Origin of the sequence: Myroides odoratimimus (assembly GCF_001485415.1) — a bacterium.
Classification (GTDB): domain Bacteria; phylum Bacteroidota; class Bacteroidia; order Flavobacteriales; family Flavobacteriaceae; genus Flavobacterium; species Flavobacterium odoratimimum.
On record NZ_BCMQ01000005.1, the window covers coordinates 57,672 to 288,357 of the forward strand.

The 230,686-nt window shown below is 35.5% G+C and carries 190 protein-coding genes, 7 tRNA genes, 1 pseudogene and 1 riboswitch (2 of these 199 only partly in view); of the genes and pseudogenes, 125 read left to right on the forward strand and 73 right to left on the reverse strand.

Annotated features, from left to right (window positions below; translation table 11 throughout):
* From MODO_RS06285 to MODO_RS06320, 8 genes are all read left to right on the forward strand, one after another.
* Window positions 1-452, forward strand: partial view of an ABC transporter permease gene (locus tag MODO_RS06285; RefSeq protein WP_006259793.1) — the 3' portion only. It extends 2,002 nt beyond the left edge of the window; the window shows 452 of its 2,454 coding nt (coding positions 2,003-2,454); its start codon lies off the left edge, out of view; the stop codon is at window positions 450-452.
* A gap of 19 nt (window positions 453-471) precedes the next feature.
* On the forward strand, window positions 472-1,302 hold the full coding sequence (locus MODO_RS06290; RefSeq protein ID WP_006259792.1) for a GIN domain-containing protein: 831 nt from the start codon (window positions 472-474) through the stop codon (window positions 1,300-1,302).
* A 103-nt stretch (window positions 1,303-1,405) separates the two neighbouring features.
* The gene (locus MODO_RS06295; RefSeq protein ID WP_006259791.1) at window positions 1,406-3,832 is read left to right on the forward strand and encodes an ABC transporter permease; all 2,427 of its coding nucleotides are present in this window, start codon (window positions 1,406-1,408) and stop codon (window positions 3,830-3,832) included.
* Complete coding sequence (locus tag MODO_RS06300) at window positions 3,825-5,120, forward strand: TolC family protein (protein WP_006259790.1); 1,296 nt, start codon at window positions 3,825-3,827, stop codon at window positions 5,118-5,120. The genes MODO_RS06295 and MODO_RS06300 overlap by 8 nt, the downstream gene beginning before the upstream one ends.
* 117 nt (window positions 5,121-5,237) lie before the next feature.
* On the forward strand, window positions 5,238-6,368 hold the full coding sequence (locus tag MODO_RS06305) for an Mrp/NBP35 family ATP-binding protein (protein ID WP_006259789.1): 1,131 nt from the start codon (window positions 5,238-5,240) through the stop codon (window positions 6,366-6,368).
* A gap of 21 nt (window positions 6,369-6,389) precedes the next feature.
* Complete coding sequence (locus tag MODO_RS06310) at window positions 6,390-6,629, forward strand: NifU family protein (protein ID WP_006259788.1); 240 nt, start codon at window positions 6,390-6,392, stop codon at window positions 6,627-6,629.
* A 118-nt stretch (window positions 6,630-6,747) separates the two neighbouring features.
* A complete protein-coding gene (locus MODO_RS06315) occupies window positions 6,748-7,800 on the forward strand; it encodes an NAD(P)/FAD-dependent oxidoreductase (protein ID WP_006259787.1) in 1,053 nt (350 codons plus the stop codon).
* 2 nt (window positions 7,801-7,802) lie between these two features.
* A complete protein-coding gene (locus tag MODO_RS06320) occupies window positions 7,803-8,144 on the forward strand; it encodes a 2Fe-2S iron-sulfur cluster-binding family protein (protein ID WP_006259786.1) in 342 nt (113 codons plus the stop codon).
* A gap of 156 nt (window positions 8,145-8,300) precedes the next feature.
* On the opposite strand, the gene MODO_RS06325 is transcribed toward MODO_RS06320, so the two are convergent.
* Both MODO_RS06325 and MODO_RS06330 read right to left on the reverse strand, forming a co-directional pair.
* Window positions 8,301-8,999 (reverse strand): DedA family protein, encoded by a 699-nt coding sequence (locus MODO_RS06325; RefSeq protein ID WP_006259785.1) that lies wholly within the window; start codon window positions 8,997-8,999, stop codon window positions 8,301-8,303.
* Window positions 9,000-9,020: 21 nt separating this feature from the next.
* Entirely contained in the window at window positions 9,021-10,265 is a 1,245-nt protein-coding gene (locus MODO_RS06330) for a dicarboxylate/amino acid:cation symporter (RefSeq protein WP_036494238.1), read from the reverse strand.
* A 304-nt stretch (window positions 10,266-10,569) separates the two neighbouring features.
* Between MODO_RS06330 and MODO_RS06335 the strand changes: the two genes are divergently transcribed.
* From MODO_RS06335 to MODO_RS06355, 5 genes are all read left to right on the forward strand, one after another.
* Window positions 10,570-12,471, forward strand: coding sequence for a S9 family peptidase (locus tag MODO_RS06335; protein WP_006259783.1), 1,902 nt, complete (start codon window positions 10,570-10,572; stop codon window positions 12,469-12,471).
* Between the two features lie 239 nt (window positions 12,472-12,710).
* Window positions 12,711-13,526: a hypothetical protein gene (locus MODO_RS06340; protein WP_006259782.1), complete on the forward strand. Its 816-nt coding sequence runs from the start codon at window positions 12,711-12,713 to the stop codon at window positions 13,524-13,526.
* 503 nt (window positions 13,527-14,029) lie between these two features.
* On the forward strand, window positions 14,030-15,229 hold the full coding sequence (locus MODO_RS06345; protein WP_006259781.1) for a C1 family peptidase: 1,200 nt from the start codon (window positions 14,030-14,032) through the stop codon (window positions 15,227-15,229).
* A 20-nt stretch (window positions 15,230-15,249) separates the two neighbouring features.
* On the forward strand, window positions 15,250-16,080 hold the full coding sequence (locus MODO_RS06350; protein WP_006259780.1) for a mechanosensitive ion channel family protein: 831 nt from the start codon (window positions 15,250-15,252) through the stop codon (window positions 16,078-16,080).
* A gap of 116 nt (window positions 16,081-16,196) precedes the next feature.
* Window positions 16,197-16,784 carry a type 1 glutamine amidotransferase family protein gene (locus tag MODO_RS06355; RefSeq protein WP_006259779.1) on the forward strand — a complete coding sequence of 196 codons (588 nt, stop codon included), beginning with the start codon at window positions 16,197-16,199 and terminating at the stop codon, window positions 16,782-16,784.
* Between the two features lie 218 nt (window positions 16,785-17,002).
* On the opposite strand, the gene dusB is transcribed toward MODO_RS06355, so the two are convergent.
* Window positions 17,003-17,995, reverse strand: coding sequence for a tRNA dihydrouridine synthase DusB (gene dusB, locus MODO_RS06360; protein ID WP_006266762.1), 993 nt, complete (start codon window positions 17,993-17,995; stop codon window positions 17,003-17,005).
* Between the two features lie 155 nt (window positions 17,996-18,150).
* On the opposite strand from dusB, the gene MODO_RS06365 reads away from it, so the two are divergent.
* Window positions 18,151-20,517, forward strand: a complete 2,367-nt coding sequence (locus MODO_RS06365) for a hypothetical protein (RefSeq protein ID WP_006259777.1) — start codon at window positions 18,151-18,153, stop codon at window positions 20,515-20,517.
* On the opposite strand, the gene MODO_RS06370 is transcribed toward MODO_RS06365, so the two are convergent.
* A complete protein-coding gene (locus tag MODO_RS06370) occupies window positions 20,498-21,655 on the reverse strand; it encodes a Pycsar system effector family protein (protein ID WP_006259776.1) in 1,158 nt (385 codons plus the stop codon). The genes MODO_RS06365 and MODO_RS06370 overlap by 20 nt on opposite strands.
* Window positions 21,656-21,682: 27 nt before the next feature.
* On the opposite strand from MODO_RS06370, the gene MODO_RS06375 reads away from it, so the two are divergent.
* Window positions 21,683-25,423: a BamA/TamA family outer membrane protein gene (locus MODO_RS06375; RefSeq protein WP_006259775.1), complete on the forward strand. Its 3,741-nt coding sequence runs from the start codon at window positions 21,683-21,685 to the stop codon at window positions 25,421-25,423.
* On the opposite strand, the gene MODO_RS06380 is transcribed toward MODO_RS06375, so the two are convergent.
* The gene (locus MODO_RS06380; RefSeq protein ID WP_006259774.1) at window positions 25,406-26,287 is read right to left on the reverse strand and encodes an esterase-like activity of phytase family protein; all 882 of its coding nucleotides are present in this window, start codon (window positions 26,285-26,287) and stop codon (window positions 25,406-25,408) included. The two genes, MODO_RS06375 and MODO_RS06380, sit on opposite strands and share 18 nt — an antisense overlap.
* Before the next feature lie 293 nt (window positions 26,288-26,580).
* Here MODO_RS06380 and lepA point away from each other — a divergent pair, with 293 nt between their 5' ends.
* Window positions 26,581-28,377: a translation elongation factor 4 gene (lepA, locus tag MODO_RS06385; RefSeq protein ID WP_006259773.1), complete on the forward strand. Its 1,797-nt coding sequence runs from the start codon at window positions 26,581-26,583 to the stop codon at window positions 28,375-28,377.
* Window positions 28,378-28,470: 93 nt separating this feature from the next.
* The gene (locus MODO_RS06390) at window positions 28,471-29,286 is read left to right on the forward strand and encodes a hypothetical protein (protein WP_230486179.1); all 816 of its coding nucleotides are present in this window, start codon (window positions 28,471-28,473) and stop codon (window positions 29,284-29,286) included.
* A gap of 74 nt (window positions 29,287-29,360) precedes the next feature.
* Here MODO_RS06390 and MODO_RS06395 read toward each other — a convergent pair whose 3' ends face one another.
* The 7 genes and pseudogenes from MODO_RS06395 to MODO_RS06425 all read right to left on the reverse strand — a co-directional run bounded on the left by MODO_RS06395 (window position 29,361) and on the right by MODO_RS06425 (window position 36,592).
* Complete coding sequence (locus tag MODO_RS06395; protein WP_039328636.1) at window positions 29,361-32,096, reverse strand: M16 family metallopeptidase; 2,736 nt, start codon at window positions 32,094-32,096, stop codon at window positions 29,361-29,363.
* Window positions 32,097-32,232: 136 nt separating this feature from the next.
* Window positions 32,233-32,562, reverse strand: a pseudogene (gene trxA, locus MODO_RS06400) (thioredoxin); the annotation flags it as partial.
* The gene (locus tag MODO_RS06405; RefSeq protein WP_006259769.1) at window positions 32,555-33,985 is read right to left on the reverse strand and encodes an MBL fold metallo-hydrolase; all 1,431 of its coding nucleotides are present in this window, start codon (window positions 33,983-33,985) and stop codon (window positions 32,555-32,557) included. The pseudogene trxA and the gene MODO_RS06405, both read right to left, overlap by 8 nt.
* Before the next feature lie 73 nt (window positions 33,986-34,058).
* Window positions 34,059-34,850, reverse strand: coding sequence for a sulfite exporter TauE/SafE family protein (locus tag MODO_RS06410; protein WP_006259768.1), 792 nt, complete (start codon window positions 34,848-34,850; stop codon window positions 34,059-34,061).
* A gap of 8 nt (window positions 34,851-34,858) precedes the next feature.
* Window positions 34,859-35,491 (reverse strand): Crp/Fnr family transcriptional regulator, encoded by a 633-nt coding sequence (locus tag MODO_RS06415; RefSeq protein ID WP_006259767.1) that lies wholly within the window; start codon window positions 35,489-35,491, stop codon window positions 34,859-34,861.
* 89 nt (window positions 35,492-35,580) lie between these two features.
* Window positions 35,581-35,994 (reverse strand): DUF6691 family protein, encoded by a 414-nt coding sequence (locus tag MODO_RS06420; RefSeq protein WP_006259766.1) that lies wholly within the window; start codon window positions 35,992-35,994, stop codon window positions 35,581-35,583.
* 37 nt (window positions 35,995-36,031) lie between these two features.
* Window positions 36,032-36,592, reverse strand: coding sequence for a YeeE/YedE family protein (locus tag MODO_RS06425; RefSeq protein ID WP_006259765.1), 561 nt, complete (start codon window positions 36,590-36,592; stop codon window positions 36,032-36,034).
* Between the two features lie 659 nt (window positions 36,593-37,251).
* Between MODO_RS06425 and MODO_RS06430 the strand changes: the two genes are divergently transcribed.
* The 12 genes from MODO_RS06430 (at window position 37,252) to MODO_RS06485 (ending at window position 53,053) form a co-directional block, all read left to right on the forward strand.
* Window positions 37,252-37,611, forward strand: a complete 360-nt coding sequence (locus tag MODO_RS06430; protein WP_006259764.1) for a DsrE family protein — start codon at window positions 37,252-37,254, stop codon at window positions 37,609-37,611.
* Between the two features lie 64 nt (window positions 37,612-37,675).
* Entirely contained in the window at window positions 37,676-40,117 is a 2,442-nt protein-coding gene (locus MODO_RS06435) for a bifunctional UDP-N-acetylmuramoyl-tripeptide:D-alanyl-D-alanine ligase/alanine racemase (protein WP_006259763.1), read from the forward strand.
* A gap of 44 nt (window positions 40,118-40,161) precedes the next feature.
* Window positions 40,162-40,599 carry a large conductance mechanosensitive channel protein MscL gene (mscL, locus tag MODO_RS06440; RefSeq protein ID WP_006259762.1) on the forward strand — a complete coding sequence of 146 codons (438 nt, stop codon included), beginning with the start codon at window positions 40,162-40,164 and terminating at the stop codon, window positions 40,597-40,599.
* A gap of 267 nt (window positions 40,600-40,866) precedes the next feature.
* Window positions 40,867-44,226: a SusC/RagA family TonB-linked outer membrane protein gene (locus MODO_RS06445; protein ID WP_006259761.1), complete on the forward strand. Its 3,360-nt coding sequence runs from the start codon at window positions 40,867-40,869 to the stop codon at window positions 44,224-44,226.
* Between the two features lie 13 nt (window positions 44,227-44,239).
* A complete protein-coding gene (locus MODO_RS06450) occupies window positions 44,240-45,781 on the forward strand; it encodes a RagB/SusD family nutrient uptake outer membrane protein (RefSeq protein ID WP_006259760.1) in 1,542 nt (513 codons plus the stop codon).
* 19 nt (window positions 45,782-45,800) lie between these two features.
* On the forward strand, window positions 45,801-46,685 hold the full coding sequence (locus tag MODO_RS06455) for a zinc-binding metallopeptidase (RefSeq protein ID WP_006259759.1): 885 nt from the start codon (window positions 45,801-45,803) through the stop codon (window positions 46,683-46,685).
* A 21-nt stretch (window positions 46,686-46,706) separates the two neighbouring features.
* The gene (locus MODO_RS06460) at window positions 46,707-48,062 is read left to right on the forward strand and encodes a DUF4302 domain-containing protein (protein WP_006259758.1); all 1,356 of its coding nucleotides are present in this window, start codon (window positions 46,707-46,709) and stop codon (window positions 48,060-48,062) included.
* A gap of 142 nt (window positions 48,063-48,204) precedes the next feature.
* A complete protein-coding gene (locus MODO_RS06465) occupies window positions 48,205-48,816 on the forward strand; it encodes a 4'-phosphopantetheinyl transferase family protein (RefSeq protein WP_006259757.1) in 612 nt (203 codons plus the stop codon).
* A 49-nt stretch (window positions 48,817-48,865) separates the two neighbouring features.
* Window positions 48,866-49,588, forward strand: coding sequence for a Bax inhibitor-1/YccA family protein (locus MODO_RS06470; RefSeq protein ID WP_006259756.1), 723 nt, complete (start codon window positions 48,866-48,868; stop codon window positions 49,586-49,588).
* A 72-nt stretch (window positions 49,589-49,660) separates the two neighbouring features.
* A complete protein-coding gene (gene pnuC / locus MODO_RS06475; protein WP_006259755.1) occupies window positions 49,661-50,287 on the forward strand; it encodes a nicotinamide riboside transporter PnuC in 627 nt (208 codons plus the stop codon).
* Window positions 50,272-50,670, forward strand: a complete 399-nt coding sequence (arfB, locus tag MODO_RS06480) for an alternative ribosome rescue aminoacyl-tRNA hydrolase ArfB (protein WP_006259754.1) — start codon at window positions 50,272-50,274, stop codon at window positions 50,668-50,670. Before pnuC ends, arfB begins: the two co-directional genes overlap by 16 nt.
* 241 nt (window positions 50,671-50,911) lie before the next feature.
* Complete coding sequence (locus MODO_RS06485) at window positions 50,912-53,053, forward strand: TonB-dependent receptor (RefSeq protein WP_006259753.1); 2,142 nt, start codon at window positions 50,912-50,914, stop codon at window positions 53,051-53,053.
* A 401-nt stretch (window positions 53,054-53,454) separates the two neighbouring features.
* Here the strand turns inward: MODO_RS06485 and MODO_RS06490 are convergent, their stop codons facing one another.
* On the reverse strand, window positions 53,455-53,910 hold the full coding sequence (locus MODO_RS06490; RefSeq protein WP_006259752.1) for a Rieske (2Fe-2S) protein: 456 nt from the start codon (window positions 53,908-53,910) through the stop codon (window positions 53,455-53,457).
* A gap of 155 nt (window positions 53,911-54,065) precedes the next feature.
* On the opposite strand from MODO_RS06490, the gene greA reads away from it, so the two are divergent.
* Complete coding sequence (greA, locus tag MODO_RS06495) at window positions 54,066-54,542, forward strand: transcription elongation factor GreA (RefSeq protein ID WP_006259751.1); 477 nt, start codon at window positions 54,066-54,068, stop codon at window positions 54,540-54,542.
* A 16-nt stretch (window positions 54,543-54,558) separates the two neighbouring features.
* Window positions 54,559-54,948: an HIT family protein gene (locus tag MODO_RS06500; RefSeq protein ID WP_006259750.1), complete on the forward strand. Its 390-nt coding sequence runs from the start codon at window positions 54,559-54,561 to the stop codon at window positions 54,946-54,948.
* Between the two features lie 34 nt (window positions 54,949-54,982).
* Here the strand turns inward: MODO_RS06500 and MODO_RS06505 are convergent, their stop codons facing one another.
* A complete protein-coding gene (locus MODO_RS06505) occupies window positions 54,983-56,137 on the reverse strand; it encodes a sensor histidine kinase (RefSeq protein WP_006259749.1) in 1,155 nt (384 codons plus the stop codon).
* 133 nt (window positions 56,138-56,270) lie between these two features.
* Between MODO_RS06505 and MODO_RS06510 the strand changes: the two genes are divergently transcribed.
* Genes MODO_RS06510 through aat form a run of 3 tightly spaced genes read left to right on the forward strand, consistent with a single transcriptional unit; the run spans window position 56,271 to window position 58,526 of the window.
* The gene (locus MODO_RS06510; protein ID WP_039328628.1) at window positions 56,271-57,143 is read left to right on the forward strand and encodes a flavin reductase family protein; all 873 of its coding nucleotides are present in this window, start codon (window positions 56,271-56,273) and stop codon (window positions 57,141-57,143) included.
* 25 nt (window positions 57,144-57,168) lie between these two features.
* Window positions 57,169-57,828, forward strand: coding sequence for a DUF3127 domain-containing protein (locus MODO_RS19730; protein ID WP_006259747.1), 660 nt, complete (start codon window positions 57,169-57,171; stop codon window positions 57,826-57,828).
* Between the two features lie 47 nt (window positions 57,829-57,875).
* Window positions 57,876-58,526, forward strand: a complete 651-nt coding sequence (gene aat, locus MODO_RS06520; protein WP_006259746.1) for a leucyl/phenylalanyl-tRNA--protein transferase — start codon at window positions 57,876-57,878, stop codon at window positions 58,524-58,526.
* Here aat and MODO_RS06525 read toward each other — a convergent pair.
* The 14 genes from MODO_RS06525 to rplM all read right to left on the reverse strand — a co-directional run bounded on the left by MODO_RS06525 (window position 58,516) and on the right by rplM (window position 70,039).
* Complete coding sequence (locus tag MODO_RS06525) at window positions 58,516-59,238, reverse strand: HesA/MoeB/ThiF family protein (RefSeq protein WP_006259745.1); 723 nt, start codon at window positions 59,236-59,238, stop codon at window positions 58,516-58,518. The two genes, aat and MODO_RS06525, sit on opposite strands and share 11 nt — an antisense overlap.
* A 15-nt stretch (window positions 59,239-59,253) precedes the next feature.
* Window positions 59,254-60,363, reverse strand: coding sequence for a 2-iminoacetate synthase ThiH (thiH, locus tag MODO_RS06530; protein WP_006259744.1), 1,110 nt, complete (start codon window positions 60,361-60,363; stop codon window positions 59,254-59,256).
* A gap of 3 nt (window positions 60,364-60,366) precedes the next feature.
* Window positions 60,367-61,143: a thiazole synthase gene (locus MODO_RS06535; protein WP_006259743.1), complete on the reverse strand. Its 777-nt coding sequence runs from the start codon at window positions 61,141-61,143 to the stop codon at window positions 60,367-60,369.
* A complete protein-coding gene (locus tag MODO_RS06540) occupies window positions 61,140-61,760 on the reverse strand; it encodes a thiamine phosphate synthase (protein ID WP_006259742.1) in 621 nt (206 codons plus the stop codon). Before MODO_RS06540 ends, MODO_RS06535 begins: the two co-directional genes overlap by 4 nt.
* Window positions 61,750-62,502: a hydroxymethylpyrimidine/phosphomethylpyrimidine kinase gene (locus MODO_RS06545; RefSeq protein ID WP_006259741.1), complete on the reverse strand. Its 753-nt coding sequence runs from the start codon at window positions 62,500-62,502 to the stop codon at window positions 61,750-61,752. The genes MODO_RS06540 and MODO_RS06545 overlap by 11 nt, the downstream gene beginning before the upstream one ends.
* Window positions 62,469-63,101, reverse strand: coding sequence for a thiamine phosphate synthase (locus tag MODO_RS06550; RefSeq protein WP_006259740.1), 633 nt, complete (start codon window positions 63,099-63,101; stop codon window positions 62,469-62,471). The genes MODO_RS06545 and MODO_RS06550 overlap by 34 nt, the downstream gene beginning before the upstream one ends.
* 12 nt (window positions 63,102-63,113) lie before the next feature.
* Window positions 63,114-64,928 carry a phosphomethylpyrimidine synthase ThiC gene (thiC, locus tag MODO_RS06555; RefSeq protein WP_006259739.1) on the reverse strand — a complete coding sequence of 605 codons (1,815 nt, stop codon included), beginning with the start codon at window positions 64,926-64,928 and terminating at the stop codon, window positions 63,114-63,116.
* Between the two features lie 45 nt (window positions 64,929-64,973).
* Window positions 64,974-65,180 (reverse strand): sulfur carrier protein ThiS, encoded by a 207-nt coding sequence (gene thiS / locus MODO_RS06560; protein WP_006259738.1) that lies wholly within the window; start codon window positions 65,178-65,180, stop codon window positions 64,974-64,976.
* Window positions 65,181-65,244: 64 nt separating this feature from the next.
* Window positions 65,245-65,344: riboswitch (TPP riboswitch) on the reverse strand.
* 96 nt (window positions 65,345-65,440) lie between these two features.
* Window positions 65,441-65,920 carry a class I SAM-dependent methyltransferase gene (locus MODO_RS06565; protein WP_006259737.1) on the reverse strand — a complete coding sequence of 160 codons (480 nt, stop codon included), beginning with the start codon at window positions 65,918-65,920 and terminating at the stop codon, window positions 65,441-65,443.
* Between the two features lie 63 nt (window positions 65,921-65,983).
* Window positions 65,984-67,159, reverse strand: coding sequence for a dicarboxylate/amino acid:cation symporter (locus MODO_RS06570; protein ID WP_006259735.1), 1,176 nt, complete (start codon window positions 67,157-67,159; stop codon window positions 65,984-65,986).
* Between the two features lie 88 nt (window positions 67,160-67,247).
* Window positions 67,248-68,213, reverse strand: a complete 966-nt coding sequence (tsf, locus tag MODO_RS06575) for a translation elongation factor Ts (RefSeq protein ID WP_006259734.1) — start codon at window positions 68,211-68,213, stop codon at window positions 67,248-67,250.
* Between the two features lie 102 nt (window positions 68,214-68,315).
* Window positions 68,316-69,056, reverse strand: a complete 741-nt coding sequence (rpsB, locus tag MODO_RS06580; RefSeq protein WP_006259733.1) for a 30S ribosomal protein S2 — start codon at window positions 69,054-69,056, stop codon at window positions 68,316-68,318.
* A 141-nt stretch (window positions 69,057-69,197) separates the two neighbouring features.
* Window positions 69,198-69,584, reverse strand: a complete 387-nt coding sequence (rpsI, locus tag MODO_RS06585; RefSeq protein WP_006259732.1) for a 30S ribosomal protein S9 — start codon at window positions 69,582-69,584, stop codon at window positions 69,198-69,200.
* Window positions 69,584-70,039, reverse strand: coding sequence for a 50S ribosomal protein L13 (rplM, locus tag MODO_RS06590; RefSeq protein WP_025124595.1), 456 nt, complete (start codon window positions 70,037-70,039; stop codon window positions 69,584-69,586). The genes rpsI and rplM overlap by 1 nt, the downstream gene beginning before the upstream one ends.
* A gap of 270 nt (window positions 70,040-70,309) precedes the next feature.
* On the opposite strand from rplM, the gene MODO_RS06595 reads away from it, so the two are divergent.
* Complete coding sequence (locus MODO_RS06595; protein ID WP_006259730.1) at window positions 70,310-70,795, forward strand: immunoglobulin-like domain-containing protein; 486 nt, start codon at window positions 70,310-70,312, stop codon at window positions 70,793-70,795.
* Window positions 70,796-71,236: 441 nt separating this feature from the next.
* Here MODO_RS06595 and MODO_RS06600 read toward each other — a convergent pair whose 3' ends face one another.
* Together MODO_RS06600 and polA are read right to left on the reverse strand one after the other, a co-directional pair.
* Window positions 71,237-71,800, reverse strand: a complete 564-nt coding sequence (locus MODO_RS06600) for a 1-acyl-sn-glycerol-3-phosphate acyltransferase (RefSeq protein WP_039328624.1) — start codon at window positions 71,798-71,800, stop codon at window positions 71,237-71,239.
* Window positions 71,801-72,023: 223 nt separating this feature from the next.
* Window positions 72,024-74,843: a DNA polymerase I gene (gene polA / locus MODO_RS06605; RefSeq protein ID WP_006259728.1), complete on the reverse strand. Its 2,820-nt coding sequence runs from the start codon at window positions 74,841-74,843 to the stop codon at window positions 72,024-72,026.
* A 183-nt stretch (window positions 74,844-75,026) separates the two neighbouring features.
* Between polA and MODO_RS06610 the strand changes: the two genes are divergently transcribed.
* Entirely contained in the window at window positions 75,027-76,268 is a 1,242-nt protein-coding gene (locus tag MODO_RS06610; RefSeq protein ID WP_006259727.1) for a metallophosphoesterase, read from the forward strand.
* A gap of 68 nt (window positions 76,269-76,336) precedes the next feature.
* Complete coding sequence (locus MODO_RS06615) at window positions 76,337-76,630, forward strand: thioredoxin family protein (protein ID WP_006259726.1); 294 nt, start codon at window positions 76,337-76,339, stop codon at window positions 76,628-76,630.
* Here MODO_RS06615 and MODO_RS06620 read toward each other — a convergent pair.
* The 5 genes from MODO_RS06620 to MODO_RS06640 all read right to left on the reverse strand — a co-directional run bounded on the left by MODO_RS06620 (window position 76,625) and on the right by MODO_RS06640 (window position 83,523).
* Complete coding sequence (locus tag MODO_RS06620; protein WP_006259725.1) at window positions 76,625-77,254, reverse strand: polysaccharide deacetylase family protein; 630 nt, start codon at window positions 77,252-77,254, stop codon at window positions 76,625-76,627. The two genes, MODO_RS06615 and MODO_RS06620, sit on opposite strands and share 6 nt — an antisense overlap.
* Window positions 77,255-77,328: 74 nt before the next feature.
* Window positions 77,329-78,738, reverse strand: a complete 1,410-nt coding sequence (locus MODO_RS06625) for an efflux transporter outer membrane subunit (RefSeq protein WP_006259724.1) — start codon at window positions 78,736-78,738, stop codon at window positions 77,329-77,331.
* A 1-nt stretch (window position 78,739) separates the two neighbouring features.
* Window positions 78,740-81,883, reverse strand: a complete 3,144-nt coding sequence (locus MODO_RS06630; protein WP_006259723.1) for an efflux RND transporter permease subunit — start codon at window positions 81,881-81,883, stop codon at window positions 78,740-78,742.
* Window positions 81,884-81,886: 3 nt separating this feature from the next.
* Window positions 81,887-83,041, reverse strand: coding sequence for an efflux RND transporter periplasmic adaptor subunit (locus MODO_RS06635; RefSeq protein WP_006259722.1), 1,155 nt, complete (start codon window positions 83,039-83,041; stop codon window positions 81,887-81,889).
* Window positions 83,042-83,049: 8 nt separating this feature from the next.
* Complete coding sequence (locus tag MODO_RS06640) at window positions 83,050-83,523, reverse strand: GbsR/MarR family transcriptional regulator (protein ID WP_006262267.1); 474 nt, start codon at window positions 83,521-83,523, stop codon at window positions 83,050-83,052.
* A gap of 242 nt (window positions 83,524-83,765) precedes the next feature.
* On the opposite strand from MODO_RS06640, the gene MODO_RS06645 reads away from it, so the two are divergent.
* The 4 genes from MODO_RS06645 to MODO_RS06660 all read left to right on the forward strand — a co-directional run bounded on the left by MODO_RS06645 (window position 83,766) and on the right by MODO_RS06660 (window position 84,168).
* A tRNA-Gly gene (locus tag MODO_RS06645) sits at window positions 83,766-83,838 on the forward strand.
* Between the two features lie 37 nt (window positions 83,839-83,875).
* A tRNA-Gly gene (locus MODO_RS06650) sits at window positions 83,876-83,948 on the forward strand.
* 37 nt (window positions 83,949-83,985) lie between these two features.
* A tRNA-Gly gene (locus MODO_RS06655) sits at window positions 83,986-84,058 on the forward strand.
* Between the two features lie 37 nt (window positions 84,059-84,095).
* Window positions 84,096-84,168, forward strand: a tRNA-Gly gene (locus MODO_RS06660).
* 40 nt (window positions 84,169-84,208) lie between these two features.
* On the opposite strand, the gene pepE is transcribed toward MODO_RS06660, so the two are convergent.
* Window positions 84,209-84,961, reverse strand: a complete 753-nt coding sequence (pepE, locus tag MODO_RS06665) for a dipeptidase PepE (RefSeq protein ID WP_006259720.1) — start codon at window positions 84,959-84,961, stop codon at window positions 84,209-84,211.
* A gap of 66 nt (window positions 84,962-85,027) precedes the next feature.
* Between pepE and MODO_RS06670 the strand changes: the two genes are divergently transcribed.
* The 6 genes from MODO_RS06670 to MODO_RS06695 all read left to right on the forward strand — a co-directional run bounded on the left by MODO_RS06670 (window position 85,028) and on the right by MODO_RS06695 (window position 89,467).
* The gene (locus MODO_RS06670) at window positions 85,028-85,759 is read left to right on the forward strand and encodes a hypothetical protein (protein ID WP_225581467.1); all 732 of its coding nucleotides are present in this window, start codon (window positions 85,028-85,030) and stop codon (window positions 85,757-85,759) included.
* Between the two features lie 83 nt (window positions 85,760-85,842).
* Window positions 85,843-86,580, forward strand: coding sequence for a hypothetical protein (locus tag MODO_RS06675; RefSeq protein ID WP_006259718.1), 738 nt, complete (start codon window positions 85,843-85,845; stop codon window positions 86,578-86,580).
* 261 nt (window positions 86,581-86,841) lie between these two features.
* The gene (locus MODO_RS06680; protein WP_006259716.1) at window positions 86,842-87,609 is read left to right on the forward strand and encodes a hypothetical protein; all 768 of its coding nucleotides are present in this window, start codon (window positions 86,842-86,844) and stop codon (window positions 87,607-87,609) included.
* A 146-nt stretch (window positions 87,610-87,755) separates the two neighbouring features.
* The gene (locus tag MODO_RS06685; protein WP_230486180.1) at window positions 87,756-88,517 is read left to right on the forward strand and encodes a hypothetical protein; all 762 of its coding nucleotides are present in this window, start codon (window positions 87,756-87,758) and stop codon (window positions 88,515-88,517) included.
* An 87-nt stretch (window positions 88,518-88,604) separates the two neighbouring features.
* Window positions 88,605-88,904, forward strand: a complete 300-nt coding sequence (locus MODO_RS06690) for a Sec-independent protein translocase subunit TatA/TatB (RefSeq protein WP_006259714.1) — start codon at window positions 88,605-88,607, stop codon at window positions 88,902-88,904.
* Window positions 88,904-89,467 carry a phosphatase PAP2 family protein gene (locus MODO_RS06695; protein ID WP_006259713.1) on the forward strand — a complete coding sequence of 188 codons (564 nt, stop codon included), beginning with the start codon at window positions 88,904-88,906 and terminating at the stop codon, window positions 89,465-89,467. The genes MODO_RS06690 and MODO_RS06695 overlap by 1 nt, the downstream gene beginning before the upstream one ends.
* A 46-nt stretch (window positions 89,468-89,513) precedes the next feature.
* Here MODO_RS06695 and MODO_RS06700 read toward each other — a convergent pair whose 3' ends face one another.
* Window positions 89,514-90,155: an O-methyltransferase gene (locus tag MODO_RS06700; RefSeq protein ID WP_006259712.1), complete on the reverse strand. Its 642-nt coding sequence runs from the start codon at window positions 90,153-90,155 to the stop codon at window positions 89,514-89,516.
* Window positions 90,156-90,594: 439 nt separating this feature from the next.
* Here MODO_RS06700 and MODO_RS06705 point away from each other — a divergent pair, with 439 nt between their 5' ends.
* The 4 genes from MODO_RS06705 (at window position 90,595) to MODO_RS06720 (ending at window position 95,193) form a co-directional block, all read left to right on the forward strand.
* Window positions 90,595-91,752 (forward strand): serine hydrolase domain-containing protein, encoded by a 1,158-nt coding sequence (locus MODO_RS06705; RefSeq protein ID WP_006259711.1) that lies wholly within the window; start codon window positions 90,595-90,597, stop codon window positions 91,750-91,752.
* Between the two features lie 3 nt (window positions 91,753-91,755).
* Window positions 91,756-92,469, forward strand: a complete 714-nt coding sequence (locus MODO_RS06710; RefSeq protein WP_006259710.1) for a 3'-5' exonuclease — start codon at window positions 91,756-91,758, stop codon at window positions 92,467-92,469.
* A gap of 462 nt (window positions 92,470-92,931) precedes the next feature.
* Window positions 92,932-93,381 carry an OsmC family protein gene (locus MODO_RS06715; RefSeq protein WP_006259709.1) on the forward strand — a complete coding sequence of 150 codons (450 nt, stop codon included), beginning with the start codon at window positions 92,932-92,934 and terminating at the stop codon, window positions 93,379-93,381.
* Between the two features lie 126 nt (window positions 93,382-93,507).
* Window positions 93,508-95,193: an ABC transporter ATP-binding protein gene (locus MODO_RS06720; protein ID WP_006259708.1), complete on the forward strand. Its 1,686-nt coding sequence runs from the start codon at window positions 93,508-93,510 to the stop codon at window positions 95,191-95,193.
* Window positions 95,194-95,232: 39 nt separating this feature from the next.
* On the opposite strand, the gene MODO_RS06725 is transcribed toward MODO_RS06720, so the two are convergent.
* Complete coding sequence (locus tag MODO_RS06725; protein ID WP_006259707.1) at window positions 95,233-96,588, reverse strand: saccharopine dehydrogenase family protein; 1,356 nt, start codon at window positions 96,586-96,588, stop codon at window positions 95,233-95,235.
* 117 nt (window positions 96,589-96,705) lie between these two features.
* Between MODO_RS06725 and MODO_RS06730 the strand changes: the two genes are divergently transcribed.
* Complete coding sequence (locus MODO_RS06730) at window positions 96,706-97,101, forward strand: DUF423 domain-containing protein (protein WP_006259706.1); 396 nt, start codon at window positions 96,706-96,708, stop codon at window positions 97,099-97,101.
* A 74-nt stretch (window positions 97,102-97,175) separates the two neighbouring features.
* Window positions 97,176-98,789 carry a phosphoenolpyruvate carboxykinase (ATP) gene (gene pckA / locus MODO_RS06735; RefSeq protein WP_006259705.1) on the forward strand — a complete coding sequence of 538 codons (1,614 nt, stop codon included), beginning with the start codon at window positions 97,176-97,178 and terminating at the stop codon, window positions 98,787-98,789.
* A gap of 139 nt (window positions 98,790-98,928) precedes the next feature.
* Here the strand turns inward: pckA and MODO_RS06740 are convergent, their stop codons facing one another.
* Window positions 98,929-99,672 (reverse strand): uroporphyrinogen-III synthase, encoded by a 744-nt coding sequence (locus MODO_RS06740; RefSeq protein WP_006259704.1) that lies wholly within the window; start codon window positions 99,670-99,672, stop codon window positions 98,929-98,931.
* 14 nt (window positions 99,673-99,686) lie between these two features.
* Window positions 99,687-100,361: a DUF4271 domain-containing protein gene (locus MODO_RS06745; protein WP_006259703.1), complete on the reverse strand. Its 675-nt coding sequence runs from the start codon at window positions 100,359-100,361 to the stop codon at window positions 99,687-99,689.
* A gap of 104 nt (window positions 100,362-100,465) precedes the next feature.
* Here MODO_RS06745 and MODO_RS06750 point away from each other — a divergent pair, with 104 nt between their 5' ends.
* The 3 genes from MODO_RS06750 to MODO_RS06760 are packed head-to-tail and all read left to right on the forward strand — an operon-like array spanning window position 100,466 to window position 102,991.
* Complete coding sequence (locus MODO_RS06750; RefSeq protein ID WP_006259702.1) at window positions 100,466-101,188, forward strand: polyprenol monophosphomannose synthase; 723 nt, start codon at window positions 100,466-100,468, stop codon at window positions 101,186-101,188.
* Window positions 101,188-102,525, forward strand: coding sequence for a dihydroorotase (locus MODO_RS06755; protein ID WP_006259701.1), 1,338 nt, complete (start codon window positions 101,188-101,190; stop codon window positions 102,523-102,525). Before MODO_RS06750 ends, MODO_RS06755 begins: the two co-directional genes overlap by 1 nt.
* 13 nt (window positions 102,526-102,538) lie before the next feature.
* The gene (locus MODO_RS06760) at window positions 102,539-102,991 is read left to right on the forward strand and encodes a DUF4296 domain-containing protein (RefSeq protein ID WP_006259700.1); all 453 of its coding nucleotides are present in this window, start codon (window positions 102,539-102,541) and stop codon (window positions 102,989-102,991) included.
* On the opposite strand, the gene MODO_RS06765 is transcribed toward MODO_RS06760, so the two are convergent.
* On the reverse strand, window positions 102,924-103,922 hold the full coding sequence (locus tag MODO_RS06765) for an NAD-dependent epimerase/dehydratase family protein (protein ID WP_006259699.1): 999 nt from the start codon (window positions 103,920-103,922) through the stop codon (window positions 102,924-102,926). The genes MODO_RS06760 and MODO_RS06765 overlap by 68 nt on opposite strands.
* Window positions 103,923-104,104: 182 nt before the next feature.
* On the opposite strand from MODO_RS06765, the gene tyrS reads away from it, so the two are divergent.
* The 4 genes from tyrS (at window position 104,105) to MODO_RS06785 (ending at window position 111,612) form a co-directional block, all read left to right on the forward strand.
* A complete protein-coding gene (gene tyrS / locus MODO_RS06770) occupies window positions 104,105-105,397 on the forward strand; it encodes a tyrosine--tRNA ligase (protein ID WP_006259698.1) in 1,293 nt (430 codons plus the stop codon).
* Window positions 105,398-106,111: 714 nt separating this feature from the next.
* Window positions 106,112-109,210 (forward strand): SusC/RagA family TonB-linked outer membrane protein, encoded by a 3,099-nt coding sequence (locus MODO_RS06775; RefSeq protein WP_006259697.1) that lies wholly within the window; start codon window positions 106,112-106,114, stop codon window positions 109,208-109,210.
* A gap of 14 nt (window positions 109,211-109,224) precedes the next feature.
* Window positions 109,225-110,751, forward strand: coding sequence for a RagB/SusD family nutrient uptake outer membrane protein (locus tag MODO_RS06780; RefSeq protein ID WP_006259696.1), 1,527 nt, complete (start codon window positions 109,225-109,227; stop codon window positions 110,749-110,751).
* 204 nt (window positions 110,752-110,955) lie between these two features.
* The gene (locus tag MODO_RS06785; RefSeq protein ID WP_006259695.1) at window positions 110,956-111,612 is read left to right on the forward strand and encodes a response regulator transcription factor; all 657 of its coding nucleotides are present in this window, start codon (window positions 110,956-110,958) and stop codon (window positions 111,610-111,612) included.
* Between the two features lie 42 nt (window positions 111,613-111,654).
* On the opposite strand, the gene yihA is transcribed toward MODO_RS06785, so the two are convergent.
* Together yihA and MODO_RS06795 are read right to left on the reverse strand one after the other, a co-directional pair.
* A complete protein-coding gene (gene yihA / locus MODO_RS06790) occupies window positions 111,655-112,275 on the reverse strand; it encodes a ribosome biogenesis GTP-binding protein YihA/YsxC (protein WP_006259694.1) in 621 nt (206 codons plus the stop codon).
* A gap of 1 nt (window position 112,276) precedes the next feature.
* On the reverse strand, window positions 112,277-113,044 hold the full coding sequence (locus MODO_RS06795) for an alpha/beta fold hydrolase (protein WP_006259693.1): 768 nt from the start codon (window positions 113,042-113,044) through the stop codon (window positions 112,277-112,279).
* A gap of 354 nt (window positions 113,045-113,398) precedes the next feature.
* On the opposite strand from MODO_RS06795, the gene mraZ reads away from it, so the two are divergent.
* The 13 genes from mraZ to ftsZ are packed head-to-tail and all read left to right on the forward strand — an operon-like array spanning window position 113,399 to window position 129,100.
* Entirely contained in the window at window positions 113,399-113,854 is a 456-nt protein-coding gene (mraZ, locus tag MODO_RS06800) for a division/cell wall cluster transcriptional repressor MraZ (protein ID WP_006259692.1), read from the forward strand.
* Window positions 113,847-114,758, forward strand: coding sequence for a 16S rRNA (cytosine(1402)-N(4))-methyltransferase RsmH (gene rsmH, locus MODO_RS06805; RefSeq protein ID WP_006259691.1), 912 nt, complete (start codon window positions 113,847-113,849; stop codon window positions 114,756-114,758). Before mraZ ends, rsmH begins: the two co-directional genes overlap by 8 nt.
* Complete coding sequence (locus MODO_RS06810; RefSeq protein ID WP_006259690.1) at window positions 114,755-115,114, forward strand: FtsL-like putative cell division protein; 360 nt, start codon at window positions 114,755-114,757, stop codon at window positions 115,112-115,114. Before rsmH ends, MODO_RS06810 begins: the two co-directional genes overlap by 4 nt.
* Window positions 115,105-117,108, forward strand: a complete 2,004-nt coding sequence (locus MODO_RS06815) for a PASTA domain-containing penicillin-binding protein (RefSeq protein WP_006259689.1) — start codon at window positions 115,105-115,107, stop codon at window positions 117,106-117,108. The genes MODO_RS06810 and MODO_RS06815 overlap by 10 nt, the downstream gene beginning before the upstream one ends.
* Complete coding sequence (locus MODO_RS06820; RefSeq protein WP_006259688.1) at window positions 117,105-118,562, forward strand: UDP-N-acetylmuramoyl-L-alanyl-D-glutamate--2,6-diaminopimelate ligase; 1,458 nt, start codon at window positions 117,105-117,107, stop codon at window positions 118,560-118,562. The genes MODO_RS06815 and MODO_RS06820 overlap by 4 nt, the downstream gene beginning before the upstream one ends.
* Window positions 118,563-118,581: 19 nt before the next feature.
* The gene (gene mraY / locus MODO_RS06825; protein ID WP_006259687.1) at window positions 118,582-119,793 is read left to right on the forward strand and encodes a phospho-N-acetylmuramoyl-pentapeptide-transferase; all 1,212 of its coding nucleotides are present in this window, start codon (window positions 118,582-118,584) and stop codon (window positions 119,791-119,793) included.
* Window position 119,794: 1 nt separating this feature from the next.
* A complete protein-coding gene (gene murD, locus MODO_RS06830; RefSeq protein ID WP_006259686.1) occupies window positions 119,795-121,126 on the forward strand; it encodes a UDP-N-acetylmuramoyl-L-alanine--D-glutamate ligase in 1,332 nt (443 codons plus the stop codon).
* Between the two features lie 6 nt (window positions 121,127-121,132).
* Window positions 121,133-122,371 carry an FtsW/RodA/SpoVE family cell cycle protein gene (locus MODO_RS06835; RefSeq protein WP_006259685.1) on the forward strand — a complete coding sequence of 413 codons (1,239 nt, stop codon included), beginning with the start codon at window positions 121,133-121,135 and terminating at the stop codon, window positions 122,369-122,371.
* A 22-nt stretch (window positions 122,372-122,393) separates the two neighbouring features.
* Window positions 122,394-123,488 (forward strand): undecaprenyldiphospho-muramoylpentapeptide beta-N-acetylglucosaminyltransferase, encoded by a 1,095-nt coding sequence (murG, locus tag MODO_RS06840; RefSeq protein ID WP_006259684.1) that lies wholly within the window; start codon window positions 122,394-122,396, stop codon window positions 123,486-123,488.
* A 2-nt stretch (window positions 123,489-123,490) separates the two neighbouring features.
* The gene (gene murC / locus MODO_RS06845; protein ID WP_006259683.1) at window positions 123,491-124,834 is read left to right on the forward strand and encodes a UDP-N-acetylmuramate--L-alanine ligase; all 1,344 of its coding nucleotides are present in this window, start codon (window positions 123,491-123,493) and stop codon (window positions 124,832-124,834) included.
* 17 nt (window positions 124,835-124,851) lie between these two features.
* The gene (locus tag MODO_RS06850) at window positions 124,852-125,589 is read left to right on the forward strand and encodes a POTRA-like domain-containing protein (RefSeq protein ID WP_006259682.1); all 738 of its coding nucleotides are present in this window, start codon (window positions 124,852-124,854) and stop codon (window positions 125,587-125,589) included.
* 9 nt (window positions 125,590-125,598) lie between these two features.
* On the forward strand, window positions 125,599-127,026 hold the full coding sequence (gene ftsA, locus MODO_RS06855; protein WP_006259681.1) for a cell division protein FtsA: 1,428 nt from the start codon (window positions 125,599-125,601) through the stop codon (window positions 127,024-127,026).
* 13 nt (window positions 127,027-127,039) lie between these two features.
* A complete protein-coding gene (gene ftsZ / locus MODO_RS06860; protein WP_059050956.1) occupies window positions 127,040-129,100 on the forward strand; it encodes a cell division protein FtsZ in 2,061 nt (686 codons plus the stop codon).
* A gap of 66 nt (window positions 129,101-129,166) precedes the next feature.
* On the opposite strand, the gene MODO_RS06865 is transcribed toward ftsZ, so the two are convergent.
* The 7 genes from MODO_RS06865 to MODO_RS06895 all read right to left on the reverse strand — a co-directional run bounded on the left by MODO_RS06865 (window position 129,167) and on the right by MODO_RS06895 (window position 136,774).
* On the reverse strand, window positions 129,167-131,896 hold the full coding sequence (locus MODO_RS06865; protein ID WP_006259679.1) for a porin family protein: 2,730 nt from the start codon (window positions 131,894-131,896) through the stop codon (window positions 129,167-129,169).
* The gene (locus MODO_RS06870) at window positions 131,896-132,930 is read right to left on the reverse strand and encodes a hypothetical protein (protein ID WP_006259678.1); all 1,035 of its coding nucleotides are present in this window, start codon (window positions 132,928-132,930) and stop codon (window positions 131,896-131,898) included. The genes MODO_RS06865 and MODO_RS06870 overlap by 1 nt, the downstream gene beginning before the upstream one ends.
* Window positions 132,927-133,718, reverse strand: a complete 792-nt coding sequence (locus MODO_RS06875) for a fimbrial biogenesis chaperone (protein ID WP_006259677.1) — start codon at window positions 133,716-133,718, stop codon at window positions 132,927-132,929. Before MODO_RS06875 ends, MODO_RS06870 begins: the two co-directional genes overlap by 4 nt.
* 20 nt (window positions 133,719-133,738) lie before the next feature.
* Window positions 133,739-134,218 (reverse strand): hypothetical protein, encoded by a 480-nt coding sequence (locus MODO_RS06880; protein ID WP_006259676.1) that lies wholly within the window; start codon window positions 134,216-134,218, stop codon window positions 133,739-133,741.
* Window positions 134,219-134,280: 62 nt separating this feature from the next.
* On the reverse strand, window positions 134,281-134,796 hold the full coding sequence (locus MODO_RS06885) for a hypothetical protein (RefSeq protein ID WP_006259675.1): 516 nt from the start codon (window positions 134,794-134,796) through the stop codon (window positions 134,281-134,283).
* 198 nt (window positions 134,797-134,994) lie between these two features.
* A complete protein-coding gene (locus MODO_RS06890) occupies window positions 134,995-135,549 on the reverse strand; it encodes a hypothetical protein (protein WP_006259674.1) in 555 nt (184 codons plus the stop codon).
* 373 nt (window positions 135,550-135,922) lie between these two features.
* Window positions 135,923-136,774, reverse strand: a complete 852-nt coding sequence (locus tag MODO_RS06895) for a helix-turn-helix domain-containing protein (protein WP_006259673.1) — start codon at window positions 136,772-136,774, stop codon at window positions 135,923-135,925.
* A 339-nt stretch (window positions 136,775-137,113) separates the two neighbouring features.
* Between MODO_RS06895 and MODO_RS06900 the strand changes: the two genes are divergently transcribed.
* The 10 genes from MODO_RS06900 to MODO_RS06945 all read left to right on the forward strand — a co-directional run bounded on the left by MODO_RS06900 (window position 137,114) and on the right by MODO_RS06945 (window position 146,411).
* Window positions 137,114-137,566: a GatB/YqeY domain-containing protein gene (locus tag MODO_RS06900; protein ID WP_006259672.1), complete on the forward strand. Its 453-nt coding sequence runs from the start codon at window positions 137,114-137,116 to the stop codon at window positions 137,564-137,566.
* A 10-nt stretch (window positions 137,567-137,576) separates the two neighbouring features.
* Window positions 137,577-137,650: transfer RNA gene (locus tag MODO_RS06905), tRNA-Arg, on the forward strand.
* Window positions 137,651-138,194: 544 nt separating this feature from the next.
* Window positions 138,195-138,617, forward strand: coding sequence for a CBS domain-containing protein (locus MODO_RS06910; RefSeq protein WP_006259671.1), 423 nt, complete (start codon window positions 138,195-138,197; stop codon window positions 138,615-138,617).
* Between the two features lie 210 nt (window positions 138,618-138,827).
* Complete coding sequence (locus MODO_RS06915; protein WP_006259670.1) at window positions 138,828-139,292, forward strand: XrtF-associated fRMsr-like GAF protein; 465 nt, start codon at window positions 138,828-138,830, stop codon at window positions 139,290-139,292.
* Between the two features lie 206 nt (window positions 139,293-139,498).
* Window positions 139,499-139,768, forward strand: a complete 270-nt coding sequence (rpsO, locus tag MODO_RS06920; RefSeq protein ID WP_006259669.1) for a 30S ribosomal protein S15 — start codon at window positions 139,499-139,501, stop codon at window positions 139,766-139,768.
* Between the two features lie 173 nt (window positions 139,769-139,941).
* The gene (locus tag MODO_RS06925; RefSeq protein WP_006259668.1) at window positions 139,942-142,098 is read left to right on the forward strand and encodes a polyribonucleotide nucleotidyltransferase; all 2,157 of its coding nucleotides are present in this window, start codon (window positions 139,942-139,944) and stop codon (window positions 142,096-142,098) included.
* A gap of 481 nt (window positions 142,099-142,579) precedes the next feature.
* Complete coding sequence (locus MODO_RS06930; RefSeq protein WP_006259667.1) at window positions 142,580-143,965, forward strand: trimethylamine monooxygenase; 1,386 nt, start codon at window positions 142,580-142,582, stop codon at window positions 143,963-143,965.
* A 186-nt stretch (window positions 143,966-144,151) separates the two neighbouring features.
* A complete protein-coding gene (locus tag MODO_RS06935) occupies window positions 144,152-145,015 on the forward strand; it encodes a sigma-70 family RNA polymerase sigma factor (protein WP_002987652.1) in 864 nt (287 codons plus the stop codon).
* A 69-nt stretch (window positions 145,016-145,084) separates the two neighbouring features.
* The gene (locus tag MODO_RS06940) at window positions 145,085-145,453 is read left to right on the forward strand and encodes a hypothetical protein (protein ID WP_006264640.1); all 369 of its coding nucleotides are present in this window, start codon (window positions 145,085-145,087) and stop codon (window positions 145,451-145,453) included.
* An 85-nt stretch (window positions 145,454-145,538) separates the two neighbouring features.
* Window positions 145,539-146,411 carry a helix-turn-helix domain-containing protein gene (locus MODO_RS06945; RefSeq protein ID WP_006259665.1) on the forward strand — a complete coding sequence of 291 codons (873 nt, stop codon included), beginning with the start codon at window positions 145,539-145,541 and terminating at the stop codon, window positions 146,409-146,411.
* A 46-nt stretch (window positions 146,412-146,457) separates the two neighbouring features.
* On the opposite strand, the gene lysS is transcribed toward MODO_RS06945, so the two are convergent.
* Entirely contained in the window at window positions 146,458-148,158 is a 1,701-nt protein-coding gene (gene lysS / locus MODO_RS06950) for a lysine--tRNA ligase (protein ID WP_006259664.1), read from the reverse strand.
* A gap of 190 nt (window positions 148,159-148,348) precedes the next feature.
* Between lysS and MODO_RS19005 the strand changes: the two genes are divergently transcribed.
* The 3 genes from MODO_RS19005 (at window position 148,349) to rpe (ending at window position 149,959) form a co-directional block, all read left to right on the forward strand.
* Window positions 148,349-148,513, forward strand: coding sequence for a YqaE/Pmp3 family membrane protein (locus MODO_RS19005; RefSeq protein ID WP_006259663.1), 165 nt, complete (start codon window positions 148,349-148,351; stop codon window positions 148,511-148,513).
* Window positions 148,514-148,524: 11 nt separating this feature from the next.
* Window positions 148,525-149,229, forward strand: coding sequence for a lipoyl(octanoyl) transferase LipB (gene lipB, locus MODO_RS06955; RefSeq protein ID WP_006259662.1), 705 nt, complete (start codon window positions 148,525-148,527; stop codon window positions 149,227-149,229).
* Window positions 149,230-149,296: 67 nt separating this feature from the next.
* Window positions 149,297-149,959, forward strand: coding sequence for a ribulose-phosphate 3-epimerase (gene rpe, locus MODO_RS06960; protein WP_006259661.1), 663 nt, complete (start codon window positions 149,297-149,299; stop codon window positions 149,957-149,959).
* Window positions 149,960-150,097: 138 nt separating this feature from the next.
* On the opposite strand, the gene groL is transcribed toward rpe, so the two are convergent.
* The 7 genes from groL to miaB form a co-directional block, all read right to left on the reverse strand.
* Window positions 150,098-151,726, reverse strand: coding sequence for a chaperonin GroEL (gene groL, locus MODO_RS06965; RefSeq protein ID WP_006259660.1), 1,629 nt, complete (start codon window positions 151,724-151,726; stop codon window positions 150,098-150,100).
* A gap of 36 nt (window positions 151,727-151,762) precedes the next feature.
* Entirely contained in the window at window positions 151,763-152,038 is a 276-nt protein-coding gene (locus MODO_RS06970; protein WP_006259659.1) for a co-chaperone GroES, read from the reverse strand.
* 150 nt (window positions 152,039-152,188) lie between these two features.
* Window positions 152,189-152,563 carry a preprotein translocase subunit SecG gene (gene secG / locus MODO_RS06975; RefSeq protein ID WP_006259658.1) on the reverse strand — a complete coding sequence of 125 codons (375 nt, stop codon included), beginning with the start codon at window positions 152,561-152,563 and terminating at the stop codon, window positions 152,189-152,191.
* Between the two features lie 4 nt (window positions 152,564-152,567).
* Window positions 152,568-153,533, reverse strand: a complete 966-nt coding sequence (locus MODO_RS06980; RefSeq protein ID WP_006259657.1) for a tetratricopeptide repeat protein — start codon at window positions 153,531-153,533, stop codon at window positions 152,568-152,570.
* Window positions 153,534-153,552: 19 nt separating this feature from the next.
* A complete protein-coding gene (locus tag MODO_RS06985) occupies window positions 153,553-154,056 on the reverse strand; it encodes an LptE family protein (protein WP_006259656.1) in 504 nt (167 codons plus the stop codon).
* A gap of 2 nt (window positions 154,057-154,058) precedes the next feature.
* Complete coding sequence (locus MODO_RS06990) at window positions 154,059-155,348, reverse strand: sigma-54 interaction domain-containing protein (protein WP_006259655.1); 1,290 nt, start codon at window positions 155,346-155,348, stop codon at window positions 154,059-154,061.
* Window positions 155,349-155,374: 26 nt separating this feature from the next.
* Complete coding sequence (gene miaB / locus MODO_RS06995) at window positions 155,375-156,823, reverse strand: tRNA (N6-isopentenyl adenosine(37)-C2)-methylthiotransferase MiaB (RefSeq protein WP_006259654.1); 1,449 nt, start codon at window positions 156,821-156,823, stop codon at window positions 155,375-155,377.
* Window positions 156,824-158,041: 1,218 nt separating this feature from the next.
* Here miaB and topA point away from each other — a divergent pair.
* From topA to MODO_RS07035, 8 genes are all read left to right on the forward strand, one after another.
* The gene (topA, locus tag MODO_RS07000; RefSeq protein WP_006259653.1) at window positions 158,042-160,573 is read left to right on the forward strand and encodes a type I DNA topoisomerase; all 2,532 of its coding nucleotides are present in this window, start codon (window positions 158,042-158,044) and stop codon (window positions 160,571-160,573) included.
* A gap of 6 nt (window positions 160,574-160,579) precedes the next feature.
* Window positions 160,580-161,722 (forward strand): formimidoylglutamase, encoded by a 1,143-nt coding sequence (locus MODO_RS07005; RefSeq protein ID WP_006259652.1) that lies wholly within the window; start codon window positions 160,580-160,582, stop codon window positions 161,720-161,722.
* Window positions 161,723-161,843: 121 nt separating this feature from the next.
* Complete coding sequence (porK, locus tag MODO_RS07010; RefSeq protein WP_006259651.1) at window positions 161,844-163,244, forward strand: T9SS ring complex lipoprotein PorK/GldK; 1,401 nt, start codon at window positions 161,844-161,846, stop codon at window positions 163,242-163,244.
* Between the two features lie 34 nt (window positions 163,245-163,278).
* The gene (porL, locus tag MODO_RS07015; protein WP_006259650.1) at window positions 163,279-163,941 is read left to right on the forward strand and encodes a type IX secretion system motor protein PorL/GldL; all 663 of its coding nucleotides are present in this window, start codon (window positions 163,279-163,281) and stop codon (window positions 163,939-163,941) included.
* A 28-nt stretch (window positions 163,942-163,969) separates the two neighbouring features.
* A complete protein-coding gene (gene porM / locus MODO_RS07020) occupies window positions 163,970-165,532 on the forward strand; it encodes a type IX secretion system motor protein PorM/GldM (protein WP_006259649.1) in 1,563 nt (520 codons plus the stop codon).
* A 37-nt stretch (window positions 165,533-165,569) separates the two neighbouring features.
* On the forward strand, window positions 165,570-166,457 hold the full coding sequence (gene porN / locus MODO_RS07025; RefSeq protein WP_006259648.1) for a type IX secretion system ring subunit PorN/GldN: 888 nt from the start codon (window positions 165,570-165,572) through the stop codon (window positions 166,455-166,457).
* A gap of 58 nt (window positions 166,458-166,515) precedes the next feature.
* Window positions 166,516-167,577 (forward strand): NAD(P)/FAD-dependent oxidoreductase, encoded by a 1,062-nt coding sequence (locus tag MODO_RS07030; RefSeq protein WP_006259647.1) that lies wholly within the window; start codon window positions 166,516-166,518, stop codon window positions 167,575-167,577.
* Between the two features lie 12 nt (window positions 167,578-167,589).
* Window positions 167,590-169,506 (forward strand): ABC-F family ATP-binding cassette domain-containing protein, encoded by a 1,917-nt coding sequence (locus MODO_RS07035; protein ID WP_006259646.1) that lies wholly within the window; start codon window positions 167,590-167,592, stop codon window positions 169,504-169,506.
* Window positions 169,507-169,619: 113 nt separating this feature from the next.
* Here MODO_RS07035 and MODO_RS07040 read toward each other — a convergent pair.
* Window positions 169,620-169,692 (reverse strand) — tRNA-Met (locus MODO_RS07040).
* A 221-nt stretch (window positions 169,693-169,913) separates the two neighbouring features.
* Between MODO_RS07040 and MODO_RS07045 the strand changes: the two genes are divergently transcribed.
* Window positions 169,914-170,465: a hypothetical protein gene (locus tag MODO_RS07045; protein ID WP_235811657.1), complete on the forward strand. Its 552-nt coding sequence runs from the start codon at window positions 169,914-169,916 to the stop codon at window positions 170,463-170,465.
* Window positions 170,466-170,499: 34 nt separating this feature from the next.
* On the opposite strand, the gene MODO_RS07050 is transcribed toward MODO_RS07045, so the two are convergent.
* Window positions 170,500-170,572 (reverse strand) — tRNA-Met (locus MODO_RS07050).
* Window positions 170,573-170,648: 76 nt separating this feature from the next.
* A complete protein-coding gene (locus MODO_RS07055; RefSeq protein ID WP_006259645.1) occupies window positions 170,649-171,305 on the reverse strand; it encodes a CatB-related O-acetyltransferase in 657 nt (218 codons plus the stop codon).
* Between the two features lie 157 nt (window positions 171,306-171,462).
* Between MODO_RS07055 and era the strand changes: the two genes are divergently transcribed.
* From era to MODO_RS07070, 3 genes are all read left to right on the forward strand, one after another.
* Window positions 171,463-172,350, forward strand: coding sequence for a GTPase Era (era, locus tag MODO_RS07060; RefSeq protein WP_006259644.1), 888 nt, complete (start codon window positions 171,463-171,465; stop codon window positions 172,348-172,350).
* 67 nt (window positions 172,351-172,417) lie between these two features.
* A complete protein-coding gene (gene der / locus MODO_RS07065) occupies window positions 172,418-173,728 on the forward strand; it encodes a ribosome biogenesis GTPase Der (RefSeq protein WP_006259643.1) in 1,311 nt (436 codons plus the stop codon).
* A 105-nt stretch (window positions 173,729-173,833) separates the two neighbouring features.
* Window positions 173,834-176,533 carry a TonB-dependent receptor gene (locus MODO_RS07070; RefSeq protein ID WP_006259642.1) on the forward strand — a complete coding sequence of 900 codons (2,700 nt, stop codon included), beginning with the start codon at window positions 173,834-173,836 and terminating at the stop codon, window positions 176,531-176,533.
* Window positions 176,534-176,824: 291 nt separating this feature from the next.
* On the opposite strand, the gene MODO_RS07075 is transcribed toward MODO_RS07070, so the two are convergent.
* The 5 genes from MODO_RS07075 to MODO_RS07095 are packed head-to-tail and all read right to left on the reverse strand — an operon-like array spanning window position 176,825 to window position 180,019.
* Entirely contained in the window at window positions 176,825-177,655 is an 831-nt protein-coding gene (locus MODO_RS07075) for a TPM domain-containing protein (RefSeq protein WP_006259641.1), read from the reverse strand.
* 4 nt (window positions 177,656-177,659) lie between these two features.
* Window positions 177,660-178,100, reverse strand: coding sequence for a TPM domain-containing protein (locus MODO_RS07080; protein WP_006259640.1), 441 nt, complete (start codon window positions 178,098-178,100; stop codon window positions 177,660-177,662).
* Between the two features lie 11 nt (window positions 178,101-178,111).
* On the reverse strand, window positions 178,112-178,696 hold the full coding sequence (locus tag MODO_RS07085; RefSeq protein ID WP_006259639.1) for a LemA family protein: 585 nt from the start codon (window positions 178,694-178,696) through the stop codon (window positions 178,112-178,114).
* A 16-nt stretch (window positions 178,697-178,712) separates the two neighbouring features.
* Window positions 178,713-179,042, reverse strand: a complete 330-nt coding sequence (locus MODO_RS07090; RefSeq protein ID WP_006259638.1) for a MerR family transcriptional regulator — start codon at window positions 179,040-179,042, stop codon at window positions 178,713-178,715.
* Complete coding sequence (locus MODO_RS07095; RefSeq protein ID WP_006259637.1) at window positions 179,042-180,019, reverse strand: M23 family metallopeptidase; 978 nt, start codon at window positions 180,017-180,019, stop codon at window positions 179,042-179,044. Before MODO_RS07095 ends, MODO_RS07090 begins: the two co-directional genes overlap by 1 nt.
* A 224-nt stretch (window positions 180,020-180,243) precedes the next feature.
* Between MODO_RS07095 and alaS the strand changes: the two genes are divergently transcribed.
* The 3 genes from alaS to MODO_RS07110 all read left to right on the forward strand — a co-directional run bounded on the left by alaS (window position 180,244) and on the right by MODO_RS07110 (window position 184,541).
* Complete coding sequence (gene alaS, locus MODO_RS07100; protein WP_006259636.1) at window positions 180,244-182,871, forward strand: alanine--tRNA ligase; 2,628 nt, start codon at window positions 180,244-180,246, stop codon at window positions 182,869-182,871.
* A gap of 78 nt (window positions 182,872-182,949) precedes the next feature.
* Window positions 182,950-183,906 (forward strand): GSCFA domain-containing protein, encoded by a 957-nt coding sequence (locus MODO_RS07105; protein ID WP_006259635.1) that lies wholly within the window; start codon window positions 182,950-182,952, stop codon window positions 183,904-183,906.
* A 2-nt stretch (window positions 183,907-183,908) separates the two neighbouring features.
* The gene (locus MODO_RS07110; protein WP_006259634.1) at window positions 183,909-184,541 is read left to right on the forward strand and encodes a DUF4230 domain-containing protein; all 633 of its coding nucleotides are present in this window, start codon (window positions 183,909-183,911) and stop codon (window positions 184,539-184,541) included.
* Here MODO_RS07110 and MODO_RS07115 read toward each other — a convergent pair.
* The 3 genes from MODO_RS07115 to hutU all read right to left on the reverse strand — a co-directional run bounded on the left by MODO_RS07115 (window position 184,536) and on the right by hutU (window position 189,031).
* Window positions 184,536-186,287, reverse strand: coding sequence for an aromatic amino acid hydroxylase (locus tag MODO_RS07115; protein WP_006259633.1), 1,752 nt, complete (start codon window positions 186,285-186,287; stop codon window positions 184,536-184,538). The genes MODO_RS07110 and MODO_RS07115 overlap by 6 nt on opposite strands.
* A gap of 177 nt (window positions 186,288-186,464) precedes the next feature.
* Window positions 186,465-187,022, reverse strand: coding sequence for a DUF4136 domain-containing protein (locus MODO_RS07120; RefSeq protein ID WP_006259632.1), 558 nt, complete (start codon window positions 187,020-187,022; stop codon window positions 186,465-186,467).
* Window positions 187,023-187,042: 20 nt separating this feature from the next.
* A complete protein-coding gene (hutU, locus tag MODO_RS07125; protein WP_006259631.1) occupies window positions 187,043-189,031 on the reverse strand; it encodes a urocanate hydratase in 1,989 nt (662 codons plus the stop codon).
* Between the two features lie 180 nt (window positions 189,032-189,211).
* On the opposite strand from hutU, the gene MODO_RS19575 reads away from it, so the two are divergent.
* The 4 genes from MODO_RS19575 (at window position 189,212) to hemL (ending at window position 192,675) form a co-directional block, all read left to right on the forward strand.
* Window positions 189,212-189,544: a hypothetical protein gene (locus tag MODO_RS19575; RefSeq protein WP_006259630.1), complete on the forward strand. Its 333-nt coding sequence runs from the start codon at window positions 189,212-189,214 to the stop codon at window positions 189,542-189,544.
* The gene (locus MODO_RS07135) at window positions 189,537-190,415 is read left to right on the forward strand and encodes a 1-aminocyclopropane-1-carboxylate deaminase/D-cysteine desulfhydrase (protein ID WP_006259629.1); all 879 of its coding nucleotides are present in this window, start codon (window positions 189,537-189,539) and stop codon (window positions 190,413-190,415) included. The genes MODO_RS19575 and MODO_RS07135 overlap by 8 nt, the downstream gene beginning before the upstream one ends.
* Window positions 190,416-190,496: 81 nt before the next feature.
* Window positions 190,497-191,393, forward strand: a complete 897-nt coding sequence (locus MODO_RS07140; RefSeq protein ID WP_006259628.1) for a glucosaminidase domain-containing protein — start codon at window positions 190,497-190,499, stop codon at window positions 191,391-191,393.
* 1 nt (window position 191,394) lies between these two features.
* A complete protein-coding gene (hemL, locus tag MODO_RS07145; RefSeq protein ID WP_006259627.1) occupies window positions 191,395-192,675 on the forward strand; it encodes a glutamate-1-semialdehyde 2,1-aminomutase in 1,281 nt (426 codons plus the stop codon).
* Window positions 192,676-192,964: 289 nt separating this feature from the next.
* Here the strand turns inward: hemL and rnhB are convergent, their stop codons facing one another.
* Window positions 192,965-193,564 carry a ribonuclease HII gene (gene rnhB, locus MODO_RS07150; RefSeq protein WP_006259626.1) on the reverse strand — a complete coding sequence of 200 codons (600 nt, stop codon included), beginning with the start codon at window positions 193,562-193,564 and terminating at the stop codon, window positions 192,965-192,967.
* 407 nt (window positions 193,565-193,971) lie between these two features.
* Between rnhB and MODO_RS07155 the strand changes: the two genes are divergently transcribed.
* From MODO_RS07155 to MODO_RS07200, 10 genes are all read left to right on the forward strand, one after another.
* The gene (locus tag MODO_RS07155; protein WP_006259625.1) at window positions 193,972-197,031 is read left to right on the forward strand and encodes a SusC/RagA family TonB-linked outer membrane protein; all 3,060 of its coding nucleotides are present in this window, start codon (window positions 193,972-193,974) and stop codon (window positions 197,029-197,031) included.
* A 6-nt stretch (window positions 197,032-197,037) separates the two neighbouring features.
* Window positions 197,038-198,456, forward strand: coding sequence for a RagB/SusD family nutrient uptake outer membrane protein (locus MODO_RS07160; protein WP_006259624.1), 1,419 nt, complete (start codon window positions 197,038-197,040; stop codon window positions 198,454-198,456).
* An 80-nt stretch (window positions 198,457-198,536) separates the two neighbouring features.
* Window positions 198,537-199,013, forward strand: coding sequence for a sugar-binding protein (locus MODO_RS07165; protein ID WP_230486182.1), 477 nt, complete (start codon window positions 198,537-198,539; stop codon window positions 199,011-199,013).
* Window positions 199,014-199,297: 284 nt separating this feature from the next.
* Window positions 199,298-202,501 carry a SusC/RagA family TonB-linked outer membrane protein gene (locus tag MODO_RS07170; RefSeq protein WP_006259622.1) on the forward strand — a complete coding sequence of 1,068 codons (3,204 nt, stop codon included), beginning with the start codon at window positions 199,298-199,300 and terminating at the stop codon, window positions 202,499-202,501.
* A gap of 17 nt (window positions 202,502-202,518) precedes the next feature.
* Window positions 202,519-204,021 (forward strand): RagB/SusD family nutrient uptake outer membrane protein, encoded by a 1,503-nt coding sequence (locus MODO_RS07175; RefSeq protein ID WP_006259621.1) that lies wholly within the window; start codon window positions 202,519-202,521, stop codon window positions 204,019-204,021.
* A 169-nt stretch (window positions 204,022-204,190) separates the two neighbouring features.
* Complete coding sequence (locus MODO_RS07180) at window positions 204,191-207,250, forward strand: SusC/RagA family TonB-linked outer membrane protein (RefSeq protein WP_006259620.1); 3,060 nt, start codon at window positions 204,191-204,193, stop codon at window positions 207,248-207,250.
* Between the two features lie 5 nt (window positions 207,251-207,255).
* Window positions 207,256-208,722 carry a RagB/SusD family nutrient uptake outer membrane protein gene (locus tag MODO_RS07185; RefSeq protein WP_006259619.1) on the forward strand — a complete coding sequence of 489 codons (1,467 nt, stop codon included), beginning with the start codon at window positions 207,256-207,258 and terminating at the stop codon, window positions 208,720-208,722.
* Between the two features lie 268 nt (window positions 208,723-208,990).
* Window positions 208,991-212,110 carry a SusC/RagA family TonB-linked outer membrane protein gene (locus MODO_RS07190; RefSeq protein ID WP_006259618.1) on the forward strand — a complete coding sequence of 1,040 codons (3,120 nt, stop codon included), beginning with the start codon at window positions 208,991-208,993 and terminating at the stop codon, window positions 212,108-212,110.
* A gap of 8 nt (window positions 212,111-212,118) precedes the next feature.
* On the forward strand, window positions 212,119-213,789 hold the full coding sequence (locus tag MODO_RS07195) for a SusD/RagB family nutrient-binding outer membrane lipoprotein (protein ID WP_039851946.1): 1,671 nt from the start codon (window positions 212,119-212,121) through the stop codon (window positions 213,787-213,789).
* A gap of 93 nt (window positions 213,790-213,882) precedes the next feature.
* Window positions 213,883-215,865: a putative porin gene (locus MODO_RS07200; protein WP_006259616.1), complete on the forward strand. Its 1,983-nt coding sequence runs from the start codon at window positions 213,883-213,885 to the stop codon at window positions 215,863-215,865.
* Between the two features lie 53 nt (window positions 215,866-215,918).
* On the opposite strand, the gene MODO_RS07205 is transcribed toward MODO_RS07200, so the two are convergent.
* On the reverse strand, window positions 215,919-217,523 hold the full coding sequence (locus tag MODO_RS07205) for a PNGase F N-terminal domain-containing protein (RefSeq protein ID WP_006259615.1): 1,605 nt from the start codon (window positions 217,521-217,523) through the stop codon (window positions 215,919-215,921).
* Between the two features lie 159 nt (window positions 217,524-217,682).
* On the opposite strand from MODO_RS07205, the gene MODO_RS07210 reads away from it, so the two are divergent.
* The 4 genes from MODO_RS07210 to MODO_RS07225 all read left to right on the forward strand — a co-directional run bounded on the left by MODO_RS07210 (window position 217,683) and on the right by MODO_RS07225 (window position 221,370).
* Entirely contained in the window at window positions 217,683-218,966 is a 1,284-nt protein-coding gene (locus MODO_RS07210) for a DUF2851 family protein (protein ID WP_006259614.1), read from the forward strand.
* A gap of 68 nt (window positions 218,967-219,034) precedes the next feature.
* Entirely contained in the window at window positions 219,035-219,256 is a 222-nt protein-coding gene (locus MODO_RS07215; RefSeq protein ID WP_006259613.1) for a hypothetical protein, read from the forward strand.
* A gap of 63 nt (window positions 219,257-219,319) precedes the next feature.
* A complete protein-coding gene (locus MODO_RS07220; protein ID WP_006259612.1) occupies window positions 219,320-220,216 on the forward strand; it encodes a ComEA family DNA-binding protein in 897 nt (298 codons plus the stop codon).
* An 11-nt stretch (window positions 220,217-220,227) separates the two neighbouring features.
* Window positions 220,228-221,370, forward strand: a complete 1,143-nt coding sequence (locus MODO_RS07225; protein WP_006259611.1) for an acyl-CoA dehydrogenase family protein — start codon at window positions 220,228-220,230, stop codon at window positions 221,368-221,370.
* Between the two features lie 30 nt (window positions 221,371-221,400).
* On the opposite strand, the gene MODO_RS07230 is transcribed toward MODO_RS07225, so the two are convergent.
* Together MODO_RS07230 and MODO_RS07235 are read right to left on the reverse strand one after the other, a co-directional pair.
* Window positions 221,401-222,579 (reverse strand): cation:dicarboxylate symporter family transporter, encoded by a 1,179-nt coding sequence (locus tag MODO_RS07230; RefSeq protein WP_006264679.1) that lies wholly within the window; start codon window positions 222,577-222,579, stop codon window positions 221,401-221,403.
* Window positions 222,580-222,628: 49 nt separating this feature from the next.
* Complete coding sequence (locus MODO_RS07235; RefSeq protein WP_058699090.1) at window positions 222,629-223,783, reverse strand: dicarboxylate/amino acid:cation symporter; 1,155 nt, start codon at window positions 223,781-223,783, stop codon at window positions 222,629-222,631.
* 467 nt (window positions 223,784-224,250) lie between these two features.
* On the opposite strand from MODO_RS07235, the gene MODO_RS07240 reads away from it, so the two are divergent.
* From MODO_RS07240 to MODO_RS07270, 6 genes are all read left to right on the forward strand, one after another.
* On the forward strand, window positions 224,251-224,751 hold the full coding sequence (locus MODO_RS07240) for a GNAT family N-acetyltransferase (protein ID WP_006259608.1): 501 nt from the start codon (window positions 224,251-224,253) through the stop codon (window positions 224,749-224,751).
* Window positions 224,752-224,797: 46 nt separating this feature from the next.
* On the forward strand, window positions 224,798-225,250 hold the full coding sequence (locus MODO_RS07245) for a hypothetical protein (RefSeq protein WP_006259607.1): 453 nt from the start codon (window positions 224,798-224,800) through the stop codon (window positions 225,248-225,250).
* 935 nt (window positions 225,251-226,185) lie between these two features.
* Complete coding sequence (locus tag MODO_RS07255) at window positions 226,186-228,318, forward strand: TonB-dependent receptor (protein WP_006259605.1); 2,133 nt, start codon at window positions 226,186-226,188, stop codon at window positions 228,316-228,318.
* A gap of 96 nt (window positions 228,319-228,414) precedes the next feature.
* Window positions 228,415-229,035, forward strand: coding sequence for a hypothetical protein (locus MODO_RS07260; RefSeq protein ID WP_006259604.1), 621 nt, complete (start codon window positions 228,415-228,417; stop codon window positions 229,033-229,035).
* Window positions 229,036-229,080: 45 nt separating this feature from the next.
* Window positions 229,081-230,163: a sensor histidine kinase gene (locus tag MODO_RS07265; RefSeq protein ID WP_230486183.1), complete on the forward strand. Its 1,083-nt coding sequence runs from the start codon at window positions 229,081-229,083 to the stop codon at window positions 230,161-230,163.
* Window positions 230,163-230,686 carry the 5' portion of a LytR/AlgR family response regulator transcription factor gene (locus tag MODO_RS07270; protein WP_006259602.1) on the forward strand. Its footprint extends 220 nt past the window's final position, so only the first 524 of its 744 coding nucleotides appear in the window; its start codon is at window positions 230,163-230,165; its stop codon lies beyond the right edge, outside the window. The genes MODO_RS07265 and MODO_RS07270 overlap by 1 nt, the downstream gene beginning before the upstream one ends.

The following is a 230,686-nucleotide window of genomic DNA, read 5'->3' on the forward strand; positions in this document are numbered from 1 at the left end:
CTGACGAGCCTTTTAGTTATGAGTTTTTAGATAAGCAATATGCAAAGACATTTAATAATGTAAAGAAAGAGAGAGATATTTTCTTAACACTAAATGGAATAGTTGTGTTTATTGCTTTGTTTGGATTGTATAGTTTGGCTTCTTTTAATATTAATAACCGCCTAAAAGAAGTAGCTATTCGCAAGGTGCTGGGGGCTAGTTCCTCTAGCTTATTAAAACAATTGTCTGTACAGTATGTAGTGATGTGTCTAGTAGGTTTTGGTATTGCTATATTCCCTAGTTATTATTTCTTAAACAAATGGTTGAGTGATTATGCTTTTAGAATTGATATTAGTGTAGAACCATTTATCATTTGCTTGATTGTGATACTAATATTAACAGGCGTAGTTGTGTTCTTAAAGGCATGGTCAGCAACAAAGATCAATGTACTGAAATATATAAAATATGAATAACCATAAAACAAATTTAAATATGAAAAAAATAGTAATGTTCTTCTTATTAGTAGGAGGAAGTGTGTTCGCACAATCAAAAGAAACGCGTCAAGTTAGTGATTTTAAATCTGTAAAAGCTTCTCAAGGAATAGAAGTGAACTTTACTTATGGAGGAGCTAAGAGTGTAGTAGTGGAAGTAGAGAAATCTGAGAATATGAAAGATGTCAAGACAGAAACGACAATTACTGGAGGGTTAGATATCTTCATTGATCAAAAAACTAATAAAAAATGGAAGAACGGTATCAATATTAGAGATTTTGGAAAAGTAGTAGTTACTATAAATAACCCTAGTTTAGAAGAGGTAAGGTTGTCTTCTTCTGCTAAGTTTAACTTATTGAACAAAGCTGTTGCTAAATCATTTGATGTAAAAACGAGTAGTTCAGCAAGGTTTAGAGGAGAGTTAGTACAAGCAGATAACCTATCTATAGAGGCAAGTTCTTCTTCTAAAATAGAAGGTAGTTTTGAGGTGACAAAGAAATCATCTGCAAGTGTTAGTTCTTCAGCAAGTGTAGATATTTCATTAAAGACTAAAACTGGGGACTTCGGAGCTAGTAGCTCTGCTAGGTTGAGTTTATCTGGGAATGCTGATTCTGTGAGCGCTTCTGCTTCTAGTAGTGGTTCTATTAAAGGATCTAGCTTTACAACTAAAACACTAGAAGGTAAAGCTAGCTCATCAGGTTCTATGGTGTTTAATGTAACTGAGGAGGTATCTGGTAGAGCGAGTTCTTCAGGACGTGTTCAATATACAGGAGGAGCTAAGATAGTTAGTTCAAATACTTCGTCTTCAGGACAAGTGAAAAATATAGATTAATTCTTATAGCTTCTAGACTAGTGATAGATATGTTTATAATGACTATCTATCACTTATCTTAGGATATATGCATTGGGCAGTGTAATACTTCATCCGAATACTTATGATTAATAATTGGTTTAAATTATACCTGAAACATTTCTGGAAGAATAAGGTGGTTTCAATTCTAAATATTTTAGGATTAGCTGTTGGTATGACAGCTGTTATACTTGTATTGTTGTTTTGGCATAACGAGCATAGTTATAATCACTGGAACCCTTTTAAAGAGAGAGTTTATGAAGTTGAAGGAACATCAGAGTCTTTCTTTAAGAATTGGTTTCCTGCACCTGTAGCTAACAATTTAGACAAGTTATCAGATATTGTAGAGGCATATAATTTTAGCTTTACATTTGACGATATTTCAAGTGTTGAGGTGGATGGACGTAAGGAATTTCTCTATGATATTGATGAAAAGCAAGCTAATTTTTTTGAATTCTTTCCTTTCGAGACTATTTATGGTAGCGCAGAAGAATATAAGACGAATTATAAAGATGCTTTAGCAATAGATATAGACCAATCGGAGCGTTTGTTTGGTAAAGGTATTGATCCAATAGGAAAGACAGTTATATTGGAAAATGGAAAGGTATTGTCTATTCGTTTTGTTTATCGTATTCCTGGAAATAGTTCAGTTAATTTTAAAGGGTTGACTTCATTCGTTACGGAAGATCAGATTGCCAATAATAAAGAGAATAACTGGGGAGATCATAATTACACTCTATTACTCAAGTTAAAAGAAGGCGTTCAGATTAAAGATGTCCAAGAACGTATAAGAGATGTGATTTATGACGATGTCTTCCAGATGTATATGAAGAAGGAGTCCATGACTTTAGAAGAGGTGAAGAAGAACTTTAATGCTAATGCTATACTTAATTTTAATTCATTAGATACAATTCATTTAAACCCAATTTCAAAAGGGTTAGGAGGAGGACCAGCAGCTTCTAAGGTATTGAATATAATGATGACATCTTCTGTGTTATTGCTAATGTTGAGTATTATAAATGCAGTTAATTTAGCTTTAGTAAACAGTTTTAAACGTGCAAAAGAAATTGGTATAAGAAAGGCAATTGGTGTTACAAGATGGCAACTATTTCTACAGTTTATCTTCGAATCTATTATTTGCGTATTACTAGCTTTAGTGATTGCCTTAGTGCTTGTTGAGATATTGTTACCCTATTTTAATTTGTTGGTTAATAGAACTATGCCCTTCCATGTTTGGGTATTTACTTTGCCTATTTTAGGAATTGTCTTAGGAGTTGTTTTATTATCTGGTACATTACCAAGCTTGTTCTTATTGTCGTTTGATACATTAAAAGTGTTGAAAGGAAATTATTTAAGAGGAAAAGCGGGTGTTAGTCTTCGAAATATGTTTCTGATTCTACAATTTGTAATCGCCTTTTTCTTTTTGTCAACGGCTGTTTTTATAGATAAACAGGTAGAGCATATTCTTCAAGAGGATTTAGGTTTTGATGGAGATCAGGTTGTTAATATTAATTTTAAAATTAAAGATATTCAGAGGCGAAATGATCTTTACTATGATATTGAGTCTGATTTAAAAAAGATTAAAGGAGTAAAAGAAGTAACACTTCATTCAATGGTTATTGGAGGTGGGTATAATAGTGCTTCAGGAAATAGAATAGGAGAAGCTTCTGTACAAAGTAACAACGTTCCTGTAGGATATGATTTTTTGAAAGTATTTGATGGAGAATTGAAAGAAGGACGTTTTTTTGATCGTAGTTTGGCGACAGATAGTATTAGTAAAGTTGTTGTTAACGAAACATTTAAATCAACTTTTAATTTTTCAGATGGAATACTAGGAAAAAAGATTAAATGGAATGGAAAAGAGTTTGAAGTTATTGGTGTTGTAAAAGATATGAAGGTAGAAGGGGTTAGTCAGAGTACTAATCCTGTAACTTATTTTATGCCTAATTCAGTGGATTGGTTTTATCATTTAACAGATCATATAGCGGTAAAAATAGATACTAACAATACGCAAATAACCTTACAAGCTTTAGAAGAGTTTTGGAATAAGAGAATTGATTCTACCTATCCAATACAATACAAATTTGTCAATGAAGACTTTGCTAAAAGTTACCAAAAGACGTTATATCAACGTACATTATTTGTGTGTTTGATGGGGGTATCAGTATTTATAGCCTTGTTCGGTTTGATGGCAATCGTGTCCTTTAGTATTGAAAGTAAATTAAAAGAAATTGCTATTCGAAAAGTGCTAGGAGCAAACTCAATTAGTTTGATTCTGAAATTATCTGTGCGTTTTGTTATGTATTGTCTAATTGGATTTATCCTATCTATTTACCCGGTGATTTATGTGATGAATATATGGTTGGAGGACTTTGTTTATCGTATTTCGATTACCGTGTTACCATTTGTTATTGCTTTTGTAAGCTTAATGCTTTTTTCAATGTTGTTAGTGTTTTGGAAGGCTTATAAAGCGACACGTATTGATGTTTTAAAATATATAAAGTATGAGTAAGAGTTGGTGTTTAGTATTGACTATTTTGTTTAGTATTGCAGGAGTAGCTCAAGAGCAGTGGACTTTGGAGGACTGTGTAGAAAAAGGAAAAGAGAATAGTTTAAGATTGATGGTGTCTGCTTTAGAGACTAAAGTTGCTGAAAGTAGAAAGCAAAGTGTGGCTTCTTATTATTTGCCCGATATAGGGGTGAACGGGGCACAGTCTTATAATTTTGGATCTGCTATTGATCCTGTTACGAATAGTCGTGTGAGTTCTAATATTCAGTCTACAAGAGCTTCATTAGATGCTGGAGTTACATTATTTGACTTTAGTAATTTTATACAATACAAGAAAGATAACCTAGCTATTGATTATGCTAAATTAGAGAATGAAGAAGTCTTATTTCAATATCAGACTGCTATTCTTGAGTTATTTTATGAGATTATAGGTTCACAGTCTTTTTTAGAAATACAACAACAACAATTAATTAACAGTAAGGCTAACTTAGAGCGTGTACAGAAAGAAGTAGAAGCTGGTGCCAAACCTAAAAGTGATTTCTATGATATAGAATACATCTATCACAGTGAGACTATTAGTATAGAGCAGACAGAGAATACTTTATTGAATCAGAAACTAAAGCTACTTCATTTATTAAATATAGAAGATTTAGGAGTGAATGAGTTTAGTGTGGTACAAAAGGAGGAATCTATAGCACAAATAGAAGGATATGAGTTTAATCCAACACTAGAAAAAACTAGACTGAAACAACAAGTTTTAGAACAAGAGAAGAAACTGATTAAGTCTAAGAATTTACCTCGATTAGTTGGGAATTATCAATATGGTTCTTTCTATTCTAAGCCGTTTAATAGTGATATAGAATTGCGCACTAATTCTTTCTCAAAACAGATGGGAGATAACAAGAGTCAGTACGTTAGTTTTGGATTGAGTATACCAGTTTTTCAAGGTGGAAATATACGTAGACAAGTAAGAGTGAAAAATGAAGAAATACGTTTGAATACCTTGCAAATAAAGGAGAGTGAAGTTAATCTAAACAATCAAATTACAGAGCTAAAAGCAGAAATTGCACAGTTAGAAAATATCGCAAAACAGCTTCAAAAAAGTATTGAGCTATCAGAGAAATCATTCAGTACAACACAAGCAAAGTATGAGAATGGAAAGGTTGATATTTTCTCATTTAATGCTTCAAAAAATCAATTATTGAACTCTCAATTTGCTTTGATTAAGAACGCTTATAATCGTTCTTTTATGGAAAACAAGCTTAAACTTTTCAATACAAATACACTATAAATATTAGTTATAACATTATTTGTATTTAGAATATATTAACATTAAAAGTTCAAATATTCCCACTATATTTGCGTTAGTCAGAATTTATATTAAATTGTTGAAAACGAATCGCATATAATGAAATTAGATAGAAAAGAAATCCTTAAGGCTTTAGAGAGCATTTCTCTAGCTGGAGAAGGAAAAAATATGGTGGAGAGTGGAGCTGTAAGTAATGTAATGACTTTCGGAGACGAAGTAGTAGTGGACTTAGTACTTAGTACACCAGCTTTACACATTAAGAAAAGAGCAGAAGTTGACGTGATGAAAGTAATTCACGATCAAGTATATGACAAGGCGAAAGTAAAAGTAAATATAAAAGTAGAGGCTCCTGAAAAGCCTGAGATTAAAGGAAAAGCTATTCCTGGTATTAAAAACATTGTTGCTATCTCTTCTGGTAAGGGGGGAGTAGGTAAATCTACAGTTACTGCTAATTTAGCTGCTAGTTTAGCTAATATGGGCTTTAAAGTAGGAGTGTTAGATGCAGATATCTATGGACCATCTATGCCAATCATGTTTGATGTAGAAGGAGCTAAACCTATTTCAGTAGAAGTAGAAGGACGTTCTAAGATGAAGCCTGTATCATCGTATGGAGTAGAGATCCTTTCTATCGGATTCTTTACAAAAGGAGACCAAGCAATAATCTGGAGAGGACCTATGGCTGCAAAAGCATTAAATCAAATGATTTTTGATGCAGACTGGGGAGAACTAGACTTCTTATTATTAGACTTACCTCCTGGTACAGGAGATATTCACTTATCTATTATGCAGTCTCTTCCTATTACAGGGGCTGTAGTGGTATCTACACCACAAGCAGTAGCGCTAGCTGATGCTAAAAAAGGAGTATCAATGTTTATGTCAGAGAGTATCAATGTTCCTGTATTAGGTATCGTTGAGAATATGGCGTATTTCACTCCAGAAGAATTACCAAATAACAAATACTATATCTTCGGTGAGAATGGTGCTAAGAACTTAGCAGCAGACTTAGATGTTCCTTTCTTAGGAGAAGTACCTATCGTACAGAGTATCCGTGAGGCTGGTGATTATGGTCGTCCAGCAGCATTACAAAACGATACTATCATCGCAAAGGTATTCGAAGATTTAAGCAGAAATGTAGTAGAACAAGTAGTGTTGAGAAATGAGTCATTACCTGCTACTGAAGCTATCAAAATTACAACTATGGCAGGATGTTCATCAGTTGCTAAAAAATAAGACTTAATACAAGAAAAATATATGGCATCACAAACTATAAAACAGAATGTAGAAAAGGCGTTAGATGAGATCCGTCCATTTTTACAAGCAGATGGTGGAGATATCACTCTTATTGATATTCAAGATGACAAAGTTGTACAAGTTCGCTTAGAAGGCGCTTGCACGGCTTGTAGTGTTAATCAAATGACCTTAAGTGCTGGAGTAGAGACTACGATTAAAAAGTATGCTCCAGAGATCGAATCTGTAGTTAATGTGGGATAAAAATAACATAGTCAATCTTGAGTAATTGAAGGCTTTATTAGCACTAGTTACTTAAGATTGACTTTTATCATTTTTAATAAATTTCGCAAAGGATACCTTTGCACTAAAGAACTACATCATGATTGAGACCGATATAATAATTATTGGAGCGGGCCCTACTGGTCTGTTCGCTGTATTCGAAGCAGGATTATTAAAACTAAAATGCCATCTTATCGATGGACTTCCACAACCAGGAGGACAGTTAACAGAATTGTATCCTAAGAAGCCAATCTTTGATATTCCAGGATATCCTAGCGTTGGAGCTGGTGAGCTAGTAGATAATTTAATGGAACAAATAAAGCAGTTTCAACCTGGCTTTACATTAAATGAAGTAGCGGAGAATATTGAGAAGTTAGAAGATGGTACGTTTATCGTGACAACTAACAAGGGGACAAAACATCATGGTAAAGCAGTTGCTATCGCTGGTGGTTTAGGATCTTTCGAACCTCGTAAACCAGAGATAGAGAATCTTGCATTCTATGAAGATAAAGGAGTAGAATACTTCGTTAAAAAACCAGAAATGTTCGCTGGTAAGAAAATAGTTATTGCTGGTGGGGGTGACTCTGCTCTAGATTGGAGTATTTTCTTAGCAGATGTAGCTGCTGAAGTAAGTCTGGTACATAGACGTAATGAATTCCGTGGAGCATTAGACTCTGTAGAGAAAGTACAGGTTCTTAAAGACCAAGGAAAGATTAATATGTTAACTCCAGGCGAAGTTGTTGAGTTAAAAGGAGCAGATAAATTAGAAGCGGTTGTCGTAGATATCGATGGAGAGAAACGCGAAATAGCTTGTGATTATTTTATTCCATTATTTGGTTTAACACCTAAGTTAGGACCTATTGCAGATTGGGGATTAGAGATTGAAAAGAATGCTATTAAGGTTAATAATGCATTAGATTATCAAACAAACATACCTGGTATTTACGCGATTGGTGATATCAATACTTACCCAGGTAAGTTAAAATTAATTCTATGTGGATTCCACGAAGCTACTTTGATGTGTCAGAGTGTGTTCAATATGTTGAATCCAGGTAAGAAATTTGTATTAAAATATACTACTGTATCAGGTATCAACGGATTCGATGGTACACGTAAAGAAGCAGAAAAAGCAGTAGTGAAATCTATAGACTAGTTATGGCTGAGGATATAAAAGTAACCATTATCGATCGCGAAGGAGAGACTCATGTTATAGATGCCCCAACGGATATGGGGATGAATATGATGGAAGTTGTTCGTGCTTATGAACTAGCAGAAGACGGTACATTCGGTATATGCGGAGGTATGTTGATGTGTGCTTCTTGTCAATGCTATATGATTAATGGAGATGAAGTGGAATTACCAGAGAAGGGTGATGAAGAAGACGCATTGTTAGATTCGGATGCTCGTAATGTTAAACCTACTAGTAGACTAAGTTGTCAGATACCTGTAGATGAGAAGGTAGAAGGATTAGTCTTCGAAATCGCACCAATAGGATAGAATAGAGATTTAATATATCTTAATAAAATAAGGCTTGTATCGTACGATACAAGCCTTATTTTATGGTTTCATGTAAGAGACCTTTTCTTATTAAAAGTAGCTGTAAAGGATTAAAAAAAGGAAGTAAAGTACAACATACTTTACTTCCTTTATATATTATATCTCTTCGCTTTCTTCTTTATCCTTCTTCTTGCTTTTAATCACTTTCATTACGATAGGTAATGTAGTCACTAATACTAAGAATAAGATAATGTATTCGATGTAGTGTTTTAAGTCTATATCATAGCTGTCTAATAACCATACTTGTAGGTAGTGACCTGCAAAGATTAATGTAGTAGCCCATAAGAAAGAACTGATCACATTGTATAGCATGAACCTCTTGATGTCCATGTGTACAATACCTGCTATAATAGGAGCGAATGTTCTTACTACTGGTAAGAAACGAGCGAATATAATTGCTCTTCCTCCATGTCTTTCGAAGAATACCTTAGATTCGTATAAGTATTTCTTCTTGTAGATAAAGTTGTCTTTGACATTGTAGAGATAGTTTCCACTCTTTTTACCGAACCAATACCCAAAACTGTTACCGAGGATACCTGCCAAGGCGACTAGAGTAGATAATAAGGCTACATTTAAGAAGTCACTTTCTATCGGTACTACTTCAGCCATTAGAGCTGTACTGTATATCCCTGATAAGAAAAGTAAACTATCTCCTGGTAAAAAGAAACCTGCGAATAAGCCTGTCTCTGCAAATACAATAAATAATACGACATATATACCTATTGAATGTCCTGCTATCTGTAAGTTTATATAGAATTCAGGGTTTATAAGTTGTGCTATTGAAAATTCGTCCATAGTGCTTTTATGTTCTGTAATCTAACTTAATTGTTTAGTTTGTTCATTGTTTGTTTCAAATTTATCTATCGCAGCAGTTGATAAAGCATTTCCTAATACATTAGTCATACTTCTTCCCATATCACAGAAGTGATCGATCGGTAAAATAAACGCAATTCCTTCTGGCGGGATATTAAACATAGCACATGTAGCTACGATAACGATTAGTGAAGCACGAGGTACTCCTGCTACACCTTTACTTGTTACCATTAGGACTAACAGCATCAAGATTTGATCTGCTAGGCTCATATGTACATCATATATCTGAGCAATGAAGATAGAAGCGAATGTTAGATACATCATACTTCCATCTAGATTAAATGAGTACCCCAAAGGTAAGGTAAATGATACGATTTTTGGAGAACATCCGTAAGCTTTTAATTGCTCTACTAATTTTGGGAATACTGCCTCGCTACTAGTTGTAGAGAAGGCGATTAGTAGAGGCTCTTTGATTGCTTTTAACAGTCTCCATACATCTTTACCGATGATCAAGTAACCAACTAAGATTAAGACTGCCCATAAAACAGCCAATCCTGATGCGAAGGCTAATAGATACTTACCATACGTTAAGAAAATAGAAAGACCGTATAGTGCTACTGCACTTGCGATAGCTCCTAATACCCCTAGAGGTGCAGTCCACATGATATAAGTTACCATCTTTAAGACTACCTCTGATATTTTGTCAAATAATTTGATTACTGATTTTCCTTTTTTACCTAATGTAGATAGCGCGATTCCAAAGAATACTGAGAACACTACTATCTGAAGAATTTCATTATGGGCAAAGGCTTCGAATATACTTTTTGGAATTAAGTGTTCTACGAATGATTGTAAGCTTAATGAATCAGTTTTAGTTAGTAAGTCACTAGCTCCTGAGACATTGTTTAAATCAAAGTTAGCTCCGATACCTGGCTTGAACCAGTTCACTAATACTAAACCTATCGTTAGAGAGACTAGTGAAGCAGTGATGAACCATCCCATTGCTTTAGCACCTACTCTTCCTACCATACTCATATCTCCCATTTTGGCGATACCTACTACTAGGGTACAGAATACTAGTGGAGCAATAATCATCTGTACTAAACGGATGAAGATAGTACCTAATAATTTAATGTTTTCTGCAAATCCTAATTTGTATTCTGGGAATGAATAGTGATAAATACTTCCAACGATTACACCAAGTACTAGCGCAATGATGATCGCTATAAAAAGTTTATTGTTTTTCATGTAAATCAAATTTGAGCGTGAAAATACCTCTTTTTTTTTCAAATCAAGACGATTTTAAAAAAAAATAACGTACTATAATGGTGTGAAATTCAATTATTATCGTTTAGGTTGTTTTTTTACTTTTTTATTATCAATAATACTATTAATTAAATCTACGCTCAGTATTATAGAAGTACATTATTTATTAGAGTACACTATTTGTTGTCGTTTGTATAAGAAAGAATGTCTAAACTAAGAGAATTAGTTAACTTTCGAGCAAAATCAAAAGAAAAGCCTATTTTTACGCTTTAATAAAACCCTAACAATGAAAAAAATATTCTTATTTGCTTTAAGCTTAGCGAGTTTATCTGCTTTTTCTCAAGAAGTAATGACTAAAGAGCTTCTGTGGAAATTAGGTAGAGTAAGTCCAGTAGGAGTTACTAAAGATGGTAAAAACTTAATCTACAAAGTAAGCCACGCTAATATGACAGAAGATAAGTTTGATTCTAAGACTTATCAAATTCCTGTAACTGGAGGTACTCCTGTTGAAATTAAGGAATACAAACACTTACTTAATGATAAAAACATTTCTCCTGATGGAAAATTAGTTTTATTCGATGAGGCTGTAAAAATCAATAAAGTATTAGGTAAAGACCTATATCCTACGATGGAGAAGTCTGATGCATATGTATATGACGGATTAGACTATAGACATTGGGATACGTGGAACGATGGTACACATAATCACGTATTATATGCTCCTACAGATAATAAAGAAGCGAAGATAGATATCTTAGGTAACGAACCTTATGATGCACCACAGAAGCCATTCGGTGGAGACGAAGATTATGTATGGACTCCTGATGGTAAAGGTATTGTGTATGTGTCTAAGAAGAAATTCGGTACGGAGTATGCTACAAGTACGAATACTGACTTATACTTATACGACTTAGCGACTAAACAGACTAAGAACTTAACAGAAGAAAATAAAGGATATGATACACATCCTACTTACTCTCCAGAAGGACACCTAACTTGGTTACAGATGAAGCGTGATGGGTATGAGGCTGATAAGAATGATATCATTGTAGACTACAATGGAATCAAAATGAACCTTACTGCAGGATGGGATGGTACTGTAGATAGTTACAGATGGAGTAAAGATGGTAAGAAGATTTACTTTATCGCAGCTGTAGGAGGTACTGTGCAGTTGTTCGAAGTGAACTTCCCTGGTAGAACACGTATCGCTATCAACGTAAGACAAATCACTGATGGTAACTTTGACGTGACGAGTATCGTAGATGTGACAGGAGATGTAGCACTAGTGACTCGTACAGACTTTAACCATGCTTCTGAGGTATATGCTTATAATATGGCTAAGAAGACTTGGAATCAAGTGACTAAAGTGAATAATGACGCTTATTCTAAGATTGCATTGAGCAAGAGTGAGAAGAGAATCGTGAAGACTGTAGACGGTAAAGATATGGTTACTTGGGTAGTATATCCACCTAACTTTGATCCAAACAAAAAATATCCAACATTGTTATATGCACAAGGAGGACCACAGTCAGCATTGTCTCAGTTCTATTCTTTCCGTTGGAACTTCCAATTAATGGCAGCAGAGGGATACATTATAGTAGCTCCTAACCGTAGAGGAATGCCAGGACATGGAGTAGAGTGGAATGAAGCAATCTCTAAAGACTGGGCTGGAAAACCAATGCAAGACTACTTAGCAGCTATTGATGACGTAGCGAAAGAGAAGTATGTAGATAGAGATAGATTAGGAGCTGTAGGAGCTAGTTATGGAGGATATTCAGTATTCTACTTAGCAGGTATCCATGAGAACCGTTTCAAATCGTTTATTTCACACTGTGGAGTATTTGATTTAGTAAGTATGTATGGTACTACAGAAGAGGTATTCTTCCCTAACTTTGATACAGGTGGAGCATACTGGGAAAAAGATAATAAGGATGCTCAGAATGCATACACTAACTTTAACCCTATTAATAATGTAGATAAGTGGAATACGCCTATCCTAATTATCCAAGGTGGTAAAGACTACCGTGTGCCTATTGGACAAGGACAAGAAGCATTCCAAGCTGCTCAATTAAGAGGTGTGAAAAGTAGATTCTTATATTTACCAGATGAAAATCACTGGGTAGTAAGACCACAAAACGCACAAGTATGGCAAGGTGAATTCTTCCGTTGGTTGAAAGAAACGTTGTAATATATAGTATATTAATAGTTAAGAACAGTGTATCTCTGATATCAGAGGTACACTGTTTTTTTATGTCAATATTTTTATTTTATCGTTTCGGTATAATTATTTGATTTATGTTAAAAACCACTTTTAAATATGTGATTAGTATAAAAGTGTGGTTATTTCGATAGTAAAAATGGAATAATTAATTCATCTGTACAAAGTATATGCTTGTTAACTTAAATTTGCATAAAAATAAATTAGCTATGAAAAAGATTATTTTTAGTGCTTTAGCAGCACTTGCATTTGTTGGAGTATCATCATGTAGTTCAGATGATAATAGTACACCTACGACAACAGAACCTAATAAAGTCATTAAGAACATTGAGAAGATAGATGTAGTTGTTTATGAAGATGGAGATAAGGAAGAAGACAAAACGTTTAACCTGAGTTATGCAGCAGATGGTAAACTTACTTCTATTGAATATATTAAACGTAAGAAGGGTGGTAGTATCTTTGAAAATAGTAAAGGAGATATAGCATACGGAAGTAATAAGAAAGTAGAGAAAATCACTACTCCTAAAGAGGTGATATTGATAAAAGATTTATTGGTATACCAAAACTCGGCTTATAAATATGGTAAAGTACTTAAGTATGACAACAAAAAGAATCCATCTGAAATCCTTGCTTATAATAAGGAGATGGAAGAGTATGTAATTAAAATTACGTATGACGACAAACCTTTCTTTGGATTCCACACATTAAGAGCTGCAGGAGTTATTGATTTATTAGATGGTGTTGAATTAAATCTTGCTAGTCCAAGCGTACCAGCAGAGTTAAAAATGGCTAAAGAATTGTTGCCTAATAATAATCCTATTGCTTATACTTATACGAATAAAGATGGAATTGTACTGGATGACTTAAAAATAACTTACTCTTATGACGAGAATAATTATCCTACTAAAACAGTTTTAAAAGGAACTAGACAAATGGATTTTGGTGATTATGTTGATGGTAAATATGTTCCGGATTGGTTGTCTAATGACATAGAAGTTGTAACTACTTATAGTTATTCAAAATAAAATATATGTACTCTTTCTATTAATTGAAAAGAGACTTTATACTATTCAGTTAGTATGTTAAGACAGTGTATTCTAGAATATAGATACACTGTTTTTTTATTATACGACTTTTCGTTTATAAAAGTGATATTTACCTTTCTTATATAGGTTAATCAAAGAATGATTATAGGGTGTTTTTTACCACTTTTTGAGGGGTGGTCGGCTTGTGGTCGGCTTGTGATGGGCATTTGGTCGGCTTAAAAGTACCAAAAATAGCCTATCACTACCCGATCACATTGGGAACATATTGTAATCATAGTAACTATAGCTAAATCTAGAGGAGTGTAATAGTAGGATGTAACGAAAATGAGTTAATGGGGAGTGAGATGGAGTGAAAGAGTGTTAATGAAGTAGTTATTCAGACGATTTTGTATGAATATGCTAAAGAAATGTAGTTTTGTGGTAGAAGGTAAGGCTGTTTAAATCACTTTTTTTATCTTTACGATTCTAACAAACCTAACGATATGTATAAAAATCAATTAAAAGCATGGGTTTTAGCCCTTATGTTGTCGGCTGGATATTCTGTTACTACAGTAGCGCAAGATAACTTAGTAAACTCATTAAAATTAAATGCAAGTGCAAAGAGTAAAGAGCTTTACACGTTTACAGATGTAGTGAATATTGAAAACACTTCTGTGAAAAATCAAGGTTCTTCAGGGACATGTTGGTCTTACTCAGCGAACTCATTTATCGAGTCAGAAATGATGAGAATGGGAAAACGCCCTGTAGAGATTTCTCAGATATTCTCTGCTCGTAATGCATATATCGAAAAAGGAAAAATGTATGTAAGAATGCATGGTGCGGTAACGCTAGGTGATGGTGGTGCGTTTCACGATGTGATGAATATGTATAGAATGTATGGAGCAGTACCTCAGTCTGTATATGATGGACTGAACTATGGTACGACGATTAATAAATTTGGAGAGATGGCTGCGGTACAAGAAGGTATCTTAAAGGCGGTAGTATCTAACCCGAATAGAAAATTAACTCCGAACTGGGAGAAAGCATATACTGCTGCTATAGACGCCTATCTAGGAGAGGCTCCTAAGGAGTTTACATGGGAAGGTAAAAAATATACTCCACAGAGCTTTGCGAAAGAGGTAGTAGGGATTAACGCTGATGATTATGTAGAGATAGGATCAGACCTAAACTACCCTATGTACGAGAAGTTTGTATTATTAGTGCCTGATAACTGGGCTTTTAATCAAGTGTATAATGTACCAATGCAGGAGCTAACTGAGATCATCGATCACGCTGTAAATAACGGATTTACTGTAGCATGGGCTGGTGATGTGAGTGAGAAATACTTTAGCTGGAAAAATGGTGTAGCTTTCGTTCCTGAGAAGGATTGGGAGGATATGTCTGCTGAAGAGAAAGAAGAAATGTTTAACGGACCAAAACCAGAGAGAAAAGTAACTCCTGAGATGCGTCAAGAGGCATTCGATAACTATACGACTACAGATGATCACGGGATGCACATCGTAGGTATCGCTAAAGATCAAAAAGGTAGAGAGTACTATATCATCAAGAACTCTTGGGGAACTACGAATGACTATAAAGGATATATGTATATGAGTAAAGAGTTCGTGAAGTATAAAACAACGGATATCATGATCCATAAAGATGGTATCCCAAAGGGAATCGCTAAGAAAATGAAATTGTAAATAAAAATAAAAAAAATGTTATGGAAAAATTTGCTGGAGGAATAGAGAATATGATTACTAATACTTTGGGAGCTCTACCTAAAATCGGTGTTGGAATATTAATACTAGTTATTGGTAGTTTTATTGTTAAAGCTATTTTAAAAGGATTAGGTCGTCGTTTTGAGAAGCGTGATATGGAGAAGTCTTTAAGGGGATTCTTATTGAGCATTATTAAAGTGGTTTTATATATCTTATTGATATTAACTGCTGCTTCTACTATGGGTATTCAGACGACATCGTTCTTAACGATATTCGCCTCTGCTGGTTTAGCTATTGGTTTAGCGCTTCAGGGGAGTTTATCTAACTTTGCAGGAGGAGTATTAATCTTATTGTTTAAACCTTTTAAGGTTGGGGATTATGTATCTAATACTAGTGGTACAGAAGGTACTATAGATAAGATAGATTTGTTATATACTACTCTAACAGGACCTACTGGATTAAAGATTTTTAGTCCTAATGGGCCTTTAGCCAATTCTGTGATTACTAATTATAGTGATATATCTTCACGTAGATATGACTTCGTAGTAGGTATCTCATATGATACTAATATTAAGACAGCACAGAATGTTATCCAAGAAGCATTAGCGAAGCACAAAGAGGTGAAGCAAGATCCGAAGCCAATCATTTTTGTGAATAGTTTAGCAGATAGCTCTGTAAACTTAAATGTACGTGTATGGATGGATAAAGCTAATTACTGGGATACAGTATTCGCGATTCAGCAGATAGTGAAGAATGCTTTAGATGATGCTAATATCGAGATTCCATTTCCACAGAGAGATATACATGTTATCTCAGATAAAGAAATAAAATAAATAAGAATAGTAGAAAACTCCTTTCAAATCGAAAGGAGTTTTTTTTGCTATGATTTGTAGCGACTGTTTTATTTAAGTTGATACAATATTGCTATATCTTTGAGAAAAAGAAGAAGATGGAAGCAAATCATATTTACATTTACTTATTTGATGGATATTCAGATTGGGAGATTGGATATCTGATGCCTGAATTAATACAAGATAGTCGATACCAGGTATTAACTGTCTCTAATACAGGTGCTGATGTTACTTCGGTAGGAGGGTTAAAGGTTAAGGTAGACTGTAGTCTAGAGGATATAGACATCTCTACACTGAAACTTTTAATACTGCCAGGAGGAGAGATGTGGGAAAAGAGTACAAATAACTTTAATGCTATTGATAGGGTAGTTTATGGGATTTATAAATACCAGTTACCAATAGCTGCTATTTGTGGAGCTACGCTTTATTTAGCTCAGAAAGGTATGCTAGACTACGTGAAGCATACGAGTAATGCCTTGTTCTATATGAAAGGATTTGTACCTACTTATCACGGAGAGAAGAACTATGTAGATCAGCTCGTGGTAAGAGATCAAAATGTAGTAACAGCTAGTGGTATAGGAGCTACAGAGTTTAGTAGAGAAGTGATGAAGGTGCTAGACTTTAACAGTGAATATGTAGATAGATGGTTTCAGTTGTTTAAATATGGTATTTTTCCAGCAGCGTAATACTAACGGAGCCAGAAATGCGTTTATAAACAGAAACCAATAAAAATAGTTCGCTTCAGAGGACATTTTGGTATAGTTAGTGATAACATAATTATGCGCTAGTAATTATGTGAATAATTTCATTTAGTAAGTCTGTGAATCAGAGATTACAGTATAGAAATTGTTTTGAAAAAGAGAAAAAACCACCTATTAATAGGTGGTTTTTTTATGTATAAGATTTACTCTATTACGTAGTCTTTATATTCTTCTGCTATTCTATCGAATAGGGATAATAACTCGATAGGGTCATCAGTAGTCACTAATTTTAAACGATGTGGTTTAAAACCGTGTATTCCTTTAAAGTAATTAGTGTAGTGACGTCTCATCTCTACGATACCTAATCGCTCTCCTTTCCATTCCATAGACCAGATCAAATGATTTTTAGCAGCTTCTAATCTATCCTTGATAGTAGGAGGAGGTAATATCTCTCCTGTGTTAAAAAAGTGCTTGATCTCATCGAATATCCACGGATAACCAATAGCAGCACGACCGATCATCATACCATCTAACCCAAAAGTCTCTTTGTACTCTAAGGCTTTTTGTGGGCTGTCTATATCTCCATTCCCGAAGATAGGAATCTGGATACGTGGATTATTCTTAATGCGCTCTATATGTGTCCAATCAGAATGACCTTTATACATCTGCGCTCTAGTACGTGCATGTATAGTCAATGCCTGAACCCCTACATCTTGTAAGCGTTCTGCTACTTCGTCAATATTGATAGATTCTTCATCCCATCCTAGACGTGTCTTCACTGTCACAGGTAAGTGAGTACTCTGTACTACTGCCTTGGTCAGGCGAATCATCAAGTCAATATCTTTTAGTACACCCGCACCTGCTCCTTTAGATACCACTTTCTTTACAGGACAACCAAAGTTAATATCAACTAAATCTGGCTGTACAGTCTCTACGATTCGAGCAGATTCTGCCATCGCTTCTTCATCACCACCGAATATCTGTATCCCTACAGGGCGTTCATAGTCGAAGATGTCTAATTTCATTTTACTTTTCATCGCATCTCTAATCAGTCCTTCAGAAGAGATAAACTCTGAGTACATTAGATCTGCACCGTGCTTCTTACACAGACGGCGAAAAGGTGGGTCACTAACATCCTCCATTGGAGCTAATAACAATGGGTGATCTGGTAGTTCTATATTGCCTATTTTAATCATATTCGTTCTAGAAATTTGAGGCAAAAGTACGATTTTTTTAGATTTCAGGTTTTTAGTTTTGATATTGTTGTGAAATAGGAAAATTAGAGGATGTGATAAGTGTAATGTAAAAGTGAGAATTTCGTATCTTTATCTCCTAAAGCACCTAACATATTATGAGACTCGCCACTTTTGATTATACCCCGTTTGATATCAAATTTTCTTTTCACCGTCTGGTGGAAGCTATGCAAGCTTTTATCGATGATCCTGAGAAGAATGAAATGAAGAAGACGTATTTTAGAGACTTATTAGGTCGTATCAATGAAGTGCCATGTTTGCTTGAGATCATAGAAGATTATAATCTATTAGTAGAACATGAGGCATTGATAGGGGAGTTACTAGAGATATTATTTCCGATAGCCTTGACGGATAATGAGATTAAGGCAGTGGGGATGCCTCTTCAGAAGTTGATGTTTAATCACAGTAGAAGGTTTAGAAAGATTATCGAGGAGAGTGGTGGTAACTATAATATAGAGATCAGAGATTTTAACCAACAGCAGTATTATATAGCGTGCTGTTGTATTATCATGAATCATTATTTTAAGGCGACATTTGACTTAACTCGTCCTCTGTTTGTAGACTTGCCAGACGCTAAGGGGATTATCCATCACTATAGAGTACTGTATAATGCAGACTTCGTAGAGGTAGTGCCTACAGAAGATGCGGTCATGCTGACTAAGGAAGATATCGAGCTACTAGAAGATAATTTTGATAATCTAGAGTTGTGGAAAGAGAAGTTTCCTCAGAAGAGTTGGGTGCTGAAAGGATTCGGTATTATTAGTCTAGTAGATGCCACAATAGAGAATGCGATGTCTTTATTAAAAGAGAATTTCTTAAAAGCAGAGTTACAACGTGAACCAATAGGAGCTATCTTAGGGCAACTATTCAGCTCTATATTCAGAGTGCCTAATCTGCGTATAGGGTACACGCCCTTAGTAGTAGATACATTGATACAGAAGGAGACTAATGAGATGATGGCTATGCCTAGTTTTTTACTAGATGAGGAGAACTCTTCTATTCTCTTATCAGAGAAGGCGTATGCGACTGTGGTTGATCAAAAAGGATATTATAGTATCTCTGATGTGGATGTAGTATTAGCTAATGATAAGGAGTGCGTGATGTGCTTACACCTTAAAAGGCATGGGGTGCGCAGTGGACTGTTTAGCCCTGTAGTACTGTCTAGTGGTGTAGAAGGTGTATTCGAGATAGTCTCAGAAGAACCTAGAGTATTGAATAGTGTGAATGCACAGAAGCTAAATGCTTTGATGCCGATTATATCAGAGACTTTCCAACGAGTGAAGTCAGATATGCTTAATCAGGTAGAGGCTATTATCCAACGAGAGTTTACGACGATACACCCTAGTGTTTATTGGAAGTTCTTAGAAGAAGCTCGACGCAACTATATCGATAGTGTAGCAGATAAAGATTACTTTATTAATCCTATTGCATTTCAGAATGTATATCCTTTATATGGAGAGATAGATATAAAAGGATCTGGAGCACTCCGCAACGAGGCTATTCTAGGTGACCTAAGAGAGCAGCTAGAGAAGTTAATCGCTGTGTTTCGCAATTGTACTTTTAGCGAGAATGCGTTAATCTTAGAAAGACATATTCTAAAGTTAAAAGCCTATTTGAGACACTTAGAAGAGGACTTCGTGACAGGGTTAGAACAGCGCATTCAGAACTATGTGACCAATGAGGTACACCCTTATTTATTAAAGGATGAACACTTATTCTATAGACCTCGATTAGACGAGTACTTTTCTTATATAGATGAAGAGCTAGGTATCTATTATAGATATAGAAAGATATATGATACTCAGGTGGGTAAGATGAATAAGACTTTCACTGATCTATTAGATCAGAGACAAGAGTCTGTACAGAAAGTTTTTCCTCATTATTATGAACGATTTAAGACAGATGGGGTAGAACACAATATTTATATAGGTAGTTCTATCAGCCCGATGAAGTCTTTTGACTTTACTTATCTACACAATCTCCGTTTGTGGCAATTACAGGTGATGTGTGAACAGATGTGTATACACTATCGCAATAATGTACATGAACCATTAAAGATGGATGTGACTGTACTAATCTTAGTATATGATTCTTCTCTTGGTATTCAGTTCAGAATGGACGAGAAGCGCTTCGATATCGATGGTGCATATAATACCCGATATGAAATAATCAAAAAAAGATTAGATAAAGCGAATATAAAAGATTCGACTGAACGCATCGTACAACCCAAAAAGATTACAATTGCCTTTGCTTCTACTTATGATTTAGAAGAATATCTAGGATACATTGAGTTTGGTCAAAAGGCAGGTCTTCTAGACCATAATTTAGAGCAGTTCCTAATCGAAGATATGCAGAGTGTATCTGGTCTTATAGGACTGCGTATAGGTGTGAATCTAGACTTTGATATAGAATCATTAGATTATGATACACTGATGCATAATTACCTTAAAAACCAATACCTCTAAATGCTAATGTAAAGGTAATAACAGATAAAATAATACCTAATGTGAAAACAGCATAAGTGATACGCAAGAACTTATACTTCTTGTTTAAGACAATACCTAGGCTATATAAGTCCTTAGTCAGGGCATGGTGTAGGTATTGTTTGTCTTTCATGATTTCACTTAGAGATTCTTCATATTCTTCAAAAGGCATCTGATGGAAAGTACCAAAGAATAATAGGTTTACTTCTCTGTTTTCTACTTGTTCTTTAGTGAATTTACCTGACGTTAATTTGGGTCTAGTAGATTGTATTGCAAAGATGATAGTTGCCACACTAAATATTAATAATACAAATGTAGGCACAATCAAATGAGCATTGCTCGGACTGTCTAGTTTAGGTATTAATGTCGATAGACAGATAGAGATAATAATCGCATTGACAGATAATAAGATATTCGCCTTTCTATCTGCTATGGCACTAAGTTGAGTATGGTTACGCAAAGTAGTTCTGAATAGAGTATCGATTGTTCTATTCGATTCTATCTTCTCTTTTTTCTTTTTGTTAGAGTTGATTTTATCTATTTTAGACAGTACATCTAGCAGATTCTTTTGTTTAGTAGGTTGCCAATTTTGTTGAGCATAGTTGGTGTAATAGCGATGTCTATACAGCATCACATCTCTATTCTGCTCTAACCATTCTAGTCTAGTAAATGTTTTAGAACATAAGTTTTCTATTTCTTTCTTTAGCAGATTACTAGTCTCTACATAATTCTCGTCTGAGAAGTGTGCGAAGTCTGCATCTTTAATAATACACTCTAAGTCATTATCTGGAACATAGTCTAGCTTAGTAGCACGTATTAATTGCATAACGGTTAATACGTCATCATGAGGTACTCCGTTCTCTAATAGGTAAGTTTGTGCCATCTGTGCACCTCGTTCTTCATGTCCTTCCCAAGAATTAATATAACCTATATCGTGAAACCATGCGGCATATCTCAATAAATTAGCATTATGACTATCTACTGTTAAATGATTTAAAATTTCTTCTAAACCATTAACAACACGTACTGTATGGTTAAAATTGTGGTACGTATATTGATGTGATAGTGTATCTTTGTGTATCTGAAAGATGTGTTCTTCAATCTTTTGTAGAATCGTCATAGTCATAACCTTTATAACCCCTAAAATATGAAAATATTTTCTGAAACACCGTTAAAGCTTTCAAAAATCGCTGTTGTACTTTCTTTAACCTCTTTAGTAGGTCTAGTATCTTGTGCAACATTAGAGCCTCAGTACGGTACTAAAAGCGGGGCGTTTTCTCAAGAACGCAATAGCAATCAAAAAATTGTGCATACTTATTATTTGGTTGGAAACTTAAGCCAAGCAAATAATACGGAGGAACAAGAGCATTTAGAAGCTTTTAAACAGATGTTGAGTCAAGAGAGTGATAAGAACTCAACATTAGTATTATTAGGGAATAATACCAAGAAAGGAATGCCAGGTACTTCTTCTAAAAAAAGAAAGAAAGCAGAAGATGGCTTAGTGAGTCACTTGGGGTTATTGGAGAGTAATAAGGGAACGACAGTATTCATTAACGGTGAATCAGATTGGCAAGGTAGTTATGAAGGAATTAAGAATCTAGATAAATATTTAGTCGAAAGAACAGGGAATAAGAAAGCTCTACTTCCTCGTAAAGTATGTGGACTAGAAAGGCTTAAGGTAAATGATGAGACTGTGCTAATCGTGATTGATAGTCAGTGGTACATTGAGAATTGGGATAACCATCCGAATATCAATGAAGACTGTGATATAAAGACGAGAGAAGATTTCTTCGAAGAAGTAAGAGGTGAGATTAATAAGAATCAGAATAAGGTGGTGGTATTAGCGATGTATCACCCTGTATATAGCAATGGTAATCATGGAGGGAAGTTCTCTGTGCAAGATCATTTGTTTCCTTTAGGAGGGAGTGTGCCTCTACCAGTTATAGGCAGTATATACAACTATACTAGACAGATGTCTGGAATCAATCCTCAAGATCTTCAAAGCAAAAAATACAATGAGCTAAATAAGCGCATAAGAACAATCGCGCAAATGTATACAAATGTAGTGATAGCATCAGGTCATGAGCATAATCTACAGTATATAGACAGAGGTGGTGTAAAGCAGATAATAAGTGGAGCGATGAGCAATCTTACGCCTGCTAGAGCGGTTGTAGAAGGAGATTTCTCTGCTGGGGTGTTTGGGTATTCTAAGCTTGAGATTAGAGAAGATAAGAGTGCTAAGCTTTCTTTCTATGGTTATCAAGATGGGGGATATACAGCTTTATATAGCACTGTGATGTTAGATAACTTTGGAGGTGGAAAAGAAAACCGAGATATAGATAATAAAGAGCTTGAACAACAAACAGCACAAGCTAGTGTATATCCTAAACAATGGACAGAAAAGAGTAAGTTCTATCGATTCTTATGGGGGGAGCATTATCGCAATGTATACGGTACACCGATAACGGCGTCTGTAGCAGATTTGACTACTCTAAAAGGAGGACTTACACCTACTATATCTGGAGGAGGTAATCAGTCTATGTCTTTAAGACTAGTAGATAAAGAGGGTAAAGAGTATGTGATGCGTGGTGTGCGTAAGAGTGTGTCTCGTTTTGCACAGACTGCCGTGTTTAAGGATCACTATGTGATGAATGCTTTTGACAATACTTGGACAGAGCGATTTATATATGACTTCTATACGACTTCACATCCATATACACCATTTATACTTGATGGTTTAGCAGATAAGATAGGGATGTATCACACTAATCCAGAGTTGTATTATGTACCTAAGCAGTCTGTCTTAGGTAGGTTTAATGATAACTATGGGGACGAATTGTATATGATTGAGGAGAGACCTTCGTCAGGATATGAGGATGAAGTAAGCTTTGGGAACGTTAGTAATATTATCAGTACAACTGATGTTATTGCGAAGTTGAGAAAAGATGAGAAGTATGAGGTAGATCAGACGGCTTATATGCGTGCTAGAATCTTTGATATGCTTATCGGGGATTGGGATAGACATGGTGACCAGTGGAGATGGTCAGAGTTTACAGAAGGAGATAAAGTTATCTATAGACCAGTACCTAGAGATAGAGATCAGGCTTTTGCTAAGATAGATGGTGCTTTGTTATCATTGATAAAGAAGCTACCACCACTTAGACATATGCAGAATTATACAGAAGACTTCGCTAATCCTAGATGGATTAATAAAACAGCTTTTCCATTAGATCAATACTTGTTAAAAGGTACTTCTTTAGAAGATTGGTTGAGAGAGGCTAAGGATGTTGTAGAGAAGTTAGACGATGAGGCTTTAGACGAGGCGTTTAGTAAATTGCCTCAAGAAGTACTAACAAAAGAGGTAGAAGAAATCAAAAGAATATTCAAAGCAAGACGTAGTAAGATAGATGCTTTCTTGCCGAAATATTATAAACAGTTACGCGAGTATGTCATCTTATCAGGAACTGATAAGAAAGAGATGTTTGATATTGAGAGATTGGCTGAAGGGAATGTTCGTGTAAAACAATATAGAGCTAAAAAGACTGGAGAAGAACTAGTATTCGATAAGGTATATAATGCTACTGAGACTAAAGAGATTTGGGTATATGGACTGAACGATGAGGATACTTTTAAAGTAAGTGGAGATGAGAAAGCGAAGATTAAGATTAGATTAATAGGTGGTAAGAATCAAGACACTTTCTTAGTAGATAATGCTTCTAAAGTAATCGTGTATGATTATGCGGATAAGAAGAATGAAGTAAAGATGGAAGGTTCTAATGGAAGAACAATACTGACTAATAAGTATGACATTAATAACTTTAATTATGAGCGAGTACCTCTTAACTTGAATATGTTATTGCCAAATATTGGTTTTAATCCGGAAGATGGTGTTAAGCTTGGCTTTTTATACAGTTCTACACGTTCTAAGTTTATTCAAGATCCTTATACAGCAAAGCATGTGTTGAAAGGTTTCTACTCTTTTAATACAAAGGGGTTAGAGGCAGAGTATAAAGGGTATTTCCCTAATGCGACTAATGACTGGATGTTTACGATAGGCGGTAGAGCGACTAGTCCTAACTTTGCAGTTAATTACTACGGACTGGGGAATGAAACGTATTATTTTGATAAAGAAAAAGGCAAAGATTATAAGAGAGTACGCATTGAGAGCTATTCTGTTTCTCCTGGGTATAGATATGAAGGAAAACAGGGAGCTAGTTTTGAAGCAAACTTAGAATATGATGCCTTAAAGGTAAAACATCAAACGGATAGATATATCACCGATGATGTAAATGGTGTAGATACTAAGGTTTTTGATTTTCAACAGTATGGAGGTCTTAAGGTAGAGTATAACTATGAGCAGTATAATTATCCTGCTAATCCAACAGTTGGCTTTGGTTTTAATTCAAAACTTGGGTGGAGAATGAATTTAGAGGAGACTAAGCAGAACTTTGCGTATTTAGACCTTAAAGCGAGTTTCTTACACTATATTGATAGAGGTGAAAGATTAGTACTTGCGACTAATTTTACATACCAAACAAGGTTTAATGATAACTACGATTTTTACCACGCAGCCACTATAGGGGGTAATGCTAACTTAAGAGGTTTTAGACCAGAGCGTTTTACAGGAAAGACATCTTTTGTACAAACAACAGATTTAAGATTTAATGCAGGTCAGTTTACAGCAGGGTTTCTTCCTATGAGTTATGGTTTCTATGGAGGCTTCGATTACGGTAGAGTATGGCAGCCAGGGGAGTCTTCTACTAAATGGCATAACTCTTATGGGGCAGGACTGTGGATAAGTGCTGTAGAACAAGCGACTCTACACTGCTCTTTCTTTAACAGTGTAGATGGAGGTCGCTTTGTATTTGGATTAGGGTTTGGGTTTTAATGTACCCAAATCCACTTTATAAATTTTACCACCTTTTTTATCTTTTACCTCGTCAGCTAAATAGATAGTATTGTTGTCTCCAAAAGTCACAGACTCTTTTTGAGAGACGTGGTGTAGTTTGTGCTCACTAATCTTTCCATCCATAATAGCGTTGGGATTAAAACCGTCTATTATCCAAAGTTTAGAATGAGATAGCAGTACAAAAGTCTTCTCGTCTGGACTGATAGCAGCGCCTGTGATAGCACAGTGTTTGTATATATTACATCCATTGAATGTTTGTACATGTTCAGCTTTGTGATGCCCTGCTTGATTAGGTATTTTATATACTAAAGAGGTTCCATCGAAGCCTTTACTTCTATTTTTAGTGAAGATGTAGAAGTTATTATTGTATAAGATAAAAGCTTCTGCGTCATATAATAATTCAGTCTCTTTAGGAGGGAAGGCTTTTTGTTCAGGGTATTCAAATGAGATTACTGCAGCTACCTCTGTCTTATCTTTTTGCAAATCGTCTTTGTTTATCTTTAAGATGCGTAGATCCTTTCTAGTATTCTTATTATTTCCAAAGTCTCCGATATAAAGATTGCCTTCTTTATCTGCAGTTAATTCTTCCCAGTCTATATTCTTTTGGTCTTTTATTTTTAGAGTATGGCTTATTTTACCATCAGCTTTGATTTGATATAACTCATTCTTATTGCCACTATCTTGTAGTGCCCAGAATGAATTAGAAGTAGCATCATAGTATAGCCCTGATACCTCTTTAAGGTTATTCGGAAGTATGATATGATCTTTTGTGATATCACTCTTTTGTCCGCAACTTACTAAGGTCGCTAAAGAGAATAAGGATATTGTAAGTAATGATTTCATAGTGTATTCTTTTATGAATATAAAGTTACTAAATGTGTCTTTATAAAACATAGAATAGACTACTAAATCTAATGCAATAGATATTATAACCAATTTCTTTTAAATAAAGGGAGATTGTAAGACAGAAAAATAACTAAAAATTGAAACTTTAAAGTATATTTGCAAAATATAGGCTAGGTAGATTCTTTAATTAAAAGAATGTAAGAGCCTTAGAATCTAGATTATATGATTATTGAAAGTGGTTTCAATACTTCTAATGGGCATATAATCCAATAAACTTTGATATTACGAAGATGAAGAACATTAGAAACTTTTGTATTATTGCTCATATTGACCATGGTAAAAGTACGTTAGCAGATAGATTACTTGACGCTACACAGACTGTAACTGCTCGTGAGCAACAAGCTCAGCTTTTAGACAGTATGGACTTAGAGCGTGAAAGAGGTATTACTATTAAATCTCACGCTATCCAAATGGAATATACTCATAAAGGAGAGAAATATATACTTAACTTAATTGATACCCCAGGACACGTAGACTTTTCTTATGAAGTTTCTAGGTCTATTGCAGCGTGTGAAGGTGCGTTATTGATTGTTGATGCTGCTCAGAGTATCCAGGCTCAGACTATTTCTAACTTGTATTTAGCATTAGAGAATGATTTAACGATTATTCCTGTATTAAATAAGATTGACTTACCAAGTGCTAATCCAGAAGAAGTAAGCGATGATATCGTTGATTTATTAGGATGTGACTATGAAGAGATTATTCCTGCATCAGGTAAGACAGGATTAGGGGTAGAAGATATCTTGGAAGCTATTATCGAGAGAGTTCCTGCACCTAAAGGGAATCCTGAGGAGCCATTACAAGCTTTAATATTTGACTCTGTATATAACCCATTCCGTGGAATTGAGGTAATCTTTCGTGTGGTTAATGGTACGATTAAGAAAGGTCAGAGGATTAAGTTCATGGCTACTAATAAAGAGTATTTCGCAGATGAGATTGGAACACTTAAATTAAATCAAGTAGCTAAACAAGAGATTAAAACAGGTGACGTAGGTTACTTAATCTCTGGTATTAAAGAAGCAAGAGAAGTAAAAGTAGGAGATACCATCACTGATGCAAAAGAACCTACTCAAAATATGATCGAAGGGTTTGAGAACGTAAAACCAATGGTATTTGCGGGTATCTATCCTGTAGACACAGAAGATTATGAAGAGTTGCGTAACTCTATGGAGAAGTTACAACTTAACGACGCTTCATTAGTATTCGCAGCAGAGAGTTCTGCCGCTTTAGGTTTTGGTTTCCGTTGTGGATTCTTAGGAATGTTACACATGGAGATCATCCAAGAGCGCTTAGAGCGTGAGTTTAACATGACTGTTATTACTACTGTACCTAACGTTTCTTACTTAGCATATACTAAGAAAGAACCTGATACACCTATTATAGTAAATAACCCATCTGACTTACCAGAACCTTCTAAATTAGAAAGAGTAGAAGAACCATATATTAAAGCGACTATTATTACTAAAGCTGACTTCGTTGGACAAGTAATGAGTCTTTGTATTGATAAGCGTGGTATTATCACTAACCAAACTTACCTTACAGAAGATAGAGTTGAGTTAATGTTTGATATGCCATTGGCAGAGATTGTATTTGACTTCTATGATAGATTGAAGACTGTATCTAAAGGATATGCTTCGTTCGATTATTCTCCTATCGGAATGCGTACTTCTAACTTAGTGAAAGTAGACGTAATGCTCAATGCTAACGTAGTGGATGCATTATCAGCATTAATGCACGCTGATAACGCTTATCATATCGGTAAGAAGATGTGTGAGAAATTAAAAGAACTTATCCCACGTCAGCAGTTCGATATTCCTATTCAGGCAGCTATCGGAGTAAAAGTAATTGCTCGTGAAACAGTAAAAGCTCTTCGTAAAGACGTAACAGCTAAGTGTTATGGAGGGGATATCTCTCGTAAACGTAAATTACTTGAAAAACAAAAAGCAGGTAAAAAGCGTATGCGTCAAGTAGGAAACGTAGAAATCCCACAAGAAGCATTTATGGCTGTATTAAAGTTAAATGACTAAATACAGCTTTTAAAATATTTAATGAAAAGACTATCAACATTGGTAGTCTTTTTTTTTGATTTAAAATGTAAATATAACAGACCAATATACGATATGAAAAAAACCTTGTTCATATTCACACTACTTGCATTGGTAGGGTGTAAAGAAACAAAAGAGAAAGAAGTGATTCCTGAGGTTAAACCTTCTACAGAAGAAGTAGTAACTGCGACAGAAGAAGAAAAACCTGCTCTAACAATATATGGTAAGGAAGAAAACATCATTCTAGACATTCTTATTCCTAGATATTACGACAAGGATTTCCACCAAGAAGAATTCAATAAGGTCAATGATAAATGGTTAGCTTTTGAAGAAAAGAAAGGACTTTTTCAAGTTATTAAAGCAGATTATGCCATCAGTGAAGAGATGAATGAGTGTACAGAAAGTGAGCAACTAGGAATCTTCTCTACAGGCCCTGTGGAACCTATTTTTTTCTTAGGTCCCAATGCAATGATCAAGAAAGGCACTAAGACTGCTCTAAACATTAAAGAGCAACCTTTATGGCCTGATGCTCCACAGGAGTATCTATTTAATGGGAAACAGTATATTTTGAGAGCAGAAGGTGAGCAAGTAGATTCTTATGACTATACAGATGATAGTGGTAAGACTAAGAAATATAAGAAGTTTAAAGATTATAAGTTATACCTTACAGTCAATGGAGAGGCAGAACAAGTAATCCTTGATATCCCAAGCTTTAATGACACCTTTGTACAGTTGTTGTTTGTTGGGGATTTAGACGGAGATGGCAACTTAGATTTTGTGTTCGATGCTTCACCTGAATATGAAATACAGTCTGTAGAAGTATATTTATCTAAAGGAGCTCAACATTTTATCTACTTAGCAGGAGCTATATCTGTAGACTTTAGTTGTTAGTAAATGGACTAGTGTATATAAATATAAAAGCCGACTGAGTAATCAATCGGCTTTTTGTTTAAAGGTTATTTGCTTTATTTTTTAGTAAAATCACCAGCGTAAACTGTTGTGAATTTAGAAGGCTGTAAGTACTTCTTAGCAGCGTCGTTCACTTGTTTGACAGTTAGTTTGTCTATCTCAGCATTTAATTTGTCATGCTCTGTAAATGGAGTGTCGTATAACAAGAATAAAGAAGATAAATATATTAAGTATCCATCGCTACCTAGATTTGCTTGTTTTGCATTCTTCCATGAAGATTTGTTAGCAGTTAATTCATCTTCAGTAATACCTGAAGTAATTAATTTATTAAACTCTTCATTCAAAGCTTTTTCTACATCAACGCGTTTAGTAGGGTTCATAAAAGCGTATATAGACCAAGAAGCATTCACGTTTTTAGGATCACTAGGTACACTTAATGAGGTACCTGCACCATAGCTAATTCCTTCTTTTTCGCGTAAGCGTTGAGGGATACGCGCAGTCATAAATCCACCTCCCATTACTTCGTTTGCAAATACTAATGCAGCATAGTCAGGATTTGATTGATTCATCTCAAAGTTTAGTTTACCTATAGCTACAGCATTTTCTTTGTCTGGAGTTTCGAATATTTCTTTTACTTGTTTAGTGTCTATAAACTTAGGATATGCTTTTTCATATTTAGCTTTACTATTAAAGTTACCGAACGTGTTCTCTAATAGCTTATCCACAGCTTCTTTGTCTTTCATACCTATTACTGTAGCAATACCGTTATTGGCACCAAAGAAATTCTTGTGGAAGTCCTTAATTTCCTCTAGTTTAACTTTTTTAATACCATCAATGTTCTCTTGAGTTGATGGAGTATAGAAGATACTTCCTTTTTCTTCTTTCTCTGTTAATTGAGAGATTTTGTTGGAAGCGATAGCTTGAGGATCACTTAGTTGAGACTCTAAATTAGTAATATAGTCTATTTTTAATTTCTCTAATTCTGTTTCAGGGTAGATAGGGTTAGTCAATAAATCTTTAAGAATAACCATCGTTTCTTCTATACTACTTCTGTATGATGATACTCCTATGCTAATATTTTGACCATTAAATCTAACAGATATAGTTGACTTTAATTGATCTAACCTATCTTTTATCTGTTGTTTAGTCATAGTCTTAGTCCCAGCATTCAATAGGTTTGCTGCAAAAGAACCTATGTATTGTTTGTTTAATAAGTCTTTTTGATTACCTACTGGTAGTGTCATACTTATTTGTACTTTCTCCCCTTTGATATCTTTATCTATAATACCATATTTAAGCCCATTTCCAAGTTTAGCAGTAGAATAATTCTTCTGTAAATTAGCAATAGATGCTTCGAATGGTCTTAACTCTTCTGATGCTTCTTTTCCTTTATAGTTCTCTACTAGCGCCTTAATGTCTTTATCTAAGAACTCAGTTGGCTTCACTCTTATTTCATCCTTAGAAGGGATAAACATACCTACTGTACGGTTATTATCTTTAAAGTACTTTTTAGCTACCCTATTGATATCTTCTAGTTTTAAGTTCTCTACATTATCTCTGTACAAATTAGCCAGGCGATAGTCTCCAGCTCCGATAATCTCTGTTAAGTTAATAGCAGTTCGGATAGTATTGTTCTTTAAATCTTCTAGACCTTTTGAGATTCTTGTTTTAGCTCTATCTAAGTCTTCTTGTGTGTACTTGATAGTTTCTATTTTAGCTAAAGCAGTCTTGATATCTTTCAGTGTCTCATTTTGATCTTTATCAAGAGGAATATCAAAGTTAAATAAGATAAAACTTGCATCTCTCACTGTAGGGCTAAAAGAGTATAGTGATGATACCTTCTTAGTCTCTACTAAATCTTTATATAAATATCCAGAGGGGTCATTAGTCAGTATAGATTGTAGTGCTACAAGTGCCGCAAAGTCTTTATCTGCGTATGAAGCAGTGTGGTATAAGGTCTGTATATGCTTAGAATCACCTGCACGTCTTACTTCTACAAATTTCTCACCATCTTGAGCAGGTTCTACAGTTAATATTTCATCTAATACACGTTTAGGTTTAGGAATCACAGAGAAGTAATCTTCTACGTATTTTAATGCTTTAGCCTCATCAAACTTACCAGCTATAAGTAGAGTAGCATTATCAGGTTGATAGTATTTTTCGTAGAATCGTCTTAATTGAGGAGCTTTAACACGTTCGATATCCTCTTTTGACCCGATGGTACTAAGCCCGTAATTATGCCATAAGTAAGCTGTATTAATAGTTCTTTCCATTAATACTCTACTAGGGTTATTCTCTCCTATCTCAAATTCGTTTCGCACTACAGAGAACTCTTTGTCTAAATCAGATTGAAGTATAGTAGCGTTAATCATACGATCTGCTTCCATCTCTAGTGCCCATGCTAGATTCTCATCAGAAGTAGCGAATATCTCATAGTAGTTTGTACGGTCATACCAAGTAGTCCCCTGTGCTTGGCCACCTTTGTCAGAGAGCATTTTTTTGATATCGCCTAGTTTAGTAGTGCTTTTAAAAAGCATGTGCTCTAATAGGTGAGCCATACCTTTCTCTCCATATCCCTCATGTTTAGACCCTACGTTGTACACGATATTAACTATCACATTATTCTGAGTAGCATCAGGAAGTAAGAGTACCTTTAGCCCATTAGACAGTTTGTATTCTTTAATGTCTTCAACAGAGGTTACGAAAGTTGGTTTCTCCTTCTGTTGAGCATGAGCGTAATCTGCAGCACTTATTGTCAATGCAAACATAAGTGTATACATTATTTTTTTCATAAGTCAGTAATTAAGGTTAATTGTCATAAATATATAATATTAATTCTAATAAATTGAACAACTGATATATAGCAGGGTTTTAATCTTTGAATAGTATTATAAAAAGTAAGGCTACCTTTGATAGGTAGCCTTATTTTTAATAATTATGCTTATACTGATCGATATGACCTAATAATGTCTGTTTATCCATATATCCAGATTGTTTCCACAGAAGTTTACCTTTTCTAAAAAGCATTAGTGTAGGTACACCTCTCATCTGGTATTGTGTGCTGTACTGTGTGGTAAGAGCCGTATTCTTATCTACATCTATTTTGATAATAGAGATATCATCCTGTAGCTCTTTTTTTACTTCTTCTAGCACAGGAGCTAGCATCTGGCATGGACCACACCACGTAGCGAAGAAATCAACTAAAGTTAACTGATCTCTATCGATTAACTCTTGAAAATTACTCATTGTATTATTGTTTAGTTGTTGGACATGTTGCTGTACAGCTACCTCCTTCTTGTAATGGGATAGAGGTGTTCTTGATAGCGCCGAAACCTCCGATTACATCGATCATATTGTGGTATCCTCTAGCTTTTAGGATAGAAGACGCGATTAATGAACGGTATCCTCCTGCACAGTGGATAAAGAATTTACCTTCTGTTGGGAAGTCAGCGATATTATCATTGATATAATCTAATGGAGAATGAGTCAAGTTTTTATAGTTGATATGAGCAGAATTGTACTCTCCTGGCTTACGTACATCTACTACCTTGATATCTTCATTCACTATTTTATCAGCTAGTTCTTCTGCTGTTACTTGTTGTACAGTATCGTATTCAAAACCTTCTGTTTTCCAAGTAGAGAATCCTCCTTTTAAGTACCCTAACGTATTGTCATATCCTACACGAGATAGACGAATCACAGCTTCTTCTTCACGTCCTTCTGGAGTGATTAATAAGATAGGTTGTTTAATATCTGTGATTAATGCACCTACCCAAGGAGCGAATTGACCATCTAATCCGATAAAGATAGCTCCTGGTATATGTCCACTAGCGAAGTCTGAAGCAGAACGTACGTCTAATAATAAGGCACCAGACTCTTCTGCTAAAGCTTGGAACTCTTTTGGAGTAAGGGCTTTGTTGTTATTGATGATCGTCTCTACATTCTCATATCCTTCTTTATTTAACTTCACATTTAGTGGGAAGTATGCAGGAGGAGGTAGTAGACCATCTGTTACTTCTTTTACGAACTCTGCTTCTGTCATATCAGCACGTAGTGCATAGTTCGTTTGTTTTTGATCCCCTAGGGTACCAACAGTTTCTTTGCTTAAGTTCTTTCCACAAGCAGACCCAGCACCATGCGCAGGATATACGATAACATCATCTGCTAACGTCATAATCTTCGTGCGTAAGCTATTGTATAGCGTAGCTGCTAATTGCTCTTGAGTCAAGTCAGCCGCTTTCTGAGCTAAGTCAGGACGACCTACATCACCTAAGAATAACGTATCTCCACTGAAGATAGCGTGATCTTTTCCATTCTCATCTTTTAGTAAGTACGTAGTACTCTCCATCGTATGCCCCGGAGTGTGTAATGCTGTGATTGTGATATTTCCTATTTTAAATACCTCTCCATCTGTAGCGATATGTGCCTTAAACGTTGGGTTAGCATTTGGTCCGTATACGATAGGAGCATTTGTTTTCTCAGCTAATGTAACGTGTCCACTCACGAAGTCTGCGTGGAAGTGTGTTTCGAAGATATATTTAATCGTCGCATTATCTTTAGCCGCTCTGTCTAAGTAAGGCTGTACCTCTCTTAGTGGATCGATGATAGCAACTTCTCCGTTGCTCTCTATATAGTAAGCTCCTTGAGCTAAACATCCTGTATAAATTTGTTCTATTTTCATATTGTAGTTTATTTCTTTGTTTGTAGTAAAAGTAAGAAGATGTTTTTAAAATGACAGTAACTTAGGTTACAAACTATAAAAACACTTCCTTAATTAGGATATAAATAGCCATGATTAGTACGAAATAACCAAAGCACTTTTTTAAATTTTTATCAGGAACGTACTTTGTTAAATAGATACCGATGAAGATCCCTACCATAGATATCCCGCTAAAAGTAAGTAGCATCGCCCAGTCCATAGCGGTATGACCTAGATCGCCTAAGAATCCTATTAAGGACTGTATAGCGATAATGCATAATGAGGTGCCGACAGCTTGTCTCATAGGCATTTTGGCAAATAAGACTAAAGCGGGAATGATTAAGAATCCTCCTCCAGCACCTACTGTACCTGCTAGCAGTCCGATCAAGATGCCTTGTAATACTAGCCCTGATAAGGCTGGCTTAGTATCTATTACCTCTATTTCTTTTTTTGGTCTGATCATTTTAGTTGCCGAAGTGAACATCACTAAGGCAAATAAGACCATCAGCACAATATTCTTATCTATACTCCAGCTACCGATGGATATTACATCTGGTACAAGTGGGAGTAAGTAGGCTCTCGTGATATATACTGTGATGACAGAGGGTATCCCGAAGAGCAATACTGTTTTTAGATCTACTTTTTTGTCTATATAGTTTTTTATACCACCTACTAGAGAAGTAGATCCTACTATGAATAGTGAGTATGCTGTAGCTACGAAGGGCTCTACCTTCATGATATACACGAGGATAGGTACGGTGAGTATAGATCCACCACTACCGATAAGGCCTAGTGATATCCCGATAAGTAAGGCTAGTGCATACCCTATTAATGCTGTATAATCCATATCTGTACTTAAGGCTTAAGTAGCTCGATATATTTTCTATTGAGCTGTATAATACCTTCGTTTTCTAAAGTTTTTAGTATTCTAGAGATCACTACTCTAGAGGTATTTAGTTCGTCAGCTAATTCTTGATGTGTATTGTTGATAAAGCGACTGTTGTATATCTTCGCTTTACTTCTCAGTAAGTTACATAGACGTTCTTCCATATTCATGAAGGCAAGACTATCTATAGCAGTTAGCATTTCGTTCATACGGTTGTTATAACTGTTGAGTACGAAGTTGCGCCAACTCTTATATTTTACCAGCCATTCATCCATTTTTCCTACAGGAACTAAGACTACACTACCATCGCGTTCTGCTATAGAGCGCACCTGACTCTTCGTCTCACCTAAGCAGCAGGTCAGTGTCATCGCGCAGGTATCTCCTTCTTCTATATAGTATAGGACTATCTCTCCCTCTCGCTGATCTTCTCTGATGATTTTGATAGCACCTTCTAGGAGTAGAGGAATCTTCTTAATGTATTCTCCTATCTCCATCAACTTTTCTCCTTCTTTAAAGTCTTTTATAGTAGATACTTCTATGATTTCTTCTAATAACTTCTCCTCGAAGGTAGAGCGGTACTTGTTTCGTATGATATGTTCCATAAAAGAATAAACAAATGAATTAATGGTTCTAAGTTACTTTATCGTGACAATATATCAAAAGTATTAGTTCCTTTAATCCATATTGTTTATTAATGAGGAAGCCATCTTCTGATCAATCCATAGAACCAAGTCCCTAATAATGCTCCGATGATGGCAATCAAAATAGGTAAAAAGCCTGCTCCAAATAAGGCAAACATAGGTCCGGGACAAGCTCCTCCTAATGCCCATCCTAACCCGAAAAAGATTCCTCCTATCAGATAGCGTGGTACACTCTTCTCTTTTGGGGTGAACTCTATCGGGTTACCAGAGAAGTCTTTGATATTCTTTTTCTTGATAATATAGGTTGCGATAACAGCGATTGTTAACGCAGTTCCCATAATACCATACATGTGGAAGCTGTCGAATTGAAACATTTCATATATTCTGAACCACGATGCCGCGCCAGACTTAAACATCCCTATCCCGAAAAGCATTCCGACTAATAAATAGGCTAATTTTTTCATTGTATCTTATTGATATAAATATTGTTAATCACTTGTGTTAGAAAATAAAAGGGAACAGTAGGTGTACCATAATTAACCCTCCTATAAAGAAACCAATTACAGCTATCAAGGAAGGCAATTGTAGATTACTCAACCCACTGATTGCATGTCCTGAAGTACATCCTCCTGCATATCTAGAACCAAACCCTACGAAGAACCCTGCTAATAATAGTAGTCCGATAGATTTAATAGAACCGAATACTTCATTAGAGAATAGCTCTGTCGGTATATATGCCTTGCCAGCACTTTCTATACCTAGTGTATGTAGCTTCTCTATCGTCTGATCGGCTAGTGGTATCGCTGCTGGCTCTACACTCAAGAAGTGGTATGCGATGAACCCTCCTAGGATAGTACCTACTAAGAAAAGTAAGTTCCACGTCTGAGCTTTCCAGTTAAAGCAGAAGAAATCACAACTCTTACCTGCTCCCATCATCGAGCACATGGTGCGTAGATTAGAGGAAAACCCAAAAGATTTGCCCATTAATAAAAGTAATATAAGTGTAGTAGCGATGAATAAACCTCCTACATACCAAGGCCATGGGCCATATATCCATTCCATAACATTTAATTTAATAAGACAAAGTTCTCGATTAAAATCGAGAAGAAATGTAACCTAGGATACACAGCACTTCTTTTTTGTTAGTACACCATTTATATTGAAAGATGATTGGATATAGGAATGTAAGTGAAAATTAATACTACGTAATACTGTGATAAGAGGAGAATACTGGGTGTATAAAAGGTGTATTGTTGGAGAAAAGTGCTTCTATGTCCATCATTCTCGGGGTATTGTCCATGTATTGTCGAAGGAAATGCCTCTAAAGCCTTATTTTACTAAGTATAAGGGGAGTATTGTGATTGAGGTGGTATAGGGGTGTTTTAGGGTTATTGTATTGATAATTAGTGTATTGTTGTTTTTTTGGTGGTAAAAAAAGTAAATTGTTTTTTTAGAAAAATTGTTCTTATAGATGGTTTTTGAGGTAATTTTTTTAAAAAAGAAGGTGTTGAAAGAGAATTTTGGGTATAAATAGGAACTTATTTATGCTGAAAACAAAAAAAAGAAATTCCTTTTTTTGAAAGGATAGATTTAGATCTGAATAGAATTTTAAACAGAATAGTAGCAAAAGTTTGTGAGAGTTTATTAGTCGATATGAGTGGTTTTTAGTAGTTTTATAGAACTTAAAAAATAGAACCCAAAACTTAAAAATAGATATACTTATGAAAAATACAAAGCACAACGTTGTATTTCAATTAAACACAGACAACATTAACGAACAGAATGCACTAATGACTTATGTATCTAATGTTAGAAATCACTGGAAAGAGGATGTAACGATACAAGTAGTCGTGCATGGGCCTGGTATCGGAATGCTTAGAAAAAGCAAGACGATGGTAGGAGAACCTCTTAAGGCAGTGATGCAAAAAGGTATACAATTCTTTGCGTGTGAGAATACAATCAATGCTCGCAAAATAGATAAATCAGATATTATCGAGAATGTAGGATTCGTACCTTCAGGATTAGTTTATATTATCGAAAAACAAGAAGAAGGGTGGTCTTATATAAAATGTAATTTTTAAGATTTTATATAGATAGAGAGTGGTATGACTCTCTTTACCTTTGTGTATCAAATAAGGCAAAATAATGAAATTTAATACGGATGCGTTCTGTTCATTCATTGGAGCAGACATTATAGGAAACAGTAAGAGTGAATATGTAGATATTTCGAATATATCCGTAGACAGTAGGTCATTGCAGAATGATCAACACACTTTATTTTTTGCATTAAAAGGAGGTAATCATGATGGTCATGATTATATCGAAGAATTGGTAAATAAAGGAGTCAGATATATCGTCATCTCTGACCAGACTAAGGTACGTCCTATAGAAGGAGTACTTTTCTTTAAAGTAAATAATACATTAGCTGCACTTCAGGGTGCGGCTATTTTTCATAGAGATCGTTTTGATTTTCCAGTTATCGGAATTACAGGTAGTAAAGGAAAGACGGTAGTAAAAGAATGGCTTAACTATCTACTGAGCGAAGAGTATAAGATCATCAAGAGCCCTAAGAGTTATAATTCTCAGACGGGTGTGCCACTATCTGTATTTGGGATAGAGGAGAAGCACAACTTAGGTATCTTCGAAGTTGGAATATCTACTGTGGGTGAAATGGAGAGACTTGCTAAGGTGGTCAAGCCTACTATAGGTGTTTTTACAGCACTTACAGAAGAGCATGGAGAAGGTTTTCGCTCATTAGAAGAAAAAGTGAGTGAGAAAGCTAAACTATTCCAGGATGCTGAGGTAGTTATTTGTGAGCAGAATGAGTTGTTATTACAATATTTTAGTTCTGTTGCTTCTGTATATACTTGGAGTCTGACAGATACGTCAGCGAATGTCTATGGACAGCTTTATTCCTCTAGTCTTACTGTATCTATTGATCAAGGTGATTCGTACTCAGTAGAACTTCCATTCACAGATGATAGTTCTGTGCGTAATATAATGACTTGTATTAGTACGATGTCTTACTTAGGGTATGACTTAGAGAAGATAGCACAGCGTATCCAAGGACTCTATCCAGTAGAACTGCGTATGCAGGTAAAGAATGGTGTGAATAACTGTACGATAATAGATGATGCGTATAATGCAGATTATCAGTCACTATCTATCGCTCTTGACTTTCTAGAGAAGCATAAGGTGAGTGCGTCTAAGACTGTGATACTATCAGATATGTTTAAGAGTGGGTATGAGGAGGAGGAGATATATGGTCAGCTAAAAGAGCTGTTGTCTACACATCAGATAACTCGTGTGATCGGTATAGGAGAGCATATAAGTAAGTATCTAATCGGGACGACGAACACTTATCTATATAGAGACACTGAAGAGTTCTTACAGAAAGTATCTGTAGAGGATTTTAGTGATGAGAATATCTTAGTCAAAGGGGCTAGAGGATTCCGCTTTGACAGAATCGTCACGATGCTAGAGAAGAAAACGCATGAGACTGTACTAGAAGTTAATCTTACTGCGATGTGTCACAACCTTAATTTCTACCGTTCAAAGCTAAAGCCAGAGACTAAAGTGATGGTCATGGTGAAGGCATTCGGATATGGTAATGGTAGCTATGAAGTAGCGAAATTATTAGCTCATGAGAAGGTAGATTATCTAGGAGTAGCTTTTGCAGATGAGGGAATAGAATTGCGCAAGGCTGGTGTGAATACTAAGATTATCGTGATGAATCCTGAGATTAATGCATTCTCAGCGATGATAGCGTATGATCTAGAGCCAGAGGTGTACTCTGTACGTGAGCTTAATGCATTCTTAAAAGTAGCTAGAGAACGCAACTGCTATGAATATCCTATCCATATCAAGCTGGATACGGGTATGCATAGACATGGTTTTTTGACTGAAGATCTAGACGAGTTAATAGAAGTGCTTAGACATACTAATGTGGTCGAAGTCAAATCTATATTCTCACATCTATCATCAAGTGATATGCCTGAATATACAGACTTTACACTTGGACAGATAGAGATGTTTACAGATAACTCAGATAAACTAATACAAGAATTAGGGATTAACCCAATACGTCATATTCTGAATACATCCGGTATTTTTAACTTTTCGGAGCATCAGTTTGATATGGTTCGATTGGGAATAGGATTGTATGGAGTTGGTAATGATAGAGAAGAAATGCAACAATTGGCTAATGTTAGTACGCTTAAAACTCGCATTATGCAAATCAAAGAAATCAAAGATAAAGACAGTGTAGGATACGGTCGGAGATTTCGCGCAGAAGGTAAAACACGTATCGCCACTGTGCCCATAGGATATGCTGATGGAGTACATCGCTCATGGGGACCTGTGGGCTATGTCTTAGTAAATGGGCAAAAAGCAGAGATCACAGGATCTATCTGTATGGATATGTTAATGATCAATGTAACAGAAATAAAATGCCAAGAAAATGATGAGGTTGTTATTTTTGGTAAAGACCTGCCAGTCACTATTATAGCAGATAAAATAAAAACAATACCATATGAGATTTTAACGAGTATTGCACTTCGCGTTAAAAGAATTTTTTTTATAGAGTAAAAAAGTTATATTTTTAACTATTCAAAACTTAAACAATAAAGACTATGGGATTTGTAAAAGAATTTAAAGAATTCGCTGTCAAAGGCAATGTAATGGACCTAGCGGTAGGGGTAATCATCGGGGGAGCATTCGGTAAAATTGTAACGAGTGTTGTAAACGATGTTATTATGCCATTAGTATCTGCTATCATCGGAACACCTGATTTCACTAATATGTATGTAGTGTTAAAAGGAGATGCACCTGATGGGGCACCTCTAGCAGCAGCAAGAGGAATAGACGGTAATGTTGTATTTGCTTATGGTAGCTTTATTACAGAGGTAATCAACTTTACATTGTTAGCTCTATGTGTATTCCTTTTAGTAAAAGGAGTTAACTCATTAAGAAAGAAAGAGGAGGCTGCACCAGAAGCACCTGCAGGACCACCAGCACCTACTCAAGAGGATCTTTTAGCAGAAATCAGAGATTTGTTAAAGAAACAATAATATTATGACTGTGGTTTCTTAAAATCGCTTTGTGATAATAAAAAAGGGTATACTTTATGTATACCCTTTTTTATTTACCTTATCTGACATAGTAGTTAATATAAATAAATTATAGTGTGTAATTTTTATTAAATATATTTAAAAGTTTATATTATTTAATAAATAGTGTATTATGATGATAATTTGATAAAAATCACATTACCTCTAGTTTTTGATAATATTATGTTATTTATTTGTTAATGATAAATTAATTAATAGTTAACAAGTATGAAGAAAGGTTTACTTAAATTCTTTTTCTTCTCATTAGCACTTACAGTTACTGGAAGTGTGTATGCGCAAGAAAAGGTAATTAAAGGAAGAGTTGTGGCTTCTGATGATGGTTCATCATTGCCTGGCGCTACTATATTTGTCAAAGGTACTAAAGAGGGAGTACAGACAGATATAGATGGAAATTACTCTATTAAGGTAAATGGTAAGGACGCCGTTCTTGTGTTTGAATTCATGGGATTCAATTCAGCAGAGAAGAAAGTCGGAGAGCTAGCAGTTATCAATGTTTCTTTAGGAGAAGCAACGGAGATGATTGACGAAGTAGTGATTAATACAGGGTATCAGACTATTACTAAACGTAAGGAGGCTGGAGCTGTAAGTCGTATCGAAGCGAAAGATCTGAAGGTAGATGGGGTAGCGGATGTGAGTAGAATGATCGAAGGTAAGGTAGCAGGGGTAACTATACAAAACCCTTCAGGTACTTTCGGAGCTGCTCCTAAAATTACTATTCGTGGAGCTTCTTCTATTATGGGAGATACTAAACCACTATGGGTAATTGATGGTGTAGTACAGGAAGATATTGTGAACGTATCATTTGAGCAGTTAGCTTCAGGTAACTCAGAGTCTATTTTAAGTTCTGCTTTGTCTGGAATTAATGCGGATGATGTATTGAGTATTGACGTACTTAAGGATGCTTCTGCGACGGCTATTTATGGATCTCGTGCCATGAATGGGGTAGTGGTGATCACTACTAAATCTGGTAGAAGAGATACGCCTATGTCTATTAGCTATACGATGGAGAATACACTGCGTCCTATACCTCAGTACAATCAATATGATGTGATGAATTCACAAGATAATATGATGGCGTATAGAGAGCTTCAGAATAAAGGCTATTTAGATTATGCTTCTATGTTATATGGGAGACATAGTGGAGCATACGGAATTATGTATCGTGCTATGAATGAATTTGATCCTGTGCATAATCAATATGGGGTGCATAATGGGGAAGCTGCACAAAATAAGTTTTTACAAACTTATGAAAAAGCAAATACAAATTGGTTTAAAGAATTATTTAGGCCTTCTATTGTACAACAACATTCATTAAGTTTTAATGGAGGAGGAAAAAATAATGCCTATTTTGCCTCTATTGGTTACTTAGCTGATTCAGGATGGTCTATTGCTGATAAAGTACACCGTCTGACATTGAACCTAAAGAATACATTCTTTGTAAATGATAAGTTAAAAATATCGTTATCATCTATTGCTTCAGTACGTGATCAGAAAGCACCAGGGGCTTATGATGCAGAAAAAGATGTAGTAAATGGATCTGTAAAACGTGATTTTGACATTAATCCATTTAGTTATGCTTTAAATACAACTAGAACGTTACGCCCTTATGATGACAATGGAAACTATGAGTACTATAGAAGTAACTGGGCTCCATTTAATATCATGAATGAGTTAGACAATAACTATATGGATATTGATGTAAAAGATATTCGTTTTCAATTGGATTTAGATTATAAGTTATTACCTAACTTAACGTATAATTTAAGTGGATCTGCTCGCTATGCAACTACAAAACGTGTGCATAATGTGACTCAGGATTCAAATGTGATAGGTGCTTATAATGCAGATAAGTCAACAGTAGAACGCGATCAAAATATCTTTTTATATAGAGATCCTGATCAAAAAGAAGTTCCTCCAATGCCTATTATGACAAATTCAGGGCTAAAGAGAACATTTACGAATGATATGACATCTTTCTTATTGAGAAACAGCTTTACTTATGACAATGTGTTTAACGATTTACATGAATTAGATGTTTTCGGAGGTACAGAGATGAGAGTAGTAAACCGTGATAAAGATTATTTCTTAGCTCAAGGAGTTCAATTTGACAAGGGTTTAACTACTTATCCAGAGTTATTAGCAATGCGTAAATTGTTAGAGCAAGGGGGAGAGTATTTTACTTATGGTGAAGAGAAAGAAAGAACAGTAGCCTTCTTTGCTAGAGCAGCTTATACCTATGATAGACGTTATACAGTGGCTTTAACAGGGCGTTACGATGGGTCAAATAGACAAGGAGATACAGGTTCTTCTAGATGGTTACCAACTTGGACTGCTTCAGGAAAGTGGAATATCTCTAGTGAAAAGTTTATGGAGAACTCACATACGGTGAGTAATTTAGCATTACGTGCTTCTTATGGATTAACTGCTACATCTGGACCAGCAACGAATTCTTTAGCAATCTATAGACCATATGTTACGCCTAGACCTGATTTGAATACTATAGAGAATGGTATTTCTATTAAGGATCTTCAAAATACAGAGCTAACATGGGAAAAACAACATGAAGCAAATATTGGTATTGACTTAGGTTTATGGAATAATAGAGTGCAGTTAGTAGTAGATGCCTACCAAAGGAATGCTTTTGACTTAATTGATTATGTACGTACATCAGGTGTAGGTGGTCAAAATGTTAAGTTAGGTAATAATGCAGATATGCGTACTAGAGGTATTGAGTTCGGTATTACGACTACTAATATTAAAACACCTGAGTTTAGCTGGTCTACTACATTGAACGGATCTTACTACAATCAAGAAGTTACTAGGTTACAAAATACTCCTCGTGTGATTGATTTAGTACAAGGATTTAATGGTAACGTAGTAGGAAGACCTCGTAATGCTTTATATTCTTATCAATTTACAGGGCTAGATTATAGAGGATTACCAACTTTTTTACAAGCACCTGGTCAAACAGATGTAATTGGTGGAGCTAATTTTCAAGATACCAATAATCCAACAGGTTATTTAAAATATGAAGGATCGATTGAACCAAATAAGACTTTAGGGTTAACGAATACATTCACTTATAAAAATTGGAGTTTAAATTTCTTGATTGTAGCATCAGGAGGAAATAAAATTCGTTTATATCCATCTTATGCAGCTAGATATAGTGATACAGATGTATTTAGTAAGTCATTTGAAGATCGTTGGATTAATCCAGGTGATGAGAATATTACTAATGTACCTGTTATACCTGATAATACCCTTGTAAGTGTGTTAGGAAGTAGAGTCATGGAAAGAGCTTATAATACTTATAATTATTCTTCAGAGCGTGTAGCTGATGGTGGATTTGTGAGATTAAAGAACGTTTCATTGACTTATGAATTCCCTGATCATTTCAAACGCTCTATGAAAATGTCTAATTTCTCATTGCGTTTTAATGCAACTAACCCATGGTTAATCTATGCAGATAAAAAGCTTAATGGAGAAGATCCAGAATTTTACAGAACAGGAGGGGTAGCTATGCCACAAACAAGTCAATACACATTGACACTTAATGTTGGTTTTTAAATTTTAGATTATTATGAACAGAGTAAAGATATTAGTAGGATTATTAATCTTGGCAACTGCTACAGTAGGCTGTAGTGACTTTCTTTCAGAAGTGCCAGATAATAGAACTCAAATAGATACACCTAAAAAGGTGGGAGAATTATTGGTAGGAGCTTATCCAAATACTAGTCATGCTGAATTTGCTGAACAGATGAGTGATAATGTTGTTGATAGTGGGCGTTTGCATTTTACTTCTTTGCAAACAGAACAAAATTATCAATGGTTACCTGCTACAGAGGAAGATATAGATTCTCAATATGCTTTTTGGATGGATAGTTATAAAGCGATTGCTAGTGCTAATAAGGCTTTGGAGGCTTTAGAAGAAATGCAGAAAGAATATGCTAATAAACCTTCATCTAATTATGGATTAAAACAGTTGAGAGCAGAGGCTTTATTAGCTCGTGCTTATAATCATTTTATGCTTGTAAATTTATGGGCGAAAAGTTATAATCCAGCTACAGCAGAAAGTGATTTAGGAGTACCTTATGTTACTACTGTTGAAACACAGTTAAAACAAGAGTATAAAAGACATAGTGTCGCTGAAGTTTATAAATTCATAGAACAGGATTTATTAGAAGGTCTTGAAGGAATAAAAGGAGCGTCATATAGTAGCCCTGAAATTGCTAAGTATCATTTTACAGAGGCTTCAGCTAAAGCTTTTGCAGCTCGTTTTTATTTGTTTAAGGGAGATTATGCTAAAACAATAGAGTACTCTAATCAGCTTGGAAATGTGCCAGTTGGTAAACTTAGAGATGTTTATGATTCTAGAAAGTGGGATGATAAACAGAATAATAGAGAATTTGCTAAAACAGATAAAGTAACTAACTTATTAGTTGCTAATTCAGAATCAATAAAAGGTAGAAGCCAACATACAACACGCTTTGTATTAACATCTGCTGTAGCTAGTAGAGATAAAGGATTATTTACTGCTGATGCAAACCCATTAGGAATAACGTGGAATTATCCTAGTGCTACTTATCAGAATAATGATGTGTATTATGTTCCTAAATTCTATGAGTATTTTAAAATCAAAGACTTTACGAATATGACGGGTAATCCATATGTTGCTTTTGTGCTGTTTTCTAATGATATGTTATATTTAGATCGTATGGAAGCATTTGTGATGGAGGATAGAATTGATGAGGCTTTAAAAATGTATTCTTACTTAGTGTTAAGTCGCTCTTTGATTAAACCAGAGTTGAAACCAGAGGATTTATTAGATGTTATGGAGTATGAGTATGTGGAAGAATTATTTCCATATGTTCCAGGAAAATATACTCCTTTAAAAACTATTAATGAGAAACAAGCAGTAATGCTTGAAGCTGTAGCTGATATGAGAAGAAGAGAAGGTTTTGAAGAAGGATATCGTTGGTTTGATATTAGAAGATTTGGTTTGGAAGTAAAACATCAAATGGTAGGAGGTCCTGAAATTATTCTTAAAAAAGGAGATCTAAGATATCAATTACAAATTCCTCAAGTTGCAATAGATAATGGAATCCAAGCTAATCCAAGATAAACCTTAAAAAAGAAAGATTATGACAGTAAAAAATATAATAAAAGGAGTTGGTTTAGTTTTTACAGCCTCTGTATTATTAAGTGCTTGCTCTAGTGATGATAAATTAAGAGATGAATCTATTTTTGATACTACAGAAAAACCTAAAACAGAATTAGATCAATGGATTGAAAATAAGTATACAAAGCCATATAATATTTCGGCTACTTATTTATGGGATGAATCATTAGGAAAGCCTGATAAAACATTGTTTCCTCCTAAAGTGTCTAGTGTAAAACCAGCTTTGCAAGTTATCAAGAAAATATGGATTGATACTTATACAGAGATAGGTGGTGAGGATTTTGTTAAGAAATTAGCACCTAGACAATTACATTTCATAGGAAGTTACAATCTGAATCATAATGGTACAATTGTATTAGGAGATGCTGGAGGAGGTGCGAGAATTACGATGTATAATACAGATTATATTAACTATAAAAGTTTAGCAAGTGTTAGACAGTTTGTACATACTATTCAACACGAGTATATTCATATTCTAAATCAAACTAAACCTTATGATTTGAAAGCTTGGAGTAAAGTAGCAAGTTTAAAAGGAGGATATACATCAAGTTGGTATATTGAGCGCGATGATGTTAGTAATAATTTAGGCTTCGTGACACCTTATGCTCGTAGTAATTATGATGAGGATTTTGCTGAAACGGCAGCTTTTGTACTATTGAGATCAGAGGCAGAAAAACAAGCATTTTTGAAAGATATTAAAGATGCTGAAGGGAGAAAAATTATTGAGCAGAAGTTTCAATTAGTAGAACAGTATTTTAAAAATCAGTTTGATATGGATTTTTATGCACTACGTGATGCTGCTGAGAGAAATACACAAGCAGTGATGGCAGGTGATCTAGAAGAATAATACTTATTAAGATTTAGAATTATGAAAAAATATATAACTAAAGCTTTTTTAGCAACAATAATTCTTGCTGGAATAGCTTCTTGTCAAAAAGAAGAGGATCGAGTTTTCGATGAATCTGTTGCAGAACGTCTTTCTGAGCAAGAAAAAAAATTACAAGATTTACTATTGTCTTCAGAGTATGGATGGAAATTAGTATATAATACTTCTGAAGGAGATTTTGGTAGTTATACTTATTTGATGAGATTTAAAGATACTCGTAATGTTGAAATGGTATCTGATTTTGATGCATCAGGGCCTATTAGTGAGGTTACAGAATATGCTATTCATCAAAGAGCAACTGCGAGTTTAGTATTTACAACTCGTTCCAAAATACATCAATTATCAGATCCTGCTAATTCACCGTATGCTGCAGGTAAGGGATATTATGGAGAGTATCAGTTTGGCTATTATGGTAATACTGAAAATGAGATTTATTTTCGAACTCCAAAACAAGATCAAGAGTTAACATTTGTCAAAGCAACTAAAGAAGATTGGGAAACATTTAATCAACAATATACTATGGTTGATAATATGAATTCACTATCTAAACCTTATTTTAGAGTTGTAGATGTTGAAGTAGCTGGTAAGGTTGAGAGATTCGACTTTACGAATCTAGGTTCTGTAAGAATGGTTGATTTACAAGGTAATAAACTTTTTAAAGATAGTGATTATGCTTTGACTTATAATACTAGAGGGTTTATTGTAACTCCTGCGATGGAAGTTGGAGGACAGAAGATAACATCTTTTTTATATGATGAGATAAGCGATTCCTTTATTGGAAAAGAAGGTAATGTTAAGGTTAGTTTTAAATATTCAAATAAACCTGTTGTTTGGACTGATATGAGCTATAAAAAACTATTGTCTTTACCTACTAATCCTAAAGAACCTTATTTTATGTTTAGAACAGGTAGTTCTTATCAAATTTTAGGATCTAAATTTACTTCAGTATTTCTTAGAAACAAAATTGCAGAGTATGGAAAAGGAGCCAATGGTGAATATAAAATGTCAGCAGTTAATTTAACTTTTAATACAACTGTTAATACAGGAAGTGGAGTAGTGCCTTGTGCTTTGTCAGAATATGTTTTTGAAGGAAAAAGTTACGTTTACTTCTTCCAATTAAAAGAATTACAAGGGAATGTTGTTCAAGTTGTTCCTCTAGGTTGGAATACATTAAGTTTACCTGCCCAAGTAATTGAATTAAATGATTTATTCCTAGGAGAGAATTTATATATTAGAAAAGAGAGAGGTACTGTACAATACAGTAATCCTGTTATTACTTTTATTTCTAGTAAAGCTCCTATAGTTTTACCAACATGGGATTATGATGTTATTTTTTAATTAAATATATTGATTAGTTAAAGCCGCTCACTCGAGCGGCTTTTTTTGTGGATTAAAAAGTCAGTATGTACCATTGAGTGAAATGTTTCTTTAGGATTTTTTATTATTCAAGTATATTTGTCTGCGTAATTAAATAGATAAGATGCCTTTAGTAAAAGAAATCAAAGGAATAACCTACAAGGTGTTAGTTTGGAAAGTAGAAGAGAATCTCGTGGAACTGATGAACGGTGTTATGCTACAAGAGCGCTCTGCTGAGCGATTAAAAGGAATGAAATCTGAAGTACACCAAAAGGGATTTATGGCAGTCAGACAGTTGCTGCACCATGGAGGATATAGTGATAGCGACTTGTGTTATGATATAAACGGTAGACCTAGTCTTAGTGATAGTTCATTTATCTCTATTTCGCATTCGTTTGAGTATGCTAGTATTATCATAGGCAAGGAGAATGTGGGTATAGATGTAGAAATGAAGCGCGATAAAATAAAGCGTATTGCAAATAAGTTTTGCAATGAAGAAGAACTAAACACGGCCTTAAATTCTTCGGATGAGATTGATACATTGACAGAGATATGGTGTGCGAAAGAAGCTATGTTTAAGATGTGTGAGTCACGTAGCCTGAGTTTTAAAAGTGATATGCAGGTAGAACTTAAAACGAAAGAATGTTTTGTTAATAATGAAGTTTTTAATCAAAAATTCGAATATAAAACAATAGAATTAGATAACTTTGTGTTGGTTTATGCATTAGAGTCTTAATGCAATAGTAATTTTAAAAAGATAATTAGTACTTTTGAGAAAAATATAGATGATGAAAAACAATTTTGAAAATGTTGATTACACGCTACCTGTAGCTATGGAATCTGAAGTAGTAAGAGCACAGTTTTATAAAAAGACGTATGCTACTTTAGCAGCAGGAGTATTAGCTTTTATTGTATTAGAAGCTATTATGTTGAACACACCTTTCATTGTAGAAGGGATGTTTACTATTATTGGGATGGGTAAGTTCTCATGGTTGATCGTGCTAGGTGCCTTTATGGGGATCACTTGGTATGCACAGAGACTTGCTGATAACTCAGTAGATAAAAAGGTTCAGTATGCTGGACTGTTTCTATATGTATTAGCAGAGGCATTTATCTTTGTGCCTATTTTATATATCGCTATGTCTATGACTAATGACCTTACTCTGATTTCTCAGGCAGGTATTATGACATTGGCTTTATTTGGTGGATTGACTGGAGTAGTATTTAGCTCTAATGCTAACTTCTCTTTTATGAGATCTATCCTTAGTATTGGATTCTTCTTAGCTTTAGGTACTATTATTTGTGGTATGATCTTCGGATTTAACCTTGGGTTATGGTTCTCTTTAGCGATGGTAGCTTTAGCTTCTGGATCGATCTTATACTCTACATGGCAGATTAAAAATGAATACGCAGCTAACCAACACGTACCAGCTGCTCTATCATTATTTGCTTCGTTAATGTTACTTTTCTGGTATATTCTGAGAATTGTAATGAGTAGAAACAACTAATTAGAAAGATATATTATACTTTTGAACCGCATTCCATGAAGAGTGCGGTTTTTTATTTTAAGTGTATTTGTTATGATTGACTTTTTTTTTGGAGCATATAGAGAGACTAGTACGCTTCAGATAGTGTTAGAATCTATCGTATTTATCTTTGGGATTATGAGTGTATGGTATGCAGGTAAGGAGAACATCCTTGTCTACCCTACAGGCATTATTGCTACGATTATCACTGTTTACTTACTCTATGTGATAGGATATTATGGAGATATGATTTTGAATGGGTATTATTCTATCATGAGTGTTTATGGGTGGTATAACTGGTCTAGACAGAAAGACGGAGATACTCTTCTGAAGATTAGTCGTACGAACACTAGTGAGAAGATAAAAGGACTTATCATATTCGCAGTTACTCTTGTGATCATCTATGGCGTATATCACTTCTCTGGCAAAGAGATCCTACCTGAGAACTATATAGATATTATCACATCAGGTATCTTCTTCACAGGAATGTACTATATGGCACTAAAGAAGATAGAGAACTGGACACTGTGGATTATAGGAGATATTATCTCTGTTCCGTTATATGCTTATAGAGGATATGGGATATTAGCAGTACAATTTGCTATCTTTACAGTATTAGCTACGATGGCTTATATATCGTGGTATAAAACAATAAATAGAGAAAAATGCTTAGAGAAATAATCGAAAGAGAACTGACATTTAAGGCTGTGCGCAGTAGTGGAGCTGGTGGTCAGAATGTAAATAAAGTATCGTCTAAAGTGGTTCTGTCTTGGGACTGTCTAAACTCTCAAGGAGTAACAGAAGAAGAGAGAACACTGCTATTAGAACGTCTGAAAAATAGATTTAATAAAGAAGGTGTACTTATTCTAGACGCAGATAATACACGTAGTCAGGTTAAGAATAAAGAGATTGTCATTGATCGTTTCTTTCAGTTATTAGCGATAGGATTACACATCGAGAAAGAACGTAGAGAGACGAAAACTCCTCGTAGAGTATTGCAAAAAAGAAAAGACAATAAACAACAGAATTCTTTAAAGAAAGCCTTGAGAAAGAGAGTGTTTTAACCCAAAAGGTGTTAAACATCTCTTCTTCTTAGATATAGTTGTTTTTCTCTAGAAAAACAGCCTATATTTGTACCATAAATCTCAAAGGGGTGCCGTACGGCTGAGATCATACCCATAGAACCTGGGCGGGTAATGCTGCCAAGGGAGTATATACAGTTCATTCTAGAACTGTTGTGGACTAGTGTAATTATTAATTAATAAGAATAATTGCCCCTTTTATTTGTAGATATTTTTTTTACGAATGAAAAAAACATTACTTCAATCTTTATTGTTAACTGCTGTTTGTGCAAGTTCGACCTATGCACAAGAGAAACAAGTTAAAGATTCTGTTCAACAATCAACACTTAACGAGATCGTATTATCAGCTGTGCGTGCAGATGAGAAGACGCCTATCGCTTATGCTAACTTGTCTAAGAATGAGATCGGAAAGCGCAATCTCGGACAAGATATCCCTACCATCATGTCTTATATGACCTCAGTAGTGACTACTACAGATGCCGGTAATGGGATAGGGTACTCTAGCTTCAGGGTACGAGGATCAGACGCTACACGTGTCAACGTGACCTTAAATGGGATTCCCTATAACGATGGAGAGTCACAAGGTTCGTTTTGGGTAAATATGCCAGACTTTACATCATCTGTCCAGAATCTACAGTTACAGCGCGGTGTAGGTACTTCTACTAACGGATCAGCAGCATTCGGTGCGAGTCTTAATCTAAAGACAGATGACTTCTCACATGAGGCGAATGGAGAAATCTCTAATTCTTTTGGAAGTTATAATACGCGTAAGTCTACTGTCAAGTTTAGTACAGGATTGATCAATGATAAGTTTGAGATTGCTGGTCGTCTATCAGATATGAAGTCTGATGGATATATAGACCGTGCGTCTTCTAGGATGAAGTCATACTACTTACAGGGAGTGTATGTAGGTGAGACATCATTAGTGAAGGCTGTCGTATTCGGTGGTAAACAGAAGACCTATCAAGCGTGGAATGGTGTATCTCAGGCAGACATAGATAAGTATGGTCGTCGTTATAACCCTGCAGGGAAGTATAAGGATGATCAAGGCAATACACAGTTCTATGACAATGAGACTGATAATTATATCCAGACGCACTATCAACTACATTGGAGCGAGAAGTGGTCATCAGCGTGGTCATCTAATGTGTCACTTCACTATACTAAGGGAGATGGATATTATGAGAACTATAAGACGAACCAGAAGTTTAAGACTTATGGTTTCCAACCTATCATCGTAGACGGTAAGGAGGTAAATAAGACAGACCTTATCAGACAGAAGAGTTTAGCGAATCATTTCTACGGTATGGTGTTTAATACGAGCTACACTACAGATAAGCTTAATGTAATCTTAGGTGGAGGGGCTAATAAATACGAAGGAGACCACTTCGGTAATGTGTTGTGGACTAGAGAACCTGTGAAGATAGCACCTAACTATGAGTACTACAGAGACGATGCTGTAAAGACAGACCTTAACTTCTACGCGAAGGCTACTTGGCAGTTCGCTGATCAGTGGAGCTTATATGGAGATATGCAGTATAGACGTGTTACTTATGAGGCTAACGGTATCGAGACAGGGCTAGTAGATGATAAATTTAACTTCTTTAACCCAAAAGGAGGTATTACTTATCAGTTGAATGATTCGAACCAACTATATTTCTCTTATGCTAAAGGGAATAGAGAGCCGAATAGAAAGGACTACGAAGGCGAAGGAAAACCTAAGTCTGAGAGCATGGATGACTATGAGCTAGGATGGAGATTTAAAGGAGACCGTGCTACTGTGAATGTGAATGCGTACTATATGAAGTATAGAAACCAACTTATCTTAACAGGAGAAATAAACGATGTAGGAGCCATGTTAAGAGCAAATAGTGGTGATAGTTATAGAGCAGGTATCGAGATCGATGCGAATGTGAGAATATTAGATAAGTTATATTGGGCACCTAGTATGACTATTAGTGCTAATAAGAATAAGAACTTTATGACTACAGTAGCTGATTTACCTGTAAACCTAGGTACTACGAATATCGCATTCTCTCCTGATTTTATTGCTTCTAATGCCATTACGTATTTACCTGTAGAGGGGATGAGTGTATCTCTTCTAACGAAGTTCGTAGGAGAACAATATATGGCCAACTTAGATGCTAAGGAATCAAAGCTTGATTCATACTTTATCAACGATCTAAGTGCTACTTATGAGTTCCCGATTAAAGGATGGGTAAGATCTGTAGGCGTATCTGTATTAGCAAATAATATATTTAATGTAAAATATATGTCTAATGGATATTATGACCCAGAATGGGGACCTGCTTATTATCCACAGGCAGAGTTTAATATCTTGGCAGGACTGACTATTAAGTTCTAATCCATATTAATAAACAATCTAATAGGCTAGATTATTTATAGAGACCACCATAGCGATATGGTGGTTTTTTTTGACCTCGTTTTATCGTAATGTTGCTTTTAGTAAGATGCTGTAGGTCTTATAAGATCTAATGAACTAATATAGAGAGAATGACTCTATTTGCTCTTTTTGACTTATAATGGAGAATTGTTTTTGTTTTAAATGATTGAAATATAAGTGTTTATTCTTTTTTGTTTTTATTTCGTTCGGAAGCTATTCGGTAATAACTAGTATTTACTTGGGTTGAGAAGGGGTTTACCGAACCGTACTAAATCTCTACCCGAACCATCTCCACAAGAGAGTAAGGTACAAAAAAATACTCCGATGAAGGAGTATTGATATAGATTGATAGGATTTACTTATTAATAAGTCACGAAGATATTGTCACCACTTTTTCTTACTGGATAAGGCTTCAGTTGGTTGTATTTTAACCCTGGTTTTATAGACTGCCCATTACCTAGATAGAAGGCAGGTTCCTCTCCGTTATGTTGATGTTTATTGGTACAGTATACATACGGATCATTAGGTTTTTTTTGTACTAATCTAGAGGTAACAGGGTCAAAGGCATGGTCAGGACAGGTTAGATCATAAGCGAAATATTGTGAGCCAGCGTTGAATATTGCTACACCTATAATGCCTTGACTATAATTCACATAAGTACCGTTCTGATATCTTAGGTAGTCTGCATCTGCTTGGTACAGATTTACCATAAGATTGACTTTTACATTAGGTAGATAAGGGTTGTGATACCCACTACCGCTTTTACTACATGCTATAGATATTAGTAAAGTAAATAGGATTAGAAATAATTTCTTCATTTTAATAAACTATTTGAAAAACAAATTTAATTATTTAACTTTGACAAATATAGTAGAACAGTTAATTATTGATTTAACGATAAAAATAAAAATATCTTTATAGCGAAGAATCCCGTTTTTATGGGATTTTTTCTATTTATATAAACGTGTTAATTATGAGTAAGATTTCGTATTATACTGCGGAGGGTCTTAAAAAACTAAAAGACGAGTTAGAGCAGTTGAAGAGTGTGGAGCGTCCAAAGGCATCTCAAGCTATTGCAGATGCGAGAGATAAGGGAGACTTATCTGAGAATGCAGAGTATGATGCCGCTAAGGAAGCACAAGGTTTATTAGAACTAAAAATAGCAAAAGTAGAGGAAGTAGTAGCTAATGCTAGGTTGATAGACGAATCTCAGTTAGATATGTCTAAGGCTTTAGTATTATCTAAAGTGAAAATAAAGAATCAAGCTAATGGAATGGAGATTACCTATACATTAGTAGCTGAAAGTGAAGCAGACTTAAAAGCTGCAAAAATTTCAGTAACTTCACCTATCGGAAGAGGACTTCTAGGCAAATCTGTTGGAGATGTAGCTGAGATCCAGGTTCCTAATGGAATCATGAAGTTTGAGATTCTTGAGATCACTAGAGACTAATTTTAAAAAGTATATTATGAGTTCTATTTTCACTAAAATCATTACTGGAGAAATTCCTGCCTATAAGGTAGCAGAGGATGATAATTTCCTTGCATTCTTAGATATTAATCCGAATGCAAAGGGACATACACTATGTATTCCAAAAAAGGAAATCAATAAGATTTTTGATATGGAAGAGGATCATTATATGGAATTGATGAGGTTCTCTCGTAAGGTGGCTAAGGCGTTAGAGCTAGCTGTACCGTGTAAGAGAGTAGGGATGGCTGTAGTAGGGTTAGAAGTACCTCATGTACATGTGCATTTAATCCCTCTTCAAGAAATGGATGATATGCGTTTCATTAAGAAAGAAAAGCTAACTCCAGAAGAGTTCGAGAGTGTAGCTAAAGCTATTAACAGTCATTTATAAGACTGTATGGATAATGTAACAAAGGCTGTCTAGATTATAGATCAGCCTTTTTTTTGTGATATGTGATACAGAATGTAGTTCCTTTACCTATTTCTGATTGCGTTACTTTAATCTTTCCGTTTTGGAATTCTTCTACGATTCTCTTCGTTAGAGATAGTCCTAGCCCCCATCCACGTTTTTTAGTGGTATAACCAGGCTCGAATATTTTATTAAACATCTTCTTCGGTATCCCGCTTCCTGTATCTGTTACATAGATATTGACAGTCTTCTCACTATCCTGTATCAGGATAGCTAGTTTTCCTTTTCCTTTCATGGCATCGATAGCATTCTTGATTAGGTTCTCTATAGTCCAGCTATGTAATTCCTTGTTTAGAGGAATATTAATTTCGTAGTCAGGACAGTCTAGCGTGAAGATAATCTGCTTAGAGTTTCTCAGAGAGAAATAATCAAATGACTTCCTCGTCTCTGATACGATATCTACATTAGTTAGCTTCGGTATAGACCCGATCTTAGAAAAACGATCTGCTATTATCTGAAGTTTTTTGACATCTTTTTCTATTTCATCTGTAATTTCAGGGCTTACATTATCTAGCTTCATGATCTCTACCCAACCTAATAGTGAGGATAGAGGTGTACCTATCTGATGGGCTGTTTCTTTCGCCATTCCTGTCCATAGCTTGTTCTGAGTAGCGATCTTATTACTTCTATAGAAGTAGAATAGCAGAACTGTGAAGAATAAGAATATAAGTACTAATGTGACAGGGTAGTACTTTAGCTTGGTCAGTAAGGATGAGTTACCATAATAGACATACTGAGTTTGCTTACCTACTTTTAGGATAATAGGAGGGTTCTGAAACTTCAGTTTGCGCAGTAGAGCTTCTTTTTTCTCAGGAGTATTGACTATTTGTTCGTCTATATTGTTTAGAGAGATGATCTTATCATGCTCATCTGTCTGGATAATAGGGATAGTCTTATTCTCCATGATAATCAGAAAGGGTAGAGAAACGTCAGCTTCTATAGAAGTAGCTATATCAAGTGTATTCAGCGCTTCTGCCCATATTTTCATCTTGGTTCTCTCTTCTGTCTTATAGGTTTGAAAAAAGGAATAGGTGTTCCATAGGATGACTAATAAGGTGATTAAGGCTGCAGTAATGACTGACCAACGAAATATTTCTTTTTTACTTCTCAAGTTCTGATATGGGTTTTATGAACATTTAAAAGTAATTAAAATAAATGAATTGAATTTAGTTTAATGAAGTATTAAAAATTTTATGGTTCCTAAAAGCTTTTGTAACTTTACTTTTCTTCAATTAAATATACATATGAAATCTATAGAACCTAAAGATATATCTGTAGTAGAATTACAGAGATTAATGCAGACGTCTATCGGACCTCGTCCTATAGCACTAGCAAGTACCGTAGATGCTGATGGTAGACCTAACCTGTCGCCGTTTAGCTTCTTTAATATGGTGAGTACTAACCCGCCTATATTGGTCTTCTCTCCGTCTAGACGTGTAAGAGATAATACGAATAAACATACCTTATTTAACGTACAAGCTAATCTACAAGTAGTGATTAACGTGGTGACTTATGATATGGTACAGCAGACTTCTCTATCTAGTACAGAATATAAGGATGGGGTGAATGAGTTTGTCAAATCAGGATTGACGATGGTGCCATCTGATATCGTGAAGCCATTCAGAGTCAAAGAAAGTCCAGTGCAGTATGAATGTGTGGTACAGGAGGTAATCGGACTGGGTAATGATGGAGGTGCTGGTAATCTAGTAATCTGTGAGGTGGTAAAAATACATGTCAATGAGGAAATATTAGATGAGAACGGACAGATAGATCAGCATAAGATAGATCTAGTAGCACGTATGGGAGCGAACTGGTATACTCGTGCGAATGATGGTATATTTGAAGTAGAAAAACCATTGACTACACTAGGCCTAGGAGTAGATGCTCTACCAGAAGGAGTAGTGGAGAGTGGAGTGTTCTCTGGTAATGACCTTGGAGTATTAGGTAATGTAGAGCAGCTGCCTACGGAAGAGGAGGTTGCTTCTTTTGTGAATGCAAATGAAGAGTTAAAAGAAATTTTGGTTGCTAAGAATCAAATCAATAAATTTAAATTAGCAAAAAAATATTTAGAAGAAAATAATGTACCTTTGGCTTGGAAAACAATTTTAGCCAAATAGATTGTAATTAAAAAAAGAGATTAAAATGGAAGTTACAGGAAGAATCAAATTAATTGGACATACACAAGATATCAGTTCATCATTCAGAAAGAGAGAAGTAGTAGTAACTACGGAAGAGCAATATCCTCAGCACATTATGATTGAGTTTACACAAGATAAAGTAAATTTATTAGACTCTTATCAAGTAGGTGAGCAAGTACGTGTATCTATTAATTTGAGAGGTAGAGAGTGGCAAAGTCCACAAGGAGAAATCAGATACTTTAATACAATCCAAGGGTGGAGAATAGAACACATGATGCCAGTTCAACAAGGTGGTAACATGGGACAAAACCAACAACCTTATATGGGACAACAAGATAATATGCAGTCTCAATACGGAAATGCTGGTATGCAACAACAATCTAACCAACAACAAGGTTTCGCTCAGAACAATCAAGCTCAACAAATGGGTGGGTTTAATCAAGGGCAACAAGGTGGTTTCGCTCAAAATAACCAAGCTCAACAAGGAGGATTTAACCAAAACCAACAACAAGGTTTTGCTCAGAATACTCAATCTCAACAAATGGGAGGGTTCAATCAAAACCAAAACCAACAAGGTTTTAACCAAGGACAAAGTAATATGGGACAACAGTTTCCTCCTGCTTCAAGCTATATGGAGGAAGATCACGATGATTTACCATTCTAAAAATATTCTTTTAAGATGTCCCTAAGATTATTCTTAGGGACTTTTTTATGCCTATGATAACACTCTTAGACAGTAATTACTTATACTTTCCAGCAGTAGATAATACGCATGAGTCAGGTATTTTAGCCATCGGTGGTGATTTATCTGCTAATAGATTGATATTAGCGTATAAGTCTGGGATATTTCCTTGGTTTGAAGATGGAGAGCCTATTACATGGTGGTCTCCTAATATGCGTATGGTGCTAGAGCCTGATGAGGTATATATCTCTAAGAGTATGCGTAGTATCTTAAAGAAAAATATATTTACAGTTACTTTTAATACTTGTTTTGCAGATGTAATTAATAATTGCCAGAACGCTAAGCGCGATGGGCAGTTAGGTACTTGGATTACAGATGATATGATCAAGGCATACTGCAATCTACATGACTTAGGCATCGCTAAATCTGTAGAGGTTTGGCAAGATGGAGAACTGGTAGGTGGTCTCTATGGTGTAGATATGAAACCTGTGTTCTGTGGAGAGAGTATGTTCTCCTTCGTACCAAATGCTAGTAAAGTAGCTTTTATCTACTTATGTGAATATCTAAGTGATAAAAAGTATAAGCTACTAGACTGTCAAGTATATAATGATCATCTAAGTTCTTTAGGTGCTTATGAGATACCTAGAGAGGTATTTCTAGAATATTTACCTAAGAGGTAACGCTACCATACTTCAGTTTATTTATTTCCCAGGTCAATGTGTTGAGGATAAGAAGTTGACCAGAAAGGGAGGGAAGGTCTAAGATGACTTTCAGTGTCTCATGAGCCATAATAGTTCCTATTATACCAGGGAATGTACCAAGTACCCCATTAAGACTACAGTTAGGGACATCTTCTGGAGCAGGAGGCTCTGGGAAGAGATCACGGAGGTTGGCATTGTTATGATGATTAAAGACACTCACCTGACCTTCAAAACCTAATATAGTACCATAGACTAGTGTCTTATCTAATGCTACACATGTGTCATTCACTAGATAACGTGTGCTAAAATTATCACTACCATCTACGATAATATCGAATGAACTCAGAATAGCTACTGCATTGTCAGAGGTTAACTGTTCATCGTATATTGTGAAGTGGATATGTGGGTTTATTTGTTCGATGCGTTGTTTGGCTATACTAGTCTTGTTTTTGTTGATGTCAGCTTCTGTAAATAGTATTTGTCTGTGAAGGTTGTGATGTTCGATAGTATCAAAGTCTATTACCGCTAGTGTGCCTACACCACAACTAGCAAGGTAAGTTAGCACTGGAGAACCTAATCCTCCAGCACCTATTACTAATACCTTAGCTTGTTTTATCTTCATCTGACCGTCTATTCCTACTTCAGGTAGATTCATCTGTCTGTTATATCGCAAGAAATCTGTTGTATCCATACTATAGTTTTTTATTTATTGATAGGCTTTATCCCAGTCTTTCCATACAGGATCATATCCTGCTTCTTTTATCAGGTGGTATATCTCTGATGTACTTCTTGAGTCACATATTTCAAATTGTTCTAGAGAGTTTTCATCTACACTATATCCTCCAGGATTGGTCTTAGAACCTGCACTCATCGTAGTAGCACCTAGTTTAAATACATTGTTTCTCAGTATTTCACTCTCACGGGTAGAGATAGATATCTCAAGGTCTTCATTCCATATTCTGTATGCACATAAGAGCTGTATGAGGTCTCTATCTTCCATGATGAAGTTAGGCTCTATAACGCCTTCTGCAGGTCTTAGCCTAGGGAAGGAGACAGAGTACTTCGTTTGCCAATAAGTCTTTTGTAGATAGTCTATATGTAGTGCATTAAAGAAACTATCTACTCGCCAGTCTTCTAGTCCAAGGAGTACACCTAATCCTATCTTATGTATGCCAGCTCTCCCTATTCTATCAGGGGTGTCTAATCTATATTCAAAGTTGGATTTCTTCCCTTTTGGGTGGTATTGTTTATATACTTCTTTATGGTAGGTCTCTTGATATACTAGTACAGCATATACACCTAGATCAGCTAACTGTACATACTCATCTTGTTTTAGGGGTTGTACCTCTATAGAAATGGTAGAAAAAGACTGCTGTATCTGTTCTATACTCTGTTTGAAGTAATGGATATTGACTACGTGATTAGCTTCTCCTGTTACGAGTAATATATGATCATACCCTTGTGCTTTGATTACTTTGACTTCTTGTTCTATTTCTTTTGGAGAGAGAGTCTTTCTACGAATGTTGTTATCTAAGCTGAAGCCACAGTAGGTACAGATATTATTGCACTCATTACTAAGATACATCGGAGCATATAGTGATATCGTCTTGCCAAATCTCTTTTGAGTAAGCTGTTGACTCTGCTGAGCCATCTCTTCTAGATAGGGTGTAGCAGCAGGAGAGATAAGATGGATAAAGTCTGTGAGGGTCTTCTTATTCTTAGCTAAGATCTGTTCTACTTGTACAGAGGTTGTCTCATAGATTGTTCTCTTAATCTCTTCCCAGTCGTATTGTTCATAAGTTTGTATAAAAGACATAGTTTATTCTGTTAGAAATGCTGTTAGTGGACTAGAAGCTTGAGCGTGATTTACTACAGTAGCTAGCTTAGCCTCATACGCTAGGCGACCAGCTCTGACAGCGAGTTTAAAGGCAGTAGCCATTTGTTCAGGGTTACCAGCTACTGCTATAGCAGTATTGACAAGTACAGCATCAGCGCCTATCTCCATAGCCTTAGCTGCGTCCGAAGGCGCTCCGATACCAGCGTCTACAATAACAGGAACTTTACTATTCTCTATGATAATTTCTAAGAAGTCCATTGTTTTTAACCCTTTATTGGTACCTATAGGGGCTCCTAAAGGCATGACAGCTGCTGTACCTACTTCTTCTAGTCGTTTACACAATACAGGGTCTGCGTGTATGTATGGCAAGACAACAAACCCTAGTTTGGCTAGTTCTTCTGTCGCTTTTAGGGTTTCGATAGGATCGGGAAGTAGGTATTTAGGGTCTGGGTGTATTTCTAGTTTAAGCCAGTTTGTCTCTAGTGCTTCTCTAGCTAGTTGTGCTGCGAAGACTGCTTCTTTAGCATTTCTTGCTCCTGATGTATTAGGTAGAAGGTGGATATGTGGGTACTGTAGATGAGTGAGTATAGCATTGGTGTCAGTGGTCGTGTCTATTCGCTTCAGAGCGACTGTAACTAGTTCGCTTTCGGATGCTAATGTAGCGATTTCCATATCTGCGTTAGAACCGTATTTACCCGTTCCTAAGAATAAGCGTGACTGAAAGGTCTTATCCGCTATTGTAAGTGGTTGTGTATTCATTTGAGTATATAGTTTAGTTGTTGTAGTAATGTTTTTTTATCAGTGCTGTTTTGAAGTAAACCAGATATCGCTATGCCATGTAGTCCTGCTTGTTTTAAGTCTTCTACATCTTCTAGTTGTATGCCACCTATAGCTACTACGGGGATGTTGATATCTAGTTCTTGCATCTGTTTTAGGAGCTGTTGATAACCTGCTAGACCAAGTATAGGGCTTAGCTTCTGTTTAGTAGTAGTAAATCGATAAGGGCCTAGACCGATATAATCACAACCTTCTGCATGTCTAAGTTGGATGTCTTCTATTGTATTAGCTGTACCTCCTATGATCTTGTTAGGCAAATAAGCTTTGGCTTGTGTGATGCTTAGATCAGTAAGTCCTAAGTGGACACCATCGGCCTCTATAGCTTTAGCTAAGTCTACATGATCATTAATGATCAGAGTAGCTTGATATTGTTCACATAGCTTCTTGACCTGTTCTGCTGTTTGCCACAGGGTAGTATTCGTCGTATTTTTGAAGCGATACTGTATCCACTGTTGTCCCGCTCCTAATACAGTTTCTATGTGATATAATTGTTCTTGTGGAGTATCTCCATGACTGATGTATTGTATTTTATTTAGCATGATATCCGAGTAAGGTATGATTAGAGTTGAAGAATGTTTCTATGTAGGCTTTAGCCTTCTGAATAGCTGTCAATGTGTGATCTCCTTTTGCAATATTAGCTGTTATCGCAGAGGATAATACACAGCCAGAACCGTGTTTAGGATAATCTGATAGCTGAGTTGGAGGTATAGTTTGTATCACCTCTTTACTCACATAGTAATCAAAGCCCAATGCATTAGGATTATGTCCTCCTTTTAGCAGAACATCACAGTATTGACTTAATCGCTGTGCTTTTTGAATAGCATCGTCATTCGTAGTGACTAATTGGTGTATCTCTAGGTAGTTTGGCGTAATCAGATCTATCTGTTGTAAGACAGTAGTTAAAGAATCTATTCGTTCAATAGTCTGAAAGTCAAAACCACTAGATGAACGCAATACAGGATCCCAAATAACTTTGGTCGTTGGAGATAAACCTTTGATAGTATCCACATATAGCTTCAATGTATCAAGGTCTCTGACAATACCTATTTTTACTGCTGCTATAGTGTAGTTCTCAAGTATAACAGATAATTGACGGATAGTATATTCTTCTTCCCATCTTACATGGATAAAGTTATCTTCTGTCTGTATCGTATTAGCAGATAGCACCGCCATGGGGTATACTTGATGATGTTCAAATGTTTTGATGTCTGCCATAACCCCAGCACCACTAGTAGGGTCAAAGCCAGCTATTGCCAATGCAATTGGTCGTAATATTGACATAATTCAAATTGTTTTAAGGGTTGCTCAGCTTCCCATATTGTTCCTAATAAGGCATAATCATCAAATCCCATTGTATGAATAGATTCGATGTGAAAAGGCGTGATACCTCCAAGGGCAACTAAGGTTACTCTGTTATTAGTTCTTTGCTTTAATTCCTCTGTCCAATCAATAGTTGAGACATACCCTCTCTTAGATATACTAGGATAGATAGGACTGATGAATGCTCTGTCTATGTTTGTTGATAACTTATTAACCTCACTTATACAATGAACAGATGTTGATAACTTAGGCAGTTCTACACTATAGTTATTAACATATAAACAATCAGTTGTTGATAAGTGTGTATAAGTACTGTTTATCTTGTTGATAAGTGCTTTATATTGTTTAAAAACGTGTTCATTGTTGTTAATAACTATTGTTGGTATGTGTATAACTAAGTACGGATGATAGTAATTGTCGATATTATTCACCCATTTTACTAACTCTTCATAGGACATATTCGGTTTGCGAACATGAAGTAGAGGCAAGCCTTTCTCAAACATTTTGTTGATAAGGCTTGTCTCGTTTTCTATAGGAGTAGGGTAGGTTATGACCACCATCTCTGTTCTCTTTTATAGATATATTTCTTTTCCTAATTCTATAAACTCTTCTGACTTCTCGCGCATTCCTTGTTCTGCTGTATCTCTAATTTCTTGTGATATTTTCATAGAACAGAATTTAGGTCCACACATAGAACAGAAGTGAGCTACTTTAGCGCCATCAGCAGGTAGTGTTTCATCGTGAAACTCTCTTGCTGTATCAGGATCTAGTGAAAGGTTGAACTGATCTTCCCATCTAAATTCAAAGCGGGCTTTACTCAGTGCATTATCTCTGTATTGTGCTCCAGGATGTCCTTTCGCTAAGTCTGCCGCATGAGCAGCTAGTTTATAGGTAATCACTCCATCCTTCACGTCTTTTTTGTTAGGTAGGCCTAAGTGTTCTTTTGGCGTTACATAACATAGCATAGCCGTTCCGTACCACCCTATCATAGCTGCTCCGATAGCTGAAGTGATATGATCATAACCAGGCGCTATATCTGTAGTTAGTGGGCCTAATGTATAGAAAGGGGCTTCTCCACAGTCGCGAAGTTGCTTTTCCATATTCTCCTTAATCATGTGCATAGGTACATGTCCTGGTCCTTCTATCATGACCTGTACATCGTGTTTCCACGCGATTTTAGTTAGTTCGCCTAGTGTTTCTAACTCTGCAAATTGAGCAGCATCATTAGCATCTGCGATAGAGCCTGGTCTTAGTCCATCACCTAGAGAGAACGCTATATCGTATTGCTTCATAATTTCACATATCTCTTCAAAGTGAGTATATAAGAAGTTTTCTTTGTGATGGAATAGACACCACTTCGCCATAATAGACCCTCCACGAGATACAATACCTGTCACTCGATTAGCAGTCAAGTGAATATAACGTAGTAGTACTCCCGCATGTATGGTAAAATAAGAAACTCCCTGTTCTGCTTGTTCAATCAGGGTATCTCTAAATATCTCCCATGTCAAATCTTCGGCTATTCCTTTTACTTTTTCTAATGCTTGGTAGATAGGTACTGTTCCTATAGGTACTGGAGAGTTGCGTATAATCCACTCTCTTGTCTCGTGAATATTCTTACCTGTTGATAAGTCCATAATCGTATCTGCTCCCCAGCGACATGCCCATACCGCTTTTTCTACTTCTTCTTCTATCGATGAGGTCACAGCACTATTTCCGATATTAGCGTTGATCTTCACTAAGAAGTTACGCCCAATAATCATAGGTTCGCTTTCAGGGTGGTTGATATTATTAGGAATGATAGCACGTCCACTAGCAATCTCTTCTCTGACAAACTCCGGAGTAATAAAGTTTTTAGGAGTATTGGCACCGAAACTATTGCCTTGATGCTGTTGCTTCATGGCTGAGGTAGCGTTGTTCAGCTGTTCTATTCTTTGGTTTTCTCTGATGGCTACATATTCCATTTCAGGAGTTATTATACCTTTTTTAGCATAATGTAGTTGAGTAACATTAGCTCCTTCTTTAGCAACCTTTGGGTTATGTCTAAATTCAAAGCGCAAGTGATCTAGTTTTTCATCTGCTAATCTAGCTTTACCATATTCTGATGTGATAGAAGATAATGTATTCACATCCTCTCTATTTAGTATCCATTCTTCGCGTAGACGTGGAATACCTTTGCGTATGTCTATGGTAATATCCGGATCAGTATAAGGACCTGATGTGTCATATACTGTTACAGGAGGATTCTCTTCTGTACCGCCATTAGATAGTTTAGTGTTGCTAAGAGATATCTCTCTCATCGCTACTTCTATTGGGAAGAGCTCTCCCTTGATGTACACTTTTTTTGAGTTAGGGAAAGGAGTTTGTGAGATGCTGTGTTGTTCCATTGTCTTTTAGTTTTAAGAGTTATTTAGTTTTTTAAACGAATGGAATCAACCACCTTGTGTAGCAGTTATAATTAAGATATCATCACTAGTAGATAAGTGATAAGTAGACCATAGGGGTTTAGCAATAACAGTTTGGTTCACAGCTACCGCTATCCCTTTTTGTTTCTGTGGATAATAAATATCCAACATAGCCTGAATACTCAAGGTATCCGTGTCAAATAGTACTTGTTGATTGTTGATTTTTAGTTCCATTCCTTTTCGTTTTGATATATAACTTTAGGAATGGCTACAATAGGGTACGAACGTACCTATCTAATGAAGTCATCTTACTTTTCCCTACGCTAGTATTAACTAGATCAGGTTCCAAGGGTGAAGTCTCAGCCTACAAAGTCTTGTAGACACCCCTAAAGCTTGAGGCAAATATAGGTCTTTTTTTGAACTGTGCAAATTAGGTGTAGGGATAACATGATATAATAAAAAAACGCTGAGGGAATTCCTCAGCGTTTGTATACTTATATTTTTTCAGCGTAAACGATATAGTATCTAGGGGTAAACCATCTAAAGATCGGACGTATCCCTAGTTTTTTGATAGGGTGTGTCCACATATCTCTATCTATGATTTTATACCCTGCTTTCTCTACTAGCCAGTCTAATTGCCAAGCTTCGAATTCGTGATAATGCCTGTCTAGCATATCTGTTTTACTTCTATATGCAGTACTAAACCACAAACGCAAAGGAACAGAAATCATTATTTTAGAAGCTTTACACGACTTTAATACCGTATAAGGATTTAGTAAATGCTCTACAATTTCAAAAGCTGTTAGCACATCATAATCAGTATTTAAAAGTACACTTTGATCTTCGTCTAAGTCCTCGCCAGAAGTATTGATTACTTGATAGCCATCTTCTTTCATTATTTTGGCTAGTGGGTTAACTACTCCTAGATCTAGTATTTGTGAGTCTTTTGAAATGTGCTTATTGACAAACTCCATTGTCTTTTTAAATCTCTTACTCGGATATGTTTTCTCGTACATAATTGTGAATTCGCTAGAACATTATGCTTCTGTTATAGCTGTGTTTTTAGATATTCTGTTTACTATAATAGCGATAGCTCCATCCCCCATAACGTTACAAGCTGTACCGAAGCTGTCCATAGCGATGTATAGTGCAATCATTAAACTTTGTTGTTCTGTATCAAATCCTAAGATAGAACTTAGTACTCCTAAAGAAGCCATAATAGCACCTCCAGGTACACCAGGCGCTGCTACCATCGCAACTCCTAACATACAGATAAAACCAACCATTAACGTAAAGTCTACAGCTTGCCCTTGTACTAACATTAATGCAACAGCACACGCTACAATTTTTAATGTACTACCTGCTAAGTGTATTGTCGCACACAAAGGTATAGCAAATCCAGCTATTTTAGGATCTACATTATTCTTTAATGTTTGTTCTAATGTCACAGGTATTGTTGCCGCAGAAGATTGTGTCCCTAGAGCTGTAAAGTACGCAGGTAACATATTTTTCATTAGCTTAATAGGGTTCTGCTTACTTATCGTACCTGCTATTATGTATTGGAACAGTAGAACGAAGATGTGTAGTAAGAAGATTACTCCTATGATTTTTATAAAGGTGTCTAGTACAATGAATACTTGCCCATTATAAGTCATATTCAAGAATATACCGAAAATAAAGAGCGGTAAGAACGGAATAATGGCTTTGTTGATTAATGACATGATAATACTCTGAAAGTCGTTAAAAACACCCTCTAAGTATTTGAAATTACCTTTAGAGATTCCTATTCCTAAAATAAAAGAGATGATTAAGGCACTCATGACATCAAACATTGGAGGCATTTCGATATTAAAGTAAGGAGCTAGGTTCTTTGTTGATTCTGTAATATCTCCCATTTGTTCTGTCGCTAGTATACTTGGGAATGTCGATATACTCACTCCATAAGATATAAAACCTGCGAATAGGGTAGAACCATAAGCAATAGCTGTGGTAATGATAAGTAATTTACCTGCATTTTTACCAATGTTACCAATCGCAGGAACGATTAGCCCTAAAATGATAAGCGGGATAGAGAAGCCTAGAAAGCCACCGAATATACTGTTAAAAGTACTGAATATTCTACCTATTGATTCTGGTAGATAGTTTCCTAACACACTACCTAAAGCGATAGCGATAATGATCTGCACTAGCAGATTGTTCTTTAATAATTTCATAATAAAATTAGTTGTGTCAGGTAAAAGTAATAAAAAAAAGCCTCAGAATTAACTGAGGCTTTTCTAAATATTGCTAAAAGGTTATTGATTAACCTAAAGAAGCTCTTTTGAATCCAGTGATTTCTACGTTGAAACCTTTTACATAGTCAGCAACTTTTTTAGACTCATCTTTAATGAAGTTTTGGTCTAATAATGCTTTCTCTTGGTCTAAAGTAGTGTTGTCACTGATGAAACGTTGGATTTTACCTGGTAAGATTCTATCCCAAATGTTTTCTGGTTTACCTTCAGCTTTTAATTCAGCTTTAGCATCTTCTTCCGCTTGTTTTAATACTTCTTCAGTAAGTTGAGCGTAAGAAATATATTGAGGTACATTTTTAAGAGTTTTCCCTAAACGTACTAATTCTTCGTTTTCTTTTACGATAACAGCGATACGAGCCTCAGTTTCTTTAGCAACGAATTCTGCGTCAAAATCTTTGTAAGATAATGTTTCAGCACCCATTGAAGCAACTTGCATAGATACGTCTTTAGCAATCTCGTCAGCTTTAGCAACAGCTTCAGATAAAGCAGTGATAGCAGCGATTTTGTTTCCGTGAACGTAAGAACCGATGAAAGCACCTTCTAATACTTCGAAAGAACCGATCTCGATTTTCTCACCGATAACTCCTGTTTGCTCAACACATTTTTCAGCAACAGTCATTGTAGCGTCGAATGGAGATGCTAAGAATTCTTCTTTAGTGTTAAAGTTGATAGCTTTCTCAGCTAATTCTTTTGCTAAAGCTTGGAATCCTTCGTTTTTACCTACGAAGTCAGTCTCACAGTTTAATGTGATAACTACACCTCTAGTTTTGTCTGCATTAACTAAAGCTACAGCAGCACCCTCGCTTGACTCACGGTCAGAACGGTTAGCAGCAACTTTTTGTCCTTTTTTACGTAAAACTTCGATAGCTTTATCGAAATCTCCTTCAGCTTCAACTAAAGCTTTTTTACAGTCCATCATTCCGGCACCTGTTTGTTGTCTTAGTTTATTTACTTCTGCAGCAGTAATATTTGCCATTTTAAAAGAGTATTAATGAGTTAATAAAAAAAAGTCGTTATCGACAGTGTATACAAAGGTAGACAACTATCAGCATAACGACTTTATGATATTGTTAAAAAATTATGCCTTAGCAGCAGGAGCTTCTACTTTAGTAGCTTCTTCTTTTTCAGACTTTCTTTCTGCATTACCTTCGATAATAGCAGAAGTCACTAATGATAAAATTTTATCGATTGATTTAGAAGCATCATCGTTTGCTGGAATAACAAAATCTACTTGACGTGGGTCAGAGTTTGTATCAACCATAGCGAAGATCGGAATGTTTAATTTTTGAGCTTCTTTTATCGCAATGTGTTCAGCTTTAATATCTACAACAAATAGAGCTGCTGGTAGACGAGTCATGTCAGCAATAGAACCTAAGTTTTTCTCTAATTTTGCACGAAGACGTTCAACTTGTAAACGCTCTTTCTTAGAAAGAGTCATAAATGTACCGTCTTTTTTCATTCTATCGATTGAAGCCATTTTTTTAACAGCTTTACGAATAGTAACGAAGTTTGTTAACATACCACCTGGCCATCTTTCAGTGATGTAAGGCATGTTAGCAGCAGCTGCTTTTTCAGCTACGATGTCTTTCGCTTGCTTTTTAGTTGCAACGAAAAGGATTTTTCTTCCTGATGCAGCGATTTTTTTCAAAGCTTCATTAGCTTCTTCTATTTTAGCTGCAGTTTTATATAGATTGATAATGTGAATACCATTACGCTCCATATAGATATAAGGAGCCATGTTTGGATCCCATTTTCTAGTCATGTGTCCAAAATGAACACCTGCTTCTAGTAAATCTTTTACTTCTACTTTGTTTGCCATTTTCTAATAGTTTACGTTCTGTTACTTTAGCAATAATCGAGTAGCAATAAATTGGTCTCAATTATTTAGATGCTAAACTACCTCTTACAGCATGTTGTAAGTGGGGCAACAAAAACCCAGATTTTTAATAATAAATAAATATTAACGTTTAGAGAATTGGAATCTCTTACGAGCTTTCTTCTGACCGAATTTCTTACGCTCTACCATACGAGGGTCACGAGTCAATAATCCTTCTGGTTTAAGAACTGCTCTGTTTTCAACATCAAGTTCACACATTGCTCTAGCGATAGCCATACGCACTGCTTCAGCTTGACCTGTTGTTCCTCCACCGTATACATTTACTTTTATGTCAAAGTTCTCAGCGTTCTCAGTCATTGTAAGAGGCTGTAATACTTTGTACTGTAATGTACCAGTTGGGAAATAAGTTTTAAAATCTTTTTTGTTAACTGTGATGTTACCTGATCCTTCAGAAACATAAACACGAGCAACAGCGGTTTTTCTTCTACCGATTTTGTGAATAACTCCCATTACTTAATTTCGTTTAAATTAACGGCCTTAGGTTGTTGAGCTTCATGTTTGTGCTCAGAACCTACATTAACATTTAAATTACGGAATAATTGTGCTCCTAATTTGTTTTTAGGCAACATTCCTTTTACTGCTTTCTCGATCAATAATGCAGGGTTTTTTTGTTGCATTACTTTAGCAGTTAATGATCTTTGTCCTCCTGGGTAACCTGTGTGACGGATGTAAGTCTTGTCATCTAATTTGTTACCTGTTAGGTTGATTTTCTCTGCGTTGATAACGATTACGTTGTCTCCACAGTCTACGTGCGGTGTATAATTTGTTTTGTGCTTACCTCTTAAAAGTACTGCAACTTTTGAAGCAAGACGTCCCAAATTTTGACCTTCAGCGTCAACAATTAACCACTCTTTTTGAGCAGTTGCTTTGTTAGCCGATACTGTCTTGTAGCTTAAACTTTCCACAATAAATTTGTATTTAATTAAACATTCCATTCCCAATTAAGGGAGTGCAAAAGTACAATTATTTCTGTACTTTACAAATTTCTACTCCCTTTTTTAGAAAATATTGGCGCTCAATTGTTTGACTAACAATTGTATCGCTACTCTACTTCCAATATCAATTGCTCTATTTAGGTTAGTATTTTTTACTAGATACGATGTACACTAAATTCATTGATTTTTGTAATTATAAAATGTTTGTTTTGAGTAATTTAGTAAATAAAAATAAATGATATGAAGAAAAAGATCACATTACCTGTAATGGCAGTATTAGCGCTAATAATGGCTGGATGTCCACAAAAGAAAGAAGCGGCAACACATGAAGAAGTAATCGAAGAAGTAGTTACTAAAACGCCTAATCAGAAAGAGTCGCTAGATAGTATAAGTAACCAAGTAACTATGGTGTTAGAACAAGTGGCTTATGATAAAGCACCTGAAGTACTTCATTTAACGATAACTAATCAATCTTCAGTAGAAGTAAGTACTGGCTCAGACTACTCTATCAACGTTCTAAAAGGAAAGTCTTGGGAGGTGATGGATATGAAAGGTATTGGTTTTGATAGAATGATTCATCCTATTGGGCCAGGTGAAGGAGTTGGTTTTGATATCAACTTGTTTAGCAAGGAACTAAAATATGAGAAAGGTACTTATAAGATTATAAAACAACTAGCAACTGATAATGGTAGTTTTATTAAAGAGGTAGAGTTTGTAATTAAATGATGATACTAGGAAAGTAAATCACAGTCAAACGGGAGTGTTCTTTATCAAGAGATAAAATTCTTGAAGAGGGATGTTGTAGTCGAAACGTGTTTTGTGGCTTACAAAAGAGTTTATTATAACATGTATATATAGTATGGTAGTAAAACTAGGAGATCATGCTGAGTGATTTGAACTCTGATTTTACTCTATTCAGCATGTGCTTTTATTTGAGAAAACATGCATTTTGGTTTTGAATGAGTCCGTAGTGAGTCCGTTATGAGTCCGTAGTGACTCCGTAAAATCTTATAAAATAACGGAGTCATTATGGACTTAATATTGAAATAATAAGGTCATGTACTGAATCTATCTCGTTTAGAACTGATAGATGTCTAATGTAAGAGTGGTAACATAAAGAGATTTTGGTTACCTAGTGTAGTTATTCTCTTCTACTTCTATGAGCCTTTAATATAATTTTGAATTGTAGTTCTCTGGATACTTTGCCATCTCTGCATTATAGTGAGGGCCGATTTCGTCTAATACTTGTTCGAATGTTTTATCTTCCACATGGACAAGTTTAATGATACCACATTCTTTCTTTTTATAATCTGCATATCCTAATACGATAGGTACATTAGCAGATTTAGCGATATGGTAAAACCCTTGTTTCCATTGATCAGAATACCCACGGGTACCCTCAGGAGTATTAATGATAGCTATATCATCAGTAGTATTAATGACATTGACTGCGTATTCTACTAGATTTTGTCTTTTGGTTCTATCTACACCGATACATCCAAGTGCTTTAAAGAAAAAACCAAACCATGCTTTAGTATAATAATCTTTTATAAACATGCGTATAGGTACCCCCATAATCCAGAAGCAGGCTAATGCGTAGTAGAAGTCCCAGTTAGAAGTATGAGGAACGCAGATAAGTACAGTCTTCCTTTCTTTTTTTGGGTCAAAGTTATTAGGAGCGTACTTCCATCCCGTGATTCCTAACATTATTTTGCCTAGTAACTTTTTCATCTTGTTTATCTTAATAATTATTTGAGGCAAATATAGAATAATTTAGTTAGGTCTAGATTACATGATTATTGTAATAAAATGCTAATGTTATTATCAGTAATAGAGTAGGTAGTTAAAAATAGAAGTGATGCTCATCATTATGCAATAAGTTGATTCTAAATATGAACAAAAGAAATCCCCTTGAAGACATCTAAACTTCAAGGGGATACTATATATGTTTTAATTAATGTGCTTCTAGCCAATTTTCTCCAGTACCTAGGTCTACTATTAATGGTACATCTAGTTTATAAGCGTTTTCCATTTCAGATTTGACCATTGTCTTTAATGCTTCAAGTTCTTCTTTATGAGCATCAAAGACAAGCTCATCGTGTACTTGTAGTAGCATCTTAGATTTCCAATTCTCAGCAGTCAACTTCTTGTTGATATTGATCATCGCTATCTTTATAATGTCTGCGGCACTACCTTGTATAGGAGCATTGACAGCATTACGCTCAGCTGCACCTTTCACGACAGCATTATGAGAGTGAATATCCTTTAGATATCTTCTACGACCTAAGATAGTCTGTACATATCCATGCTCACGAGCGAAATCTATCTGAGTAGCGATATAACTCTTCAGTTTAGGATAGGTAGCATAGTAAGCATCGATTAGCTCCTTGCTCTCTGCGCGGGATAGATTAGTCTGATTACTTAGTCCGAAGGCAGATACTCCATAGATAATACCGAAGTTAACAGTCTTGGCATGACTACGTTGTTCTTTAGTTACTTCTTCTAAAGGTACATTGAATACCTTAGCAGCAGTAGAACGGTGAATATCCTCTCCACGTTGGAACGATTCTAGCATATTAGGCTCTTGACTCAGTGCTGCTATGATGCGCAGTTCTATCTGAGAGTAATCGGCTGCTAGTAGAACGTAGTTCTCATCACGAGCTACAAAGGCTTTTCTTACCTGACGACCTCTCTCTGTACGAATAGGAATATTCTGTAAGTTAGGGTTGTTAGAACTAAGACGACCTGTAGCAGCTACAGCTTGCATATATTCTGTGTGTACTCTATTCGTTTTTATATTCACTTGGTCAGGTAGTGCATCTACATAAGTATTTTGTAGTTTTACTAACTGTCTCCATTCTAATATGTCTCGTACTATCTCGTGCTTAGGTGCTAAGTCACTTAATATTTCTTCACCAGTAGCATATTGACCTGTTTTTGTTTTCTTAGGTTTAGAGCCTCCTATTTGAAGTTTTTCGAATAGAATGTCACCTAATTGTTTTGGTGATGCAAGATTAAATTCTTCTCCTGCTTCTAAGAATATGCGTTGTTCTAACAGCTTAATGTCAGTAGATAAGGTGTCAGATAGCGACTTTAGATATTCAGTATCTAAGCGTATACCTTCTGTCTCCATATCTGCTAATACATTTACTAGAGGTATTTCGATATTGTCAAATAACTCTTGTGTATGTGTAGCAACTAATTGAGGCGCAAAAGTTTCTTTTAGTTGATAAGTGATATCAGCATCTTCTCCTGCATATTCTTTGACTATCTCGGCATCTATGTCACGCATAGTCTTTTGATTCTTTCCTTTTTTACCGATTAGTTCTTCGATAGGTTGCGGTGTATATTTAAGGTAAGTCTCTGCTAATACGTCCATATTATGGCGCATATCAGGATTGATTAAATAATGAGCAATCATCGTGTCAAACAGAGGACCTTTTACTACAATGTCATATTGTTTTAGAATCTTGATATCATATTTAAGGTTTTGTCCTATTTTCTCAATATTTTCTGCTTCAAAGAAAGGAGCGAATTGCTGTGCAAGCGCCTTTGCCTCGTCTTGGTTCTCTGGGAAAGGTACATAGAATGCTGTCCCTTTTTCAAAAGAGAAAGCTATACCTACTAATTCTGCAGTAAAAGGGTCTAAACCTGTCGTCTCTGTATCAAAGCACACTGACTTTTGGTTTAGTAAGTTTTGGATTAATAAACGAATAGCCATACTGCTATTACACAGTTGGTATACGTGATTAGTTGTATTTAGATTACCAAAATAAGCTTCAGTAGAGGAAGAGGTATTACTCGAATCATCTCCAAAAAGAGAGAATTGCTCATCAGCTCCACTTGTAGTTGTAGCAGTAACTGTTGGAGTAGGAATGGCCTCTTTTCCTTTATTGAATAGTTTATCGAATTGTTCTTTCATTCTTCTAAACTCAAGTTCAATAAACAAAGCTTCTGATTTCTCAATATCAGGACATTCTAGTATATAGTCTTTTTCATTGAATTGTACAGGACAGTCTAGGATGATAGTAGCCAGTTTTTTAGAAAGTAATCCTTTCTCTTTATTTGCTTCTATATTCTCTTTCATTTTACCTTTTAGCTCATGTGTATTGGCTAATAGGTTTTCCATAGAACCGTATTGCTTGATAAATTTCTTCGCTGTTTTTTCTCCTACACCAGGTAGTCCAGGGATATTATCCACAGCATCCCCCATCATTCCTAAGAAGTCTATCACTTGTTCTGGATAGTCTACTTCGAATTTCTCTTTTACTTGGTCTACTCCCCATATTTCGATACCATTCCCCATACGAGCTGGTCTATACATAAAGATATTCTCAGATACTAACTGAGCATAATCTTTATCCGGAGTCACCATATATACTTCGAAGCCTTCTTTCTCTGCCTGTTTAGACAATGTTCCGATAAGGTCATCAGCTTCATACCCGCTCACTTCTACGATAGGGATATGCATGGCTTCTAAGATTTGCTTAATATACGGAACAGCTATTTTGATGGCTTCTGGAGTCTCATCTCTATTAGCCTTGTATTCTGGAAATAATTCTAATCTTAAATCACTACCACCTCTGTCAAAAGCAACAGCTAGGTGATCAGGAGATTCTCTTTTTATAACGTCTATTAGTGAGTTCATAAACCCTAGAATAGCAGAGGTATCAAGACCTTTAGAGTTAATTCTAGGGTTTTTTATAAATGCGTAGTATCCTCTAAATATTAAAGCATAGGCATCTAGTAAGAAAAGACGATTTTTATTAGCCATCTATAATGTGGTTTTTTATTAAGGGTAATTATTTATATGTTCAAAGATAATGAATTTGTAGTAGGACTTAGGAGAGAACAAAAGTTTTGTGATTTAGATGTTTGATAAATATCATTAAATATTGTTAAAGATACTTTGAAAGCATTTGGAAAAAATTAAATTTGTTATTTATAGATTATTGAAATGGGGAGATTTATAGTATTACTGTTAGTATTTATTATAATAGAGTTTTATTGTTTTCAGGCTGTTCGTCAGGTGACTAAAAATAAGCTAATGAGATGGGGCTATGTGGTGGTCTCTTTATTGGGTATTATATATATCATATATGGTTTTTCACAGTTTGATCGCAATCACGCTAGGAATCATCAGTCGCTAGTAGCAGGAGCTTTAGTTATCTTATTCTATTTGCCTAAAGCGATTATTACTATATTACTAATTACTGAGGATGTAGTAAGAATAGGTAGAGGTATCTGGAATTATAGTAAAGGCGTTAAAGTAAAGAAAGAGGATAAAGAATCTTTCGTGCCAGGGCGAAGAAAGTTTGTATCTCATCTTGCCTTTGGGATAGCGTCTATACCTTTTATCTCAGTATTACACGGTATCACGATAGGGCGATATAAATTCGAGGTTAGGAAGAGTATCATAGAGTTTGAGGATTTGCCAGAGGCGTTTGATGGATTTAAGTTTACCCATATTTCTGATATACACAGTGGGAGTTTTGACAATGAAGAGAAGATTAGATATGCGGTAGAGTTAATTAATAGTCAAGAATCAGATGCACTGTTATTTACGGGAGACTTAGTGAATAGTCTAGCAGATGAGATGCTTCCGTGGTATGATGTGTTCAATAAAATACGCCATTATAAATATGGTAAATACTCTATATTAGGAAATCATGATTATGGAGATTATGCACATTGGGACACAGAGGAAGAGAGACAAAAGAACTTTAAAGATATCTGTGATATCAGTCCAAAGTTAGGTTTCAGATTATTGAGAAATGAGCATGTGTGGTTTGAGAAAGATGGTCAACGGATAGCAGTGGTAGGAGTAGAAAACTGGGGAGTACGAGGACACTTTCAGAAACTAGGAGATTTAGATAAGTCTACAGAAGGAGTGAACTCTAAAGACTTTAAGATCTTAATGAGTCATGATCCATCACACTGGGAAGCTAAAATATTAGAACACAAAAAGAATTTTCAATTGACTCTAGCAGGTCATACGCATGGTAGTCAGTTCGGTATAGAGATACCTGGATTTATAAAATGGAGTCCTATACAGTATGTGTATAAGCAGTGGGCAGGGCTTTATGAGAAGATGGGTAAGTATATTTATGTAAATAGAGGATTTGGATATCACGCTTATCAAGGACGTACAGGTATCTGGCCAGAAATCACAGTGATAGAATTAAGGCGAAAAAAGTAAAGAATATTGCTAAAAAGTGATATTTTTGTATATTAAAAGAAGTTTATAGTAAAGTTAATTTATATTATATGTCAAAATTCGGAGAGTTAGTAACAGCAGATGTTCCTGTTTTAATCCACTTTTATGCACAGTGGAACGAAGCATGTACTACTATGAATCCTGTCTTAATCGATGTAGCAGCTGCTATGGGGGATAGGTTGCGTATAGTAAAAATAGATGTTGAGAAAAATGGTGAACTAGTAGAGGCTTTAAGAATAAAGCAAGTGCCTACTATGATGCTGTATAAAAGAGGTAGTATGATCTGGCGCCAAAGCGGTGTTATGGATGCAAACTCTCTTATCAATGTCACTAAGACACTATAACGTAGAGAAGGTATACCCTTTAGATAATAAGTAGTCAATAGTCTTAGGTAAGGCATAGTATAAATTATGACTAGCCTTGATACTATCATGAAATACAATAATACTTCCAGGAGCCATATTCGTTATGGCTCTTTTATAACATTCTTCAGGAGTGGTGTTCTTATCATAATCTTTGGTAAGATGTGACCACATGATGATGTCATATCCTTCTGATATTACTTGTTTAGCTTGTTGCTTTTTTATTTTACCATAAGGAGGTCTGAATAGACGTGTTCTGTTCTCAAAGCTAGTGTGTTTGGCCATTTCTTCCGTTGATAAGCAGAAGTTGTTTATATATACTTCATTTGCGTTTTTCCAGCCATTTAAGTGATTAAAAGTATGATTGCCTATCTGATGTCCTTCTTGTAAGATTCTATTGAATAGAGCAGGGTGTTTTCTCACATTATCACCTATGCAGAAGAATGTGGCTTTTACTTGATACTGCTTCAGTATATCTAATACCCATTCTGTGACTTCGGGTATAGGGCCATCGTCAAAAGTTAAGTAAATGTGCTTTTGAGTATTTGGCCTTTTCCAAGTGTATTTTGGAAAAAGAAGAGGAAGAAGTAATCTAGAGATATTCATAAGTCAAATGTATAAAAAAAGAGTAGTTAACTAAATAACTACTCTCTTTTAATGAATAACAATTAACTATAAAATTATTTTATACCACCTCCGACAGCTCTATAAAGCTGTACGATAGAGGTAAGTTGTGCTAATTCTGTATTAATGTAACTTAATTCTGCAGCAAGTGCACTCTCTCTAGCTGTCAATACATCTAGGTAGTTAGCCATACCTTGTACTAATAACTCTTCTGAGTATTCAGTAGCTAGGTTATATGCTTCGTATTCTTGCTTTTTAAGTTTTAACTTATCTGAAGAACTGTGGTAAGTGTATAATGCATCAGAAACTTCTTTTGACGCATTAAGAATAGATAGTTTATAACTTAGGTAAGCAGATTCTTGTTTTGCTTTAGCTACCTCATGTGCAGTTCTAACTTTTCTACCATTTAATAAAGGTTGAGTTAAACCACCGATGAAGTTTGCAAATAAAGAACTTGTATTGAATAAGTTATCAAAATCTAAACTCTGTAAACCACCATTCGCTGTAAGTCTGAAAGATGGATAGAAGTTCGCTCTAGAAACATTAGTCATTTCAAAAGCGTTAATTAATCCATACTCAGCAGCTCTTACATCAGGTCTATTGCTTAATAATTGAAGTGGTACACCAACAGAAAGGTCAGCATTAAGTTTTTGACTCTTAAGTTCTCCTCTAGTGATTGTACCAGGATTATTACCTAATAGAATACTGAATGCGTTCTCTGTTAGTTTGATATTGTTTTCAAGATCAACTAAAAGAGCTTTTGCATTGAACAATTGTGCTTGAGTTTGCTTAACAGCTACTTCATTCACTTGTCCAGATTCTTTTAAAGCTTCAATCGTTTCTAAACTGTTAGTTCTGTTTACGATAGTTTGTTCTGTTACACGTTTTTGTTCATCTAAAGCTACTAATTGAAAATACGTTGTAGCGATAGTAGAGATTAACTGAGTTTTTACAGCTTGGTGAGCAGAAAGAGTTTGTAGGTAGCTAGCACCTGCAGCTCTTTTATCACTTCTGATTTTACCCCATACATCTAGTTCCCAAGAGAACTGTCCTGTAACATCATACAAATCATTTTTAACTCTAGTATCTCCAAAAGCGATACCTTGAGGTCCGTTTTTAGATAATACAGAGTGAGTATAGTTAGCACCTAGGTTTAATGTAGGAGCGTATCCCCATTTACCTTGTTGCATATAAGCGTGAGCAGCATTGATATTCTCTAATGCGATTCTGATATCTAAGTTATTTTCTAATCCGTGTTCAATGTATTGAATAAGCGTTTGATCAGAGAATAGCTCTTTCCATGACATATTTGCCATAGAAAGAGTATCTTGAGATATGTTATCAGTACGGAATTGCGCTTCGTTAGTTACTTCAGGTCTCTCGTAATTTTTAGATACGATACAAGACTGCATAGTAACAGCTAAAACAGCAATAGGTAAAGCTCTATATAAAGTTTGTTTTTTCATATTATTCTGACTTGTGCTCTACGAATTTAATCGGTTTAATTTTTTCTTGTATGTATTGGAAGATAGCGTAAAGTACTGGAATTACGAATACCCCAAGTATAGTACCAATCAATAGACCAAATGCTGCACCAGTACCGATAGATCTGTTACCCACATCTCCAACACCTTTAGCGAATACTAATGGCATCATACCTAAGATGAAGGCAAAAGAGGTCATTAAGATCGGTCTTAGACGAGCTTTAGCACCGTTGATTGCAGACTCTGCTATAGACTCTCCATGCTGACGTCTCTGTAAAGCGAACTCCACAATAAGAATAGCATTCTTAGCAAGAAGCCCGACCAGCATCACCAGGGCAATCTGGAAGTAAATATTGTTTTCTAATCCTGCATATTTCTGTGCGATGAACGCTCCCATGATACCAGTAGGTAATGATAAGATTACAGCTAGTGGTAATAAGTAACTTTCATACTGAGCAGATAATAAGAAGTAAACGAAAATAATACATAAAGCAAAGATCATCACAGTTTGGTTACCAGAGCTAATCTCCTCTCGAGATAGACCTGTAAAGTCAATACCGTAATCAGTGCTCAAGGTTTGAGCAGCTACTTCTTGTACCGCTTTAATTGCGTCTCCAGAACTGTATCCTGGTTTAGGAGCTCCTGTGATATTCGAAGATGTAAATAAGTTATAGCGGTTCACTGACTGTGGACCATATACTTTTTTCAAATCAACGAACTGAGTTACCGGAGTCATTTCTCCTGAAGCAGTTCTTACATAAATCTCGTTTAAGCTATTCTTGTCTGATCTGTACTCAGGTAAAGACTGCACCATTACACGGTATTGTTTACCAAAACGAGTAAAGTCAGCTGCATAGATACCTCCAATATACCCTTGAAGAGCAGAGAAAATATCACTTACTAGTACTCCTGATTCTTTAGCTCTAGGGATATTTAAGTCTAACTCGTATTGAGCATAGTTTGTATTAAATGATGACTGAGCATATAAGATTTCAGGACGTTGCATTAATGCTCCTAAGTATTCTTTTGATTTTTGGTCAAAGTCAGTAAGCGCACCTCCAGTTTTATCTAATAATTTCATCTCAAAACCTGAAGACATACCGAAACCTGGTATACTTGGCGGTTGGAAGAAAATCATTCTAGCATCTTGGAACTGTGTAGCAGCGATACCAAACAGTTTACCAATGATCGCATCAGTTGCTAACTCAGGTGTAGTTCTATCTTTAAAGTCGTCTAGCTTAATCATCGCCATACCGTAGTTAGAACCTTGTCCGTTGATGAATGAGAATCCTGATACGATAGTTACCCCTTCTACTCCTGGGATTTGCTGTACTACTTTAGAGAACTGTTGTTGTAAACTCGTTACACGGTCTTGAGAAGCACCAGCAGGTAACTCGATATTACCCATGATGAATCCACGGTCTTCGTTTGGTACGAATCCACTAGGCATTGTTTTAGCAGCATAATATGTAATACCTAAACACGCAAGTAAGATGGCAAACGTAGTCCATTTATGTTTTAATAAGAACTTAAATGAGTTACCATATTTGTGAGTTAATTTGTTGAATGCAACGTTGAATGCATCAAAGAAGCGTTGAACAAAGTTTCTTTTCTTTCCTTCTCCATGAGCTCCATGTTGAGTTAAGAACAGTGCACATAATGCAGGACTCAAGGTCAAGGCGTTAACAGCCGAAATTAAAATCGCAACAATAAGTGTAATACCGAACTGCTTATAGAATACTCCTGTAGGACCTGGAATAAAGGTTACAGGTATAAATACAGCAGACATTACTAATGTAATCGAGATAATAGCACCTGAAATCTCACTCATGGTGTTTAAACTCGCTTCTTTAGCATCTTGGCCTGTCTCTTCCATCTTCGCATGCACAGCCTCTACTACCACGATGGCATCATCCACCACAATACCGATGGCCAGTACAAGTGCAAACAGTGTTAACAAGTTAATTGAGAACCCGAATACACTTAAGAAAAAGAACGTACCTATAATTGCAACTGGTACAGCAATTAAAGGAATTAACGTAGAACGGAAATCCTGTAAGAAGATATATACCACTACGAATACTAGTAAGAATGCCTCTATAAGTGTGCTGATTACTTTACTAATAGATGCATCTAAGAATTCGTTCGTATCCATCAGTACTGTATAATTAATACCATCAGGGAACGAAGTCTTCATATTCTCAAGTTCAGTATGTAAGTTCTGAATAATCTCTTGAGCGTTAGAACCTGGTGTTTGGTAGATAGCCATAGCTACAGCAGGGTGTCCATTTTGTTCAGAACTACCTACATAAGACATTGCACCTAATTCTATCTTAGCGACATCTTTCAAGTATAGTACTTGTCCATTACCCAATGATTTTACTACGATATTTTCGTATTGGTCTTGCGTTTTATATTTACCACTATACTTAATTACATATTGGAATGCCTCAGCATTATTTTCACCTAACTGACCAGCAGCAGCCTCTAAACTCTGTTCGTTTAGGACTCTTACAACATCAGAAGGAACTAATCCATAAGCTTTCATCTTAGCAGGGTCAATCCAAATACGCATAGAGTAGTTACGAGAACCAAAAGCCTGTGCATCCCCAACACCACTTACACGTTTTAGTACAGGAATAACGTTAATATTCATGTAGTTTTGGATGTAAATAGCATCGTAGTTAGGGCTTGTCGAATAGAAAGACAAGAACATTAATGCACTTGTTTGTTGTTTCTGAGTAGTTACCCCTGAACGCGTTACCTCTGCTGGTAAAAGTGGTGTAGCACGTGCCACACGGTTTTGTACGTTTACTGCAGCGATATCCGGGTCAACTCCTTGTTTAAACACAACTTGAATACTAGCACTACCATCATTCGATGCTGTAGAGGTAATATAGTCCATGTTTTCAACCCCGTTCACCTGTTCTTCAATAGGAATAACAACAGATTGCATTACTGTCTCAGCATTGGCTCCAGGATATGAAGCAGCAATCTGTACAGTAGGCGGCGCAATATCTGGATATTGCGTAACTGGAAGTACTGTTAATCCCAGTACCCCTAGTATTACTATAAGTATAGAAATAACTGTAGATAATACAGGTCTTTCAATAAATGTTTTTAACATACTTTAGAATGTTGATTTGATGTCTTCGTTAATTTTTTCAAATTTCTCTGGTACTGGAGTTATAGGAGATCCACTGCGCAGTGTTCCTAAGCCTGTTCCAATGATTTTTTCTCCTTTTTTGACACCATCTTTTACGATTGCCAACTTGTTGATTCTATCGATTACTTCGATCTTAGTAGCCTTAGCTGTATCGTTTGCCACAGTATATACATATACCTGACCTTGTTGTTCGAATGTAGCTGATTCAGGAACTACTAATACATTAGTATATTCGTTAGGAAGTAATAAGGTACCACTATTACCATTAGCCAACAATCTGTTAGGGTTGTTAAAAGCAGCTCTTAACTGTACTGTACCCGTAGTTGGATTAATTTGACCTGAGATAGTTTCGATTTTACCAGGTTCTTCATACACTTGTCCATTAGCTAACTGTAATTTTACTGTAGGTAAGTGACTTAATTTCTCTTTTAAAGATTTACCTTCTATTTTTTCTAAGAAATCGAAGTATTCTTTTTCATTAAGTGTGAAATAAGCAAATACACTACTGTCATCTGATACTACAGTTAACGGTTGAGGGTCACTAGGGCTTACTAATGCCCCTTCACGGAAGTTAATTTGTCCTACAATACCATCGATAGGGCTTTTAACCACAGCGTAGTCAATATTAGCAACTATACTTTTGTGTTGTGCTTTAGCATTAGCTACTTGACTCTTTGCACTAGCTAAGTTAGCTTCAGCAGTTTCTAACTGGATTTTACTGATAATCCCTTTGTTTACCAGAGGTACTAATTTGTCAACGTTTACTTGAGCAACATTAACTTGAGCTTCAGCTGTTCTGATTGCTGCTTTAGCTGCATCAGCACTTTCGTTTAAAGTGTTCGTCTCAAGTCTAAATAGAGGTTGTCCTTTTCTAACGATTGCACCTTCGTCTACATAAACTTCTTGAATGTATCCAGCTATTTTAGCACGAACGCTACTAGCAACTTTCCCTTGGATATTAGTAGGGTAGTTTTTATAACCTGTTACATTTTGAGTAGGTACTTCGATTACTTTGTAAGGTAATGCCTGAGGTCCCCCTTGCTGTTGATCTTTATTTCCGCATGACGCTACAGTGATAGCGATTGCAGCGAAAGTGATCGATTGTAAATAACGTTTCATATAATTACTTAATTTGTACTTTTTAATTTTTCTATTGTATCTGCTAAATGACTTTTACTTTTTGCTAAATGATCTATATAAAGTTCTACTTTATTGTTGCAATTGTCTGTTTTTAAAACACCTTCATCAACGAATTTAAGCATTTTAAGACACAATGCATGCTCACGTTCTAATACATCTCTAATGATTTGTAATCTTAGAGTCATATAGTTAGGGTTCAATCTGAAGTATCTTTTTCTTTCATCAATCTTATTGAAATGCTCAATTTGGTTATTCGAAATCAATAGATTTAAACTTGTAGAGACAGAACTCTTACTTGCATTTAATCTTTCAACTAATTCATCAAAAGTCACGCCATCTCTGTTATTATTAAACATAATGTATGTATAAATCTGTGCAGTTAATGGTGAGAAGTGGTGCACCAGTTCATGGTGAGCGCAATAATCTTGGAATAAGTCTACTAAATTTTGGTCGTATTGCATTTTACTTTAATGTTTTGAGAGATGCAAATATACGGTTAGTTTTGTAATTACCGAACCAACCAAACTTAAAAGTTTCTTAATTATTTAGATGGCGTCTATATAAGATGTATTTTATAGTAGGAACATTTTTGCATCTATTTGATATTATGATAGAAAACATTTAATTGAAGAATTATTTAAAAAAAATCAACTAAAATGCTTGCATCAAAATTAAAAATAGCATTATATTTGCATCCACAAAAGCGGAAGTAGCTCAGTTGGTAGAGCTCCAGCCTTCCAAGCTGGTTGTCGCGAGTTCGAGCCTCGTCTTCCGCTCTACAAACCTGATGTAGGTTTTAAAATAACATCGTCTGCGGAAGTAGCTCAGTTGGTAGAGCTCCAGCCTTCCAAGCTGGTTGTCGCGAGTTCGAGCCTCGTCTTCCGCTCTATAAACCTGATGTAGGTTTTAAAATAGCATCATCTGCGGAAGTAGCTCAGTTGGTAGAGCTCCAGCCTTCCAAGCTGGTTGTCGCGAGTTCGAGCCTCGTCTTCCGCTCTACAAACCTGATGTAGGTTTTAAAATAACATCATCTGCGGAAGTAGCTCAGTTGGTAGAGCTCCAGCCTTCCAAGCTGGTTGTCGCGAGTTCGAGCCTCGTCTTCCGCTCTATAAAAAAAGCCCTAACATTTGTTAGGGCTTTTTTTGTTTAGTTAAGATGGCTTAAGTCTGTATTAGTTTTTACTTCATAAGCTTCTTTATTTTGCTCAAATATTCTAGCGTCTAATTCACCTTTTAGAGTGATTCGGTCACCTTTTACTTCTAACCAACTACCTTCTCTAAGCCCTACTACAGGTTGTGTATTAAAAGCGTGGAACTCATTGATACGTGTTTCTCTAGTTTCTCCCATATGAGTCGAACCTTCGATAGGGTCTAGGTAATGAGGATTTAGATTAAAGGGTACGAAACCAAATGTCTTGAATGAAGGAGGATATACGATAGGCATATCATTAGTCGTTTCCATTGTTAGTCCACAGATATTACTTCCCGCACTACATCCTAGATAAGGAGTTCCGTTGTTTACAACATCTATTACCGCATTCAGTACATTGTTTTTATAGAGTTGTTGTACCAATAAGAAGGTGTTTCCTCCTCCTGTGAAGATTCCCTCTGCTTGTTGTAAAGCTTCTACTGGGTTAGTGTACTCATGTATTCCTTTGACATCAATATTGATAGTAGCAAAAGCGGTTCTTACTTTTTCTGTATATTGATCATGCGTGATGCCTCCTGGTCTTGCATAAGGAATAAACAATAGTGTTGATATGTTCTTAAAATGTTCTTTTAATGTCGGTAATAAGTACTCTAGATAAGTTCCATTATATATGGTAGAAGTACTCGCAATAATTAGATTTTTCATGTGGATAAATAATTTTTGTAAAAATAAGTCGTTTAAATAGAACATTTGCCTTTTCACCTGCAAATGTTCACCTAACTATAAAACACTATCATGAACCTAACTCAAAAACTCTTGAGTATAATACTGCTTTTTGTAAGTAGTATTCACCTTGCTCAGGACTCCCCATCCGTTCTTAATGGAAAAATAGTGACTAGAGACGGAAACTTTGAAGGAATAGTGATTCTAAATTCTTCAAAGGACATTTCTGTATTATCTGATGATAAGGGGTACTTCTCTATTCGCAGTCATATTAATGATACGATAAGATTTATCAGTCCTAATCATACAGAGTATCAGTATGTAGTTAACGAATTTGATATCAAGCGCAGTCCTGTACTATTTCCATTAGAACCGTTATACAGCATCAATAGACTTGACGAGATTGTCATCACGAAGATAGATAGTGATGCACTAGGCTTTACAGATAAATATACGAAGAGGTACACACCTGCAGAACGCAAACTCAGAACTGCTAAAACAGGTGGAGGAATGATACCAATAGATCCCTTTGTAAATATGCTGTCAGGGAGAATGAGTATGCTTAAGAAGAACCTTGCTTATGAGAAGACAGACCACAGAGTAGATAAGCTGATAGAAGTGGTTACTAACGAACGATTAGTTGATTACTATCAAATACCTTTAGATTATGTGGAGGGTTTTGCGTATTATGCAGTAGAAAAAACAGAAATAAAAGAGTTACTCAATGTAGGAATGGTTAATGTCAATGAATTAGAAAGAGAGCTTACACCAGTGGTATTTGAATTTCTAGAAATGATTAAGAATAAGAAGGAAGAAGAAATATGATATGTGTACAAGGTCATATTTAGTATAATATAAAGAAGGCTGTCAAGGCAGAGTATTGTCTTCCAATAAATAGAAGTATTGTAATGAATATAATTCAGAAGTTATTGACTTTATTAATCTTGTTAACTGGGATAGGTCACGGTTTGGCTCAAGAACAGGGAGGGATGATAAGTGGTAAGCTAGTCACTCGTGGAGGTGATTTAGATGGGACTGTGGTCACTAATATCAATAGAAGCAAAACGACATTAGCGGATAAGAAAGGTTATTTTGATATATATGGAGAACCACAAGATACTATACGATTTAGTAGTGTATATCATATGGAATATACTTATGTCATAGCAGAAGCAGATATAAAGGGAGGTGTGCTCTTATTTCCCTTAGAACCCTTGCCTGATTTAAGTACGAGATTAAACGAGATTCTAATCACTAAAGTAGATGCAGGAGGACAAGGATTTACAAATAAATATACGAAAAGATATACTCCTGCAGAACGAAAGCTCAGAACAGCTACTACAGGAATATTAGATCCACTGGTGAATTTATTATCTGGTAGGACTGCCATGCTTAAGAAGAATCTAGCATATGAGAGGGAGGACTTCAGAGTAAGTAAGTTGTTAAACACGATAGATGAAGAAAGGTTAGTAGAGTATTATAAGATACCTCCTGATTATGTAGAGAGCTTTGCGTACTATGCTGTGTCTAGAGAAGAGATAAGAGATATCGTAAATGCTACGATAATTGATACTAAATTCTTAGAAAGAATGATAGCTCCAATTGTATTAGATTTTCTAGAAATGGTCAAAACGAAGACAAAATAACCTATTATAGCTTACTTATACTTCTTCCTAGTCTTGTAGTATTTGCTTGTTCTAGAAGAATAGAGGAGGTGTAACTTCTCTTCTTTTGATCACCTCTGAGTTATTAGAGATTTAAATAGATCGGGGGGCATTGAGGTAATAGAGATAGATGGGTGTGGTTAGATGGAAGTTTTATTGAATACTTATTTTGAGTTTTAGGAATGTTAGCAGAGTTTATCAATGCTTTGCTTGCTTAGAAGTGAACACTTTATAAACTAGTATATGAAGAATATAAAATACATTGCCATTATAGTAACTCTTCTTTTGGGAGAATTTGTATTAGCTCAAGAAGGATTAAAGACATTAAATGGAAAAATTCTTTTTAGAGATGGCGATAGAGATGAAGTGTTGGTTCTTAATGCTTCTAAAGGAACTTCTGTATTTTCAGATGATAAGGGATACTTCAGTCTGCAGGGGGAAGCGAATGATACTTTGAGATTCGTTAGTTTATCATACCTATTACATGTGTATATGATTACTGAAGTAGATTTAAACAGAGACCTTGTTCTGTTTTCTTTAGAAAGAAATACTATAGGAGAGGTATTGGACGAAATAGTTGTTACGAAAAAGAATAAGTCTCCATACCCTAAATATACTTATAAGTCTAAAGGGCCTAGTCCTATGGAACGACAGCTAGCTTATGCTACTTCTGGTCTTATCGCACCTTTAATCAATATGCTCAACGGTAGAACTAAGATGCTTAAGAAAGCGCTGGTCTATGAGCGTGCCGGGTTTAGAGCAGATAAATTTTTAGACTACGTAAGTGATGAGCTATTGGTTGATAAATATAAGATACCTTATGACTACGTAGAGAGTTTTGCTCTTTATGCAGTGAACGATGAGAAGGTAAAAGAAGCACTAGAGGTAACACCTGTAGATATGACTTACCTAGAGACAGTGATTGCTCCTGTAGCAGTCGACTTCTTAGAAGTGATTAAGGACAGACCTTTTAAAGAATTAGAACAACAAGTACCGGGGCAGAGCGATTAAATAAGTGATTTATCTAGTTATAGGTCGTTATTTAAACAGGATCAGTTATAGTGTTTATAAGCACATTGTTTTATTTAACATAAGTTTGCGAGGGTAAAATTTGTGTATCCTATAGAATGGAATATTTTTACAATTATAATTAAGGAATGATGAGAATATTTGTAGCCTTTCTATTAATATTGAACTTTTCTGTTGTTTTCGCGCAAGAAAGAAAGATGATAGATGGTAAGATTGTATCTAGAACGAAGAGATTAGATGGGGTATATGTAGCGAATATTAATACTGGAGAGTCTACGATGACTGCTCCTGGAGGATATTTTAAACTGAAGGCACAGGAGAATGATACGATTATGTTTTCAGGACCTGTTTTTCTAGGATATAGACATCAGTTAGATGATATAGATTTAAAGAGAGATATTATTTTAATACCACTAGAGCCTAACTCACTCTATTATGAATTAGACGAAATAGTGATCACGAAGATCACTTCAGAATCTCTAGGGCTAATCCCTAAAGGGACTAAGATACGTACACCAGCTGAGCGTAAGTTATATACCGCTACTACAGGAAGTGGACTGATTTCTGTAGATGCGATAGTGAATATGATTTCAGGACGTACTAAGATGCTGAAGAAAGCATTAGCTTATGAAAGACAAGAAGGACGAAAAGATAAGTTCTTAATGTATATTAGCCCAGAAAAGCTGACTAAAGATTACAGCATTCCTAAAGATTATGTTTACGGGTTTGCCTATTATGTAGCTACAGATGAGTTAATGTCTTCTATTCTGAACACGAATATAGTAGACGAAAAGAAAGTCGCTAGTAGGGCTGGAGAACTTGCCTTAGAGTTTATAGAGCTGATCCAGGAGAAGTTAGATCTAGAAGTGAAGCAGACTAAGATAGAATAGTTTAACAAATGGTTTTAGATAAAATCTATGTGAGAATTTAATAAACTTCGTAGATTTGTAACCTTATAAATAGAAAAACGAATATTTATGTTTGGAATCGGAGGGGGTGAAATATTTTTCATCATTATTATAATTTTAATGTTGTTTGGTTCTGATAAGGTTCCAGAGATGGCACGTACCTTTGGTAAGTTTATGGCTCAGTTAAAGAATGCAACAAACGATATCAAACACGAAATCAATAAAAGCGCAGAAGAGTCTGGTATTAAAAAAGATATAACAGAGACTTTCGATATAGATATTAATCCTATGAAGGATATTCAGAATGAAGTAGAGAAGCAGAAAGAGGACATTGAGAATATTACAGGGCCAATAAAAAGACAACTTTAATGTTAGAAACAATTGTGCAGTGGGATAAGGAACTAATGCTGTTCTTAAACAACTTAGGTACTCCTACATTTGACCCATTTTGGTTATTTATCACGAAGCAGTTTAACTGGCTTCCGTTTTACCTCTTATTACTTTACCTAGTATATAAGAAAGTATCCCTAAAGACACTGGGTATTATCCTGTTGTTCATAGCAGGGCTTATCGCCTTTACAGATCAGTCTACTAATCTAGTCAAAAGTACAGTAGGTCGCCCTAGACCGTGTAGTACAGAGGATATTAAAGCGATGCTTAGAGTAGTGAAGTGCAGTAGTTCACTGAGTTTCTTCTCAGGACATGCCTCTAACTCTACTGCGACGATGCTGTTCTTATTCTTAATATTGAGAAGATATTATAAGTACGCGTTTTTAGTATTTATATTCCCACTCGTATTTGCATATAGTAGAATCTACTTGTCATTGCATTTCCCTACAGACATTTTCGTAGGAATGTGTGCAGGAATTATCTCAGGAACATTATTCTACCAAGGATTTAAATGGGTAGAAAAGAAATATAAGTTAGTTTAACTAACACTAAAAAAAGGCTTAGAATCTATATTTTAAGCCTTTTTTGTTATCGTACTCTTGATACTGTTAGTCCATCTCTTATCGGTAATAGTATCGTCTCTACACGAGGATCTTCTTTTAGTAATTTATTATACTGATCGATCTCTATAGTAGCTCTATCATTCCATTTGATATCTTCTACTACCTTACCAGACCATAGGACATTATCAGATAGGATGATTCCTCCCTTATTCATCTTCTCGATGATGAGGTGAAAGTAGTTTGTGTAATTCTTTTTATCTGCATCTAAGAACACTAGGTCGAACTTCTTATCTAAAGTAGGGATAATGTCTAATGCACTACCTAAGTGCTGAGTGATCTGATGCCCATAGTCAGACATATCGAAGTATTTTCGTTGAAAGTCTACTAACTCTTCGTTTACATCTATTGTATCGATAGTACCATCAGCTCTCAGCCCTTCTGCTAGTGATAGTGTAGCATATCCGGTGAATGTACCTACCTCTAATATGTGCTGAGGGTTAACTAGCTTAGAGATCATACTCAAAAAACGACCTTGGAAGTGACCACTCAGCATTCTAGGCTGTAGTACTTTTTGGTACGTTTCTTTATCTAGTTTGGCTAATAACTCAGGCTCATTTTCTGAGTGTCTTGCCGCATAATCCTCTAACTCTGGTGATATAAAATGCATAATCGAAATTCAAGTAATAATTAAAGGCACAAATATAATCCTAGATTGAACGTTGACCAAATACTCCTGTAGTTTTATGATTATTAGTCTATTTAGAGTTTGCTTAGACCGTAAATAGCGATATATACTGTAGATCTACTGTATAGATGGTTCGGATAGAGAATTAGTACAGTTCGCAAAAACACCTCTTAACCCTAGTATTTACTTGGTATTTCCGAACACTATCCGAACAGAAATTACATTAATAAACAGGAAGTGTTGATGTAGAGTGGATTATGCTCTATGTAGAACTTCATAATAGGTCAAAAAGGTAATTAATAGCCAAATACTCCAAATAGAGTCATCGTGATGTGATCATATTAAAAGGTGTTATTAAAAATAACTGCTAGAGAAGTGATTTATTTTTCTAAATTTATAGGAACCAATTATTTAAACTATTATGAAGGTATTAAAGAAAGTTCTGAAGTGGCTAGTGATTTTGATAGCGCTAGTTGTGGCACTGATGTATATATTTAAAGTGGATTACCTCTTTACGGCGGTGCGTACCATATACTTTAATGGATATAAGACAGCATTCTTAGATGATTATAAATATTTTCCGACTAGGGAGATTAAGAATGATGTAGGGCAGCCGTGGGCATTCACGAAGGATTATAATACGATAAAAGCGAGTGACAACTTAGAGAATACGCATAAAGAACTGGAGTCTATAGCTTATTTAGTCATCAAGAATGATAGTATCTTCTATGAGGCTTATTATGACGGGTATGGAAAGGACTCTTATACTAACTCTTTCTCGATGGCTAAGAGTATCGTATCTGCAGCCTTAGGTAAGGCATTACAGAGGGGTGAGATCAAGAGCTTAGATCAGAAGGTAATAGAGTTTTTACCAGAGTTAAAAGGGAAGTATAAAGACGAAGTGACTGTAGGAGACCTGTCTTCTATGGCGTCAGGATTAGATTGGGATGAGGCATATTACAGTCCGTTCTCAGTGGTGACGAGAGCTTATTTTGATAAAGATTTGAGAAATGTAATGCTAGGCTTAGAGATAAAGGATAAGCCTGGACAAGAGTTTATTTATAAAAGTGGAGATACAGAGCTATTGACGATGGTGTTAGAGAAAGCTACTGGTAAGTATATGACGGATTATATATCAGAACATTTCTGGAAGCCTATGGGAGCAGAGAATCCAGCGTTATGGCAGATAGATCATGAAGGGGATGGTGTAGAGAAGTCATACTGTTGTTTTACGAGTAATGCACGTGATTTTGCTAGATTTGGTAAGTTGTATAAAGACGGGGGATTGTGGAACGGTGATATGATATTAGATAGTACGTTTATTAAAAAGTCAGTTACTCCACGTTTTAAAGATGCGCCTGAGTATGGCTATGGTTGGTGGTTAGTGAATCACAATGGACAAGATTTCTTCTATATGCGAGGTCATTTAGGACAGTTCGTGATCGTGTCTCCTAAGGATAATGTGATCATTGTGCGTCTAGGACACTTAAAGGGATTACAGACAGAGGAAGATCCTCATAGTAACGATCTGTATACTTATATCGATGAGGCTTATAATATGTTGAACCAAAGGAAATAAGATATGCTTAGAAATGTGATGCTAGATAGCTTACTCTTTTTTGATATTGAGACAGTGCCTGAAGTGCCTGCTTTTAATGATCTAGATGAGGAGATGCAAGATCTGTTTGATATCAAGACGGCTTATCAGAGAAGAGATGGGCAGACTGCAGCGGAGTTTTATGAACGTGCAGGGATTTGGGCAGAGTTTGGTAAGGTGGTATGTATCTCAGTGGGGTATTTTACCTATAAGAATGGGGATAGACAGTTTAGGGTAAAATCCTTTGCAGGAGAGGAACGCCGTCTGTTACAAGAGTTTTCTAATTTAATAGACGAATATTTTAATGATCCTACTCGCGTTCTATGTGGGCATAATATTAAGGAATTTGATATTCCCTTTGTTGTGAGGCGGATGTTGATAAATGAGGTAAAAATCCCCAACAAACTGTGTATTATTGGGAAAAAACCGTGGGAGGTGAATCATCTAGATACTATGGAAATGTGGAAGATAGGAGATTATAAACATTTTACATCTTTAAGGCTTTTGACTAGAATATTAGGTATACCCTCTCCTAAAGACGATATAGACGGGAGTGAGGTGGCTAAGGTGTATTATGAAGATAAAGATATTGACAGAATAATCGTGTATTGTGAGAAAGATGTGGTAGCAGTGGCACAGGTTTTGCTGAGATTTAAGCGTGAGGAACTATTAAGTCAGAGCGAGATATTTTCTGTTTAAGTTAAAGAAATATTAAAAAACATTGGTTAGTGCTTGTTGTTAAAATAATTTTTTTCTAATTTTGACTTCAAATAAGGAAATAGTAATGCAGAAAATTTATTCAAATATGGTTTATTCAACAAAATGTGTATTCTCTAAGAAGAATGCATCGTTTATGGTATAGAGCTGTCTTTGGATACGTATAAAGATATTTAATAAGCCTCTGTACCTCACAGGGGCTTATTTTTTTTAAGAAAGAAACATATAAAAATAAAGTAATGAATTTAGTCTATAATCTATTAACGTCAACATCATATAAGGGAATTTGTTTTCCTAAGCATTCGATGTATACATACGTAGCCAAGAGAGATAGCTTGTTTTGATCATACTATTTTTATAGTTAAGAATAAATAAGAAGGTCCTTTTGGCAGATAGCTGAAGGGACCTTTTTGTATAGTGTCAATTTTATAAATAATTAAAAGAATGGAAAGTAAAGTTTTAAAAGTGTTGGGCTTCTCAGTAAGGGAACAACAATTCGCTGTAAAAACAGCCAACTACTCTTTCACAGTGAAAGATGGAAGAGAATTAGTAAGAGACGTGAATGCGAACTCTGCAGAGTTATTATTAGCTAAGCTAGCAGGTAGTATCCACGCAGTGGGAAAATTAATCGGTAATACATTGGGGTTAGATCTAAAATCTATTCAGATAGAAGTGTCTGGTGTGATAAAAGGGGAAGGCTTCGAAAAGGATAGCTTAGACCACTTCAACAGAGTAGATGTAATCGTAAAACCTACTTCTGAGGCATCTATAGTGTTGCTAAAAGAATGGCTAGATGCTGTAAAATCAGCTTGCCCAATGTTTGCAAATTTTAAAGAAAAAACTCCTACTATCGTTACGTTAGTCAAGGAATATGACCAAGTAAAAGTAGCGTAGTATGTTCGTATATTCTGTAAAAATTGTGGTATAGTATAGATGTTTAATTAGTTTATTAGATAGCTTATACTATATCACAATTATTATATATTTTTGTTATTCTAGTGATCGTACTGAATATAAAAAATGAAAGAAAATATACCTATATTATCTGTAAAGGATTTACAAATCGATTTTCTGAAAGAGAAATCTTGGAATACTATTATCAAAAGTAGCTCTTTTGATATCTATGCTAACGAGATTCTTGGTGTAGTAGGAGAGTCGGGTTCTGGTAAGTCAGTTACATCACTTGCGTTAATGGGGCTATTGCCTCGAGAAATATCTCGTATTAGCTCGGGTAATATCGTGTTTGAAGGAAAAGATATTACGCATAATACAGATAGTGAGTTCCGACTGTTGCGTGGAGCTCAGATATCTATGATATTTCAGGAGCCGATGAGTGCTCTAAATCCTTCTATTACTTGTGGCGAACAGGTGGCTGAGATACTTCGAGAGCATACTTCGCTCAGAGGAAAGGCTTTAAGAGAAGAGGTGTTACGCCTTTTCGATAGAGTTAAATTGCCTAATCCTAATCAAGTTTATACTAAATACCCTCACCAAATCTCTGGTGGACAAAAGCAAAGAGTCATGATCGCTATGGCTGTAGCGTGCAAGCCTAAGCTACTGATAGCTGATGAGCCTACGACAGCATTAGATGTGACTGTGCAAAACGAAATCATTAATCTACTGAAAGACCTACAACGCGATAATAAGATGAGTATCTTATTTATCTCTCATGACTTGAATCTAGTGTCGTCTATCAGCGACCGTATTCTAGTGATGTATAAAGGGGATATCGTAGAACAAGGAAAGTCAACAGAAGTGTTTAACAATCCACAAGATATGTATACTAAAGCCTTAGTAGCGTCTAGACCTTCTCTTACAGAGCGATTAAAAAGACTGTCTACGATAGGAGACTTTCTGAATAATAAGGTGGTGAGAGATGTGGTGACTACTGAGGATAGAAAAGATAGATTAGAAAAGTTATATAGTAATGCTCCGTTGCTAGAGATTAGGAATGTGTTCAAGGATTATGTCATTAATGGAGGACTGTTTAAAAAAGGGGTATTCCACGCGCTACAAGATATTAGTTTTAATGTATATGAAGGTGAGACACTTGGACTAGTGGGTGAGAGTGGGTGTGGTAAATCTACATTAGGCAATGTCATCCTACAACTCGATAGAGCTACTAAAGGACAGATATTCTATAAAGGTCAAGACATTACGAAGCTTTCTTCTAAGGCGTTTAGGGTGTTTAGAAAAGATATACAGATTGTATTCCAGGATCCGTATTCGTCTTTAAACCCTCGTCTGACTGTAGGAGAAGCTATTCTAGAACCTATGAAAGTACATAAGATAGGAAGTAGTGATGCGGATAGAAAGGAGAGAGTGATCGAAATACTATACCGAGTAGGGTTAGATGAGTCTGTATTTAGCCGTTATCCACATGAGTTCTCTGGAGGACAGAGACAGCGTATCGGTATCGCTAGGACGATAGCGGTACAACCTAAACTGATCATCTGTGATGAGTCTGTGTCTGCACTAGATATATCTGTACAAGCTCAGGTGCTGAATCTACTAAACGATTTGAAGGATAAGTATAACTTTACCTATATATTTATATCTCATGATCTGTCTGTAGTGAAGTATATGTCTGATCAGGTGATGGTGATGAATAAAGGTAAGATAGAGGAAATAGGCGAGGCAGATGAGTTGTATGCTCACCCTAAGACTGAGTACACAAAGGGATTGATTAGTTCTATTCCGAAATAAGATAGTGAAAAAAAGCTCCGATACTGGAGCTTTTTTTAGTTAGTTATATCCTGAATAAGGAACTTCTTCTTCTATAAAGTGAATGCCATTCTCTTCTAATTCTTTGAGAATAGGAGTATATACTTCCTCTTCTATTGGCATCTGTACACCTGGTGTAGTGATGATTCCTTTTAATATTTTTAGCGTAGCGATAGCTACAGGAAGACCTACTGTCTTAGCCATAGCAGTGTAGATCTGATTATCTCCTATACAGACCATACGTGAGTCTATCTGGTGATTCTGTCCATGTAGTTCGTATCCTATCTTGTGATACATCACGATCATGTCTTTATCTTCTGGGCTTAATGACCAAGAATCACTTAAGATCTTTTCTAAGATTTGTGCAGGAGTCGCTTTCTTTAATCCTATTTTTTTAGTTGGGTTGAATAAGTCTAGCTCTAGTAGCTTGTCCCATATAATGTCATCTTGGTCAATACCTAGTGCTAATCTTAGTTTGGTCTCTACAGTATCTGTAGGGTGGTAGGGCAAGTAGGAGTTGATAAACTCTCTATAGGTCATCTCTTCAGAATTATCTATAGTATAGCTATCATCTGTTATTCCTAATTCTACAAAAAGATTCCAGGCTCTAGAGTATCCTACTCTTCTGATCGTACCTCTAAAGATGGTTTTAGCATCACGAAGTCCATAGACATCTTTGTATTTTAGAGAATCTCTATTGGCGTAAGCTTCGAACTTTCCATATCCTTCTACATCTAAAAACTCAGTACGTCTAAATACTTTGTTGTAAGGGATGTATTTATATTGGCCTTCTTGTAAGAATTTAGCTGCACCACCTTGTCCAGCTAATACTACATTGCGAGGGTTCCAAGTGAATTTGTAATTCCATAGATTGTTGTCAGATTCTGGAGCGATTAGTCCACCACAGAAAGATTCAAAAGAGATGACTTTCCCTCCTTTTCTTTCGATATCATGTATAATTTTCATCGCACTCATGTGGTCTATCCCTGGATCTAAGCCTATTTCGTTCATGAAGATGAGGTTGTTTTTAGTTACTTCCTCATTGAGTTCTTGCATAGCAGGGCTGATGTAAGATGCCGTAACCATGTGTTTTTTATACTTCACACAGTCTTTAGCTAGTTCTAAGTGATGTATGGCAGGTAACATAGAAACTACAATGTCTGCTTTCTGTACTAAGGTTTGTCTTTCTGTTTCGTTGAATAGGTCAAATGCGATCGCCGTAGCATTAGGATGATTCATCGCTTTTTGCTTCGCGGATTCTAGAGATAAATCTCCTATAGTAAGGTGTAAGTTCTCTGAGTCTGATTTGTCCAAGAGATACTTGATTAATGAAGAGCTGGATCTGCCTGCTCCTACTATTAAAATTTCTTTTGTCATAATATTCTAGTTGGTTTTTCAAGATACAAAAATTAGTAGTTCAATAAATAGATTAAATTCTACAAAATTTTTAATGTGCTATTTGTCTGATAAGTTGTATATTTGAAAGAAAAATAAATGGGACGAAAAGTTATATTTATAGCTGCTATAATCGGCGCAATTGGTATTATGCTAGGGGCTTTTGGAGCTCATGGTCTAAAGAAAGTTGTAACAGAGGCTCAAGTAGCTACTTTTGAAATTGGCGTTCGTTATCAAATGTACCACGCACTTTTTTTACTTTTTATAGGTATATGCGGAATATTTTCAGACAAGGCTAAAAAAATAGTTATGTATCTGGTTTTGTTTGGAATATTGTTTTTCTGCGGTTCTATATACCTTCTTACCTTTAAAGATATGATAACCATAGACTTAAGAGTTGTTGGTCCAATTACTCCTGTAGGAGGAGTATTGTTCATTGTTGCATGGCTATATGCTGGAATTCAGGCGTATAAAAGTAAAAACATGATTAAATAATTCTTTTGTATATTTATATTTTAAATTTATTTCTAAGTTTGCAAACAAATTAATACACAACCTAAATAATGAAAATGGATATTTCTGAATCAATTTCACTGGAAAAATATGGTATTAAAGATGTTGTAGAGGTAATCTATAATCCTTCGTACGACGTTTTATATAATGAAGAAACTAACCCTAACTTAACAGGGTATGATAAAGGAGTTGTAACTGAGCTAGGTGCAGTTAACGTAATGACTGGAGAGTTTACAGGACGTTCTCCTAAAGATAAGTACATCGTTAAAGATTCAGTTACAGAAAACACAGTATGGTGGAATTCACCAGAATCTCCAAATGACAACAAACCAATCGATAACAGAACTTGGAATGCTTTAAAAGAGAATACTGTTAATCAGTTATCTGGAAAAAGATTATTCGTTGTTGATGCGTTTTGTGGAGCTAACGAGAATACTCGTTTAAAAGTTAGATTTATTATGGAAGTAGCGTGGCAAGCGCACTTCGTAACTAATATGTTTATCCGTCCTACTGCAGAAGAGTTAGCTAACTTCGGTGAGCCAGACTTCGTAGTAATGAATGGTTCTAAAACTACTTTCAAAGACTATAAAGATTACGGATTAAACTCTGAGGTTTATATCGCGTTCAACTTGACTGAGAAGATTCAAGTTATCGGTGGTACTTGGTACGGTGGTGAGATGAAAAAAGGTATGTTCGCAATGATGAACTACTACTTACCTCTTAAAGGAATGGCTGCTATGCACTGTTCTGCTAACAAAGGTAAAGATGGTGATGTAGCTGTATTCTTCGGATTATCAGGTACAGGTAAAACAACTTTATCAACTGACCCAAAACGTGAGTTAATCGGAGACGATGAGCATGGATGGGATGACGAAGGTGTATTTAACTTCGAAGGAGGTTGCTACGCTAAGACAATCAGCTTGAGCAAAGAGAATGAGCCAGATATCTATGGTGCTATCCGTCGTGATGCTTTATTAGAGAACGTTACTGTTGATGCTAATGGTATTATTGACTTTAACGATGGTTCTGTAACACAAAATACACGTGTATCTTACCCAATCGAACATATCGAGAATATTGTTAAGCCTGTGTCTAAAGCTGGACATGCTACTAAAGTTATCTTCTTAACTGCAGATGCTTTTGGTGTTATGCCTCCAGTTTCTAAGTTAACTCCAGAGCAAACTAAATACTACTTCTTATCAGGATTTACTGCTAAGTTAGCAGGTACTGAGCGTGGAGTAACTAAACCAGAGCCTACATTCTCTGCTTGTTTCGGTAAGGCTTTCTTATCTCTACACCCAACTCAATACGGTGAAGAGCTAGTGAAGAAAATGGAAGAGCACAATGCTACTGCTTATATGGTAAACACTGGATGGAATGGTACTGGTAAACGTATCTCTATTAAAGATACTAGAGCTATCATTGATCGTATCTTAGACGGTTCTATCGAGAATGCTGAGACTACTATCGTGCCTATCTATAACTTCGCTGTACCAACAGCTTTAGAAGGTGTAGATACTACTATTCTAGATCCTCGTAATACGTATGCTAATGCTTCTGAATGGGAAGAGAAAGCAAAAGAATTAGCTGGATTATTCGTAGAAAACTTTAAGTTATATTCTAATAATGATGAAGGTAAAGCTCTAGTAGCTGCTGGACCTCAATTATAATATAATTATAGCTATAGAAAAAAGGAGATGATGTAATCATCTCCTTTTTTTTGCTCTTAATTAAGCAGTGAACTCTTATTTAATAAGTATAAAAAAACCACCTCTTCATAGAGGTGGTTTTTTATGATATAAATAGATATTATTTATTTACTTGTTGAATGTACTTTTCTAATGCCATAGTCATAGACGGTGTTCCTGGTGCAGGAGCCATGATGTCTACTCTTAAGTTATTGTCTAAAGCTTCTTTTTGCGTTGTAGTTCCAAATACAGCTATTCTCGTATTGTCTTGACTAAAGTCAGGGAAATTTTTGAATAGAGATTTAATACCTGTTGGACTAAAGAAAGCTAAAACATCATATTTCACATCTGCTAAATCTGATAAGTCACTCATAACAGTACGATAGAATGTACCTGGAGTCCAATTTACTTTTAAATCATTTAAAGTAGTTGGTACATCGTGATTTAATTGATCTGATGCAGGAAGTAAGAAGGTCTCATCTTTATACTTCTTAATCAAAGGAGCTAATTCTGCAAAGTCTTTCTGACCTACATAAATCTTTCTTTTACGGTATACTACATATTTTTGTAAATAATATGCTACCGCCTCTGACTGACAGAAATACTTAAGCGTTTCAGGAACTTTATATCTCATTTCTTCTGCTACGCGGAAAAAGTGGTCTACAGAGTTCTTACTTGTTAAAATAATAGCAGTGTAATTGTTTAAATCAATCTTTTGGTGTCTTACCTCTTTGGCTGGTACACCTTCTACGTGGATGAAGGGTCTAAAGTCAATTTTTACTTTGAATTTCTGCTCTAATTCGAAGTAAGGTGAGTTTTCTACTTTAGGCTCTGGTTGAGAAACCAAAATTGTTTTCACTTTCATAATTGTACTTTTTCTTATAATGCTCCGTAATCTTTTAACCAGAAATATAATAATAGATAAGGAGCTATTTCAAGGGTGCAAAGATACAAAATAAAATAGAACACCTTATTCATTATTGATTTTTGGTTGTTTTTTATAAAAAGAACGTATAAAAGGATATTTGTTGCGATTAATGCAATCAACATGAACCCAATTATAAGTTTGTTGGTTATATTGTTGTAGAATAAAAGAACGTTTACTGCTAACAGTAACATTCCGATATAATTTCGATAGGTAGCTTTTTGTAGATTTAAGGCATCCGAAAATTCGTCTATACCAAATGTTGTTGATATAATCTTATCTATTAAATACTTTCCGATGATAAAGGTGGTTACAAAATTTAAAAGCATTAAGAACGAACCAAAACTGTAATCTGGTATGAGTTCGAAAGCTTTTAATGTTATTTGTATAAAGAAAGTAATCGATATAAGTTGTACAAGTAAAAAAGATAAAGTGAAACTATTTCTTAAGTTTGTATTATCCTTATAAATCTTTAAGTACTTATTCGATGCTGCTAGTTTTGTAAACTCAGAAAAACGTACGCCGAAGATGGTACGGTTAACTGCAATAATAGAGAATCCGATAAAGAATAGGACTGTTGCCCAATCTTTACTAGGGAGTACACGCTCGATAAGTATTAGATTCTCCATAATATCTGCAAAATTAGCAAAAAAACCTTTTAGATTGACTTTGTATTTTATTTAAGTGATAACTTTCTAGAAAAAGGTTATTTTTGTGGCAAACGTTTTAAAAAATGGAGTCAGGACTTGTCATTATACCAACGTATAATGAAATTGAAAATATAGAATTGATTATCGATGCTGTTATGGCATTGCCTCAGCATTTTCATGTTCTGATTGTTGATGATAATTCCCCTGATGGTACTGCAGCTGTAGTTGAAGAGTTGCAAAGTAAGTATCCCGAATCTTTGTTTTTAGAGAAGAGAGAAGGTAAGAATGGGCTAGGTACTGCTTATGTCCATGGTTTTAGATGGGCTTTGGCACGTGACTATGACTATGTATTTGAAATGGACGCGGATTTCTCTCATAATCCGAATGACCTTCCTAAACTTTTAGAGGCTTGTAAAGCGAATCAAGGCTTAGCCATAGGTTCTAGATACGTTACAGGAGTAAATGTAGTGAACTGGCCGTTAAACCGTGTTTTGTTGTCTTATGGAGCTTCTATTTATGTTAGAATGATAACTGGGATGAAGATTAAAGATACGACAGCAGGCTTTGTTTGTTTTTCACGCAAAGTATTAGAGAGTTTTGATTTTGATAAGGTGCGCTTTGTTGGGTATGCTTTTCAGATCGAGATGAAGTATCGTACTTATGTAAAGAACTTTTCGATTACCGAGGTGCCTATTATTTTTACAGATAGGACGAGAGGCGAATCTAAAATGTCTGGAGGAATTATTAAAGAAGCTGTTTTTGGCGTTATTAATCTACGTATACGTAAACTACTAAACACACTATAATGACACACTATTTAATTAAAAACGGAAAAGTCGTAAACGAAGGGACTATTGTAGAAGCGGATGTTCTAATCGAGAATGGCTTTATTGTGAAAGTAGCTTCTAATATCGAAGTTTCTAATGATGTAACTGTTGTCGATGCGAAAGGAAATTATGTCATTCCTGGAATGATCGATGATCAAGTGCATTTTAGAGAACCAGGTTTGACTCATAAAGGTGATATAGAATCTGAGTCTAGAGCAGCTATTGCTGGAGGGATTACTTCTTTTATAGAGCAACCGAATACAGTGCCCAATGCTGTGACTCAAGAATTATTAGAACAGAAGTACGAAATAGCGTCTACTAAATCGTTTGCTAACTATTCATTTATGATGGGAGGTACAAATGATAACTTAGAAGAACTGCTAAAAACAAACCCACGTAATGTAGCTGGTATTAAGCTTTTCTTAGGTTCGTCTACAGGTAATATGTTAGTAGATAGACAGGATGTATTAGAAAAGATCTTTTCGAGTACTTCTATGCTTATCGCTGTACACGCTGAGGATGAAGGAACGATTAAGGCTAACTTAGCGAAGTATAAAGAAGAGTTCGGAGAAGAGATCCCTGTGAAGTATCACCCAATTATCCGAAGTGAAGAGGCTTGTTATTTATCTTCTTCTAAAGCGATAGAACTAGCGAAGAAAACAGGAGCTAGACTACACGTATTCCACCTTTCTACAGCGAAGGAAACAGAGTTGTTCAGAAACGATATTCCTTTAAAAGATAAAAAGATTACTGCAGAGGTATGTGTTCACCATCTATGGTTCACGGATAAAGATTACGATAAAAAAGGTAACTTTATTAAGTGGAATCCTGCTGTAAAAACAGAAGCTGATAGAGATGGTCTTTGGAAAGCGTTGTTAGATGATAGAATAGATGTTATCGCTACAGACCATGCACCTCATACTTTAGAAGAGAAGAGTAAGGCATATTCTTCTGCTCCTTCTGGAGGGCCACTTGTGCAGCATGCTTTAGTTTCGCTATTTGAAGCTTCTAAACAAGGGAAAATCAGTATAGAGAAAATCGTAGAGAAAACAGCACATAATCCTGCTATTTTATTCCAAGTAGAGAAACGCGGTTATGTAAAAGAAGGATACCATGCTGATATAGCTATCGTAGATGTGAATCATGACTGGGAAGTAAATAAAGACAATATTTTATATAAATGTGGGTGGTCTCCATTCGAAGGAGAGAAATTTAGTTCTAAAATTACTCATACTTTTGTAAATGGTTTCTTAGCGTATGAGAACGATATGGTAAAAGAAGAACATAAAGGACAACGATTATTATTCGTACGATAAAATCAAAGAATAGATGAATAAATACTTAGTAATATTAGCTGTGTTTATACTTATGTCATGTAAGAATGATGTGGTAAAACCGTCTCCATTTATCGAGCAACAAAAAATGGAAGATATCTTATATGATATGGCATTGTTATACTCTATCGAGAGTGTAAGTGCGTATAGTAGAGAAGATACTCTGAAAAGGCTTAACGTTAACTCTGTCTTTAAAAAATACGATATAGACAGTCTTACTTTCGTATCGAATAATAGATATTATGTAGAGTTAGGCGATGGTGTGTATCACACTATGCAGAACAATATTCTAAGTCGTCTAGAAGCAGCTAAGGTTGTAGCAGATTCTTTATTGTCTAAATCTCAAGAAGAGCCTAAAGACGAATTAAAGAAAGAAGATATTAAACTTGATGATACTTTGAAATTGGACCGAGAAAAGATTGATAGTCTTCGAAATCAAATTCAATAGTGTTTTTAATTTTTGAACAATCATAAATATAAGAAGAATGAGAAGCTTGCGCGATTGATCGTGTAAAGCTTCTTTTTTTTCTCGTTATCAGAGAGACGAAGTTGTCTAACTTCCATGCGAATAGACTTGATGTACGCGATACATGGATACTAGGGTGTTTCTTACCCATTAAGTCTGCGATATGATTGATAAGCTCTTGGTAAGTAATATTATTAGAAACTAATGCAAATCTCTCATTTTTAATATCACTGATCATGAGGAGATGCATTGCTTTTACTACATCATTTACTCCTACGATTCCCGCAATACCTGTGGTGTAGAATGGAAAGTCTTTCTTTACTTTTTGGAAGAAAGCTCCACTGCCTTCATAACCGAAGCCACGTCCGAATACAATACCAGGATTGACGATGACTACATCTAGTCCTTCTTGAGTTCCTCTCCATACCTCCATTTCGGCTCCATACTTAGTGATAGCATAGTCTCCATGGTATAGCTCAGGGTTCCAATCTGTCTTTTCTGTAATGATTTTATCTTTGGCTAATGTCTCACCTAGAGCGGCGATAGAACTTACATAGCACAGTTTTTTTACGTTAAAGGCGATAGATAGGTTCACGATATTAGCGGTACCTTCTATATTCGTCTTGCGAAGTTTTTTTTCATCTTTAGGCTCGAAAGAGACTAAAGCTGCACAATGATATACATAATCAATTCCAACAAAGGCTTTCTCAAGTGCTGGTACATCTATTAGATCTGCTTTGACCCATTCTATTTTTAAGAATAGGGCTTCTTGATTGTTTAAGACGAAGAGGTTCTTCGTTTTTTTAATACTATCCTCATTTCTATAAATAGCACGAACTGCACCTTCTGACTGAAGAAGATGTAATAATAAATGTGCTCCTACTAAGCCTGTACCTCCTGTTACTAGTATCATATTTAGACAAAAGTAAGTTATATGTTTTACATAGTGAAAAATTATGAAATAAAGTTGAATTCTAACGCCCCTATTATTAGTTCTTAAAGGATAAATGTAGAAAACGTATAAAAATGCAGTGTTTGAGAATTTTTATTCCATAAGCTAAGGTTTTGAGCTATCTTTGTGTAAAATTTATTTAAATGAAGAATTTTATTGAAGAAGTGACTTGGAGAGGAATGCTCCACGACGTAATGCCAGGCACTGAAGAACATTTGTTGGAGCAAATGCGTGCTGCGTATGTGGGAATTGACCCAACAGCCGATTCATTGCATATTGGACATTTAGTAGGAGTAATGCTATTGAAACACTTTCAATTAGCTGGACATAAACCTTATGCTCTTGTGGGAGGTGCTACTGGTATGGTAGGTGACCCTTCAGGAAAGTCTAATGAAAGAAACTTATTAGACGAAGAAGCTTTACGTCATAATCAAAATGCGATTAAAGAACAATTAAGTCGTTTCTTAGATTTTAATTCAGGTGCTGAGAATGCTGCTGTGTTAGTAAATAACTATGACTGGATGAAAGATTTCTCTTTCTTAGAGTTTATCCGTACAGTAGGGAAGCATATCACAGTGAACTATATGATGGCTAAAGATTCTGTAAAGAAACGTCTAAACGGTGAGTTCCAAGATGGAATGTCTTTTACAGAGTTCTGTTATCAATTAATGCAAGGATATGACTTTTTGCATTTATACAAAGAGAATAATATTACATTACAAATGGGAGGATCTGACCAATGGGGAAATATTACTACTGGTACAGAGTTAATCCGTAGAACAATTAGCGAGAAAGCATATGCGCTTACTTGCCCATTGATTACTAAAGCTGACGGAACTAAATTCGGTAAGTCAGAAGGGGGTAATATTTGGTTGTCTGCAGAGTACACTTCTCCATATAAATTCTACCAATACTGGTTAAACGTGGCTGATGCTGATGCTGAGCGTTATATTAAGATCTTTACATTCATCTCTAGAGAAGATATTGAAGCATTAGTTAAAGAGCATTCAGAGGCTCCACATTTACGTGTGCTACAACGTCGCCTAGCAGAAGAAGTAACGATTATGGTACACGGTCAAGAGCAATTAGATAATGCTATCAAAGCGTCTAATATCTTATTCGGTAACTCTTCTACAGAAGATTTAAAACAATTAGACGAGAAGACTTTCTTAGAGGTATTCGATGGAGTAGGACAGTCAGAAGTAGCAAAAGCAGATATCGAAGCAGGGTTAACTATCGTAGATGCCTTAGCTGCTAATTCTAATTTGGCTTCATCTAATGGAGATGCTCGTCGTTCGTTACAAGCTAATTCTATCTCTGTAAACAAAGAGAAAGTAGCTGAAGACTACGTAGTGACTACAAATGATTTGATTAATGATCAATTCGTATTACTACAAAAAGGAAAGAAAAATTACTTCGTTTTACATGTAAAGTAAGATTATAAGTATACTTATATAAGGGCTCTCAGTAATGGGAGCCCTTTTTTTTGGCCTATAATTTATCTGGTCATAAGGTAATGGGGTATTGATGGCATAGTGATCGCATAAAAAATGGGTAAAACTATGCGAGCAGTATGCCATCACTATGCGATAACTATGCGACCAGTCGCGTTTTTGTTGAGAAACAAGGATTACTCCCTCGTTGTATTTACTAGTTTTTGGCTCTAATTAAAAGGTTGACTATTCTGTCGTTTTGGATGGTTATGGTGTCTTTCTTCTCTGAATATTATGAGAGAGAATTAAAATATACCATATACATGGTATTTCATAGAATGAGGTGTTGAAATACCTTTGTATTACAAAAGTAGGGAGTGCTATATCCTTAATCTGTTGTGTATAATTATTGTTTGTTTTGTAAGAAAATAATTACATATAAGGGTTTCCCTACTTTGCTTTTTTCACTGATAAGAAAAAATTATATAACCTAAATATTATGCAATCAATTCAACAAAAGCGAGAACTTGACACTCGTATTTTTAGATTTACTGATTTCTTTTCTTCTAGCGCATCTTCTATGATGTGCATGTGTTGCTGCCTATAGTTTATTCTTTTTAGGTCAGCTCATAGTGGCTGTACCGATACTACATTTCAATATTTCTAGACATAATGAATCAGTCTTTCAAAGATAGTTCATTTTAAACTAATTGTTTTATGCAAAAAATTTACGCAATCTTATTTGTGTTTGTTAGTGTTTTAAACTTACAGGCGCAAGAAAAACTTGTGACAGGATCTGTTACAGATATAAGTGGAGCCTTACCAGGTGTGAGTGTTCTGATTCAGGGAAGTGATGAAGGAACAATGACAGATTTAGATGGTAATTACTCTATAAAAGTTAATAATGGACAGGTATTAGTCTTTTCATTTATAGGATATACCACAAAGAATATTACATATAAAGGACAGGAAGTTCTGAATGTAAAACTTGCAGACGAAGCGAGTGAATTAGGAGAAGTATTAATTACAGTGCCTTATGGTACTGCTAATAAGAAGACATATACTGGGTCAGTAGGTTTAGTGCAAGCTAAAGATATAGAAAAGGCACAAGTAAGTGATGTGTCTAAAGCATTAGAAGGTACTGTAGCAGGGCTTCAGTCTTTCTCGGCTAGTGGACAGCCAGGGTCTAATGCGACAATTAGAATCCGTGGTATTGGGTCTATGAATGCAGATAGTGATCCGTTATTCGTAGTTGATGGTGTGCCTTTTGAAGGAGGGTTAAACTCTATTTCTCCTACAGATATCGAATCTATATCAGTGTTAAAAGATGCTACTGCAGCGACCTTATATGGATCTCGTGCAGCTAATGGGGTAATAATGATTACAACTAAGCAAGGTGGTAAAGAAACAAAACCTCAGATAGAAATCAGTGCAAAGCATGGTTTTTCTGATAGAGCACGTAGTGATTATAAACAATTAAGTACTAATCAGTATATGGAATTGCAGTGGGAAGCATTAAGAAATGGGCAGATGGATGCTGCAAAAATGAATGCTACCGAAGCAGCTGCTTATGCTACAAATAACTTGATTGGTTCTGTAGGTATTAACCCTTATGGAACAGGTAATCCATTTCCTGTAGGTACAGACGGTAAGTTATTGCCAGGGTTAAAGCCTTTGTGGAATGACGATTGGAATGATGCATTAAGTCAGAATGCGAGATTTACAGATATTAATTTACGTGTAAGTGGAGGAGGTAAGAATACTCGATACTACGTTTCTGGAGGGTATTTAAACGATCAAGGATACGTGTTAGAATCAGGTTTTAAACGTTTTAATATGCGTTCTAACATTGTGATAGATGCTAAGGATTGGTTAGAAATAGGGATGAATGTTTCTGCGTCTCATTCTATACAAGACTATCCGAAACAGGATGATAGTGCGATTAATAATGTAATTGGTTTTGCGAGAGGGTTACCTTCTTTTTATCCTATTTATCAACGTGATTTAGCTACAGGAGAATATCTAAGAGATGCAAATACTGGAGGACTGATATATGATTATGGGAACTATAGAACTACATCTTATAGAAATTACAACTTAGTAGAAACTCTTCCTTTGGATAAGAGTGAAATAAAAAGAGATGTAGCGAGTATTAGAACATACGGACAGGTTAAGTTTTTGGATAACTTAAAATTAAAGACATCTTTAAGTGTTGATTACAATAGTATGTATGACCATAGTGTGTCAAACCCTGATAAAGGAGCTTCTGCTAATTATGGAGGAAGTATTAGCCGTAGAAATACAAGAACAATTAATATGACGTTTAATAATGTTTTAAACTACAATATTGATTTAGATGATAAGAACGCATTAGCTGTAATGGCAGGACAAGAGTATTATCAGTATGATTCTAATTATTTTGGAGGTGCAAGAGAACAGATTGCGATGATGGGATTCGAGGAGCCTGATGCTGCTTCTAGATTGATAGATTTTTATGGAAAGGCTGATAAATATAGTATGTTGAGTTTCTTCGGGAGTGTAAACTATTCTTATGATAAGAAATATTATTTATCAGGGTCATATAGAGCAGACGGATCGTCTCGTTTTAAATCATCTAATAAATGGGGAGGTTTCTGGTCATTCGGTGCTTCATGGAGAATTATAGATGAAGACTTTATGAGTGAGTATAGAGATACTTGGTTAAACAATTTATTATTAAAAGCAAGTTATGGTGCACAAGGAAATGATAAGGTAGGGTATTATGCTTATCAAGGGTTGTACGCTATACGTAATAACTTAGGAGAATCTGGACTAGTTAGCTCTAGAATGGAAACGCCTAACTTATCGTGGGAAACGAACTTAAACTTAAATATTGGATTAGATTTTGGATTGTTTGATAATCGTCTGACAGGTACAGTAGAGTACTTCGAAAGAAGATCAAAAGATTTATTATTTAATCAACAGTTAGCTCCATCTATTGGATTTGCTAGTAAAGATGTAAATATTGGAGGAATTAAAAACTATGGATGGGAATTTACTTTAGATGGTATTCCTATTCAAACAGAAGATTGGAGATGGCGTGTAGGATTAAACTTGACTACATATAAAAATAAAATTACTTCATTACCTAGTTCTGAAATCAATAAAGGAAATCAGATATGGAAAGTAGGAGGATCTATTTATGATTTCTATTTGCCTGAGTGGGCTGGTGTAAATCCAGAGAATGGTAATGCACAATGGTATATTCAGAATGAGGATGGTAGTCGTACAGTGACTGAGAACTACAGCAGTGTAAGTGGAAATAAAAATAAAGTATACAAAGGAACTTCGTTACCTGATGTATCTGGAGGTTTCTCAACAGAGTTGTCTTATAAGTCATGGCAATTATCTGCTAACTTTACCTATAATATAGGAGGTAAGATTTATAATGGGGATAAGGTAGGAATGTATAGACATGCTGGTAACGGTAGTACATGGAGTGCGGATATGATGGGAAGATGGACGCCAGAGAATCCTAATACTGATATCGCTAGATTAACAACTAATCCTGCTAATAGCTGGACGAATACTTCAGATCGTTTCTTGGTAGATCGTTCATACTTAAAATTAAAGAACCTTACGTTAGCTTATAACGTTCCACAAGAGTGGTTAAGAAAAATTAATTTATCATCTGCTTCTATTTATTTCCAAGCAGAGAATTTATTTACATGGACAAAAGAACAAGGTTTTGATCCAGAGCAAACATTCAACGGGACTACTTATTATAGATACCCAGCGATGAAGACATTGTCTTTAGGATTAAATATTAAATTATAAAGAATTAAGAAATCATGAGAAAAACAATTTTTAAATATATAGCGTTTAGTGTTCTATTTTCTATTGGAATGACTTCTTGTTCTTTAGATACTGAACCTACAGATGCAGTGGTGAATGAGAATGTTTTTACTACAGTAGAAGGTAATGACAAGGTATTGATCGGTACATGGGCTAACTTAATGGATTCATATAGTACTTATGCTAATCCAGGATATGGAGCGTTTTTAAGAACAAACGACGCTATGGGGAATGATGTAGTGGTGAATAATATGTATGGATTTAGTAGTCATTATGCTTTCACAGCTCTTTATAATCGTGGAGGGACAAATTCGTTTAGTTGGAATCTTACGTATAAAACGATTGATAATGCTAATAACGTAATTGATAAAGTATTTGCTTCAGAAGGTACTGTAAATGAAAAACAGCGTGTACGTGGTCAAGCATTAGCGTTGAGAGGATTTATGTACTTACACTTAGCTTCTAGTTATGCATTAGCTATAGACGTAAATCCTAATGCTGTAGTAGGGCCTATTTATTTGACTGCAACTACACCTAGTACAGTACCTGCATCAGCAGCTACTGTGACAGAAGTGTATAAACAAGCCATTTCGGATTTAGAAGAAGCGTTGTCTTTGATACCTGATACTTATAAGAGAAATCTTAAGTATAAATTTGATAAGACTGTAGTACAAGGATTATTGGCACGTGCTTATTTGTATACTCAGAATTGGGAGAAAGCTAATTTTTATGCAGAGGCAGTGTTGAGCAAGTATGGTCAATTGATGTCAGAAGATGATTATAAGAGTGGTTTTAACGACTCTAGTAATGTAGAGTGGATATGGGGACATCAACAGACATCTGAACAAAGTGGGGCTTCTTATCAGTTTAACTATTTAGATGTAACATCAAAAGAGAGTTATTATTTCAGTTTTAATGCTGACCCTTACTTTAAAGAGTTATTTGATGAAGGGGATTATAGAAAAAGTATGATTTACTGGACTCCAGATCCTTCTAATACTTCTCCGAAAACGAGAGATGTAGCTTATATGAGATATGCTAAATTTAAGTTTAAAGCTGGTCGTATAGCAGATATTGTATTAATGCGTTCGTCAGAGATGTATCTAATAAGTGCAGAAGCAAAAGCTAGATTAGGACGTGCTGATGCTATTAATGCCTTGAATGTTTTAAAAACAGCAAGAGGTGCTAAGGAAGTGAGTGGATTAAGTGGACAAGCTCTTCTTGATGAAATCTGGATAGAGAGAAGAAAAGAATTGTTTGGTGAAGGATTTTCACGAGTGGATATTGTGCGTAACAAGTTGGCTGTAGAAAGAAAGTTATATCCTCAAGATAAGTTGGTTCCTTATACTTATGAAGTAATGGATAGCCAAGGTAAGATAAGCCAGATAACGGTAGATTTATTACCACAAGGACATAGAATCATTAGTTTTTCTGACAAGTCTTCTTTTGTTCCTAATAGTGTGAATTACTTATTTAGAATTCCAGAGGTAGAGGAGATCGAAAATGGAAACCTTTATAAATAAGGGAAAAAATAAAAAGAATTAGTTAGCGTTTATTCATATAAAAGGTTGCTCTTAATATTATAATTAAGAGTAACCTTTTTTGTTATAAGACTATTTAGTGTTGTGTTAATACTAGAAAAAGTTATGTATTTTTGTAGTAGAATATTAATAAGATACTTTATTCTAGCAATAGAGGAGTGGAAGAGTTAACTTAAGGAGATAAGGATGTTAAATATAGGGATAGTAGAGAGTCAAGAAATCACGCGTTACGCTTTACAAGGGCTTATTAGAGAGGTTTGCTCAGGAGAGGTAAGTATTGTTGAGATTGATGATTTGACGGGCTTAAAGAGTTATCTTCTAAAGAACCCTAGTGCAGTCATTATTGTAGATCCTTTTAGTAGATGTCTAGAGAAGCAAACGGAGTTATTGCTACTGCTGCGAGAGCAAAGTGAGAAGTCACAATGGTTGTTGTTTTTTAGTGAGTTAAATGAGCAATGGTTAAAACAGTTTTTGTCTAATCGCATTTCTGCTTTTAATATTGTCTTCCAAAATGATAAGCTAGAACATATCAAGGAGGGTATCTATAAGACTATTTCTAAGGAGACCTATCTCGCACCTTGGATAATGAAGAAGCTGGAAGAACATCAGGATAGTATTCTGAAAGTGGAACAGGTGCTTACTAATGCTGAGCGTGAGATACTAAAAGAAATAGCATCTGGAAAAATGACTAAGGAGATAGCTGCAGACCGCAATATTAGTGCTCATACAGTGATAACACATCGCAAGAATATATTTAAGAAACTAGGTGTTAGCAATGTGTATGATGCAACGCGATATGCTATTAGGGCAGGTATTATTACAGTAAATGAGTATTATATCTAATGATAGAAATAAAAAAAACTGCTATTAAGCAGTTTTTTTGTTTTATATAAAGTTTTGATTTTTAAACATCTCAACGTTTATTTCTTCGATATAGTTTAAGACTTCGTCTCTACCAGTTTTGTCTTCTGATGAGGTAACAAAGCACGGAGGCATTTCTTCCCAGTTATCAGCTAACATTTTCTTTCTGTAGTCGGCTATTAGTCCAGCTACTTTTTGCTTACCTACTTTATCAGCTTTAGTAAAGATGATAGAGAAAGGAACTTCTGTCTCTCCTAGGTATTGCATGAATTCTAAGTCAATCTTCTGAGCCTCATGTCTGATATCTACTAATACAAAGGCACTTACTAATTGTTGTCTATTCTCGAAGTAATCTGTGATGAACTTCTGGAATACAGCTTTAGTCTTTTTAGATACTTTTGCGTACCCATAACCTGGTAAGTCTACTAAATACCAATTAGAATTAATTTTAAAGTGGTTGATTAGTTGTGTCTTTCCTGGTCTAGAAGAGGTTTTGGCTAAGTATTTTTGATTAGTAAGCATATTGATCAGAGAAGACTTACCTACATTAGATCTACCGATGAATGCGTATTCAGGGATAGGTTCATTAGGACACTTCTTAGCGTCAGAGTTACTAACAACAAATTCAGCTGTATTTATTTTCATTTTACTTGATATTTCTTTTGATAAACCACGCGTTTAGTAATTCGTTGAATTGATCTGGGTGTTCCATCATAGCAGCATGTCCACACTCATCGATCCAATACAGGTCAGAGTCAGGTAGTAGTTCATTGAACTCTACAGCTACTTCAGGAGGGGTTACTTTATCATTCTTTCCCCAGATTAAACACGTAGGTACTTTTATTTTAGGTAAATCTTTAGACATATTGTGTCGTATCGCACTTTTGGCGATAGTAATAGTCTTGATTACTTTCATTCGATCATTAACTGTAGCAAAGACTTCGTCTACGATTTCTTTAGTAGCTATTTCTGGGTGATAAAATACATCTTCAGCTTTCTTCTTGATATATTCATAGTCCCCACGTTTAGGGTAACTGTCTCCCATAGCACTTTCGTATAAGCCAGAGCTTCCTGTTAATACCATCGCTTGAAGATATTCAGGATACATTTTTGAAAAGTACAAAGCGATATGTCCTCCTAGAGAATTTCCTAGCAAGATCACTTTTTTATAACCTCTTCTATCTATAAAATCTTTTACAAATTTTGCGAAAGCCTTTACATTCGTTTTTAAAATACTGTTCGTGTAAAGTGGAAGTTCTGGAAGAACTACTTTGTAACCTTCATTTGGGAAAAAATTTGTAACACCATCAAAATTGCTCAGACCTCCCATTAATCCGTGTAAGATAACAATTGGTGTACCTTCGCCAATTTCTATAAAACGGAATTTACCATCTTCTTTTAAAGTTCGCTCCATGTAGTTTCTAAATGCGATTTTTAAATTCCCACAAATATACGTTTTTAAATATGAGAAAAATTCTAAAAGGAGTAATAATTTATTGTAAAAGTGTGAATTTGTCCATTTCAGCGCTTCTGGCCTTGTTGTAAATGCTAATTTATGGATGTTGATAAAAGCATTTTTATAGTCAAATGCGAGGGTTCGAATTGTGATTTGTATTTTAAAATTAAGGGCTATTAGTCAGCTGATTACCCTATTTACTTGAATTATTTAGTTTAACACTCAAAACTTATCAACAAAGTGGGAAAAAGTGGTAAATTGTGGTAAAAAATTGACTACATTTGCTAAGATTATATTTATAGGTGTACATAGATGGCAATAATCGGAACATATGAATGCAAAATAGACGCCAAAGGAAGGGTGCTAGTACCTGCTTCTCTAAAGAAGCAGTTGCCTGGTATTGGTGATGGTTTTGTATTAAAACGTTCTGTTTTTGAGAGCTGTTTAGAGTTATGGCCGATGGCGGAATGGGATAAAATGATGAGCAAAATAGGAAAGTTGAATCCTTTTGATAAAAAGAATGATGCTTTTATTCGTCGTTTTATGGCCGGTGTAAAGAATGTTGAAATAGATGATGCAGGACGTCTTTTGATAGCGAAAGACTTAATCGACTTTGCACAAATAAGCAAGGATCTTGTTTTTTCGTCTAAAGTGAATATAATGGAAATTTGGGATAAGAAATTGTATGAGGCAACGCTAGAGGTAGATGATTTTGATTTCGGAGAGTTGGCTCAGGATGTAATGAGTAATATAAGTTTTGATGAGTAAAGAAGAATACGGTTATCACAGACCTGTTTTGTTGACAGAGAGTATTGATGGATTAATTACTGATCCGAATGGTGTCTATGTAGATGTGACATTCGGAGGAGGAGGGCACTCTAGAGAGATACTTAACCGTCTAGGAAGTGAAGGAAAGTTGTTTGCATTTGATCAAGATGAGGATGCATTAGCTAATGCGATAGATGACCCAAGGTTTACTTTGATTAATCAAAACTTTAGATACCTGAAACGTTATTTGCGTTTTCATGGAGTGAAGGAGGTAGATGGAGTGTTAGGAGATTTAGGAGTGTCATCACATCAGTTCGACGTGCCAGAGAGAGGATTCTCGACTAGATTCGATGGTGAGCTAGATATGAGAATGAATCAGTCTGGAGATATCTCTGCTTTTAACGTGGTGAATGAGTATGAAGAAGCAGACCTTAGAAATATGTTTTATATGTATGGGGAATTAAAAAATGCCGGAGCAATTGCAAATACAATTGTCAAAGCTAGAACAGATGCCCCAATCAAGAATACAGATGAATTAAAAGAGGTGTTGGCTAGATTCTTACCTGCACATAAGAGTGCTAGAATTTTGGCTCAGATATATCAAGCGATTCGAATAGAAGTGAATCAGGAAATGGATGTATTGAAAGAAATGTTGACGCAAAGTCAAGAGGTCTTGAAGCCGAAAGGGAGATTGAGCATTATCTCTTACCATTCATTAGAAGATCGTTTAGTGAAACGATTTATGAAAAACGGAATGTTCGAAGGAGAACCTGAAAAAGACTTCTTTGGAAGATTTGAAGTTCCGATGAAACAGCTAGGGAAGTTAATCTTGCCTACTGATGAAGAAATTGCAGTAAATAATAGAGCTCGCTCTGCGAAATTGAGAATTGCCGAGAAAAAATGAAAAATAAAATAAGTAGCCCAGGAGATATTATCAAAGCGAAGATTCTTGTTAATGAGAATTCAGCTAAGACTTGGGCATTTATTATTTATGTAATCATTTTAAGTTTATTGTTAATTGGTAATACTCAGTCGTATGAGGCGAAAGTATTTAAAATAGCAAAACTAACTCATGAAGTGAAGATGTTGCGTGCAGAGTTTGTTGATACACGATCAGAGTTAATGGAACTGAAGATGGAATCTACCATCACTAAGAACTTAGAAGAAGATGGGATATTCCCTTCAGAGACACCAGCGACGAAGATTAAAGTAACTAGAGAAGTAGAAAAAGAAAGTTTTTGGGATAAGTTATGGCGCTAAATAATAAGAATATTTATGTGAATATATACCTTATCTCTGCTTTGGTTTTGCTCTTTGCAGGGGGGATTGTCTATCGATTAGTACAGATCCAAGGGATAGAAGGAAAAGAGCTAAGAGCTAAGGCTCAAGATAAAACTAGAGTAAAGATAGAAGAGATTCCTGCGAATAGAGGGAATGTGTATTCGTCAGATGGAAGTCTATTAGCGACTTCTGTACCGGTCTTTGAAATTCGTTTTGATGGTTTGGCACCTAGTGAGAAGGATTTTTATGAGAATGTGAAGCCATTATCTGATTCTTTAGGAGTGATGTTTAAGAAACCTTCTAGCTATTATGAGAATTTGCTTAGAAAGGCCAGAAAGAATGGAAACAGATATGTATTCATAGCTAAAGATCTTAGTTATACACAATATGTAAGAGTTAAAAGCTTTCCTCTTTTAAAAAGAGGCCCTTATAAAGGAGGGCTTATATCTCTGCAAAAAACAATTAGGCAACATCCTATTGGTAAGATTGCACAACGAACAATCGGGTATGAAAGAAAGAATGAGGATAATTCTTTCACTCGAGTGGGAATAGAAGGAGCATTTACATCTTATTTAAGTGGAGTAGATGGTCGTAGAAAGATGCAAAGTCTTGGAAAGGATCAATGGAAGCCTATTAATGATGAAAATGAGATAGAGCCTATCGATGGGCAAGATATCGTATCTACCATTGATGTCTATATACAAGATATCGCTCACCATGCACTACTAAAACAATTAGAGTATTATAGTGCAGATCATGGGTGTGTGGTGGTAATGGAAGTTGGAACTGGTGCTATTAAGGCTATTTCTAATTTAGGACGATCTGAAAGTGGTAATTATTATGAAACGATTAATTATGCTGTAGGAGAGAAACACGAGCCTGGTTCTACGTTTAAGCTAGCATCATTATTAGCTCTTTTAGAAAAAGGTAAAAGTGATACTGCTAGGATATACGATACGAATGATGGTGTTGTGAAATTCTATAATGCTAGAGTTCGTGATTCTAAATGGGGAGGATATGGTAAGATATCGTTAGCTAGAGGAATAGAGGTGTCTTCAAACACTGTAATAACACAAGCAGTGAATGAAGGATTTAAAGATAAGCCTAGTGAGTTTACTAATTATCTATCTACTCTAGGTATGGATAAGGCATTAGATATACCTATTAAAGGAGCTAGTGTACCTTATATACCGAAACCTGGTAAAAAAGGCTGGAGTGGATTAGCGCTGCCTTGGATGGCTTTTGGGTATGGTATTTCAATAACACCTTTACATACATTGACATTGTATAATGCAGTAGCAAATAATGGAGTAATGGTGAAACCAATGTTTGTCTCAGAAGTAAAAGAGTTTAATAAAACAGTGGTGAAGTTTGAACCAGAGGTTTTAAACCCTCAGATTGCTTCTCCAGAGGTTATTAAACAGGTACAAGGAGTACTGACTAATGTAGTTGTAAAAGGTACAGGTAGAAAAGTAGGTTCTCCTAATTTCTCAATGGCGGGTAAAACGGGAACTGCTCAGGTAAATTATGGAAAAGGAAAAGGAAAGGATATGTATTATTCTTCTTCTTTTGCTGGTTATTTCCCGACAGAGAATCCGAAATATTCATGTATAGTAATTATACATAAACCAGATAGAACGAAGAGTTATTATGGTGCGGATGTGTCTGGACCAGTATTTAAACGTATAGCACAGAAGATATATACGGATGTGCCTACAACAACAAGTTTGAGCAATATAGATGAAGTACCATCTAATGTGAGAACGAGTTACCAAGATTATCATGAAATAGTAATGGATAATCTTGAAGTTATGCCTGATGTGAGAGGAATGTATGCAATGGATGCAGTACCTCTTTTAGAAAATCTAGGCTTAAAAGTAGAAATAAAAGGAATAGGAAAAATAAAGAAACAGTCTGTAATAGCTGGACAAAAAATAAGTAGAAATCAAAAAGTAGTATTAGAACTATCGTGAAAAAGTTAAACGAATTATTATACAAAGCAAAAATGATATCTGTTACAGGAGGTGATTTAGAACTTTCTATAGCAAAGATTGCATTTGATTCACGTGAAGTTTCAAAAGAGACTCTATTTGTAGCTATACCTGGTACTGTAGTAGATGGTCATGATTATATCACACAAGCAATCAAAGATGGTGCTAGTGCTGTTATTTGTGAGAAACTACCAGTTGATATTGCACAAGGAGTAACTTATATTTTAGTAGAAGATAGTAATAAGGCATTAGCCATCGTTGCTAGTAATTTTTATGACAATCCTTCTTCTAAATTAAAATTAGTAGGAGTAACAGGTACCAATGGTAAAACGACTATTGCTACTCTACTATATACATTGTTTAAGAATTTAGGATACGAGGCAGGTTTATTGTCTACTGTAGTTATAAAAGTAGGAGATATAGATTATAATGCTACTCATACTACGCCAGATTCTCTTACGATCAATCATTATTTAAATGAGATGGTAGAGGCTGGATGTGAATACTGTTTTATGGAAGTTAGTTCGCATGGTATTGTTCAGATGCGTACACATAGTCTAGAGTTTGATGGAGGGATATTTACTAACCTAACACACGATCATCTAGATTATCACAAAACATTTGCTGAATATAGAAATGCGAAGAAAGCCTTTTTCGATCAGTTGCCTAAAGGTTCTTTTGCAATAACGAATGTAGATGATAAAAATGGGTTGATTATGACCCAAAATACAGATGCAACTATCAAGACTTACGGTCTTAAGAATGTAGCTGATTATAAAGCAGAAGTATTAGAAAGTCAGTTCTCAGGAATGCTGATGAAGATTAATCAGCGAGAGATTTGGGTTCAACTAATAGGACTCTTCAATGCTTCTAATCTATTGGCTGTTTATGCAGCAGCTATTCAATTAGGAGTGAATGAAGATGAGGCTTTGTTAGAAGTAAGTAAGTTAACTAGTGTAGCAGGAAGATTCCAATACGTAGTATCTTCTAAGAAGGTTACTGCTATAGTAGATTACGCTCACACACCTGACGCATTAAAAAATGTAGTAGAAACAATTAACTCTATTCGTACTTATAATGAGAAGCTGATCACAGTAGTAGGATGTGGAGGTAATAGAGATAAAACAAAAAGACCAGAGATGGCACAGATAGCCTCAGAACTGAGTAATAAAGTAATATTCACTTCAGATAACCCACGATTCGAAGACCCTGTTGTAATCTTAGAAGAAATGGAAAAAGGAGTGGAGCCTCAGAATACGATGAAGACGATAATAGTGGTAGATCGTAAGCAAGCTATCAAATTAGCTTGTCAGCAGGCAGAAGCTGGGGATATTATTTTAATCGCTGGTAAGGGACATGAGACTTATCAGGAGATTAAAGGGGTAAGAAATCATTTTAATGATTTAGAGATTGTAACTGAATTTTTAGAACAATAGAATAAGGGAGATTTAAGGTATGTTATATTATTTATTTGAGTACTTAGATGATTATTTCAAAATTCCTGGGGCGGGGATGTTTCAATACATCACTTTCCGATCAGGTATGGCTATGATATTCTCATTGCTGATTTCGATCATCTACGGTAAGAGAATTATCAAATATCTACGAAAAATGCAGATTGGTGAGACTGTGCGTGAGCTTGGATTAGAAGGGCAGAAGGAAAAAGCAGGTACACCAACTATGGGAGGACTAATCATTATTGTAGCAACTCTTATACCAGTTCTATTGTTTGCAAAACTTGACAATACATACGTTTTATTACTTTTATTAACGACAGTATGGATGGGGACTATTGGATTCTTAGATGATTATCTAAAGATGAAGAAAAAAGATAAAGAAGGACTAAAAGGACGATTTAAAGTAATAGGACAGGTAGGACTAGGATTAATCGTAGGAGCAGTGCTTTATTTTAGCCCTACTGTGACAGTCAGAGAAATGCCTGCGAATAGAGCTTTAGTAGAAGATGTAGCTAGTAGATACGATGTAAAATCAACAGCAACGACTATTCCTTTTCTAAAAGATAATGAATTTGATTATTCGATTTTAATCAGTTGGTTAGGAGAAGGAGCAGAGAAATATACTTGGTTGATCTTTATTCCTATTGTGATATTTATTGTGACAGCTGTCTCTAACGGAGCTAACCTAACAGATGGTATCGATGGATTGGCTGCCGGTACATCAGCAATCTCAACATTTGTGTTGGGAATTTTTGCGTTTATTTCGGGGAACGTTGTGTTATCAGCCTATTTGAATGTAATGTACATACCCCATTCAGGTGAGATGACTATTTATATAGCCTCCTTTATGGGTGCATTGATAGGGTTCTTATGGTATAATACTTATCCTGCTCAGGTATTTATGGGGGATACGGGTAGTTTAACTATCGGAGGTATTATAGCAGTATTAGCTATAGCTGTACGAAAAGAATTAATCATTCCAGTATTATGTGGAATATTTTTAGCAGAGAACTTATCAGTAGTATTACAGGTAGGTTACTTTAAATATACAAAAAAGAAATATGGAGAAGGAAGAAGGATATTTTTAATGTCACCACTTCATCACCATTTCCAAAAGAAAGGATATCACGAGAGTAAGATTGTAACTCGTTTTTGGATTATCGGAATATTGTTAGGAATATTCTGTATTGTTTCTTTAAAAATTAGATAGTATGAAGGTAGTTGTATTAGGAGCAGGAGAAAGTGGAGTAGGTACAGCTGTACTAGCTATGACCAAAGGGTATGATGTATTCGTTTCAGATTTTGGACAGATTGAAGATAAGTACAAGGCTGTTCTTAATGAGTTCAATGTACGCTGGGAAGAAGGAAGACATACAGAAACAGAAATATTGAGTGGTGATATAATAGTTAAAAGTCCTGGGATACCAGATAAAGTAGCTATTATTCAAAAAGCATTAGCAGCGGATATTGATGTTATTTCGGAGATAGAGTTTGCTTATACTTTTAATACAGAGCCATCTGTCGCTATAACAGGTAGTAATGGAAAAACAACAACGACGATGCTTACTTACCATCTATTGAGTAAGGGAGGATTGAACGTTGGTATAGGAGGAAATATAGGTGATAGCTACGCTAAGCAGGTAGCTGTGAATCCTGAAAAGTGTTATGTGTTAGAATTGAGCAGTTTTCAATTAGATGGCATACGCAAGTTTAGACCTCATATCGCTGTTATTACTAATATTAGCCCAGATCACTTAGATCGATATGATTATAAATATGAAAATTATATCAATGCTAAGTTTAGAATTACATTGAATCAAACCAAAGAGGATTATTTAATCTATGATGATGATGATGTGGAGATTCAACGTTGGTTAACTAATAATAAAACTGCCGCTAAAAGAGTACCATTTTCTATTACTAAAAAGTTAGAATATGGAGCTTATTTAGAAGGGCAAAATATTGTAGTGGCTATGGACAAGGAAACAGTGGTATTACCAATTAGCGAATTGGGTGTTGAAGGAAAGCACAATGTTAAGAATGCTATGGCAGCTACGGCTGTGGCACAATTAAAAAGAATAAGAAAGCAAAGTATTAGAGAGAGCTTATCCGATTTTCAAGGAGCTGAACATCGTTTAGAAAAGGTAATGAAAGTAGAGAATGTTCAGTATATAAATGACTCTAAAGCAACTAATATCAACGCTACCTTTTTTGCATTAGAAAGTATGAAGACACCAACAGTATGGATTGTTGGAGGAGTAGATAAAGGAAATGATTATGATGAGTTAATGCCTTTAGTTCGCGAGAAAGTAAAGAGTATTATTTGTCTAGGTGTTGATAATAGTAAGATAAAAGCAGCTTATGAACAGGTAGTGGACACATTGATCGAGGTTCAGAGTATGGAGGATGCTGTGAAGATGGCACAACGCTTAGCTGAGAGTGGTGATACAGTATTACTGTCACCAGCCTGTGCAAGTTTTGATTTATTTAAAAATTACGAAGATAGAGGACATCAGTTTAAAGCTGAAGTAAATAATCTATAAGATAAAATGAAAAAGTTAGTTGCTAATTTATATGGGGATAAACATATATGGACAGTAATATTTTTACTGGCCTTATTTTCGTTTGTACCTGTATATAGTGCGAGTACTAACTTAGTTTATACGATAGGTACAGGGAAGTCTACATTCTCTTATTTGTTTAAGCATTTTGCTCACTTATCTATTGGTTTTGTGTTATTGTATTTAGCACATAAACTAGAGTATAGATATTTTAGGCAATTGTCCATTCTTATGATGCCAGTAGCCATTGTGTTACTGTTCTTTACTTTGATTCAAGGTAAGACCATAGGAGGAGCAAATGCGAGTAGGTGGTTAGACTTAGGCGTTATTCAGATACAACCATCTGCGATAGCAGCTGTAGTTGTACTAGGGTATGTAGCGCAGTATCTGGTCAGTATTCAAGATAAGAAAGTTGAGTTTTGGCCTTCAGTATTAGAGTTATGGTTGCCTGTTATGGTTGTAGTTGGATTAATCTTTCCAGCTAACTTTTCTACAGCAGCTTTGATCTTCTTGATGGTTGGTATATTGGTATTTGTGGGGAAGTATCCTTTTAAATATCTAGCAGCTATTTTTGGAGCAGGAATGTTGTTTGTGACCTTGTTTGTATTGGCAGCAAAAGCTTTACCTGAAGGAACGATGCCTAACCGTGTAGATACATGGATAAGTCGTATAGATAGATTCGCTAATGCAGATGAAGGAGGAAAGGATCTTTATCAAGTTGACAACGCTAAGATAGCTATCGCATCTGGTGGATTAGTGGGAAAAGGGCCTGGGAAAAGTGTTCAGAAGAACTTTTTACCACAGTCTTCATCGGATTTTATTTATGCTATTATTGTTGAAGAATATGGTATGGTGGGTGGACTATCGATACTGTTTCTTTATCTGTATTTGTTCTTTAGGTTTTTGATTGCAGCACATAAGGCTCCGACTTTATTTGGGAAGTTGTTGGTTACTGGGTTAGGGTTTTATTTTATATTCCAAGCCTTGATCAATATGGGAGTAGCTGTGTCGTTACTGCCTACGACAGGACAAACGTTACCTCTGATTAGTAGTGGAGGAACATCGATCTGGATGACTTGTATTTCGTTAGGAGTGATTCTAAGTGTTACCAAAAAAGAACAGGAGATACAGAAACAAGAGATGGAAAGAATGATAGAGGAAGAGCGTATGCAAGAAGAGCTAGGTAAACAAGAAGAGCTTAGGCAAAATCAAGAATTAGTAAAATAGAATATAGGAAATAATATAATAAATGAAACGTGCACCGAGAGTCATATTAAGTGGAGGAGGAACAGGAGGACATATCTATCCTGCGATAGCTATTGCTAATGAGATTAAGGCAAGGTATGCAGATGCTGAAATCTTGTTCGTAGGAGCTGAGAATAAAATGGAGATGCAGAAGGTGCCGCAGGCAGGTTATAAGATAGAAGGATTATGGATATCAGGTATTCAACGAAAGTTGACTGTAGATAATCTTGCGTTTCCGTTTAAACTGATTAGTAGTTTATGGAAGTCTGGTAAAATAATTAAAAAGTTTAAACCAGATGTAGTAATTGGTACTGGAGGTTTTGCTAGTGGAGCTGTAGTGAAAGTTGCTGCTGGTAAGAATATACCGACATTAATCCAAGAGCAGAATTCCTTTCCAGGTATAACGAATAAGTTATTAGGAAAGAAGGTAAATAAGGTATGTGTGGCGTATGATCATCTAGAAAGATTCTTTCCTGCGTCAAAGATTATAAAGACAGGTAACCCTGTTAGAAATGATTTATTAGATGTTAGTTCTATGAAGGAGGAAGGTATTCGTTCTTTTGGATTAGATAGTTCTAAAGACATTCTTTTAGTTTTAGGAGGAAGTCTTGGAGCTAGGAGAATAAATCAATTGATTGAAGAGAATTTAGAAGAGATAAAGAAGAAGAATATACAAGTTATATGGCAGTGTGGTAAGCTGTATTATGAGGAGTATAAGAAATATCAGGCAGAGGGGGTATTAGTAACTGCTTTTGTGGAGAAGATGAACTTAGCCTATGCAGCAGCAGACTATGTGATTTCTAGAGCAGGAGCTTCTTCTATTTCTGAATTAGCATTGGTAGGTAAGCCTGTTATATTTATTCCTTCTCCTAATGTAGCTGAAGATCATCAGACTAAAAATGCGATGAGTATTGTAAGCGAAGAAGGAGCAATATTGCTAAAAGAAGCAGAGCTAGCAGAGCAGTTCTTGCCAACATTTACTGCGTTAGTAGAAGATAAAGAGTTGCAAAATAAGTTAGGTACTAACTTTAGAAGGTTAGCGTTACCTAATGCAACAAAAGATATAGTAGATCAAGTAGAAGCTATAATGAATATTTAAGTATGGAATTAAGTAAGATAAAGAGCGTATTTTTTATAGGAATCGGAGGCATAGGTATGAGTGCCTTAGCTCGTTATTTTAAATTTATAGGAAAGAATGTTGCAGGATATGATCGCACTGAAACACAATTAACTGATGAATTAAAAGAAGCTGGAATTGATATCCACTTTGAAGATAATTTAGAGTTAGTAAAGGATGTGTATAAGGATAAGGAAACAACTTTAGTTGTAGTCACTCCTGCGATACCTAGTACACATACAGAGTGGAACTATTTTATCGATAATGGATTTGATATTCGTAAGCGTTCTGAAGTATTAGGGTTGATAACTAAGGATACCTATTGTTTTGCAGTAGCAGGAACACATGGTAAGACTACAACAACAAGTATTTTAGGACATTTATTATTTCAAGCAGGTGTTGATGTAACAGCATTTGTTGGTGGAGTAGTAGAGAATTATCAGACTAACTTAATCGGAAGTGGTAAAACAGTAACAGTAGTAGAGGCAGATGAGTTTGATCGTTCTTTTTTAAGATTGTATCCTGATACAGCTTGTATTACTTCTACTGAGGCGGATCACTTAGATATATTTGGTACTGCAGAAGAAATGTTAGTAGCATTCCAAGACTTTGCAAATAAGGTTGAGGATAAGACTAAATTCTTTAAAACTGAACAAGTAGACTTAAATGGTATTAAAGTTGGTTTTGGAGAGGACTGTATTTATAGAATAGAGAACATATCTATTGATAATGGATGGTATGTTTTTGATATTATAACTCCTAATGAGAGCATTGAAGGTGTTCGCTTTGGATTACCAGGTAGACATAACCTATCTAATGCATTAGTAGCCTTCGCTATGGCTTATAATTACGGAATAGATGCAAATGTATTAGTAGATGGTTTAGGAAGCTTTAAAGGTGTTAGAAGAAGGTTTTCTTATAAGATCAGAAGAGATGATCTTATTTATATAGATGATTACGCTCATCACCCGACAGAAATACAAGCAGTAAGTCAGGCGGTACATGAGTTATATAGTGATAAGAAGATAGTAGCTGTGTTCCAACCTCATTTGTATAGTCGTACAAGAGACTTTATGAGTGAGTTTGCTATAGCATTATCTACCTTCGATCATGTAGTGTTATTAGATATTTATCCAGCAAGAGAGTTGCCTATAGAAGGAGTGACGTCAGCAGCATTGTTAGATCAAATGACATCAGTGGATAAAGTGGTCTTGCAAAAAGAGGAGTTATTACCTTATTTAAAGGCTTCTAAGGCTGAATTAGTTTTGACTATAGGAGCTGGTGATTTAGGAGAAATGGTAGAAGATATAAAGAAAGGATTAGAATAATATAGAAGTTTTAGTACGTGGAAAAGTTGTTTAAGAAAATAAAGTGGTCAGATGTTCGCATATTGCTATTGTGTGGACTGTTACTGTTTTTGTATTCTTTTACTAATAAACGTAGTAATGATCGTGAAGTTAAGGATATCGATGTGGTTTTTAAGGAAAGTGAAGAACACTTTGTAACAAGTAGTGAAATTCGCAATTTGCTTAAAAATAAATTTCCAAAAATTTCCGAGATTAATAGAAGTGTTTTAGATTTGAATAATCTAGAGAAAAACGTGCTAAAAAATGAATTAATCAGAAATGCGGATGTTTATTTGACGATAGATAATAAAATAATCGTTGATATTTGGCAAAAAAAAGCAATCGGAAGAGTGATAGATGGGGATAATAATTATTATCTTGATGAGTTAGGGAAAATGATGCCATTATCAAGTAATTTTTCTGATAGAGTTCCTATGGTGCAGGGAAAGGTGAACAAGAGTAATGAAAGAGATATTAAGGAAATACTTGAATTAATCAACAAGGACGAATTCTTAAGAGAAGACATTACAGGGATTGTTATAGAACCAAAAGGAACTTTAATGTTGATTAGTCGTACAAACCGTTTTGACATTTTGTTTGGAGGGTTTGATGAAATGGAAATAAAGTTACAAAACTATAAAGCCTTTGTACAGTATTTGATAAGAGAGAATGTTGAACAAGAGAAATACAAGTATATAAACCTCAAGTTTACCCAACAAGTGGTATGCACGAAATAGAAAAAGAGTATGGAAAAAGAAAATATAGCTGTAGGTTTAGACATTGGGACAACTAAGATTGTCGCAATGATTGGAAAGAAAAACGAATACGGTAAACTAGAAATTTTAGGATTAGGTAAAGCTAAAAGTCTAGGTGTTAAACGAGGTGTTGTTAACAATATCACGCAGACTATTCAGTCTATTCAGAATGCTGTTACTGATGCTGAGTCAGCAGCAGGGTATAAGATCAAGAATGTAGTAGTAGGTATTGCTGGACAACATATACGTAGTATTCAACATAGTGATTATATAAGTAGAGATAATCCTGATGAAGTAATAGGAGACAAGGACATTGAGCAATTAATTACTCAAGTTCAGAAGTTGAGTATGCTTCCAGGAGAAGAAATTATACACGTACTTCCACAAGAGTTCAAAATAGATGGAGAGCCTGGTATTAAGGAACCTATCGGAATGTATGGAAGTCGTTTGGAAGCTGTATTCCATGTAGTAGTAGGTCAAGCCGCATTAATAAAGAATGCAGGGAGATGTATTAAAGATGCAGGATTAGAGCTTTCAGGTATTACTTTAGAGCCTTTAGCATCAGCTGAAGCAGTTCTAAGTCAAGAAGAAAAAGAAGCTGGGGTAGCACTTATCGATATCGGTGGTGGTACAACGGACTTAGCTATCTTTAAAGACGGTATTATTCGTCATACAGCTGTAGTGCCTTTCGGAGGAAATGTTATTACAGAAGATATTAAAGAAGGATGTTCTATTATAGAACGTCAAGCTGAGATACTAAAAGTAAAGTTTGGGTCTGCTTGGCCAGGAGAAAATAAAGATAATGAGATTGTTTCTATTCCAGGATTAAGAGGAAAAGAACCAAAGGAAATATCTTTAAAGAACTTGTCTAAGATTATTCATGCTCGAGTAGAAGAGATCATACAATTGGTATTCTCTGAAATTAAGAGTTATGGATATGAAAGCCCACAGAAGAAACTGATTGCTGGTATTGTTTTAACTGGAGGTGGTTCTGAATTAAAACATATTAAGCAATTAGTAGAATATATCACTGGTATAGATACTCGTATAGGATATCCTAATGAGCACTTAGCAGGAGATTCTAATTTAGAGATATCTAGTCCATTATACGCTACTGCGGTAGGGTTAGTAATGGAAAGTGAAAGACATCATATAAAAGGAGCTGTTTCATTAGCAGATATTGCTGTTGAGAATAGAGTTCCAGAAGTGGAGGCGCCTGTTGTTAATCGCGCAGAGCCTGTGGTGCAACAACCAGTTGTATCACAAGATCCAATAGAAACAGTAAGTCAAGAAAGACCTAAAGTTTCTGAAGAACCAAAAGAGACTGAATTTAGATCGCCAACGGCAGAAAAATTTGAATCAAATTTCTTTGGTACTTTTTTTAGAAAAATAAAAGATTTTATTGAAAAGCAAGAATAAAAAGGCTACGTATATGGAGAATACAGATTTTGGAGGAATAAAGTTTGATTTACCGAAAAACCAATCAAACGTTATCAAAGTAATAGGTGTAGGAGGCGGTGGAAGTAATGCTATTAATCACATGTTCCAACAAGGAATTAAAGGTGTAGATTTTATAGTGTGTAATACTGACTCTCAAGCATTAGAAAATAGTCCAGTTCCAACTAAAATTCAGTTAGGAGTTAACCTTACGGAAGGGTTAGGAGCAGGAGCTAATCCAGAAGTGGGCCAACAGTCTGCTTTAGAAAGTATAGAAGAGATAGAGAAGATGTTAGATACCAACACTAAGATGGTATTTATCACTGCTGGTATGGGTGGTGGTACTGGTACAGGTGCTGCTCCAGTTATTGCTCAGTTATCTAAAGAACGTGATATCCTTACAGTAGGTATTGTTACTATTCCTTTCCAATTCGAAGGTAAGGTAAGACAAGACCAAGCTTTAAAAGGGGTTGAACGTCTACGTAAACAAGTTGACTCTTTAGTTGTTATCAATAATAATAAGTTACGAGAGGTATATGGTAATTTAGGTTTCAAAGCTGGTTTCTCCAAAGCCGACGAAGTCTTATCTACTGCAGCTCGTGGTATCGCAGAAGTTATTACGCATCACTATACTCAGAATATTGACTTAAAGGATGCTAAGACTGTATTATCTGATAGTGGTACTGCTATAATGGGATCTGCTACAGCTTCTGGTGAAACTAGAGCTAAAGATGCTATTGTAGATGCATTAGATTCTCCTCTATTAAATGATAATAAGATTAGCGGTGCTAAGAATGTATTGTTATTAATTGTGTCTGGTGCAAATGAGATTACAATTGATGAGATAGGTGAAATCAACGACCACATCCAGACAGAAGCTGGGCATAATGCTAACATCATTATGGGGGTTGGTGAAGATGAGTCTTTAGGAGATGCTATTTCTGTAACAATCATTGCTACAGGTTTCAATATCGAACAACAAAAAAGTATTGTTACAACAGGTGAGCCTAATAAGATTATTCACGTATTAGAAGGTGATCAGAAGTTAGAGCATAATTTAATGCAAGCTTCATCTGTAGAGTCTTTCGGCTACTCTTCTCCAGATGAGCCATTATCTAAGGTTACTACTATTATTTCTTCTTCAGAAGATGCAGTAGAAGAAACAGAAAAAATTACTGTACATCAGTTAGGTGATTTTGAAGATGAAGATCTTGATGAAGGTATCTCTGTAGAGGCAATGAATGAGGAAGACGTTCAAGTAAATCAAGTGACAGCAGAAGCTACTGAGAAAGCAAGTGATGCTAATGGATTAGATGTTTTTTTTGAAATCGTAACGCCTTCTGAGGAAGTAAAAAAAAATACTAGTATTTCAGAAGAGCAAAATTTAGCAAAAACAAAAGATATAAGAGATATAAATGTTGTTGATCCTGAGTTTGTTATTGTAAATGTAGCAAAAAGACCAGAAACACAAGTGTCTCAACAACCACAAGCAAATGCTCCTGTTGTGTATCATTTAGAGGATGATGTGGTAGAAGCAAAAAGCAATATTGCTTATGGTAATGAAGCTAAATCAGTTCAAAATATGGCTGCTCCTAAAGAAGAAATTATCATGTTCTCTTTAGAAGATTATACAGATAAAGAAAGTGAGTTAGCATCAGCAAAACCGATTAATAAACATCAAGATGCAATAGAAGATGAATTTAGATTTTTTATTAAATCTGAGGAACCAACTCCAGCTGCAGTAGAAGCATCTAATGCAGTAGTAGAAGAGGAACTAGATGAAGTAAACCCTATCGAGATGAGTATCGAGGAGTTTACACTTAAGAGTCGCGCTGCTGAACGCAGAAAAAAGATGAAAGAGTTTAACTACAAGTTTAATAATACGAACAGTCAGTTAACAGAGTTAGAGCGTGAGCCAGCTTATAAAAGAAGTGGAGTAGACTTACACGAGTCAGACGAGACAACTAATAAGTCACGTATTACTTTCGGGTTAGATAGTAATAACGATGGGCAGTTAAGATCTAACAACTCATATTTACACGATAATGTAGATTAATTACAAGTATATTATTTAAAAGGACTATCGAAAGATAGTCCTTTTATTTTTCGCCATATTTTGACGCTAGAATTGGATAGAGTTAAACTTTTTAGTTTGTACTTCTTTATCCTTGATTTTAATAGTGAAATTATTTATCTGCGGTTGATTAATATGGGTACTTACTTTGATAGCATTTTTTAGAACATCTACATAAGCACTATTCTCTGGGTATAGCGTTAGTATATAGTCGCCTTTAGGAATGTATAGAATATAGTTACCACTATCTGACGTATAGGTAGTGTAGCTTTCTCCAGTATGGCTTTGAGCTACGATACGTTGTCCAGAGAGATTTCTATTGATAAGATGCGAGTTCTCAGAGAATTCATAATTAATACTACCAGATAACGTAGTTGTCTGTCTTAAGTGAATGCTATGTGTGGTATCTGATTTTAATACGATCTTATCTGTATTAGCAAACCATTCCTGATCATTTTTGACTTGTATGGTATAGCTATCAAGAGGTAACTTTTTATATTCTATTGCTCCTTCTTTATTCGTGATAAATGATTTATTGTTGATATAGACTATTCTATTAGATGCAGGATAGTTATTATTCGCTTCATCTTGGTAGTAAACGATTATCTTTAGAGTATACGCTTTCTCATAAGGCTTGTAAGGCATTAATTGTTTGATTACACCTATTTGTACATAATTTGTTTTATTGTTCTTAGAAAAGCCTCCATAGTTGTTATAACTACTAACATAGATATCAAAGTCCTTTGTCAACTTATATTCTAAACGACTATTTAATTGCCATAAGTCATCTGTTGTTGATGTCTTCGTATAATAAGCGTTAAGTACCACTCCTACATGATTATTGAAAAAACGTTGTCTATAGTTTCCCATAATCATCAGATTAGTATAAGTACTTGTATCTATAAAGCCTAAGTAACTCGAGTTGATGACTTCACTTAGATTGCTATAATTGTACTGATAGCTCACTCCAAAATCAACACTTTTATAGTTGACTCCGGCATTTAAGCGGTAGTGTAATTTATCAGTTAAACTTACCTTAGAGAGATAGTTCCCTAAATCAAGTGATACATTATATCCTAAGCCACTAGTGAAACTATTGTGATTGAATGAAGTACTTAATCTCAATGCATCTAAGTCATCCATTAATTGAGTTTTGTAATTGAAGCGTTGTTCATTTACATAACGTGGGCTTAGTAGAAGCATATTGGTCTGAATTCTATAGGAATAGTTTAGCCCTATGGTATTAGATTGTTGTTTTGAGTTATTATAATCTGTATAACTGTATTTAGGAGCATAGTGGACGAAACTTTGTGTCAAGCCAAAACTATGCTTATCAAAGTTTCTTCTGATGCTACTAGACACTTGAGAAGCACCTTGTCTAATACCTGCATAATAAGGGCTACTGTAGAAGCTATTTGTTTGGAATTGATACTTGTCCCATCGGGCATATGCATTTATCCCTATAAAGGCTCCTAATTGATTATTTTCTTTACTATCTATAGTAGAGATACCTTCCATCATTTCTAAATTAAATGTAGGAGTATTCCATAGGCTAAATGTATTATACCACAGCGTCTTTTTCTCATCATAGCGATGGTTTAGATCATAGTACAGCTGTGATTGTCTCCACTTGTGTTTAAGCGAAGTAAACCCAATCCATGTATTATAGCCAATAGAGCGATCACTTGCATCTGTGATTAAATAGGTTTTATCTAAGTATCCACCTTGTATAGAAATGGAGTCTTTTATATTAATATTAGTTTGTATCCCTCGTCCTTGTAATGAGAATTCCCCTGTTTGGTAAATATTACCAGCTAGTACTTGTACTTTTTCGGTCTTGATATCTGCTAGGAAGTGACGTAGATTATATTTGTTCTCCTTGTCCCAATAGATTAGATCTCCAGTTAATCCTACTTTAGTCTTTTCGCTTAAGTGAACTTCTGTAGAACCTATCAACTGAAATGAGTTCATTACATTATTACCACTAACACGGTTAAGTTCTATTGTGTTTCTCTGGTAATAAGGATCTGTATTCGAATTATCTATTTTATATCGTCGTTTAGATTTTAAAGAGCTGACACTATAGTTAGTACGTGATATAAAATCTCCATTTTCATATAATAGCGTAGCAGTGATATCAAAATCCTCTAGTTTAACAGCTTCTTTCGAGATGATTTGGTTGATAGTAATGAGAGTATCTCGCTGTGGAGCTAATGTGATATGAGAAGTATGAGTACGGTGTTTATTGACCTGATTCGGAAAGGTTATGATATAATGAAGCTTTTCTGATGTATTACCTCTATTTTGAATCGAAGCTTTTAAATGTATCGTATCTCCTATTTTTTGGAACTGTAAATGATTGTTCTGATTTTGAAGTAAGATACGTCTGTTTCTTTGTATTAAAATCTTTTGTTCAGCTACTTGTATGATTTGATTTAGATTGTTGCTTAGACTAGCTCTTATGAACAAATCTATCTCACTACTAGCAGACTGGTCTATATTCGCTATGATAGGGACATAGACTCTCTGTCCAGGGTGTATCTGAATGAATTTATTAGCGTTACTAGATATGCGTAAGTTAGTAGAATTACCTTCTATCTTTATATTCCCAGACCATTGTGTATTACTGACATTAGATACTTCTATGGCTGATGAGATATTACCATATTCATCCGCAGGAGTTTCTATATCCGTAAACTTTAAATGTATAGGTGTTTGTTGTGTGTATGAAAGTGAAAACAAACAGATAAACAGTAATGTATAAAGCTGTTTAAGCATTAATTAGGGACAATTACAAAGTATAAATAAGTTTCGTATCTACCACTAGCTTGTTGTAATTCCTTCTGATTAGGAGGAATGCTCAGTTCAAGGTTATATGACATCGATTGACTCCATCTCGAGAAGGAGGCAAGAGGCTGTTCATTAGCAGACAGTGATAATGGACCGAATATCTTTACATCTCTAGCATCTGAAGGACTACCTCCTTCAAGGTTATTTAAAGTCGCCTTTAGTTTTAGTATAGAAACAGGTAAGCTATTCGACATCGTGTTATTATACATCATATTATCTGCTGTCTTTACGAGTACTTGATGACCTTGATAACTCTTGATGTAAAGAGCATTGCTTATCGTGATCGTTTTCCCTTTTACAATATCATCTGGTGAATCAAAGTTAAAGACAAATTCACTAGCACCATTTCGCAACTCTGCTATTTGATCTCCGTGATTTCCTACATAGTTAATTTGGAATCTTGCATTACCAGTACCAGATGTTTTACGTAGAAGTAACTGGTCTCTACCTGACGAAGTATCATATAAGGAGAACTCGTATGTACTCATATAAGTATTGTTAGGAATAGTCAGTAAATGTACCCCTCCTCGAATAGTCAAGTCAAAGTTTAAGGTATAGTAGTTACCTTCTGGTAGAGGTGTTGTACTCTCTATGATCGTATTTTCTTGATATTTGCTTAGAGGTAAATCTCTTCCCACGACACTGAAGGCAAGTTGATTAAAATTACCCCCTTGTTTATTCGTACTTAATGTTGACATCTCAGCAGGTACCATATAGTTTCCTGCATAGTAATCATCGAGTAGTCTTACCGTTAACTTCCATTTGGTAGGTGAAGGCGTTCCGTAGAATCTGCGAAACTGTACAGAGATCTGTTTATCTTCTGTCTTCCCTACTTTTAGATCATTATATGAATTTAATACAGACTGTCCGCCTCCATAAATATTTAAGTCATACTGTGCTAATACCGTATTGCTCAGTAGTAATAAAAATAGGCTGATGTATATATTTAACTTTAGGTTCATAGCGTGAAGTCTAGTTCTGCCACTTTTACGATATTATCCTTGCCATAAGTTAGTTGGATAATAAAGGTGTAAGTGCCTGTTTTTAGTTGATTCGGTAGTGGTATAATATGCTTTCTTAAGTCAGTAGGTAGACTGTAAAAATCTAGTGTATTCAATGTTGTTTTCTCTCCCGTTTGTTGATTGAAGATACTCGCTGTCATCTTTCCGTCACTCCATAGTTTTCCATCGTTCTGAAAGTTAACTTCTATCGCTTTTTCTCCCTCAGCAGTCTTGGCAGGTTTGATATCTACTATTTCTACAGACTCTGTATTATTTTGATTTGCATGATATACTTTTAGTCCCATACGCACTGTCACTTTGATAGCAGCACCGTTTTCATCCACTGCATTCCCAGGATTTAACTGAGTGAAGAACACCATCGCTGTATGTACAGGTATATTAGCAGGCAGGTCTTGAGGAACATTAAGTATAATCTCTACTTCTTTGACTTCGTTTGGTTCAATTACAAAATAAGAATTAGGTAATACTTGAATCCATTGAGAAGCTGAAGTTTCTAATGTATTAGCTTCTACTACATTATTACTACCTCTCTCATCATAATTCCAATCTCCAATAGAGACTCCTACTTCGACAGCTTTGTCATTTGGATTGGCTATACGAACTTTTTGAGTAGCTATAGTTCCAGCAGCATTTCTAAAGTACATTTTACCAGGAGAGATAGACAGTCCTGCTTGTGCGAATATTGGAAGAGCGCTTAGTAAAAGGAATAGTAGTATTAGTTTTTTCATTATGATGTGGTGCTTTAATTTTAGTGAGGCAGTAGCGTGTATATAATCTCTGTTTTATATGTTCCTGCTTTTTTATTTAATATACTTACAATGTTTTGTTTCGGAATCGCGTAATTGACATCTATTTGTTGACTGTTACTTCTGTTCTCAGATTGTAAGATTATCTGAGGCTTATCAGATAAGTTGATTGTACTTAATCTCAACGGGAAGTTTAATAGGGTAGATGTGGCTACACTTGGCTTGATATGAATGATAGACACAGGCAGTGATGACAATGTTGACTCATATTGAAAATATGGATTTATGGTGCGTACTGACAATTCGTATGGAGTAGAACACTTTATGATCACATGATTTTTCAGAATACCTGTTTCTGCCCCTTGTGTATATACTTCTCCTCTATTTAAGTTTAAATCTACAGTAGAATGTGAGATAACCAAGGATTGTTGCTCCTTAAAGTTTAGTACTATCCTAGCCCTTGTAGATCCTATCTGAGCCATAGCGATGCTGGTGACACAGAAGAGGAGTGTGATGAATAATGATTTTTTAAACACGTGTAATATTACAATGATAAGATAGTGTAAGTAATTACAGTACTATAAGTACCTACTGGTTTATTTAATAATTCTTCGGATGCATCCATTTTATAAGACACATTGAAAGTTCTTTTCACATCACCTAGATTAGAACTAATCATATTGTGTTCTTTCATAGATAGTGATACAGGTATCATGGTTATATTTTCTCTAAAGTCACCGATAGTTCCTAATGTAGGGTTTAGACTAATGTTTTCTAAACTTATTTGTTCATTATTACTAGTCAGCGGAGAGCTAGCAGCCACCCTTACTTCATAAGTACCACTGCTCATTACTTCTATATGATCTGCTTGGTCGCTGATCTTTCCTTTAGTATAATCTTCTACTGTTTCGAAAGACAGATTGATATTAGATTGTTGATCATTAATCTTTATAGACTGTATTGGTTTTAGAGTCACGATAAGGTTAGTTTGCGCAGTATTCTGAGCATGCATTACCACACTGACTAAGATCAAAAAGAAGGTAAAGAATAATTGTCTCATATCATCTGTTTTAGATATTCTAAATTTAGTAAAAAAAAGCGTACAAAGTCAATAATCGTCAATGTTTTTAGCTGTTTTGGGTAACAAATAAATGGAATAGAAGCAGAGGGTATTAATTCGCTTTTTAGTCCAAAAAAAAATCTACTGAAGTGAATGATATCACTACAGTAGATTTATATTGTATAAGGCTATATCTTATTATAGAGCATATAAGTTATAAGTAACTGTAGTGCTGTATGTACCTGCTTTTTTGTCTGTATATGCAGAAGTTTGGCTTGCTGGTATAGCGTATTCGATAGCATATCCCATCTTAGCACTTCCTGCAGATGTAGTGATTAAAGAGCTGCTCTCTGTAGTAGCTAATGGAGTGATGTTATGAGTAGCATTAAAGTTAGCTGGTGCAGCACCTTCTGCTAAGTTATTGTTACCTTTTACTCTTACTTCTACTGTGTTTACAGGGATGCTAACTCCATCATTTGTTAAATCACTGCTAGCGATCACTTTTACTTCATATTTTTGAGTAGCTGTTACTTCTAAGTGGTTTTGTAATTCACCTGAAGTACTACCTTTTTGAAACTGTTCTACAGTGTTCATTTGGATATTTACATTAGGATTCTTAACAGTCAATTCATAAACGTCTGATAAGTTAACGTTTAAGTTTGTGCTTCCTGTACTTTTTTTGTCTTGTGCGAAAGTTGAAGTACTTGCGAAAGCTAAAACTGCTACTAATACTAATTTAAATGTTGTTTTCATTTGCTTATTTCTTTTTAATTGTGGGAATACTTGATTTGTTATTTTGTTTGGCAAAAGTATAGCAGCTTTGATTCTCAAATAGTGTCATTTATCTTCAAAGAATTGTCATTTATCACATAATGTGATAAAATATTCTTAATAAAAGCCTTGATTTTAAAGATTTGTGAATTTGTTTTATGTAGTCTAAGATGTGTTTTTATATGTTATTGACACTTTAAATAGTAGTAGATTGTTGTTATTTAGGTTTTTAAGTTTAAACGGTATTAAAACCTCTTTTTGTTAGGATTATTTAGTCGGAGAGAGAATTGACTGTGAAGGATGTAAAAAATCCCCTTGTAAATAGTCATTACAAGGGGAGAAGGGATAAACGATATTATAATAGTTCTCTATATTCTTTAGGGCTCAGTCCTGTTGCTTTTATAAAGAAACGGATGAAGTTACTCACGTCTTCAAAGTTTAGCTCAAAAGCAACTTCCTTAATGGTCATCGGAGTATGCTTTAATAATAGCTTTATTTCGTTGACCACTGCACTCGCTATTATTTTTTTAGGCGTAGTCCCAAATACTTCTTTGCACACTTCAGTTAACTTAGCGATAGAGATATTCATCTGTTCTGCATAGAAATGAACGTTTCTTTCTTTTCTAATGTTATTTTTGATCAACTCATTAAATTTTACAGTATGTTGTATTTGTAGTGGAGTAAGTTTCTCTTTATTAAAGCTGACAAACTTCTCTATATGGCCTGCCATAATATACAGAAGAACTCTCTCTATAATATTATGAGCTAACATATAATGTACATCACTATATTCTTTTGACTTCAGTTTTAATAAAGTGGTAAAATAACATTGTACAAAAACTTCGTGCTCCGGCTTAAGCGTAATCGAATTAATAGCATTCGTATTATCAAAGAAGAAACACTTGCTTAAAAAGTGACTGTCAAGTTCTGTTCTACAGTAAAAATTATCTGTAAACTGCACATAGTATAAGGTGTAACTCTCAGAAGCCGTTAAGCGAAATAGCTCATTCTTTCCTAAGAATAGACAGTCTCCTTCTTTAATTTCTTTTTTGTTCGTAGTTAGGGTGACAGTTACTTTTCCTTTTTGTAACCAAAGTAGTTGGTAGACATCTTTGTGTTGTTCGAACGGCACAGTGTCTTCTGTAAGGTAAGTAGCTCTACCTACCTCTATACCATAGGTAGATTTTAGTTCGATAGAAGTTAGCATATTTTGTAAGGTAGTAATAGGTGTTTATAATGTTTTATTGCTTGTTTACGTTATATCGCTTCTTATGTTTGTTAGTTTTGGTTTGATGCTTTAGTAGACCGTCTCTATATTGGGTTCAGACGAGTTTTGACAAATATCAAATTTTATTATGATTATGAATATTTTTAAAAGTTAATTTTTAAAACTTTTAATTCTGATTCCCAACAGAAAAGAGGTACATTATTCGGATAAATAAGTTGATTATTGTATAATATAAAGAATTTAGTGAACTTATAACTATATGATTTTGTTAGTTACATGGGCTTTTTTATATATTTGCAAAAAATAAAAATAATTGATATGAGTTTACAATCAAAGATCATGGACGCTATAAAAAGTGCAATGAAAGCGAAGGATACAGTAGCTTTAGAAGCATTAAGAGCAGTAAAGTCAGAGTTATTATTAGCTCAAACTCAATCAGGAGCACAAGCTGATTTAACAGAAGAAGAGGAGATTAAGATTCTTCAGAAGTTAGTAAAACAAAGAAAAGACAGTGCTAATATTTTTTCAGAGCAAGGGAGAAATGATTTAGCTGAGCCAGAAATAGCACAAGCTGCAATCATAGAACAATTCTTGCCAGAGCAATTATCAGAAGAAGAAGTTCAAAAAATAATAGGTGAGATAATTACGAATGGTGGTTTCAGTGGTATGTCTTCAATGGGACAAGTAATGGGAATCGCTACTAAAGAATTAGCTGGTAAAGCTGATGGTAAGACCATCTCATCTGCAGTAAAATCTCTATTGTCTAAATAGTAGATTTAATGTCCGTGTAGTTCAACTGGATAGAATATCAGATTTCGGCTCTGAGGGTTGGGGGTTCGAACCCTCCCGCGGACGCAAAATATATACGCTATTATCTAATCATAGATAATAGCGTTTTTTGTTTTATAGACTTTACTGTTTGCTATAATGATGACTTATGTAGCAAGCTATCTCCTAGTTAAAGAATAGATTTTTCAAAAGCCTGTTTTATACTCTTATTATCTCTTTATTATACTCCTACTTTTATATTATCGGATATTGATGGGGATGTGATCGGGTAGTGATGGGCTTATTTATAGTACTTTTTAGCCGAGCACATGCCTATCATATGCCGACCACAAGCCGACCACCCCTATTTTAGTAATAAAAAAGACTGCTGAAGAGAGAGGTAATATTCTTTTTTTGTAGTGGGTAGAGATTATTCTGTAGGGGTAGATTTCTTTTGTGTGAAGTGATAAGTAGTGATAAACGCTAAGGGAGGACGCAATTGGTGTTGTGTTAGACTGAAAATAAAATTGCCTTTTTTTAAAAAATAAATGAAAAAAGATGGAATCTGATAAATATCATATTTTTAGATATAGTGTTAGGTTACATTTGTCCTAACAAAATAAGTTATGATATGAGACAGAATGTACCAATTTCTAGTATTATGGCTTCAAAACTTGTCAAGTTAAATCTAACAGATTCATTGACAAATGCTGAAAAGTTATTTAAAGAGAACAAGATTAGACATCTTCCTGTGTTATCTGGAGGAGAGTTAGTAGGAATTCTCAGTTATACTGACTTAGTAAGAATTAGTTTAGCAGAGACGGTAGGAGATAATGATGATATTATTGATACCACTATATATAATATGTTCTCTATAGAACAAGTAATGGTTAAGGACGTTGTGACTATACAAGCAGATTGTAGTATTAAGGATGCAGCCGAAATAATTATCGAAAGAGGATTTAGATCATTGCCTGTTATGGATGGAGATATATTAGTAGGAATGCTTACTAGTACTGATTTGATTAAGTATTTGATAAAGCAATACGAATAAGGAATAAAAAGAATTGCTATAAAAAAGATTATTATATTTTGTAGTTTGTGAGTTTGGCTACGAAATTACATATTGTTGTTTGAAAAAAGCATTAGAGGTGAGTTCTAATGCTTTTTTGCTTTTATACCTATGTGTAAGTTTTTTTGAAATACTTCTATTGATAGAATGAAGTGATTGTTATATTTGTTTTTCTATAAAACCATAATTAAGATGAATAATTTATATCAAGAGCTTTTAGTGGCATCTAAGGCAATATTAGAATCTAATGTATTAGATAGAACAGAGAAGTTAAAGCAAGTATGTGTTCTTTTAAACGAGAAAATAGCGTACTATGATTGGGTTGGGTTCTACTTTGCAGTGCCAGAAGAGAGAGTGCTTCATTTAGGACCTTACAGCGGTCCTGAGACAGACCATACAGTGATTCCCTTTGGTAAGGGGATTTGTGGACAGGTGGCTGTTAGTAATGAGACTTTTTTAGTAGAAGATGTGACTGCTCAAGATAATTATATTGCTTGTAGTATTACTGTTAAGTCTGAGATTGTAGTTCCGTTATTTGTTGATGGAGTTAATATCGGACAAATAGATATTGATTCTAATACGATTAATGCATTTACAGCTGAGGATCAATCATTTTTAGAATTACTAAATGTAGAAATAGCTAAATTGTTTATTTAGTTCCTATTATAAAGAAGACTTGCGTTTTGTTTAGATTATACTGTTATTAATTGAGGTATTGGTAATCAATGTACTAGAGGGTAAATAAGAACCTAAAAAAAAGTGTATTATTTATAGTTGTATTTTGAAAAATAAAATTACCTTTGCAAACGTAAATATGGATACACCATATTTCATGCATAAAAATCATTAAAAATAATATTGGCATGTATTTATCAAAAGAGAAAAAAGCTGAGATCTTCGCACAACACGGTGGAGCTGCAGCTAACACTGGATCTGCTGAAGGACAAATCGCTTTGTTCACATACAGAATCACGCATTTAACTGAGCACTTGAAAAAAAATCGTAAAGATTATAATACAGAGCGTTCATTAGTTCTTTTAGTAGGTAAAAGAAGAAGACTTCTTGACTACTTAAAGAATACAGAAATTAACAGATATCGTGAGATTATCAAAGTATTGGGTATTAGAAAATAATCAATATAGAGAAGAGGTGCCTTTGTGCGCCTCTTTTTCTTTTTAGCCTTTTTGCAGAAAAAGACTGGTTTTTCATTGGGTTTCATACAACTACACAACAACACACACAACACAACACACAATTATTAATGTCTCTCTTCGGAGAGACAGAAACCCTAAAGTATTAATTTATTATGATTCCTAAGGTAACTAAAGAGATTATCGATTTAGGAGATGGCCGTAGCATCTCGATCGAAACTGGGAAATTAGCGAAACAAGCAGATGGTTCTGTAGTTGTTCGTATGGGAGACTGTATGCTTTTAGCTACAGCTGTATCAGCGAGAACTGCTAACCCTGGTGTAGACTTCCTTCCTTTAACTGTAGATTACAGAGAAAAATTTTCTGCTGCTGGACGTTTTCCAGGAGGCTTTTTTAAACGTGAAGCTCGTCCGAGTGATCAAGAGGTGTTAACAATGCGTTTAGTAGACCGTTGTTTACGTCCATTGTTCCCAGATGACTATCACGCAGAAACACAAGTTATGATTCAATTAATGTCTCATGACGAAAATGTAATGCCTGATGCATTAGCTGGATTAGCTGCTTCTGCAGCATTAGCAGTATCAGATATTCCATTCTATAATTCTATTTCTGAGGTAAGAGTTGCTCGCGTTGATGGGCAGTTCATCATCAATCCATCTAGAGAACAACTAGACGCATCTGATCTTGATATGATGATCGGTGCATCTAAAGACTCTGTATGTATGGTGGAGGGTGAGATGAAAGAAATCTCAGAACAAGAAATGATTGATGCAATAAAGTTTGCTCATGAGGCGATTAAAATTCAGATCGAAGCTCAAGAGAAGATGCGTGCTGCATTAGGACTTACTTACCGTGAGTACGAACCAGAAGCAACTGATGAAGAGGTGGAGAAAATCGTACATGATGCAGCGTATGCTAAATTGTATGAAATAGCTTCTCATGCTAGTGCTAAATCTGAGCGTGGAGAGAAATTCGCTGAGGTGTATGAAGAAGTTAAAGCTTTATTCTCTGAAGAAGATTTAGAAGAGAAAGCTGAACTGATCAGTACATACTTTAAGAAAACTCAAAAAGAGGCTGTACGTAACCTTATTTTAGATCAAAACATTCGTCTTGATGGTCGTAAGACTACTGAGATTCGTCCTATCTGGAGTGAAGTAGATTATTTACCTTCAGTGCATGGGTCTTCTATCTTTACACGTGGTGAAACGCAAGCGTTAGCTACTGTAACATTAGGTACATCAAGAGATGCGAATATTATCGACTTACCAAGTGAGCAAGGTGAAGAGAAGTTCTACTTACATTATAACTTCCCTCCATTCTCTACAGGTGAGGCAAAACCATTAAGAGGTACTTCTCGTAGAGAGGTAGGTCATGGTAACTTAGCACAACGTGCTTTGAAAAACATGATCCCTGCAGACTGTCCTTATACTATTCGTTTAGTATCTGAGGTATTAGAGTCTAACGGTTCTTCTTCTATGGCTACTGTATGTGCTGGTACTCTAGCATTAATGGATGCAGGTATTCAAATTGAAAAACCAGTTTCAGGTATTGCAATGGGACTTATCTCTGATGCAAAAACTGGACGTTGGGCTGTATTGTCTGATATCTTAGGTGATGAGGATCACTTAGGAGATATGGACTTTAAAGTTACTGGTACTAAAGATGGTATCACTGCATGTCAAATGGATATTAAGATCGAAGGATTAGCTTATGATATTATGGAGCAAGCGTTAAAACAAGCTCATGATGGTCGTATGCATATCTTGGGATTATTACAAGAGACTATCGCTGTGCCTAATCCTACTGTTAAACCTAAAGCTCCTAAGATTGTTACTGTTACAATTCCTAAAGACTTTATCGGTGCAGTTATCGGACCAGGTGGTAAAAATATCCAAGCGCTTCAAGCAGAAACTGGTACTACTATCGTTATTAACGAAGAAGGTGATTATGGTATCATCGAAGTATTAGGTACTGATCAAGCAGGTATGGATAGAGCATTAGCTGCTATTAGTAATACTACTTTCTCTCCAGTAGAAGGTGAGACTTACCATGTTAAAGTGGTTAAGATGCTTGACTTCGGTGCAGTAGTAGAATTTGTACCAGGTAAAGAAACTTTACTTCACGTATCTGAATTAGATTGGAAACGTATTGAGAATGTATCTGACGTTCTTAAAATGGGAGATGAATTAGATGTTAAGTATTTAGGTATAGACCCTAAAACTAAAAAAGCTAAAGTATCTCGTAAAGCTTTAATGCCACGTCCTCCTAGAGAAGAGAAAAAAGACGCGGCTCCAAAACAAGAAAATAAATAAGAGTAATTCTTTTTATTATATAAAGGACATCTAGTAATAGGTGTCCTTTTTTTGTATTCATTTTTATGAGATAGCTAGTCAAGTGGTGGCTATCCTAGATATCTGTTAGTATATCTGACCTCCTCTTTCCATATCGATATTATATACTGCTGATTATTGTCATTGTGGTAGTTGTGTTTTTGCGGTTAATAATGGTGTTTTTTGGTTAAGTCATTAATTTGTATTATATTAGCAATTAACGTTAATAGGGGGTGGCATGCTTATATATTTTTAGCATGTGTATTCAACTCCTATCCAAATTCAAGTTTGATATACTTGACCTTATTTTCAGCATATAATTATGCTGCCTAATGTACATCGTTTATTAGATGTATCTATTATAGAATACGAACATGTGGTATTCTATCTCGGCTGAGCAATCAGTGATAATCATTTTATTAATTTCTTCACTTTATAGTGAGGACAAATTCGTTATGTAGTTATGTTAAATTTAAAAGTTGGAATTATTGGTGCTGGTCCGAGTGGATTAGCCATGTTACGTGCGTTCGAGTCAGAACAAAAAAAAGGTAACCCTATTCCAGAGATTAAATGTTATGAAAAACAAGATAATTGGGGAGGAATGTGGAACTATACTTGGCGTACAGGTGTAGGGAAATATGGTGAACCAATACACGGGAGTATGTATAAATACTTATGGTCTAATGGGCCTAAAGAATGTTTAGAGTTCTCTGATTATACATTTATGGAGCACTTTAAACAACCTATATCTTCATACCCACCGAGAGAGGTTTTATTCGATTATATACAAGGGCGTATTAAGCAGAGTAATGCAAGAGATTTTATCAAGTTTAATACTGTGGCTAGATGGGTAGATTACCTAGAAGATAAGAAGCAGTTTAGAGTTATATTCGATGACTTAGTAAAGAATGAAACTTTTGAGGAGTACTTCGATTACTTAGTTGTGGGAACGGGACACTTCTCAACGCCAAATATGCCTTATTTTAAGGGAATAGATAGCTTCCCTGGGACTGTTATGCATGCGCACGATTTTAGAGGTGCAGATCAGTTTATAGATAAAGATATTTTGTTAATAGGAAGTAGTTATTCTGCTGAGGATATCGGTGTACAATGTTTTAAACACGGTAGTAAATCAGTTACTATTTCATATAGAACCAATCCTATAGGTGCTAAATGGCCTAAAGGTATCGAAGAAAAGCCTATTGTAACCCATTTCGAGAATAATGTGGCTCACTTTAAAGATGGTTCTAAGAAGGAATATGACGCCGTAATTCTGTGTACGGGGTACCAACATAAGTTCCCGTTCTTGCCAGATAATTTAAGGTTAAAGACAAAGAATAACCTATATCCAGATAATCTGTACAAAGGAGTTGTGTTCAATGAGAATGAGCGACTAATCTTTTTAGGAATGCAAGATCAATATTATACGTTCAATATGTTCGATACGCAAGCTTGGTTTGCTAGAGATTATATGTTAGGACGTATCGCTTTACCTAATAAAGAAACTAGGGATAAGGATATCGCTAAGTGGGTAGAACTAGAAAAAGCGTCTGTAACAGGAGAGGAGCATGTAGACTTCCAGACTGATTATATCAAAGAATTGATAGAGATGACAGATTATCCTACATTTGATCTAGATAGAGTGGCAGAGATGTTTAAAAGTTGGTTAAATGATAAAGAAACTAATATTCTAAATTATAGAGATAAAGTATATACTTCTGTGATGACAGGTGTCACTGCAGAAGAGCATCATACACCATGGATGAAGGAGTTAGATGATAGCTTAGAAAGGTATCTGGATGAGGTAGAGGTAGATGAGTTAGAATTAAGTAAAGAGAATTACTACTAAGATAAAGAGTTATATTTTTTATAAAATAAAGTTAGCGCTACAGGATTTTGATTTTGTGGCGCTTTTTTTGTGTAGGTAATATGAGGTTAAAAAATATTTTTAAAAATGTTGTAACCTTTTAGTAATAGTGTACGTATAACTAATGTGTGAAGAGCACATCATAGCAAAAATAAGGATAGAAATAATATGAGACAACTTAAAATTACCAAGCAGGTAACGAATCGTGAGACCGCTTCTCTAGATAAGTACTTGCAAGAAATTGGTAAAGTAGATTTAATTACTGCGGATGAGGAAGTAGAGTTAGCGCAACGAATCAAAGCAGGAGATCAAAGAGCACTAGAGAAATTAACGAAAGCAAACTTACGTTTCGTAGTATCGGTGGCAAAGCAATATCAAAACCAAGGATTGACATTACCCGATTTAATTAATGAAGGAAACTTAGGTCTGATCAAAGCTGCACAGCGTTTTGATGAGACACGAGGATTCAAATTCATTTCTTATGCAGTATGGTGGATTCGTCAGTCGATTTTATCAGCTTTAGCAGAACAATCTCGTATCGTACGTTTACCATTGAATAAGATCGGTTCTATTAATAAAATTAATAAGATGTATGCTTTATTAGAGCAATCTAATGAACGTCCACCTTCAGCAGAAGAAATCGCTGTAGAGCTTGATATGACTGTAAATGATGTAAAAGAGAGTATGAAGAACTCTGGTCGTCATTTATCAATGGATGCTCCGTTAGTAGAAGGAGAAGATTCTAACTTATACGATGTATTGCGTTCAGGTGAGTCTCCTAATCCAGATAGAGAGCTTATTCATGAGTCTCTTAGAACAGAAATCGAGAGAGCATTAGAGACTTTGACTCCTAGAGAAGCTGACGTTGTACGTTTATACTTCGGTTTAGGTGATCAACATCCTATGACATTAGAAGAAATAGGAGAAACATTCGATCTTACTAGAGAGCGTGTTAGACAGATTAAAGAGAAAGCTATTCGTAGATTAAAACATACGTCTAGAAGTAAAATTCTTAAGACATACTTAGGATAATATAGATTAGAAGCGTTACTATTTAGGTAACGCTTTTTTTTATACCTTAGGTTAGCGTATATTTGTATTGTGAGAAAGTTTTTGTTTATAATCATATCCTTATTAGTATTTAGACCAGTAGTGCCGTTGGTAGACTACCTGGTAGACTATGATTATATCGCTACTTTTTTATGTGTGAATCAAGACAAGCCTGAGATGCATTGTAATGGACAGTGTTATCTAATGCAAGAATTAGCTAAGATAGCTAAGGAAGAACAAAAGAAAGATGCTGTTAAGCAGGTATATACTATTGCTTTTGTTTTGATGTATGTTGATTATAAATCTGAACTACCTACTCCTAATTTTGATATAAAAGGAGTACATAAGGTTTATGATAGATATAATAATTTGTATTCCTCTTTATTTAGCCGTCAGGATCTACGTCCTCCCCTCGTTTAATTAGTATTTATAATGTGATTATTTGATCGTCTATCTATAGTAGTGCGGTCAGTGAGCTTATGTATAATATTAATTAAAGATTCTTATGTCTACTAAGATTATAAAATCCTTTCCAATCAGTTATTTTACACAAGATCAGTCTTCATTTTTTATTAAGCCAATAAGTGCCTTAGGCAATGCTTATCCTTTATTAAAAGATAGTTTTAGGGCTAACTTTTACATGATTGTCTTTGTGTATAGAGGGAGTTATGCTATTAAGATTAATGGGGTTGATTATGTTGATTATCAGTCAAGTGTTTACTTTATAAAACCAGGTGATGTTGTACAGATGCAGTTCAATACTGAATGTACAGGTATATTCATCGGTTTTGAGGATTCTTTCTTTTCTCAACGCTATCATGAGAACATATTGCGTTATTTTGATTTCTTTCAATTAGATAGTGCCTCTCAGCAGATAGTGAGTGAGAGTGTGCGTACTAAGGTTGTGTTATTGGTAGATATGATGTTGGGTGAGTATAGTACTGATAGAGTATATCGAATGAAGGTTCTGCGTTCTTATTTAAATATATTGCTATGTGAGTTACAGAGCGTGGACGAAGAAGATCAGCACTTTTCGATAGAGTATAATAAGGCTGGTTATAACGATCGTATTCTTGCTTTTATGGATTTAGTCGAAGTTCACTTTAAAGAGGCTAAAACGCCTTCTTTTTATGCTGAGAAGCTCTGTGTGACTCCTAACTACCTCAATAAACTTTGTAAACAAGAGCGAGGTATAACTGCAGGACAATTAGTTCGTCAACGCATTGTGGTAGAAGCAAAGAGATTGTTGCAGTTTAGCACATTTAATGTCAATGAGATTGCGCAGGAATTGTGTTTTGATAGTACGTCTTACTTTGTTACATTCTTTAAAAAACAAGAAGGGATTACACCAGATCATTACCGCAAGTCATTTTCTTGAATATAGGTATAAAAAAACGAGACTTAATAGTCTCGTTTTTTATTTCTTAGTGTTGGTACACTACATATTTTGTATCACCTTCAGTTTCTACTTTAGTAAGATTGTGAGAAGCAAGTCCTTTCATTGCTTTATCCCATTTCTTACCACTTAAAGCAGCTTGTTCTTTTAGAGAACCTAATTCTACTTTATTGTCATTGTTTTCTAATATCTGAATAATGATTTTCTCTTCATCTGATAATTCTACTGAAGGAGCTGTTTTCTCTGGTCTCATTTGAGGGAAGAATAGCACCTCTTGGATAGAAGGATTATTGGTTAAGAACATAATTAAACGGTCCATACCGATACCTAATCCTGATGTAGGAGGCATACCATACTCTAATGCACGTAAGAAGTCTTGGTCGATAAACATCGCTTCATCATCTCCACGATCAGCTAAAGCCATTTGAGCTTCGAAGCGCTCTCTTTGGTCAATAGGGTCATTAAGCTCAGAGTAAGCATTCGCAATCTCTTTACCACAAACCATTAGCTCAAAACGCTCTGTCAATTCTGGATTATCTCTATGAGCTTTTGTCAATGGAGACATTTCTTTTGGATAGTCAGTAATGTATGTTGGTTGGATATAGTTTCCTTCACATTTCTCTCCAAAGATTTCGTCGATAAGTTTTCCTTTACCCATTGTTTCATCTACTGGAATACCCATGCCTAAAGCAGCTTGACGAATCTCATCTTCTGATTTACCAGTGATATCAAATCCTGTAAACTCTTTAATAGAGTCAGCCATCGTGATACGTTTGTAAGGAGCTTTAAAGTCGATTTCGTGTTCTCCGAAAGTAGCTTTAGTAGTTCCATTAACAGCGATAGCACAGAATTCTAATAAACGCTCTGTGAATTCCATCATCCAGTTATAGTCTTTATAAGCTACATAGATCTCCATAGCTGTAAACTCAGGATTGTGTGTTCTGTCCATTCCTTCGTTACGGAAGTTTTTAGAGAACTCATACACACCATCAAAACCACCAACGATTAAACGTTTTAAGTACAATTCATTAGCGATTCTCAAGTATAGAGGAATGTCTAATGCATTGTGGTGAGTGATGAATGGACGAGCAGAAGCTCCACCAGGGATAGACTGTAATACAGGAGTTTCTACTTCCATATAACCAGCTTCGTTGAAGAACTGACGCATAGCGTTGAATAACTTCGTACGTTTAATGAAGATATCTTTATTTATAGGGTTTACCACTAAATCAACATAACGCATTCTGTAACGCAATTCTGGATCTGTAAAAGCGTCAAATGTATTTCCTTCTGCATCCGTTTTTGGTAATGGAAGTGGTCGTAAAGATTTACTTAATAGTTGTAATCCTTGTACACGTACTGTTTTTTCTCCTACTTGTGTAGTGAATAACTCTCCTTCGATACCAACGAAGTCACCTAAGTCAATAAGTTTTTTGTAAATCTCATTGTAAAGAGTCTTGTCCTCTCCTGGGCATAACTCATCACGATTGATATATAACTGAATCTTTCCTTCGCTATCTTGAATAGTTGCAAAAGAAGCTTTTCCTTGAATTCTTGAAGACATTAATCTACCAGCCACGATAACCTTCTTACCTTCTTCAAAATCGTTCTTTATCTCCTTCGATGTATGGTCTACTGGAAATAGATTAGCAGGATAGGGATTCACACCAAGCTCTTGTAACTTGCTCAGCTTTTCTCTTCTGATGATTTCTTGTTCTGAAAGTTGCATAATAACTGTAAATTAATTTAAAAGGCAAATATAGTTAATCTTTGAAAATGCGACAATTAGTATTCGCTATAAAACGACTTAATTTGCAATACTTTGTAATAAAACGAGGTAGGTCTCATCATTTTAACTTCATTAACGAGGGAGTTGACTAAAAAATGCCGAAATTTGTATCAGACAAAATTATTTAGCCATGAGTTTAGGAAGAGTATTATTATCTATTTTTTTACCACCTTTAGCCGTTTTAGACAAGGGATGTGGATCTATTTTGATAGTGACACTGTTGACTATCGCAGGTTGGGTACCAGGGGTTATTGCGGCATTAGTCATACTAAATAATCCTAAATACAATAAATAACAAACAACACAATGAATAAACAAGTAAAGCTTATTGATTTAGGCGAGAAAGATTATAAAGATACTTGGGATTACCAAGAAGAGATATTCCAATCTATTTTAGATGTCAAAATTAGAAATAGAAGAGAAGAGCGTACAGATGATACAGATAACTATTTACTATTCGTAGAACATCCACATGTTTACACATTAGGAAAAAGTGGAGATGTGCACAATATGCTTTTAAACGATGAACAGTTAAAGGCAAAAGGTGCTACATTCTATAAGATTAATAGAGGAGGTGACATTACTTATCACGGACCTGGTCAGGTAGTAGGATATCCTATCTTAGACTTAGAGAACTTCTTTACAGATATACATAAGTATTTGCGTTTATTAGAAGAGACTATCATTTTAGTTTTAAAAGATTACGGAATAGAGTCTGGTAGAAGTGAAGGAGAGACAGGAGTATGGTTAGGAGTAGGAACACCTTTTGCACGTAAGATATGTGCGATGGGGGTAAGAGCCTCTCGTTGGGTGACGATGCACGGTTTTGCCTTAAACGTAAACTCGGACTTAGGTTACTTTGACAATATTATCCCATGTGGTATTCGTGGTAAAGGAGTTACTTCTCTGAATGTAGAACTAGGTGTAGAGCAGGTAGATGAAGATGAGGTAAGAGCTAAGATTATCCAATATTTTTCTGAATTATTCGAAGCAGAAGTCATTAAACAATAAGCAATATACGTCCCAAGAGCCTTCGCTGTTGGGATTTTTTTTATCTTTGTACAAACAACACAATTATATGAAAAATACGATTATAGCACCTTCAGTATTAGCAGCAGACTTTGCTAATCTTCAGAGAGATATTGAAATGGTGAACAACAGTCAGGCAGATTGGTTCCATATTGACATTATGGATGGAGTATTTGTGCCAAATATTTCTTTTGGAATGCCAGTATTAGCTGCTATTAATAAGCATGCTAAGAAGACATTAGACGTTCACTTAATGATAGTAGACCCTGATCGTTATATTAAGACGTTTAAGGAGCTAGGAGCAGATATCTTGACTGTGCATTATGAAGCGTGTACACACCTACACCGTACAGTACAAGCTATTAAAGCTGAAGGTATGAAAGCTGGAGTAGCACTTAACCCTCATACACCTGTAAGTGTATTAGAAGACATCATTCAAGACTTAGATTTAGTACTTATCATGAGTGTTAACCCTGGTTTTGGAGGACAGAGCTTTATTGAGAACACATATGAAAAAGTGCGTAAACTAAAAGCAATGATAGAAGCTAAAGGAGCGAATGTAATGATAGAGATAGATGGAGGGGTAAATAATAAAAATGCAAAAGCTTTAGTAGATGCTGGAGTAGACGCTTTAGTAGCAGGTAACTTTGTGTTCAGTGCTGCTGATCCTATCGCAACTATTGCAGACTTAAAAGAAATTACTTCTAAGTAAGAAGTTTAAAATAATGATATAAAAAAGGCTTGGTGTATTCAGTACACTAAGCCTTTTTTTGTTCTTACTGGTAAGGTAAAAAATAAGAGGCTGTCTAAAAAGACAACCTCTTATATAATATTGAAATAAGATAAGGTATTACATCATACCTGGCATACCACCACCCATAGGCATAGCAGCAGCGCTGTCATCTTTAATGTCTACTAATGCACACTCAGTGATTAAGATCATACCAGCTACAGAAGCAGCATTTTCTAAAGCTACTCTAGTTACTTTCTTAGGATCGATTACACCAGCGTTAAGCATATCTACATACTCGTTTGTTTTAGCATTGTATCCGAAGTTTTCTTTTCCTTCTAATACTTTAGAAACAACTACAGAACCTTCTAATCCAGCATTCTCAACAATAGTTCTCAATGGAGCTTCTACTGCTTTAGCGATGATAGCGATACCTGTTTCTTCGTCAGCATTCTCAGCTTTAATGTCAACTAAAGTATTTTTAGCTCTTAATAAAGCTACACCACCACCAGCTACGATACCTTCTTCTACAGCAGCTCTAGTAGCGTGAAGAGCGTCATCTACGCGATCTTTCTTCTCTTTCATCTCTACTTCAGATGGAGCACCTACGTATAATACAGCTACACCACCAGCTAACTTAGCTAAGCGCTCTTGTAACTTCTCTCTGTCATAGTCAGAAGTAGTAGTTTCCATTTGAGCTTTGATTTGGTTGATTCTGTTTTTGATCATTTCAGCCTCACCATCACCACTAACGATAGTCGTATTATCTTTATCGATGCTAACTCTCTTACAAGTACCTAGCATTTCTAAAGTAGTATTCTCTAATGTATACCCTTGCTCTTCAGAGATAACCACACCACCTGTTAAGATAGCGATATCTTCTAACATAGCTTTTCTTCTATCTCCGAATCCAGGAGCTTTAACAGCAGCGATTTTTAACGCTCCTCTTAATTTGTTTACTACTAATGTAGATAACGCCTCTCCATCCACATCTTCAGCGATGATTAATAGAGGTTTTCCTGATTGAGCGATTGGCTCTAATACTGGTAAAAGTTCTTTAAGAGAAGATACTTTCTTGTCGTATAATAAGATATATGGAGTATCTAATTCTACTTCCATTTTCTCAGAGTTTGTAACGAAGTATGGAGATAAGTACCCTCTGTCAAACTGCATTCCTTCTACTACATCTACATAAGTCTCAGTTCCTTTAGCTTCTTCTACAGTGATAACACCTTCTTTACCTACTTTTTCGAATGCTTGAGCGATTAACTCACCGATGAAGTCATCGTTATTAGCAGAGATAGATGCTACTTGTTTGATTTTATCCATAGAACCACCTACTTCTTGAGATTGTTTTCTCAAGTCTTCTACGATGATTTCTACAGCTTTATCTATACCACGTTTTAAGTCCATTGGGTTTGCACCAGCAGCTACGTTCTTAAGTCCTTCTTTTACGATAGCTTGAGCTAATACAGTAGCAGTAGTCGTACCGTCACCAGCTAAGTCATTCGTTTTAGAAGCAACCTCTTTCACCATCTGAGCACCCATGTTCTCTAATGTGTTCTCTAACTCAACTTCTTTAGCTACAGAAACACCATCTTTAGTTACTGTAGGCGCACCAAATGATTTACCGATGATTACGTTTCTTCCTTTTGGTCCTAATGTTACTTTTACTGCGTTTGCTAAAGCGTCTACTCCGCGTTTTAAACCTTCGCGAGCTTCGATGTCGAATTTAATATCTTTTGCCATTTTATTCTTTTGGATTTAGTTGTTAATGATTCAATTTTAAACGATTGCTAAAATGTCGTCCTCTCTCATGATTAGATAGTCTGTACCTTCTAATTTTAGTTCAGTACCAGCGTATTTACCGTATAGTACAGTATCTCCTACTTTTACTGTCATTTCATGATCTTTAGTACCATTTCCTACAGCTACTACAGTACCTCTTTGTGGTTTTTCTTTTGCTGTATCAGGGATGAATAATCCTGAAGCAGTTTTAGTTTCAGCTGGTAATGGTTCGATAAGAACTCTGTCTGCAAGTGGTTTAATATTTACTGCCATAGTTTTATAGTTTATGAAATTGAATTATTATTTTTAATTATTATAGATAATGAAAAGGCATAAAGTGTGCCAAAGCTAAAAAGTGACAATATAGGCAAAAAAAAATGCCAGCTTGACAGCCGGCATTTCGTGTATTGTTTAAAGCTAAAATTATTCAGCTTGATTTTGAGTCTCTTGAGTTGGAGTAGTCTCTTCTGTTGTCACAGGAGCTTCTTGCGTAGCAGGCGCTTCTGGTGTCAGATTTTGAGTAGGTACTACTGCGTTAGGATCTAATAATTTAGAATCTCCAGCAGCTCCACCACTGAAACTAGTAGATGATAACAGGATTAAGATGATTAATGCTGCACCTAATGTCCAAGTACTTTTATCTAAGAAATCATTTGTATTTTTAACTCCTCCAGCTACAGTAGATCCACCGAAAGAAGAATCTAATCCTCCACCTTTAGGATTCTGTACCATAATTACTACGATTAGTAAAAAACATACAATTGCGATTAAGATTAAAAATATTGTAAATGTGTTCATGGTGTTAACTATTATGTTGTTGTAACGCTTTTATATCTAATATTTGGTTTGCAAAGAAACTACTTTTTTCTGGATATTTCAAAATTAATATTTCATAAGCTTGTATTGCTTTCTGATATTTCTTTTGTTCTAAGTATATTTTTGCCAACGTTTCTGTCATTAAACTACTGTTCTCTTGTACTGAAGTGTCAATGTTTGCAGGGGTTACGGTAGGTTTCTTAGTAGGAACTATCTTAGGGTTAGTTTCTATAAATTTATCTATTAATTCTATTTTTTTTTGTTTTTCGATATCTGATTTTTGTTCTAAATCTGTTAAAATAGAATCATTTTCTCTGTCTATCGGTTTTATTTTAGATAATTGTAACCACTCTTGGAAAGACAATTTCTCGTTTTCTGAGAAGTTTAATGGTTTTCCTATTTCTAATTTCTCTTCTAGCTTTTCTATTTCTTGCTGTACAGTTTCTTTTTCTTCTAGCGTAGTGACGATGGGAACCTCTGCGATGACCTCTTCAGACTCTATAACGACTTCTGTAGGTGTTTCTTCTACAGGATCTTGTATTTCTTCCTTATCGTCTGTCTCGTGGAAGGTGATAGACTGTAGTAAGCTCTTAATAGCCGTAGAGGTTAGCTTAGGTTCTGGAGCCTCTTGTTGAGGTTCTTCTTCTGTTGGTATTTTAGACTCCTCAGCAGCTGTAGGCTCTGTCATGTCTATCACGATAGGAGTATACGTAGCGAACTCTGGAGAAACGATGAAATCAAAAAGAATATCTCTGTCTAGCGTATGTGCAGCAGTCTTCTTTAACTCTAAGTTATATTCTGTACTTTCTTGTACATATAAGCTCTTCAAATAAAGACTTCTCACAGACTGGAAGTACGGATACTTCTCTATGAGTTGCTTTAGCTGAGGACTGTCACTCTCTTGGATTTGCTGAGGTTGACGAAGCAATATGTCTAATTCGTTTAGAGTCAAGATATTTATTTTTATATAATTACCACTTAGCTAATGATTCATTGAACACATCCTGTGTGATACGCTCATAGATAGTCTCGATAGCTGTGTTAAGACTAGCCCCTGCTAACTGTACGTTCGCATCATAGTCATAATAGAATGAGAATCTCTTTTCGAAGTCGTCATCAGGTTTTTTCTTGTTGAAGAAACGCACATTCACAGACACATATAGTCTGTTCTGAGCCGCTCTCTGATCAGCTGTAGCAGTCATCGGACTGATACGGTATTCTACGATTTCTCCCTCATAGACTAAGTCAGCATCAGCATTAGTAAGACTTAAACTAGTTTGGTTTTGGATAAGATCTTGTAAGGACATTGTGAAGGTACGCTCTATACCAGGCTCTACTAAAGGAGCATTGTTCTGGAATGAGTTGACCTGAAATGAACTAGCATCTATCTTACCTGTTCCCGTAAAGTTATAATATTTACAGCTAGTAAAAAATAAAGATATAAATATTAGAGCAAATAATTGTTTGATTCTCATGTCTATAAGTCGTATTGTTTTATTTTTCTATACAATGTTCTCTCTGAGATGTTTAATTCTTTAGCAGCAGCCTTTCTCTTGCCGTTATGTCTCTCTAGTGCTAGTTTGATCAGCTTTATCTCCTGATTTGCTAAGTTTAGAGGTTCATCATCTACTGTCTCTGCTTCTAGATAGTTAGAAGTATCTTCGTCATCATCTACTGTCTCGTGAAAACCTAGATTAGCACTAGGAGATACCGGAGTATCCATAGCGATGATGTCTAGATTAGTACTCGGTGGAGCCATCAGTTCTGGTAGCTCAGTCTTCTTCGTACCATAGATCTTTTGGATAAGAGATTTGTTGGTTTCGGATACTGTCCCTTTATCGTGTTGTAGTAGCTCTAGTGTCAGCTTCTTTAGATCAGTTAAGTCACTCTTCATGTCGAATAGGACTTTGTACAGTATTTCTCGTTCATTGCTGAAGTCAGACTCTGCCTTTGGCCCATTCACGATAGAAGGTAACTGTCTGTCATGGTTGGGTAAATACCCTTGAAGTACAGGTAGAGAAATATCTCTATTGGTCTCTAATACCGATATCTGTTCTGCCACGTTTCTTAACTGACGGATATTACCATTCCAGCTATAGCGCATAAGGTATGCAGCTGCAGCAGGCTCTAGCTTTATCGGAGGCATCTTATACTTATGTGAGAAGTCAGAAGCAAACTTTCTGAACAGTAGGTGGATATCTTCGCCTCGCTCGCGTAGAGGAGGTAAGGTGATCTCTACCGTACTCAGTCTGTAGTATAGGTCTTCTCTAAACTTGCCCTTATTGATAGCATCCATCATATTGACATTAGTCGCAGCGATGATGCGTATATCTGTTTTTTGGACTTTAGAAGAACCTACTTTTATAAACTCTCCATTCTCTAACACACGCAATAGTCTTACCTGAGTAGTCAGAGGTAGTTCTCCCACTTCATCTAAGAAGATTGTACCGCCATCTGCCTCTTCGAAGTAACCTTCACGAGTGCTTATAGCACCCGTAAAAGCCCCTTTTTCGTGTCCGAATAACTCACTGTCTATCGTCCCTTCTGGGATAGCACCACAGTTCACCGCGATGAACTTACCGTGCTTTCGATGAGACATAGAATGTATAATCTTAGGAATACTTTCTTTACCCACACCACTCTCTCCAGTGACTAAGACTGAGATATCAGTAGGAGCTACTTGTATAGCTTTTTCCAATGCACGGTTTAGTTTGACATCGTTACCGATAATTTCGAAGCGTTGTTTTATGACTTGAAGGTTTTCCATTCTTATATTTTAAATATTGCTATTTACTATCCTTGCATAGGAGAGTATCCTACCGCTTTACCGATTAATGTAGCAGAAGTACAGTCAGCGATCTCTACCATCACGAAGTCTCCTACGTTATAGTGCTCCTTAGGGAATACTACTGTAGTGTTCTGAGAGTTACGCCCAGACCATTCGTCTTCATTACGCTTAGATGTTTTCTCGATAAGTACTTCTACCGTTTGACCCACGAAGCGTTTTGTACGCTCAAGGCTGATTTTGTTTTGTACAGCGATGATCTCTGTAAGACGACGTTTTTTAACCTCTTCTGGCACATCATCCTCTAACTTACGAGCAGCTAATGTACCTGGTCTCTCAGAGTAGGCGAACATAAACCCGAAGTCATATCTCACGTGCTCCATTAGTGATAATGTATCTTGGTGATCCTCTTCAGTCTCTGTAGGGAATCCAGTGATCATATCTTGTGATAACGAGATATCTGGTATCAATGCATAGATCTTATCTACTAGTTCGATGTATTCTTCTCTAGTATGCTGACGGTTCATCTCCTGTAAGATACGTGTACTTCCAGACTGTACTGGTAAGTGGATATACTTACAGATGTTCTCATGTCTAGCGATAGACTCTATCACCTCGATATGCATATCTTGAGGGTTAGAAGTAGAGAAACGGAAACGCATCTTAGGGAATGTAGTAGCACACTGATCTAATAACTGAGCGAAATCTACAGCTGTCGCTTTCTGCATATCGCTAGCTTTATCGAAGTCTTTTTTAAGACCTCCACCATACCATAGGTAGCTATCTACGTTCTGACCTAGTAACGTGATTTCTTTAAAACCTCTCTCTTGTAAGTCTGTGATTTCTTCTATAATACTCTGTGGGTCACGGCTACGCTCACGACCTCTAGTGAATGGTACCACACAGAATGTACACATATTATCACATCCTCTAGTGATAGATACGAATGCTGTCACCCCATTACTCTGTAGACGCACTGGAGAGATATCACCATAAGTCTCATCTTTAGATAAGATCACGTTGATCGCATCTCTACCTTCTTCTACGTCTTTAAGTAAGTTAGGAAGATCTTTATAAGCATCAGGACCTACTACCATGTCCACGATTTTTTCTTCTTCTAAGAACTTTGCTTTAAGACGCTCAGCCATACATCCTAGAACACCTACTTTCATACCAGGGTTCTTTCTTTTTACTTGGTTGTATTGGTCTAAACGTTTTCGAACAGTTTGTTCTGCTTTATCTCTGATCGAACAAGTGTTTACTAACACTAAGTCCGCTTCTTCTAAGTTGTCTGTTGTATTATACCCTTCGTTAGATAGGATAGATGCTACAATCTCACTGTCAGAGAAATTCATTTGACAACCGTAGCTTTCGATAAATAGCTTCTTGTTGTTGTCTTGTTTTTGTTCTAAATGTAAGCTTGTACCTTGTTTATTTTCGTCAATTACCTTTTCCATAAGATACTTTAAGGATGTTTTACTTTAAGGGACAAAGATACTTTTTTTTGTCTAACTGACAAGATGACAGTGTTAGTTTTAAGGTTTTTTTGTACCCCATTTTATTTAACGCTATAGAATACCTTTTTTGCTCATAATCTTTGAGTTGTAATTCTAAGTTGTTGAGTTGATTATTACAGAATGGATACTAATGAACTGATTTGGCGTTTATGGCTCTATAATCCCTTTTTGACCTCGTATGCACTTTTGTTTTGGTTTTATTTTATTGATATTCAGTATTTAGTGTTGTTTTGGTTTATTTTCGTTCGGAAGTTGTTCGGAGATAGTCAGTGCTTACTTGGGATGAGAGGTGTTTTCTAAAAGCGTACCCTATCTCTACCCGAACCATCTACTACCAAAATAAAATGGAATACAAGGAAATTTCTAATAATGATACGATGAATAGTGGGGCATATATATAAAACTATAAATATTAAACAAAACATATAAACCTCAGTTCAATTAAAAAGATTTTATGCACGATTCTAGAATAATGTTGTTTTTAAATGATATAAATATGTGTACTTCGCTTGCACTTCTTAGGGGATTCCTAGGAGTTTTCTAGGGCTTTCCTTGCCCAGAAGGCATCTTTGTCGAAGAAAGGTGCAAGAAACCCTCAAGCAATCCCCTAGTAGATCAGAACGAAAATATCTTTAGTTAACTAGTATATGCTGATGAGCTAAAAATAGTTTTTTACGTACACGCCTTTAAAAAACACTAAGTCGTTGTATTTATAATGTTTAAACTAATACTGTTTTTGCTTATTAAGTAATTATTTAAAACAATTGATTAATAGAACTCAGGTTATAAATAAAAAGTGATTTTAAAAAAATGCAATTTGTTTAGTTGTTAAACAGTAGATTCACTATTGACTTTTTTACTTCTAAAGGTTTAGAAAACTTTAAGCATTGTGCGAAATAAAAGGGGTATAAAAGCATTGAGAGAGGTAAAAATTAAAAAATTTAGAGAATTGTTATTAAATTGTGTAATTTCTTGATTTTGTTTGTAAAAAAAATCAATATATCGGTTTATTACTAGAATGTTGGTTTATTTTACGAATAACTAGGTAATTATTACAATTTTTATATGCTGGCATATTAGTTAAAAGAAGCATTAATAAGTAGTGGCACGGATATATTCAAAAAAATCATATATTTTTGCTTCACAAAATAATGAAGTATGGCAAAGAATTTAGTGATTGTTGAGTCACCTGCAAAGGCAAAAACCATTGAAAAATTTTTAGGACAGGATTATCAGGTAGAGTCTAGCTATGGACATATAGCGGATCTGCCTTCTAAAGAAATAGGAGTAGATGTAGAGAATAACTTTAAGCCTAAATATGAGGTATCGAGTGATAAGAAGGCGGTAGTTAAGAAGTTAAAGGATCTTGCGAAGAAAGCTGAAATGGTTTGGTTAGCATCCGATGAGGACCGCGAGGGAGAGGCTATTGCATGGCACTTAGCGGAAGAACTAAATTTAAAGAGTAATAACACAAAGCGTATTGTATTCCACGAGATTACAAAAAATGCTATTTTAAAAGCGATAGATAACCCACGTCAGATAGACTATAATCTAGTGAATGCACAACAGGCTCGTCGTGTACTAGATAGATTAGTGGGGTATGAACTGTCTCCTGTACTGTGGAAAAAGGTAAAAGGAGGATTATCTGCTGGACGTGTACAGTCTGTGGCTGTACGTCTTATCGTAGAGAGAGAAAGAGAGATTAATGACTTTAAGGTAGAGTCATCTTACCATATATCAGCAGAGTTTAAGACTGCTGAAGGAAAAACATTAAAAGCTAAACTGCCTAAGAACTTTGCGACTGAGAAAGAAGCAAGAGACTTTTTAGCAGTTAATATTGGAGCAGCGTACAGAGTAGCAGATTTAGAGACTAAACCTGCTAAGAAATCACCTGCAGCTCCATTTACCACTTCTACACTACAACAGGAAGCGGCTAGAAAGCTTCACTACTCAGTAGGTCAGACGATGATGTTAGCGCAGCGTTTATACGAGAGCGGACTGATCACGTATATGAGAACGGATAGTGTGAACTTATCTAAAGAGGCAATGAGTGCAGCAGCAGCTGAAATCACGAAGTCTTACGGAGCAGAATATTCTAAACCACGTACTTATACGACTAAGAGCAAAGGAGCTCAAGAGGCGCACGAGGCTATCCGTCCGACGAATATGGCTCTGCACAGTGCTCCTGTAGATAGAGATCAGGCTCGTCTATATGATCTGATTTGGAAGCGTACTTTGGCATCTCAGATGAGTGATGCTCAGTTAGAGAGAACGAATGTGCGTATAGAAGCAAATAAGTTTAAAGAGTTATTTGTGGCTACGGGTGAGGTATTGCTTTTTGAAGGATTCTTAAAAGTGTACTTAGAAGGGCATGATGATGAGGATGAAGAAGTAGAAGGAATCTTACCAGCATTGAGAATTGGAGAAGGATTAGAACAAAATGCGTTAGTAGCTACTCAACGTTTTACTAAGCCTGCTGCTAGATATACAGAAGCGTCATTAGTGAAGAAGTTAGAGGAGCTAGGTATCGGTCGTCCGTCTACTTATGCACCTACTATTTCTACTATTATCGCTAGAACGTATGTCGAAAAAGGAGAGACTGAAGGTAAAGAGCGCAACTATAAGATGATGATGCTTAGAGGTGCTGAGGTGAAAGAGAAGGTGCTGACAGAGAAAACGGGATCTGATAAAGGGAAGTTAGTACCTACAGATATCGGTATGATCGTGAATGACTTCTTAGTGAAGAACTTTAAGACGATCTTAGATTATAACTTCACTGCTAAGGTAGAAGAGGACTTCGATGAGATCGCGGCTGGTAATGAGGATTGGGCTAAGATGATGAGAGAGTTCTACGATCACTTCCACCCAACAGTGAAAGATGTAGAAGAGAACGCAGAGCGCGAGTCTGGAGAGCGTATATTAGGTATCGACCCTAAGAGTGGACGTACAGTATTAGTGCGTTTAGCTAAGTTTGGTCCTGTGGCGCAGATCGGTAATCCTGAGGATGAAGAGAAGCAATATGCTAGCCTTACTGCTGAGCAGAATATCGGTACGATTACATTAGAAGAAGCACTAGCATTATTCCTATTGCCAAAGGTATTAGGAGAATATAAAGGAGAAGAAGTAGAGGTAAACAATGGTAGATTTGGTCCTTATGTGAGAGTAGGTAAGTCATTTATCTCTCTGCCTAAAGGAGAAGAACCTGCTGATGTGACGCTAGATAGAGCATTAGAATTAATCAAAGAGAAAGAGCAAGCAGATGCTCCTATCGCTACATACCAAGGGCTGCCTGTGCAGAAAGGTGTGGGACGCTTCGGACCATACTTAAAGTGGAATGGTATTTTTATCAACGTGAATAAGAAGTATAACTTCGACAATCTATCTCAAGCGGATATCAACGAGCTAATCGAAGATAAGATTCAGAAAGAGAAGGATAAGGTAATTCACGATTGGGCAGAAGAAGGTATCCGAGTAGAGAAAGCAAGATGGGGTCGTTCTGTAATCTTAAAAGGAAAAACGAAGATAGAGCTAGGTAAGGATGTGGATGCTGCAGCGTTATCTCTAGATGAGGTAAAGGCAATGATCGAAGCAAAAGCGCCTGCTAAAAAGACAGCTGCTAAGAAAACGACAGCTAAAAAAGCAACTACTACTGCTAAGAAAACAGCAACTAAGAAGACGACTAAAAAATAAGAAAGAATGATCTACGAACTGCTAAGACCGATAAATAACGAATTAATCACTTATATAGATGGTTTACAGAGTCAGTGTATAGGGAAGAAAGTAACGTTCTTCTCTGGTGGTTCTTTTGAGAATGAAGGTCGATATAATATTGCTATTATAGGTATTAGCGATAATCGAGGTAATGGTGAAGGAGTGAGTATAGTAGATATCACTAAAATAAGAAAGGCTTGGTATTCGTTATATCCTGGTAACTGGGGTGTGAATATTATAGACTTAGGAGATGTAGTAGCGGGTGAGAGATTAGAGGATACATACTATTTAGTAAAGACTCTAGTAGCTGATCTAGTGAGACAAGGGGTAATCCCTGTGTTCGTAGGAGGATCTCAGGATATGACTTATGCGATGTATAGAGCATATGATGCGCTAGAGCAGTCTGTGAATCTAGTGTCTATAGATGCTAAGTTAGACCTTTCTAAGACAGAAGGTGATGTGGCAAATAGTTATCTGACGCGTATTATACTAGAAGAGCCTACGAATCTGTTTAATTTTTCTAATATCGGGTATCAGACTTACTTCAATGCACAAGAAGAAATAGACTTAATCGCTAGTTTATATTTTGAGGCGTATAGAGTAGGAGAAATATCTGGTAATATAAAATTAGCTGAGCCAGTACTTAGAGATGCTGATATCGTAAGTATCGATATGACTTCTGTTAAGTCTGCAGATTCTGGTAATTTTGAGTTCTTTAATCCGAATGGATTTGATGGAAGAGAGATATGTGCCTTAGCTAGATACAGTGGGTTAAGTGATAGAGTTTCATCTTTTGGAATATTTAATTATAATAATAATAAAAATGAAACGTTATTAATAGCACAAATCCTTTGGTATTTTGTGGAAGGTGTTAATTATAGATCGAATGAATACCCTTTTGTCAGTAAGGCTAGTTATATGAAGTATATCGTGCCGATAGAGGGATATGACGACTTGATATTCTATAAGAGTGATATCTCCGAACGCTGGTGGATAGAGGCTTCTATAGAAACGATGGATGCCGAAAGAAAAGTGTTGTTGCCTTGTAGTTATGAGGATTATGAGCTGGCTATAAGCCAAGTTATACCTGAAAGATGGTGGCGAACAATAAAAAAAAGTGTAGTATAAAAATTAATTTAACAAAAATAAATAATTAAGTTAAATTAATTTTTAGCTTTGTTTTGTGAAATAAAAAGAAAAAAAATTACTTGTAAGTATTTTATAGTAGTACATAAAAACCTAAAATTATATGAAGAAGATCATTACGTTAGGAGCAGTTTTAGCTTTGATGACCAGTTGTGGAACTGGAGATCGAGGTGAATTGATGCATGGTGAGGCTGGAAAAAGATGGAGCAGTGAGAAACCACAAGGGATGTCACTTATTCCAGGAGGTACTTTTACCATGGGTCAAGCCAATGAGGATTTCTTAGGAGCCCAAGATGCGCCAACAAAAACAGTTACTATCGGTTCATTTTATATGGATGAAACTGAAATTTCGAATAACCAATACCGCAAATTCGTAGAATGGGTAAAGGATTCGGTTGTTCGAACTAAATTAGCTATTGCAGCTGATGAAATGGGTGTGGCTAAAGAATCAGGTGGTATCGGTGCGTATGCATTCGTAGATGCTGAAGAGGATTTAGAAAGAATGACTCCATACCAACGATATATGTATGAGAACTATTACAGCCTTCAGGTGAGTGATGATATCTACTCTGGACGTCGTTTAAATAAAAAAGTTCCTTTAGTGAAAGATACTAGAAAGTATCCAGACGCTAACTATGTGGAAGTAATGGATTCATTATATATCCCAGCTAGTGAGACGTATAATGGTATGACTACTTTCGATAACTCTAAGTTGAAGTTTAAATATTCTTATGTAGATGTAGATGCAGCTACTAGAGATAGATCAACAGAAAATAGAGGGAAGAGAAATAGACACTTAAAAACGGAGACGCTATTAATCTATCCTGATACAACACGTTGGATTAAAGAATTCCAATATTCTTATAACGAACCAATGCACAATGATTACTTCTGGCACGAAGCTTTTGGTGATTATCCTGTAGTAGGGGTAAACTGGCACCAAGCTAAAGCATTCGCTGCATGGAGATCAATGTATAAAAACATTTATCTGAAAGATAATAAGATGACTCTTGAGATCAATGAATTCCGTTTGCCAATGGAAAGTGAGTGGGAGTACGCTGCTAGAGGTGGTCTAGAAGGAGCTATGTATCCTTGGGGTGGACCTTATGCAACGGATGAGAAAGGATGCTTTATGGCAAACTTTAAACCAACTCGTTTTGATTATGCAGCAGATGGAGCTCTTTATACAGCTAATGTTCGTTCTTACCCTCCTAATGGATATAACTTATACAATATGGCAGGTAACGTAGCAGAGTGGACTAGCTCTACTTATGATGCTTCTAGTTACGATCACATGTCAGCTTTAAAGCCTAGAAATAGACCTAGCGAAAGCCCACTAAAAGTAGTAAGAGGTGGTTCTTGGAGAGACCCAGCATATTTCTTACAAGTTGCTACTCGTGATTCTGAGTACGCAGATTCAGCAAGAAGTTACATTGGATTTAGAACAGTACAATCTGTGTCAGGTTCTTTATCACGTGTTAACCAAGCAAAAATGGCTCGTTAATAATCAAACAAAAAAATAAAAGAAGAAAAAGGCTATGGCAATATCTAAAAAAGTGATGAACTTCTGTTATGGAATGGGAGCTTCAGTAGTAATCATCGGTGCATTATTTAAAATTACGCACATGGAATTTGGACCTTTTAATGGTAACAATATGTTAACTGCAGGTCTATTAGTAGAGGCGTTTATTTTTGCAATCTCTGCATTCGAGCCAGTTGATGAGGAATTAGATTGGGCAAAGGTATATCCAGAATTAAAAGATGGGAAAGCTAGAGAAGTAAAAGTGGCTAAACAAGCTGTTGTAGAGCCTCAAGATACAGAAGGGATGCTTTCTAAAAAATTAGATCAGATGTTGAAGGATGCTAAAATTGATGGAGAGTTAATGAATAGCTTAGGAAATAGTATTCGTAACTTCGAGGCTGCTTCTAGAGAGATGGGGCCTTCTGTGAATTCTGTTGCTTCAACACAAAAATATGCGCAAGAAATGACATTAGCTGCTCAACAGTTAGAGTCTCTAAATAAAGCTTATAAAGTACAATTAGAAAGCGCAACAGCGAATGCTGAAATCAATAAGGCAGTAGCTGAAAACAATGCTCAGTTAAAAGAGCAAATGCAAGCATTAACAAACAATTTAGCGTCATTAAACAACGTTTATGGTGGAATGCTTTCTGCTATGGGTGGTGGAAGAAATGCTAATTAGTTTATAATTTTTAAAATATTATAAGGTAATGGCTAAACAAAAACTGACCCCAAGACAAAAGATGATTAACCTGATGTATCTGGTGTTTATCGCGATGATGGCACTTCAGGTATCTACAGAGGTTTTATCAGCTTTTGGTGTAGTGAACGAGAAGTTCGAGGCAGCTAATGAAGGTGCAAAAGCAAATAATGAAGGTTTGCTAGGGGCTTTAGAGAAGAAGGCTGAGGAGAACCCAGCTCAATTCGCTGACCCTGCAAAAAAAGCAAAGGAAGTAGAGAAAATTACGCAAGAATTCTATGACTTCGTGGGTAAATATAAAACTCTAATTACTAGCGAATTTGAAGGAGAACGTACAGAGAATGGTAAGTTACCTGCTGAGCGTATGAATAAATCTGATATTATCAATGACGCTTGGTTTACAGGTGATAATTATTCAGCAGAAGGACAGGCTTTTATCGATGGTATTAATAAGTACAAAAAAGCACTTCTTGATATCTTAGAAAAAGATGCTAAGTTCCAACCTATCGTATTAGATATAAATAGTAAATTTAATCTAAACGATGTTAAAGATAGCCAAGGAAAAGATAGAGCTTATTTAAATTATAACTTCTATGGTTTCCCAGCTATTGCTTCTTTGACTAAGTTATCAACAATGCAAAACGATGCAAAAATAGTTGAGGCAGAGATTTATAACAGCTTAATGGGTAATACACTTAGTAAAGCTGCATCTATGAAGAACTATCAAGCAATCGTAGTAGCTGATAAATCTACTCTTTTTGCTGGTGAAACTTATAAAGGTAAAGTTGTCTTAGGTCGTTATGACAAATCAACTGTTCCTACTAAAGTAGTTGTTAATGGTCAAAACATTGATTTATCTAAATCATTAGTTGATGGACAAGTTAACTTAGGGTTTACTGTTGGTAACGTAGGTGAGCACCAAATCGGAGGTAAGTTTACTTTCGTAGAGGATGGCCAGCCAGTAGAGATTGATATTAAAGGTAGTTATGTAGTAGTACCTAAACCGAACTCAGCTAATATATCTGCTGATAAGATGAACGTAGTATATCGTGGTGTTTCTAACCCTATGACTATTTCGTTTGCTGGTATCGCTAATGATAAAGTACAAGCTTCTGCTCCAGGACTTACAAGTCAAGGAGGTGGTAAATATACACTAAGACCACAATCAGGAAGAGAAGTAGTTATCAATGTAACAGGGACTTTACCTGATGGACAAAAAGTATCTGATAGAAAAGTTTTCCGTATTAAAGATATTCCTTCTCCAAGAGGAACAGTACGTGGGGAGTTCAATGCTAAGGGACCTAAGTCTAACTTAGAGATTGTGACTATCGGTGCTAAATTAGAAGACTTTGACTTTGATTTAAATCTTACAGTTACTAGTTTTGTATTGCAAATACCTGGACAACCTAGTATCGTTGTTCCTGGAAATAGAATGAATGAAAGAGCAAAAGCGGCTATTCGTAGAGCTCAGTTAGGTGACGTGGTAGTAATTTCGGATATTAAAGTGCGTTTAGAAGGTGCAGGAGACTATGCATTGAAAAAAACATCACCATGTACGTTTGAGATTATGTAATTTCACTTAAATTTATAAGAAGAAAATTTTGAAGAATATGAACTTGAAGAATTTTTCACTATATATAGTGTTTACGCTGTTTTCAATAGCATCATTCGCTCAGACGAATCTATTGAATGCAAAATCTGCTGCTGATATTGGTATTATGCCAATCTCGGAGATTCTAATCAAAGCAGAAGGACCAATACCTTACGGACACGTTCGTGAGAAAGATATCTTATTCGGTATTAAAGTATGGGAGAATATTTCATTAGCTGAGAAAGCGAATGAGATGTATCTATATCCTATTGATGAGTATTCATCTGAAGGAAGAAAACCTCTGTTCCAAGTTTTAATCGATGGTATTAAATCTGGAGAGATTACTGAAGTGTATGATAATAGTGATTTTAAAAATCAACGTACATTAAAAGATATTCAAGACTCTTTCGTGAGAGTTGATACTACAGATGCTGGTATCGAATATTACAATGCTGGAGAAGCTATTCCTGAGGAATATATTCAGAAAGTAGAGTTAAGACCTTCTGATGTTAAAGAGTATCACATCATGGGTATGTGGTATTTCGATAGAAATGAAGGACAGTTAAAATATAGATTATTAGGTATTGCTCCAGTAGTAGCAGACTTGTATACTAAAGGATCAGCTAACGAGAACTATGTAGAGTTATTCTGGATATTCTTTGCTGATGCTCGTAATACATTGTTCCAAAACTATGCATTCAATGCTAAGAACCCACTTAATCCTATCAACTTTGACCATTTGTTAAACTCGAGAAGATTCAGTGCTACTATTTATAAAGCAGATAACCAATACGGTAATCGTAAAATTGATGATTACATCAAGAGTAATGATTTAAAACGTTTATTTGAGGCAGAAAGAATTAAAGAATTGATTCGAAACCTTGAAGATGATATGTGGAATTACTAATTTTGTAGTTTCTAATTTATTAAGCTCTTATCTATTAGAATAGATAAGAGCTTTTTTAATGGCTTTAAGTATGGTAGATTATATTGTAGTAGGTACGGGTTTGGCAGGAATCTGTTTTACAGAAAAACTAGCTAGTGAAGGAAAGACCTTTGTGGTGATAGACAATGAGAAGCGCTCATCTTCACTAATGGCCGGTGGTATGTATAACCCTGTTGTATTAAAGCGTTTCACGGATGTGTGGAAAGTAGGAGAACAATTAGATATTGCTTTGCCTTTTTATGCAGCATTAGAAAGAAAGTTAGGAGAGAAGTTTATCTTTGAAATGCCTTTGTACAGAAGATTGTTATCTGTTGAGGAGCAGAATAATTGGTTCCATGCAGCTGATAAACCTAATTTAGAAAAGTATTTATCGCCTAAGTTAGTTCGTAATGAAATTAATGGAGTGAAGTCTCCTTTTGGTTTTGGTGAAGTGAATTATACAGGTTATGTCGAAACTAAAACCTTGATTAAGGCTTATAGAGCTTATTTGAACGAAATCAAGAGTTATAGACAAGAGGATTTTGATTACGATTGTTTAAGTTATACAGAGGATGAAGTTAGCTATAAGGATATAGTGGCTAAGCATATTGTTTTTGCAGAAGGTTTTGGGATGTTACAGAATCCATTCTTTAAAGATTTGCCTTTAGATGGTACTAAAGGTGAGGTGCTTTTGGTGAAGATTCCAAATCTTAATATAGATATTATATTGAAGGCAAATGTATTTTTAATCCCAGTAGGTAATGATCTATATAAAGTAGGTGCTACTTATGATTGGGAAGATAAAACAGATACGACTACAGAAGAAGGGTTAAGAGAGTTATTAGAAGGATTGAGAGATGTTGTTGACTTAGACTTTGAAGTAGTAGCTCATAATGCTGGTGTGCGTCCTACTGTAAAAGATCGTCGTCCATTGTTAGGAAGAAGTAGAGAGTCTGCGAGAATCCATGTGTTGAATGGATTGGGAACTAGAGGGGTGTTATTAGGCCCTTTCTTAGCAGAGAAATTATATAATAATATAGAAAAGGCTATGGAGCTAGAGGAGAATATCTCTATTCATAGATATAAGAAGTTTAAATTTTAGTACAATCTAAGTATGTTAAATATACACAATCTATCAGTTTCTTTTTCTGGTGAGTATTTATTTGAGAATGTGACATTCCGCATCGGTGCAGGTGACCGTGTGGGGTTAGTTGGGAAGAATGGAGCTGGTAAGTCCACTATGTTGAAATTATTATCAGGAGATTTAGAGCCTGATACTGGAAGTATGGCTGTTGAAAAAGACCTCCGTATCGGATTCTTAAGACAGGATATTGATTTTATACCTGGTAGGACTGTACTAGACGAAGCTTATCAAGCTTTCGTAGAAATCAAGAAGGTAGAAGCAGATCTTGAAAAGGTTAATATTGAATTAAATGAACGTACAGACTATGAGTCTGAAAGTTATAGTGAGTTAATCGAAAAGTTAAGTGATTTGACGCACCGCTTTGAGATTATCGGAGGATATAATTATGTTGGTAACACAGAACGTATCTTATTAGGACTTGGTTTTAAACGTGAGGATTTTAATAATCAGACAGATACTTTCTCTGGAGGATGGCGTATGCGTATCGAGCTAGCGAAATTGTTATTACAAGATAACGATTTGTTACTTCTGGATGAGCCAACGAACCACTTGGATATCGAGAGTATCATTTGGTTAGAACAATTCTTAAAGTCGTATGCTGGTGCAGTAGTGATTATTTCGCACGATAAGATGTTCTTAGACAACGTAACGAATCGTACGATAGAAATATCACTAGGGAAGATATATGACTTTAATAAGCCTTATTCACAGTGTTTAGTATTGCGTGAAGAGCTTCGTGAGATGCAGTTAGCTTCTCAAAAGAATCAGGCGAAGAAGATTGAGGAGACAGAGAAACTTATCGAGAAGTTTAGATATAAAGCGACGAAGGCTTCTATGGCACAATCTCTTATCAAGAAATTGGATAAAGTAGAGCGTATCGAAGTAGATGAGGATGATAATGCGGTGATGAATATCTCTTTCCCTGTGAGTATAGATCCAGGTAAAGTAGTTTTGGAAATTGATAAAGTAACGAAGCGTTATGGTGATAAAGTGATCTTTAAAGATATTGATCTTTTAATTGAACGTGGTACTAAGGTAGCCTTTGTAGGACAGAATGGTCAAGGTAAATCTACGTTGATCAAAGCTATAATGGAGGAGTTTGAATACGAGGGTACTATTAAGCTAGGACACAATGTTCAATTAGGATACTTCGCTCAGAATCAGGCAGACTACTTAGATGGTGAGAAAACGGTATTAGACACAATGTTAGACGCGGCTACTGATAGTAATCGTGTGAAAGTACGTGATATGCTAGGGTCTTTCTTATTTAGAGGGGACGATGTTGAGAAGAAGGTGAAAGTACTGTCAGGAGGAGAGCGTAACAGACTTGCGTTGTGTAAAATGTTACTTCTTCCTATCAACGTATTGCTGATGGATGAGCCGACGAACCACTTGGATATTAAGTCTAAAAACGTATTGAAGAAAGCTCTAGAGAACTTTAAGGGAACTTTACTGTTAGTATCTCACGACCGTGACTTTTTACAAGGGTTAACGCAGTTGGTTTATGAGTTTAAGGATCAGAAGATAAAACAATACTTAGGTGATATCAATTACTTCTTAGAAGAGCGCAATGCACAGAATATGCGTGAAATCGAGAAAGTAACTGTTGCTCCAGTAGCTAAAGCAGTAGTGGTGGAGGAGAAAAAAGCACCTGCTTTATCTTATGAAGAACAAAAGAAGCAAAAGACACTTCAAAATAGATTGAGCAAGATTGAGAATGAAATAGCTGAACTTGAAAAAAAGGTAGCTAAGGATGATGAACGTCTAGCTGTGGACTATGAAAAACTAATGGCTGACTCTAATTTCTTTAGTGACTATGAGAAGAAAAAGAATAAGATTGATGATTTGATGATTGAGTGGGAAGAAATCCACGAACAATTACAATAGATAATAAAAAAGGGATTACATTAAGTAATCCCTTTTTTTATAAAATAGGCGTAATAAAGTTATATTATTTCAAGAAAAAACCACTTCAAGTGATTGAAGTGGCTTTTACTTAGTAGCGGGAACAGGACTCGAACCTGTGACCTTCGGGTTATGAGCCCGACGAGCTGCCTACTGCTCTATCCCGCGCTATTGTGGTACAAATGTACAACCAATATTCGGGTTGACAAAATCAGACAATTGAGTAAAACAGTGTTTATTGGCTTTAATGTTAAATGTTTTTCACTGCTAGGAGTCTTTTTTACTTAATTATTATTGATAATATATTTTATAGAAGTAATATTACTAGAAGGTTATATTCTTTTTAAGAAAGTTGTTTGATAGGTGTGTAAGTGTTAATTAAAAAAGAGGTGATTCATTTATTTTGTGAATATTTTAGTATTTTTGACTGTGTTAGTCAGGGTAATAATAGTACTTATTCTGTTTCTGAGACTTATTATGAATTAATACTTCCCTATTATATGAAGAATATTGAGAAAACATTTCAAATTATTAGTTACCTACAGTACCCTTTTCTATTAATAGCTTTATTCTATAGCTTTAAACCGATCTATGATAGAATAGCTTTCGGTAATATGGATACTTATTTATCGTGTATGAATAATGCATTGATGTTTATAGGAATTGGGGTCAGCTTTTCGGCATTGCAGGATTCGACCAAGACGCAGAATAATTTCTCTAAACGTATATGGCAGGACAAGAAGAAAGGTGTAATAGCCTTATATATTATAACGCTAATGGCTGTACTTTCTTTTATTGGAGGTGGAGTAGGATACTATTTTGCTGTTTCTAGTGTTTTAGAAGAGATAGCAGTTGGTTTACTTGTACTAGGTATTGGTTTGCTTGGATTGCTAAGTGTTGCCATAAATATGTATAAGTACCAACAGAGTATCATCAAATAAAAAAGCCACTTCGTTAGAAATGGCTTTTACTTAGTAGCGGGAACAGGACTCGAACCTGTGACCTTCGGGTTATGAGCCCGACGAGCTGCCTACTGCTCTATCCCGCGTTATTGTGGTGCAAATATAGAACGAATATTTGGGACTCACAAATGAGTCCCTAAAATAATTCGCTCTTTTTTACTTTTATTTTGATTGTAAGCCTTGTGTATACTCAGAATGAGCTGATTCTAAAGCCTCAATGTCATTGTTAAATAGGTGTTTAAGGAGATGATTTAGTTTTTCTTCTGGCCAATCATAAATTTTTAAATCCAATAACTTTTTTATTATTTCTTCTGAGAAACGCTGTTTTATTGGTTTTGCAGGGTTACCAGCTACGATAGTATACGGTTCGACATCCTTTATAACGACAGCACCCGAGGCGATAATAGCTCCTTCACCTATAGTGATGCCTGGCATGATCATAGATCGCATACCTAACCATGCGCCATCGCCTATCGTAGTGTCTCCTTTTGCCTGATACGCTTCTTGTATCACATCTAGATAAGGATATAGACTAAACCAATCTGTGCGATGCGTATTATTCCCTCCCATTAAGATAACGACTTCCGCCGCTATACAGACATGAGATCCTATGTATAACTGATCTATATGCCATAGTGGTTCCCAGGCTTGTAGACTGTATTCATCACCATATAGGTAACGTACTACACTATCTTCAAAGCTGTCCGTCCAGGCATTGCTGTAATAACTTGTTGTTCCCTTGATATGTATATTAGGATTCTTGACTGTTTCGTGTAGGTATTCTACTTTAGACCAATGTTTTTTGTTCTCATCTATCATTTGTTCTCTTCTATTTTTAAGTATATAACCTTAGATAGGCTAATTGTTTATCTATATTTCAAAAGCTAAATATATATAAAGTGTTGTTATAAATAATATTTAATTTTTCCTATGTCATTGATATAAGCTACCTTTGCTACCGAAAAAATTAAATAATATGACGCATAAAGCTGGTTACGTTAACATTATTGGTAATCCAAATGTAGGTAAATCAACACTAATGAATGCTTTAGTAGGAGAGAGATTGTCTATCATCACTTCTAAAGCACAGACTACTAGACATAGAATATTAGGAATCGTAAATGGAGATGATTATCAGATCGTTTTCTCAGATACTCCTGGTATTATTAAGCCTGCATACGAATTACAAGAATCAATGATGGACTTCGTTAAATCTGCTTTTGAGGATGCGGACGTATTGATTTATATGGTAGAGATAGGGGAGAGAGAGTTAAAAGACGAAGCGTTCTTCGCTAGAATTAACAACTCTAAAGTACCTGTAATGTTGCTTCTAAATAAGATAGACAAATCTAATCAAGAACAACTAGAAGAACAAGTAACCCTATGGAGTGAGAAGGTTCCTAATGCTGAGATATTCCCAATATCTGCTTTAGAGAAGTTTAATACGCAGGCTGTATATGATCGTATCATAGAACTATTGCCAGTATCTCCACCGTATTTCCCTAAAGATGCCCTAACAGATAAGTCAGAACGTTTCTTCGTGAACGAGATTATACGTGAGAAGATTTTGCTTAACTATGATAAGGAGGTGCCTTATGCTGTAGAGGTAGAGACAGAGGAGTTTAAAGAAGAAGAGAATATCATTCGTATCAAAGCTGTTATTATGGTAGAGCGTGATAGTCAGAAGGGGATTATCATCGGACATAAAGGTGCTGCTTTAAAGAAAGTAGGGATAACAGCTAGAGAAGAGATGGAACAATTCTTTATGAAGAAAGTTCACTTAGAACTATTCGTAAAGGTGAATAAAGATTGGAGATCGAGCGACTATCAACTACGTCGTTTTGGATATAATCAAAAGAAATAAGGAATAATAAAATAATCATTAAAATATCGCATTGAAATACTAACTTTGCGACATATTTAAAATATTTATGAGTAGTATAGTAGCCATAGTTGGTAGACCAAACGTAGGGAAGTCAACTTTTTTTAATCGATTGATTCAAAGAAGAGATGCCATCGTAGATTCGGTTAGTGGAGTGACACGTGATAGAAACTACGGCAAGTCAGAGTGGAATGGAAGAGAGTTCTCAGTGATTGACACTGGAGGATATATAAAAGGATCTGACGATGTTTTTGAAGGTGAGATTAGACGTCAAGTATCTTTAGCTATTGAAGAGTGTGATGTAGTAATATTTGTAGTAGATGTAGAAGAGGGTATTACACCTATGGATGCTGAAGTAGCTCGTTTATTGCGCAAGGAGACTAAACCTGTATTCGTAGCTGTAAATAAAGTGGACAGCTCGAAGCGTATGGATGATACATTCGAGTTCTATAACCTAGGTTTAGGAGAGATATACCCTATCGCAGGGATGAGTGGAAGTGGTACTGGAGATCTATTAGATGCTGTAGTAGCTGCATTGCCAGAAGAAGAAGTAAGAGAGACAGAAGAAGAAGAGTTACCACGTTTTTGTGTTGTAGGTCGTCCTAATGCTGGTAAATCTAGTTTTATCAATGCACTTATTGGTGAAGATCGTTATATCGTTACAGATATTGCTGGTACTACACGTGATGCTATTGATACGCGTTTTACACAGTTTGGTTTTGACTTTAACTTAGTGGATACTGCGGGTATCCGTAGAAAATCAAAAGTAAAAGAAGACTTAGAGTTCTACTCAGTGATGAGATCTGTGAGAGCTATCGAGCACAGTGATGTATGTATCCTTATGGTAGATGCTACACGCGGGTTCGAAGGACAGGATCAGAATATATTCTGGTTAGCAGAGAAGAATAGAAAAGGGGTTGTTATCCTTGTAAACAAATGGGATTTAGTAGAGAAAGATACTATGACTACTAAACAGTTTGAAGATAGAATCCGTCAAGAGATCGCGCCATTTACAGATGTGCCTATTATCTTTACCTCTACAGTGACTAAACAGCGTTTATTAAAAGCGTTAGAGACTGCTGTGGAAGTATATGAAAATAGAAAAGCAAGAATTTCGACTTCTAAATTTAATGAAGCGATGTTGCCTATCGTAGAGAATACGCCACCTCCTGCAATTAAAGGAAAATATATCAAGATAAAATACTGTATGCAATTGCCTACAGCTACACCTCAATTCGTATTTTTTGCTAACTTGCCACAATATATCAAAGACCCTTACAAACGATATATTGAGAATAAGTTAAGAGAAATGTACAACTTCAGTGGTGTGCCTATCGATATTTATTTCCGTCAGAAATAGTAAGTAATATATTCTATATATACTAGCGGTCTTTGTGTAATAACATTGACCGCTTTTTTTATGAGAAACTTATTGACGTTACTACTATTAATCTCCTGTGTGAATATGTACTCACAGAGTACTGTGAATATTACTGGGACAGTAGTAGATAGTTTAAAACAGCCGATAGAAGCGGTGACGGTATACCTATCGAAAGAGAAAGACTCTACGCTAGTGGAGTACACCATGACGGATGTCAAAGGTAACTTTAAGCTTGCCTTCAGTAAGCTATCTGATCCTTCAGTGCTCAAGCTTTCTATGGTAGGGTACCAAGATTACGCTAAGAAGTTTGAAAAAGGGGTACAAGAAAATATAGACCTTAAAACACTTATCCTTAAAGAATATGGCAATCAGCTAGACGAAGTGCTGATTGTGGCAGATGCTCCACCTATTCGAATGAAGAAAGATACTTTAGAGTTTAACGCTGCTTCGTTTAAGGTAAGACCTGATGCTAATCTTGAAGAGCTTTTAAAGAATCTACCAGGAGTGCAACTAGATGAAAATAAAAAGATCACGGTCAATGGTAAGCCTGTCAATGAAATCTTAGTCAATGGTAAACCTTTCTTTAACGAAGATGGTGCAGTAGCGCTAGAGAACTTACCTGCTGAGATTATCCAGAAAGTACAAGTCACTGAAAAAAAGACTAAGAAAGAAAAATTCACAGGTGAACGCAGTAGAACAGATGATGCGAGTATCAATATCACGATAGACGAGGATAAGAATAAAGGGCACTTTGGACGAGTATCAGGCGGATATGGAACAGATGAGCACTATGAAGCAGGAATGTTCTTAAACACCTTTAATAAGCGTAGAAAGATTAGTCTGATCGGATCTGCTAATAATATTAACGCTGTTGGGTTCTCTATGGACAAGGTGTTTGATAATATGCGTACAGGGCGCTCTAGAGGAGGGCTTACAGAGTCGCGTATGTTAGGATTAAACTTTGTAGAAGATGTATCCGATAAGCTCAAGGTTAATGGTAGTTACGATTATAACTTTGCAGAGACAGAACAAGCTAATAAGTCATCTAGTACTAAGTTTTTGCCTTCAGGGCAGTTTAGCACAGATTCTAATTCTTCTTCCCTAGGAGGGAATGAAGGGCATAGGGGGAATGTATCTGTAGACTATATGGGAGAGAAAGACGCTTTCTATTTTAGCCCTCATTTTAGTACAGATCACACCTATTCGACTAGTGAGAGCAATCAAGTATCTTATGATGAGCATGGAGAAAAACTGAATAGTAGCAATGCTCACTCATCATCTAGAGGAAACTCAGATAGTTTTAGTTCATCTGCACAGTATACACGCAAGTTTAAAAAAGAGGGACAATATCTAAGTATAGGTTTTAATAATAGCAATAGGAGTGCTACAAATAATGCATTGAGCGAATCTCTGACGCAGTTTTTTCAATCAGATACAGAAGACGATTGGCGTAGACAGTACAGAAAGAATTATACGACTACGGATAGTTATGGTATATCTGTAGAATTCACACAGCCGATTACAGATTCATTAAGAGTATCTATAGGTGTGGACTGGAGTAGAAATCAGAGCATTAACGATCTGCAAGTGTTTAACTATAATGAGACAGAGCAGGGGTATACTGATGTCAATGTACTAGAGACAAATAGATATACGGATATTGGGAATAAGGTGTCTCCTTATGTAAACTTTGCGTTGAATAAGAATAAGTACAATATTAATATTTCGACGAGGACTCAGATCGTTAAGAATACAGCTACTGCTCTTTATAATGCGAAGTGGTATAGTCTAGATAAACACTACATCGACCCGAATATTAATGCTATGATTAATTATAGACTGACGAAGGATAAGAGTCTATTCGGTATCTATCGATATAATGTGAATTATCAAAGTGCAAGCCAATTACTAGATATCACAGATATCTCTAACCCATTAACGACTACGATCGGTAACCCGGATCTGAAGCCTACTGGGCAGCATAACGTTAATCTTAGCTACCGTTCGTATGACTTTCAGACTCGTGCTGGATATAGTATTTCGGCTAATGCAGGAATATTTGATAATAGTATAGTAGGATCTGTAATCTATGATGAGGATAAGAAGGCTATCTCTACGTATAAGAATATACAAGGGAACTACCAATGGGGAGTTACAGCTGACTGGTTTAAGAATAGTAAGTGGGGAGAGCATGCGCTGAGATACGGTATTATGTTTAGATATAATCAGACCATTAATAATGGGTATATAGACGGAGAGACCTATACCGCTAGAGGGAATACGATGGGACCACGTGTGTATCTAACCTATGATTACGGAGAATGGGTGTCTATAAAACCATCATATAACTATAATTATAATAGAACGAGTTATACTAATTTCTCTGTAGATAAGGCTTCTAACTTTACACATAGATTTAATATACAGACAACAACGTATTGGCCGAAGAAGGTTACATTTGGTAACGACTTTGCTTATAATTATAATTCACAGATTGCTAAAGGCTTTAAGAAAGATTTCTATATGTGGAATATTAGTCTAGCGTATGATTTCTATAAAGACAAATTCAGTGCTAAGGTGAAAGTGTATGATGTATTAAATCAGAATACTAGTAGTACACGTACCATCGACCCAATGCAGATAGTGGATTCTGAGAGTTTGGTACTGAAGCGATATGTGATGTTCTCATTGACTTATAAGCTTAATGAGTTCGCAGGAACTAAAAAAGGAGGGAATAGAGGAAGAGGAGGAGTCTCTAGACCGATGCGTGTGATGAGGTATTAAAAAAAGGACTTAAGTAAAATACAAGAAAATATAGTAAAGGCAAGTCGAGTATAGCTAGAATAGGAGTTATACTCGATTTGCCTTTTTGACTTGTGCGGTTTGACTCCGTAGTGAGTCCGTTATGTGTCCGTACTGACTCCGTAGTATCAAGAGAAATAACGGAGTCAGTATGAAGGTGTAAAATAGTTGTGTTGTAAAGACAGCGAGCGAGAGTGCATAAAAAAAGCAGGCAATGTAGAAGCGACTAGCACTAACTATATTACCTGCTTATATGTTTAGAATGACGTATGTCTACCAGCTACCGCTAGATCCTCCTCCGGAGAACCCACCGCCGCCAAAGCCTCCACCGAAGCCTCCGCCACCGCCTCCACTTCCGAAGCCACCACCGCCACCGAAGCTTCCGCCGCCTCCGCCACCACGGCCAAGACTGCTTAATACAAGGATGTCTAGTAAGCTACTTCCAAAGTCACGTGAGCGATGATTACCTCCGCCTCTTCCATTGTTATCTTTCTTACCGAATACGATAGTCAGTACGATGATCAGTATAATGATTCCTAAACACGCTAGACCACCGATGCTATTATCACCATCTGTTCTAACGGTCTTGTCTGCCTTATATGTACCCGTCAATAGCTGGAAGATGGCATCTGTCCCTTTGTCTAATCCTGCGTAATAATCATTGCGCTTAAACTCTGGGATAATGATATTACGGATAATCTCTCCTCCTTGTCCGGCTGTGATAAGGTGTTCTACTCCATAACCAGGGTAGATACCGATCTGACGTTCTTTTGCCGCCATAAGGATTACGATACCATTGTCCTTTCCTTTCTGTCCGATGCCCCATTCTTGTCCCCATTTAGGTCCTAGTATACCAATGTTTTCTCCTTTTAGAGATGGAATGGTAATTAGGACTATCTGAGTAGAAGTAGAATCACTATAAGCAATGAGTTTGCGCTCTAGCTGCTTCATTTGATTCGCTTCTAATATGGTAGCATAGTCGTATACAGAAGTTTGGAAAGAGGGTTTCTTAGGGACGTCTAATTGAGCATAAGTTACCTGTGATAATAATAGAATTATAATCAGGGTTATGAAATGATATGCTTTTAGTAATAGCTTGATCATTGATTTATGCTTTTGAAATTTCGTTTGATAATTCGTTTTTATTTTCTTCAAGTGAAGGGAAGTGTACTTTTAGTTGACTTCCTGCTTTTAGGATCCCGTAGACTAATCCTTCTTTGAACAGACCTTGTCTGAAGTGATTAATCACTAGTTCTTTGGTTCCTTCCCAGAAGTTATCTGATCTAACTTTATGATCTATTCCCTGATCACCCAGTATCACGAATGCTTTAGAGTTAATACAGATGTAAAACAGTACACCATTTCTAGCAGCTGTCTTATCTATGCCTAATTCAAAGAAGACCTCCTGAGCTCTTTCAAAAGGATCTTTCTTAGAAGTCGTTTCGATATGTACTCTAATCTCTCCAGAAGTATTCTTTTCTGCTTGAGTTATAGCAAGAACAATTTCTTCTTCATCCGTTTTGGTTAAAAACTCTCTTAGTCTATCCATTTTATAGTTTTTTAGAATTTTACTTCAGGTGCTTTCTCTGCTCCAGCTTCTGCTTGGAAGTAAGGTCTTTCTTTATAATCGCTTAAGAAGAACTTATTAGGCATCTTAAGTACATAACTGTTATATACAGCTACAGCGTCATTAAAACGAGTACGTTGAGTTAATATTTGGTTCTCTGTACTAGCTAGTTCATCTTGTAGTTTTAAGAAGTTTTGATTTGTTTTTAAATCAGGGTATTTCTCTACAGTTACTAATAATCTTCCTAATGCACTAGATACACCAGATTGAGCTTGTTGGAATTCTTGGAATTGTTCAGGGGTTACATTAGATGGGTCTATATTAATAGAAGTAGCTTTTGCACGCGCATTTACTACAGCTTCTAATGTTGATTTTTCGAAGTCAGCAGCCCCTTTTACTGTGTTTACTAAGTTTCCGATAAGGTCGTTTCTACGTTGGTAAGCCCCTTGCACATCAGCCCAAGATTTATCTGTAGCCTGTTTGTGTACTAGAGCCGAGTTGTTGTAGTTCATAGATAGCATAAAGTATCCTCCGATTAATACTACAAGTACGATGATAATTGGTAAAGCTTTTTTCATTTTGATTTTTTGTTATTTAGAGTTCATTTTTAATATTCAGTAGCGCTGTTTTGATTCCTTCTAGTTTCTGTATGATTTCGAAGTTATCCATAATGTCTTTTGCATTCTTCTTCATGTGTTCTTTAGCACCGTCTAGTGTGAATCCTCTTTCTTTCACTAAGTGATAGATGAGCTGAAGATTTTGCACATCCTGAGGTGTGAACATTCGATTTCCTTTTGCATTCTTTCTAGGTTTGATAATGTCAAATTCTTTCTCCCAGAATCGCAATAACGAAGCATTTACATCAAATGCCTTGGCAAGTTCGCCAATGCTATAGTATCGTTTATCAGGTAAGTTTAATTCCATTAGTCAAGTGATTGGTTTTCTTGGTTAGCTTCTTGTGATAGAAGTTCAAATTCTTTAGCAGAGATTTCTCCGTAGTAGTAATTCAGTGGATTGACTACGTTCCCTTGGTAGTGTACCTCATAGTGTAAGTGAGGACCAGAGCTACGCCCAGTACTACCTACATATCCTATGATATCTCCACGTTTAACAGACTGTCCAGCTCGAGCTTGGTACTTGCTTAAGTGAGCGTACCTAGTTAGGTATCCATATCCGTGATCTATCTCGATTAGGTTACCATACCCAGATAGTTCGTTGTTAGCACGGATTACTTTACCGTCTCCAGTAGCGTATATCGGAGTACCTACCTCTGCAGAGAAGTCCATACCAGCGTGGAACTTCTTGATTTTAGTAAAGGGGTCACTACGATATCCGTATCCAGATGCCATTCTCTTTAGATCTTCATTCTTCACTGGCTGTATCGCAGGGATAGAAGATAAGAATTCTTCTTTCTTCTTGGCCAGTGCGATGATGTCATCTAAGGATTGGGACTGTATGGCTACTTGTTTCAGTAGTTGATCCATCTTCACATTCGTTTCTGTCAACAGCTTTTCGTTGTTAAGCCCTACGAATGATCTATATCTATTAATACCTCCTAGGCCAGACTTGCGTTGTTCATCAGGGATAGGCGCGGTATTAAAGTAAGCTCTATAGATATCGTTATCTCGCACCTCTAATTCGTCTAGTACCTCTGTGATCAGGTCAAGTTTCTTGTTTAGAAGAGTATAGTTAGTTTTGAATTCTGCTATTTCTCTAGCTTGTTTCTTTTCTTTAGGAGTTTGTAGGATATCACTATTAATTAAAAAGATTAATCCAAGCACTCCAAAAATAGCTGCTGTTAGTAAAAACAAGAGTATATTACCTATCTGTCTAAACTTTTTAGGGCGTATTTTAAGGAACGCTAATTTTTCAGGGTCGTAATAATATTTTACCTTAGCCATATTTTTAAAAAAACACTATTTTTGCACTATCTTTTTTGTATCTTATAAGAAGTGCTGTCATTGGTTAGCTAACAAATTTAAAAAATGTTTTCGTTATAATGATAGTTTAAGTGCCAAAGAGAATAAAATAAAAGCTAGTTATTCGTTAATTTATAATATGTTTAACAACTAACCGAATAACTTAATAATAAGAATATAAAAGAATAAATTAGTTTCCAAAGGATATGAAATCACAAGAAATTCGTCAGAAGTTTTTAAACTTTTTTGAAGAAAGAGGTCACATGGTAGTGCCTTCTGCTCCGATCGTTCTTAAAGACGATCCAACTTTAATGTTTAATAACTCTGGGATGGCCCAGTTTAAAGAGTATTTCTTAGGAAACGCCAAGCCTAAAAGTAACCGTATCACTGATACACAGAAGTGTCTTCGCGTGTCTGGTAAGCACAATGACTTAGAAGAGGTAGGTATCGATACATACCACCACACAATGTTCGAGATGCTAGGGAACTGGAGTTTCGGAGATTACTTTAAGAAAGAAGCTATCAATTGGGCTTGGGAATTATTGACTGAAGTTTATAACATCCCTAAAGATATTTTATACGTTACTGTATTTGAAGGTAGCGAAGAGGAGAACGTTCCTTTTGACCAAGAAGCTTATGATATTTGGAGTACCCTAATCGGCAAGGATCGTATCCTGATGGGGAATAAGAAAGATAACTTCTGGGAAATGGGAGATCAAGGACCTTGTGGACCATGTACTGAGATACACGTAGATATCCGTAGTGCTGAGGAGAAGGCAAAGATAGCGGGTAGAGAATTAGTGAATGGAGATCATCCACAGGTAGTAGAGATCTGGAATAACGTATTTATGGAGTTTAACCGTAAAGCGGATGGTTCGCTAGAGAAGTTACCTGCTCAGCACGTAGATACAGGTATGGGGTTTGAGCGTCTATGTATGGTGCTTCAAGGAGTACAGTCTAACTATGACACAGATGTATTCTCTCCACTTATCGCTAAAGTATCTGAGCTAACAGGTGGTAAATACACAATGAAAGCAAAAGATGATGAGGAAGAGAAGATTAATATCGCTATCCGCGTTATCGTTGACCACGTAAGAGCAGTTGCCTTTGCTATTGCAGATGGGCAGTTGCCTTCTAACAATGGAGCAGGGTATGTGATCCGTCGTATCTTACGTCGTGCTATTCGCTATGCATTTACGTTCTTAGATAAGAAAGAACCATTCATCTATGAGTTAGTAGAGGTGTTAAGTACACAGATGGGAGCATTCTTCCCAGAAATCACTAGTCAAAAAGAATTAGTGAAAAACGTGATTAAAGAAGAAGAAACTTCTTTCTTAAGAACGTTAGAGCAAGGGTTACATTTATTAGACAATGTGATCAAACAAACAGAAGGTAAAGTAGTATCAGGAGTGAAGGCTTTTGAACTATACGATACTTTTGGTTTCCCTATTGACTTGACAGCGCTTATCCTTAGAGAGAAAGGGTATGAACTAGACGAAGCTGGTTTTGACGCAGCAATGTTAGAACAAAAAACACGTTCTCGTGCGGCTTCAGAAGTATCTACTGATGACTGGACTGTGTTAGTGTCAGGAAATGTAGAGCAGTTCGTAGGATATGATCAGTTAGAGAATGAAGTGAAGATCACTCGTTATAGAAAGATTGACAGTAAAAAAGATGGTAAGTTATTCCAAATCGTGTTAGATTCTACTCCATTCTATCCAGAAGGAGGAGGACAGGTAGGAGATACTGGAATATTAGTATCTGCTAATGACACTATCCAAGTAATCGATACGAAAAAAGAGAATAACTTAATATTACATATCGTAAGAGAGCTTCCTGCTAATGTAGAAGGAACTCTAGTAGCGAAGGTAGATGTAGAAGCGCGTAAGCAATCTATGGCTAACCACTCTGCTACTCACTTACTACACCAAGCATTGCGCACTATCTTAGGTACTCACGTAGAACAAAAAGGTTCGTTAGTGGCTCCTACGCACTTGCGCTTTGACTTCTCTCACTTCTCTAAAGTGACAGAAGAAGAGTTAGCACAAGTAGAGGTATTCGTGAATGATAGAATTCACGATCACTTGCCATTAGTAGAGCGCAGAAGTATACCGATGGCTCAGGCTATTGCTGAAGGTGCTATGGCATTATTCGGTGAAAAATACGGTGATGAGGTACGTGCTATTAAGTTTGGAGAGAGTATGGAGCTATGTGGAGGTACTCACGTAGGAAATACAAGTGATATCTGGCAGTTCAAGATCGTAAGTGAAGGAGCTGTAGCTGCTGGTATTCGTCGTATTGAGGCGATTACGAATAAAGCTGCTCGTCAGTTCTACGTAGAACAAGAAGATACATTAAAAGAGCTTAAAGCAGTATTAAAGAATCCACAAGATACCTTAAAAGCGGTAGTATCTCTTCAAGATGAGAATGCTAAACTTAAAAAACAAGTAGAGCAATTATTAAAAGAGAAAGCAAAGAACCTAAAAGGAGACTTAAAAGGTCAAATCCAAGAGGTAAACGGTATCTCTTTCTTAGCTGTAGAAGTGGACTTAGATGCTGCTGGAGCAAAGGACCTTGCGTATGAGTTAGGTAATGAGTTCTCTAATCTATATGTACTGCTTGGTAGTGTAGCGAATGATAAGCCAATGCTGACTTGTTATGTATCTAAAGATATAGTAGAGAGCAAAGGTCTTAATGCAGGTACTATCGTACGTGAGTTAGGTAAACACATCCAAGGTGGTGGTGGTGGACAAGCGTTCTTCGCTACAGCAGGAGGTAAGAACCCAGCAGGTATGGCAGACGCTATCGCTCACGCAAAAGATTATTTGAAATAGTATTATATTTGTAATAATAATAGATAAAAAAAGATTCTCATATGAGAATCTTTTTTTTGTTCAAGAGTTCATCAGATTATGAAGTTTAGTACAGTAGTGCCTACTAAGGTAGCAAAGGATAGAATTAAATACGAGCATAAGATCTTATCTATGGGATCTTGTTTTGCTGTGAATATAAGTGATAAGCTAAAAGAGTATCAGTTCCAAAGTGTGGTGAATCCATTCGGTATTCTGTTTCACCCTATCGCGATAGAGCGCATATTAGAGTATGCGGTGAAAGGGCATGAATTTACAAGTGCAGATGTGTTCTGTCATAACGAGGTGTGGAGTAGCTTTATCGCACATTCTGATTTGAATGAATTAGAAGAAGAAGATATCGTGACGAAGCTGAATGTAAAGTTGTTTGACTTACAGGTAGCTTTAAAAGAGAGCTCGTTTATGTATATCACTTTAGGAACAGCTTGGGTATATGAGCATATCGAGAGTGGAATGGTTGTTGCCAATTGTCATAAGGTAGCGCAGAGTAATTTCAAAAAGAGGTTATTAAGTACTGAAGAAGTGAAGGTTAGCTTGTCTAAAATTATTACATTAGTACAAGCTATTAATCCGGATATACAGATTGTGTTTACGGTGTCTCCAGTGAGACATTTTAAAGATGGTATAGTAGAGAATCAGAGAAGTAAGTCAGTATTATTTACTGCCTTACACGATGTGTTAGATCAGCAAAGTGGAGATAAAATTAGTTACTTCCCTTCTTATGAGATTGTAATGGATGAGCTAAGAGATTATCGCTTTTATAAAGCTGATATGTTACATCCAAATGAGTTGGCGATAGATTATATCTGGGAGCGCTTTGTGACGACTTGGATTCATCCTGATATGTATCCGATTATGCATAAAGTAGATGAGGTGCAAAAAGGATTGAACCATAGACCTTTTAACCCTACTGCAGAACAGCACTTAGCTTTCTTAGATACATTGGTAGCCAAGATAGATTACTTATTAGAGAAATATCCATTTATGAACTTTAGATAGTTATGAGAAAGTTATTGCGCGTACTCTTCGGTATATTTATAGTGCTCTTCTTTATGTTTGCAGGAGTTGTTTTGTATAACAGCTTTGTGAAGGGGGATAAAGATGATATGCAATACAATACAGCTCTAATCCAAGAGCAGTTAAAAAACGTGAGTAAACTAGTCGTGACAGAAGCTACTTTCTCACAAGTAATGACGTATAAGGATCAGCAGAAATACTTTTTAAATATGCTTTCTTTTGATAAAAAGGCTGTGGTTATTATTAATGCAAAGGCTACAGTGTCTTATGATTTGAGTCAACTGCAATATCAGATCGATGAGAAGAATAAGGTAGTGCAATTAATATATATACCAGAAGCAGAAGTTAATATATATCCTGACTATAAAATACTAGATGTAGAACAGAGTACTTTCAACCCTTTTAAAGGTGATGACTACAATAAGATTAATGCAAAAGTGAAGAAAGACTTAGAAGATAAAATAGAAAAGTCCACTTTAAAATCGAATGCGGAGAATCGACTTATAAGTGAACTTTCTAAAATATTAATAGTTACCAATACTCTAGGTTGGAAACTAGAGTATCAAGGTAACGTTATTCAAAGTGATAAAGATTTGGTATTAGATATAGCTTTATAAGCTTTTTAGAATAATATCTATACCGTCTTTGATTAAATGAGCTACTTCAGGTCTGTTTGTTTGAACAGATTTAAGGTGGCTCATTGCTTTTTCAGCTAATACTGTATTTGAAGCTTTTTTAGCTAATTCCAGTATTTCTACTGTAAGTAACCAATCAGAAGGGTATTCGTTGATTAGAACATCTAGTACGTTGTTTAAATCAGTTGTTTTACTCTCTTCTCTCATGGCTCTAACTTCTTGGTAGAAGTTTTCAAGCTTTATTTTACTCTCGTCTCTTTTTGCTTTTATTGTTTGGCTAGAAGGAACATGATTGATTAGATCAAAACTGTGGTAGTCAGCAGGTCCTGAGAAAGCAGAAATCACATGAGCACCAACAGCCATATCATAAGTCCCCCATTCTGGTTGGAATAGTACTTCATCATTGTGCTTCACTGTACAGTCACTAAAACTAATCAGAATAATCTTACCATGTATATTGCGAATACCCGTGATATTAGTTCCAGATACAGTGATCCCTCCTTCGAACTCTAGAGTTACTGGCTTGCCTTCATATAAGTTATAAGCTTTTAGATCTCTAGGGCTCATGTCTTCTATAGCAAGGTTGATTCCCTTTAAACGACCTAATGCAGTACCAAAACCATGTGGATGAGTCTCTGTGCCGTGTCCTACTAATTCTTTCTCTCTATAAGACAAAGCTGTTTTGCCTGTTGTCTGTACATAAGCAGGTGTGCCTTCGTGTTCGATTACACGTGTAAATACACCTGATATCTGTAGACCTGTATTCAGTTCTATCGTACCTAAGGCTTTAGAGTCTATTAGTTTGTTTATTCCCATTAAGCCTCCTTTTCTTAAAGCCATCTTATTTGCAAACTCTTCTAATACTTCACTTAGATAAGCAAAGTCAGGAGTTACATATAACTGAGGTTGAGGTTTAGTGATATCAAAGCCTTGGTATGCAGCTTCTATGCTGTAAGGAAGTTTTTTTACATTATCAGTCATACACCATGCACTCTCTCCGATAGAAGATAGTAAGCCTGCTCCGTATATCTTAGGGTTATCCGTAGTACCGATTAATCCATACTCTACTGTCCACCAGTGAAGATTACGGATAAGTGCCATCTCAGAAGGTTCTTCTGTTATACCTTGTAAATAATCTACCTGCTCTTCTGCCTTTTTGATTTCTTCAGGGTCTACACCCTCAGCCTCTTTTAAGATAGACAGTAAGCGGATAGCTTCATATATCTCATAGTCTCTGCCAGAAGAAATAGCCTTACAGCCTATCTCTCCGAAGCGTCTCAGATACTCAGCATACTCAGGGTTAGCGATAATAGGAGCATGTCCTGCCCCTTCGTGTATAATGTCTGGTGCAGGTGTGTATTCTATATTTTCTAATTGTCTAATATCTGATGCAATAACAAGTACTTTATACGCCTGAAACTCCATAAAGGCATTCGGTGGTATAAAGCCATCTACTGCTACAGCAGCCCAACCAATTTCTTTTAATATTCTATTCATCCCATACATACTAGGGATACTTTCTATAGAAATACCTGTTTTAGCTAGACCGTCAAGATATGATTCGTGAGCAACTTTAGATAGATAATCAACATTTTTACGCATAACGTATCGCCACACAGCTTGATTAATAGGTGTATAATCCTGATAACTCTGTGGTTTGATAAATTGTTTTAAATGCTGTGGCAATCTTTCGATCAAGTCGTTACTTTCATATTCTTGTGTTTTCATAAATGAAATTTGTTATTGTTTGTCGTAAATATAATAAAAACAATGGACGATAGGCACTCAGAATACCCTATTATTGTGTTTTTAGTCGAATCATTAAGAGAATTCTTTGGAAAAGTATAAAAGAACAGAGGCTCTCCTTTAAGGGAAAGCCTCTGTGTATATCATCTATAGGAAGAATTATTTCTTCTCTAGCGTAGGAGGGAACTTAGTTAATATCTTTTCGATAAACTCATGTATTCTCTCTTCTTTTTTCTCTGGAGTAGGTGCATTGTCTAGGTATCCTGTTCCTATTCCTTGCCAGATTAAGGCTTTTTTCTTTGTGTCTAGAACGTCTATATAAAGTGTCCCCTCTATAGAAGTAGACACTGTCGTATTATTAGGTCCCCAATATGGTCCCCATCCCCAACCGTAGTATCCGTAAGGAGAATAGAAGTTGTTATGGGTAGTCACATTGACTTGTTTTGACGCTTTAGTGAAAATATTAATAACAAAATCAGGATTGCTACTAGCTTTTGTAAAACCTTTTGCTGTAAGATTACTATCAATAGCAGTTAGAATTCTCTTCTTGTCTAAGTCATTAATCGTTGCTTGATCAATACCTTCTTTAAAGAAAGCATACGTTTTGTATTGTTCGAAGTCCACAGCTTTATCATAATCTGCTGTTACTTTAACGCTACTACATGATGCTATAAATAACATCAATAGAGCTAGTGGTAATAATTTAATAGCTTTCATGAGTGAAATTGTTTTAATTGTTATTTCAATAAGTTTTCATCTACTATATTTGGAATAGTTACTTTTAGAAGTGGTTCTACTTCCATCGCTCTTTTTATTGCAAAAATAGCTTCGTCATTTCTAGCCCAGCTTCTTCTAGCGATTCCATTATTAACATCCCAGAATAGCATTGATTCTAATCTTTTTTGTGCTTCAATAGTACCATCAAGTAACATACCAAAACCACCATTGATTACTTCTCCCCATCCTACACCACCACCATTGTGGATAGATACCCAAGTAGCTCCTCTGAAACTGTCTCCGATAACGTTATGGATAGCCATATCAGCTGTGAATTTAGAACCATCATAGATATTAGACGTTTCTCTGTATGGTGAGTCTGTACCTGATACATCATGGTGATCTCTTCCTAATACTACAGGGCCTATCTTACCTGCTTTAATAGCGTCGTTAAATGCTCTGGCGATATTAATACGCCCTTCAGCATCTGCATATAAGATACGAGCTTGTGACCCTACTACTAGTTTATTCTCTTGAGCACCTTTTATCCAACGGATATTATCAGCCATCTGTTGTTGTATTTCTACAGGCGAGTTTTTAATCATCTCTTCTAATACCTCACAAGCGATCTCATCTGTTTTGGCTAGATCTTCTGGCTTACCAGATGTACATACCCATCTAAATGGTCCAAATCCGTAGTCAAAACACATTGGCCCCATAATATCCTGTACATAACTAGGGTATTTAAAGTCGATATTATTAGCTGCCATAACATCAGCTCCTGCTCTAGAGGCTTCTAATAAGAAAGCATTTCCATAGTCAAAGAAATAAGTTCCTTTAGCTGTGTGTTTATTAATAGCGGCAGCTTGTCGTCTTAGAGACTCTTGTACTAGTTCTTTAAACTTAGCTGGGTTATTAGCCATTAAGTCATTTGCTTCTTCAAAAGCAACGCCTACTGGGTAGTATCCTCCTGCCCAAGGGTTGTGAAGAGAGGTCTGATCAGAACCTAAGTCTATGTATAAATCTTGTTTGTCAAATTCTTCCCATATATCTACTACGTTACCTTGGTATGCGATAGATACGATTTCTTTATGCTCTTGTGCTTTTTTAACGCGAACGACTAGGGCGTTGATATCAGTTATTACTTCGTCTACCCATCCTTGAGAATGTCTAGTATGTACTGCTTTAGGGTTTACCTCTGCACATACCGTAATACATCCTGCAATATTTCCAGCTTTTGGTTGAGCACCACTCATTCCTCCTAATCCTGAAGTCACAAACAGCTTACCTGCTAATCCTTCTCCGTTTTTAGCTATTTTTCTACCGCCGTTTAGCACTGTGATTGTTGTCCCGTGTACGATACCTTGAGGACCTATATACATATAGCTACCTGCAGTCATCTGACCGTACTGTGTCACACCTAACGCATTGAACTTTTCCCAATCATCCGGTTTCGAGTAGTTAGGGATCATCATACCATTAGTCACTACTACACGAGGTGCGTTTTTATGAGAAGGGAATAGCCCCATAGGATGACCAGAATACATTACTAATGTCTGCTCGTCAGTCATCTCTCCTAAATACTTCATCGTCAGTAAGTATTGAGCCCAGTTAGAAAACACAGCTCCATTACCTCCGTAAGTAATTAACTCATGTGGATGTTGTGCTACAGCATAGTCAAGGTTGTTTTGGATCATTAGCATGATTGCCTTCGCTTGTAGACATTGTCCAGGATATTCATCTATTGGTCTAGCATACATCTTGTAGTCCGGGCGTAGACGGTACATATAGATTCTTCCGTACTTTTCAAGTTCTTCTTTGAACTCAGGGATAAGTGTACTGTGGTTCTCACTTGGGAAATAGCGTAGCGCATTCTTAAGGGCTAATACTTTCTCATCATCAGATAAGATTTCTTTTCTCTTAGGAGCGTGGTTGATAGATAAATCATACTCTTTCTTAGGAGGTAACACAGTCGGTATCCCTTGTAAAATATGTTCTTGAAAAGTCATTTTTATAATTTTTTGTTTGTTATTAATTTTTATTTAAATACTAGTGAATTAGCCAAATCATTAACTATTTTTGCTACGTTGACGCTTTATTACACTAGCTGTAGTAAAACTGATGGGAAGATAGTAATAAACTTGGATAAAATTAATATCTCGATTATTAAAAAGTTCTAAAAAAAGAGAGTGGTAATTGTTTGTAAATATTTAGTTCCTAAAGGATATCAGGGAATAACATTGTTTCCCTTTATTATTTTAAGATCAGCAGAATCTAAAGGAGATCGTTATTTACTAAATCATGAACGCATCCATCTAAGGCAACAAATAGAACTGTTGATTGTGTTATTTTATCTTTGGTATGTTTTAGATTTTGTGTGGCGTTATTTTCAAACTAAGGATGTGAAAAAGGCATATCGTAAGAACCTGTTTGAGAGAGAAGCGTATCAATATGAACACAATCTTGACTATTTAAAAACGAGAAGACTTTATTCATTCTTAAGAAATAATACTAATGTTTGAGAGCGAGAATGTATATAATGAACAATTGAAAGTAGAATTGCCTAGAGGGATTACTATTTTTGTCAAGAGAGAAGATTTATTACATGAAGAAGTATCAGGTAATAAGTTTAGAAAATTAAAGTACAATATTTTAAAGGCGCAAGAGTTAGGATATAGTAAGCTTTTGACATTCGGGGGGGCATATTCTAACCATATAGCGGCTACTGCCGCGGCAGGACGTATCTGTGGAGTAGAGACGATAGGTATCATTAGAGGTGAAGAGCTAGAAAATAACTACACAGGCAATCCAACACTAACGAAGGCAGTAGAGGATGGAATGACGCTTGGTTTTATGACGCGCACAGAGTATAGAAGTAAAGGAGAGGTAGAGATCATCGATAGACTAAAAGCTAGGTATGGAGATTTTTATTTAGTACCAGAAGGAGGAACGAATGCAGAGGCAATAAAGGGAACAGAAGAAATATTAAAAGAAGGTGATGAGGCCTTTGATTATATCTGTACAGCTGTAGGAACAGGAGGGACGATAGCGGGTATTATTAACAGTTCTCATCAGAATCAAACCATATTAGGCTTTCCTGCCCTTAAAGGGAGCTTTTTATATGAGGATATTCGTAAGTTTGCTACTAATGACAATTGGGACTTAGTTTTAGACTATCACTTCGGAGGATATGCTAAGTACAATGAGGAATTGCTGTCATTTCTAAGAGAACTCTATAGACTGACAGGCGTTTTGTTTGATCCTATTTATAATGGTAAGATGATATACGGGGTGTTAGAAGAGATTAAGAAAGGAAGATTTAAGGATAATAGTAAAATACTTGTAATACACACTGGTGGCTTGCAAGGTTGGAATGAAAAGATAAATATTTAGCAATAGTAATGTATGTATAGAAGAATCATTTTTTTTATTTGTATGGTCTTTCTTGTTGGGTGTGCTAGCAAGAAAACTCCAATGCCTAAGAGTAAGGCTCTAACTACGAAGAGATATCCTGCTCCTACTGGAAAAAAAGTAAAAGAAAAAGAACTCGTGTCTAAGTCTGAGTATAGAGATAAACTTCAGAAAAATGAAGTGGATAGAAAAAAAGAAGAGAAGAAGAGAAGCTCTAGTGAGGTCTTAGAAGCTACCTCTAGACTAAGTGTGACGACTGATATGATACGCGACTATATACTTACATATAAAGATGTTGCAAAAGATAATATGACGACATACGGGATCCCTGCTAGTATTAAATTAGCTCAAGGGGTGTTAGAATCTGGCTCAGGACAAGGGACACTGAGTAGAAATGCGAATAACCACTTCGGTATTAAGTGTCATCAAGGATGGGACGGTGAGTCTGTACGCCATACAGATGATGCACCAGACGAATGCTTTAGAAAATATAGCAATCCTAACGAATCTTATACAGACCACTCTCTGTTTTTAACGAATAGAGGGCGTTATAGCAGTCTGTTTTTATTAGAAAAGGATGATTATGAAGGATGGGCAGTAGGACTAAAGAGTGCGGGGTATGCTACTGACCCTAGATATGCTGAGAAGTTGATCAGTCTTATCGAACGATATGAACTGTATAAATACGATGCTGAGGTGCTAAATAAGACTGTGACAGGGCCTAGACCTAGAACAATAGCTACAACGACTGATAAGCCGAGTACAGTAACAGAAACTAAATCTACATCGAAGTCTTCTCAGTCTAGTGCTAAAAGTAAAGGGACGGTACATGTAGTGAAAAAAGGTGATACATTATACTCTATCTCTAAGAGATATAATACCACTGTAGCACAAGTACAGAAAATGAATAAATTAACAGGAACAAACCTTTCAATAGGTCAAACTTTAAAAATAAAATAATATGTTATACCAAAGAAGTAGTAAGCTTTTTGCAGAAGCTGAGAAAGTGATACCAGGAGGAGTTAACTCTCCAGTACGTGCTTTTAAATCTGTCGGAGGAACTCCTATCTTCGTTAAAGAGGCTAAAGGAGCATATTTATACGATGAGGATGGTAATAAACTTATAGATTATATTAACTCTTGGGGACCTATGATCTTAGGACATGCTTATGAGCCAGTAGTTAATGCTGTAGTCGAAAAAGCAAAACTAGGGACTTCTTTTGGGATGCCTACAGAGATAGAGACACAGATAGCTGAGCTAGCTGTATCTATGGTACCTAATATTGATAAAATTCGCTTTGTGAATTCTGGTACAGAAGCCTGTATGAGTGCTATTAGATTAGCTAGAGGGTATACAGATAGAGAGAAGATTGTCAAATTTAAAGGTTGTTATCACGGGCACTCAGATTCATTCTTGATTTCTGCAGGAAGTGGAGCTGTTACTTTTGGTTCTCCTAACAGTCCTGGTGTAACTGCAGGTACAGCAAAAGATACTTTATTAGCAGATTATAATAATCTGAGTAATGTAGAGTCTATCCTAGAAGCCAATAAAGGAGAAGTAGCTGCGATCATCATCGAGCCTGTAGCGGGGAATATGGGATGTGTACCTCCTGCAAAAGGATTTTTAGAGGGATTAAGAACACTATGTGATAAACATGGTGCGCTATTAATCTTTGATGAGGTGATGACAGGGTTCCGTCTAGCGAAAGGTGGAGCACAAGAATTATTTGGTGTGAATGCCGACATCGTTACTTTTGGTAAAGTGATTGGTGGAGGATTGCCAGTAGGAGCTTTTGCTTCTCGTAACGAGATTATGAATTACCTTGCACCAGTGGGGCCTGTATACCAAGCAGGAACACTATCTGGTAATCCATTAGCGATGGCAGCTGGTCTTACGATGTTACAAGAGATTAATAAGGATGCTGATTTATTTAAGCGCCTTGAAGAAAAGACAGCATATTTAGAAAAAGGAATGCGCAAGGTATTAACAGATAATAAAGTAGCTTATACGATTAACCGTGTGGGATCTATGATCTCTGTATTCTTTGACGAAAGAGAAGTTGTTGATTTCGAAACAGCAGGGTATGGTAATAACGATACGTTTAAGAAATTCTTCCATGGATTATTAGCTGAAGGGGTATATATCGCTCCATCATCTTATGAAACTTGGTTTATTACTGACGCATTGACTTATGAAGATTTAGATTACACGATTAATGCAGTGAATAAGATCTTCTCTTAAGCGAATTATTGCAATTTCAAAATACAGATCAATAACCTATTCTATGGAAAGAATAGGTTATTTTTTTATCTGCTATTTTGGGAGTTATCGCATAGTGGTCGCATAGTGATGGGATAGTGGTCGCATATTTTTGCCTGTTTTTAATGCGATCACTATGCGATAAGTGTCTTATCATTATGTTATGATAGGTATCTATGAGGACTAAATGAGATATTGTGTAGACTGTAGTGAGATGTTGTTAATAAAAAAGCACACCGAAGTGTGCTTGTAATCTATAGTATTTAGGCTATTATAAGTCTAGTTTTAATTGATCAGGTAGAAGTTTAAAAGACATTCTATGGTACTTGCAAGGGCCATATTTTGCAATAGCTTCTCTGTGTTCTTTAGTAGGGTATCCTTTGTTTTTCTTCCAATTGTACATTGGGAATTCCTCGTGGATTTTATCCATATAATCATCTCGATACGTCTTTGCTAATATAGAGGCAGCTGCTAAGCTTAGGTATTTCATATCTCCTTTGACAATACACTGATGAGGTAAATCTGGGATAGGAGTGAACTTATTTCCATCTATAATGAGAAACTCTGGTTTAGGGTCTAAGTCAAGTACAGAAAGAGTCATAGCCTTAATAGAAGCGTGTAAGATGTTTAGTTCTTCGATTGCGTCTTCGTGAAGATGAGTCACTTTATAAGTTAATGCCTGATCTTCTATGATATCTCGGAGTTTGTATCGTATCTTAGAGGTGATTTTTTTAGAATCGTTTATTTCTTCATTGATAAAGTCTAGTGGGAGTATTACAGCTGCAGCCGTTACAGGGCCAGCGATGCATCCTCTACCAGCTTCGTCAGTACCAGCTTCTAAGCTAAACTCGGAGAAATTTTTTAATAACATCTAAAGTCTCGTTTTTAATTACCGCAAATGTAAATAATATTAGCTGGATAGTTAGAGAGAATCTTATGATAAATTTTATAGTTCTTAGTTCAATGTTTTGTTAAAAAACGATGAGTTTTTTAGTGATTTATTTTTGCTGATAAGACGTATTTAGTGGTATTGGAAGATTTAAGTGTTAAAAAAAATAAGTCAGTTTTGTTTTTTTTAGCATTGAGTTAAAAAAACAATTGTTTTGATGTTTAGTTATTGTTGTTTTATTTGATTGTATGTATTTTTTAATTGTTAATATTTTAAATATTAATTAATATATTGTGAATGCAATTGGTTAGTATTGTTAATAATGGGTATTCTAGTTAGGTTATCTAATTACTTTTTTAGATTTGTGAACTAACTAATTCAATTTAATAATGATTTCTAAGTTAAGATGGACTTTAGCTCTTGTAGCAGGGCTAGCTGTGCAAACTTCTTTTGCACAAGAAAAGACTCTATCTGGAGTAGTATCAGAAGGAGGACTTCCATTACCAGGTGTAAGCGTGGTAATCAAGGGGACTAACGAGGGTACTCAAACAGATCTAGATGGAAACTACTCTCTTAAGGTAAAACCTGGAGATGTATTGGTATATTCTTTCATCGGAATGAACGATAAAGAATATAAAGTGTCTACAGCAAATAACTATAATGTTTCTTTAGAATCGGAAGATTCTGTGCTAGAAGAAGTAGTAGTATTAGCTTATGGGCAGGTTAAAACTAAGAATGAAGTAACAGGTAATGCTGTAGCTATTAAAGGTGATGCTGTTGCAGCCACTCCATTGGCTTCTGCTGACCAAGCTTTACAAGGACGTGTGGCAGGTTTACAAATGTCTGCTTCATCTGGTTCTCCTGGAGCTAAACAAAATATTCGTATTCGTGGACGTAACTCTATGACTGCTACTAATGAGCCGTTATACGTTATCGATGGTGTACCTATGTATGATGGTGATTTCTCTGGAGGAAATCAAGGATCAGACTCACCTTCTACATCATTATCATTATTAGCAACAATTAACCCAGCAGATATTGAGTCTATGACTGTATTAAAAGATGCTGGTGCGACTGCAGTATATGGTGCTCGTGGTACAAATGGGGTAATCTTGATTACTACTAAAAGAGGTAAATCAGGAGCTACTAAATATAATTTAAGTGCGCGTGTAGGATTCCAAAATAACGCTGTTAGAGGACCTAAATTATTATCATCTAATCAGAAAGAAGAGCTTTATTTAGATGGGTTATATAATACTTTTGGTGCTGCAAATGGGTTCACTCGTGCAGAAGCTGGAGCTTGGGCATTAACACAACCTAAACATGCTAATGCAGGTGGTTACAGTAATTGGATTGCTGCAGGCCGTCCTGATAATGATTGGGGTGAATATGTTAAGAATGCAGATGCACCTTTAACTAGTATCAACTTTTCTGCTACAGGTGGTGGTGAGCGTAACAATTTCTACGCATCTATGTCACATGACAAAATGGAGAGTACTGTTATCGGATCTGATTTTAGACGTATCGGAGCTTCTTTAAGCTTTATGCAAAAATTAAGTGATAAAATCGAATTTAATACTAGTATTAAAGTTACAAATACTAAACAAAATGGTATTTCTGAAGGGGGATCATATTTCTCGAATCCTAACTATATTAAGTTAGTTATGAATCCATGGAACCCATTGTATAACGAAGATGGTAGTTACTATCTACCACCATCAGGATATCACAATGTTGTATATACTACAAAGCATAATCAAAATTTGAATGATGTTACTCGTGTAATTAATTCTAATTCTATTAGTTATGCTATTACTGATAACTTGAAGTTTACTTCTTCTATGGGTATTGATTATACATTAGCAGATTATTCTGAGTATAGAAACCCTATTCATGGTGATGGTAGAACTTATGATGGTACTGCTGCTAAATATGTTAGAAGAAACTTTAGTTATGTAGCTCAAAACGGATTAGACTATAGATTCTATTTAGGAGAGAACCATAAGTTCGATGCTAAAGTATTAGTAGAATATCAAAAATCTAAACGTAGCTTCTTACAAGGAACGGGACAAATCATCTTAGATGGATTCAATTCTTTAGCTGCTGCGGCTGCTAATAGAGATGCTGGATATGATTTCTTAGATGATTCTAACTTAGGATATGTAGGTATCTTAAACTATAACTATCAAAATAGATTCTTAGTAGATGTAACAGGAAGACGCGAAGGTTCTTCTAAATTTACAGATAGAATAGGTTACTTCTATTCAGTTGGTGGTGCATGGAATATGCATATGGAAGAGTGGATGCAAAATCAACAAACTATTTCGACATTACGTCTTAGAGGATCTTATGGTACGAATGGTAACTCTCAGATTAATCCTAATCAATATGTACGTCGTGCTGATATCGTATCTTATGATGGAGAGGCAGCACTTATTCCAACTCAGATTGGAGGACCAATTGGATGGGAGAAACAACAAAAAATGGACTTTGGTTTTACTTTAGGGTTATTTAATGAGCGTATTACATTAGGAGCTGCTTATTTTGACAGTAAAACAAGTGACTTACTATACAATAGATCTCTTTCTAAAATGTCTGGTTTCACTAGCCAAATGATGAATATGGGAGCTATGAATAACCGTGGTATTGAAGTAGAGTTCAATGGGGAAGTTGTTAGATCTGATGATTTTAATGTTTCTGTTGGTTTTAACTTTGGTACAGTTCGTAATAGAATTACTGAGATGCCTGTTGTTGATGGAAAAGAGTTGGAGGTTTATAAATCTTATAATGCTGATGTAGCTGGACATGAAGTAGGTGAGTGGTATATGCCAACATGGGCTGGAGTTGATCCTGCTACAGGACAACCTATGTGGTTTGATAAAGACGGTAATGCTACTTCTGATTATTCTAAAGCAGAACATAGATTCCAAGGAGCGAGTGCTTTACCAAAATATACTGGAGGTGCTAACTTACACGTAGATTATAAAGGATTCTTCTTAGATGGTATGTTTACTTTCGCTGGAGGACATAAAGTATATGAGCAGTATGCATTTAAAACAGCTGGTACTACAAGTGCTTTAGTTTCTTCAAATGCTTCTGTAGAGATGTTAGATAGATGGCAAAAGCCAGGTGATATTACTAACGTGCCAATCGTAGAGTACACTGCTACTGGAGGTAACAAGAGTTTCACAAGTCCATCTACTAGATTCTTACACGATGGAGATTATATTAGATTGCGTAATGTTACTTTAGGATATAATTTCAATTCTGAATTTACAAGAGCTTTGAAAGTTGATGGTTTAAGTTTCTCAGTTATTGGAACGAACTTATGGACATGGGTTAAAGACAAAGGATTAAAATATGATCCAGAGGTTGACCCTTCAGGTTACGTTAGTGTAGCTACTCCGCCTGTAAAATCAGTAGTATTCTCTGTAAATGTTAAGTTTTAAAAAGTTATGAAAAAAATTATATTTTCAATATTATCTGTAGTTCTTTTATCTGCTGGAATGACTAGTTGTTCAGATGATAGATTAGACGCTACATTAGAAGGTGCTCGAGATATCGAATCTAAGCCACTAGTATCTGCTACTGACTTAAGAGCGGCAGTATCTGGGGCGTATTATAGAATGGTAAATTATAATTACTACGGACGTGATATGGTTATCTTCAGTGAAGTACGTGGAGATAATGCATATGCGGCGGCTGGTTTTTCTAACCGTTTTCAAAATGTATCTAGTTTTACTTTGACTCCTACTCATGCTTTTCCATCAGATACATGGAAGAAGATTTATGAGGTAATTAGTTCTGCTAACTTAGCTATAGGTTCTAATATTACAATAGGTGATAAAACTGATATTAATCAAGGAAAAGCTGAAGCTTTAGCAATAAGAGCATTAGCTCATTTTGATCTATTGCGTTTATTTGGACAACAAAATGTTGACAATGCAGGATTAGCAGGATTAGGAGTACCTTATATTACGCAGTTTGGTGAATTAGATGCTAAAAATTACAAAAGACTTTCTGTTAGAGAAGTTAGAGATCTTATTTATAGAGATTTAGATGAGGCTTTGACTTTAGTGAACAAGATTGAAACTAAGAAAACACGTTTCAATGCACAATCAATTAATGGTGTGAAATCAAGAGTGGCATTGTTTTTTGGAGCATTTGATAGTGCAGATTATAACATTGCAATGGAAAGTGCTGAGAAAGCATTGAGTTTAGGTGGTGCTGTTGTTCAAAGAAGTGCATATGTTGCTTCATTTAGAGCTGAAGAACCACAAAGTAACTCTATATTAGAATTAGCACAAGATAATATCAATAATCAAGGTATTAATGGATTATCATATATCTATTCTTATTTAGGATATGGAGATGTAGTAGGTATAGAAGAGAACTTAAAAGCTCTTTTTACAGACAAAACAGATATCCGTTCATCTGAAGAGATGCAAGGTGTAAATATGGTGAAAGGTGCACCTGAGTACTACCGTAACTTTGGTAAGTATACAGCTGTTAGCTCTAACATCAAGGTTATGCGTTATGAGGAGTTAATTTATAACTACGCGGAGGCTGCAGTTCGTACAAAATCAAATGTTACAAGAGCTTTAGAATTAGTTAATAAGGTGGCTGAAGAAAGATATGAAGGTAACCCTAAGGCTAAATTTACTTCTTTAACGTTAGAAACTGTATTAGCAGAGAGACGTAAAGAATTAGTATTTGAAGGATTCCGTTTCGACGATCAAATGCGTAATAAAGAGAATTTAGGTGCTACGCCTCAATCTAAGGATGGAATTAAATATGGTGATGCTAAGTTAGCATTCCCTATACCTCGTAGTGAGATCAATGATAGTAAAATCGATCAAAACAAAGGTTACTAGTTTTTTAGTAATGTTTAATATAAAGGCTTTCGCAGATGCGAAAGCCTTTTTTGTTGTAAAATAATTTGTTATTACTATCTGTGAATAAAAGAGAATATAATTTAGTTAGTATAGGCTGTATATTTGACTATTTGAATGATTTGACAGGTAAGAAGAGTTCTTTTATGTATGAATATTCAAGCGGTAATGTAGTTAAGGCATCTAGTAGTGATAAAGTTTATACTTATGACTATGATAACCGTGGTAATCTGACTTCAGTATCGGACGATACAGGTGAATTATTTACCTATACTTATGGTGCAGGATATAATCCATTTGTACACAGTGAGTATAATTTGACATTTGAGTATTTTCCCGGTGGTGATCTAATCCGTTTTGTTCAAAGTTCTAAGAACAATATAGAGACAGCTACTAATAAAAAGACAGGAGAGATATATACATTTAAAACGACTGCCTCTCATGAATTTGGGTATCCTACTAGTATAGAAGTTAAAGGAAAAGATACTTCTAAATTGTTTAAGTTTGATTATGTTATTATTAGAGAGCCAGAGAAATAATCCTATGTAGTATCTAAAATAAAAAAACCTATAAGAATTTCTTATAGGTTTTTTTTATGAAAAAAATTAAGATATAATTATTCGTATTTTACGATGAATTTATAAGTTTAAAATATTTATAAGTTTATTTTTTTGTTAATTATATAAGTTATGTTTTTATTTTTTGTGTTTTAGTTATCTATTATTTTTTACTACAAATATGTTTTACTGTTGTTTCTTAATATTATTGTAAAATAATTCAAATATTTTGTTAGATTTGTTTCACTAACTAATCAATGTTATTAATGAAGAAATCTAGACTTAATTGGTTTTATGCTAGTTTGCTATTACTTTCGGTAAGCGCAGGTTATGCACAAGACAAGAAGCTTACGGGAGTTGTAAGCGAGGGAGGAACTCCTCTTCCAGGGGTTTCTGTTACAATCCAAGGTACTAACCATGGGACACAAACAGATTTGGATGGTAATTATTCTTTGAATGTAAAACCAGGAGATGTATTAGTCTTTAGTTTTATTGGTATGCAAGACACCACTTATAAAGTAGGTAATGCAAATACTTACAATGTAAATCTATCTACAGATGAGAACATCCTAGACGAGGTTATAGTTGTGGGGTATGGAACTGCAACTAAAGAGTCATTTTCAGGTTCAGCATCTCAAATTAGTTCTGCTCAAATTGAGAAAAAAAGTGTTTCTAATGCTGTAGCCGCATTGGCCGGAGAAGCTGCAGGTGTACGTATTATAAATCCAACTGGACAACCGGGGGCAGAGCCAACTGTACGTATTCGTGGTTTTGGTTCTGTTAATGGTAACCGTAGCCCATTGTATATTGTAGACGGCGTACCTTATAGTGGTAGTATTAGTTCTATTAATCCAGCAGATATTGGTTCAATGACTGTGCTTAAGGATGCTACTGCAACTGCAATTTACGGTTCTCGAGGAGCTAACGGGGTAATCATAATAAATACAAGAACTGGGAAAGGCTCGAAATCTTTTATAGAGGTTGAAGCAAAAACTGGTGTTAACTGGAGAGCTCTACCTAAATATGATAAGATTGAATCCCCTGAAACCTATATAGAGTATTCTTACGAAGCATTGAAAAATTATGGTAAAATTAAAGGTAATTTTTCTGATGCTGATGCTACTTTATGGGCGAATAAGAATTTATTTCTAGCTGATTATGGTATTCGTCCAAATTATAATATGTGGAATGTTGCTAATGGAGGAGAGTTAATTGATCCGACTACTGGTAAAGTTCGCCCAGGTGTGACGAGAAAATACACTCCTGAAAAATGGGATGATTATGCATTTCAGTCTTCTAGACGTATAGAGGGAAATTTAAATATGGGTGGATCAAGTGATAAGACATCATATTTTAGCTCTATTGGATATTTAAAAGATGAAGGATATTCAGTGAAATCTGATTATGAAAGATTAACTGCTAGATTAAACTTGCAACATAAGCCAAAAGAATGGTTAGATGCAAAAATGAATATTGGTTATACTCATTCTCAAAGTAATAACAGTGGGCAAGCTAGTGATTCTGGAAGCGTGTTTTGGTTCACAGATAATATACCATCAATCTATCCATTGTTTTTAAGAGATTCAGAAGGAAATTATGTTAAAGATATTTATGGTGGGAATCAGTACGACTATGGTGCTGGTAGAGGATTTGGTGCATTAACCAACTCTCTTGGAGATGTTCATTATGGCTTAAATAGAAGTATTCGTGATGAGATAAATGCAAACGCATCATTTGTTGTTGATTTATATGATGGTTTAACCTTTGAGACAACTATTGGAGGTCAGTATTACAATAATACGAATAATCAAAGAAGTGACCGTTTTTATGGATCAGCTGTTGCGATGAAAGGGTCTATTTATAAAGTAAAAAGTGAGGTTTTTTCTTATAACTGGACTAAGATGTTAAGGTATAAAAATGTTTTTGGAGAACACGGACTTGAGGCTTTAGCTGCACATGAGAATTATTCATATGAGTATAGATATAATACGATGAATAAGAGTGGCCTTGCAGATCCGAATGGTACAGAATTAAATAATGCAAGTACTACGATCAATGCTACAGGGTATATTAGTGATTATACTTTAGAAAGTTATTTTGGACAAGTAAATTATGATTATGCAAATAAGTATTATTTAACTGGGTCTATTAGACGAGATGGGTCTTCTAGATTTAAAGAAAATAAATGGGGAACATTTGCTTCTGTAGGTCTTTCTTGGGTAGCTTCAAAGGAAAACTTTATGTTAAATCAAGACTTATTCAGTTATTTAAAGTTTAAAACAAGTTATGGTACTGTTGGTGATCAAGCTGTAGGTAGCTACTATCCAGGGGAAAATATGTGGCAAGTAGATAGTTATGGAGGTGCTTTAGCAATCTATGAAACGAGTATTGGAAATCCTCTTTTGACTTGGGAAAAAAGTAAAATGTTTCAGGTAGGAGTAGAGTTCAGTCTTAAACAATTTTTAGATGTAAATATTGATTATTATATAAAAAATACTGATGATCTAATCTTTACACGTGCTGTTGGACCTTCTGCAGGATATGCTTCAATGACGGTAAATGACGGTAAGTTATTAAATAAGGGATTAGAATTCAATGTTACTGGTCATTTGTTAAAAACTAAAGATGCTTATATCGATTTATCTATCAACGGAGAGTATTTAAAAAATGAATTAAAGAGAATGCCAATAGATCCATCTACAGGTAAGGAGAAGGTTCTTGATGTAAGTGGTATTTATGGAAGAGCTAAAGGACATTCTTTAGGAGATTTCTATATGAGAGAGTGGGCAGGAGTTAATTCAGAAACGGGACAAGCTCAATGGTATACCTATACCTATATGGGGGATGATGGTAAAAAGAAGCATGTAGGGTCAATGGTAGATTTTTTAGAAAGTAATCCTGAAATGAAAGGGAAATTAACAAAAGAAACTACAACAACTTATTCTAATGCTACTTTACAACATACTGGTAAGTCTGCAATACCTAAACTTAGAGGAGGTGTTAATTTAAGTGCAGGGTACAAAGGATGGGATTTAAGCGTTCAGATGTTGTATAGTCTAGGAGGATATGCGTATGACAGTGCTTATGCTCAATTGATGGGTAATGATAAAATAGGTAGTAATAATTGGCACAATGATATTGCTAACCGCTGGCAAAAGCCAGGAGATATCACAGATGTTCCAAGATTATCTAGTGAGGCTGATACAAATGTAAATTCAACATCTACAAGGTTTTTAGTTAAAAGTGATTACTTAGCGATAAATAATATCAGATTAGGTTATACACTACCTAAAACATATGTAAAACAATTAGGATTAGCGGATTTAAGTTTCTTTGTTTCAGGTGATAATTTATTCTTGTTTACAAAACGTGATGGATTTAATCCTGCAGCCTCAGAGTTTGGTTCTTCTTCTATGTACCAATATCCTCCATTGACAACATTCACAGGAGGTGTTAAAGTTAAATTTTAAGTATTAAATTGAAGATAATGAAGACAAAAATAATGATAGCACTTAGTGCAAGTATGCTTTTAGGAGCTTGTTCTAAAGATTTTTTAGAGACATCAAGTACTTCTACTCTCTCTAAGTCAGATATAGATAAAATTTCAGAAAACTCTCCTCATTTAGGTGAAGCAACGTTAAATGGATTGTATGCTTATAACGTACGTGCTGGTGGAGGTGGAACTACAGGACATGATGATTTCGGACAAAAGGGGTATGATGTATATATGGATATTCTAAGTGGCGATATGAATCAAAATCAAAATGGCTACGGTTGGTATAGAGAAATAGGGAATTTTAGTGGTTTGATAAACTTTGCTAGTCAACCGAATTATAAAGGATGGCGTTTTTATTATTATATGATTCGTGGAGCTAATAATATTATTGTTAGTTACAATGGAAAAACTAGTTTGAATGATAGTGAAAAGAAAGTATTAGCTGAGTCTAAAGCTCTTCGTGCATATATGTATTATAACTTGGTTATGATGTATACAAAGGGATATGATGCTAATGAAAAATTATTGCCAGTTTATACAGATCCTTCATTAGCAAATAAACCTGCAAAACAAACACAAGAAGTTTTTGAGCTTATGATTGCAGATTTAAAAGAATCATTATCGTTATATGAGGAGGCTAATTTCACGAAGGGACCGAATATAAATTATTATGTGGCTAAAGCATTTCTAGCTTATGTCTATGCAGCTAAGGGAACAACTGATGCTTTACAAGAAGCAGCCATATTAAGTGAATCTATTATCAATGAAGGAGGATATCCTTTAGCTACTAAAGAAGTATTATTAGGAGGGTTTAATAAAGCTGTAAGTAATCCAAACTGGATGTGGTCAGCTACATTGACACTAGACAATAAATTGAATCTTATTTCTTGGTATGGACAAATAGATGTATTTACTTATGGTTATGCCGGTCTTGGAGATACTAAAGGAATGGCATTTGAATTATATAATGCTATTCCAGTAAATGATGTAAGAAAGAATCAATATGTTGTGAATACGGTTACTGATGATAAAGGAACTTCTAGGGATTATGGAACTAAAGCTGTTATTGCAGCAAATAAATTTTATTCAGCAAAAGGAAAGATTTTAGATGGACAACGCTACATAGAGTCTGATTATGTGTTTATGCGAATAGAAGAAATGTATTTATTAAATGCAGAAGTAAATGCTAGGCTTGGTAATGAAGCTAATGCTAAGCAAGTTTTAAAAGATTTGTTATCTATTCGTCTTGATGATACTTCACATGTTGATAATTTATCAGGTAAAACATTAATTGATGAGATTTTATTCCAAACTCGTATAGAGCTATGGGGTGAAGGTAAAGCTTATGCTGCTATAAAGAGAAATAAAGGAGTATTCCAATATGCTTCTAATCATTTGGCCAATCCAAGTGGTAGATTTCAGTATAATGATGATCGTTTAACTTTTAAGGTTCCGCAAGCCGAATTATTAAACAATACTGTTTATAATGATTAATTAAAATTAGATTTCTAATTTTTCTTTAGAATTGTATTAAAGCCCATCCAAATTTTGGATGGGCTTTTTTATTTGAATTCTATTACAAATACTTTATAGTTCTTTGTTTATGTTAATTTAATGTTAAGTACTGTGTTTAGATTTGTCATACTAACTAATCAATGTTTTTATGAAGAAATTTAGACTTAATTGGTTTTATGCTAGTTTACTATTACTTTCAGTAAGTGTAGGACACGCACAAAACAAAACACTTACAGGGAAAGTGAGTGATGGAGGAACGCCTCTTCCTGGTGTTTCGGTTACTATAAAAGGAACACAACATGGGATACAAACTGATTTGGATGGTAAGTACTCTTTAAATGTTAAGCAAGGAGATGTGCTTGTATTTAGTTTTATTGGTATGCAAGAAGTTACTTATGAAGTGGGTGCTCATACTATGTATAATGTCAATTTATTGGCTGAGGATAATCAGTTGGCGGAAGTTATTGTGACAGCTTATGGAGAAAATAAAGCTAGAAATGAGGTTACAGGTAATGTAGTATCAGTTAAGGGAGACGTTATTTCTAGTGTGCCAGTGGCATCTGTTGATCAAGCTTTGCAAGGTCGTGTAGCAGGATTACAAATGGCAGCTACTTCGGGATCACCTGGTGCTATGCAAGATATTCGTATACGTGGACGTAATTCATTGTCTGCTAATAATGAACCATTATTTGTAGTAGATGGAGTGCCTCTTACAAGTGGCGATATCTCTGGTAGTAAGACTGAAGTAGGTAATAGTTCTACATCAATTTCGTCTATATCTGGTATTAATAGCGAAGATATCGAAAGTATTAGTGTGCTAAAAGATGCTGGAGCAACTGCTGCATATGGTGCAAGAGGTGGAAATGGTGTTATTTTGATAACCACTAAACGTGGGAAAAAAGGAAAACCTAGTTTTGACTTTAAAGCTACAGTAGGTTTTCAAGATTTTGCTGTAAAAGGCCCTAAGTTTTTGAATGGGGAACAGAAAAAAGAACTTTGGTTAGAAGCTATTTATAATACGGATGGAAAGGCGAATGGGTTTACAAAAGATGGTACTTATGATTGGTATGTTCAAACCCGAGAAGGTTCACAAAGTCAATTAAAAAATTGGGTAGACAATGGTTCTGTCAATAATGATTGGAGAAATGCTGTATTAAATAAACACGCTTTTATGAGTTCCGTAGCGTTAAGTGTAACTGGTGGTGATGATAAAGGAACTTATTTTGCCAGTGTTGGACATGAGAAGTATGATGGTGTGGTGATAGGAACTGACTTTAGAAAGGTAACAGGTTCTTTTAATATGAGTCGCAACCTGTCAGATAGGTTTGATATAAAAATCGGAGCGAATGTATCTAATATTAAGCAAAATGCAATTTTAGAAGGAGGAGCATACTTTTCTAATCCGAATTTAACAGGTATGTTTATGAGTCCATGGGTAGCTATTTATAATGAGGATGGTAGTTTAAATACTAATATTGGTGGACTTCATAACTCTTTGTATACTGTTAAAAATGATTTTACTGAAAATGACATTTCTAGGGTTATTTCGAACAACTCTCTAGGATTTAAGATTATAGATGATTTAAAGTTTGAATCTACCTTGGGTTTAGATTATATCTTAGCTAATTATAAAGAATATAAAAATCCTAATCATGGAGATGGTGTTGGTGTAAATGGTTATGCTCAAAATGCAGTAAATCAGCGTTTTAATTATGTTTGGCAAAACTCTTTTAATTATAAGTTTTATTTAGGAGATGGACACCGTTTTAATACTCGTGCTATTATGGAGTTCCAAAAAAATAAATCAAATCTATTAAATGGTTATGGAGAAGTGATACCTCCTGGAATGACAGGTTTAGGAACGGCAGCAGCTAATTTTCACACTAGTGCAGAATATATTGATTGGTCGCAGTTAGGTTTTTTAGGATTAATGAATTATAGTTATGAAAATAGATATCTTCTTGACCTTACTTTACGTAGAGAAGGTTCGTCAAGGTTCTCAGATGACAATCGTTGGGGGACTTTCTATGCTATCGGTGGTGCTTGGAACCTGAGTTCTGAAAGCTTTCTAAAAGATATAAAGAATATTAATTTACTTAGACTGAGAGGGTCTTATGGAACTACAGGGAATTCTGAAATTGAAGCAAATAGATATGTGCAGCTTGTAGGTACAGGATATTATAATAATGAGTCGGCTTTAGTTTCAACTCAGTTTGGAGGCCCATTAGGCTGGGAGAAACAAACTAAAGTAGATTTCGGTATCGAGTTTGGTTTGTTTAATAATCGAATTTCAGGTAGCGTAGCTTATTTTGAAAGTAAAAGTAAGGATTTATTATATAGAAGACCTTTATCATTGACTTCAGGTTTTGAATTTCAATGGATGAATATGGGGGATCTTAAAAATAGTGGTTTTGAGTTTGAAATAAATTTTGACGTGATAAGAAAAGATAATTTTAATTGGTCAATAGGTGCAAATTTAGGAACTGTTAAAAACGAAATGGTTAATATGCCAATAGTGGATGGCAAACCATTAGAGGTTTTGGGGAGTTTTAAGGGGACAGTAAATGGTAAAGCCTTAGAGACATGGAGGCTAAGAGAGTTTGCAGGTGTTGATAGTCAAACAGGTTTGGCACAGTGGTATAAAGAAGATGGAACTAAAACTACTTCGTATAATCAAGCTGAAATTCGCTTCCAAAACACAAGTGCATTACCAAAATTTACAGGAGGTGTTAATACTAGGCTAGAGTATAAAGGGGCTTATATTGATGCATTATTCTCTTTTGCAGGGGGGTATAGTGTATATGATTATTGGGCAGGTTATACTAATGGAGTAAATTCAAGAACATTAAACACATATAATGGAACTACGGAATTATTGGATAGATGGCAGAAACCAGGTGACGTTACTGATGTACCAAAGTTAACAAAAGGTGGTGGAGGAAGCTATACTTCTGCAAGTACTCGTTTTCTTTATAAAGGAGATCATATACGATTAAAGCAGTTAACTGTTGGGTATAGTTTGAACAAGAAAGATGTTAAATTTATCGGCGTAGATGCAGTAAATTTATCTTTAACAGCACGTAATCCATTAACATGGGTTAAAGATAGCAGATTAAAGTGGGATCCAGAAGTGAAAGCAGATGGTTATATTGAGATGGCAACACCACCTTTAAAAACTTTTATATTTACATTAAATGTTAAATTCTAGATAGTATGAAAAAGAAATTTAGTATTTTCCTGATAGTAGGAATGATAACTTTGACGGGTGGTGTGCTTAATTCATGCTCCATAGAACCTAGTCAATCAAATTATAAAGACAACACAAAAGATCCTATTAAAAACAAGTATGACATGTTGGCTAGTTTAAATGGATCTTATGCAAGAATGACTTCTGCAAGTTATTATGGAAGAGATATTATTGCTTTTTCTGAATGTAGGTCGTCTTATATGTACTCAGATGATAGAACTGGTCGATTTGGAGTAGTATCAGCTTTTTCTTTGAATCCAACGTTTGCCTATCCAAGAGATACTTGGAAGCAAATTTATATGGTAATATCTAATACAAATAGAATTTTAGAAGCTCAAGTAGAGGATTCTCCTGAAGTGAAAAATTATCGAGGACAAGCTTATGTGATTAGAGCATTAGCACACTATGACTTATTGCGTTTGTATGGAGAGCAATATGTGGATGGTAAAGGCTTGAATGCTTTAGGTGTTCCATATAAGACAAGCTTTAAAGATATTGATGAAATATTATCACGTCCAAATGTTGGAGAAAACATGAATGCCATTTTTGCTGATTTGAATCAAGGTATTGATTTGCTTAAAGATGCAAAACTTGGTAATGGCGACAAACATCGTATAAATTTAGCGAGTGCTTATGGGATTAAATCAAGAATAGCATTGTTTTTTGGTAAATATGATAAAAGTAAATATGATATTGTGATAGAGAGTTCTTTGTTAGCTATTAACAGTTCTAATGTTAAAGTAATGTCTCGAAGTAGTTTTTTAGATGCTTATAAAGGAGATGGAATTATGTCAAATTCTTTGTTTGAATTAACTCAAAGTGGTACTGATAACAAAGGTAATAATAGCCTGTATAACATTTATGTGAAGAAACCTGATACAGGAGAAGGTTATGGAGATTTAGTATGGATAGAAGCAACAAAAGAAAATATCTTTCCAACAAAAAAGAATAATGTTCGCATAGATGATATTAGAAGTGCTGTAGTTGATACTTTAAAAAAGAATGATGTGTATCGAAATATTGGCAAATATACGAGTCGTAGTTCTAATATTAGAATGTTACGTATAGAGGAAATTATGCTTAATTATGTTGAAGCGGCGCTTTATGGAGCATCAAATGCAGATATGGCTAAGGCTTTAGATTTTTTCAATCAAATTGTAGAAGAGCGCGTGCTTGAAGGAGGAATTCCTAAAGTTTATTCTACCCTTTCTATATCTGAATATAAGGATGAGAGAGTAAAAGAGTTAATGTTTGAAGGGTTCGCTTATGAAGATATTATGCGTTGGGAAACTAAAGTTAATAATCCAAAATTGTCAGAAAATCCTGATATTCCAGTAAAAACAATTCAGTTTGGTGATAAGCTGACAGTTTTTCCTATACCACAATCAGAGATAAATGTTAGTAAGGTAGAACAGAATCAGGCTTATAAATAGAAGATTAAGAGTCTTGTTTAAAAGAAAAGGTTACTATGTTAGATAGTAGCCTTTTTGTTTTAATGTTAAAAATGTTTTTGTTTTTAATTTAATGTTTATTTGTTTTTGGATTATGTTTTCTTTTTGTTGTTTTTTTTTGATAAAAAACACAAGTTTGGATGATTTAATAATGTAGGTTGTAATTTTTTTATTTAAAAATAATTAAAGAAAACTTAACATGTTTAAAATCTTTTGTTAGATTTGTGATACTAACTAATCAATAATTAAAATGAAATCAAAGTTTAAATGGATCTTAGTAGGGTCTCTTGCTTTTTTGGTGCAAGTAGGTTTTGCTCAGGAAAAGACTTTTAATGGGATTGTAAGCGAAGGTGGGCTTCCTCTTCCAGGTGTTTCCGTTACGATTTCTGGTACTTCAGAAGGTACTCAGACTGACCTTGACGGAAAGTATTCATTAAAAGTTAAAAAGGGAGATGTAATTATTTTCTCTTTTGTAGGAATGAAAGACATTAAACACACTGTAGGTGGTGAAGCTGTTTACAATGTGACTATGGCGAGCGATGAAGAAATGCTTGACGAAGTGGTAGTAACAGCTTTAGGTATTAAGCGTGACAAGAAAAAGTTAGGTTATTCTTCACAAGAAGTTAAAGGTGATAACTTATCTGGATCAGGTCAGACAAATGCTGTTAATGCACTTTCAGGAAATGTTGCTGGTCTTCAAGTGACTTCTCCTTCTTCTATGGGTGGTTCTGCGCGTATCGTATTGCGTGGAGTGAAGTCTGTTACGGGGAATAATCAACCGTTAATTGTTGTGGATGGAGTGCCATTGGATAATAGTAACTTTGCTGATAGCAATATGCAACGTGGAGCTGGAGGTCGTGATTACGGAGATACTTCTGCCGACATTAATCCAGATGATATTGAATCTGTAACAGTATTAAAAGGAGGGCCTGCTTCTGCACTTTATGGTAATAGAGGAGGTAATGGTGTAATTATATATACTACTAAGTCTGCTAAAAATGGACGTACTGATATCGAGTTTAATACTGGATTGAGTTTTGAGAGCATTAATATTATGCCGAAACTTCAGACCTTGTATGGAGGGGGGTCTGCTAGTAAATTACCTACTGCTGTTATAGGTGGTAAAACGTATAACATTGCGGAGTATAAAGTAGATGAAAGTTGGGGACCTAAATTTGATGGTACACCATATTTACCATGGTATGCGTTCGATCCTGAGTTTGCTGATGATTATATGAAAGAAGTGCCTTGGCAAAAAGCTAAAAATGACGTTAAATCATTCTTCGATACTGGAATTACACATAGTCAATCTGTTTCTGTTGGAAAATCGTTTAAAGAGAGTAATGTAAGGATGTCTTTTAGTAACAATGTTACAGAAGGAGTAGTTCCAAACTCTAAATTGCAACGTAACAATTTTTCGGTTAATGCTTCTACGCAGTTGACAGATAAATTAAAGGCAGAGACTAACTTTAATTACGTTTATACAAAAGGATTTAATCGCCCTGAGGTAGGATATGGTGATAATTCTGTTGCACAAAAGTTCTTTCAATGGGGACAACGTCAAGTTGATTTTAAGAAATTAAAAGATTATAAACTTGCTAATGGAGATCAACGTTCTTGGAATAGAAATGCTTGGGATGATGGTACTCCTGCTTATTCTGATAATCCTTATTGGGTTGTTAATGAAAATACATCTCAAGATGTTCGTAATAGAATGTATGGGAATGTGAAGTTAACATATAATATTACAGATAAAATTTATGCTGTAGGTACTGTATATGGTGATCGTTATAGTTTTACAGTGGAGGAGCGTGTTGCTAAAGGATCCCAAGCTACGTCTAAGTATAGTATTATGAAACGTGATGTGTCAGAGTACAATTACGAAGGGCGTGTGCATTATGATGATCACTTTGGAGATTTTGGACTTAACGCTTTTGTAGGTGTTAATAGAAGTGAAAAGCGCAGAGACTATGTTTATGGTACTACTGTTGGTGGGTTAGACTTACCTAATCTTTATAACTTAAGTAATAGTGTTTCTGATGCGAAAGCAAGTAATGAGAAATTTCATTCAAGAACGAATAGTGTTTTTGGGTCTGTTAGTTTGAATTATAAGGAATTTTTATTCTTAGAGGGAACTATGCGTACGGATTGGTTTTCAACTGTTAAAAAATCAGTTACGTATCCTTCTGTAACAGGAACATTTATTTTCTCACAATTATTGCCAGAAGTTGACTGGTTATCATTTGGTAAAGTTCGTTTAGGATGGGCGCAAGTTGGAAATGATACAGAAGCTTATAGAACAGCAGATTATTATAATTTAGATGGACCATTTAACGGAAGTCCTACTTATTCATTAAGTGCAACTGCAAATAATCCTGATTTAAAACCAGAGATGATGACTACTAAAGAAATTGGATTAGAAGCTGGTTTCTTAAATAATAGAGTAGGGTTTGAGGTTTCATATTATCAAATTGACACAAAGGATTTGATTACTCGTGTTCAGTATGATGCAGCTAGTGGATTTGCTTATCAATGGCAGAATGCTGGAGATATGAAAAACAAAGGTATTGAAGCTACAGTGAATTTAGCGCCTGTACGTACTGATGACTTCTCATGGGATATTACTTGGAACTTCTCTAAGAATAAAAATGAGTTGACTCGTTTAGCGGATGGTGTTAAATCTGTAGAAATCACACGTGCTCCATTCCAAGTTTCATTACAAGGACAAGTGGGAGAAACTTATGGTCAAATTTATGGAACTGATTTTGTCTATGATGATCATGGAAATAAAGTTGTAGGTGCAGATGGTCTGTATCAAAAAACAGGTATTCAGGCATTAGGTTCTTATTTACCAGACTATAATATGGGACTTAGAAATAGTTTTAAGTATAAAAACTTTAGCTTAGGCGTGTTAATCGATATGCAAAAAGGAGGTAAATACTTCTCTACTTCACATATGTTTGGTATGTATACTGGTATGTTAGACAAGTCTGCAGAAAATGGTGTACGTGAAAATGGAATTATTCTTGATGGGGTTAAAGAAGATGGGACTAAAAATGATAAAGTAGTTTCTGGGCAGAAGTGGGCACAAAGCCACTATGGCGGTGTTGATGCACAAAACGTTTTTAACTCTGATTATATAAAATTACGCGAGATTTCTTTAGGATATGATTTGCCTACTAAATGGATAGGACCTTTCAAAGGGATTACTATCTCAGCTTATGGGCGTAACTTGTTTACATGGAACTTAGACTGGAAAGGAATGGATCCAGAAATGGCTTCTTACGGAAGTGGAAATATTCAAGCTATTGAAGGGGCTTCATTGCCTTCTACAAGAACTTATGGTATGAATGTTAAATTTAAATTCTAGAAACTCACATGAAAAAATATATGTATAAGATATCTCTTTTAGCTTGCGTTATAGCTTTTGTGAGCTGTGATAAAGACTTAGAAGATATCAATGTTAACCCTAATAAACCTTTGGAGGTACCAACGGGAGGGTTGTTTAATAAAGCGAATAAAGATTTAATGACTAATACACGAGGGGTATTCCCTTCAGGGCGTATGTCGTTACCTTGGGTTCAGTATTCAGCTCAAAGAAATTATACTGATGAGGATTTATATTTATTCCGTACAGGAGTGAATAATAGTTTATACACGAATATTTTTTTAGCAGCAAAAAACTATAAAGAAATAATAGATATTGTTACTAATGAGAATAATCAGATAAAAGTTCAAACTTATGGACATCCTGGAAATATGCTATCTGCGGCTCGTATAATGATCGTATATGCTCAGTTACAAGCTTTAGAGACGTATGGTGATATACCTTATTATTCATATGGTAGTGATGATCCTGATTTTGAAGCAATGACTGTGGGTACTGCAAATGCAAAACCAACACCTAAATTTGCTCCTCAGGAGAAAATTTATAAAGATATGTTGAAGGAATTGAAGGAAGCAGCAGAAAGTATAGAATTGGATGCAAAGATTTTTAATGCTGGAGATTTTCTTTTTCAAAGTCCTCTTAAGATGCAAAGATTTGCAAATTCACTTAGATTGAAAATTGCAAATCGTGTTAAAAGTGTTATTCCTGAAGCTCAGGCACATATTGATGATGCTGTTAAGGGAGGTGTTATGCAGTCTAATGACGATACAGTTGGATTAAAGTTTCAGAATGATAAAGTTAATCCAGCACCTTTTTATAGAGGAGCTTTTATAGATAATCGTAATGACTTCGCTCCTACAAATACGTTTGTTGAGCTATTAAAAGGAGAGGAAAAAATGACAGGTAAAAAGAATCCTTTTAAAGGTATTGTGGATCCGCGTTTATTTAAAATGGTGGCTCCTAAGACACAATATCTACCTGTGAAGCAAGATGATGGTTCAGTAAAAATGGAAGAGGTTACTGTGCGTTTTAGAGCAACTGATGATATTCCTAGTATTGAAGGAATGAACTATATAGATCGCCCTGTTGAATTTTATGTTGGATTGCCTATAGGGATTGAAGGTGCTTTTACTGGCTCACAGATAGGAAGTGTATCTCAATTTGGTGGTGCTATTTATAAAGCCGATAAGGTAGAGGTGCTAATGGAGTATTCAGAAGTAGAGTTTATTCTATCAGAAGTAAATAAATGGAATGATACTAATTATAAAAATGGAATTAGAGCATCTATGCTTAGTTGGGGAATCGATCAGACAGAGATTGATAAGTATCTGAAAAGTGTGCCAGCGGCAAATGAAGAGAACGTTATGACACAAAAGTATATTGCTCTTTATATGCAGCCTTATGAAGCATGGTCTGAATACAGAAGAACTAAATTCCCTAAAACATTCCTTTTACCAGGTGAAACAAGAGAACTTGTTGCACCTGGACCAAATGGAGAAACTCAGTATACATTTGTGCCAAAAGTAGATCTGAAAGATTTACCTGAAAGAATTACATATCCTTCTGATATGGAACTTGTAAATAAGGCAAATAAAGATGCTGCAGCTGCTCGTATGGGTGGTGACAAAATGGATACAAAACTTATCTGGGCTAAGAAATAATTAGCTTATTAAGTATAAAATAGAAAGCCATCTTCGGATGGCTTTTTTTATTTAATTCAAAAATAAATTTACCTTTGTCCAAATTATATTTTTATGAGCAAGTACCTAGGTGTTTTTCTATTGTTTTTTTGTTGTATGACTATCCATGCACAGTTTCAAACTTTAGATATGCAAGGAAGTTATAGACCTGATGGAGACCAAGATAAAAAAGGGAAGAAAGAAATAGGAAGCCTTAGACAGAAGGTAAAGAAAGACTCTGTGGCACCTATCAGTGACTATAAGATAATCTCAATTAAGAATGATACGATAGCTGTTGATACAGCTCTATCTGTAAAGAAGCACTATGAGTTTAATTACTTAAGAAAGGATCCTTTTGGGTTACTACAGTTTGCTAATGAAGGCCAGACCTATAACGTATTAAAATATAATTATAAAGCAAATCATGTTTTACCAGGTTTTGGTTTCGAAGCAAAACAATTTGCATACTTAAACGTAGAAGATATAAAGTATTATTCTGCACCTACGCCTTATACTGATTTATATTATAGATCTGTAATGAAGCAAGGACAAAATCTAGATGCTTTTATTACCTTAAATACAAGTAAGAACTTAAATTTCTTTGTAGGATATAAAGGATTGCGTTCTCTTGGGAAATACATTAATCAACTGTCTTCAACAGGAAATTTTAGAATAGGATCTAGTTATCAATCAGAAAATAAAAAGTATTTGATGAGAGCTCACTTTACAGCTCAAGACATCATGAACAAAGAAAATGGAGGAATACGTGACTTAGATCTTTTCGAAAGTAGTGTTAAACCATATAATAAACGTGAACGTCTTAATGTGTATTATCGAGATGTTGAAACGATGTTGAAAGGAAAGCGTTTATACTTAAATCATCAATATCAGTTAAACAATTCTTTTAAAAATGGTATTTTATTAACTCATGAGTTTACTTATGAAGATAAGTTCTTTGAGTATACACAAGCAGATATTAATAGCCAGTTTACAGATAAGACACACTTTGGAGATGCATTTAAAAGTAGTATTGATAATAAGACTAGATATTACAATGTATTTAATAGAGTAGGGGCTGCTTACCAGTCAGATGTAGCAGGACGATTTGAAGGGTTTGTTGATTTTTATAAGTATAGATATCATTATAAAAGTATTGCTCATGTGGGAGGTGGTCTAATACCAGATCAACTAGAGAAGAATATAACAATGCTAGGTGGTAGATATATTTATCATAAGGAGAATTGGAAAGCAAATGTTTTAGCCAGTACATCTCTAGGGAATGACGAAACAAGAAATTTCGAAGCTAATTTAGATTATAAATATTCAGAAGATATTGCATTTCAATTAGGCTATCAAAACCTAAATAGAATGGGGAATTTAAACTATTATTTATATCAGAGTGATTATGTTAACTACAATTGGTATAATGAGTTTAAGAACGAAAAGATTAATCAATTCGACGCTTCTGTGACTACACCATGGGTAAAGCTGTCAGGAACATATTCAGTGTTAAAAGATAAACTATATTTTTCAAATGATGCTACTGAGTTTGATAAGTTTGGTATTCCACAACAAGTGTTAGTTACCCCTAAACAATATGGTGGTACGATTAACTACTTATCTATTCAAGCCGAGAAAGACTTTAGATTTGGTAAGTTTGGTTTAGATAATACATTCTTGTATCAAAAGGTAGATCAAAAAGATAATATCTTAAATGTACCAGAGTTTGTGACACGTAATACTTTATATTTTACAGATGCATTCTTTGATAAGGCTTTAAAGTTCCAGACAGGTATCACCTTGAGTTATTTTACGAAGTACTATGGAAATGATTACAATCCATTGATAGGAGACTTTTTTGTACAAGATAAAGTTGAAATAGGGAATTACCCAGTATTAGATTTCTTTATTAATATGAAGATTAGAACAGCTAGAATATATATTATGTTGGAGCATTTTAACTCTAGTATGACAGGATACAAATATTATTCAGCACCTAATAATCCATATAAGGACTTTACCTTGAGATTTGGGATAACATGGAACTTCTTTACATAAGAATTTAGAATAAAAAAAAGCGCAGTTTTACAAAAAGTAAAACTGCGCTTTTTTTATTCTCCAAAGAGAACACCAGACACATTCCAATAACTAAAGCTATTACCTTCTCTTCTTCCTTGAGGTATTTTGACTTCTAAGGTATGTGTACCTTTCTTTATATCTCCTAGAGGAACCCAAATAGGTGGCGTGATAGCACCAGGGCACCAGTTAGAACGGCTAAGATCAGATGAGGATAACCCTGTCTCAAAATTACCAGAAGCAGGATTATACTCTCTATAAGAGCCACAGTCTTGTCTCCATGGAAAGTAGTCTAACACTTTATCAGTATCTAGAGTGATTGTATTAAGTTTAGGATTAAATTCATCTCCATTCTCCCATCCGCCATGTCCTGTTGTGATATACCTTAATCTAGCATTTTTAATATCAGTAGTTGTCGTAAAGGTTATTTTTAAACCTGTAGGTGAAGCGAACATAATAGGATAGTTCTGACCTGCCATCTCCATTAGATTAGTAGTGTTAAAGATAGGCATCATCGTTGTCGTTTTATTAGCATTGCTTAGTCCGTCAGGATGGATAGTGATATCAGCACTTATTTTATGACCATCTTTATCATAATTGCCTATATATACCCCTACATACCATTCACTATTGCTTAATAAAGGTTGAAACTCAGAAATCTCTTGTCTATAATACACCTTCTCTTGCCATTTATAATCTAGTACATCGATATGATTAAAGCCTTTGACACCAAATGGAGTGAAGAAGCGCATTAACTCTATCGGAGGAGTATAGTTTTGTGTAGCGATAACACCTTGGAATTTCTCTGACGAATCCTGATTCTGATAGATAGGGAGTACCTCTATACCTTGTTCTAAAGCATCCATAAAAGAAATTTCGTGATAGTGCGGTATCAAGAACACACTACCTGTTCTATCATAAGCATCGCCATTAGATTGTTCTGTTAAGTTGACGAATATTTGATCAGTAGGTTTTATAGCAGGTATTTTTACTTTAGTAACGATAACTGTCCCTTTAGCGAAGCGCATTAGATTTGGCTTATTAATAATAGAGTCAGAGAAATTGATCAAGTCATCTTCGAATAGCTTAATTGTAGTGAATCTGCTTTTCCATAGTTCAGTTTTATAAGTTTTAGTATCTACCTCATGACTATCTTCTAGTTGTATATAGTCTTGTATATTCAGTTTTAAATCTTTGTTTATTTTATTAGCTATCGTTTTGTATGTACCATTGCGATCTATCTCTAACACTACCCCTAGATTAGCTCCTAATGACATAGGACTTCCTTTCGCTTTTAGATCGTTAGTGTACCATAAGGTGATTTTATTAGAATTAATTGTTATAGTCGCTTTATTGCATTTATAGCCTAATATTGTTTTGGTCTCTTTATGATGTGTGAAGGATTGGTTGGTGTTTGGAAGTACCATCTTTATTTTATTCTTCTTTGTTAGATGGGCTACACTGTATTGAATATTGTTTTTATAGTCGATATAAGTTTGTTCATAAGGATATTTTTCTAGCCCTATATCGAGTTGCTTTTTCTTAGCGATAAAAGCATTATCCTCATTTGCTATCAGAATTATAGGGTCTTCTACATTGATTATTTTATTGTTGGAGTAAGTATAGTATTCTATAAGCATATTTTGGTTAGGTTTTTGTGCGTATATAATACTAGAAGACAAGGTCATAGTAAGACAAGTGAGGTAGAATAATATTCTCATGATTGTAGTTAGTGTGATTATAGTTTTTTATAAAAATAGAGAAAACGAATTGAATATAATCAATAAGAGAATACTTTTATGAAAGAAGCTTTTCTACATTATGTTTGGGCAAATCAGTTGTTCAATTCTAAAGACTTATATACAACATCTAATGAATCTCTCAATATACTTTCTACAGGGACTTTTACAGGTCTAGATGGGCCTGACTTTTTTAATGCAAGAATATGCATTGCTGATCAGGAATGGGCGGGAAATGTAGAGATACATATTAAGGCTTCTGACTGGTATGCACATCATCACGAGCGAGATCAACGTTATGATAGTGTGATACTACACGTAGTTTGGGAATATGATATTCCAGTTTTTAGATTAGATGGCAGTGAGATATCTGTTTTCGTTTTGAAGAACTATGTAGATCAACAAGTATTAGAGAAATGTACTCAACTCTTTTTGCGCAAGAATCACTTAAACTGTGAAGATAGCATAGGAGCAGTTGACCCATGTATCTGGACCTTCTGGAAAGAGAAGTTGTTTCTGGAACGGTTGATAGAAAAAACCAAACCAATGGAACAATTGCTTTTAGAAACAAATAATCATTGGGAACATGTATTCTTTTGTTTTCTAGCTAAGAGCTTTGGTTTGAACGCGAATGGCGAAGCATTCTATGATGCAGTAAGACATCTACCTATAGTGTCTATTTATAAACAATCCCAATCCTTGTTACAAATAGAAGCCCTATTGTTTGGAGTAACAGGTCTGTTAGAAGAAGAGTATGAGCTAGAGGATGACTACGTAAAAGACATAAAAAGAGAATGGATCTTCTTAAGACATAAATATACTATTTCAGTATCATCCCCATCTCCTATACGATTCTTTCAGCTTAGACCACCTAATTTTCCTACTATTAGATTAGCACAGCTGAGTAGTTGGTTATATCACCAGCAGATCCCTGTTGTAAAGATACTGACAACAACAGATTTAGATTATTTCTATCAATTATTTGATATAAAAGTGAGTTCATATTGGGAGACACATTATGTATTTAATAAAGTAAGTAAGAAACAGGCTAAGAAGCTGACTAAAGACTTTATTGATTTAGTAATTATCAATGTCATTTTACCGATGCAGATTATTTATCAGAAGTCGATATCGCATGAAGATTACGATATTAGTGATATTATAACACTAGCCGAAAGCATAAAAGCGGAGAAGAACAGTATCGTCAGTTTATTCTCTAGTTATAATATAACAGCGATTAATGCTGTAGATAGCCAAGCTCTAGTTCATCTAAAGAAGAAGTATTGTGATAGTAATCGATGTATAGAGTGTGCTGTAGGGAAAGAATTTCTCAAAAAAAGTTAATCATACACCATAGTTCACTTCGCTGTGATGGATATTGTTTATCTTTGTCTAGTTAATATGATATAGGTATGGTTACTAGTTTAAGACACTATTTCGAGAAAAGAGGATTCAGAGTATCTAGCCGTCTAGGGGATAGATTAGGGATGCGCGCTACTAGTGTGCGTCTGTTCTTTATCTATTTATCATTCTTTACCTTAGGACTAGCTTTTGCTTTATATCTTACTTTAGCTTTTTTAGCTCGTATTAAAGACTTAATCTATACAAAGAGAACATCAGTGTTCGACCTATAAATCTCTTTGAATACTGTATGTGAGTTAGATAGTAATCTTGTAATTTTCCTGTAAAAAGAGGAGATGTTATCTAACTACAGAAAAAGATTTTACTACTACACGAAGTCACAGAAGCGAGGCCTTTTCTTTTTAGTGCTCCTTGTGATTGCCATTCAGCTTTATATCTATTATCCTAGGTCATCCGATCTGCAAATAGTTGAGCAGTATTCCACTCTTTTTAACGATGAGTATCAGAAGCAGATTAGTCTATTAGATAGTATTAATACTATTGCCATAGCTAAGCGAGATACGATCTATCCTTTTAACCCCAACTTTATTACAGATTATCGAGGCTTTGTTTTAGGAATGTCTACAGCGGAGATAGATCGGTTATTATTATTCCGAAAGGAGAATAGGTATGTCAATTCTGCTAAAGAATTTCAACAAGTTACTCAAGTATCAGACGAATGGTTGAAAACCTATAGTACTTATTTTAAGTTCCCAGATTGGGTGAATAACCCTAAGGTTAAACGAGAATATGTTGAGTATAGTAAGCCTAAAGTAGATGTCCCTATAGTAGCAATATGTATAAATAGTGCAACTTTAGAAGACTTACAGAAAGTCAGAGGAATAGGCCCGTATTATGCCGATAAGATTATGAAAGAAAGGGAGAAGTACGGTGGTTTTGTGTCCATACAGCAGTTAAAGTTTGTGTATGGGCTTTCTGAAGAAGTTGTAAATGAATTATATAGACATTTTAAAGTGATGAATGCACCAACTGTTACAACTTTAAATATCAATGAAGCCTCTATAAATCAATTGAAAGAATTACCCTATATGAATTATTATATCGCAAGAGAAGTAGTTAAGCACAGGAGTATGAATGGAGATTTTGTTAATAAAGAAGGATTACTACAAATTGAGAAATTCCCTATTGACAAAATTGATATAATTAGTTTATATTTGAGATTTACGAATTAAAACTATCAACCATGAATTTTGAATACAATGAAACTCAAGCAATGATTGCTCAATCTATAAGAGACTTTGCAGAACAACATATTCGCCCACATATTATGGAATGGGACGAAGCTCAAATCTTTCCTGTAGATTTATTTAAAAAACTAGGAGAGATGGGATATATGGGAGTTTTAGTTCCTGAAGAGTACGGAGGATCTGGACTAGGTTACCACGAATATATCACTATCGTAGAAGAAATTTCTAAAGTTGACTCATCTATTGGTTTATCAGTAGCAGCACATAACTCATTATGTACTAATCATATTTTATCATTTGCGAATGAAGAACAAAAGAAAAGATGGTTACCTAAGCTAGCGACAGCAGAGTGGATCGGTGCATGGGGATTGACAGAGCACAACACTGGATCTGATGCAGGAGGTATGAGTACTACAGCTGTGAAAGATGGTGATCACTGGATCTTAAATGGAGCGAAGAACTTTATCACTCACGCTATCTCTGGTAACGTTGCAGTTGTTATCGTTCGTACAGGAGAGAAAGGTGATTCTCACGGGATGACAGCTTTCGTAGTAGAGAAGGGTACACCTGGATTCTCTAGTGGTAAGAAAGAAAATAAATTAGGAATGCGTGCATCTGAGACTGCAGAACTTATCTTTGATAACTGTCGTGTACCTGATGCTAACCGTTTAGGAGAAGTAGGAGAAGGGTTCATTCAAGCGATGAAAGTATTAGATGGAGGGCGTATCTCTATTGGTGCATTATCATTAGGTATTGCTAAAGGAGCTTATGAAGCGGCATTAAAATACTCAAAAGAGAGAGTTCAATTCGGAAAACCAATTAGCCAATTCCAAGCTATCGGTTTTAAATTAGCTGATATGGCTACTGAGATTGAGTGTTCTGAGTTATTATTACACAAAGCAGCTTTCTTAAAAAACAATAACAAACCGATGACTAAGATCGGAGCTATGGCGAAGATGTATGCGTCTGAAGTATGTGTGAAAGTATCTACAGAAGCGATCCAAATCCATGGAGGATATGGATATACTAAGGACTTCCCAGTAGAGAAGTTCTTCCGTGATTCGAAGTTGTGTACTATCGGAGAAGGAACTACAGAGATTCAAAAATTAGTTATCTCTCGTAACATTTTAAAAGACTAATCAGATTAGGCGATATATAAGAAAGGGAAGCTACTGAGCTTCCCTTTTTTGTTGTCGTTCATGGAATGCTGTCGCCATAAGACTTAATGCGCCATCACCCACTATATTACACGCAGTACCAAAACTGTCTTGTAGTGCGAATATGGTTAATACTAATGCTATCCCTGTATCATCGAAGCCCAGCATAGAGGTTATTAATCCTAAGGATGCCATTAGCGCTCCCCCAGGTACACCAGGTGCTCCTAGAGCGAATACGCCTAGCAAAAGCACAAAGAGAATCAATGTGCTAACATCAGGTAAATGCCCATAAAGGACTAAGGATACTGTCATCACAAAGAAGGTCTCTGTAACCATAGCACCACATAAGTGTACGTTAGAAAAGAACGGAATAGTGAAGTTCGTAATCTCTGGTTTCAGTACCTTGCTCTTATGTGCCGATTGTAGAGCCACACCTAAGCTAGCCGCTGAAGACATCGTGCCTAATGCTGTTAGATAGGTCGGTCCATAATGTCTGAGTACTTCCCATGGGTTCTTTTTAGCGTACAGACCTGCGATCGTGTATAAGATGGCGATCCATACGATATGAGCTAAGATCACGATGATAATCACGATTAAGAATATAGGTAATTGGGACTGTATGCTACCTACATAACTAAGCAAAGCAAAATTACATGCAATGTATAGAGGTAATAAAGGAACTAGTACTCTATTGACTAATAATAACACGATCTCTTTAAAATGATCGAAGGCGATTTCTAGTGGTTTAGACTGCGTCCATAGAATACCTAAACCTATCATGAGTGCAAGTACTAAGGAAGTCATCACATCGAATATAGGTGGAATGTCTAGTTTAAAAAGCATTTCAGGTAATGCTCTTCCCGTAGCAGCAGTAGAGGGGATATCTAGCCAAGGTAATATAGTGTATCCTAATGAACCACTGAATAGTCCTGCTCCCACACTCGATATATAGGCTATAGCTAGGGAGAACCCTATAATAACAGAAGACTTCTGATCTAGCTTAGCGATAGACGATACGATAAATCCTAAGATGATTAAAGGAACTAAAAATAAGATTAATTGCCCTAAAATATGTTTCGTTGACAAGATGACTTGAAGTAGAATATCATTTAGATAAGGTCCTACTAATAGACCGATGATTACTCCTGATATTAATCTAACGATAGTATTGTTTACTAATTTCTTTAGCATAGCGTAGAAGGTATAAAAAAGGGAAAGCACAGGCCCTCCCTCATTATCTTTATTTATCACTGTATTTTGTTACCATAAGGCTAAGTGCTCCATCTCCTGTAATATTACATGCAGTACCGAAGCTATCTTGTAATGCAAATATCGTTAAGGTTAATGCAATACCAGCATCGTCAAAACCTAGTACGGAAGCGATGATACCTAATGAGGCCATTACAGTACCGCCAGGTACACCAGGTGCTCCGATAGCGAAAATACCTAGTAGTAGTACGAATAAGATCATCGTACCCAGCGTAGGTAATGTACCATATAACACTTGAGATACAGTCATCACGAAGAATACTTCTGTCAATACTGATCCACATAAGTGTATATTAGAGAAGAACGGAATAGTGAAGTTCGTGATCTCAGGTTTTAGCACTTTACTTTTGTGTGCAGACTGTAGTGCTACACCTAGAGAAGCCGCTGAAGACATCGTCCCTACTGCTGTTAGGTAAGCAGGAGGATAGTGTTTAATAACTTCCCATGGATTCTTACCAGAGTATATCCCTGCTATCGTATATAACACACCTAACCAAATGAAGTGTGCCACTATCACGATAAGAATCACAGTTAAGAACACAGGTAGCTGTGACTGTATAGACCCTTCATAACTAAGTAATGCAAAGTTTGCCATAATATAGAATGGCAATACAGGTACTAATACTCTATTCACTAATAATAGTACGATACCTTTAAAAGAATCAAATGCACGCTCTAGTGGTTTAGACTCTGTCCATAGAATACCGATACCAATCATTAAGGCAAGTGTCAGAGAAGTCATTACTCCAAAAACTGGCGGTATATCTAGCTTAAACAACATCGCAGGAAGCTCCTTAAGAGTCTCCACATTGTTCTCTATCTGTAAGTGAGGGATAATGTTAAACCCTAGTGTACTACTAAAGAACCCTGCTCCGATACTAGATAAGTAAGCAATAATAATAGAGAAACCGATTATACCAGTCTGTCCCTTGTCTAGTTTAGCGATAGAAGATACTACGAATCCTAGAATGATCAGCGGTACTAAGAACAGAATGATCTGACCTAGTATATGTCTCGTTGATAAGATGATTTGTAGTAAGCTGTCTGTAAGATATGGTCCTATGACTAGACCAACTATCACCCCTAGTAAAAGTTTTACTATTGTATTACTAAAGAATTTCTTCATGTTCTGATACCTGTATTTTTGATTAAAGTACTAAATTATTCAAAGCAAAGATATTTATAAACCTTGTTTTTTATTAGTCATTTTCAGAATATACCATATATATGGTAGTCGAGGTAGGGAGGTATAATATAGGATGTTAGTAATGATATGTTTTTGTTGATATAGTTTGGTTCGGAGACAGATTTAGTGTCGTTCGGAAAAGGGGTCTTTATCCTAGTAAAAACCGAGGTTTTTCCGAACAACTTCCGAACAATGTGCTTAGTAAAGCGTAACCAATTTCTTGTAAGCCTTGTCAATAAAGAGTTGATAAGGATTATCGTTTTCTCATAAATATCTATTTTAACCAAATCAGATCATTTTCTCCAAAGTAGGTCAACTCTAAAATGAATAGGGTGTTTATAAGGAGTTTATGAATTGTTACTTCATTAAATATTCGTAATATTAACCTATTGGAAATATGAATAGGCATGAAGAGCGTTTTAGAAACAGATCGATTAGCATTAAGAGAATTAACTACTGCAGATGCAGCGCACTTTTATCAACTAAACCTTAATCCTAATGTGATGCGCTATACAGGAGATGATGCTTTTGACAGTGTGGATGATGCGCATACTTTCTTAGCTAATTATAGCGATTATGAGAGAAACGGATATGGACGATGGGCAGTTATTCGTAAGGAAGACAATGCGTTCTTAGGATGGTGTGGGCTGAAGTACAATGCTGATATAGATAAGACAGATATAGGCTTTCGCTTCTATGAGGAGCATTGGAATATGGGGTATGCTACCGAGAGCGCAAAGGCGTGTTTAGAATATGGATTTACAACCTTAGGGCTACACTGTATTATTGGTAGAGCGATGAAAGAGAATATCGCATCGATTAAAGTATTAGAGAAAATAGAACTAGTCTATGAGAATGATTTTGACTTCGATGAGCATATAGGCGTGTTGTATGTAATAGCACAGTAGAGGCGGCAATACTTTTTGACTAAATAGTATAAAAAATAGAACTGAAATGGATAAAGAAATAAAAGAATATACAAAGCAAGAATTAGGGATATCAGCTATGTCTATTGGCCAATTAAAACGGATAAGAGTATTAGCAAAAGCGTTATTAATCTTAATTTTATCACAGGTATTGTTAGTAATACTATTTGATCTTTTTTTAAGTGATACACTTCAACCTTTAATGAGTCAATTTTTCCTTATCATAATAGCGGGTTTTATAGATGGTAAATTGTTTGGTTTAGGATTGTGTTTCTTATTAGCCTTCTTAATATTTGTGTATATATGTTATCTTCTATATAGATTTAGTACATCTTTAAAAATAGCTTTAGAGATGAAGAACAGTAATAAGTTAGAATATAGTTTAGGTAATCTTAGTAGGATAACTATACTTATCACTAGTTCTGTTTTAGTAGGTATTATTACTGCATTTATAATTTTTTTCTCAGTTATTAAGTCATGAATAATCAAGTAAATCAACATAGTGAAGATAGCAATCAAAAGTTAGTGCTAACAGAACAATCACTACTCTACTTAAAACGTATTAGTAAGTGGGTTATACCTTTAATTGTTGTATGTGGAGTCATTAGTTTAGTCAGTTTTTTTGAACTATTTGTGAGGTTATCAAAACAAGAATATCTGCCTGTTTTAATGAATCTGTTAAGTTTTGTATTAAGTAGTTATTCATGTATGCATTTGTTCTTTTTAAGTAGACGAATCAGAAAGACCATTATTCATAATTCTGAAGAATTTTTAGAAGACACTTTCAGTACTATTCGAAAGTTATTGTTTGTTTTCTGTTTATTCTTTATAATTAATTTAGTTATGACAGTCATTATAGGATTCGTAAGATAGAGAAGTAGGAGAATGATTTTGACTTCGATGGTCATGTAGGTGTATTGTATGTAATAACACGGTAGAAACATAATACTTTGTGTCTAACATAATACATTCTTAATGATGATCCTTATTTGATGTAAGATACTAATGAATTGTTTCTCATAAGCTTTTTTTAAAAGAATAGCTCTATCTGTCTAGTATGTCATTCCGACGAAGGAGGAATCTCATATTATAAGACATGCTGTATATGATACAAAGTGTTATGTTTTAAACCTAATCTGTTCAATATAGCATTCTTTATCTGAGTTAGTATACGAAAAACGGTTAATAGTATAAAAGCTATTAACCGTTTTTTTATGGCTATAAGTCAACAAGAATAAATAAACACCTCAATGTACTAGAGTTTATCCACATCACTAAAACTGTGAACCGCGAACTGATAACAGTAAACTGTTAACCAATCCCCATTCGCGCAGTAAATACTCCCATTCGCGCACTCGTTTTTTTAGAAGTTGTGTTGTCAGATTACGTTTGTGATAGAGTTAATCAAGAAGAAAGATGAGAACACTACTATGTTTGTTATTAACCATGTGTTTAGGTGCTTTACAGGCACAACAGATTCAACTATCGGGTACAGTGGTAAACGATAAGAATAAACCAATCGAGAATGTGAATGTATACCTTGAAGATAGCTTTGAAGGAGGATTGACCGATGCGAAAGGGCATTTCAGTTTTATAGTTACAGATACAGTAGTGAGTGGCGTACTGAAGTTAATGCACCCACAGTATGGCAATCTAGATGTAGAGATCAATACAAAGGAGAATTATAATGAACATTTTGTGTTAAGTGGGCAAGATGAGGTGATGGGAGAGATACTTATTACTACGAATAGTAAGAATAAGAGAGGACGCGCAGAGAGTATAGGATTAAATGCGATGGATGTAGTGAGTACTGCGGGTAGCCCTGGTAATATTATGGGAGTCCTAAGTACCATGCCAGGAGCGCAGACCAATGGAGAAGATGGGAGGCTACTGATACGTGGAGGTAGAGCAGAGGAGAGTGGTATATTCGTCAATGGTGTAAGGGTGTTTCAGCCTTATACTTCTTCGGTGGGTAATGTACCTGTGCGTTCTAAGTTTAATCCATTTCTGTTTAAGGGAATGTCCTTCTCAGCAGGAGGGTATAGCGCAGAGTTTGGAGATGCGCTATCAGGAGTATTACAGTTAGATACATCAGATGAGATAGATCCTTCACGTAGAGATTACTCTATCTCTACTGTAGGAGGGAGCTTCGCGCAGACACATCAGTGGGGCAAGAACTCGCTGTCATATAGTCTAAACTATCTAAACTTAGGAGCCTATACTGCAGTGGTAAGACAGCGATATAATACTAAAAAACCATTCTCTACAGCTTCTGGAGAGATGATGTATAAGCGCGAGATTAAGGACGGAGGATATAAACTATATACTGCTGTAGACTTCTCTACCATTAAGTATGAGCAAGAGATACAACCAAGTAATCGAGTAGATACACTAGGCTTTAAGTCGAGTAATGTGTATATGAATAGTGTGTTCTTTAAGAAGCTTACTCCTTATATGAGACTTGATATTGGTACAGGGTTAGGGTATATGGATTATACAGGAGATAGCAATGATTTGAGTGTAAAGAAGATTAGTTGGGATGTGAATCAGAAGGTGAAGTTGTCTTATCAGTGGAATGGGCAGTTTCAGTTTTTTGTTGGGGTAGATGTACAGGCTTCTAAGTTAGATTTGACGAGAAGTAAAGGAAGTAGAGCAGAAGACTTAGGTACGGATGCGAATAGATGGGCATTGTTTTTTGAGAACAATTGGAAGATAACATCAGACTTGTCATTGAGAGCTGGTTTGAGAACGAGTAAGTATTCAGAGATAGAAGATTGGACAGTGGAGCCACGAGCGATGCTGACGTATCAGATGACATCTAAGCATCAGATGTCTTTCTCTTATGGGGTGTTTAATCAAGCGATGAACTTAGAACAGTCATTAGCAGTGAAACAAGAAGACTGGATGCAGGCTAATCATTATATACTGAACTATACTTATGAGTTTAGAAAACGTCTATTGAGAGCAGAGATGTTCTATAAAGATTACAGTAAGTTGTTATTAACTCCACTGGGTAAACCAAGTGAGTATGCACAGTTAGGAGAGGGGTATGCAAAGGGATTTGATTTGTTTTGGAAAGATAATATCACGTTTAAGAATTTTAGCTATTGGGTAACCTATACTTACATTGACTCTCAACGTAAAGAGATGTATTGGAACGAATGGATACAGCCGTCTTATGTAGTGAAGCACAATTTCTCTGTGGTGACGAAGTACTGGATAGAGCAATGGAAGTCTCAGGTGAGTATGACGTATAACTACAGTAGCCCACGTCACTTTCACGATATAAATACAACTAATAAAGCTACTTATGAGAGTAGTCCCATACACAATGTAAGTATGAGCTGGGCTTATCTATTCAGTGGGCAAAAGATAGTGTACTTATCAGTAGATAATTTGTTAGGACGCAATCCTGTGTATGCTTATCAGTTTAATCAACGAGGGGGACAACCTGATATCACAAATGCCTCTGCAAAGCGATTTATATATGTAGGGTTTATGTGGACAATAAGTGCTGATAAGAAGAAAAACCAATTAGAGAATTTGTAAAACAACTTAAACATTAGAAACAACAGTTCGCGCAGTTCGTTTTTTAAAGATTTGATAGTCAGTGTAGATTTGTTGTGTAATTAAATAATTAGAAAGATGAAAAAGTTATTGATTTTATTATTCAGTGTATTTAGTGTAATGAGTTTCGGACAATCTAAATACGAGGCAGGAATGCAAAAAGCGATGCAACAATGGCAAAGTGGGCAATCGAAAGAAGCAGTGGCTATGCTAGACCGCATAGCGATGTCTGATAAAGAGAATTGGATACCAGTGTACTACAAGGTGTTTATAAGTATCACAGGAGGGTTTAGTAATCCGCAGGCTGATAATATAGAAGATATCGTAGCAGCTAACCGCGTACTAATAGACCAATGGTTAGAAAAGGGAGGAAGTGAGTGGTATGTATTAAAAGGAATGAATGAGACACTAGAGTTAATTACTGATCCGATGAATAAGGGGATGGTACAGACTCCAATTATCAATAAAGCGTATGATAAGTCGATAGAGTTAGATCCTACTAATCCGAGAGCGGTGTACTCTGTGGCAAGTTTTCAGATTAATAGCGCTAAGTTTATGAAGGTAGATATGACTTATTACTGTAAGATGCTAGAGAAGTCGATAGAGCTATTCGATAAACAGAAGAGTGATGTGCCATTTTATCCATCATGGGGGAAAGATTGGGCATTAAAAACACAAGAATTGTGTAAAGGGAAATAATTGTTACTGTCTTTGTTGTAATTTAGATTTTTATACATGAGAACTATGGTTATTAATTGGCGTCGACATATTCTATTAGCTACCAGCTTTGGATTGATTTTAAGTTTAATGATATCTTACTATTCTTTTCAAGATAAAGGGATGAGTTTTTTTGAGTTGTTTGGTAATGCTCGTTTTCAAAAAGCTACATTCTCTTCATTTGTATTATCAGTACTGATCTATCTGTCTAATTTTATTACAAGCACTTTAGTTTGTTGGGGGATAGAGAGGCATGAAAAAAAGATAAAAGGACAGTTAAGTAAGAAGGTTAGTAATATAGCGTTCTTTATAAATGGTATCATTACTTCTGTTACTGCCTATTATCTGTTCTTAGCTATAATGCTCAATATCTTTTATGGTTTATCGTTTAAAGACTTTTACAATGGAGATCATATGCGCTTTGGTAACTTCTTAGCAATTGTGTTGATTAGTGTATTTATTTTACTTGTTGTATTCATATTTGCTTATAATGATCAATTAAGGTTGTTAGAGTTGAAGAATAAGGAAATAGAGATAGAATTACAGAAGAGTCAGATAGAGAGTATGAAAGAGCAGCTATCGCCACACTTCTTGTTTAACAATATGAATGTACTGATAAGTACAATACAAGAGGATCCTGTTAAGGCAGAACAGTTCGCCCGTTCGTTCTCTAAAATTTATAGGTATGTATTAGAAAGATTAGACAATACATCATGTGCTCTATCTGATGAGGTAGCTTTTATAAAAGACTATGTATATCTACTCAATGTGCGTTATGATAATGCTATTGATTTCAGAATTAGTGATGAGGTGATGCACTATAGCGATATACAAGTACCTACGTTATGTCTACAGATTTTGATAGAGAATGTAGTAAAGCACAATATAATTCCTTCTGATGGAAAAATTAGTGTGATACTTACTGTAGAAGATAATGGTTTAGTGCTGTGGAATGAAAGATGTGCGAAGCCTAAACAAGTAGATTCAACTGGATTAGGACTTCAGAATTTGTCTAAGCGAAGTCTGTTGTTGTTTAAACAAGATATTGTGATAAAAGATTTAGAAGATAGTTTTAGCGTTAGAATACCTTTAGTTAGAAAAGACAGCTGATGAAAATAGTAATTATAGAAGACGAGAAGCCTGCAGCAAGGCTGTTAAGTAGAGAATTAGAAAAACTTGGGTTAGAAGTACAGCATACGCTGTATTCTGTAAGTGAGGCTATCCCTTGGTTTGTGCAACATGAGCACCCAGACTTGATATTTGCTGATATACAGTTAGCGGATGGGCTGTCATTAGAGATATTCGAACAAGTAGAGATTAAGAGTGCTATCATCTTTGTCACAAGTTTTGATCACTATGCGATTAAGGCATTTAAACTAAACAGCATTGATTATCTACTAAAGCCAATAGAGCCAACAGAACTATTAGGTGCTATTAATAAATACAAGTCACAACAACGCAGTACAACACAGACCGTAGAAAACCTTAGGCAAAGTATAGGTGGGAATAGTTATGCAAAACGGCTGATGATAAAAGTGGGGATGCAGATAAAGATGGTGTTGGTAGATGAGGTGGTGTGTTTTTATAGAGAGGATAGAGGAGTGTATGTCTCTACAGTAGAAGGAAAGACTCA

Coding starts and splice junctions, on each gene's coding strand:
- MODO_RS06290 (WP_006259792.1), top strand. CDS start 472: ATGAAAAAAATAGTAATGTTCTTCTTATTAGTAGGAGGAAGTGTGTTC.
- MODO_RS06295 (WP_006259791.1), top strand. CDS start 1,406: ATGATTAATAATTGGTTTAAATTATACCTGAAACATTTCTGGAAGAAT.
- MODO_RS06300 (WP_006259790.1), top strand. CDS start 3,825: ATGAGTAAGAGTTGGTGTTTAGTATTGACTATTTTGTTTAGTATTGCA.
- MODO_RS06305 (WP_006259789.1), top strand. CDS start 5,238: ATGAAATTAGATAGAAAAGAAATCCTTAAGGCTTTAGAGAGCATTTCT.
- MODO_RS06310 (WP_006259788.1), top strand. CDS start 6,390: ATGGCATCACAAACTATAAAACAGAATGTAGAAAAGGCGTTAGATGAG.
- MODO_RS06315 (WP_006259787.1), top strand. CDS start 6,748: ATGATTGAGACCGATATAATAATTATTGGAGCGGGCCCTACTGGTCTG.
- MODO_RS06320 (WP_006259786.1), top strand. CDS start 7,803: ATGGCTGAGGATATAAAAGTAACCATTATCGATCGCGAAGGAGAGACT.
- MODO_RS06325 (WP_006259785.1), bottom strand. CDS start 8,999: ATGGACGAATTTTCAATAGCACAACTTATAAACCCTGAATTCTATATA.
- MODO_RS06330 (WP_036494238.1), bottom strand. CDS start 10,265: ATGAAAAACAATAAACTTTTTATAGCGATCATCATTGCGCTAGTACTT.
- MODO_RS06335 (WP_006259783.1), top strand. CDS start 10,570: ATGAAAAAAATATTCTTATTTGCTTTAAGCTTAGCGAGTTTATCTGCT.
- MODO_RS06340 (WP_006259782.1), top strand. CDS start 12,711: ATGAAAAAGATTATTTTTAGTGCTTTAGCAGCACTTGCATTTGTTGGA.
- MODO_RS06345 (WP_006259781.1), top strand. CDS start 14,030: ATGTATAAAAATCAATTAAAAGCATGGGTTTTAGCCCTTATGTTGTCG.
- MODO_RS06350 (WP_006259780.1), top strand. CDS start 15,250: ATGGAAAAATTTGCTGGAGGAATAGAGAATATGATTACTAATACTTTG.
- MODO_RS06355 (WP_006259779.1), top strand. CDS start 16,197: ATGGAAGCAAATCATATTTACATTTACTTATTTGATGGATATTCAGAT.
- dusB (WP_006266762.1), bottom strand. CDS start 17,995: ATGATTAAAATAGGCAATATAGAACTACCAGATCACCCATTGTTATTA.
- MODO_RS06365 (WP_006259777.1), top strand. CDS start 18,151: ATGAGACTCGCCACTTTTGATTATACCCCGTTTGATATCAAATTTTCT.
- MODO_RS06370 (WP_006259776.1), bottom strand. CDS start 21,655: ATGACGATTCTACAAAAGATTGAAGAACACATCTTTCAGATACACAAA.
- MODO_RS06375 (WP_006259775.1), top strand. CDS start 21,683: ATGAAAATATTTTCTGAAACACCGTTAAAGCTTTCAAAAATCGCTGTT.
- MODO_RS06380 (WP_006259774.1), bottom strand. CDS start 26,287: ATGAAATCATTACTTACAATATCCTTATTCTCTTTAGCGACCTTAGTA.
- lepA (WP_006259773.1), top strand. CDS start 26,581: ATGAAGAACATTAGAAACTTTTGTATTATTGCTCATATTGACCATGGT.
- MODO_RS06390 (WP_230486179.1), top strand. CDS start 28,471: ATGAAAAAAACCTTGTTCATATTCACACTACTTGCATTGGTAGGGTGT.
- MODO_RS06395 (WP_039328636.1), bottom strand. CDS start 32,096: ATGAAAAAAATAATGTATACACTTATGTTTGCATTGACAATAAGTGCT.
- MODO_RS06405 (WP_006259769.1), bottom strand. CDS start 33,985: ATGAAAATAGAACAAATTTATACAGGATGTTTAGCTCAAGGAGCTTAC.
- MODO_RS06410 (WP_006259768.1), bottom strand. CDS start 34,850: ATGGATTATACAGCATTAATAGGGTATGCACTAGCCTTACTTATCGGG.
- MODO_RS06415 (WP_006259767.1), bottom strand. CDS start 35,491: ATGGAACATATCATACGAAACAAGTACCGCTCTACCTTCGAGGAGAAG.
- MODO_RS06420 (WP_006259766.1), bottom strand. CDS start 35,994: ATGAAAAAATTAGCCTATTTATTAGTCGGAATGCTTTTCGGGATAGGG.
- MODO_RS06425 (WP_006259765.1), bottom strand. CDS start 36,592: ATGGAATGGATATATGGCCCATGGCCTTGGTATGTAGGAGGTTTATTC.
- MODO_RS06430 (WP_006259764.1), top strand. CDS start 37,252: ATGAAAAATACAAAGCACAACGTTGTATTTCAATTAAACACAGACAAC.
- MODO_RS06435 (WP_006259763.1), top strand. CDS start 37,676: ATGAAATTTAATACGGATGCGTTCTGTTCATTCATTGGAGCAGACATT.
- mscL (WP_006259762.1), top strand. CDS start 40,162: ATGGGATTTGTAAAAGAATTTAAAGAATTCGCTGTCAAAGGCAATGTA.
- MODO_RS06445 (WP_006259761.1), top strand. CDS start 40,867: ATGAAGAAAGGTTTACTTAAATTCTTTTTCTTCTCATTAGCACTTACA.
- MODO_RS06450 (WP_006259760.1), top strand. CDS start 44,240: ATGAACAGAGTAAAGATATTAGTAGGATTATTAATCTTGGCAACTGCT.
- MODO_RS06455 (WP_006259759.1), top strand. CDS start 45,801: ATGACAGTAAAAAATATAATAAAAGGAGTTGGTTTAGTTTTTACAGCC.
- MODO_RS06460 (WP_006259758.1), top strand. CDS start 46,707: ATGAAAAAATATATAACTAAAGCTTTTTTAGCAACAATAATTCTTGCT.
- MODO_RS06465 (WP_006259757.1), top strand. CDS start 48,205: ATGCCTTTAGTAAAAGAAATCAAAGGAATAACCTACAAGGTGTTAGTT.
- MODO_RS06470 (WP_006259756.1), top strand. CDS start 48,866: ATGATGAAAAACAATTTTGAAAATGTTGATTACACGCTACCTGTAGCT.
- pnuC (WP_006259755.1), top strand. CDS start 49,661: ATGATTGACTTTTTTTTTGGAGCATATAGAGAGACTAGTACGCTTCAG.
- arfB (WP_006259754.1), top strand. CDS start 50,272: ATGCTTAGAGAAATAATCGAAAGAGAACTGACATTTAAGGCTGTGCGC.
- MODO_RS06485 (WP_006259753.1), top strand. CDS start 50,912: ATGAAAAAAACATTACTTCAATCTTTATTGTTAACTGCTGTTTGTGCA.
- MODO_RS06490 (WP_006259752.1), bottom strand. CDS start 53,910: ATGAAGAAATTATTTCTAATCCTATTTACTTTACTAATATCTATAGCA.
- greA (WP_006259751.1), top strand. CDS start 54,066: ATGAGTAAGATTTCGTATTATACTGCGGAGGGTCTTAAAAAACTAAAA.
- MODO_RS06500 (WP_006259750.1), top strand. CDS start 54,559: ATGAGTTCTATTTTCACTAAAATCATTACTGGAGAAATTCCTGCCTAT.
- MODO_RS06510 (WP_039328628.1), top strand. CDS start 56,271: ATGAAATCTATAGAACCTAAAGATATATCTGTAGTAGAATTACAGAGA.
- MODO_RS19730 (WP_006259747.1), top strand. CDS start 57,169: ATGGAAGTTACAGGAAGAATCAAATTAATTGGACATACACAAGATATC.
- aat (WP_006259746.1), top strand. CDS start 57,876: ATGCCTATGATAACACTCTTAGACAGTAATTACTTATACTTTCCAGCA.
- MODO_RS06525 (WP_006259745.1), bottom strand. CDS start 59,238: ATGGATACAACAGATTTCTTGCGATATAACAGACAGATGAATCTACCT.
- thiH (WP_006259744.1), bottom strand. CDS start 60,363: ATGTCTTTTATACAAACTTATGAACAATACGACTGGGAAGAGATTAAG.
- MODO_RS06535 (WP_006259743.1), bottom strand. CDS start 61,143: ATGAATACACAACCACTTACAATAGCGGATAAGACCTTTCAGTCACGC.
- MODO_RS06540 (WP_006259742.1), bottom strand. CDS start 61,760: ATGCTAAATAAAATACAATACATCAGTCATGGAGATACTCCACAAGAA.
- MODO_RS06545 (WP_006259741.1), bottom strand. CDS start 62,502: ATGTCAATATTACGACCAATTGCATTGGCAATAGCTGGCTTTGACCCT.
- MODO_RS06550 (WP_006259740.1), bottom strand. CDS start 63,101: ATGGTGGTCATAACCTACCCTACTCCTATAGAAAACGAGACAAGCCTT.
- thiC (WP_006259739.1), bottom strand. CDS start 64,928: ATGGAACAACACAGCATCTCACAAACTCCTTTCCCTAACTCAAAAAAA.
- thiS (WP_006259738.1), bottom strand. CDS start 65,180: ATGGAACTAAAAATCAACAATCAACAAGTACTATTTGACACGGATACC.
- MODO_RS06565 (WP_006259737.1), bottom strand. CDS start 65,920: ATGGAGTTTGTCAATAAGCACATTTCAAAAGACTCACAAATACTAGAT.
- MODO_RS06570 (WP_006259735.1), bottom strand. CDS start 67,159: ATGAAATTATTAAAGAACAATCTGCTAGTGCAGATCATTATCGCTATC.
- tsf (WP_006259734.1), bottom strand. CDS start 68,213: ATGGCAAATATTACTGCTGCAGAAGTAAATAAACTAAGACAACAAACA.
- rpsB (WP_006259733.1), bottom strand. CDS start 69,056: ATGGCAAACAAAGTAGAAGTAAAAGATTTACTAGAAGCAGGTGTTCAT.
- rpsI (WP_006259732.1), bottom strand. CDS start 69,584: ATGGGAGTTATTCACAAAATCGGTAGAAGAAAAACCGCTGTTGCTCGT.
- MODO_RS06595 (WP_006259730.1), top strand. CDS start 70,310: ATGAAGAAAAAGATCACATTACCTGTAATGGCAGTATTAGCGCTAATA.
- MODO_RS06600 (WP_039328624.1), bottom strand. CDS start 71,800: ATGAAAAAGTTACTAGGCAAAATAATGTTAGGAATCACGGGATGGAAG.
- polA (WP_006259728.1), bottom strand. CDS start 74,843: ATGGCTAATAAAAATCGTCTTTTCTTACTAGATGCCTATGCTTTAATA.
- MODO_RS06610 (WP_006259727.1), top strand. CDS start 75,027: ATGGGGAGATTTATAGTATTACTGTTAGTATTTATTATAATAGAGTTT.
- MODO_RS06615 (WP_006259726.1), top strand. CDS start 76,337: ATGTCAAAATTCGGAGAGTTAGTAACAGCAGATGTTCCTGTTTTAATC.
- MODO_RS06620 (WP_006259725.1), bottom strand. CDS start 77,254: ATGAATATCTCTAGATTACTTCTTCCTCTTCTTTTTCCAAAATACACT.
- MODO_RS06625 (WP_006259724.1), bottom strand. CDS start 78,738: ATGAAAAAACAAACTTTATATAGAGCTTTACCTATTGCTGTTTTAGCT.
- MODO_RS06630 (WP_006259723.1), bottom strand. CDS start 81,883: ATGTTAAAAACATTTATTGAAAGACCTGTATTATCTACAGTTATTTCT.
- MODO_RS06635 (WP_006259722.1), bottom strand. CDS start 83,041: ATGAAACGTTATTTACAATCGATCACTTTCGCTGCAATCGCTATCACT.
- MODO_RS06640 (WP_006262267.1), bottom strand. CDS start 83,523: ATGCAATACGACCAAAATTTAGTAGACTTATTCCAAGATTATTGCGCT.
- pepE (WP_006259720.1), bottom strand. CDS start 84,961: ATGTTCTATTTAAACGACTTATTTTTACAAAAATTATTTATCCACATG.
- MODO_RS06675 (WP_006259718.1), top strand. CDS start 85,843: ATGAATATAATTCAGAAGTTATTGACTTTATTAATCTTGTTAACTGGG.
- MODO_RS06680 (WP_006259716.1), top strand. CDS start 86,842: ATGAAGAATATAAAATACATTGCCATTATAGTAACTCTTCTTTTGGGA.
- MODO_RS06685 (WP_230486180.1), top strand. CDS start 87,756: ATGATGAGAATATTTGTAGCCTTTCTATTAATATTGAACTTTTCTGTT.
- MODO_RS06690 (WP_006259714.1), top strand. CDS start 88,605: ATGTTTGGAATCGGAGGGGGTGAAATATTTTTCATCATTATTATAATT.
- MODO_RS06695 (WP_006259713.1), top strand. CDS start 88,904: ATGTTAGAAACAATTGTGCAGTGGGATAAGGAACTAATGCTGTTCTTA.
- MODO_RS06700 (WP_006259712.1), bottom strand. CDS start 90,155: ATGCATTTTATATCACCAGAGTTAGAGGATTATGCGGCAAGACACTCA.
- MODO_RS06705 (WP_006259711.1), top strand. CDS start 90,595: ATGAAGGTATTAAAGAAAGTTCTGAAGTGGCTAGTGATTTTGATAGCG.
- MODO_RS06710 (WP_006259710.1), top strand. CDS start 91,756: ATGCTTAGAAATGTGATGCTAGATAGCTTACTCTTTTTTGATATTGAG.
- MODO_RS06715 (WP_006259709.1), top strand. CDS start 92,932: ATGGAAAGTAAAGTTTTAAAAGTGTTGGGCTTCTCAGTAAGGGAACAA.
- MODO_RS06720 (WP_006259708.1), top strand. CDS start 93,508: ATGAAAGAAAATATACCTATATTATCTGTAAAGGATTTACAAATCGAT.
- MODO_RS06725 (WP_006259707.1), bottom strand. CDS start 96,588: ATGACAAAAGAAATTTTAATAGTAGGAGCAGGCAGATCCAGCTCTTCA.
- MODO_RS06730 (WP_006259706.1), top strand. CDS start 96,706: ATGGGACGAAAAGTTATATTTATAGCTGCTATAATCGGCGCAATTGGT.
- pckA (WP_006259705.1), top strand. CDS start 97,176: ATGGATATTTCTGAATCAATTTCACTGGAAAAATATGGTATTAAAGAT.
- MODO_RS06740 (WP_006259704.1), bottom strand. CDS start 99,672: ATGAAAGTGAAAACAATTTTGGTTTCTCAACCAGAGCCTAAAGTAGAA.
- MODO_RS06745 (WP_006259703.1), bottom strand. CDS start 100,361: ATGGAGAATCTAATACTTATCGAGCGTGTACTCCCTAGTAAAGATTGG.
- MODO_RS06750 (WP_006259702.1), top strand. CDS start 100,466: ATGGAGTCAGGACTTGTCATTATACCAACGTATAATGAAATTGAAAAT.
- MODO_RS06755 (WP_006259701.1), top strand. CDS start 101,188: ATGACACACTATTTAATTAAAAACGGAAAAGTCGTAAACGAAGGGACT.
- MODO_RS06760 (WP_006259700.1), top strand. CDS start 102,539: ATGAATAAATACTTAGTAATATTAGCTGTGTTTATACTTATGTCATGT.
- MODO_RS06765 (WP_006259699.1), bottom strand. CDS start 103,922: ATGATACTAGTAACAGGAGGTACAGGCTTAGTAGGAGCACATTTATTA.
- tyrS (WP_006259698.1), top strand. CDS start 104,105: ATGAAGAATTTTATTGAAGAAGTGACTTGGAGAGGAATGCTCCACGAC.
- MODO_RS06775 (WP_006259697.1), top strand. CDS start 106,112: ATGCAAAAAATTTACGCAATCTTATTTGTGTTTGTTAGTGTTTTAAAC.
- MODO_RS06780 (WP_006259696.1), top strand. CDS start 109,225: ATGAGAAAAACAATTTTTAAATATATAGCGTTTAGTGTTCTATTTTCT.
- MODO_RS06785 (WP_006259695.1), top strand. CDS start 110,956: ATGTTAAATATAGGGATAGTAGAGAGTCAAGAAATCACGCGTTACGCT.
- yihA (WP_006259694.1), bottom strand. CDS start 112,275: ATGAAAATAAATACAGCTGAATTTGTTGTTAGTAACTCTGACGCTAAG.
- MODO_RS06795 (WP_006259693.1), bottom strand. CDS start 113,044: ATGGAGCGAACTTTAAAAGAAGATGGTAAATTCCGTTTTATAGAAATT.
- mraZ (WP_006259692.1), top strand. CDS start 113,399: ATGGCAATAATCGGAACATATGAATGCAAAATAGACGCCAAAGGAAGG.
- rsmH (WP_006259691.1), top strand. CDS start 113,847: ATGAGTAAAGAAGAATACGGTTATCACAGACCTGTTTTGTTGACAGAG.
- MODO_RS06810 (WP_006259690.1), top strand. CDS start 114,755: ATGAAAAATAAAATAAGTAGCCCAGGAGATATTATCAAAGCGAAGATT.
- MODO_RS06815 (WP_006259689.1), top strand. CDS start 115,105: ATGGCGCTAAATAATAAGAATATTTATGTGAATATATACCTTATCTCT.
- mraY (WP_006259687.1), top strand. CDS start 118,582: ATGTTATATTATTTATTTGAGTACTTAGATGATTATTTCAAAATTCCT.
- murD (WP_006259686.1), top strand. CDS start 119,795: ATGAAGGTAGTTGTATTAGGAGCAGGAGAAAGTGGAGTAGGTACAGCT.
- MODO_RS06835 (WP_006259685.1), top strand. CDS start 121,133: ATGAAAAAGTTAGTTGCTAATTTATATGGGGATAAACATATATGGACA.
- murG (WP_006259684.1), top strand. CDS start 122,394: ATGAAACGTGCACCGAGAGTCATATTAAGTGGAGGAGGAACAGGAGGA.
- murC (WP_006259683.1), top strand. CDS start 123,491: ATGGAATTAAGTAAGATAAAGAGCGTATTTTTTATAGGAATCGGAGGC.
- ftsA (WP_006259681.1), top strand. CDS start 125,599: ATGGAAAAAGAAAATATAGCTGTAGGTTTAGACATTGGGACAACTAAG.
- ftsZ (WP_059050956.1), top strand. CDS start 127,040: ATGGAGAATACAGATTTTGGAGGAATAAAGTTTGATTTACCGAAAAAC.
- MODO_RS06865 (WP_006259679.1), bottom strand. CDS start 131,896: ATGCTTAAACAGCTTTATACATTACTGTTTATCTGTTTGTTTTCACTT.
- MODO_RS06870 (WP_006259678.1), bottom strand. CDS start 132,930: ATGAACCTAAAGTTAAATATATACATCAGCCTATTTTTATTACTACTG.
- MODO_RS06875 (WP_006259677.1), bottom strand. CDS start 133,718: ATGAAAAAACTAATACTACTATTCCTTTTACTAAGCGCTCTTCCAATA.
- MODO_RS06880 (WP_006259676.1), bottom strand. CDS start 134,218: ATGGCTCAGATAGGATCTACAAGGGCTAGGATAGTACTAAACTTTAAG.
- MODO_RS06885 (WP_006259675.1), bottom strand. CDS start 134,796: ATGAGACAATTATTCTTTACCTTCTTTTTGATCTTAGTCAGTGTGGTA.
- MODO_RS06890 (WP_006259674.1), bottom strand. CDS start 135,549: ATGAAAACAACATTTAAATTAGTATTAGTAGCAGTTTTAGCTTTCGCA.
- MODO_RS06895 (WP_006259673.1), bottom strand. CDS start 136,774: ATGCTAACTTCTATCGAACTAAAATCTACCTATGGTATAGAGGTAGGT.
- MODO_RS06900 (WP_006259672.1), top strand. CDS start 137,114: ATGAGTTTACAATCAAAGATCATGGACGCTATAAAAAGTGCAATGAAA.
- MODO_RS06910 (WP_006259671.1), top strand. CDS start 138,195: ATGAGACAGAATGTACCAATTTCTAGTATTATGGCTTCAAAACTTGTC.
- MODO_RS06915 (WP_006259670.1), top strand. CDS start 138,828: ATGAATAATTTATATCAAGAGCTTTTAGTGGCATCTAAGGCAATATTA.
- rpsO (WP_006259669.1), top strand. CDS start 139,499: ATGTATTTATCAAAAGAGAAAAAAGCTGAGATCTTCGCACAACACGGT.
- MODO_RS06925 (WP_006259668.1), top strand. CDS start 139,942: ATGATTCCTAAGGTAACTAAAGAGATTATCGATTTAGGAGATGGCCGT.
- MODO_RS06930 (WP_006259667.1), top strand. CDS start 142,580: ATGTTAAATTTAAAAGTTGGAATTATTGGTGCTGGTCCGAGTGGATTA.
- MODO_RS06935 (WP_002987652.1), top strand. CDS start 144,152: ATGAGACAACTTAAAATTACCAAGCAGGTAACGAATCGTGAGACCGCT.
- MODO_RS06945 (WP_006259665.1), top strand. CDS start 145,539: ATGTCTACTAAGATTATAAAATCCTTTCCAATCAGTTATTTTACACAA.
- lysS (WP_006259664.1), bottom strand. CDS start 148,158: ATGCAACTTTCAGAACAAGAAATCATCAGAAGAGAAAAGCTGAGCAAG.
- MODO_RS19005 (WP_006259663.1), top strand. CDS start 148,349: ATGAGTTTAGGAAGAGTATTATTATCTATTTTTTTACCACCTTTAGCC.
- lipB (WP_006259662.1), top strand. CDS start 148,525: ATGAATAAACAAGTAAAGCTTATTGATTTAGGCGAGAAAGATTATAAA.
- rpe (WP_006259661.1), top strand. CDS start 149,297: ATGAAAAATACGATTATAGCACCTTCAGTATTAGCAGCAGACTTTGCT.
- groL (WP_006259660.1), bottom strand. CDS start 151,726: ATGGCAAAAGATATTAAATTCGACATCGAAGCTCGCGAAGGTTTAAAA.
- MODO_RS06970 (WP_006259659.1), bottom strand. CDS start 152,038: ATGGCAGTAAATATTAAACCACTTGCAGACAGAGTTCTTATCGAACCA.
- secG (WP_006259658.1), bottom strand. CDS start 152,563: ATGAACACATTTACAATATTTTTAATCTTAATCGCAATTGTATGTTTT.
- MODO_RS06985 (WP_006259656.1), bottom strand. CDS start 154,056: ATGAGAATCAAACAATTATTTGCTCTAATATTTATATCTTTATTTTTT.
- MODO_RS06990 (WP_006259655.1), bottom strand. CDS start 155,348: ATGGAAAACCTTCAAGTCATAAAACAACGCTTCGAAATTATCGGTAAC.
- miaB (WP_006259654.1), bottom strand. CDS start 156,823: ATGGAAAAGGTAATTGACGAAAATAAACAAGGTACAAGCTTACATTTA.
- topA (WP_006259653.1), top strand. CDS start 158,042: ATGGCAAAGAATTTAGTGATTGTTGAGTCACCTGCAAAGGCAAAAACC.
- MODO_RS07005 (WP_006259652.1), top strand. CDS start 160,580: ATGATCTACGAACTGCTAAGACCGATAAATAACGAATTAATCACTTAT.
- porK (WP_006259651.1), top strand. CDS start 161,844: ATGAAGAAGATCATTACGTTAGGAGCAGTTTTAGCTTTGATGACCAGT.
- porL (WP_006259650.1), top strand. CDS start 163,279: ATGGCAATATCTAAAAAAGTGATGAACTTCTGTTATGGAATGGGAGCT.
- porM (WP_006259649.1), top strand. CDS start 163,970: ATGGCTAAACAAAAACTGACCCCAAGACAAAAGATGATTAACCTGATG.
- porN (WP_006259648.1), top strand. CDS start 165,570: ATGAACTTGAAGAATTTTTCACTATATATAGTGTTTACGCTGTTTTCA.
- MODO_RS07030 (WP_006259647.1), top strand. CDS start 166,516: ATGGCTTTAAGTATGGTAGATTATATTGTAGTAGGTACGGGTTTGGCA.
- MODO_RS07035 (WP_006259646.1), top strand. CDS start 167,590: ATGTTAAATATACACAATCTATCAGTTTCTTTTTCTGGTGAGTATTTA.
- MODO_RS07055 (WP_006259645.1), bottom strand. CDS start 171,305: ATGATAGATGAGAACAAAAAACATTGGTCTAAAGTAGAATACCTACAC.
- era (WP_006259644.1), top strand. CDS start 171,463: ATGACGCATAAAGCTGGTTACGTTAACATTATTGGTAATCCAAATGTA.
- der (WP_006259643.1), top strand. CDS start 172,418: ATGAGTAGTATAGTAGCCATAGTTGGTAGACCAAACGTAGGGAAGTCA.
- MODO_RS07070 (WP_006259642.1), top strand. CDS start 173,834: ATGTACTCACAGAGTACTGTGAATATTACTGGGACAGTAGTAGATAGT.
- MODO_RS07075 (WP_006259641.1), bottom strand. CDS start 177,655: ATGATCAAGCTATTACTAAAAGCATATCATTTCATAACCCTGATTATA.
- MODO_RS07080 (WP_006259640.1), bottom strand. CDS start 178,100: ATGGATAGACTAAGAGAGTTTTTAACCAAAACGGATGAAGAAGAAATT.
- MODO_RS07085 (WP_006259639.1), bottom strand. CDS start 178,696: ATGAAAAAAGCTTTACCAATTATCATCGTACTTGTAGTATTAATCGGA.
- MODO_RS07090 (WP_006259638.1), bottom strand. CDS start 179,042: ATGGAATTAAACTTACCTGATAAACGATACTATAGCATTGGCGAACTT.
- MODO_RS07095 (WP_006259637.1), bottom strand. CDS start 180,019: ATGGCTAAGGTAAAATATTATTACGACCCTGAAAAATTAGCGTTCCTT.
- alaS (WP_006259636.1), top strand. CDS start 180,244: ATGAAATCACAAGAAATTCGTCAGAAGTTTTTAAACTTTTTTGAAGAA.
- MODO_RS07105 (WP_006259635.1), top strand. CDS start 182,950: ATGAAGTTTAGTACAGTAGTGCCTACTAAGGTAGCAAAGGATAGAATT.
- MODO_RS07110 (WP_006259634.1), top strand. CDS start 183,909: ATGAGAAAGTTATTGCGCGTACTCTTCGGTATATTTATAGTGCTCTTC.
- MODO_RS07115 (WP_006259633.1), bottom strand. CDS start 186,287: ATGAAAACACAAGAATATGAAAGTAACGACTTGATCGAAAGATTGCCA.
- MODO_RS07120 (WP_006259632.1), bottom strand. CDS start 187,022: ATGAAAGCTATTAAATTATTACCACTAGCTCTATTGATGTTATTTATA.
- hutU (WP_006259631.1), bottom strand. CDS start 189,031: ATGACTTTTCAAGAACATATTTTACAAGGGATACCGACTGTGTTACCT.
- MODO_RS07135 (WP_006259629.1), top strand. CDS start 189,537: ATGTTTGAGAGCGAGAATGTATATAATGAACAATTGAAAGTAGAATTG.
- MODO_RS07140 (WP_006259628.1), top strand. CDS start 190,497: ATGCCTAAGAGTAAGGCTCTAACTACGAAGAGATATCCTGCTCCTACT.
- hemL (WP_006259627.1), top strand. CDS start 191,395: ATGTTATACCAAAGAAGTAGTAAGCTTTTTGCAGAAGCTGAGAAAGTG.
- rnhB (WP_006259626.1), bottom strand. CDS start 193,564: ATGTTATTAAAAAATTTCTCCGAGTTTAGCTTAGAAGCTGGTACTGAC.
- MODO_RS07155 (WP_006259625.1), top strand. CDS start 193,972: ATGATTTCTAAGTTAAGATGGACTTTAGCTCTTGTAGCAGGGCTAGCT.
- MODO_RS07160 (WP_006259624.1), top strand. CDS start 197,038: ATGAAAAAAATTATATTTTCAATATTATCTGTAGTTCTTTTATCTGCT.
- MODO_RS07170 (WP_006259622.1), top strand. CDS start 199,298: ATGAAGAAATCTAGACTTAATTGGTTTTATGCTAGTTTGCTATTACTT.
- MODO_RS07175 (WP_006259621.1), top strand. CDS start 202,519: ATGAAGACAAAAATAATGATAGCACTTAGTGCAAGTATGCTTTTAGGA.
- MODO_RS07180 (WP_006259620.1), top strand. CDS start 204,191: ATGAAGAAATTTAGACTTAATTGGTTTTATGCTAGTTTACTATTACTT.
- MODO_RS07185 (WP_006259619.1), top strand. CDS start 207,256: ATGAAAAAGAAATTTAGTATTTTCCTGATAGTAGGAATGATAACTTTG.
- MODO_RS07190 (WP_006259618.1), top strand. CDS start 208,991: ATGAAATCAAAGTTTAAATGGATCTTAGTAGGGTCTCTTGCTTTTTTG.
- MODO_RS07195 (WP_039851946.1), top strand. CDS start 212,119: ATGAAAAAATATATGTATAAGATATCTCTTTTAGCTTGCGTTATAGCT.
- MODO_RS07200 (WP_006259616.1), top strand. CDS start 213,883: ATGAGCAAGTACCTAGGTGTTTTTCTATTGTTTTTTTGTTGTATGACT.
- MODO_RS07205 (WP_006259615.1), bottom strand. CDS start 217,523: ATGCTTATAGAATACTATACTTACTCCAACAATAAAATAATCAATGTA.
- MODO_RS07210 (WP_006259614.1), top strand. CDS start 217,683: ATGAAAGAAGCTTTTCTACATTATGTTTGGGCAAATCAGTTGTTCAAT.
- MODO_RS07215 (WP_006259613.1), top strand. CDS start 219,035: ATGGTTACTAGTTTAAGACACTATTTCGAGAAAAGAGGATTCAGAGTA.
- MODO_RS07220 (WP_006259612.1), top strand. CDS start 219,320: ATGTTATCTAACTACAGAAAAAGATTTTACTACTACACGAAGTCACAG.
- MODO_RS07225 (WP_006259611.1), top strand. CDS start 220,228: ATGAATTTTGAATACAATGAAACTCAAGCAATGATTGCTCAATCTATA.
- MODO_RS07230 (WP_006264679.1), bottom strand. CDS start 222,579: ATGCTAAAGAAATTAGTAAACAATACTATCGTTAGATTAATATCAGGA.
- MODO_RS07235 (WP_058699090.1), bottom strand. CDS start 223,783: ATGAAGAAATTCTTTAGTAATACAATAGTAAAACTTTTACTAGGGGTG.
- MODO_RS07240 (WP_006259608.1), top strand. CDS start 224,251: ATGAAGAGCGTTTTAGAAACAGATCGATTAGCATTAAGAGAATTAACT.
- MODO_RS07245 (WP_006259607.1), top strand. CDS start 224,798: ATGGATAAAGAAATAAAAGAATATACAAAGCAAGAATTAGGGATATCA.
- MODO_RS07255 (WP_006259605.1), top strand. CDS start 226,186: ATGAGAACACTACTATGTTTGTTATTAACCATGTGTTTAGGTGCTTTA.
- MODO_RS07260 (WP_006259604.1), top strand. CDS start 228,415: ATGAAAAAGTTATTGATTTTATTATTCAGTGTATTTAGTGTAATGAGT.
- MODO_RS07265 (WP_230486183.1), top strand. CDS start 229,081: ATGGTTATTAATTGGCGTCGACATATTCTATTAGCTACCAGCTTTGGA.